The sequence below is a fragment of the uncultured Formosa sp. genome (genome assembly GCF_947500765.1).
Classification (GTDB): Bacteria; Bacteroidota; Bacteroidia; order Flavobacteriales; family Flavobacteriaceae; genus Formosa.
Map to the genome: position 1 here is coordinate 1 of NZ_CANMTH010000002.1, position 230,686 is coordinate 230,686.

General features: G+C 32.8%; 192 protein-coding genes, 2 tRNA genes and 1 riboswitch (1 of these 195 cut by a window edge). Of the genes, 110 read left to right on the top strand and 84 right to left on the bottom strand.

The annotated features are described in order from the left end of the window. Nucleotides 1–147 precede the first annotated feature (147 nt). From nadD to Q1B05_RS03140, 3 genes are read right to left on the bottom strand one after another with little or no spacing between them, the layout of a single operon-like run. Nucleotides 148–726 carry a nicotinate (nicotinamide) nucleotide adenylyltransferase gene (gene nadD, locus Q1B05_RS03130; protein ID WP_299777487.1) on the bottom strand — a complete coding sequence of 193 codons (579 nt, stop codon included), beginning with the start codon at nucleotides 724–726 and terminating at the stop codon, nucleotides 148–150. A gap of 6 nt (nucleotides 727–732) precedes the next feature. Continuing rightward, a complete protein-coding gene (gmk, locus tag Q1B05_RS03135; RefSeq protein WP_299777489.1) occupies nucleotides 733–1,308 on the bottom strand; it encodes a guanylate kinase in 576 nt (191 codons plus the stop codon). A gap of 1 nt (nucleotide 1,309) precedes the next feature. Beyond that, complete coding sequence (locus tag Q1B05_RS03140; RefSeq protein WP_299777492.1) at nucleotides 1,310–2,167, bottom strand: YicC/YloC family endoribonuclease; 858 nt, start codon at nucleotides 2,165–2,167, stop codon at nucleotides 1,310–1,312. Between the two features lie 112 nt (nucleotides 2,168–2,279). Between Q1B05_RS03140 and Q1B05_RS03145 the strand changes: the two genes are divergently transcribed. Further along, nucleotides 2,280–2,768, top strand: coding sequence for a thioesterase family protein (locus tag Q1B05_RS03145; protein WP_299777495.1), 489 nt, complete (start codon nucleotides 2,280–2,282; stop codon nucleotides 2,766–2,768). Here the strand turns inward: Q1B05_RS03145 and Q1B05_RS03150 are convergent. The 4 genes from Q1B05_RS03150 to Q1B05_RS03165 all read right to left on the bottom strand — a co-directional run bounded on the left by Q1B05_RS03150 (nucleotide 2,761) and on the right by Q1B05_RS03165 (nucleotide 5,557). Further along, entirely contained in the window at nucleotides 2,761–3,648 is an 888-nt protein-coding gene (locus Q1B05_RS03150; protein ID WP_299777497.1) for a DMT family transporter, read from the bottom strand. The genes Q1B05_RS03145 and Q1B05_RS03150 overlap by 8 nt on opposite strands. Next, nucleotides 3,641–3,994, bottom strand: a complete 354-nt coding sequence (locus Q1B05_RS03155) for an ArsC/Spx/MgsR family protein (protein ID WP_299777499.1) — start codon at nucleotides 3,992–3,994, stop codon at nucleotides 3,641–3,643. The genes Q1B05_RS03150 and Q1B05_RS03155 overlap by 8 nt, the downstream gene beginning before the upstream one ends. Nucleotides 3,995–4,024: 30 nt before the next feature. Beyond that, entirely contained in the window at nucleotides 4,025–4,747 is a 723-nt protein-coding gene (locus Q1B05_RS03160; protein ID WP_299777501.1) for a DUF3298 and DUF4163 domain-containing protein, read from the bottom strand. Between the two features lie 132 nt (nucleotides 4,748–4,879). Further along, a complete protein-coding gene (locus tag Q1B05_RS03165; RefSeq protein ID WP_299777503.1) occupies nucleotides 4,880–5,557 on the bottom strand; it encodes a glutamate dehydrogenase in 678 nt (225 codons plus the stop codon). Nucleotides 5,558–5,845: 288 nt separating this feature from the next. On the opposite strand from Q1B05_RS03165, the gene gdhA reads away from it, so the two are divergent. Further along, nucleotides 5,846–7,189: an NADP-specific glutamate dehydrogenase gene (gene gdhA, locus Q1B05_RS03170; protein WP_299777505.1), complete on the top strand. Its 1,344-nt coding sequence runs from the start codon at nucleotides 5,846–5,848 to the stop codon at nucleotides 7,187–7,189. A gap of 61 nt (nucleotides 7,190–7,250) precedes the next feature. Here the strand turns inward: gdhA and Q1B05_RS03175 are convergent, their stop codons facing one another. Continuing rightward, on the bottom strand, nucleotides 7,251–8,276 hold the full coding sequence (locus Q1B05_RS03175) for a GntG family PLP-dependent aldolase (protein ID WP_299777507.1): 1,026 nt from the start codon (nucleotides 8,274–8,276) through the stop codon (nucleotides 7,251–7,253). Between the two features lie 217 nt (nucleotides 8,277–8,493). Between Q1B05_RS03175 and Q1B05_RS03180 the strand changes: the two genes are divergently transcribed. From Q1B05_RS03180 to Q1B05_RS03220, 9 genes are all read left to right on the top strand, one after another. Continuing rightward, complete coding sequence (locus tag Q1B05_RS03180) at nucleotides 8,494–9,960, top strand: circularly permuted type 2 ATP-grasp protein (RefSeq protein ID WP_299777509.1); 1,467 nt, start codon at nucleotides 8,494–8,496, stop codon at nucleotides 9,958–9,960. A 6-nt stretch (nucleotides 9,961–9,966) separates the two neighbouring features. Beyond that, nucleotides 9,967–10,911 carry an alpha-E domain-containing protein gene (locus Q1B05_RS03185; protein WP_299777511.1) on the top strand — a complete coding sequence of 315 codons (945 nt, stop codon included), beginning with the start codon at nucleotides 9,967–9,969 and terminating at the stop codon, nucleotides 10,909–10,911. Nucleotides 10,912–10,968: 57 nt separating this feature from the next. Then, nucleotides 10,969–11,817 (top strand): transglutaminase family protein, encoded by an 849-nt coding sequence (locus Q1B05_RS03190; protein ID WP_299777513.1) that lies wholly within the window; start codon nucleotides 10,969–10,971, stop codon nucleotides 11,815–11,817. Nucleotides 11,818–11,878: 61 nt separating this feature from the next. Beyond that, a protein-coding gene (gene prfB / locus Q1B05_RS03195) for a peptide chain release factor 2 (protein WP_299777515.1) occupies nucleotides 11,879–12,989 on the top strand; the annotation gives its coding sequence in 2 pieces (ribosomal slippage) (nucleotides 11,879–11,941 and nucleotides 11,943–12,989; 1,110 coding nt in all). A gap of 12 nt (nucleotides 12,990–13,001) precedes the next feature. Then, entirely contained in the window at nucleotides 13,002–13,343 is a 342-nt protein-coding gene (arsC, locus tag Q1B05_RS03200) for an arsenate reductase (glutaredoxin) (RefSeq protein ID WP_299777516.1), read from the top strand. A 121-nt stretch (nucleotides 13,344–13,464) separates the two neighbouring features. Continuing rightward, complete coding sequence (locus tag Q1B05_RS03205) at nucleotides 13,465–15,933, top strand: TonB-dependent receptor (protein ID WP_299777517.1); 2,469 nt, start codon at nucleotides 13,465–13,467, stop codon at nucleotides 15,931–15,933. Between the two features lie 104 nt (nucleotides 15,934–16,037). Continuing rightward, nucleotides 16,038–18,377 (top strand): ABC transporter substrate-binding protein, encoded by a 2,340-nt coding sequence (locus Q1B05_RS03210; protein ID WP_299777518.1) that lies wholly within the window; start codon nucleotides 16,038–16,040, stop codon nucleotides 18,375–18,377. Then, complete coding sequence (gene recO, locus Q1B05_RS03215; protein ID WP_299777520.1) at nucleotides 18,377–19,096, top strand: DNA repair protein RecO; 720 nt, start codon at nucleotides 18,377–18,379, stop codon at nucleotides 19,094–19,096. The genes Q1B05_RS03210 and recO overlap by 1 nt, the downstream gene beginning before the upstream one ends. 20 nt (nucleotides 19,097–19,116) lie before the next feature. Next, nucleotides 19,117–21,528, top strand: coding sequence for a TonB-dependent siderophore receptor (locus tag Q1B05_RS03220; protein ID WP_299777522.1), 2,412 nt, complete (start codon nucleotides 19,117–19,119; stop codon nucleotides 21,526–21,528). Nucleotides 21,529–21,578: 50 nt separating this feature from the next. On the opposite strand, the gene Q1B05_RS03225 is transcribed toward Q1B05_RS03220, so the two are convergent. Beyond that, a complete protein-coding gene (locus Q1B05_RS03225) occupies nucleotides 21,579–26,072 on the bottom strand; it encodes a choice-of-anchor D domain-containing protein (protein WP_299777523.1) in 4,494 nt (1,497 codons plus the stop codon). A 199-nt stretch (nucleotides 26,073–26,271) separates the two neighbouring features. Between Q1B05_RS03225 and Q1B05_RS03230 the strand changes: the two genes are divergently transcribed. After that, nucleotides 26,272–26,745 (top strand): regulatory protein RecX, encoded by a 474-nt coding sequence (locus tag Q1B05_RS03230; protein WP_299778717.1) that lies wholly within the window; start codon nucleotides 26,272–26,274, stop codon nucleotides 26,743–26,745. A gap of 53 nt (nucleotides 26,746–26,798) precedes the next feature. On the opposite strand, the gene Q1B05_RS03235 is transcribed toward Q1B05_RS03230, so the two are convergent. From Q1B05_RS03235 to Q1B05_RS03245, 3 genes are read right to left on the bottom strand one after another with little or no spacing between them, the layout of a single operon-like run. Further along, nucleotides 26,799–27,287 (bottom strand): DUF6646 family protein, encoded by a 489-nt coding sequence (locus Q1B05_RS03235; RefSeq protein WP_299777524.1) that lies wholly within the window; start codon nucleotides 27,285–27,287, stop codon nucleotides 26,799–26,801. A gap of 41 nt (nucleotides 27,288–27,328) precedes the next feature. Further along, on the bottom strand, nucleotides 27,329–28,192 hold the full coding sequence (locus Q1B05_RS03240) for a cupin-like domain-containing protein (RefSeq protein WP_299777525.1): 864 nt from the start codon (nucleotides 28,190–28,192) through the stop codon (nucleotides 27,329–27,331). A gap of 49 nt (nucleotides 28,193–28,241) precedes the next feature. Beyond that, on the bottom strand, nucleotides 28,242–30,062 hold the full coding sequence (locus Q1B05_RS03245; RefSeq protein ID WP_299777526.1) for a TonB-dependent siderophore receptor: 1,821 nt from the start codon (nucleotides 30,060–30,062) through the stop codon (nucleotides 28,242–28,244). A 71-nt stretch (nucleotides 30,063–30,133) separates the two neighbouring features. Here Q1B05_RS03245 and Q1B05_RS03250 point away from each other — a divergent pair, with 71 nt between their 5' ends. From Q1B05_RS03250 to umuD, 4 genes are all read left to right on the top strand, one after another. Then, entirely contained in the window at nucleotides 30,134–31,633 is a 1,500-nt protein-coding gene (locus Q1B05_RS03250) for a PLP-dependent aminotransferase family protein (protein WP_299777528.1), read from the top strand. A gap of 215 nt (nucleotides 31,634–31,848) precedes the next feature. Further along, nucleotides 31,849–33,198: a sugar MFS transporter gene (locus tag Q1B05_RS03255; protein ID WP_299777530.1), complete on the top strand. Its 1,350-nt coding sequence runs from the start codon at nucleotides 31,849–31,851 to the stop codon at nucleotides 33,196–33,198. A 107-nt stretch (nucleotides 33,199–33,305) separates the two neighbouring features. After that, complete coding sequence (locus Q1B05_RS03260) at nucleotides 33,306–34,562, top strand: Y-family DNA polymerase (protein ID WP_299777532.1); 1,257 nt, start codon at nucleotides 33,306–33,308, stop codon at nucleotides 34,560–34,562. Then, on the top strand, nucleotides 34,559–34,999 hold the full coding sequence (gene umuD / locus Q1B05_RS03265) for a translesion error-prone DNA polymerase V autoproteolytic subunit (RefSeq protein ID WP_299777534.1): 441 nt from the start codon (nucleotides 34,559–34,561) through the stop codon (nucleotides 34,997–34,999). The genes Q1B05_RS03260 and umuD overlap by 4 nt, the downstream gene beginning before the upstream one ends. Before the next feature lie 139 nt (nucleotides 35,000–35,138). Here the strand turns inward: umuD and Q1B05_RS03270 are convergent, their stop codons facing one another. The 5 genes from Q1B05_RS03270 to Q1B05_RS03290 all read right to left on the bottom strand — a co-directional run bounded on the left by Q1B05_RS03270 (nucleotide 35,139) and on the right by Q1B05_RS03290 (nucleotide 40,707). Next, nucleotides 35,139–35,432 carry a hypothetical protein gene (locus Q1B05_RS03270; RefSeq protein WP_299777536.1) on the bottom strand — a complete coding sequence of 98 codons (294 nt, stop codon included), beginning with the start codon at nucleotides 35,430–35,432 and terminating at the stop codon, nucleotides 35,139–35,141. 76 nt (nucleotides 35,433–35,508) lie between these two features. Beyond that, entirely contained in the window at nucleotides 35,509–37,017 is a 1,509-nt protein-coding gene (gene atpD / locus Q1B05_RS03275) for a F0F1 ATP synthase subunit beta (protein WP_299777538.1), read from the bottom strand. A gap of 431 nt (nucleotides 37,018–37,448) precedes the next feature. Then, nucleotides 37,449–39,299, bottom strand: coding sequence for a glutamine--fructose-6-phosphate transaminase (isomerizing) (gene glmS, locus Q1B05_RS03280; RefSeq protein WP_299777540.1), 1,851 nt, complete (start codon nucleotides 39,297–39,299; stop codon nucleotides 37,449–37,451). 18 nt (nucleotides 39,300–39,317) lie between these two features. Further along, nucleotides 39,318–39,875 (bottom strand): hypothetical protein, encoded by a 558-nt coding sequence (locus Q1B05_RS03285; RefSeq protein WP_299777542.1) that lies wholly within the window; start codon nucleotides 39,873–39,875, stop codon nucleotides 39,318–39,320. A gap of 22 nt (nucleotides 39,876–39,897) precedes the next feature. Next, the gene (locus Q1B05_RS03290; RefSeq protein ID WP_299777544.1) at nucleotides 39,898–40,707 is read right to left on the bottom strand and encodes a glycogen/starch synthase; all 810 of its coding nucleotides are present in this window, start codon (nucleotides 40,705–40,707) and stop codon (nucleotides 39,898–39,900) included. A gap of 109 nt (nucleotides 40,708–40,816) precedes the next feature. Here Q1B05_RS03290 and panC point away from each other — a divergent pair, with 109 nt between their 5' ends. From panC to dcp, 12 genes are all read left to right on the top strand, one after another. Further along, nucleotides 40,817–41,665, top strand: coding sequence for a pantoate--beta-alanine ligase (panC, locus tag Q1B05_RS03295; RefSeq protein WP_299777546.1), 849 nt, complete (start codon nucleotides 40,817–40,819; stop codon nucleotides 41,663–41,665). 13 nt (nucleotides 41,666–41,678) lie between these two features. Continuing rightward, on the top strand, nucleotides 41,679–42,029 hold the full coding sequence (gene panD / locus Q1B05_RS03300) for an aspartate 1-decarboxylase (protein WP_299777548.1): 351 nt from the start codon (nucleotides 41,679–41,681) through the stop codon (nucleotides 42,027–42,029). 3 nt (nucleotides 42,030–42,032) lie between these two features. Then, the gene (locus Q1B05_RS03305; protein WP_299777551.1) at nucleotides 42,033–42,995 is read left to right on the top strand and encodes a lysylphosphatidylglycerol synthase transmembrane domain-containing protein; all 963 of its coding nucleotides are present in this window, start codon (nucleotides 42,033–42,035) and stop codon (nucleotides 42,993–42,995) included. A gap of 89 nt (nucleotides 42,996–43,084) precedes the next feature. Continuing rightward, nucleotides 43,085–44,233: an alpha/beta hydrolase-fold protein gene (locus tag Q1B05_RS03310; protein WP_299777553.1), complete on the top strand. Its 1,149-nt coding sequence runs from the start codon at nucleotides 43,085–43,087 to the stop codon at nucleotides 44,231–44,233. After that, on the top strand, nucleotides 44,233–45,594 hold the full coding sequence (gene radA, locus Q1B05_RS03315; RefSeq protein ID WP_299777555.1) for a DNA repair protein RadA: 1,362 nt from the start codon (nucleotides 44,233–44,235) through the stop codon (nucleotides 45,592–45,594). Before Q1B05_RS03310 ends, radA begins: the two co-directional genes overlap by 1 nt. Before the next feature lie 110 nt (nucleotides 45,595–45,704). Beyond that, a complete protein-coding gene (locus Q1B05_RS03320) occupies nucleotides 45,705–47,810 on the top strand; it encodes a M13 family metallopeptidase (RefSeq protein WP_299777558.1) in 2,106 nt (701 codons plus the stop codon). A 114-nt stretch (nucleotides 47,811–47,924) separates the two neighbouring features. Then, nucleotides 47,925–48,389: a hypothetical protein gene (locus Q1B05_RS03325; protein ID WP_299777560.1), complete on the top strand. Its 465-nt coding sequence runs from the start codon at nucleotides 47,925–47,927 to the stop codon at nucleotides 48,387–48,389. A 107-nt stretch (nucleotides 48,390–48,496) separates the two neighbouring features. After that, complete coding sequence (gene ileS / locus Q1B05_RS03330) at nucleotides 48,497–51,901, top strand: isoleucine--tRNA ligase (RefSeq protein ID WP_299777562.1); 3,405 nt, start codon at nucleotides 48,497–48,499, stop codon at nucleotides 51,899–51,901. 4 nt (nucleotides 51,902–51,905) lie between these two features. Further along, nucleotides 51,906–52,286, top strand: coding sequence for a TraR/DksA C4-type zinc finger protein (locus Q1B05_RS03335; protein WP_299777564.1), 381 nt, complete (start codon nucleotides 51,906–51,908; stop codon nucleotides 52,284–52,286). 111 nt (nucleotides 52,287–52,397) lie between these two features. Next, the gene (locus Q1B05_RS03340) at nucleotides 52,398–52,973 is read left to right on the top strand and encodes a hypothetical protein (RefSeq protein ID WP_299777566.1); all 576 of its coding nucleotides are present in this window, start codon (nucleotides 52,398–52,400) and stop codon (nucleotides 52,971–52,973) included. A gap of 29 nt (nucleotides 52,974–53,002) precedes the next feature. Continuing rightward, entirely contained in the window at nucleotides 53,003–53,623 is a 621-nt protein-coding gene (locus Q1B05_RS03345; RefSeq protein WP_299777568.1) for a lipoprotein signal peptidase, read from the top strand. Nucleotides 53,624–53,750: 127 nt separating this feature from the next. Then, on the top strand, nucleotides 53,751–55,877 hold the full coding sequence (dcp, locus tag Q1B05_RS03350) for a peptidyl-dipeptidase Dcp (RefSeq protein WP_299777571.1): 2,127 nt from the start codon (nucleotides 53,751–53,753) through the stop codon (nucleotides 55,875–55,877). Between the two features lie 58 nt (nucleotides 55,878–55,935). On the opposite strand, the gene Q1B05_RS03355 is transcribed toward dcp, so the two are convergent. The 4 genes from Q1B05_RS03355 to Q1B05_RS03370 are packed head-to-tail and all read right to left on the bottom strand — an operon-like array spanning nucleotide 55,936 to nucleotide 58,778. Next, complete coding sequence (locus Q1B05_RS03355) at nucleotides 55,936–56,499, bottom strand: 5-formyltetrahydrofolate cyclo-ligase (RefSeq protein ID WP_299777573.1); 564 nt, start codon at nucleotides 56,497–56,499, stop codon at nucleotides 55,936–55,938. Between the two features lie 3 nt (nucleotides 56,500–56,502). Continuing rightward, nucleotides 56,503–57,474 (bottom strand): succinylglutamate desuccinylase/aspartoacylase family protein, encoded by a 972-nt coding sequence (locus tag Q1B05_RS03360; RefSeq protein WP_299777575.1) that lies wholly within the window; start codon nucleotides 57,472–57,474, stop codon nucleotides 56,503–56,505. 3 nt (nucleotides 57,475–57,477) lie between these two features. Beyond that, nucleotides 57,478–58,356 (bottom strand): 30S ribosomal protein S6--L-glutamate ligase, encoded by an 879-nt coding sequence (gene rimK / locus Q1B05_RS03365; protein WP_299777577.1) that lies wholly within the window; start codon nucleotides 58,354–58,356, stop codon nucleotides 57,478–57,480. Continuing rightward, nucleotides 58,356–58,778 carry a RimK/LysX family protein gene (locus tag Q1B05_RS03370; RefSeq protein ID WP_299777579.1) on the bottom strand — a complete coding sequence of 141 codons (423 nt, stop codon included), beginning with the start codon at nucleotides 58,776–58,778 and terminating at the stop codon, nucleotides 58,356–58,358. The genes rimK and Q1B05_RS03370 overlap by 1 nt, the downstream gene beginning before the upstream one ends. Before the next feature lie 112 nt (nucleotides 58,779–58,890). Between Q1B05_RS03370 and uvrC the strand changes: the two genes are divergently transcribed. The 8 genes from uvrC (at nucleotide 58,891) to Q1B05_RS03410 (ending at nucleotide 71,631) form a co-directional block, all read left to right on the top strand. After that, nucleotides 58,891–60,684: an excinuclease ABC subunit UvrC gene (gene uvrC / locus Q1B05_RS03375; protein WP_299777581.1), complete on the top strand. Its 1,794-nt coding sequence runs from the start codon at nucleotides 58,891–58,893 to the stop codon at nucleotides 60,682–60,684. 37 nt (nucleotides 60,685–60,721) lie between these two features. Beyond that, nucleotides 60,722–62,920, top strand: coding sequence for a patatin-like phospholipase family protein (locus Q1B05_RS03380; protein ID WP_299777583.1), 2,199 nt, complete (start codon nucleotides 60,722–60,724; stop codon nucleotides 62,918–62,920). 223 nt (nucleotides 62,921–63,143) lie between these two features. Continuing rightward, a complete protein-coding gene (locus Q1B05_RS03385) occupies nucleotides 63,144–63,929 on the top strand; it encodes a DUF3108 domain-containing protein (RefSeq protein ID WP_299777585.1) in 786 nt (261 codons plus the stop codon). A 364-nt stretch (nucleotides 63,930–64,293) separates the two neighbouring features. Beyond that, nucleotides 64,294–65,604 carry a peptidoglycan DD-metalloendopeptidase family protein gene (locus Q1B05_RS03390; RefSeq protein WP_299777587.1) on the top strand — a complete coding sequence of 437 codons (1,311 nt, stop codon included), beginning with the start codon at nucleotides 64,294–64,296 and terminating at the stop codon, nucleotides 65,602–65,604. A gap of 2 nt (nucleotides 65,605–65,606) precedes the next feature. Further along, entirely contained in the window at nucleotides 65,607–67,253 is a 1,647-nt protein-coding gene (gene pgi / locus Q1B05_RS03395; protein ID WP_299777589.1) for a glucose-6-phosphate isomerase, read from the top strand. Nucleotides 67,254–67,412: 159 nt separating this feature from the next. Then, on the top strand, nucleotides 67,413–69,962 hold the full coding sequence (locus Q1B05_RS03400; RefSeq protein ID WP_299777591.1) for a TonB-dependent receptor: 2,550 nt from the start codon (nucleotides 67,413–67,415) through the stop codon (nucleotides 69,960–69,962). An 11-nt stretch (nucleotides 69,963–69,973) separates the two neighbouring features. Next, nucleotides 69,974–71,083, top strand: a complete 1,110-nt coding sequence (locus Q1B05_RS03405; RefSeq protein ID WP_299777593.1) for a hypothetical protein — start codon at nucleotides 69,974–69,976, stop codon at nucleotides 71,081–71,083. Nucleotides 71,084–71,187: 104 nt separating this feature from the next. Beyond that, nucleotides 71,188–71,631, top strand: coding sequence for a hypothetical protein (locus tag Q1B05_RS03410; protein WP_299777595.1), 444 nt, complete (start codon nucleotides 71,188–71,190; stop codon nucleotides 71,629–71,631). A 34-nt stretch (nucleotides 71,632–71,665) separates the two neighbouring features. Here the strand turns inward: Q1B05_RS03410 and Q1B05_RS03415 are convergent, their stop codons facing one another. Next, nucleotides 71,666–72,718 carry an endonuclease/exonuclease/phosphatase family protein gene (locus Q1B05_RS03415; RefSeq protein ID WP_299777597.1) on the bottom strand — a complete coding sequence of 351 codons (1,053 nt, stop codon included), beginning with the start codon at nucleotides 72,716–72,718 and terminating at the stop codon, nucleotides 71,666–71,668. Nucleotides 72,719–72,823: 105 nt separating this feature from the next. Between Q1B05_RS03415 and Q1B05_RS03420 the strand changes: the two genes are divergently transcribed. Both Q1B05_RS03420 and Q1B05_RS03425 read left to right on the top strand, forming a co-directional pair. Then, a complete protein-coding gene (locus Q1B05_RS03420) occupies nucleotides 72,824–75,586 on the top strand; it encodes a carboxypeptidase-like regulatory domain-containing protein (protein ID WP_299777599.1) in 2,763 nt (920 codons plus the stop codon). Nucleotides 75,587–75,607: 21 nt separating this feature from the next. Beyond that, complete coding sequence (locus Q1B05_RS03425; RefSeq protein WP_299777601.1) at nucleotides 75,608–77,014, top strand: DUF5689 domain-containing protein; 1,407 nt, start codon at nucleotides 75,608–75,610, stop codon at nucleotides 77,012–77,014. On the opposite strand, the gene Q1B05_RS03430 is transcribed toward Q1B05_RS03425, so the two are convergent. Then, the gene (locus Q1B05_RS03430; protein WP_299777603.1) at nucleotides 77,015–77,953 is read right to left on the bottom strand and encodes an endonuclease; all 939 of its coding nucleotides are present in this window, start codon (nucleotides 77,951–77,953) and stop codon (nucleotides 77,015–77,017) included. 113 nt (nucleotides 77,954–78,066) lie between these two features. Here Q1B05_RS03430 and hflX point away from each other — a divergent pair, with 113 nt between their 5' ends. Further along, a complete protein-coding gene (gene hflX, locus Q1B05_RS03435; RefSeq protein ID WP_299777605.1) occupies nucleotides 78,067–79,293 on the top strand; it encodes a GTPase HflX in 1,227 nt (408 codons plus the stop codon). A 116-nt stretch (nucleotides 79,294–79,409) separates the two neighbouring features. Further along, on the top strand, nucleotides 79,410–81,716 hold the full coding sequence (locus Q1B05_RS03440; protein ID WP_299777607.1) for an FdhF/YdeP family oxidoreductase: 2,307 nt from the start codon (nucleotides 79,410–79,412) through the stop codon (nucleotides 81,714–81,716). Nucleotides 81,717–81,771: 55 nt separating this feature from the next. Here the strand turns inward: Q1B05_RS03440 and Q1B05_RS03445 are convergent, their stop codons facing one another. The 12 genes from Q1B05_RS03445 to Q1B05_RS03500 form a co-directional block, all read right to left on the bottom strand. Continuing rightward, nucleotides 81,772–82,065: an EF-hand domain-containing protein gene (locus tag Q1B05_RS03445; protein ID WP_299777609.1), complete on the bottom strand. Its 294-nt coding sequence runs from the start codon at nucleotides 82,063–82,065 to the stop codon at nucleotides 81,772–81,774. Between the two features lie 138 nt (nucleotides 82,066–82,203). After that, entirely contained in the window at nucleotides 82,204–83,121 is a 918-nt protein-coding gene (locus Q1B05_RS03450) for a DUF3078 domain-containing protein (protein WP_299777611.1), read from the bottom strand. Between the two features lie 67 nt (nucleotides 83,122–83,188). Continuing rightward, the gene (locus tag Q1B05_RS03455) at nucleotides 83,189–83,695 is read right to left on the bottom strand and encodes a DUF2480 family protein (protein WP_299777613.1); all 507 of its coding nucleotides are present in this window, start codon (nucleotides 83,693–83,695) and stop codon (nucleotides 83,189–83,191) included. A 4-nt stretch (nucleotides 83,696–83,699) separates the two neighbouring features. Then, nucleotides 83,700–84,023, bottom strand: coding sequence for a DUF59 domain-containing protein (locus tag Q1B05_RS03460; RefSeq protein ID WP_299777615.1), 324 nt, complete (start codon nucleotides 84,021–84,023; stop codon nucleotides 83,700–83,702). Then, complete coding sequence (locus Q1B05_RS03465; protein ID WP_299777617.1) at nucleotides 84,024–84,446, bottom strand: SufE family protein; 423 nt, start codon at nucleotides 84,444–84,446, stop codon at nucleotides 84,024–84,026. A 38-nt stretch (nucleotides 84,447–84,484) separates the two neighbouring features. After that, nucleotides 84,485–84,922, bottom strand: a complete 438-nt coding sequence (locus Q1B05_RS03470) for a hypothetical protein (RefSeq protein ID WP_299777619.1) — start codon at nucleotides 84,920–84,922, stop codon at nucleotides 84,485–84,487. Nucleotides 84,923–84,971: 49 nt separating this feature from the next. Then, nucleotides 84,972–86,186 (bottom strand): cysteine desulfurase, encoded by a 1,215-nt coding sequence (locus Q1B05_RS03475; protein WP_299777621.1) that lies wholly within the window; start codon nucleotides 86,184–86,186, stop codon nucleotides 84,972–84,974. Between the two features lie 97 nt (nucleotides 86,187–86,283). Then, complete coding sequence (sufD, locus tag Q1B05_RS03480; RefSeq protein WP_299777623.1) at nucleotides 86,284–87,597, bottom strand: Fe-S cluster assembly protein SufD; 1,314 nt, start codon at nucleotides 87,595–87,597, stop codon at nucleotides 86,284–86,286. A gap of 77 nt (nucleotides 87,598–87,674) precedes the next feature. Then, entirely contained in the window at nucleotides 87,675–88,427 is a 753-nt protein-coding gene (gene sufC, locus Q1B05_RS03485) for a Fe-S cluster assembly ATPase SufC (RefSeq protein ID WP_299777624.1), read from the bottom strand. A 26-nt stretch (nucleotides 88,428–88,453) separates the two neighbouring features. Then, the gene (locus Q1B05_RS03490) at nucleotides 88,454–88,840 is read right to left on the bottom strand and encodes a hypothetical protein (protein ID WP_299777626.1); all 387 of its coding nucleotides are present in this window, start codon (nucleotides 88,838–88,840) and stop codon (nucleotides 88,454–88,456) included. 21 nt (nucleotides 88,841–88,861) lie between these two features. After that, nucleotides 88,862–90,310 carry a Fe-S cluster assembly protein SufB gene (gene sufB / locus Q1B05_RS03495; RefSeq protein WP_299777628.1) on the bottom strand — a complete coding sequence of 483 codons (1,449 nt, stop codon included), beginning with the start codon at nucleotides 90,308–90,310 and terminating at the stop codon, nucleotides 88,862–88,864. A gap of 77 nt (nucleotides 90,311–90,387) precedes the next feature. Beyond that, the gene (locus tag Q1B05_RS03500; RefSeq protein ID WP_299777630.1) at nucleotides 90,388–90,717 is read right to left on the bottom strand and encodes an iron-sulfur cluster assembly accessory protein; all 330 of its coding nucleotides are present in this window, start codon (nucleotides 90,715–90,717) and stop codon (nucleotides 90,388–90,390) included. A 569-nt stretch (nucleotides 90,718–91,286) separates the two neighbouring features. Between Q1B05_RS03500 and thiL the strand changes: the two genes are divergently transcribed. Then, a complete protein-coding gene (gene thiL / locus Q1B05_RS03505; RefSeq protein WP_299777632.1) occupies nucleotides 91,287–92,351 on the top strand; it encodes a thiamine-phosphate kinase in 1,065 nt (354 codons plus the stop codon). 3 nt (nucleotides 92,352–92,354) lie between these two features. On the opposite strand, the gene Q1B05_RS03510 is transcribed toward thiL, so the two are convergent. Both Q1B05_RS03510 and Q1B05_RS03515 read right to left on the bottom strand, forming a co-directional pair. Beyond that, nucleotides 92,355–92,624, bottom strand: coding sequence for a hypothetical protein (locus Q1B05_RS03510; RefSeq protein WP_299777634.1), 270 nt, complete (start codon nucleotides 92,622–92,624; stop codon nucleotides 92,355–92,357). A 63-nt stretch (nucleotides 92,625–92,687) separates the two neighbouring features. After that, on the bottom strand, nucleotides 92,688–93,461 hold the full coding sequence (locus Q1B05_RS03515) for an alpha/beta hydrolase (RefSeq protein ID WP_299777636.1): 774 nt from the start codon (nucleotides 93,459–93,461) through the stop codon (nucleotides 92,688–92,690). Between the two features lie 179 nt (nucleotides 93,462–93,640). Between Q1B05_RS03515 and Q1B05_RS03520 the strand changes: the two genes are divergently transcribed. Then, nucleotides 93,641–95,338, top strand: a complete 1,698-nt coding sequence (locus Q1B05_RS03520) for an FAD-dependent oxidoreductase (RefSeq protein WP_299777638.1) — start codon at nucleotides 93,641–93,643, stop codon at nucleotides 95,336–95,338. 105 nt (nucleotides 95,339–95,443) lie between these two features. On the opposite strand, the gene Q1B05_RS03525 is transcribed toward Q1B05_RS03520, so the two are convergent. Beyond that, nucleotides 95,444–96,100 (bottom strand): hypothetical protein, encoded by a 657-nt coding sequence (locus tag Q1B05_RS03525; protein WP_299777640.1) that lies wholly within the window; start codon nucleotides 96,098–96,100, stop codon nucleotides 95,444–95,446. A 102-nt stretch (nucleotides 96,101–96,202) separates the two neighbouring features. On the opposite strand from Q1B05_RS03525, the gene Q1B05_RS03530 reads away from it, so the two are divergent. Together Q1B05_RS03530 and Q1B05_RS03535 are read left to right on the top strand one after the other, a co-directional pair. Further along, a complete protein-coding gene (locus tag Q1B05_RS03530; RefSeq protein ID WP_299777642.1) occupies nucleotides 96,203–97,525 on the top strand; it encodes an aspartate kinase in 1,323 nt (440 codons plus the stop codon). Nucleotides 97,526–97,581: 56 nt separating this feature from the next. After that, on the top strand, nucleotides 97,582–98,028 hold the full coding sequence (locus Q1B05_RS03535) for a GNAT family N-acetyltransferase (RefSeq protein ID WP_299777644.1): 447 nt from the start codon (nucleotides 97,582–97,584) through the stop codon (nucleotides 98,026–98,028). Between the two features lie 132 nt (nucleotides 98,029–98,160). On the opposite strand, the gene Q1B05_RS03540 is transcribed toward Q1B05_RS03535, so the two are convergent. Continuing rightward, the gene (locus Q1B05_RS03540; RefSeq protein ID WP_299777646.1) at nucleotides 98,161–98,730 is read right to left on the bottom strand and encodes a hypothetical protein; all 570 of its coding nucleotides are present in this window, start codon (nucleotides 98,728–98,730) and stop codon (nucleotides 98,161–98,163) included. Nucleotides 98,731–98,842: 112 nt separating this feature from the next. Beyond that, entirely contained in the window at nucleotides 98,843–100,135 is a 1,293-nt protein-coding gene (locus Q1B05_RS03545) for an aminopeptidase P family protein (RefSeq protein ID WP_299777648.1), read from the bottom strand. A 376-nt stretch (nucleotides 100,136–100,511) separates the two neighbouring features. On the opposite strand from Q1B05_RS03545, the gene Q1B05_RS03550 reads away from it, so the two are divergent. The 7 genes from Q1B05_RS03550 (at nucleotide 100,512) to Q1B05_RS03580 (ending at nucleotide 111,673) form a co-directional block, all read left to right on the top strand. Further along, nucleotides 100,512–101,183: a succinate dehydrogenase cytochrome b subunit gene (locus Q1B05_RS03550; protein WP_299777650.1), complete on the top strand. Its 672-nt coding sequence runs from the start codon at nucleotides 100,512–100,514 to the stop codon at nucleotides 101,181–101,183. A 12-nt stretch (nucleotides 101,184–101,195) separates the two neighbouring features. Further along, on the top strand, nucleotides 101,196–103,208 hold the full coding sequence (locus Q1B05_RS03555; RefSeq protein ID WP_299777652.1) for a fumarate reductase/succinate dehydrogenase flavoprotein subunit: 2,013 nt from the start codon (nucleotides 101,196–101,198) through the stop codon (nucleotides 103,206–103,208). 10 nt (nucleotides 103,209–103,218) lie between these two features. Continuing rightward, on the top strand, nucleotides 103,219–103,968 hold the full coding sequence (locus tag Q1B05_RS03560; RefSeq protein ID WP_299777654.1) for a succinate dehydrogenase/fumarate reductase iron-sulfur subunit: 750 nt from the start codon (nucleotides 103,219–103,221) through the stop codon (nucleotides 103,966–103,968). Nucleotides 103,969–104,066: 98 nt separating this feature from the next. Continuing rightward, complete coding sequence (locus Q1B05_RS03565) at nucleotides 104,067–105,836, top strand: DNA mismatch repair protein MutS (protein WP_299777656.1); 1,770 nt, start codon at nucleotides 104,067–104,069, stop codon at nucleotides 105,834–105,836. Nucleotides 105,837–106,029: 193 nt separating this feature from the next. Beyond that, nucleotides 106,030–107,157, top strand: coding sequence for an HlyD family efflux transporter periplasmic adaptor subunit (locus tag Q1B05_RS03570; protein ID WP_299777658.1), 1,128 nt, complete (start codon nucleotides 106,030–106,032; stop codon nucleotides 107,155–107,157). Nucleotides 107,158–107,163: 6 nt separating this feature from the next. Beyond that, nucleotides 107,164–110,367 (top strand): efflux RND transporter permease subunit, encoded by a 3,204-nt coding sequence (locus tag Q1B05_RS03575; RefSeq protein WP_299777660.1) that lies wholly within the window; start codon nucleotides 107,164–107,166, stop codon nucleotides 110,365–110,367. Further along, complete coding sequence (locus Q1B05_RS03580) at nucleotides 110,357–111,673, top strand: TolC family protein (RefSeq protein WP_299777662.1); 1,317 nt, start codon at nucleotides 110,357–110,359, stop codon at nucleotides 111,671–111,673. The genes Q1B05_RS03575 and Q1B05_RS03580 overlap by 11 nt, the downstream gene beginning before the upstream one ends. A gap of 72 nt (nucleotides 111,674–111,745) precedes the next feature. On the opposite strand, the gene Q1B05_RS03585 is transcribed toward Q1B05_RS03580, so the two are convergent. The 4 genes from Q1B05_RS03585 to Q1B05_RS03600 form a co-directional block, all read right to left on the bottom strand. After that, a complete protein-coding gene (locus Q1B05_RS03585; RefSeq protein WP_299777664.1) occupies nucleotides 111,746–112,759 on the bottom strand; it encodes a phytase in 1,014 nt (337 codons plus the stop codon). Nucleotides 112,760–112,762: 3 nt separating this feature from the next. Further along, the gene (locus tag Q1B05_RS03590) at nucleotides 112,763–115,615 is read right to left on the bottom strand and encodes a TonB-dependent receptor (protein ID WP_299777666.1); all 2,853 of its coding nucleotides are present in this window, start codon (nucleotides 115,613–115,615) and stop codon (nucleotides 112,763–112,765) included. Nucleotides 115,616–115,777: 162 nt separating this feature from the next. Continuing rightward, nucleotides 115,778–117,403, bottom strand: coding sequence for a tetratricopeptide repeat protein (locus Q1B05_RS03595; protein ID WP_299777668.1), 1,626 nt, complete (start codon nucleotides 117,401–117,403; stop codon nucleotides 115,778–115,780). A gap of 135 nt (nucleotides 117,404–117,538) precedes the next feature. Further along, nucleotides 117,539–119,626, bottom strand: coding sequence for a S46 family peptidase (locus tag Q1B05_RS03600; protein ID WP_299777670.1), 2,088 nt, complete (start codon nucleotides 119,624–119,626; stop codon nucleotides 117,539–117,541). Between the two features lie 184 nt (nucleotides 119,627–119,810). Between Q1B05_RS03600 and Q1B05_RS03605 the strand changes: the two genes are divergently transcribed. Continuing rightward, nucleotides 119,811–120,140: a hypothetical protein gene (locus Q1B05_RS03605; RefSeq protein WP_299777672.1), complete on the top strand. Its 330-nt coding sequence runs from the start codon at nucleotides 119,811–119,813 to the stop codon at nucleotides 120,138–120,140. After that, complete coding sequence (locus Q1B05_RS03610) at nucleotides 120,140–120,919, top strand: amidohydrolase (RefSeq protein WP_299777674.1); 780 nt, start codon at nucleotides 120,140–120,142, stop codon at nucleotides 120,917–120,919. Before Q1B05_RS03605 ends, Q1B05_RS03610 begins: the two co-directional genes overlap by 1 nt. Here the strand turns inward: Q1B05_RS03610 and Q1B05_RS03615 are convergent. Next, nucleotides 120,906–122,513: an Ig-like domain-containing protein gene (locus tag Q1B05_RS03615; RefSeq protein WP_299777676.1), complete on the bottom strand. Its 1,608-nt coding sequence runs from the start codon at nucleotides 122,511–122,513 to the stop codon at nucleotides 120,906–120,908. The two genes, Q1B05_RS03610 and Q1B05_RS03615, sit on opposite strands and share 14 nt — an antisense overlap. 56 nt (nucleotides 122,514–122,569) lie before the next feature. Continuing rightward, a complete protein-coding gene (locus Q1B05_RS03620; RefSeq protein ID WP_299777678.1) occupies nucleotides 122,570–123,247 on the bottom strand; it encodes a ComF family protein in 678 nt (225 codons plus the stop codon). Nucleotides 123,248–123,335: 88 nt separating this feature from the next. Here Q1B05_RS03620 and Q1B05_RS03625 point away from each other — a divergent pair, with 88 nt between their 5' ends. Further along, nucleotides 123,336–124,877, top strand: coding sequence for a glycine--tRNA ligase (locus Q1B05_RS03625; protein WP_299777680.1), 1,542 nt, complete (start codon nucleotides 123,336–123,338; stop codon nucleotides 124,875–124,877). A gap of 257 nt (nucleotides 124,878–125,134) precedes the next feature. Here the strand turns inward: Q1B05_RS03625 and Q1B05_RS03630 are convergent, their stop codons facing one another. After that, nucleotides 125,135–128,539: a hypothetical protein gene (locus Q1B05_RS03630; RefSeq protein ID WP_299777682.1), complete on the bottom strand. Its 3,405-nt coding sequence runs from the start codon at nucleotides 128,537–128,539 to the stop codon at nucleotides 125,135–125,137. A gap of 283 nt (nucleotides 128,540–128,822) precedes the next feature. Here Q1B05_RS03630 and Q1B05_RS03635 point away from each other — a divergent pair, with 283 nt between their 5' ends. From Q1B05_RS03635 to Q1B05_RS03655, 5 genes are all read left to right on the top strand, one after another. After that, nucleotides 128,823–129,584 (top strand): exodeoxyribonuclease III, encoded by a 762-nt coding sequence (locus Q1B05_RS03635; RefSeq protein ID WP_299777684.1) that lies wholly within the window; start codon nucleotides 128,823–128,825, stop codon nucleotides 129,582–129,584. 30 nt (nucleotides 129,585–129,614) lie between these two features. Next, nucleotides 129,615–130,574, top strand: coding sequence for an OmpA family protein (locus tag Q1B05_RS03640; RefSeq protein ID WP_299777685.1), 960 nt, complete (start codon nucleotides 129,615–129,617; stop codon nucleotides 130,572–130,574). A 153-nt stretch (nucleotides 130,575–130,727) separates the two neighbouring features. Next, nucleotides 130,728–132,908, top strand: coding sequence for a multiheme c-type cytochrome (locus Q1B05_RS03645; RefSeq protein ID WP_299777687.1), 2,181 nt, complete (start codon nucleotides 130,728–130,730; stop codon nucleotides 132,906–132,908). A gap of 16 nt (nucleotides 132,909–132,924) precedes the next feature. Beyond that, nucleotides 132,925–133,962, top strand: coding sequence for an aldo/keto reductase (locus Q1B05_RS03650; protein WP_299777689.1), 1,038 nt, complete (start codon nucleotides 132,925–132,927; stop codon nucleotides 133,960–133,962). A 40-nt stretch (nucleotides 133,963–134,002) separates the two neighbouring features. Further along, entirely contained in the window at nucleotides 134,003–134,587 is a 585-nt protein-coding gene (locus Q1B05_RS03655) for a hypothetical protein (RefSeq protein WP_299777691.1), read from the top strand. 82 nt (nucleotides 134,588–134,669) lie between these two features. Here Q1B05_RS03655 and Q1B05_RS03660 read toward each other — a convergent pair whose 3' ends face one another. Together Q1B05_RS03660 and Q1B05_RS03665 are read right to left on the bottom strand one after the other, a co-directional pair. Then, a complete protein-coding gene (locus Q1B05_RS03660; protein WP_299777693.1) occupies nucleotides 134,670–136,214 on the bottom strand; it encodes a ribonuclease E/G in 1,545 nt (514 codons plus the stop codon). 372 nt (nucleotides 136,215–136,586) lie between these two features. Continuing rightward, nucleotides 136,587–136,880 (bottom strand): HU family DNA-binding protein, encoded by a 294-nt coding sequence (locus Q1B05_RS03665; protein ID WP_038532346.1) that lies wholly within the window; start codon nucleotides 136,878–136,880, stop codon nucleotides 136,587–136,589. 135 nt (nucleotides 136,881–137,015) lie between these two features. On the opposite strand from Q1B05_RS03665, the gene mutY reads away from it, so the two are divergent. From mutY to Q1B05_RS03695, 6 genes are all read left to right on the top strand, one after another. Next, a complete protein-coding gene (gene mutY / locus Q1B05_RS03670; protein ID WP_299777698.1) occupies nucleotides 137,016–138,056 on the top strand; it encodes an A/G-specific adenine glycosylase in 1,041 nt (346 codons plus the stop codon). 90 nt (nucleotides 138,057–138,146) lie between these two features. After that, the gene (gene ssb, locus Q1B05_RS03675; RefSeq protein ID WP_299777700.1) at nucleotides 138,147–138,593 is read left to right on the top strand and encodes a single-stranded DNA-binding protein; all 447 of its coding nucleotides are present in this window, start codon (nucleotides 138,147–138,149) and stop codon (nucleotides 138,591–138,593) included. A gap of 23 nt (nucleotides 138,594–138,616) precedes the next feature. After that, complete coding sequence (locus Q1B05_RS03680; RefSeq protein WP_299777702.1) at nucleotides 138,617–139,921, top strand: gliding motility-associated protein GldE; 1,305 nt, start codon at nucleotides 138,617–138,619, stop codon at nucleotides 139,919–139,921. 1 nt (nucleotide 139,922) lies between these two features. Then, a complete protein-coding gene (gldD, locus tag Q1B05_RS03685) occupies nucleotides 139,923–140,510 on the top strand; it encodes a gliding motility lipoprotein GldD (RefSeq protein ID WP_299777704.1) in 588 nt (195 codons plus the stop codon). A 95-nt stretch (nucleotides 140,511–140,605) separates the two neighbouring features. Then, nucleotides 140,606–141,493 carry a dienelactone hydrolase family protein gene (locus tag Q1B05_RS03690; RefSeq protein ID WP_299777706.1) on the top strand — a complete coding sequence of 296 codons (888 nt, stop codon included), beginning with the start codon at nucleotides 140,606–140,608 and terminating at the stop codon, nucleotides 141,491–141,493. Between the two features lie 249 nt (nucleotides 141,494–141,742). Continuing rightward, a complete protein-coding gene (locus tag Q1B05_RS03695) occupies nucleotides 141,743–142,531 on the top strand; it encodes a transglutaminase family protein (protein WP_299777708.1) in 789 nt (262 codons plus the stop codon). A 246-nt stretch (nucleotides 142,532–142,777) separates the two neighbouring features. Here the strand turns inward: Q1B05_RS03695 and Q1B05_RS03700 are convergent, their stop codons facing one another. Continuing rightward, nucleotides 142,778–143,197: a heavy metal-associated domain-containing protein gene (locus Q1B05_RS03700; protein ID WP_299777711.1), complete on the bottom strand. Its 420-nt coding sequence runs from the start codon at nucleotides 143,195–143,197 to the stop codon at nucleotides 142,778–142,780. 90 nt (nucleotides 143,198–143,287) lie between these two features. On the opposite strand from Q1B05_RS03700, the gene Q1B05_RS03705 reads away from it, so the two are divergent. Then, nucleotides 143,288–144,163 (top strand): EamA family transporter, encoded by an 876-nt coding sequence (locus tag Q1B05_RS03705; RefSeq protein WP_299777713.1) that lies wholly within the window; start codon nucleotides 143,288–143,290, stop codon nucleotides 144,161–144,163. A 49-nt stretch (nucleotides 144,164–144,212) separates the two neighbouring features. Here the strand turns inward: Q1B05_RS03705 and Q1B05_RS03710 are convergent, their stop codons facing one another. Together Q1B05_RS03710 and Q1B05_RS03715 are read right to left on the bottom strand one after the other, a co-directional pair. Next, on the bottom strand, nucleotides 144,213–146,264 hold the full coding sequence (locus tag Q1B05_RS03710) for a pitrilysin family protein (RefSeq protein ID WP_299777714.1): 2,052 nt from the start codon (nucleotides 146,262–146,264) through the stop codon (nucleotides 144,213–144,215). 17 nt (nucleotides 146,265–146,281) lie between these two features. Beyond that, nucleotides 146,282–147,601 carry a pitrilysin family protein gene (locus Q1B05_RS03715; RefSeq protein WP_299777716.1) on the bottom strand — a complete coding sequence of 440 codons (1,320 nt, stop codon included), beginning with the start codon at nucleotides 147,599–147,601 and terminating at the stop codon, nucleotides 146,282–146,284. A 377-nt stretch (nucleotides 147,602–147,978) separates the two neighbouring features. Here Q1B05_RS03715 and rplU point away from each other — a divergent pair, with 377 nt between their 5' ends. Continuing rightward, on the top strand, nucleotides 147,979–148,599 hold the full coding sequence (gene rplU / locus Q1B05_RS03720; protein WP_299777717.1) for a 50S ribosomal protein L21: 621 nt from the start codon (nucleotides 147,979–147,981) through the stop codon (nucleotides 148,597–148,599). A gap of 42 nt (nucleotides 148,600–148,641) precedes the next feature. Continuing rightward, nucleotides 148,642–148,902 (top strand): 50S ribosomal protein L27, encoded by a 261-nt coding sequence (gene rpmA / locus Q1B05_RS03725; RefSeq protein WP_299777719.1) that lies wholly within the window; start codon nucleotides 148,642–148,644, stop codon nucleotides 148,900–148,902. A gap of 192 nt (nucleotides 148,903–149,094) precedes the next feature. On the opposite strand, the gene ahcY is transcribed toward rpmA, so the two are convergent. Further along, nucleotides 149,095–150,411, bottom strand: a complete 1,317-nt coding sequence (ahcY, locus tag Q1B05_RS03730; protein WP_299777721.1) for an adenosylhomocysteinase — start codon at nucleotides 150,409–150,411, stop codon at nucleotides 149,095–149,097. A 62-nt stretch (nucleotides 150,412–150,473) separates the two neighbouring features. Between ahcY and Q1B05_RS03735 the strand changes: the two genes are divergently transcribed. The 8 genes from Q1B05_RS03735 (at nucleotide 150,474) to Q1B05_RS03770 (ending at nucleotide 157,838) form a co-directional block, all read left to right on the top strand. Then, complete coding sequence (locus Q1B05_RS03735; RefSeq protein ID WP_299777723.1) at nucleotides 150,474–151,100, top strand: 4'-phosphopantetheinyl transferase superfamily protein; 627 nt, start codon at nucleotides 150,474–150,476, stop codon at nucleotides 151,098–151,100. A gap of 3 nt (nucleotides 151,101–151,103) precedes the next feature. Next, entirely contained in the window at nucleotides 151,104–151,829 is a 726-nt protein-coding gene (locus tag Q1B05_RS03740; RefSeq protein WP_299777725.1) for a geranylgeranylglyceryl/heptaprenylglyceryl phosphate synthase, read from the top strand. A 110-nt stretch (nucleotides 151,830–151,939) separates the two neighbouring features. After that, the gene (locus tag Q1B05_RS03745; protein ID WP_299777727.1) at nucleotides 151,940–152,200 is read left to right on the top strand and encodes a thiamine-binding protein; all 261 of its coding nucleotides are present in this window, start codon (nucleotides 151,940–151,942) and stop codon (nucleotides 152,198–152,200) included. Then, nucleotides 152,184–152,816, top strand: a complete 633-nt coding sequence (gene pnuC, locus Q1B05_RS03750; RefSeq protein ID WP_299777729.1) for a nicotinamide riboside transporter PnuC — start codon at nucleotides 152,184–152,186, stop codon at nucleotides 152,814–152,816. Before Q1B05_RS03745 ends, pnuC begins: the two co-directional genes overlap by 17 nt. Next, nucleotides 152,777–153,343 (top strand): ATP-binding protein, encoded by a 567-nt coding sequence (locus Q1B05_RS03755; protein WP_299777731.1) that lies wholly within the window; start codon nucleotides 152,777–152,779, stop codon nucleotides 153,341–153,343. Before pnuC ends, Q1B05_RS03755 begins: the two co-directional genes overlap by 40 nt. Beyond that, nucleotides 153,340–154,893 (top strand): DUF4301 family protein, encoded by a 1,554-nt coding sequence (locus Q1B05_RS03760; RefSeq protein ID WP_299777733.1) that lies wholly within the window; start codon nucleotides 153,340–153,342, stop codon nucleotides 154,891–154,893. The genes Q1B05_RS03755 and Q1B05_RS03760 overlap by 4 nt, the downstream gene beginning before the upstream one ends. A gap of 2 nt (nucleotides 154,894–154,895) precedes the next feature. Beyond that, nucleotides 154,896–155,303, top strand: coding sequence for an alternative ribosome rescue aminoacyl-tRNA hydrolase ArfB (arfB, locus tag Q1B05_RS03765; RefSeq protein ID WP_366944333.1), 408 nt, complete (start codon nucleotides 154,896–154,898; stop codon nucleotides 155,301–155,303). Between the two features lie 50 nt (nucleotides 155,304–155,353). Next, a riboswitch (TPP riboswitch) is annotated at nucleotides 155,354–155,445 on the top strand. Nucleotides 155,446–155,648: 203 nt separating this feature from the next. Beyond that, nucleotides 155,649–157,838: a TonB-dependent receptor gene (locus Q1B05_RS03770; protein ID WP_299777741.1), complete on the top strand. Its 2,190-nt coding sequence runs from the start codon at nucleotides 155,649–155,651 to the stop codon at nucleotides 157,836–157,838. Between the two features lie 40 nt (nucleotides 157,839–157,878). Here Q1B05_RS03770 and Q1B05_RS03775 read toward each other — a convergent pair whose 3' ends face one another. Continuing rightward, complete coding sequence (locus tag Q1B05_RS03775) at nucleotides 157,879–158,322, bottom strand: hypothetical protein (RefSeq protein ID WP_299777743.1); 444 nt, start codon at nucleotides 158,320–158,322, stop codon at nucleotides 157,879–157,881. A gap of 149 nt (nucleotides 158,323–158,471) precedes the next feature. Between Q1B05_RS03775 and greA the strand changes: the two genes are divergently transcribed. Then, nucleotides 158,472–158,945, top strand: coding sequence for a transcription elongation factor GreA (greA, locus tag Q1B05_RS03780; RefSeq protein WP_299777744.1), 474 nt, complete (start codon nucleotides 158,472–158,474; stop codon nucleotides 158,943–158,945). A 113-nt stretch (nucleotides 158,946–159,058) separates the two neighbouring features. Continuing rightward, complete coding sequence (locus tag Q1B05_RS03785; protein WP_299777745.1) at nucleotides 159,059–159,448, top strand: HIT family protein; 390 nt, start codon at nucleotides 159,059–159,061, stop codon at nucleotides 159,446–159,448. Here Q1B05_RS03785 and Q1B05_RS03790 read toward each other — a convergent pair whose 3' ends face one another. After that, nucleotides 159,449–160,621 (bottom strand): HAMP domain-containing sensor histidine kinase, encoded by a 1,173-nt coding sequence (locus tag Q1B05_RS03790; RefSeq protein ID WP_299777746.1) that lies wholly within the window; start codon nucleotides 160,619–160,621, stop codon nucleotides 159,449–159,451. A gap of 535 nt (nucleotides 160,622–161,156) precedes the next feature. Between Q1B05_RS03790 and Q1B05_RS03795 the strand changes: the two genes are divergently transcribed. After that, nucleotides 161,157–161,534: a DUF3127 domain-containing protein gene (locus tag Q1B05_RS03795; RefSeq protein WP_159022461.1), complete on the top strand. Its 378-nt coding sequence runs from the start codon at nucleotides 161,157–161,159 to the stop codon at nucleotides 161,532–161,534. Between the two features lie 99 nt (nucleotides 161,535–161,633). Beyond that, the gene (gene aat / locus Q1B05_RS03800; RefSeq protein WP_299777751.1) at nucleotides 161,634–162,257 is read left to right on the top strand and encodes a leucyl/phenylalanyl-tRNA--protein transferase; all 624 of its coding nucleotides are present in this window, start codon (nucleotides 161,634–161,636) and stop codon (nucleotides 162,255–162,257) included. 6 nt (nucleotides 162,258–162,263) lie between these two features. Here aat and Q1B05_RS03805 read toward each other — a convergent pair whose 3' ends face one another. Further along, nucleotides 162,264–162,827: a DNA-3-methyladenine glycosylase I gene (locus Q1B05_RS03805; RefSeq protein WP_299777753.1), complete on the bottom strand. Its 564-nt coding sequence runs from the start codon at nucleotides 162,825–162,827 to the stop codon at nucleotides 162,264–162,266. A 96-nt stretch (nucleotides 162,828–162,923) separates the two neighbouring features. Between Q1B05_RS03805 and Q1B05_RS03810 the strand changes: the two genes are divergently transcribed. Beyond that, nucleotides 162,924–163,544, top strand: coding sequence for a thioredoxin family protein (locus Q1B05_RS03810; RefSeq protein ID WP_299777755.1), 621 nt, complete (start codon nucleotides 162,924–162,926; stop codon nucleotides 163,542–163,544). On the opposite strand, the gene Q1B05_RS03815 is transcribed toward Q1B05_RS03810, so the two are convergent. From Q1B05_RS03815 to Q1B05_RS03840, 6 genes are all read right to left on the bottom strand, one after another. Next, complete coding sequence (locus Q1B05_RS03815) at nucleotides 163,541–164,326, bottom strand: hypothetical protein (protein WP_299777757.1); 786 nt, start codon at nucleotides 164,324–164,326, stop codon at nucleotides 163,541–163,543. The genes Q1B05_RS03810 and Q1B05_RS03815 overlap by 4 nt on opposite strands. Nucleotides 164,327–164,380: 54 nt before the next feature. Then, nucleotides 164,381–165,076 (bottom strand): tRNA pseudouridine(55) synthase TruB, encoded by a 696-nt coding sequence (gene truB / locus Q1B05_RS03820; protein ID WP_299777759.1) that lies wholly within the window; start codon nucleotides 165,074–165,076, stop codon nucleotides 164,381–164,383. A 1-nt stretch (nucleotide 165,077) separates the two neighbouring features. After that, nucleotides 165,078–165,872, bottom strand: coding sequence for an undecaprenyl-diphosphate phosphatase (locus tag Q1B05_RS03825; protein WP_299777761.1), 795 nt, complete (start codon nucleotides 165,870–165,872; stop codon nucleotides 165,078–165,080). Beyond that, nucleotides 165,872–166,126, bottom strand: a complete 255-nt coding sequence (locus Q1B05_RS03830) for a DUF3098 domain-containing protein (RefSeq protein ID WP_299777763.1) — start codon at nucleotides 166,124–166,126, stop codon at nucleotides 165,872–165,874. The genes Q1B05_RS03825 and Q1B05_RS03830 overlap by 1 nt, the downstream gene beginning before the upstream one ends. An 85-nt stretch (nucleotides 166,127–166,211) precedes the next feature. Next, complete coding sequence (locus Q1B05_RS03835) at nucleotides 166,212–166,823, bottom strand: hypothetical protein (RefSeq protein ID WP_299777765.1); 612 nt, start codon at nucleotides 166,821–166,823, stop codon at nucleotides 166,212–166,214. A gap of 35 nt (nucleotides 166,824–166,858) precedes the next feature. After that, complete coding sequence (locus tag Q1B05_RS03840; RefSeq protein WP_299777766.1) at nucleotides 166,859–167,737, bottom strand: permease-like cell division protein FtsX; 879 nt, start codon at nucleotides 167,735–167,737, stop codon at nucleotides 166,859–166,861. 126 nt (nucleotides 167,738–167,863) lie between these two features. Between Q1B05_RS03840 and Q1B05_RS03845 the strand changes: the two genes are divergently transcribed. The 3 genes from Q1B05_RS03845 (at nucleotide 167,864) to Q1B05_RS03855 (ending at nucleotide 173,044) form a co-directional block, all read left to right on the top strand. After that, the gene (locus Q1B05_RS03845; protein WP_299777768.1) at nucleotides 167,864–170,995 is read left to right on the top strand and encodes a class I tRNA ligase family protein; all 3,132 of its coding nucleotides are present in this window, start codon (nucleotides 167,864–167,866) and stop codon (nucleotides 170,993–170,995) included. A gap of 170 nt (nucleotides 170,996–171,165) precedes the next feature. Further along, complete coding sequence (gene ald, locus Q1B05_RS03850) at nucleotides 171,166–172,266, top strand: alanine dehydrogenase (protein ID WP_299777770.1); 1,101 nt, start codon at nucleotides 171,166–171,168, stop codon at nucleotides 172,264–172,266. A gap of 82 nt (nucleotides 172,267–172,348) precedes the next feature. After that, nucleotides 172,349–173,044, top strand: coding sequence for a zinc metallopeptidase (locus tag Q1B05_RS03855; protein WP_299777772.1), 696 nt, complete (start codon nucleotides 172,349–172,351; stop codon nucleotides 173,042–173,044). An 84-nt stretch (nucleotides 173,045–173,128) separates the two neighbouring features. Here the strand turns inward: Q1B05_RS03855 and Q1B05_RS03860 are convergent, their stop codons facing one another. The 3 genes from Q1B05_RS03860 to Q1B05_RS03870 all read right to left on the bottom strand — a co-directional run bounded on the left by Q1B05_RS03860 (nucleotide 173,129) and on the right by Q1B05_RS03870 (nucleotide 174,989). Beyond that, nucleotides 173,129–173,737 (bottom strand): superoxide dismutase family protein, encoded by a 609-nt coding sequence (locus Q1B05_RS03860; RefSeq protein ID WP_299777774.1) that lies wholly within the window; start codon nucleotides 173,735–173,737, stop codon nucleotides 173,129–173,131. A gap of 98 nt (nucleotides 173,738–173,835) precedes the next feature. Continuing rightward, nucleotides 173,836–174,306 (bottom strand): Lrp/AsnC ligand binding domain-containing protein, encoded by a 471-nt coding sequence (locus tag Q1B05_RS03865; protein WP_299777776.1) that lies wholly within the window; start codon nucleotides 174,304–174,306, stop codon nucleotides 173,836–173,838. A 497-nt stretch (nucleotides 174,307–174,803) separates the two neighbouring features. Beyond that, nucleotides 174,804–174,989 (bottom strand): hypothetical protein, encoded by a 186-nt coding sequence (locus Q1B05_RS03870; RefSeq protein WP_299777778.1) that lies wholly within the window; start codon nucleotides 174,987–174,989, stop codon nucleotides 174,804–174,806. Nucleotides 174,990–175,178: 189 nt separating this feature from the next. On the opposite strand from Q1B05_RS03870, the gene Q1B05_RS03875 reads away from it, so the two are divergent. The 3 genes from Q1B05_RS03875 to pckA (Q1B05_RS03885) all read left to right on the top strand — a co-directional run bounded on the left by Q1B05_RS03875 (nucleotide 175,179) and on the right by pckA (Q1B05_RS03885) (nucleotide 179,291). Then, nucleotides 175,179–175,574: a DUF423 domain-containing protein gene (locus Q1B05_RS03875; protein ID WP_299777780.1), complete on the top strand. Its 396-nt coding sequence runs from the start codon at nucleotides 175,179–175,181 to the stop codon at nucleotides 175,572–175,574. A gap of 105 nt (nucleotides 175,575–175,679) precedes the next feature. Then, nucleotides 175,680–177,311 (top strand): phosphoenolpyruvate carboxykinase (ATP), encoded by a 1,632-nt coding sequence (gene pckA / locus Q1B05_RS03880; RefSeq protein WP_299777782.1) that lies wholly within the window; start codon nucleotides 175,680–175,682, stop codon nucleotides 177,309–177,311. Nucleotides 177,312–177,677: 366 nt separating this feature from the next. Beyond that, nucleotides 177,678–179,291 (top strand): phosphoenolpyruvate carboxykinase (ATP), encoded by a 1,614-nt coding sequence (gene pckA, locus Q1B05_RS03885; RefSeq protein WP_299777784.1) that lies wholly within the window; start codon nucleotides 177,678–177,680, stop codon nucleotides 179,289–179,291. A gap of 93 nt (nucleotides 179,292–179,384) precedes the next feature. On the opposite strand, the gene Q1B05_RS03890 is transcribed toward pckA (Q1B05_RS03885), so the two are convergent. Both Q1B05_RS03890 and Q1B05_RS03895 read right to left on the bottom strand, forming a co-directional pair. Next, nucleotides 179,385–180,134, bottom strand: coding sequence for a uroporphyrinogen-III synthase (locus tag Q1B05_RS03890; RefSeq protein ID WP_299777786.1), 750 nt, complete (start codon nucleotides 180,132–180,134; stop codon nucleotides 179,385–179,387). A gap of 23 nt (nucleotides 180,135–180,157) precedes the next feature. Beyond that, nucleotides 180,158–180,805 carry a DUF4271 domain-containing protein gene (locus tag Q1B05_RS03895; RefSeq protein WP_299777788.1) on the bottom strand — a complete coding sequence of 216 codons (648 nt, stop codon included), beginning with the start codon at nucleotides 180,803–180,805 and terminating at the stop codon, nucleotides 180,158–180,160. Nucleotides 180,806–180,913: 108 nt separating this feature from the next. Here Q1B05_RS03895 and Q1B05_RS03900 point away from each other — a divergent pair, with 108 nt between their 5' ends. Genes Q1B05_RS03900 through Q1B05_RS03910 form a run of 3 tightly spaced genes read left to right on the top strand, consistent with a single transcriptional unit; the run spans nucleotide 180,914 to nucleotide 183,467 of the window. After that, nucleotides 180,914–181,639, top strand: coding sequence for a polyprenol monophosphomannose synthase (locus Q1B05_RS03900; protein WP_299777790.1), 726 nt, complete (start codon nucleotides 180,914–180,916; stop codon nucleotides 181,637–181,639). A 4-nt stretch (nucleotides 181,640–181,643) separates the two neighbouring features. After that, nucleotides 181,644–182,990 carry a dihydroorotase gene (locus Q1B05_RS03905; RefSeq protein WP_299777792.1) on the top strand — a complete coding sequence of 449 codons (1,347 nt, stop codon included), beginning with the start codon at nucleotides 181,644–181,646 and terminating at the stop codon, nucleotides 182,988–182,990. Beyond that, entirely contained in the window at nucleotides 182,991–183,467 is a 477-nt protein-coding gene (locus Q1B05_RS03910) for a DUF4296 domain-containing protein (protein ID WP_299777794.1), read from the top strand. Here Q1B05_RS03910 and Q1B05_RS03915 read toward each other — a convergent pair. Next, complete coding sequence (locus tag Q1B05_RS03915) at nucleotides 183,464–184,471, bottom strand: NAD-dependent epimerase/dehydratase family protein (protein WP_299777796.1); 1,008 nt, start codon at nucleotides 184,469–184,471, stop codon at nucleotides 183,464–183,466. The two genes, Q1B05_RS03910 and Q1B05_RS03915, sit on opposite strands and share 4 nt — an antisense overlap. An 87-nt stretch (nucleotides 184,472–184,558) precedes the next feature. Here Q1B05_RS03915 and tyrS point away from each other — a divergent pair, with 87 nt between their 5' ends. Next, nucleotides 184,559–185,863 (top strand): tyrosine--tRNA ligase, encoded by a 1,305-nt coding sequence (gene tyrS / locus Q1B05_RS03920; protein WP_299777798.1) that lies wholly within the window; start codon nucleotides 184,559–184,561, stop codon nucleotides 185,861–185,863. 181 nt (nucleotides 185,864–186,044) lie between these two features. Here the strand turns inward: tyrS and Q1B05_RS03925 are convergent, their stop codons facing one another. Both Q1B05_RS03925 and Q1B05_RS03930 read right to left on the bottom strand, forming a co-directional pair. Beyond that, nucleotides 186,045–187,025, bottom strand: a complete 981-nt coding sequence (locus Q1B05_RS03925; RefSeq protein ID WP_299777800.1) for an acyl transferase — start codon at nucleotides 187,023–187,025, stop codon at nucleotides 186,045–186,047. Nucleotides 187,026–187,133: 108 nt separating this feature from the next. Beyond that, entirely contained in the window at nucleotides 187,134–187,466 is a 333-nt protein-coding gene (locus Q1B05_RS03930; protein WP_299777803.1) for a T9SS type A sorting domain-containing protein, read from the bottom strand. Between the two features lie 198 nt (nucleotides 187,467–187,664). On the opposite strand from Q1B05_RS03930, the gene Q1B05_RS03935 reads away from it, so the two are divergent. Continuing rightward, nucleotides 187,665–188,339: a response regulator transcription factor gene (locus Q1B05_RS03935; protein WP_299777805.1), complete on the top strand. Its 675-nt coding sequence runs from the start codon at nucleotides 187,665–187,667 to the stop codon at nucleotides 188,337–188,339. Further along, nucleotides 188,339–189,382, top strand: a complete 1,044-nt coding sequence (locus tag Q1B05_RS03940) for an ATP-binding protein (protein ID WP_299777807.1) — start codon at nucleotides 188,339–188,341, stop codon at nucleotides 189,380–189,382. Before Q1B05_RS03935 ends, Q1B05_RS03940 begins: the two co-directional genes overlap by 1 nt. Here Q1B05_RS03940 and Q1B05_RS03945 read toward each other — a convergent pair. Further along, on the bottom strand, nucleotides 189,365–190,411 hold the full coding sequence (locus tag Q1B05_RS03945; RefSeq protein WP_299777809.1) for a glycosyltransferase: 1,047 nt from the start codon (nucleotides 190,409–190,411) through the stop codon (nucleotides 189,365–189,367). The genes Q1B05_RS03940 and Q1B05_RS03945 overlap by 18 nt on opposite strands. Before the next feature lie 219 nt (nucleotides 190,412–190,630). On the opposite strand from Q1B05_RS03945, the gene trmB reads away from it, so the two are divergent. From trmB to Q1B05_RS03985, 8 genes are all read left to right on the top strand, one after another. Then, nucleotides 190,631–191,305 (top strand): tRNA (guanosine(46)-N7)-methyltransferase TrmB, encoded by a 675-nt coding sequence (trmB, locus tag Q1B05_RS03950; RefSeq protein ID WP_299777811.1) that lies wholly within the window; start codon nucleotides 190,631–190,633, stop codon nucleotides 191,303–191,305. Between the two features lie 3 nt (nucleotides 191,306–191,308). Next, on the top strand, nucleotides 191,309–191,944 hold the full coding sequence (locus Q1B05_RS03955; RefSeq protein ID WP_299777813.1) for a LysE family transporter: 636 nt from the start codon (nucleotides 191,309–191,311) through the stop codon (nucleotides 191,942–191,944). Beyond that, the gene (locus tag Q1B05_RS03960) at nucleotides 191,944–192,291 is read left to right on the top strand and encodes an MGMT family protein (RefSeq protein ID WP_299777815.1); all 348 of its coding nucleotides are present in this window, start codon (nucleotides 191,944–191,946) and stop codon (nucleotides 192,289–192,291) included. The genes Q1B05_RS03955 and Q1B05_RS03960 overlap by 1 nt, the downstream gene beginning before the upstream one ends. Nucleotides 192,292–192,348: 57 nt before the next feature. Continuing rightward, nucleotides 192,349–194,898 (top strand): M1 family aminopeptidase, encoded by a 2,550-nt coding sequence (locus tag Q1B05_RS03965; RefSeq protein WP_299777817.1) that lies wholly within the window; start codon nucleotides 192,349–192,351, stop codon nucleotides 194,896–194,898. 210 nt (nucleotides 194,899–195,108) lie between these two features. Next, nucleotides 195,109–196,245, top strand: coding sequence for an Mrp/NBP35 family ATP-binding protein (locus Q1B05_RS03970; protein ID WP_299777819.1), 1,137 nt, complete (start codon nucleotides 195,109–195,111; stop codon nucleotides 196,243–196,245). A 3-nt stretch (nucleotides 196,246–196,248) separates the two neighbouring features. Next, on the top strand, nucleotides 196,249–196,488 hold the full coding sequence (locus Q1B05_RS03975) for a NifU family protein (RefSeq protein ID WP_299777821.1): 240 nt from the start codon (nucleotides 196,249–196,251) through the stop codon (nucleotides 196,486–196,488). A gap of 34 nt (nucleotides 196,489–196,522) precedes the next feature. Continuing rightward, nucleotides 196,523–197,584: an NAD(P)/FAD-dependent oxidoreductase gene (locus tag Q1B05_RS03980; protein WP_299777823.1), complete on the top strand. Its 1,062-nt coding sequence runs from the start codon at nucleotides 196,523–196,525 to the stop codon at nucleotides 197,582–197,584. 57 nt (nucleotides 197,585–197,641) lie between these two features. Then, a complete protein-coding gene (locus tag Q1B05_RS03985) occupies nucleotides 197,642–197,977 on the top strand; it encodes a 2Fe-2S iron-sulfur cluster-binding protein (RefSeq protein ID WP_299777825.1) in 336 nt (111 codons plus the stop codon). Between the two features lie 121 nt (nucleotides 197,978–198,098). Here the strand turns inward: Q1B05_RS03985 and Q1B05_RS03990 are convergent, their stop codons facing one another. The 4 genes from Q1B05_RS03990 to Q1B05_RS04005 all read right to left on the bottom strand — a co-directional run bounded on the left by Q1B05_RS03990 (nucleotide 198,099) and on the right by Q1B05_RS04005 (nucleotide 201,300). Continuing rightward, nucleotides 198,099–199,277, bottom strand: coding sequence for an acyl-CoA dehydrogenase family protein (locus Q1B05_RS03990; RefSeq protein ID WP_299777827.1), 1,179 nt, complete (start codon nucleotides 199,275–199,277; stop codon nucleotides 198,099–198,101). Between the two features lie 94 nt (nucleotides 199,278–199,371). Further along, nucleotides 199,372–200,085, bottom strand: coding sequence for a methyltransferase (locus Q1B05_RS03995; RefSeq protein ID WP_299777829.1), 714 nt, complete (start codon nucleotides 200,083–200,085; stop codon nucleotides 199,372–199,374). A 94-nt stretch (nucleotides 200,086–200,179) separates the two neighbouring features. Beyond that, nucleotides 200,180–200,710 (bottom strand): ribosome maturation factor RimM, encoded by a 531-nt coding sequence (gene rimM, locus Q1B05_RS04000; protein WP_299777831.1) that lies wholly within the window; start codon nucleotides 200,708–200,710, stop codon nucleotides 200,180–200,182. Nucleotides 200,711–200,775: 65 nt separating this feature from the next. Next, nucleotides 200,776–201,300, bottom strand: a complete 525-nt coding sequence (locus tag Q1B05_RS04005) for a 30S ribosomal protein S16 (protein WP_299777833.1) — start codon at nucleotides 201,298–201,300, stop codon at nucleotides 200,776–200,778. 149 nt (nucleotides 201,301–201,449) lie between these two features. Between Q1B05_RS04005 and Q1B05_RS04010 the strand changes: the two genes are divergently transcribed. The 7 genes from Q1B05_RS04010 (at nucleotide 201,450) to Q1B05_RS04040 (ending at nucleotide 209,571) form a co-directional block, all read left to right on the top strand. Then, complete coding sequence (locus Q1B05_RS04010; RefSeq protein ID WP_299777835.1) at nucleotides 201,450–201,959, top strand: DUF6252 family protein; 510 nt, start codon at nucleotides 201,450–201,452, stop codon at nucleotides 201,957–201,959. Between the two features lie 138 nt (nucleotides 201,960–202,097). Further along, the gene (gene dnaE, locus Q1B05_RS04015) at nucleotides 202,098–206,486 is read left to right on the top strand and encodes a DNA polymerase III subunit alpha (protein WP_299777836.1); all 4,389 of its coding nucleotides are present in this window, start codon (nucleotides 202,098–202,100) and stop codon (nucleotides 206,484–206,486) included. Between the two features lie 136 nt (nucleotides 206,487–206,622). Beyond that, nucleotides 206,623–206,940: a thioredoxin gene (trxA, locus tag Q1B05_RS04020; RefSeq protein WP_299777837.1), complete on the top strand. Its 318-nt coding sequence runs from the start codon at nucleotides 206,623–206,625 to the stop codon at nucleotides 206,938–206,940. A gap of 83 nt (nucleotides 206,941–207,023) precedes the next feature. Next, a complete protein-coding gene (locus Q1B05_RS04025) occupies nucleotides 207,024–207,953 on the top strand; it encodes a DUF58 domain-containing protein (protein ID WP_299777839.1) in 930 nt (309 codons plus the stop codon). 81 nt (nucleotides 207,954–208,034) lie between these two features. After that, nucleotides 208,035–208,108, top strand: a tRNA-Asp gene (locus Q1B05_RS04030). 302 nt (nucleotides 208,109–208,410) lie between these two features. After that, a tRNA-Asp gene (locus tag Q1B05_RS04035) sits at nucleotides 208,411–208,484 on the top strand. A 328-nt stretch (nucleotides 208,485–208,812) separates the two neighbouring features. Next, nucleotides 208,813–209,571, top strand: coding sequence for a hypothetical protein (locus tag Q1B05_RS04040; RefSeq protein WP_299777841.1), 759 nt, complete (start codon nucleotides 208,813–208,815; stop codon nucleotides 209,569–209,571). Nucleotides 209,572–209,655: 84 nt separating this feature from the next. Here Q1B05_RS04040 and Q1B05_RS04045 read toward each other — a convergent pair whose 3' ends face one another. The 5 genes from Q1B05_RS04045 to Q1B05_RS04065 form a co-directional block, all read right to left on the bottom strand. Further along, nucleotides 209,656–210,543: a transglutaminase family protein gene (locus tag Q1B05_RS04045; RefSeq protein ID WP_299777843.1), complete on the bottom strand. Its 888-nt coding sequence runs from the start codon at nucleotides 210,541–210,543 to the stop codon at nucleotides 209,656–209,658. Nucleotides 210,544–210,545: 2 nt separating this feature from the next. After that, the gene (locus Q1B05_RS04050) at nucleotides 210,546–213,107 is read right to left on the bottom strand and encodes a circularly permuted type 2 ATP-grasp protein (protein ID WP_299777844.1); all 2,562 of its coding nucleotides are present in this window, start codon (nucleotides 213,105–213,107) and stop codon (nucleotides 210,546–210,548) included. Between the two features lie 7 nt (nucleotides 213,108–213,114). After that, entirely contained in the window at nucleotides 213,115–216,447 is a 3,333-nt protein-coding gene (locus Q1B05_RS04055; protein ID WP_299777846.1) for a DUF2126 domain-containing protein, read from the bottom strand. Between the two features lie 793 nt (nucleotides 216,448–217,240). Next, nucleotides 217,241–218,356: a DUF2914 domain-containing protein gene (locus Q1B05_RS04060; protein WP_299777848.1), complete on the bottom strand. Its 1,116-nt coding sequence runs from the start codon at nucleotides 218,354–218,356 to the stop codon at nucleotides 217,241–217,243. A 245-nt stretch (nucleotides 218,357–218,601) separates the two neighbouring features. Beyond that, nucleotides 218,602–219,900, bottom strand: a complete 1,299-nt coding sequence (locus Q1B05_RS04065; protein WP_299777850.1) for a D-alanyl-D-alanine carboxypeptidase — start codon at nucleotides 219,898–219,900, stop codon at nucleotides 218,602–218,604. Between the two features lie 404 nt (nucleotides 219,901–220,304). On the opposite strand from Q1B05_RS04065, the gene Q1B05_RS04070 reads away from it, so the two are divergent. Together Q1B05_RS04070 and Q1B05_RS04075 are read left to right on the top strand one after the other, a co-directional pair. Continuing rightward, complete coding sequence (locus Q1B05_RS04070; protein ID WP_299777852.1) at nucleotides 220,305–223,442, top strand: SusC/RagA family TonB-linked outer membrane protein; 3,138 nt, start codon at nucleotides 220,305–220,307, stop codon at nucleotides 223,440–223,442. Between the two features lie 9 nt (nucleotides 223,443–223,451). After that, entirely contained in the window at nucleotides 223,452–224,933 is a 1,482-nt protein-coding gene (locus tag Q1B05_RS04075; protein WP_299777854.1) for a SusD/RagB family nutrient-binding outer membrane lipoprotein, read from the top strand. Nucleotides 224,934–224,997: 64 nt separating this feature from the next. On the opposite strand, the gene Q1B05_RS04080 is transcribed toward Q1B05_RS04075, so the two are convergent. The 4 genes from Q1B05_RS04080 to Q1B05_RS04095 all read right to left on the bottom strand — a co-directional run. Next, nucleotides 224,998–226,017, bottom strand: a complete 1,020-nt coding sequence (locus Q1B05_RS04080; protein WP_299777856.1) for an aminotransferase class I/II-fold pyridoxal phosphate-dependent enzyme — start codon at nucleotides 226,015–226,017, stop codon at nucleotides 224,998–225,000. 5 nt (nucleotides 226,018–226,022) lie between these two features. Continuing rightward, complete coding sequence (locus Q1B05_RS04085) at nucleotides 226,023–227,033, bottom strand: dipeptide epimerase (RefSeq protein WP_299777858.1); 1,011 nt, start codon at nucleotides 227,031–227,033, stop codon at nucleotides 226,023–226,025. Between the two features lie 151 nt (nucleotides 227,034–227,184). Beyond that, a complete protein-coding gene (locus tag Q1B05_RS04090; RefSeq protein ID WP_299777860.1) occupies nucleotides 227,185–230,043 on the bottom strand; it encodes an alpha-amylase family glycosyl hydrolase in 2,859 nt (952 codons plus the stop codon). Nucleotides 230,044–230,103: 60 nt separating this feature from the next. Further along, nucleotides 230,104–230,686, bottom strand: partial view of a SusE domain-containing protein gene (locus Q1B05_RS04095; protein WP_299777862.1) — the end only. It continues 731 nt past the right edge of the window; only the last 583 of its 1,314 coding nucleotides appear in the window; its start codon lies off the right edge, out of view; it ends in the stop codon at nucleotides 230,104–230,106.

The following is a 230,686-nucleotide window of genomic DNA, read 5'->3' on the forward strand; positions in this document are numbered from 1 at the left end:
GAAGATAGAAATAAAGAAACCGCAGAGGTGTATCATCAATTAGGACTGTCTCATTACGCTGCTATGGAAGCCTTTGTGAGATGGCTTTTTTAATAGGATTCTAAATTTAAAATAAAAAAAAAATCGAGGGTATTAGCCTCGATTTTTTTATTTATAAAAATTCATAATGTCTATATAGTCCCAAACTGACTTTGCTAGTAAAGGCTTGCAATTTTTGCCATCTCGTACAGCTTTTCTTATAAAAGTTGAAGATATTTCAACAATTGGAGCATCGATACGGTGTATTTTAGGATGCTTTATAAGCTCATGTTCCGTTTTACCTTCCGAAATTCTAGGATAAACATAAATGTCATGATTTTCTAAAATAATATCGTTATTCTTCCACTTATGAAATCCTTTTAAATTATCCTCACCCATAATTAATGAAAAGTTATGATTTGGATGTTTTTCTATAAGATACGTTAGTGTATCAATAGTATAATTGGGTTGTGGTAAGTTAAATTCAATATCGCAAGCACTTAACTTGTCGTAATCTTCTATAGCCTGAAATACCATATCTAACCGATGATGATTGTCTAAAAGACTACTTTTTTTCTTAAATGGATTATGAGGGGTAACGACAATCCAAATTTGGTCTAAGTCGCTATATTCTGCCATGTGGTTGGCAATAATTAAATGCCCCGCATGAATAGGGTTAAAAGTGCCAAAATAAAGACCGATTTTCATAAAATATTAATCTTTATTTATAAAATCTGAGACCACTTGTTCTGCTTCAGCAAGTGCATGTTCTAGTGTGTCGTTTTCAATAATACAATCAAAAAGAGGTGCTGTAGCTAATTCTGCAGATGCTTTTGCTACACGCATGTTTATTTTGTCCTCAGATTCTGTTTTACGCTTTTTTAAACGAATTTTTAACTCGTCTATACTTGGTGGTTTTACAAAAATAGAAAGGGTTTCTTCTGGGAATTTACGTTTTATACGTAGTCCTCCAGATACATCAATATCAAAAATAACATGTTTCCCTTGAGCCCAAATACGTTCTACTTCACTTTTTAAAGTGCCGTAAAAATTATCGCGATAGACTTCTTCCCATTCTAAAAAAGCATCTGTTTTAATATTGTTTTTAAACTCTTCTAATGATAAAAAATAATAATCTTTAGCGTGTTCTTCTGTACCGCGTTTTTCGCGAGAGGTTGCCGAAATTGAGAATTCTAAATTCAATTTTTCTATTCCTAGAAGGTGCCTCACTATGGTTGTTTTTCCCGAACCAGATGGTGCTGAAAACACGATAAGTTTCCCTTTAGACATACTATAAAACGTTTAAAAGTTGTTCTTTAATTTTTTCTAATTCGTCTTTCATTTGCACGACTAATTTTTGCATAGGTGCATAATTACTTTTAGAACCAATGGTGTTAATTTCGCGCCCAAGTTCCTGTCCAATGAAACCTAATTTCTTTCCATTAGAGTCTTCAGAATTTAAAGAAGACATGAAATATTCTAAATGATTTTTTAATCGTACTTTTTCTTCTGTGATATCGTATTTCTCAATATAATAGACCAATTCTTGTTCAAATCTATTTTCATCAACCTTTTCTTTTAACTCTTCTACACCTTTACGTAGTCGCTCTTTAACGGCTTCAATACGTTCTGGGTCTATTGTAATTACTTGTTCTAAAAGGTCTTCTATAATTGCTATTCTTTTCTTAAAATCGGCTTCTAAAACTTTACCTTCGTCTAAACGATATTCACTAATATGATTTAATGCCGCGTGGATTTCGTTTAAAATGGTTGCCCATTCATTTTCATCCATATCTTGACGTTCTGTACTTAGAGCATCAGGAAAACGAACAGCCATTTTAAGTAATTCGGTTTCATCACCATCAACAATATCTCGAAGTTGCTTTAAGTATTGTTTTACAACAGGTTTGTTTATTTGTGTAGAAGTTTCTTCACCAGTAATTTCAACAAAAATTGAAAAATCTATTTTTCCACGTTCTAGTTTATCAGCAATAAGTTTGCGTAAATTCAATTCTTTTTCTCTATAAAAAGAAGGCATTCGCGTATTCAAATCTAAGTTTTTACTGTTCAGTGATTTTATTTCTATAGAAATTTTTTTGGTAGGCAATTGTATTACAGATTTACCGTAACCCGTCATTGAATATATCATAAACTATAATTAAAAGTTATGCAAAGGTAGTTAAACTTAAGCGTATAGAAAATTCTAAAATTGATAAGAGTACACCGTTTTATTTTTTTACTTTTGAAATAAATTAATAAATATGTATACAAAGCAATTTGAAATTCGTTGGAGTGATATTGATGCAAATCGTCATTTAGCAAACTCTGCTTACACCAATTTTATGAGTCATACACGTATGGCATTCTTATTAGAAAGTGGGTTTTCTGCTAAAGATATGGCGCAACATAATATTGGTCCTGTTGTTTTTTACGAACATATGTATTATTTTAAAGAAGCATTTTTGGGTCAGCCAATTACTGTTGGACTTGAGGTTTCTGGAATAAGTGAGGATGGGAGGTTCTTTAAATTCGAACATAATTTTTATAACGAAACTGGCGAAAATATTGCGCATTGCGAAATGTTGGGTGGTTGGATTAATTTAAAGGAAAGAAAATTAACCTCACTTCCTGATGTATTGATGCAATTAGCGAATTCATTCCCGAAAACAGAAGATTTTAAAGTGCTAACAAAAGCAGATACTCGAGCGTTTAATAAAGTGCCAAAACCTTTAAAAACAAAAGCTATTTAGCCGGTGTTTTTGTTACCAAATAAACTCCTGTAAAAATTAGAACAGCGGTTATTATTTTTACCATATTAAGATTATCATTTCCTATAATTAAAGCAAAGATCGCAGCTATTACTGGTTGTATATATACAAATGTACTTGCTGTAGAGGCTTTTAATTGTGTGAGTCCTAGTATGTTAAAAAGGTAGGCTCCAAAGGTTGCGAAAAACACTACAAAAAATGCAGAAAAAGCAATATAAGGCGTAAAGGTGTGCCATTGTACTGCTCTAAATTCTTGGAAGCCGAAAGGGATAGTCATTATTAATCCTAGAAGAAAAAGCCATTTAATAATAGTAAAAGGATGGTATTTTACTGTTAATCTTTTAGCAATAATAAGGTAAATACTAAAAGCTGTGGCGTTTAGAATAATTAAACAATTTCCTAGTAAAATATTGTCGGCTGGATGAACAGATTTTCCGTATACACTCAAAATAATGGCTCCAGAAAAGCCTAAAAATATTCCAATAATTTTTAGAGATGTTATTTTTTCTTTTAGATATATTGAAGAAAGTACGAGTACAACAATAGGTGTAATTGTAGATATTACAGAAGCATGTATTGGTGTGGTGTATTCTAAACCTTTAAAGAACGAGAGCATATTAAGGCACATTCCAAAGAATGCCGCTGCTAGAAAAGTTAAATAATCTTTCTTGTCAATTTTCTCTTTAGGCATGAATAACCCAAAAAACCAAAAAAGTGTAGTCGCTCCTATTAATCGAAGTAAAATAAATCCAAATGGTTTTATGTAACCAGCGTCTATAACATCATTAGCGAATGAATAATTTAGCCCGTAAAAAACTTGAACTAAAAAAAGTGCAATTAAGGCTAGTATCCGTTTATTCATGTAAAGCTGCTTTGGCTGCTGCAACGGTTTTTTTGCTGTTTCCTATAAAAATTTCTTCATTGTAAATTAATACAGGACGACTTAAAAATGTATAATGTTCTAAAATATAGTTTTTGTAATCTGCTTCAACCAAAGTCTGATTTTTTAAATCCATTTCCTTGTATAGTTTAGCGCGTTTACTAAATAAAGCTTCGTAACTATTAGATAATTTATGCATTTCTTCTAGTTGAATAACAGTAATAGGTGTCTCTTTAATATCTTGAAATATTACGTCTTGAGGTAAGTTTAATTCTTTAATAATACGCATACAGGTATTACAAGTCTTTAAATAATATATTTTTTTCATAATGTATGCTTTAGAGTTTGTAAACTGTTATTAAAGTCCATTTATATTTAAATAAGAATTTGCTTCATCAAAAGGAATAACAAATTCTGTTATGCCTGTAGTGTATGGTGCAATTTCATAAGTGTTGTATAATAATATTAAACCATCTTCGCTATAGCCTATGTTTTGTGGTAGAACAAAGTTTTCAGTATCTAAATACATATCTTTTTTCTCTGCAATTTCATCGTTAAAATACGGGTTAGCAAATTCTGTGAAACGCTCTTCGTTTTTAAATAGTTGTTCGTTTTTTATTAGTTCACCTGTTTGTGCATTGAAATTTAAAAAAGTAATAACTAAAATGCCATGTGCTCCTCCTGTATTTGTGTAGGATGTTAATGATATACTGATTACTTCTGGAGATTTAAACATTACTTCCCCATCAATTTGGACTTCCCATTCTTGAGCACTTTCTGGAAATTGATTTTTAAAATTAGTGTATTCTGTATTGAAGTTATTAATGTTTTTTTCAATAGAATTTATCGTCTTAGCGTCTTGATTAAATTGTAAAGCAGTAGCAACGTATTGTTTTAAGCTTTCATTTATGTGTATGGCAACTTGACTGTTTCCTTCTGCTTTTGGGATGTTTATATCTACAATAGCATTGTTTGGTGTGGTAATAGCTTGTTCTGAAAAGGTTATTTCCTTATTTTCTGTACATGAAGCTAAAATAAAAAGGCTGAAAATGATTAAAAATGAGTGTGATTTAGGGCACATAATGTAACTTTATTATTCGAAAATAAAGGTACATATTGAAGTTTGATAATTGAAGATAATTTTAAACTTTATCTGAATAAAAAGTACTTTAATAAAAGGCGAAAAAGAAGTAAAAACGTGTAATACTGTTTTTTAGTTTATATAGTATACATAACCAAAATTGATCCAAATTAAAGAATCGTTATTTTTGTTATATTCTAATTGATGGTTTAATCCGTCTACCCAATCGCTATTAAAAAATTGCCATTTTGCTTCAATTAAAAAATCTGAATATTCACTTACTTTATATCTTAAACCAACACCTGTATTTAGTGCAGCTGTGTAAAAAGAATCTACATTTACAGAACCAGATTCCCAAGGTGAAAAAAGTTGATCAGAATCTGTTATGTTCGATCCTGGATTAGCATAAGTATATTGAGCTCCTAGTATTAAATAAGGTGTAAAGTCGAAAAAGCCATAATAGAAATTCCTTAAACTTAATGGGTAATATTCAAGTCCAGCACCAATATTAAAATTTTTAGACTCACCACGTTGATTTCTTAATCTGTTAGCATCTTCGCTAGTTTGATCTGCTGCTACATATTTACCGTAGTGTTGTAAATTGGTTTGATTGTAAGAGAAGTCGAAACGCAGTTTAAAGTGATCGTAAGCATAATCACGCCTCGATCCCCAATCCATAGGGTTGATGTCTAACATTAATCCTGCTCCAAAACCAATGTTTCCAGAGTTAGTTTCTGAATCGCCTTTTAAACCGAAATCAGAACGCATCTGAACAGGCCCAGCCAATAATCCTATCTCATATCCCGTCATTTGGGAATAAAACAAATTAATTGAACTAAAAAATATTAAGAAAAAGAGTAAGTTTTTTTTATAGAGCATTGCATTTTTATTAAACAGATGCTGTTTAGTAGCATTAATAGCAGTTACAAATATATAAAATGATTTTTATCAAAAAAATAAATTTTAAATTAAGTGTTAATATTTATTTAGCAAGAAAATAATTACGAAATAGCTTTGAAAACAGCGTAATATTTATAGATAACGTATATTTGTACTTCAAAACTAATGATTGCTTAGTGTTATCGTAATTTTTTTAAAATGAAAAAACAAATAGATACTTTTTTAGAGCTTGTAAAGCAAACCAATGGATACGAACCAGAGTTTCTTCAGGCTGTTCACGAAGTTGCAGAAACTGTAATTCCGTTTATTGAAAACAATCCAAAATATAAGGGTAAAAAATTATTGGAGCGTATGGTAGAGCCAGAACGTACTATAATTTTTAGGGTGCCTTGGATTGATGATCAAGGTGAAATACAGGTTAATAGAGGTTTTAGAATAGAATTTAATTCGGCTATTGGCCCTTATAAAGGTGGGTTGCGATTTCATCCTTCTGTGAATTTAAGTATTTTAAAGTTTTTAGGATTCGAACAAACTTTTAAAAATTCTTTAACTACGCTACCTATGGGCGGAGGAAAGGGCGGAAGTGATTTTAATCCTAAAGGAAAGAGTGATAATGAAGTAATGCGTTTTTGTCAATCATTCATGTCTGAATTATGTCGTCATATCGGTCCTAATACAGATATTCCTGCTGGAGATATTGGTGTTGGAGGTCGCGAGATAGGTTATTTATTTGGTCAGTATAAAAGACTTCGCAACGAATTTACCGGTGTGTTAACTGGTAAAGGTATGGAGTATGGCGGGTCTTTAATTAGACCAGAAGCAACAGGTTATGGTGCTGTCTATTTTGCAAAAAATATGTTAGAAACACGTAGCGAATCATTTAAAGGAAAAACAGTTGTTATTTCTGGTTCAGGGAATGTTGCTCAATATGCATGTGAAAAAGCTACGGAATTTGGAGCTAAAGTCGTAACGTTATCAGATTCTTCAGGGTATATATATGATGAAGAAGGTATAGATACTGAAAAATTAGCGTTTATTAAGGATCTTAAAAATGTTAAGCGCGGACGTATAAATGAATATATTAAAGTGTACACATCAGCAAAATTCTTTGAAGGGGAAAGACCTTGGTCTGTAAATTGTGATGTGGCAATGCCATGTGCAACACAAAACGAATTAGATGCTGCCGATGCTGAAAAATTAGTAGCAAATAACGTAATCGCTGTTGCAGAAGGAGCTAATATGCCAACAACACCAGAAGCAATTGCAATTATTCAAGGTGCTAAATTATTGTTTTCTCCAGGGAAAGCATCTAACGCAGGTGGGGTTGCAACGTCAGGGTTAGAAATGAGTCAGAATTCATTACGTTTAAATTGGACAAGAGATGAGGTTGATGCTAAACTACATCAAATTATGAATGATATTCATGCTTCTTGTGTTAATTACGGAACAAGAGAAGATGGGTATATAGATTATGTGAAAGGAGCAAACATTGCTGGATTTGTTAAAGTCGCAGATGCTATGTTAGCACAAGGCGTAGTTTAAGTTTTAGTCCTTATTATATATAGAAGCCTTCAAAAGTTAATTTTTGAAGGCTTCTTTTATTTTAAAATGTAATGGTGTTGAGTAAATCTAAAACGGTATCGTGCATGTTGTTTGTATAATCAAGGTGTGTTACTAATCGTAATTTACCTTGCCCCATATCGCTAATCAATATATTGTGTGCTTTTAGTTTTAAGATAAATGTATTACTATCTATGTTGTCCTGCACTTCAAAAATTACAATATTAGTTTCTGAAGGTTCTACATGTTTTATGCTCGGTAATGTTTTTAATTGTTCACCTAATTCTTTTGCTTTTTTATGATCATTGGCTAAGCGCTCAATATTGTGGTCTAAAGCATAAATTCCCGCAGCTGCTAAAAATCCGCCTTGGCGCATGCCTCCTCCTAACATTTTTCTTATACGTAAAGCTCTAGTCATAAACTGTTCGTCTCCTGTGAGTACAGATCCAATTGGGCACCCCAAACCTTTGCTTAGGCATACAGAAATGGTGTCGAATAAATCTCCGTATTGTTTAGGTGTTTCTTCTTTTGCTACTAAAGCATTCCATAAACGAGCACCATCTAAATGGTAGCCTAGATTATGTTCGTTACAAACGGTTCTTATGTTTTTAAGTTCATTAATATCCCAGCAAGCTCCTCCTCCTTTGTTGGTCGTATTTTCTATTTCAACTAAAGACGAGAGCGGACTGTGATAAAAATCTGGAGGATTTATAGAGTTAATAACATCTTTAGACGTAAACATGCCTTGATGTCCGTCTATTAATTTACAAGATACACCACTGTTAAAAGATGCGCCACCTCCTTCGTAATTATATATGTGTGCGTATTTATCGCAAATAACTTGTTCGCCAGGATTTGTGTGTAGTTTTATAGCTGTTTGGTTAGCCATAGTGCCGCTAGGGAAGAACATGGCGTGTGATTTTCCGAAGAGTTTAGCAATTTTTTCTTCTAGAAGATTTATGGTTTCGTCTTCTTTATAAACATCGTCTCCAACTTTTGCAGACATCATCGCGTCTAACATTTCTGAAGTTGGTTTTGTTACGGTGTCGCTTCTTAAATCAATAATCATGAGTTTGTGTTTACAAAATAATTAAGGAAGAAAGTTAAGAGATTCTATCCAAATTACTTTTTAAAAACTCAGATTTAATTTTGGAGTATTGTTATTGTGAAATTTCTATTAGGATGTCTGTTTTTTTGTTAAAAATAAGTTAATAGTGTGAAATTAATATTTTTATTTCATCAAATAGATAGGAAATATTGACTAATTTAGAAAAAACGTAAAATGCATGAAGCCAACCAATTTTAAGCATCTTTTTTCTTCATATGATGGGAATGAAAATTTGTTCGATGAAATTTTCGATAAAAAGCAAAATGTTAGAAAAGTGTATCAGAAATTATTTGATATATATAATGATCAATCTATTGAAGAATTCATCAATTTAAATAACAAAGCAAAAACATCCTTTTTCAATCAAGGTATTACATTTCAGGTTTACAGTGATGATAAAGCACAAGAAAAAATATTCCCTTTCGATTTGTTTCCTCGAATTATAGATGCAAACGAATGGAAAATAATAGAGCAAGGAGTGCTTCAGCGATGTAAAGCCTTAAATGCATTTATTTGGGATATTTATCATGATAAAAATATTATAAAAGCCGGATTAGTGCCTATGGAGCTAATTAGTTCTTCAGCTAATTATTTAAGGCAAATGGGAGGTTTAGATCCTGTTGGTGGGATTTATAATCATATTTCAGGAACAGATCTTATTAAGCATTCCGATGGTAAATATTATGTGCTAGAAGATAATATTAGATGTCCTTCTGGAGTGAGTTACGTTATTTATAACCGTAATGCTTTAAAGCGTTCTTTGTTTGGTGTTTTTAATCATTATGATATTCATACAGTTACTGATTATTCTGAGAATTTATTAGAAATTTTAGAATCTGTTAAACCAAAGGGTGTTGATGTGCCAACCTGTGTTGTTATTACGCCTGGAGTGTATAATTCGGCCTACTTTGAACATTCTTATCTGGCTAAAACCATGGGGATTGAATTAGTGGAAGGTCGTGATTTAGTTGTAGAGAACGATTTTGTGTATATGAAAACCATTAGCGGCTTAACAAGAGTTGATGTTATTTATAGACGTATAGATGATGGTTTCCTAGATCCTTTAGAGTTTAAAAAGGATTCGGCTATTGGTGTCCCAGGATTATTTGCGGCATACAAAAAAGGAAATGTAACACTTGTAAATGCTCCAGGAACAGGAGTTGCCGACGATAAGGCAATTTATACTTACATGCCAGAAATTATTAAATTTTATTTAGGAGAAAAACCTATTTTAAATAATGTACATACATACCATTGTAGCAGACCAACAGATTTAAAGTTTGTTTTAGAAAACATTCATAATTTGGTTATAAAGCCTGTAGATGAAGCAGGAGGTTATGGTATTTCAATTGGTAATAGATTAACAAAACCAGAAATAGAAGCCGTTAAGAAAGTTATCCTTCAAAATCCAAGAAAATATATAGCACAACCTATCATGTCCCTTTCTGTACATGCAACTTATATTGAAGATTGTCAGTCTTTCGAGCAACGTCATGTCGATTTAAGAACCTTTACATTACTTGGTCAGGATAAAGAATTTGTATTAAAAGGAGGATTAACACGAGTCGCCTTGAAGAAAGGAAATTTAATAGTGAATTCGTCTCAAGGAGGAGGATCAAAAGATACTTGGGTTTTAAAAAAATAATAATATATGTTAGCAAGAATAGCCAATAACTTATTTTGGATGGGTCGTTATATTGAACGCGCAGAGCATACTGCACGTTTTACAAATGTAAATTACTTTTCGTCGTTAGATGCACCCAATAAATTATCTAGAGACCGTCAATTTGTGCTTCAGTCTATCTATGAAATGGTGGGTGAAGAAGATGAGCAAGATGAGGTTTTAGTAGAACAAGATGTACTTTATAATATCGCTTTAAACCCCGATAAACATTATTCAATTTTAAAGTGTATAACATATGCGCGCGAGAATGCGAATAGTTCTAGAGATTTAATATCTAACGATTGTTACGAAACAATCAATAAGTTTTATCATTCGGTAATAAATTACCCTAAAGAATATTTTGTAACACGCGGACTTCATGATTTTACGAGTCTTATCATGCATCAATCTACTATCTTAAAAGGTAAAATTCGTGGTACCATGTTGCACGACGAAGTGTATGCGCTTATTAAATTAGGTATAAACATAGAGCGTGCTACACAGGTTACACATATCTTACAAATTAAATATAACGCAGCAGAACAAGTTACATTAAGTAAACCCAAACATTTAAAAAAGAGTTACGAATGGACTACGTTGTTAAAATGTGTAGATTCTTTCGATATTAATCGTAGGGTGTATAGAAAACCACCAACTCAAAGTACTGTTATAGAGTTTTTAATGCTTAATCCCAAAAGCCCAAGAACGGTGTTGTATTGTTTAAATCAGATGCAGCTTCATATTGCAATGTTAGATCCTTTAAAGGTTCATGAAAAGGGTACGGCATTGTTTTTAATTGGAAAAATGAGGTGTGAATATGAGTATAAAACGGTAGAAGATATACAAGATGATGTTAAAGAATTTATAGCGCATACGTTTTCAAGTTTAGTTGAATTAAGTGATAAAATAGAAGACGAATATTTTTATCATTAAAAGAAATTTGTATTGATAAATTATTCTAATTTTGAAACCCCTAATTTATTCTAAAAGATGTACAATTATACCATAAAATATACTGCCGAAAACACTTACGAAAACCCTGTTTTTGAATCCTTTTGGCAGTATATCGTTACGCCTCAAAATAATTCAACTCAAGAGTTAAATTCAGGTTTGTTTACAGTGTCTGAGGATGCTTTAGTAGAAAAATCTATAAATGGTTATAATTTTGAAACCACAAGGATTCACACCAAGAAACCTTTTGAGTCTATTGCATTTGAAGCAGTTTTTAAATTAACAAAAACAAAGGCTGATCCGTTTAAGATAGATCCTAAATTTACAATCGAAGACGATTATAAAGCGATTAGTGTTCTTGATTTTCAAGTAGATTATGAGGCTTTTTTAAGTACAACGGAGCTTACTACTTTGCCAAAAGCGCATGCAGACCTTTTTGATTTTGATATGTCAAAAAGTATTTTAGATAATTTGAAAAAATTAAATACTTGGGTGCATGAGTATATTGCTTTTAAAGAAGGCGAGACAACATCAGAAACACTTTTAGAAGAAATTTTAGAAAAAAAACAGGGGCTAAGTCCGAGTTTCACACATTTGTTATGTGCTATAGCACGTGTTAATAAAATTCCCGCACGTTATGTTTCAGGATATTTGCACCAAGGAGATGGTTTTTTTGGAGATTCACAAATGTATGCTTGGGCAGAAATTTTTGTACCTAATTTAGGATGGATTGGTTTCGATCCTGCAAATAATATTCTTACAGATCATAATCATATTAAAGTCACACATGGTAGGGATTATAAAGACTGTGAGCCTTTAAAACAACTATTGTTTTCTTATGGAGAGAAAAAATCTAAATGCGTTGTTGAAGTCACGTATGAGCAATAATTTGCTTGCATATTTATTTCTTGAAAAAAAGTGTAGTACTTTTGAGTAAAATAAAATGAATATGATAACAGCAGATCAAATTAAAGATCTTTTACACCGCCTTACCTCGTTAAGGCAATATCTTTGACATAGATGTCAAACTTATAGAAATACAAAACGAAGAAGAACAAACCTTCGACCCTAATTTTTGGAACGATTCTAAAGCCGCAGAAATAATCATGAAATCGCTTCGTGTTAAAAAGAAGTGGGTAGAAGATTTTAATACTGCAACCACACTTGTGGGAGATCTAGAGATTTTATACGAGTTCTACAAAGAAGGCGATTCTTCTATAGAAGAAGTTACCGAGCAATTCGAAAAAGCACAAACACTTTTAGAAGATATCGAGTTTAAAAACATGTTGTCTGAAGAAGGTGATAGTTTAAGTGCAGTGCTTCAAATTACAGCTGGTGCAGGTGGTACAGAAAGTTGCGATTGGGCAAGTATGCTTATGCGTATGTATTTAATGTATGCCGAAAAAAGCGGATTTAAAGTCAAAGAATTAAACTATCAAGAAGGCGACGTTGCGGGAATAAAAACCGTCACTTTAGAGCTTGAAGGCGACTTTGCTTTTGGTTGGTTAAAGGGTGAAAATGGCGTACATAGATTAGTGAGAATTTCTCCGTTTGATAGTAATGCGAAACGCCATACTAGTTTTGCTTCCGTTTACGTATACCCACTTGTAGACGATACTATTGAAATAGATATAAATCCAGCAGATATAGAAATTACTACAGCGCGTTCTAGTGGTGCAGGTGGGCAGAATGTTAACAAGGTAGAGACTAAGGTTCAGTTAACACATAAGCCAACAGGTATTCAGATTTCGTGTTCAGAAACCAGATCGCAACATGATAACAGATCTCGAGCAATGCAAATGTTAAAGTCGCAGTTGTACGAAATTGAATTGCAAAAACAATTAGCACAACGTGAAGATATTGAAGCTGGAAAGATGAAAATAGAGTGGGGTAGTCAGATTCGAAACTATGTTATGCATCCTTATAAATTAGTAAAAGATGTTAGAACAGCCCATGAAACAGGAAATGTAGATGCTGTTATGGATGGACAAATCGAACCCTTTTTGAAAGCTTATCTAATGATGATGGGGCAAAAAACAGAAGATACTAATAACTTATAATCACAATTAAACATGATTACAATTTATCACAATAACAGATGTAGTAAATCGCGTGAAGCACTTCATATTCTTGAAGCTTCGGGAAAAGAATTTACTGTTGTAAAATATTTAGAAAATGTTCCAACAAAAAAAGAACTAACTCATATTATTGAGTTGTTAGATATTATGCCAATTGATTTGGTGCGTAAAAATGAATCGATTTGGAAAGAAAACTTTAGAGATGTTAATCTAACAGATGATGCTATTATTGATGCTATGATTCAATACCCTAAACTAATAGAGCGTCCAATTGTTGTAAACGGAGAGCGTGCTGTAATTGGCAGGCCACCGCAAGATATTACAAACATATTATAAATATTAAAGCCTCTAATTCATTCAAAATTTTAGAGGCTTTTTTTCTTTTAACAATCTTTTAACTACTAAAGATTAAACCAATTTCGTTTCTTGCGGTCTTATTTAATTAAAACAACAATTCATGAATTTAATCAAACAAGTAGTATTTAGCCTACTGCTTTTTTTGTTTTGCTTTAATATACAAGCGCAATCAGTTAAGGATGTTACTATAACAGGACATGTTATTGAAAAGGAAACAAATCTTCCTCTTGAATACGCCACAGTTGCCTTTAGGGACAGTAAAGATAATAGTGTTATAACAGGAGGGATTACAGATGCTAAAGGTAAATTTAGTATTACAGTACCGGCAGGGAAGTACAATGTGTCTTTCGAGTATATTTCGTTTAAAAAGCAATCACTTTTAAATAGAGAGTTATTAAAAAATACCGATTTAGGTAATATTGGTTTAGCATTAGATACAGAATCTTTGGATGAAGTAGAAATTATTGCAGAAAGAACCACTGTAGATATCAGACTAGATAAAAAGATTTACAACGTTGGTCAAGATTTAACAGTAAGTGGTGGTACAGTAAGCGATGTCTTAGATAATGTGCCTTCAGTTTCTGTAGATGTTGAAGGAAATATAGCTTTAAGAGGAAATGATAATGTTACTATTCTTATTAACGGAAAACCTTCAGGTTTAGTTGGTTTGAGTTCTAATGAGGCGCTAAACCAGTTGCCTGCAGATGCTATCGAGCGGGTAGAAGTTATTACCTCTCCATCGGCAAGATACGATGCAGAAGGGACAGGTGGAATTTTAAATATTATTTTAAGACGAAGCAAGTTACAAGGACTTAACGGTTCTGTAACAGCAAATACAGGATATCCAAATGCAGCAGGTATTTCAGGAAATATTAATTATCGTACAGGCGATTTTAATTTTTTTAATACTACGGGATATTCATACAGAGAATCTCCAGGAGAATCGACTACAAAAACAGAATATTTTAATTATGAATATGATGATGATGGGAATGTTACAGACGATCTTGAAAACACATATTTAAATGAATATAGAGATTACGATAGAGTTAGAAAAGGAATCAATACTAACTTAGGAGTAGAATGGTATATTAACGATAATACATCGCTTACAGGATCTGTATTTTATAAAGATAGCGACAATAGTACGAAAACAACAAACGATATTTTTGAAATCGATAACGTAGGTAATATTTTAAATGAAACTTTTCGTTTTGATCCAGAATTTGAAGATGATAAAACGGTTCAATATGCCTTAAACTTTGATAAGCAGTTTCCAGACAAACCAGGTCATAAGTTAACGTTTGATTTTCAGTATGAAAATACATCAGAAGATGAAAACTCACTTATTACTGAAAACGGATTAGATTCAGAACAAGTTAGAACTCTAGAAGATCAAGACCGTTTGTTATTACAAGCAGATTATGTGCTTCCTTTAAGTGATGATAGTCAGTTTGAATTTGGTTACCGTGGAAATTTCAATACTTTAGATACAGATTATACGTTGGCTTATTATGAAGGTGATGAGTTTGTTACAGATACAGATGTAAGTAACAATTTAATTTATAAAGAACGTATTAATGCCGTGTATACACAATATGGAAATAAAATTAAAGATAAGTTTTCGTATTTGTTAGGGTTAAGAATGGAGGATACGGGAATAGTTATAGACCAAAAAACAAGTGATGATTATGATGATAAAAATTATTTAGGATTGTTTCCTACAGTAAACTTAGGATACGAAATTTCTGAAGATCAAAGCATCATGTTGGGTTATAATAGACGTATTAGAAGACCAAGATCTCGTTTTATAAATCCATTTCCTTCACGAAGTAGTACAACAAATTTATTTCAAGGAAATCCAGATTTAGATCCAAGTTATTCGTCTGCAGTAGATTTAGGGTATTTAAATAAATTAGGAGATGTAACTTTAAACTCGTCTGTTTATTATCAACATGCTACAGATGTATTTACGTTTATTACAGAAGCTACAGGAGAAACTGTTGTTGTTGGAGGTACAGATATACCGGTAATTAAAAGTACTCCGATTAACTTAGCAACAAACGATCGTTATGGTTTTGAACTTACGGCTACATATAGAGCAAGTAAAAAATGGAATATGAATGCGAATTTTAATTTCTATAATTCTATTACAAGAGGAGATTATAAAGGCGTTAATTTTGATGCAGATAATTTAAGTTGGTTTATAAGATTTAATAATAAAGTGACCTTGCCAGGAGAAATAGATTGGCAAACACGAATTATGTATCGCGGACCTTCAGAAGATGCTCAAAATAAAACAGACGGTATGTTTTATAGTAGTTTAGCGTTTAGTAAAGAGGTGTTTAACAAAAATGCGTCTATAACTTTTAATGTAAGTGATGTTTTTAATTCAATGAAAAGATCCATGCTTTCAACCACAGAAACGTATATTAGTGACAGTGAATTTCAATATAGACAACGCTCATTTAATTTAGCATTTACTTACAGATTCAATCAACAAAAAAGTCGTCAAGACCGTCGAGAAAATGTAGATGGAGGTGATGATGAAATGGGATTTGAAGGGTAAAACTTTAAAAAGCTTCTTGTTACAAGAAGCTTTTTTTCTTTAATATATTATTTTGCTGTAAAACTCGTTACTTATAAATATATTTGAAACATTAAAAATCATCTATGTTTAAACGTTTACTTATCCTTTTCTTGGCAGTATGCCCTTTAATTGTAATCGGACAGGATTATTCCGATTCTTGGGAAGGGTATTTTTCGTATAATAATATTAAAGATGTAACGGCAAGTACAGATAAAATATATGTAGCTGCAGAGAATGCTGTTTATGTATACGATATGTTAACTCAAGAAATGAGTACGTTTTCTACCATACAAGGTCTTGCTGGAGAAACAATTTCAACTCTTCATTATAGTGCCGAGTATAACGCTTTAGTTGTGGGATATGAAAACGGTTTAATAGAAATTGTTCTAGACGAAAATTCTGAAGTATTAAGCGTTGTAGATATTGTAGACAAGTCTACTATCCCTTCAATAAGTAAACAGATTAATCATTTTAATGAGTATGATGGACTACTTTATATTTCTACAAATTATGGTATTTCTGTATATGATTTAAGTCGGCTAGAGTTTGGCGACACCTATTTTATAGGAGATGAAGGCGTGCAAACTATAGTTACGCAAACAACAATTTCCGATGGGTATATTTATGCTTCTTGCATGAATTCAATGGGATTAAAACGAGCCGAGATAAATAATAGTAATTTAATAGATTATAAGCAATGGACTACCTTGGCAAATGGTAATTTTACTGCTGTAGAAGCGGTGTCTAATAATGTATATGTTATAAATAATTATAGAACAATTTTTAGAGTTCAAGGAGCAAATCTTACAAGTTTAAATGTTTTTCCTAACACTCCTTTAGATGTTAAATCTGCTAATAATGAGCTTATAATTACGACTAAAAACCATATCTATTTATATTCTAGTACTTTTAATTTACTAGAAGAAGTAGGTATTAATGCTAATTTTAATACCAATTATACTTCGGCTATTACTACGGTAGATGATTTCTATATAGGTTCAGATAGTTATGGTGTTTTAAAAACACCAATAGGTAATACTGCGATGTTTGAAGACGTTCTTCCAGATGGTCCTTTATTAAATATACCTTTTTCTGTAGAAGCCGAATATAATAACGTTTGGGTTACTTTTGGAGATTTTACCGTGAGTTACAATCCTTATCCGTTAAGAACACGTGGTATTAGTCATTTAAAAAATGGAGCTTGGAAAAATATTCCTATAGATAGTATTTTTGGAGCCAGAAATCTAACAAACATAAGTATAAACCCAAATAAGATTAACCAAGTGTTTATTAGTTCTTTTTTTGATGGGATTTTAGAAGTAGAAGCGGATGTTGCTACAGTATTACATGATGAAACTAATAGTGGCATAGAACCTATTGAGATTGCAGGATCTACAGATATTCGTTTAAATCCATCAACGTTTGATAGCGATGGGGTATTATGGAGCTTGAGTGGTCGTGTGTCGAGTCCGTTAAAATCTTACGACCTAGATACAAAACAATGGAAATCTTATAGCTTTGAAGGATTATATTCAGATGGTTTAAATGGTGAGTGGGGCTTTTCAGATATAGCTATAGATAATTCTGGGGTGGTTTGGACAGGTGGTTATGTAAATGGATTAGTTGGTTACGATTATAAATCAGGAACTTCACAGATAAGGAGTTTAAGTGAAGAGTCTGAGAATATGCCCACTACTGTTGTAACTGCTGTAACTGTAGATAATCAAAATCAGATATGGATTGGTACAATTAGAGGTTTGCGAGTGCTTTATAATACTTCTACTTTTTTTACAGCGAGTACAGTAGAGGCGAGTGAAATAGTTGTTTTAGACGACGGTGTTGCGAGTGAGTTGTTGGCTTTAGAATATATTACGAGTATAGAAGTAGATGGCTCTAATAATAAATGGATTGGAACTTTTGGTTCTGGTGTGTTTTATTTTTCTTCAGACGGACAAGAAACTATTTTTCATTTTACAAAAGATAATTCACCACTGCCTTCAGACAATATTACAAGTATTAGTATAGACGATTCTACAGGAAAAGTATTTATTGCAACAGAAAGTGGTCTTGTAGCTTATAATTCAGGAAGCTCGTCTACCGAAGATTCTTATGAAGATGCTTATGTTTATCCAAATCCTGTACGACCAACATTTAATATTACAGAAGACTTAGTAAAGATTAAAGGGCTTACAGATAATGTAAATATAAAAATTACAGATGTTGAAGGTAATTTAGTTGCAGAAGCACAATCTAATGTAAACTCAAGGTATAGTGGCTATAATTTAGAAATTGATGGAGGAACAGCATTCTGGAATGGCAGAAATTTGGCTAATAATGTGGTGCACTCCGGTGTATATTTAATTATGTTGTCCGATACAGAAACGTTTGAAACAAAAGTGCTTAAATTAATGATAATCCGGTAATGTTTTATTCTTCAAGTGCTATTGTACTATCTAAACTTAAATATCGCGACAACGATCTTATTGTAAGTTGTTACACCAAAGATTTTGGAGTTGTAAGTTTCTTGTTACGTGGTGTTCTTAAAAGTAGAAAAGGTAAAGCTAGAGTGGCTTATTTTCAATTATTATCTCAAATTCAAATAGATGCCGATTTTAAACAAAACAGATCTTTACAGACGCTAAAAGATGTTAAAATAAATGTACTGTATTCAACCTTGCACACACAAGTTGTAAAAAGTACTATTGTTATGTTTTTAGCCGATGTTTTGGCCATCGTGTTAAAAGAAGAGGAAGCAGATACAGAATTGTTCGAGTTTTTAGAAACTGCACTACTGTTTTTAGATGAAACTTCAGATCCTGCAAATTTTCATTTGGTGTTTTTAGTGCAGTTAACACGGTTTCTAGGAATCTCTCCAGATACATCTTCTAGCGATTATAATTACTTCAATTTATCTACAGGACAATTCGAAAAACAATCTACCAGTATATATTCTATAACTGGAGATAATTTAAAGTATTTTAAGATTTCGTTAGGCATACTTTTTGATGACTTACAGGCGATGAAAATGAATTCAAAACAGCGACAATCCTTCTTAGATACGCTGTTGTTATATTACGAATTACACCTTGGACATTTTAGAAAACCAAAATCGCTAGCCATTTTTACTCAAGTATTTAATTAATAACCGACCTAAAATTCTATATGAATATAAAATTACTATTTGGATTACTTTTTCTTGTATCCTTTTCTATACAAGCTCAAAATATTACCATTTTAAATAGTCAAACAGAAGAACCTATATCTGGAGTTGTGGTATTTAATGTAGATAAAACAAAAAGTGAAATCTCTAATATAGATGGGGTTGTGTCTATAAAAGCTTTTGTAAGTACAGATACAATTTTTTTTAAACACTTAGCTTTTGAAGCGTTTTCTATAGAAAAATCTCAATTAAATACAGACTCAAAATTATTTTTAGAACCTACAACAGAAGGGCTTGATGAGGTTTTGATTTCAGTGTCTAAATTTGGACAAATGAAACGCGATATACCTCAAAAAGTACTATCAATGTCTGCTTCTGAAATTACTATTAATAACCCTCAAACAAGTGCAGATCTTTTAGAAAACACAGGAAATGTATATGTGCAAAAGAGCCAGTTAGGAGGAGGAAGCCCTATGATTCGTGGCCTATCTACTAACAGATTATTAATAACAGTTGATGGTGTGCGTATGAATAATGCCATCTTTAGATCTGGAAATATTCAGAATGTAATTTCAATAGATCCTTTTAGTATTCACCATACCGAAGTTATTTTAGGGGCAGGGTCTGTGGTTTACGGAAGTGATGCTATTGGTGGAGTTATGAGTTTCTATACTAAAAAGCCAGAACTCGCTTTTGTAGATAATCAGGAGTTTTCTGCAAATTCTGTAGTCCGTTATGCTACGGCTAATAATGAAAAAACAGGGCATTTAGATTTTAATATTGGATTGAAAAAATGGGCGTTTTTAAGTAGTGTTAGTTATACAGATTTCGACGATTTAAGAATGGGAAGTCATGGTCCTGATGAGTATTTGCGTACAGAATATGTAGTTACAGAAAATGGTGTAGATCGTATTGTTGAGAATCCAAACCCTAAAGTCCAAAATCCTACAGGTTATAACCAAATTAACCTGATGCAAAAAGTAAGATTTGAACCTAAACAAAACTTAAGTTACGATTTAGGATTGTATTACTCTACCACGTCAGATTATTCAAGATACGATAGATTGATTAGATATAAAGATGATCATTTACGTTCTGCCGAATGGAATTACGGTCCACAACGTTGGTTTATGTCTAATTTTCAAGTTACAAAATTAAGTAGTCAATCTTCATTTTATGACAAGTTTCAAGCCAATGTGGCTTATCAAAATTTTCAAGAAAGTAGAACGGATAGAGATTACCAATCTACCACTAGAAACTCAACAAAAGAACACGTCGATGCTATTTCAGCAAATATAGATTTTGAAAAACAGCTTAGTCAAAAAACAGAATTCTTTTATGGTTTAGAGTATGTGTATAATAAAGTACATTCTTATGGCGAAGAAGAAAATATTGAAGACAATACAATTGTAGATGCCATTTCAAGATATCCAAATGGTTCCGATTGGTCGTCAATATCTACCTACGCTAATTTCAAATACAAACCAAGTGATCAGTTTATTCTGCAAACAGGTTTACGCTACAATCACGTGTTGGCTCATGCAGATTTTACAGAAAATAATGTGTTTTTAAATTTACCTTTCGATACAGCCAATATTAATACAGGAGCATTAACAGGTGCCGCAGGAGTGAGCTGGATTCCAGCTGAAGTTATACAATGGAAATTGAATTTTTCTACAGCTTTTAGAGCACCTAATATAGATGATGTTGGTAAGGTTTTCGATTCTGAACCTGGAGCTGTTGTGGTTCCGAACGATGATATAAGTCCCGAATATGCGTATACTGGAGACTTAAGTGTGCGCCTTAATTTAAATGATAAAGTAATTATTGATGCGGCAACGTATTATACGTTTTTAGATGATGCTTTGGTGAGAAGTGATTTCGAATTAAATGGTGATTCTTATATCGAATATAATGGTGAAGAAAGTCGCGTGCAAGCCATGCAAAATGCAGCCGAAGCTCGTATTTATGGTTTTGAAGCGGGTATACAGATTTATTTTTCTGAAGCTTTAAAATTGACATCGCAATACAATGTTATAGGTGGTTACGAAGTAGAGGAAGGCGAACATTATCCATTAAGACATGCAGCTCCAAATTTTGGAAATACACATCTTACTTGGCAATATAACAAGATTACTATTGATGCGTTTGCTACGTATAATGATGAAATGTCGTATACAGATTTAGCGCCTTCAGAACAAAGTAAAGATTATATCTATGCAAGTGATTCTGATGGCAACCCATACTCGCCATCTTGGTATACTTTAAATGTGCGCACTCAATATAAATTTAATTCTGAATTTTTATTTACTGTAAGTTTAGAGAATATAACAGATCAACGTTATCGTCCGTACTCTTCAGGTATTTCCGCACCTGGTAGAAATTTAATATTAGCCTTAAAATATACCTTATAAAAAAAGCCTCATTTTTAAATGAGGCTTTTTTTATTTATAATATTAAACAGTTACCGTTGTTTAACCGCTTTTTTATTAATTGTTTGTCCGTTAGATAGTCTCACTTTTGCTATATAAGCAGCCTGACTAAGTTTAGATAAGTTGTACACTTCGCTAGAGCTATTTCCTTTTAAACTATATATACGTCGACCTAACATATCTAAAATTTCAACATTTGTAATAGTTGTATTTTTACTTGTTGAAATTTTGACTTCACCATTTGCTAATTCTATAATACTAATGTCGTTAGATGAAATACTAACATCGTCTATAGAAAGTGTTGCTTGTGTAAATGAAATTTCGAAACGATCATTAAATACACCATTATCAGAGGTGAATGAATAATTGTTTTCAGAAAGGTCTTGTACGGCATTAAGGAACTTATCGTTTAAATATATTGAGTTTCCAGTCATGAAATCGCCTTCTGACTGGGGAATGGAAATGGTGTAAATTGTCGGTTCTAAAATAGTTGATTTGAAACCTAACGGAATTACTTCCTCTAAAGATAAACTGCTTGAATGTTTCGCTTGTATTACATATTTGTATTCTGGAGCCGTTGGTATAAAAGAATATATTACAGCATTTATATTTTCGTAAGTGCCTCGTTTTGCATCATAATATGTGCCATCATCATGATCTGTTGCACCATTTAAATAAGCAACAAGAATTTGGTTCGAGACACCATTATCTGTTGTTAAGTTTACCCATAATTTATTAGCATCATTTGCGGTAGTTGTTCTAAAAAATTGGGTGTTATTTCCTGTAACTCTCATACTATTATTAAAAAGAACATCTGTAGTTTTAACATCTCCAGAAACGATAGTAGAAGGTGCTCCGTTATCCATAGATACAAAGAAACCTTGACCAGAAGGAATATGTCTTGTTGGCATTACACCATCGCCTCCCATAGTTTGTCCTGTACCATTTATAATAGCATAGTCACTCTGTGCATAGTTATTATTCTGATTACCATTTGTAGATGCTTCTGCAGGTGTTGCTTGCGACCATAAGTAAATGGCACCATTAGTAGCGCCAATGGTTTGATTTATATTGGTATTTGCATTTAAAAATATATCGGCATCTAAGGCAGAAGGGTAGGGGTTTCCTATAAGATTCCAGTTGTTGTCGTTAGTTTCTGAGTCATTTCTGTATATTGGTATATTATAAACGCCGTTATTAAATGGACCTTCGAAAGTGTAAATAAATTGATTAGGAAACGTGCTAGATTTGTTGTGGGTAGCAGCAAAACCTATACCTGGAGTCATTACAGTCGCAGCCATTGCAATTTGCCAGTCATCACCATTATCATCAACATCATCTTGCCCTACTAGTGTGCTGTTATCATTGTTTACTTCTCTTGTTGCATCTAAAAAGTTTTGTCCGTTAAACCAATAGATTCTAGAAGCATGAGCTTCAGCTAAGCCATCAGCGATAACTTCTCCTAAAACGGGTGAACTCCAATAGGTGTATTCAAAAAATGAACCTAAATTAGAAGTTTCTTTTTCAACTTCAATTTTACTTTTATCAGTTAATACATCACCATCAACAATGGCATCATCATTAACTTGTACAAAAGAACCATCTGTTTTAACAATAATGTTACCATTTACTGTAAGATCGTTTCCGATAACTACATAAGTGTTGTCTTCTATAATTAAAGTACTTGCTGCATTTACAGTACATTCACAGGCTTCAAAACTTGTTTCTGCGCCACCTGTAGAGGTGTCGTAATTTCCGTCTATAATAACATTTGTACCTATAGTTGGTACTGTATTTGTTGCTGTACCATCATCCCAAACCCAATTAGAACCATTCCATATGGCTCCGCTTATAAGTACTTGTATCGCATTAGAAGCTTCGTAGCACAAAGCATCATCTTCTCTAACTTCGCAATAGTACTGATAGTCTAAAACACTACTCGCATCAGAAATAATTAAATCGGGAGAAGCGCTAGAGGTGGTGTAAATACCACCATTAGAAATAGTCTGCCACCCTAAACCCGATTCTTCTGGTTTGTATACATACCATACATATTGTAGTGCATTTCCTCCAGCAAATCCTTCGGTTGCAGATACGGTAATTGTAGCTTCGTTACAGGCTGTTGCTGTACTTGTAATATCATTAATAACCGGAGGTGCTCCTGTAGAATAATCATAAACCCCAATATCTGTATAGTCTACAGGTGTAAAACTATCCCAGTCACTAGCATTCCAAGTGGTGCTAGGTACTGTGATACCTGTGTTTTTTCTTCTGTAGGTGTAATTTTTACTAGCTACAGTAAAGGTGGTGCCAGAAGTATCTCCCCAAAGGTCTATCCAGTCACCCGTTAGCGTATTGTATAGTCTAATATTATCATTTTCATTAACACCACTTACATTACTTGATTGATCATAACCATGACTTGCATATGCTGTTGTGGCATCCGTGCTTCCGAAGGCAAAGACAAATACATCGTTATTAGCTACAGTTCCTGATAAAGCAATAGAGCTTGTTGGAGAAGAATTACCGTTATTATGTATTCTAATTTCGTAGTTTGCTAAACTCACACTTGAACCTGTACCATTATAAATTTCGACATAAGAGTGTGATCCAGATCCATGGTCTGTAACTTCACTAATAAATAAGTCTCTTGTTGTTCCTGAACCACCTTCACAACTAGAAATTAATTGATCTATAACTGTAAATAAATCAGAGCTTAAACAGCCTAAATCGTCTGTGATTTCTATACTTCCGGTAGTTGCACCAGCAGGGATTGTAACCTCTAATTCTGATGTAGAGATTACATTTAAGGTAGCTGAAATTCCATTAACTTTTGCTGTAGTAGCTCCTCCAAAATTACCAATTGTAGATGTTATGTTGACTACAGTACCTATTGGTCCGGTGTCTGGTGATAGTGTTAGTGTGCCAGCAGCGCAATCTCCAGTTCCTTGAACTTCGAAGGTATACGGGTTTTCATCTGCATCGTTACTAATAACTGTAATTGTTGCTGTTCTGGTGCCTACACCGCTAGGTGAAAATGTAATTTCAAAATCTTCTTCAGTACCCGATGTGATTGATGTTGTTCCTGGATTTAAAGAAATTGAAAATTCTGAAGCATTAGATGAGGTGATACTTGTTAAATCTAAATCGGCTGTACCTTCACTACTCACATGGTATGTTTTTGGTGCGGTTGAGTTGCCCATTACAGTTGTTGCAAACAGCGTGTTATGTCCTACACTTGCAGTTGATCCATTTGGTATGGAAGCACCTGTATTGCCTTCAATATCTATCTCTGGAGTTGGTGTGTACCCTTCTCCTGTTAAGTTTACGGTACAAGATCCTTCGTCTAAATCGTTATTGTTTATGGTAACTGTACCTGTTCTAGTACCTGTTGTAGAAGGTGTAAACCTTATTGTCATAGTTTGTGTGCTGCTAGAGGTAATACTGAATGGAGTTGCCGGCGAAACAATAGTATAATCTCCTGTAATATTTAATGAACTTACATCTAAATCTGCACTACCATTATTTTCTATATCGAAAGTAAGATCTGTATTTGTAGATATGGCTTGACTACCATAATCTATAGTGTAACCACAGTTTTGATTTGTAGATGTATTATCTACTAATTGTAGTTCTGGATTAGGGGTTCCTGAATAACAGGTCCAGCTTAAATTTGAGATTAAAGTTCTGTTTCCGTTATTGCGTAACTCTATATCTATAGGCCCATTTACATTAACTGTAGTAGAAATGGTTGTGCTTGATAAAAGAGTCACGGAAATATCACTTCCATATTGAGTGCCGTTAATAAAAACTTTTAGGGTTGAATTTCCTGTATATATTCTTGCATAATCAAAAGTCACAACTCCACAGCCACCAGGGAAAGAACTATCATTAGTTAAAGAGCCATTTCTTAACATTATAGCTTCATCACCATTTAAGTCTTGATCAGATCTTGCATCTGTAGCTGTCCAATCGATACCGTTGTCTCCTGTCCAATTTCTTGTTATATAAGAACTTGAATCTCCGATGTTAGAAAATGATTCACTAGCACAATCTCCACCAGTAGTGATTGCATCTCCCGTTAGGGTTACTTGGTTAATCTGTAGTCGTCTGGTTCTAGAAGTTCCCTTCCATCTTATTTTATTATTGGTTCCAGATAGCGTACCAATGTTGTAGGTGTAATCGGTGTTGTTTATAGCTACAGGAGTTACTATATATGATCCAGCGGTCCAAGTCGATCCACCGTCATCTGAAATTTCGATTGTACAAGTTGGAGCGATTGAGTTATTTCCATTACCTCTTAAGCTCGAGACTAATTCTAAATTTTCATAAGCTCCAAAAGTTTCACTTATAACATAGGCACTGTCGTCATTTAAGCGCCAAGTGTTCGTATTCGTGTTTTGTGTTACATTATTAAAAGTCCAATCATTAGTTAGAGAGGAACAGTCGTTATCAAATATTTGCCCGTAACCAAAAGTTAAGATAGAGCAAATTAGTACTAAGGTTAAGTAGTAGTTTTTTTTCATATGGGAGGAAATAAGTTACTTTTATGGTGTCTTTTGTAAGATACACGTGAAATTGGTATTTACAAATTACGTAAAATATTTGTAATAAAATTGCGTTTTGTTGTAAAAACAATATGTATTGAGTTAATTTATTGCGCATATTGAGTTTATTTTATTAAAATAATACTATTTAATTAGTGATAATTTTTTTGAATTGAATATCGAAACACATAAAACATATACCGTAGATGAAGCCAAGCGAGCTTTAGAACATTATTGTGCTTACCAAGAGCGTTGCCATAAAGAAGTACAAGATAAACTAAGAGGCATGCGCATGATTCCGGATGCTATTGATGCTGTAATTGTACATTTATTAGACCATAATTTTTTAAATGAAGAGCGTTTTGCAAAAGCCTATGTGCGTGGAAAATTTAAATTTAAACATTGGGGCAGAAACCGGTTAACTATGGAGTTAAAGCGCAGACAAATAAGTCGATTTAATATACAAACTGGGCTTAAAGAATTAGATGCTTTAGATTATTATGGCACTTTTGATGCTTTAGCTGCACGCAGATGCGAAGCGATTAAAGAGTCTAATGCCTACAAAAAACGAAAAAAATTAGCCGATTATTTACTATATCGCGGCTGGGAATCGCCTATGGTTTTCGAAAAAGTAAAAGAGTTAATACCATAAAAAAAGAGCTTCAATACTATTGAAGCTCTTTTTTGTAAATTATAATGTGCGGCTTATAAATTAAAAGACGCTCCAATATTAAAAACAAATTGATTGTTTAATTTTTCGGCAGAGGTTAAATTTCCACTATCATATTTAGCGATTGGGAAACTCATTTCAGAATACACTCCGAAACCATCAGTAAAGAAATATCTAGCACCAACATGACCTCCAAAATTTTTAGTGCTAAAACTTAATCCTGGGTACACATCTAATTCATCCATACCGATTACAGAAGATAAGTTTGCGTTAAAACGGGCTTTAATATCAAAACGGTCACCAAAGTCAGCGTCTAAATCGTCGTTTACACCAAGAACATAAGTTGAAGAAACTCCAAACGAAATATTTTCGCCTACACCAACATCGTAAGTACCATTAATTCCTGTACCATTGTCTTGAAAGCTAGCGCCAATTTGAAATTTCTGATCACCGTTGCCTCTGAAAGCTTGTGCATTAGCGAATGAAACTACGCATAAACATGCGATTAATAGTAGATTTTTCATGGGTTTTAAATTTTGGTCAAATATAGGTTTTATACTGAAATTTAGGAATTATTTTTAGAAGTTATCGTTATTGCTTTCTTATTTTTCCAATCAATCCATTTTTGACCTTTAATTTTTCGCATTAAATTATCGAAATTTCGCATTATAAATACATTGTAAATGGCTCGACTTAAATTTTTAGGATGTCTTGCTACAGCTCGTAAACTCATAGAAAATCCAGGAGTAATATAACGCATATAATGCCAATAACCTTCAGGCATATAAAGTACCTCTCCGTGGTTTAATTCTGTTTTATATCCTTGCGCATGTTTTAATGCAGGCCATTTTTTTAAATCGGGATTATGAAAATCAATATCTTCTCTAGTAATTAATGCATAAGGTACTTTATACAAGTATTTACTTTGCTTTTGGTCGAATAATATAATTTCTTTTTGACCTTCAAAATGAAAGTGGAAAATATTAGCCAAATCAATGTCGTAATGCATAAAGGTATACGAATCTGTTCCGCCAAAAAACAGCATGGGTAACTTTTGCATGAGGCGTATACCAAAATCAGGAAACGTAAAGTCGTTTTGAAGTTGAGGTACTTCCTTTAAAATATTCCACAGAAAAATTCTAAACTTTGTAGGTTCGCGTTTTAGCAAATCAATATAATTTGCCATTTTCATTTTAGAATGTGGTTCGTTAAAACCATCCTTATAATTTACAGGTCTATCGTCGTAAAGAGGTACGGTTTTATCGCCTGCAATATTTTTAATATATTCTAAATTCCATTTAGAATATGCTGGCCAATCGTCTATAAAATGCTCTATAACCACAGGTTTTTGTTGCTTAAAATACGTAGCTATAAAGTCCTCCTTTGTAATTGTTTTTACACGAGGTATGTCTTGTAGATTTAAAGTCAAAAGTAAAAATAATTAAACGTGCAAGTTAATAAAATGTTAGTTCATTATATTATTTAAAGGTGTATTTTAGTCCAAATACAAGGTTACCTTTAGGCATTGGTACAAGGTTTGCTTCTGTATATTCTTCATTCAAAATATTATTTGCAATAACAGATAGTTCTAAAGATTTTATGGTGTAGTTTATACTAGCATCTACTACAGAGTAGCTGTCTCCAGATGTACGTTCTGCGTATTTATAAATGATAGATTGGGACATGTTTTTTATAAATTGAGATTTGTATCTTGCTACAAAATGATGCTTTAAAGAGTTTATAGAATATTTAGAGAAATCGGAATTTATATCCTGAACTTCATCATTAATATAAGTGTAGGATGTGTTTACACTTTGACTGAAAACACCCATTTCAAAGTTGTAATTTAAGTAAGCATCTATCCCTTTTGTGTTTAATTCTCTAATATTTGAGGCTTCCCATAAATCATCTTCATTTGCTTTAGTATAGTCTATTAAGTTTCTAGAATCTCTGTTAAAAAGGGCAAGAGATGCAGAGAAATTTTGATGGTTATATTTAATTCCAAGTTCTTCTGCTATGGCTTCTTCCGGATCTAGATTTTCATTTCCAAGGGTTGTTGGGTCGCTATAGTATAAATCTGTATATGTGGGTATTCTATAGGTGTATCCTACATTTCCGTAGATTTTAAAATTAGAATTAATCTCGTAACCTAAGTCAATACCAGGGAATGCATGCCATTTAAAATCTGAAAAATAAGTAACCGCAATTCCAGGTGTAATATCAAACTTGTCGTTTATAGCTTTAAATTGATGTTCTAAGAACATAGACGACATAAAACGGTTGTGATCTCCTAAATTATTACTTACAATATAAACCTTAGATAAGTCAATACCAAAACCTGTAATTCCTAAATCAGAAGTGTACGAACCGTTAAGCTCTGTGCCCATTTTATTAGTTATGTGTAAGTTCCTGTATCCTGTTGGCTGATCTCTGGTGTATAAATACATATCTTGGTTGCGTCTCCAATATACTTGTGGTTTAAATACCCAATTGTTATGTTTTATTTTTGTTGATACACCTATTAAACTTGTTTGTGTTTCTTCATATTGTTCTGTTGCACTTGGTGTAGCGTAAAAGCCGTTGGCTCCAAATTTACGTTCAGACATGGTTGCCAGTACATTTATTGGGAGTTTGCTTTTATTGAATGTGCTTTTAAGGAAATAATTCTGATTGTCGTAATCTGTATTATGTCTATAACCTTCAGACGTATTTCTAGAGACATGTACGATATGGTTAGAATTTTTTAAATTTACGCCACCAGTAACGGCCGCATTTAAGGTATTGAAAGAACCAGCTTGCGTGTCTACAGTTAAAAGATCTTCTGTTTGTTTTTTAGTTACAATATTTACAGCTCCTGTAAATGCATTCTGACCAAAAACTCTAGCGGCAGGTCCTGAAATAATTTCAATACGTTCTATAACATCAATAGGTAAAGCCATGTTTAGCGTATGGTGTCCCGTTTGTGCATCGTCTACTTTTATACCATCAATAAGTAATAATGTTTGGTCAAAACTTCCACCGCGAATATATAAATCTGCTTGCATGCCGGCAGTACCTCTACGGCGAATATCTACACCTGCAACTTGCTGTAATAAATCGGCAACATTTGTTACAGCAGACGCTTTTATGTCTTCAGATGTAATAATGTTTATAGATCTAGAGTTTTTAGAAAAAGGAAGTTCTATTCTGCTAGAGGTTATAATAACTTCGTCTAACTTTTCTTGAGGCATATCTTCTTGAGATATTGCTAATGTTGTAGTTAGAATTGCAATTACAGATAAAAATTTAGTTGGTGTCATGTTCAAAAATTATAAAAACGTTACAAATGTCGTAACTTTACGGACTATTAAACTAGTCCAGTTTTAAAACAATGAATAGTCCGGTTGAAGCGCTTTTTATAAAATTAATAGATTTTGATAAAACGAAATCTAAACCAGTATATATACAAGTCTCTGAGCAAATAGTAAATTTAATTCAACGTGGGTATTTGTTAAAAGGAACACTTTTACCTGGAACTCGAGTTTTAAGTCAGTTGTTACAAATTCATAGAAATACGGCAGTTGCTATTTACGATGAATTGGCAGCACAAGGTTGGGTAGAAATTATTCCAAACAAAGGTACATTTGTGTTGTTTCCAGAGCAAACAACAGCTAAAATTAAAGCGACCGTACAACAGTTTAATCAGGCATATGTCTATTCTAAAACTACAGGCTTTCCATTTCAAAACTCAATGCATTTGGCTTCTACGCAAAAAGTCACTAAAGCAGAATATGTAATTAATGATGGAAAACCCGATTTACGTTTACATCCAACCATTCAGTTTTCTAGATGGTACAGTAGTGCCATGAAACGGAAACCTCTAATTAAAAAATGGAATCGTGTAGGAGATGGTTCTTATTCAGAATTTGAAAATCAGTTGTGTAATTATTTAAACACAACACGTGGTTTTCATATTAAGCCTAAGAACTTAATAAGTACAAGAAGTACAGAGATGAGTTTATACATAGTCTCTCAGTTGCTTATTAAAAAGAACGATGTTGTTCTCGTGGGAAACTTAAGTAATTATGCGGCAAATATGATTTTTCAGCAAGTTGGTGCTTCTATAAAAACCATTCCTGTAGATCAAGACGGATTAGATATTGATTACATTGAAACGCATTTCCAAAAAGGATCTATTCGGTGCATTTATATTTGCGCGCATAGAGATTATCCTACTACAATTACATTAAGTGCAGAGCGACGATTGAAACTTTTGCAGTTGGCAAAACAGTATAAGTTTGCAATTATTGAAGACGATTTTGATTACGATTTTCAGTTTGAAGGATCTGCCATGTTACCATTAGCAAGTTCAGATGCAAATGGGCTTGTTATATATTTAGGAAAATTAGGGCAATCATTATTTCCAAGTTTTCAAACAGGATTTGTCGTTGCTCCAGAAAATTTAATTTCTGAAGCCAAAAATTATTTGCAATTGTTAGATCAACAAGGCGATTTAATTCAAGAACAAATGTTGTCCGAATTAATTTACGAAGGTGAAATTAATAGACTAATTAAGAAGAATATAATCATTTATAAACAACGTCGCGATTGTTTATGCAAAAGTCTAAATATGCATTTTGGTAATAATATTTATTGGGAATTGCCCTCTGGCGGATTAGCCATTTGGTTACAATTTAAGCCGGAAATTTCATTATTAAAACTTGCTGAAGAAGCCGAAAAACAGAATGTTTTTATACCTACAACCATTCTGTATCAAGATAGAAATACATGTGCTATTCGTTTCGGTTTTGGGCATCTAAATGAAGTAGAAATAGAAGAAGTGGTAAGTACTTTAAAACGGATATATGATACTGTTATTTTGCAGTCATAAAATTCTAGTTTATAGTTTTTGATGTGTTTGAAACTGTACTTTTTAAATTTATGATACAACTTTCAATGATTTCTCGTAATTTGTATTCAAGTTGTTTTATGGTTTATACTTTAAGCATGTTTTAATTGATTGATAGTCAAAAAATTAAATGTTTTTATGTGAATTATAAGATTCAAAGCGTTCCTTTTTAACTAAAATTACTTACTAAAAACATTATGTCTAATACCTCAGAACTTCATGCGACACCGAAGAATTCTTCTTTAGTGCCAATATTAATTATTGCTGGATTATTTTTTATTTTCGGATTCGTCACTTGGATTAATGGTGCATTAATTCCCTTTATGAAAACGATAAACGAGCTTACAGATGCACAATCATATTTAGTGGCTTCAGCATCTTATATTTCATTTGTTGTTATGGCTTTACCAGCCTCATATATTATAGGAAAAGTAGGATATAAAAAAGGAATGTCTTTTGGGTTAGTTCTTATGGGAATTGGTGCTTTAGTGTTTATTCCGGCAGCAGAAGCGCGAACATATACATTGTTTTTAACAGGGATTTTTATTCAAGGTTTAGGGATGACATTGTTACAAACCGCTTCTAATCCATATATTACTATTTTAGGACCAATGGAAAGTGCTGCTAAACGTATCGCTATTATGGGTATAGCAAATAAAGTAGCAGGTGCGTTAGGTTCTCTTATTTTTGGAGCAATTTTACTTTCTGGTATAGATGAAATTAAAGATAAATTAACTACCGTCTCTTTAGATGAAAAAACAATACTTCTAAATGAAATGGCCGATAGTGTGGTAATGCCTTATGTTATTATGGCTGTTGTGTTATTTATTCTAGCCGTACTAATAACAAAAGCTCCTTTACCACATGTAGAGGCAGATGAGGCAGAAGAAGAAGCAATAAAAGGTGATGCTATTGTTAAAAAAACTAGTGTTTTCCAGTTTCCACATTTATGGTTAGGTGTGTTGGCTTTATTTCTATATGTTGGTGTCGAGGTTATTGCTGGTGATACTATTATTTCTTACGGATTAGCATTGGGAATGCCAGGAGAACAAGCCAAATCGTTTACTTTAATGACGCTTTTTGCTATGGTCGGAACCTATGCTTTAGGTGTGCTTTTAATACCTAAATACGTAAGTCAAGTGTTGGCTTTAAAAGTAAGTGCTATTCTAGGTGTCTTTTTCGCTATTTGTGTCTTATCAACTACCGGATTTACATCTGTACTTTTTGTAGCAGCACTTGGAATTTCTAATGCTTTAGTATGGCCAGCAATTTGGCCGTTGGCTTTAAATGGTATGGGAAAATTTACTAAAACAGCTTCAGCTTTACTAATTATGGCTATTTCTGGAGGTGCGATTATACCACCGTTATATGGCGCTTTAGTCGATTCTAAAAAAGAAGAGTTAATTATTCACGGTCTAGATCAAGCTACAGCAACAGCTCAAGCTGCAACTTCTGGATATTGGATTTTAATTCCGTGTTATATATTTATTCTGTTTTTTGCAATTCATGGACATAAAATAGGATTGAAAAAACATAAATTTATATAATTTATAATTAGGATGTTAATTTTAAGCAAGATGCTTTATTAAAGTTTAACATCCTAACGCTTGTGCATTTTGATTCGTGTATATGAAAAAAATGTACCTTTATCCCCATGTATGCCTTAGTCGATTGTAATAATTTTTACGCCTCTTGCGAACGGGTTTTTAATCCTAGTTTAAGGGGGAAACCTATAGCCATTTTATCTAATAATGATGGCTGTGTAATTGCACGTAGCGACGAAGCTAAAGCATTAAGACTTCCTATGGGAGCACCAGCTTTTAAATTTGAAGACTTTTTTAAGCAGCATAATATTCATGTTTTTTCTTCAAATTATCCTTTATATGGGGATATGAGTACGCGTGTTATGCGTATTTTAGAACAGTTTACTCCAGATGTTGAAGTATATAGTATTGATGAAGCTTTTTTAGAGTTTAAAGGTTATGAAAATTTTAATTTAGCTAATTGCGGTCTTGAGATGCGAACACGTATTTTAAAATGGACAGGAATCCCAACTTGTGTGGGAATTGCTCCTACAAAAGCATTATCTAAAGTTGCCAATAAAATTGCACGTAAATTTCCAGAACACACTAAAGGGGTTTTTTTAATAGATTCTGAAGCATCCCGTATTAAAGCTTTAAAATGGTTTAAAATTGAAGATGTTTGGGGCGTTGGTAAACGGTTAGCAAAGCGATTAAAATCTAAAAACTGTCATACAGCATACGATTTTACACAACTTCCCGACGATTATATTAGAAAAGAATTTTCTATTGTAGAATGGCGATTAAAGCAAGATTTATTAGGGAAACCAACATTAAGACTTGAAGAACCGTCTCCTAAAAAATCTATAGCAACCACGCGTAGTTTTGAAAGTACATATGCTGATATAGATAATATTACTGAACGTATTTCTACGTTTGCAACAAGTTGTGCAGAGAAATTACGGAAACAGAAATGTAGTTGCCATATGATTATCGTACATTTAAGTAGCGATAGGCATAATAAAGATCAAGTACATGAATATGGTAGTAAAATGATTACCTTGCCGTATCCAACCGATTCTTCTTTAATAATAAGTACGCAAGCTGTAGCTGCTGCAAAGCAATTATTTCGAGGTGGAGTAAAATATAAACGAGCTGGTGTTGTTGTTACAGGGTTAGTGCCTAATAATGCATTTCAATTAGATTTATTTGCATCAGAAAACCCGAAACATAAACCTTTAATGCATGTTATAGATGCTTTAAATAAAAAGTATAGAACGCATACCATAAAATTAGGAAATCAGGATTTACAACGTACATGGAAAATGAAACAAGAACGTTTGTCTCCTAAATACACCACCAATATTAACGATATTATTATTGTAAAATGATGCTACATAAAACTCAAAATTTAACCTTTTTTACTCCTGAAATTGTTCCAGATTCTGGGGCTGTTTTTGTAGATTCTGGAATTTCAGCAGGATTTCCTTCACCTGCAGACGATTTTAAAGAAGAACGACTCTCGTTAGATGTTGAATTGGTCCGAAATAAAGAGGCGACTTTCTTTGCTCGTGTTAGTGGGCAGTCTATGATTGGAGCTGGACTTGATGATAATGATTTGTTAGTTATAGATAGAAGTTTATCTGCTACCCATAATAAAATTGCTGTATGTTTCTTAGACGGTGAGTTTACAGTAAAACGTTTAAAAGTTGAAGGAGGAGAAGTGTGGTTGCAACCAGAAAATCCTAACTACGAGCCTATTCATGTTACAGATGCTAACGATTTTGTGATTTGGGGAATAGTAACTAATGTGATAAAAAGAGTGTGATTTAATATCCGTATAAGGGATTATTTTCTAATACTATTTAAAAGCGTTAGCATTGTAATTTTAACTAACCTTGATATAAAACTAAAAATGCCTCAAAAAAATAATTTTTGAGGCGTTTTTTATATGAGTAATAAAATTGTTAATCGGCTAAGATTATAATTTTATTGTCTTTAGATTCTAAAGTACCAGACTTAATTTTAAGCATTAATACTTTATTGTCTGACATATGAGGCGTAACCTCAGGATGTAATTTTTCGTAATCTAAATGAGTTTGAGTATGTACCTTAATTTTTACAGTTCCAGCTGTTAAAAGAGATACTATAGCAGCGTGATGATTAAGCATTTCAAACTCTCCATCTGCCCCTGGTACACTAACGGCATCTATTTCCGAACTAAATAAAGTCGCTTCTGGCGATACAATTTCTAAATACATAGTTTATAGTTGTTTGTTAGTAGTAAATAATTGTTGGTAAAATGTGCAATCAATAATAATTTACTATAACCAATTATTATGCTTCGGCTAACATTCTCTCTCCTGTTTCGATAGCTTCTTCAATAGAACCTTTAAGGTTAAATGCTGCTTCTGGTAAGTGATCTAATTCACCAGCCATAATCATATTAAATCCTTTAATAGTTTCTTTAATATCTACTAAAACTCCTGGGATACCTGTAAATTGTTCTGCAACGTGGAATGGTTGAGATAAGAAACGTTGTACACGTCTTGCTCTACCTACGGCTAATTTATCTTCTTCAGATAATTCTTCCATACCTAAAATTGCAATAATATCTTGTAATTCTTTATAGCGTTGTAATAACTCTTTTACGTTTTGTGCACACTCGTAATGATCTTTACCTAAGATATCTGCTGTTAAAATTCTAGAAGTAGAATCTAACGGGTCTACCGCAGGGTAAATACCAAGTTCTGCAATTTTACGAGATAATACAGTTGTTGCATCTAAGTGAGCGAAGGTTGTAGCAGGAGCAGGGTCAGTTAAATCATCCGCAGGTACGTAAACCGCTTGTACAGATGTAATAGATCCTGTTTTAGTTGATGTAATACGTTCTTGCATTGCACCCATTTCTGTTGCTAATGTTGGTTGGTAACCTACAGCAGAAGGCATACGGCCTAATAATGCAGATACCTCTGAACCAGCTTGTGTAAAACGGAAAATGTTGTCTACGAAGAAAAGAACGTCTTTACCTTGACCATCTCCAGCACCATCACGGAAATATTCTGCGATAGATAATCCAGATAATGCAACACGTGCACGTGCTCCTGGTGGTTCGTTCATTTGTCCGAATACGAAAGTTGCTTTAGATTCTTTCATGATGTTTTTATCTACTTTAGATAAATCCCATCCGCCTTCTTCCATAGAGTGCATAAAGTCGTCTCCGTATTTAATAATACCTGACTCTAACATCTCTCTTAAAAGGTCATTTCCTTCACGTGTACGTTCTCCAACTCCAGCAAAAACTGAAAGTCCACCGTGACCTTTTGCAATATTGTTAATTAATTCTTGAATCAATACTGTTTTACCAACACCAGCACCTCCGAATAAACCAATTTTACCTCCTTTTGCGTAAGGTTCAATTAAATCAATTACTTTAATACCTGTGAATAAAACCTCTGTAGATGTTGATAAATCTTCAAATTTAGGGGCTTGTCTGTGGATTGGTAATCCAGACTCACCAGCTTTTGGTAAGTTTCCTAAACCATCAATAGCATCTCCAATTACATTGAAAAGTCTACCATATACATCACCTCCAATAGGCATTTGTATTGGAGATCCAGTAGCTACTACTTCTGTACCTCTACTTAATCCATCTGAAGAGTCCATCGCGATAGTACGAACAGTATCCTCACCAATGTGAGATTGTACTTCTAATATTAGAAGTGTACCATCAGGTCTTGTAATTTCTAATGAATCGTAAATTTTTGGAAGAGCTCCTTCTGAGTCGAATACAACATCGATAACTGGACCAACGATTTGTGCAACTTTACCTGTAACTTTTGACATTACTTAAATGTTTATAGATTTTTGCTTAATTTTCTTGAAAAATAACTATTTTTTCGCGCTGCAAATATAATAGTTTATATTTAAAAAGAAATATGTTTTTCTCTTTTTTACGTAAAACAAATGCCTTTAAATTGATGATATTTAGTTTTTTTTAGTGTATTTATCATATTGAGGTAAAGATGACTAGTTTCTTGGGAAATTCTCATGTTTTGGAATGTTTCTCTAAGTTTCTCAATTTGATTAAATAAATTAGAAATGTTCCTTATCTATTTACTTGTGTTTTATTTATCAGTTTTAAGATTGTGTTTTTTATTGAATATCATAATTAGAAATAACGTGAATTTGAAAGTGGAGTGAAAATGTATGAACCCAAAAAAAGGCACTTAAAACCGAAGTTTCAAATGCCTTTATATATAATCTTAAAAATGTTGTTATTCTACGGTTACAGATTTTGCTAAGTTACGTGGCTGATCTACATTTTTACCTAATTTAACAGCTATGTGATACGATAATAATTGTAACGGAATAGTTGTTAATAAAGGTGATAAAAACTCTGAAGATTCAGGGATTTCAATAACGTGATCTGCAAGATTTTTTACACTTTCGTCTCCTTCTGTTACGATTCCTATAATTTTACCTTTTCTAGATTTAATTTCTTGGATGTTACTCACTACTTTTTCGTAATGTCCTTTTTTAGTCGCAATAACTATAACGGGCATTTGCTCGTCTATTAAAGCAATAGGTCCGTGTTTCATTTCTGCAGCAGGATATCCTTCAGCGTGGATATAAGAAATTTCTTTTAATTTTAAAGCGCCTTCTAATGCAACTGGGAAATTAAATCCTCTACCTAAATAAAGACAGTTTTTAGCATCCTTATAAATTTCTGCAATAGTGTTTACATAAGCATCAGATTCTAATGCCTTTTTTACTTTATCAGGAATAAGTTCTAATTCAATTAAATGATGACGGAAATCTGAACTCGAAATGGTTCCTTTAGCTCTTGCTAATCTTAGCGCCATTAATGTTAATACGGTAATTTGTGTTGTAAATGCTTTTGTAGATGCTACACCAATTTCGGGGCCAGCATGTGTATATGCACCAGCATCAGATTCTCTAGCGATAGACGATCCAACAACATTACAGACTCCAAAAACAAAAGCACCTTTAGATTTTGCTAATTTAATTGCTGCTAAAGTATCTGCTGTTTCACCAGATTGAGAAATAGCAATTACAATATCTTTTTCTGTAATAATTGGGTTTCTGTATCTAAATTCTGAGGCATATTCTACTTCAACAGGAATTCGTGCTAAATCTTCAAAAATATATTCGGCAACTAAACCAGCGTGCCAAGAAGTTCCACATGCAACAATAATAATACGGTCTGCATTTAGAAATTTCTTCATATTATCCTCGATTCCAGACATTTTAATTATAGCTTCATTAGCTAGAAGTCTACCTCTAAATGTGTCTAAAATTGCACTAGGTTGTTCGTAAATTTCTTTTAACATAAAATGATCGTAACCACCTTTTTCAATTTGTTCAAGATTTAATTGAAGTTTTTGAACATAAGGATCGACCATCGAGTCGTCTTTAATTTTTCTAACTTTAATTTGTTTTCCTAAACGAATAATGGCTAATTCTTCATCTTCAAGATAGATTGCATTTTTTGTAAATTCTAAGAATGGAGAAGCATCACTGGCTATAAAAAACTCGTTTTCACCAACACCAATAGCTAAAGGACTTCCTAGTCTAGCAGCAATAATTTCGTCGGGTTTGTTTTTGTCAAATACAGCAATAGCGTATGCGCCAACAACTTGGTTTAGAGCTATTTGTACTGCTTTTCCTAGTTTAAGATTTTCTTCTTTTTTCATGACATCTTCAATCAGATTAATTAACACCTCAGTGTCAGTATCCGATTTAAAAGTGTATCCTCTAGTAATAAGCTCTTTTTTTAAAGACTCGTAATTTTCAATAATTCCATTGTGAATGATTACTAAATCACCAGAATTAGAATAATGAGGATGCGAGTTTACATCGTTAGGAACTCCGTGTGTTGCCCAACGTGTATGGCCAATAGCGACGTGACCTTTGGTTAAAATTTCTTTTTCAACACGCGCTTCAAGGTCTGAAACCTTACCTTTAGTCTTGCAGACTTTTAATTCTTCGCCGTCATAGATTGCAATACCTGCGCTATCGTAACCACGATATTCTAAGCGTTTAAGTCCGTTAATAACAATTGGGTAAGCTTCTCTGTAACCTATATATCCTACAATGCCACACATAAATTTTTAGTTTTTCGATTATGAATAATAAATATCTAATGTTATACGCGAATTAATAGTGTTACTATATACTATAGTATTCAATGCATTATTTGCGTTTGTTGATAAAACTAAATCATTTTCTGTATTAGTAAAATCTTTTATTAGAATATTTTTAAAATGTTCTGTTGCTTTTATTTTGTACGTATGCGTAATTTGACTCTCTGTTTGTTGCTTGAAGCGTGATATGCTTGCATTTACATGCTTTGTATTACAACTATTAAAAAAATAGTTGATTTTATAATCAGGGAGTTTTATAGGGAAATATTTAATTGAAGAATCTATTTTACATAAAATAGTATCATCCTTATCTATTTTGGTAGACAAGGAGATATTATAAATAGTTATTGTGTTAGATTCACTTTTATTATTCTTCTCCCAAGGAGTATTATTGGTGTTAGAAACCATTTTTAAAACTATGCCTGCATTTGTTTTTAGCCCGTAATCAGAAAAATAATCCCTGTAATAGGCTGTAAAAACGATTAGTGATAACAGTAAATAGTAAGATAATGTAATGGTTCTTAAACCTTTTTTCATGTATTTTATGAAATAAAGCGAATTATTTTAAAACTTCTGTCATGTAGAAGTTAGAATACGCTTCGCCAAATTCTTCTTTGTTTTTATATCCTAACACAGGTTTCTTAGAGGTTTCTAAATACGATTTTAATTCTTCAGGAATGTCTTCAGAACCAATAATAATTGCATCAGAATAATCTATGGCAACCTTCATTAGGTTATTATAAGTTGGTTCGCTTAACGTTTTAACAACATCATCGTTAATGTTGTCAAATTTAACCTTAGTCCCCATATCTTTATTTAAAGTACCTTCGTAACCTTGATTATAGATAGAAGTTACAACTTTACTGTCGTTAAATAATGGTTCTTCAGCAAAATATTCTTTTAAATATAAAGGAAGTAAAGAGGCTAGCCATCCATGAACATGTATAATGTCTGGCGCCCAGTTTAGTTTTTTAACTGTTTCTATAACACCTTTTGCAAAGAAAATAGCACGCTCGTCATTGTCTGAAAATAAGGCGCCATTTTCATCTGTTAGTGTTGCTTTTCGCTTAAAGTATTCGTCGTTGTCTATAAAGTATACTTGAATACGTTCTTTAGGAATTGATGCTACTTTAATAATAAGTGGCATATCTAAGTCGTTAATTACTAGGTTTATACCAGATAATCTAATAACTTCGTGTAGTTGATGTCTTCTCTCGTTAATGTTTCCATATCTAGGCATAAATATCCTGATTTGACCACCTTGTTGATTTACCATTCTAGGCGTCTCAAACGACATAGATGAGATTTCAGTTTCAGGTAAATAAGGAACTACTTCAGATGATACATATAATATCCTCTTATCTTTCATAAATTACTGGGCTTTTGAGAATTCAAAATAAAAAACAAGCAAAATTACAAAAATTTATGCAGATTGCGAGTAAAATAATAACTTTGCCTCCGTTAATTTTTTATTTAGGGTGAAGATAATAACAGTACAATCGGAATTAAAAAAAGAAATAGAACTATTAAAATCTCAAGGTAAGACCTTGGGGTTAGTTCCAACTATGGGAGCTTTACATGAAGGACATTTGTCTCTTGTAAAACGAGCTTTAAAAGAAAATGATGCACTTGTTGTAAGCATTTTTGTAAACCCTACCCAGTTTAATAACGCAGACGACTTGGTGCAATATCCAAGAACTTTAGATCGTGATGTCGCATTATTACAAACGGCGTCTGATGCTATTTTAGTATACGCACCAGAAGTGGCAGATGTTTACGGAGAAGATGTAGCGTCTGTACACTATGATTTTGATGGGCTTGAACATAAAATGGAAGGGGAGTTTAGACCAGGCCATTTTGATGGTGTCGGGACTATTGTTAAACGATTGTTTGAAATTGTAACTCCTGATCATGCTTATTTTGGAGAAAAAGATTTTCAGCAATTAACCATAATTAAAAAGATGGTTGATAACTTCAATATTCCTGTAAATATTGTCCCTTGTGAGATTTTACGAGAGTCTAATGGTTTGGCTATGAGTTCTCGAAATGTAAGATTAAAGCCAGAATATGCTGAGGCAGCACCGTTTATCTATAAAACATTACAAGAAGCTAAAGTGAAGTTTGGCACAGAACGTGCTAGTAAAGTAACAGAATGGGTTGAGAATCAGTTTAAAAACCATCCCTTATTAAAGTTGGAATATTTTGTAATTGCAGATATTAAAACTTTAGAAACCATAGAAAATAAAATAGAAAACACCTTATATCGTGCGTTTGTTGCAGTATATGCCGACGATATAAGATTAATAGACAATTTAGCACTAAATTAATTATCTTTGCCACATGCAAATTCAAGTAGTAAAATCGAAAATTCACAGGGTAAAATGTACCGGTGCCGACTTAAATTACATTGGTAGTATTACTATTGATGAGGATTTAATGGATGCCGCGAACATTATTCAAGGTGAAAAAGTTCAGATTGTAAATAATAACAATGGTGAACGTTTAGAGACATACGCTATTCCAGGGCCACGTAATAGTGGTGAAATTACATTAAATGGTGCGGCCGCAAGACGTGTAGCAACAGGAGATGTGTTAATCTTGATTACTTATGGTATAATGGATTTGGAAGAAGCCAAAACATTTAAGCCGTCGTTAGTTTTTCCAGACGAGGCAACTAATAAGCTCATTTAATTATTGAATCCAAAAATATCTAAAATATTAAAAATTTCACTCCCAATTTTATTGGGAGTTTTTTTAATAGCATATTCGCTATCCAAGGTTTCGATAAGTGAACTTCTAGTGTACTTTAAAAATGCCAATTATTGGTGGATTTTACTAGGCGCCATATTAGGTTTGCTTAGTCATTTGTCACGCGCATATCGTTGGTTATTTATGTTAGAACCAATGGGGTATCATGTAAAACTGCCTAATAGTGTGATGGCAGTTTTTGCAGCTTATTTAATAAATTATACCCTTCCAAGGGCAGGTGAAGTTGCTCGTGTTTCTGTAATTACTACTTACGAAGGCGTGCCTTTCGATAAAGGTTTTGGTACTGTGGTTGCAGAGCGCATTGCAGATCTTATTGTTATGTTTAGTATTATATTGGTGACACTCTTTTTACAATTCGATTTTATTTTTAATTTTTTTCTTTCAAAATTTAATTTGCCAAAAGTTATCATGGCAATGGTAGTACTTAGTGTCTTGGGGCTAGCTTTTCTTATTTATATTAGAAAAAGTAATTCGGTGTTGGCTATAAAAATTAGAACCTTTGTTTTAGGTTTAATAGAAGGGGTTTTAAGTATTTTTAAAATGAAGAAAAAGTGGATGTTTATAGTTCATACTTTATTCATTTGGACCATGTATGTTTTAATGTTTTACATCACCACTTTTGCGATTGAAGGATTGCAACCTATCGCTTTAGGTGCAATTTTGGTCGGATTTATTTCTGCAAGTTTTAGTATTGCAGCTACAAATGGCGGAATTGGTTCTTATCCTGTTGCTGTGTATGCCGCATTTTCTTTATTCGGAATTGCACAAGGTCCAAGTATCGCCTTTGGCTGGATTATGTGGTCTTCACAGACGTTATTAATCATTATTTGCGGAGGCCTTTCCCTTTTATTTCTTCCTGTTTTTAACAGAAAATTCAATATAAAATAGGCCTTTAAAAGATTATCTAATTAACGTAGAAGTTTTTTTTCAACAAAAAAAGTATTTTCATACCTTGCGTAGGACTAACCTTGCTAAAAATGAAAAGATTACTTTACCTATTTATACTACTATTTTCATGTCAATTTGTTTCAGCCCAAGCTATTTATGAAACAATAAGATCAGAGAAACTTGATGCGACAAGAAAATTAAAAATTCAGCTGCCAAGAAATTATAGCGAGAATACCGAGAAAAAATATCCAATAGTAGTTGTTTTAGATGGCGATTATTTATTTGAAGTTGTTGCTGGAAATATAGATTATTATTCATATTGGGAGGATGTTCCTGAAGTTATCGTTGTTGGAATTAATCAAGTTGAAAGCAGATATAACGATACAATGTTCTCTGAACAAAACTCATTGCCTTTAGATAGTAGTGCGAAATTTTATGAGTTTATTGGTATGGAATTGTTACCATATATTAAACAGAACTATAGAACAGAAGATTTTAGTTTGGCTATAGGGCATGGGGAAACGGCTAATTTTATAAACTACTTTTTGTTAAAATCTAATCCTCTATTTCAGGCATATATAGTAATTAGTCCAGAGTTGGCTCCAAATATGACTAAATACATTCCAGATCGTTTAGGTAAAATAGATAAAAAAACGTTTTATTATTTAGCAACAACTACAGACGATCTTAAGTCTGTGAAAAAAGGAACATACTTGTTAAATACAGCGATTAAAAACATTGAAAATGATTACTTACAATATGACTATAAAGAGTTTGATGGATTAACTCATTATTCTGTAGTCGCACAAGCGGTTCCAAAAGCATTGGAAAGTATTTTTTATGTATATCAGCCAATTACTTCTGGAGAATTCGAAAAAGATATTATGGCTTCGGATGAGCCTGCTATCGATTATCTTAAAAATAAATACAAATCTATTCAAGAATTATACGGGGTAGAAAAAACAATTTTAATAAACGATTTTAAAGCGGTTGCTGCGGCAATAGAAAAGAAATCTGAATTTGAAGATTTTGAAGAGTTAGGTAAAATGGCTCGAAAATCATACCCAGAAACGTTGCTAGGTCAATATTATTTAGCACGTTATTATGAGGAAACAAATCAGCCTAAAAAAGCAATGAAAACATACCAATCGTCTTATATTTTCGATGAAATCGCAGGTTTAACAAAAGACGATATGATTGAACGTGCAAACCGACTTAAAGCAGATTTTGGATATTAATGGCGAAAGTAAAAACTACATTTTTTTGTCAGAGTTGTGGTGCCCAATATGCGAAATGGCAAGGCCAATGCAATTCATGTAAAGCATGGAACACTATAGTTGAAGAAGTGATTCAAACGCCTGAAAAAAGCGATTGGAAAATACCTGCTTCAAGCCATACAAAACGGTCTTCTGTACCACTTTTAATAAATGAAATTGATGCTTCAAAAGAAGCACGATTAGATACATTTGATGAAGAATTTAATCGTGTATTGGGTGGCGGAATTGTTCCAGGTTCCTTAACACTTTTAGGAGGAGAACCCGGAATAGGAAAAAGTACATTATTACTACAAGTAGCTTTAAAACTACCTTACAAAACACTTTATGTGTCTGGTGAAGAAAGTCAGAAGCAAATAAAAATGCGTGCAGAACGCATTAATCCAAATAATAGCAACTGCTACATTTTAACAGAAACAAAAACACAAAATATCTTCAAGCAAATTGAAGCTTTAGTGCCCGATATTGTTATTGTAGATTCTATTCAAACCCTACATAGTGATTATATAGAATCGTCTTCGGGGAGTATTTCTCAAATAAAAGAATGTACTACAGAACTTATAAAGTTCGCTAAAGAAACATCAACACCTGTAGTTCTTATAGGGCATATTACTAAAGATGGTAATATTGCTGGACCTAAAATTTTAGAGCATATGGTAGATACGGTGCTTCAATTTGAAGGCGACCGTAATCATGTATTTAGAATACTAAGAGCTAATAAAAATCGATTTGGATCGACCAACGAGCTTGGTATATATGAAATGCAAGGTTCTGGTTTGAGAGAAGTTTCTAACCCTTCAGAAATTTTAATTTCTAAAAAAGATGAAGAATTAAGTGGTAATGCAATTGCTGCAACTTTAGAAGGTATGAGACCGTTAATGATTGAAGTCCAGGCATTGGTAAGTACTGCTGTTTATGGTACGCCACAACGATCTGCAACCGGTTTCAATGCAAAACGATTAAATATGTTGTTGGCTGTTTTAGAAAAGCGAGCTGGATTTAGACTAGGAGCAAAAGATGTGTTTTTAAACATTACAGGAGGAATAACAGTAGACGATCCTGCGATTGATTTAGCTGTTGTTGCTGCCATTTTATCTTCTAATGAAGATGAAGCCTTGGCAAAAGATTATTGCTTCGCTGCAGAAGTAGGTTTGTCTGGAGAAATTCGTCCAGTACAACGTGTAGAGCAGCGTATTCAGGAAGCCGAAAAATTAGGGTTTTCAACCATATTTGTATCTAAGTATAATAAAATTTCTCTTAAACCAAAGGCGATTAAAATTCAATTGATTTCTAAAATTGAAGATTTAGTAGATCTAATTGTGTGATTTTAGTAAATATTTCAAATATATAGTAACTTTTTAAGGAAAAAGAAGACTACACTTTGTATGTATTCACTTTTTTAAATAATTAAAAAATTCAATTCAAACTTAAATATATGAAAACTAATATTTTAAAGTTATCTGTGCTTAGTGCCATAGCTTTTGGAAGCTTAACAGCTTGTAAAGATGAGCCTAAAAAGGAAGCCGCAGAGGTAGCCGTTAAAGAAGAAGTTGTTCCCGGAATCAATTTAAATTATATTGATGATTCGGTGAAGCCTAATGACGATTTTTTTAAATATGTAAATGGTAATTGGTTAAAAAATAACACAATTCCTGATGATAGATCAAGATGGGGGAGTTTCGATGAATTAAGACAAAAAACAGATGAAGATGTTTTAGATATTTTAAAATCAGCAATGTCTGACGATAAAGATGTTAATAAAATAGAATTGCTTCCTGGGTCAGATCAAGAAAAAGCAGTTTTTCTTTACGAAACTATAATGGATACCGTTGCTAGAAATAAAGCAGGTATAGAGCCTTTAAAACCTATTCTAGCTAAAATTGATGCTATAAATAATGTTAAAGATTTAGAAAGCTATTTAATAGAAATGGAACCTAAAGGCGGAGCTGGATTCTTTGGTTTTGGTGTAGGTGCAGATGCAAAAGACAGTAATAAAAACGCAGCATATTTAGGAACAGGGCGTTTAGGTCTTCCAGATCGTGATTATTATGTTAAAGACGATACCGATTCTAAAGAAAAAAGAGATTTGTATGTAGCACATATTACTAAAATGCTTCAGTTTTTGGGAGATACAGAAGATGTTGCTAATGCACAAGCAAAACAAATTTTGGCATTCGAAACCAGTTTAGCGGAGCCTAAAATGGATAAAGTAGAATTAAGAGATCGTAGAAAAACATATAATCCTACAGCAGTTTCAGATTTGCAAAAAATGGCTCCAGCTATAGATTGGACAGCGTATTTTGATGGAATTGGTGCTAAAAAATTAGATACGGTAATTGTTAGTCAGCCAAAATATATAGAAGCATTACAATCTATTCTAGCAAAAAATAATGTGAACGATTGGAAAGCATATTTACGTTGGTCTGCCTTTAATCGTGCCGCTGGTTTATTGAGTAGCGATATAGAATTAGCAGATTGGGAGTTTTATAATAAAACATTACGTGGAGCGAAAAAACAACGCCCAAGTAATGAGAGAGCTTTGCAAACTGTTAATGGTACTATAGGTGAAGCATTAGGGAAATTATATGTAGATAAAAAATTCCCGCCAGAAGCTAAAGTGAAAGCAGAAGAAATGATTAAAAATGTAATTAAAGCATTTGAAAATAGAATCTCTGTATTGCCTTGGATGAGTGAAGACACTAGAGCAAAAGCTATTGAAAAACTTAAAGCAACTACAATAAAAATAGCTTATCCAGATAAATGGAAAGACTATTCTGCTTTAGAAATTACAAGTCCACAAGACGGAGGTACATATCTTCAAAATATACAAAATGCTAGAGTTTGGAATTTTCAAGAAGATATCGATAAATTAGGACAACCTGTAGATAAGACAGAATGGGGAATGTCTCCACAAACGGTAAATGCATATTTTAATCCATCTTATAATGAGATTGTATTTCCTGCAGCTATTTTACAACCTCCTTTTTACAACTACCAAGCAGACGATGCTGTAAATTATGGTGGAATTGGAGCCGTAATTGGTCATGAAATTTCTCACAGTTTTGATGACTCTGGAGCACGTTACGATAAAAATGGAAACTTAAATAACTGGTGGACAGATAAAGATTTAGAAGAGTTTACTAAGTTGGGAAAAGCATTAGCAGATCAATACAGCGCAATAGAAGTGTTACCTGATACTTATATTAATGGTGAATTTACTTTAGGTGAAAACATTGGAGATTTAGGTGGTGTAAATGCTGCTTATGATGCTTTACAAATGAGTTTTAAAAAGAATGGAAGACCAGAAAATATTGATGGATTTACTCCAGAACAACGTTTCTTTATGTCTTGGTCTACGGTTTGGAGAAGTTTATCTAGAGAAGATGCTTTAAAAAATCAAATAAAAACAGATCCACATTCTCCAGGAATGAATCGTGCAGTACAACCACTTTTAAATGTCGATGCTTTTTACGATGCATTTGGTATTAAAGAAGGAGATAAAATGTATATCGCACCAGAAAACAGAGTTAAAATCTGGTAATTTGATTCATTTGAGTTAATAATTTTTAAACCCCCGACAATGTGTTCGGGGGTTTCCTTTTACCTTTGGCTTTAGTATAGAATTGTATTTGCAATTTTAAAAAACAAAACCAACATGAAAACAAAAGGAATTTTATTAATTTTATTATGTATCACATTGTGGTCTTGCGGAACGTCTAAACATGTTAATGACGACAAATTGGTGAGTAATTTAGATAGTTATATGTCTAAAGTTGATGAGGATAAATCCTTAGAAGAATCATTCGTAGAAGGTGCTTTAACAGATGTAAATGGAGAAGAAGATTTAGGGACATTTAAATATTACATTAATTTCAATGCGAATACTAATAATTTGTATCGCATAAAAAATATTGAAGAAACTGGAAATTCGAGAATAGAAAGTTATTATTTTAAGGATAATAAATTGGTTGCTGTAACAGTTCGATCTTCTGTTGCGAAGGATAAAAAAATCTATCTTAATCATGGTAAAATCATATCTACTTCTAATATAGATTACAAAGAACAAGACTTACTTTTAATAAAGGCCAAACGCTTTCAAAACGAATATAAAAATAAGTAAAAAAGTAATTTTTAACCCCGATTAAATTCAATCGGTTTTTTTGTGGTTTAACACCGCTGTTTTCTTAAAATTCATTAATTTCGCGTTCTTATAAGAAAATAGAACCGATGAGCATGAGATTTCCTGAATATAAAGGTCTTAACTTACCAAATGTCGCAGAAGAAATTCTTGATTTTTGGGAGTCGAAAAATATATTTGAAAAAAGTATCACAACTAGAGAAGGAAAGGCACCTTATGTCTTTTTTGAAGGACCACCATCTGCAAATGGTTTACCTGGTGTACACCATGTTTTAGCGCGTTCTATTAAAGATATTTTTCCACGTTACAAAACCATGAAAGGGTTTCAAGTTAAGCGTAAAGCAGGTTGGGATACGCATGGTTTGCCTATAGAACTTGGTGTTGAAAAAGAATTAGGGATTACCAAAGAAGATATTGGTAAAACCATTTCTGTAGAAGATTATAACGCTGCTTGCCGTACTGCCGTAATGCGTTACACTGGTATTTGGAACGATTTAACCCGTAAAATGGGGTATTGGGTAAATATGGACGATCCATATATTACTTACGAACCAAAATACATGGAAAGTGTATGGTGGTTGTTAAAACAGATTTACGATAAAAAATTAATATATAAAGGCTATACCATTCAGCCGTATTCTCCTAAAGCAGGAACAGGTTTAAGTTCTCACGAATTAAATCAGCCAGGAACCTATCAAGATGTTACCGACACAACCATCGTGGCGCAGTTTAAAGCGAATGCAGATTCGTTACCAGACTTTTTACAAGACGAAGGCGATATCTTTTTCTTAGCTTGGACAACCACGCCATGGACATTGCCAAGTAACACGGCCTTGACTGTTGGAAATAAAATTGACTACGTTTTAGTAGAAACTTATAACCAATATACATTCGAACCGATGAATGTGGTGCTTGCAAAACCATTATTAGCAAAACAATTTGCAGGTAAGTTTTTCCAAGTCGATGCTAAACCAGCATTGTTAGATTATAAGCATGGTGATAAGAAAATTCCGTTTTACGTTGTAAAAGAATTTAAAGGAAAAGATTTAGTTGGAATTACGTACGAGCAATTAATGCCTTATGCACTGCCTAACGATAATCCTGAAAATGCCTTTAGAATTATTGCAGGTGATTTCGTAACAACAGAAGATGGAACAGGAATTGTACATACTGCACCTACTTTTGGGGCAGACGATGCTTTAGTTGCAAAACAAGCCGTGCCAGAAATTCCACCACTATTGGTAAAAGACGAAAACGGAAACTTAGTACCGTTAGTAAACTTACAAGGTAAATTCAGACCAGAAATGGGAGAATATGCTGGTAAGTATGTGAAAAATGAATATTATAACGATGGTGAAGCTCCAGAACGTTCTGTAGATGTTGAAATCGCTATTCGTTTAAAAGAAGAAAATAAAGCCTTTAAGGTTGAAAAATATAAGCACAGTTATCCAAATTGTTGGAGAACAGACAAACCTATTTTATATTACCCACTAGATTCTTGGTTTATTAAAGTAACCGACGTTAAAGGACGTATGGTAGAGCTTAACGACACCATTAACTGGAAACCAAAATCTACAGGAACAGGTCGTTTCGGAAATTGGTTAGCAAACGCTAACGACTGGAATTTATCGCGTTCACGTTATTGGGGAATTCCGTTACCAATTTGGAGAACCGAAGATGGCAAAGAAGAAATATGTTTAGGATCTGTTGCCGAATTAAAAGCAGAAATGGCTAAGGCTGTTGAAGCTGGCGTATTAGAAAAAGATATTTTCGAAACTTTTGAAGTTGGAAATAATTCTGAAGAAAACTATGCACAAATCGATTTACATAAAAACATTGTAGACCAAATTACTTTAGTTTCTGCTTCAGGCCAACCAATGAAACGTGAAAGTGACTTGATAGATGTGTGGTTCGATTCTGGTTCTATGCCATATGCACAATGGCATTACCCGTTTGAAAACAAAGAAAAAATTGACGGAAACGAATCGTATCCAGCAGATTTCATAGCAGAAGGCGTAGATCAAACACGTGGATGGTTTTATACACTTCACGCGATTGCGACTATGGTATTCGATTCTGTAGCTTATAAGAATGTGGTGTCTAATGGATTGGTGTTAGATAAAAACGGACAAAAAATGTCGAAGCGTTTAGGTAATGCTGTCGATCCTTTTGATACACTTACAGCTTACGGTCCAGATGCTACGCGTTGGTATATGATTGCAAATGCAAATCCGTGGGATAATTTAAAATTTGATAGTGAAGGTATAGAAGAGGTAAAACGTAAGTTCTTCGGAACACTTTATAATACGTATTCATTCTTCAGTTTATATACTAATTTAGATAAATTTAGCTATAGTGAAGCAGATATTCCATTAGCCGAACGTCCAGAATTAGACCGTTGGATTTTATCAGAATTACATTCACTTATTCAACGTGTAGATGAGTATTATGCTGAATACGAGCCAACAAAAGCGGCACGTGCTATTTCAGAGTTTACACAAGATTATTTAAGTAACTGGTATGTGCGTTTAAGTAGAAGACGTTTCTGGAAAGGCGATTACGAACAAGATAAGATTTCGGCGTACCAAACATTATATACGTGTATGTTAACCATTGCAAAACTTGGTGCTCCAATAGCTCCATTTTTCATGGATAAACTTTACCGAGACTTAACACAAGTGACACAAAAAGAAACATTTGAAAGTGTACATTTGGCTGAGTTTCCTGTGTTTGATGAATCTATTATAGACAAGTCTTTAGAGCGTAAAATGGGACGTGCTCAGGTTATTTCATCATTGGTATTATCGTTACGTGCCAAGGAAAAAATTAAAGTACGCCAGCCATTGCAAAAAATCATGATTCCTATAGATACTAAGGAACAGAAAGAAGAGATTTTAGCAGTTGCCGATTTAATAAAGCATGAAGTTAATATTAAGGAGATTGAGCTTCTTGAAGATGCATCAGATATATTAGTAAAACAAATAAAACCAGATTTTAAAGTTTTAGGCCCTCGTTTTGGAAAAGATATGAAGTTGATAGCTAGTGAAATAGCCAAAATGACTTCAGAAGATATTAAAAAAATAGAGCAAAGCGGTAGTATAGACGTTGAGGTTAATGGAAAAAGTATTACTTTAGGACGTGAAGATGTAGATATTATATCACAAGATATTGAAGGTTGGTTAGTTGCTAACGAAGGTAATTTAACTGTTGCATTAGATATTACAATTTCTGAAGAATTAAGAAAAGAAGGAATTGCAAGAGAATTAATAAATAGAATACAAAATTTACGAAAAGATTCAGGATTTGAAGTTACTGACCGTATAACTGTTAAGCTTCAAAAACATGATGATATTGTAAAGGCTGTAGCAACAAATTTAGAATATATAAAGGCAGAGACCCTAACAGCCGAACTTGAAATTATGGACCTGATAGATAACGGAATTGATATTACTTTTGATGATATTGAAACCAAGTTGTTTATTGAAAAACACTAACATTATGAGCGTAGACGTAAACGTAAGATACCCCGATAAGGATCTAGCCGAATTTAAAGAGTTAATTCAGGATAAAATTGTAAAAGCTAAACGTGATTTAGATTTAATAAAGAGTGCATACCAAAACGATTTAAATAACGGGACAGACGATACATCTCCGACCTTTAAAGCGTTCGAAGAAGGTAGTGAGACAATGAGTAAAGAAGCGAATTCGCAATTAGCGATTCGTCAAGAAAAATTTATTCGTGATCTTAAAAACGCGCTTATTAGAATAGAAAATAAAACGTACGGAGTTTGCCGTGTAACAGGTAAATTAATTAGTAAAGAACGTTTAAAATTAGTACCACACGCGACACTTAGTATCGAAGCTAAGAATATGCAATAAAAGTACTTTTAAATTTAAAAAATTAAACGCCTTACATGAATATGTTAAGGCGTTTTCTGCTTTTTTATGAAATCTATATTGTTAATTATTATCTGCTTATATTGTTCTGTATTGAGCGCTCAAAAACGGGTCGATAAAATAATTGATGCTCAAAATATTTCTACACTTCAAATTAATGGAGCCAATTGTTTTAAAATACATGTTCGAGCATTAAAAACTAGTGAAATCTCAATTCAGACCAAAATAGATGGAGAACATAGCGAGGATATGATTGTGATTGCAAGAAAAAGTAATGATACCCTTTTCATTTCTACAAGATTTCAACCATTATTTGAAGCTGATAACGATAAATTAAGTGCACATAAACTTATGTCTATAGAATTAGATATTCAGGTTCCAAAACATATAAATTTTAATATAAAAAGTGATATCGCTAGTGTCGTGGCAGAAGGCGTTTTTAAGTCTGCTTTTATCGAGTTAAATCAAGGACAATGTAATTTATTGTCGTTTTTAGGTTCAGCCCGCGTTAATACAATAAATGGTTCTATTTATGTAGAAACTAATTATGCGACTGTTAATGCTTTTTCAAGACATGGGGTAGTAAACCTTCAGCCATTGGCTTTAGGAAAAAATCAGTTAAATTTAAAGTCTATTCAAGGTGATATAAGTGTAATTAAAACAGAATAATATTCTTATTTTTGTTCAAAAGTCAAAGCATGTCCTTAAAAAAAGCCAGTTTACTTATTTTTGTTGTTCTACTAATCGATCAAATAAGTAAAATATATATTAAAACACATTTTATTTTAGGAGAGGATGTTACTGTTTTTAATTGGTTTCGAATTTATTTTATTGAAAATGAGGGTATGGCTTGGGGAACTAAAATTAGTGATTTTACCTCGTCAATTACAGACAGAACTGCTAAAACATCACTTACTGTTTTTAGGATTTTTGCCATATTTGGTATCGGATATTGGTTATATGCCACCATAAAAAATAAAGGGCATTATTTACTCACCATAGCAATTGCTTTAATTTTTGCAGGTGCTTTAGGTAATATTCTTGATTCTGTATTTTATGGTCTTATTTTTAATGACAGTCACGGGCAAATAGCTTCGTTTATGCCAATAGAAGGTGGTTACGATTCTTTACTTCATGGTAAAGTGGTAGATATGTTATATTTCCCTATATGGAAAGGTTATTTACCAGAATGGTTGCCGATTTGGGGCGGAAAATTTTTCACCTTTTTTGAGCCTGTTTTTAATGTTGCAGATGTAGCTATTAGTACAGGATTTGTTATGTTATTGTTGTTTAATAAAAAAGGATTTCCAAAAGATTAATTTTAAAAAAAAAATATAATAACTTAACTCATTATTGTTTTAAAGAAGGTGGTTTACATTCATGAAAACAGATATGATTTAACGTTTTTAAAATCAAATTTTAAGTATATAAATAAAGTTTAAAACTATGAGACAATTATCAGTGTTTGCTTTATTCGCCGTTGTTATTTTAACAACTTCTTGCCAAAATGAAGGTAAAAAAGTTGAAGAAATAAAAGACGAATTACCAGCAACAAATCCATTTTTTGCGGCAAGCGATTTACCCTTTCAAGCACCTGCTTTCGATAAAATTAAAAACACAGACTTTTTGCCCGCTATGGATGCAGGTATGAAAGCACAATTAAAAGAAATTAAAACAATTGTAGAAACACCTGGAGCTGCAACTTTTGAAAATACTTTTGTGCCCTTAGAAAAAAGTGGTCAGTTATTAATGCGAGTTAGAAATGTGTTTAACTTATTATCTGGTGCAAATACTAATCCAGAGTTACAAGCTATTGAAGAAGCGTTAGCGCCAAAATTTGCAGAACATAACGATGCTATTTATTTAAATTCTCAATTGTTTGAACGAGTAAAAACAGTGTACAGCTCTAGAGAATCTCTTAAATTAGATTCTGAATCTAAACATCTGGTAGAGTATTATTATCAGCGTTTTGTGTTAGCAGGGGCTAATTTAAAAGAAACAGATAAGTTAAGACTAAGAGAATTAAATGGGGAAGTAGCCTCGTTAAGTGCTAAGTTTACTAATCTATTATTGGCAGCAGCAAAGTCAGGTGCTTTGGTTGTAGATAATAAAGAGGCTTTAGCAGGTTTGTCTGAAGCAGAAATTAGTGCAGCTGCTAATGAGGAAAAGACTCAGTGGACTCTACCTTTACAAAACACAACCCAACAGCCAAGCTTACAAAACTTGACTAATCGCGAAACACGTGAAAAATTATTTACTAATTCTTGGACACGTGCCTCGAAAGGAGATGAAAACGATACTAGAAAAATAATTGAACGTATTGCTGTAATTCGTGCAGAACAAGCTTCTATCTTGGGATATGAAAATTATGCAGCGTGGAAACTTCAAAACCAAATGGCAAAAACGCCAAAGGCTGTTCAAGACTTTTTAGATCAATTGGTTCCTGCTACAGTAGCTAAAGCTAAAGTAGAGGCTGCCGATATTCAAGCATTAATTGATAAGCAAAAAGGTGGATTTGAACTGGAAGCTTGGGATTGGAATATGTATGCAGAGCAAGTTAGAAAAGAAAGATATGATTTAGATGATACTCAGATTAAGCCCTATTTCGAATTATGGAATGTATTAGAAAATGGTGTGTTTTATGCTGCGAATCAATTATATGGTTTAACATTTAAAGAACGTAAAGATTTACCTGTATATCAGGAAGATGTGCGTGTTTACGATGTAATAGATAAAGATGGTAGTCAAATTGGATTATTTTATGGTGATTATTATAAACGTGATAATAAATCTGGTGGTGCTTGGATGAGTAATATTGTAGACCAATCTAAACTTTTAGAAACACAGCCTGTAATATATAATGTGTGTAACTTTACTAAGCCTGCAGAAGGGGAAGCTGCTTTAGTGAGTTTTGACGATGTTATTACAATGTTTCATGAATTTGGACATGCTTTACATGGTTTCTTCGGAGATCAACAATATGTAAGTTTATCAGGAACAAACACACCACGTGATTTTGTTGAGTTTCCATCTCAATTTAACGAGAACTGGGCACTTTATCCTACCATACTAAACAATTATGCTAAGCACTATGAAACTGGAGAGCCTATGCCACAAACGTTAATCGATAAGATTAAAAAAGCATCTACGTTTAATCAAGGGTATGCGTTAACGGAGGTTGTGTCTGCAGCAAGTTTAGATATGCAATGGCATACTATTTCTAAAGATGTTAAAATTGATGATGCAGATGTTTTTGAAAAAGAAGCGTTAAAACGTACACATTTAGATTTAAAGACTGTGCCACCACGTTATCGTTCTACATATTTCTTACATATTTGGGGTAATGGTTACGCTGCTGGATATTATGCGTATTTATGGACAGAAATGTTAGATCATGATGCGTATGCTTGGTTTGAAGATAATGGTGGTTTAACACCTGAAAACGGACAGCGTTTTCGTGATATGATTTTATCTCGTGGAAACACTGAAGACTTTGAAAAACTGTATCATGATTTTAGAGGTCAGGGCCCAAAAATTGAACCGATGTTAAAAAATAGAGGCTTAATAGATTAAGAAGATAACTCACTAATAATAACAAAAGCTCGCAGTATAATATTGCGGGCTTTTTGTTTTAAAAGGTGTAAACATGTTTTGGTGTGATGCAGTAATTTAAAGGGATATCGCTTTCGTAAATATCAGATATTTCTGTTTCAGCTTCAAAAAAAGAAAGTCCAATTTTAATTGTTTCAGGGTTGCAGGATTCTAAAAAACGGTCGTAAAAACCTTTGCCATATCCAATTCTATTCCCTGTTTTGTCGAATGCTAAAAGCGGAATAAAAACAACTTCAATACTTGAGTTTGGTATAGGAATACCATCTATAGGCTCAGGAATATTATACGCATTTTTTTTAATGGTTGTTGCGTCTGTAAGTAAAACCTGGTGCATCAATCCAGTTTTGAAATCACTTCTAGAAATTACAATATTTTTATCTTTCCCTGAAAGAATATTCAGGATGAACTCTGTGTTTATTTCCTTTTGTTCTTCAATAGTTAAAAAAATATGATAGAACGATTTGTTCCAAATGGGAAGCTTTAAAAGCTGATTGGAAATTTCTAAACTTAGATCATCACAAGCGTCTAGCGATAGGGCTTTGCGTTTTGTTTTATATAATGTGCGTAATTCAGATTTAGTCATGAATTATTGTTTCAGTTTTCTTGTGATATGAAAAAGAGCATCTCCCTGATAAACAATTGGAGATTCGTTTACATTAATAATATAACCACTTATTTCTGCTTTCACATAATCGTTAAACTTACCATATGGGTCTGTTATATTTCCTAAGATATCTCCTTTTTTTACTTTTGAAGACATTAAATCTAGTGTAGGTCTAAACAATCCAGAGTAATTTGCACGTTGCCATCTGCTTTCTAAAATAAATACACATGGTTTCTTTGGGGGAGTGATTTTAAATTTTGCATTAAGCATGTTTAAATGCGCTAAAACACGCTTTGCTCCATTTACACCTGTGTTCGTTACATTTGCATCTAAATGAATAGATTTTCCTCCTTCAAACAAAAGCATGGGAATACCTAATTTAGAGCAGGTGTAACGGAAGGATTTACTTAAGTTTTTAGAATACATTACAAAAGGAGCGCCAAAGGATTTCGCTAATTCGTCTAATTCTAAATTTTGTTTTTCAATTCTAATTTGCGGGGCATTAAAACGGCCTGCACCTCCTGTATGGAAATCGACAACATAATCTACCGATGGAATAACTTCGTGAATTAATTTATAGGCAACTTGGCTTGCAAGCGATCCGTTGTCGTTTCCTGGGAATACACGGTTTAAATCACGGCCGTCAGGGAATTCTCGTTTTAAGTTTATGAACCCAAAAATATTAATTACTGGAATACAAATAATACTTCCGCGTTTAGGTTTATTAATGCCTTTTGCTATAAGTTGGCGCACGATTTCTACACCATTTACTTCGTCTCCATGAATTCCAGCTGTAAATAAAACGGTTGGTCCAGGGCGTTTAGAACGTTCTATAAAAACAGGAACATCTACACTAGAAGAGGTGTGCAAATTGGCGACATCAAAACTGATCTCGGCACTTTCTCCAGGGAGAATTTTTTTACCTAAAACGTGTAAAACATCCTTGTTATTCATTCGTTATCGTTTTGCATTACGCTCAATAAAGGTAATGATGTTTTTGGCAATATTTTTACCTGTAGCAGCTTCTATGCCTTCTAGTCCAGGAGTAGAGTTTACTTCTAAAAGTAATGGACCTCGAGACGATTGTAGCATATCGACACCACAAACAGGGAGTTTTAAAGCAGAGGCTGCATTTATTGCTAATTTTAATTCGGCTTCATCTAATTTTATAATATTTGCAGATCCACCACGGTGTAAATTAGATCTAAATTCGCCTTCTTTTCCTTGGCGTTTCATGGCTCCAACAACTTGCCCGTCTACAATTAAGGCTCTTAAGTCGGCACCATTTGCTTCTTTAATAAATTCTTGAACAATAACACGAGCTTGTAAACCATTAAAAGCTTCAAGTACAGATTCTGCTGCATTTTTAGTTTCGGCTAAAACCACACCTAAACCTTGAGTACCTTCTAATAATTTAATAATTACAGGTGTGCCTCCTACATGAGCAATCACTTCTTCAACATCTCTAGAGTAATTGGTAAACACCGTTTTTGGCATGCCTATTCCTGCTTTACTAAGACGTTGTAACGATCTCAGTTTATCTCTAGAACGCTGTATGGCGTCTGAGGTTACAATGGTAAACACATTCATCATTTCGAACTGGCGTACTACTGCACAACCATAAAAGGTAACCGAAGCACCAATACGCGGTATAATCGCATCTACATAGTCTAAATAACGATTTTTATAGAAAATAGTAGGTTTCTCTTTTTCTATAATAATGTCGCATTTTAGTGGATCTATAACTTCTATTTTATGGCCACGTTTTTCTCCTTCAACAACCAATCTGTCTGTAGAGTAAAGTTCTGCGTTTCTTGATAAAATTACAATATTCATTAGCTTTTTAAATTAAATGATAAGTTTTGAAGATCGACATCGACTAGAAATTTTCGTTTTAAAAATTGTCTTCCAATAAGTACAGGAAACCTCATATCGTCTCTAGTGCTTAAAGTTAAGTTTATCTTGTATGTTTTACCAAAAATTATGACTTCAGATTTTATTTTATATCTATTTTCTTTAATGCCATTACTACTTTTAACGTTTGTAAATGTGTATTCTGTAAATACAACTTCTTCACTGCTAAAATTAGGGTGGCCTTTACTGTAAAAAGTACAACGTAAAGTGTTGTTTTCTTCTTTGATTTCGGAACAATGTATAGCAGAAGTATATGCTCCTGTATCTATTTTTACATCTATGTTAAATAAATTTAATTTCGGAAAATCAAATTTATCTACCCGACCTATATATCGTTTATCCATGTTGGTGTTAAAAGGGCGAAAGATATTTAATGTTGAATAAAAAGTACTATATAATATGATAAAATTTATATAATGAAAATTGGTTTTAATATTGTTATAGTATATTTGATTTATGGATGAAACCGCATTACAAATTAAGTTAAAAACGTTGCCTAGTTCGCCAGGCGTATATCAGTATTTTGATGCAAATGGTACTATTATTTATGTAGGAAAAGCCAAAAACTTAAAGAAGCGTGTGTCGTCGTATTTTACCAAAAATCACGATAGCGGAAAGACCAGAGTTCTTGTAAAAAAGATTGTAGAGATTAAACATATTGTGGTCGAGACAGAAACCGATGCTTTGTTGTTAGAAAATAATTTAATAAAAAAACATCAGCCACGTTATAATGTTCTGCTTAAAGATGATAAGACATACCCTTGGATTTGTATAAAAAAAGAACGTTTTCCGCGTGTATTTTCTACACGAAGAGTGATAAAAGATGGTTCTGAATATTTTGGTCCGTACACAAATTTTAAAACCATTCATACCCTTTTAGATTTAATAAAAGGGGTGTATCCGTTAAGAACATGTAATTACGATTTATCTGAATCTAAAATTGATTCCGGTAAATATAAAGTCTGTTTAGAATATCATTTAGGGAATTGTAAAGGGCCTTGTGAAGATTATGAATCGATAGCGGAATACGATAAAAATATTATCGCCATTCGAGAGATTTTAAAAGGTAATTTTAAGGATTCTTTGCACCAATTTAAAAATCAGATGCAACAATTGGCAGCCGATTTACACTTTGAAGCCGCTCAAAAAGTTAAAGAAAAAATTGAGGTTTTAGAAAATTATCAAGCAAAATCTACAATTGTGAATCCTAAGATTAGTAATGTAGATGTGTTTTCTATTATGAGCGACGAGGGTTTTGGGTATGTTAATTTTCTTCAGTTATCGTATGGTTCTATTATTCGTTCTCATACTTTAGAAATTAAGAAAAAATTAGACGAAACAGATAAGCAGCTATTAGAATTAGCAATTACAGAAATTCGTCAGCGTTTTCATTCTAATTCAAAAGAAATATACGTACCTTTTAAAGTGAGTATAGGCGAAAATGTTAGAGTAACTGTTCCGCAGTTAGGAGATAAAAAACGAATTTTAGATTTGTCTTTACGCAATGCAAAATACTATCGTATGGAGCGTTTTAAACAAATAAAAATTACCGATCCAGATAGGCATGTAAATCGTATAATGGCACAAATGAAAACAGATTTACGTTTACATGAAGAACCTCGCCATATTGAATGTTTCGATAATTCAAATATTCAAGGAACGCATCCAGTTGCAGCTTGTGTAGTTTTTAAAGACGGAAAACCAAGTAAAAAAGATTATAGACATTTTAATATAAAAACAGTTGTAGGTCCTGACGATTTTGCATCTATGGAAGAAGTTGTATTTAGACGTTACAAGCGCTTAGTCGAAGAAGAGCAGCCTTTGCCGCAACTAATAATTATAGATGGAGGGAAAGGGCAATTATCTTCGGCGTTAAATGCATTAAATGATTTAGGATTACGCGGAAAAATTGCAATAATTGGGATTGCAAAGCGTTTAGAAGAATTATTTTATCCAGAAGATCCAATTCCGTTATATTTAGATAAGAAAAGTGAAACTTTAAAAATTATTCAGCAATTACGAAACGAAGCACATAGATTTGGTATAGAACACCATAGAAATAGACGTAGCAAAAGTGCTCTAAATACAGAATTAGAAACCATTCCTGGAATTGGTGAAAAAACAATTGTAGAATTATTAAGTCATTTTAAATCTGTAAAACGGGTTTCTAATGCGTCTTTAAAAGATTTAGAAGCTGTAGTAGGTTTCTCGAGAGCAAATAAAATTTTTAATTATTATCATACTCCATAATTACATGCGCGTAATTCTATTTTTTAGTATCATTTTTATGAGTGTTTTTGTTCATGCTCAAGAACAAAAAACACCATCTGTTACCGATTTAAAAGTCGGACTTGTTTTAAGTGGAGGAGGAGCTAAAGGATTAGCACATATTGGTGTGATTAAAGTTTTAGATAGTTTAGGTGTTCGTGTAGATTATGTTGCGGGAACAAGTATGGGGGCTATTGTAGGCTCGTTATATGCTTCTGGGTATACTGGAATAGAAATTGATTCTATTTTTAAGACTATAAATTTCGATAATATTATTATTGATAATATTCCGCGTGAAGCGAAAACATTTTATGAACGTGAAAACTCAGAACGTTATGCCTTAACATTACCGTTTGATGGTTTTAAGCTGCGTTTACCCACTGCTTTGTCTCGAGGTCAGAATACCTTTAATTTGTTATCGGAACTTACGTTGCACGTAAAAAACACTACAGATTTTAGTAAGTTGCCTATTCCGTTTTTCTGTATGACCACAGATATGGAAACAGGTAAGGCCGTGCAGCTAGAGCGTGGTAATCTGGCGCAATCAGTTATGGCTAGTGGTGCATTGCCAACCTTGTTTCAGCCCGTTTATATGGATGATAATGTGTATATAGATGGAGGTGTTGTTAATAATTATCCGTTAGGTGAAATGAAAGCCAAAGGGATGGATATAATTATAGGTGTAGACGTGCAGGATGGTTTGTCTAAAAGTAAAGACTTAAAGTCTGCTACAGAGATTTTATATCAAATACAGAATTATAAAACACTGAGTGATATGGTTAAAAAAATCGAAGCAACCGATATCTATATCACGCCAGATATTAAAAATTTCAATGTAATTTCTTTCGATCAAGGTGCCGAAATTATAGAAAATGGGGCTTTAGCAGCAAAAAAACACCTTAGTGAGTTAGAGGATTTAGCAAGAAAACAACATGCTAAACGAAAAGAAATGCCTCCAATAAAACATTTAGATTCTATTTCTATTAATGGTATTCAAATTCACGGAAACGATACCTATTCACGGGCTTACATTTTAGGTAAGTTAAAATTAAAAAGTAATACACGTGTAAGTTATATTGATTTTTCTGATGGTGTAAATAACCTAATAGCAACAAATAACTTTGATAGTTTTACTTACGATTTAAGACCTTCTAAAAATAAACATGGTTTCGATTTAATTACAAATATTAAAGAAAGTACTAAGAAAACAGCACTTAAACTGGCATTGCATTACGACGATTTGTATAAAAGTGCAGCCTTGGTAAATATTACAACTAAACGCCTTTTAACCAATAACGACGTAATGTCTTTTGATCTTATTTTAGGAGATAATTTGCGTTATAATTTTGAATATTATATAGATAAAGGATTTTATTGGAGTATAGGTTTGCGATCGCGTTATAACCAGTTTAATAAAAATGTTGCAGCAGATATTCTGTTAAGAGAAGCAGATCCCGGTATAAATAAAATAGATACAGAATTAAAAGATTTTACAAATCAATTTTACATACAAACTCAGTTCTTGAGTGACATGGCATTAAGTTTAGGAGCAGAACATAAATATTTAAAAATCTCTTCTGAAACAATTATAGAAACACCGGAATCATCAGAAAGTACTTTTGAAAACCGTAATTATTTTAGTGGGTTTGCAAAAATGAATTACGATTCCTATGATAATAAATACTTCCCTAAGAATGGATTTTATTTTAATGGCGATTTTCATCTGTATTTTTATGCGTCTGAAAGTGATACAGATTTTGATCAATTTTCTATAGCTAAAGCAGATCTTGGTTATGCTTTTAAAATTAGTAATAAATTCTCTGCAAGTATTTTGTCTGAAGGCGGGTTTAGTATAGGAAGTAACGAAAGTCCGTTTTTAAATTTTGCTATAGGAGGGTATGGAGGAAACTTAATTAATAATATTAAAAGCTTTTATGGTTACGATTGGTTGTCTGTTTCAGGAGATGGTTTTGTGAAAACTACATTTAAAATAGATTATGAGTTTTCTAAAAAACATCATTTAATTGCTGCTGCTAATTTTGCAAATATAGAAGACAATCTCTTTACATCAGGCGAATGGCTTACATCTCCAGATTATACAGGTTACGCTCTTGGTTATGGTTGGGATTCTTTTTTAGGCCCGATAGAGGCGACCTATTCGTATTCTCCAGAAACAAAACAAAGTGTGTGGTTTTTTAATATCGGATTTTGGTTTTAGTATTGATAATTAGTTTTAAAAGAAATACTTTAATACACTTTTTGGAATCTTAGTAAATTAAGAAGACTGAGTTAACAAAAATATAATAATTTAAAAACGAAAAGACTATAGTTAATTTTGACGGAGTTTTTATCTTTTAATACATTTGGAATAGAAATTGTTATTAGGTGGTTCAACAACAACTAAAATAGCAGAACCTTTAGTTGCAATTTAGAAAACAAGTATGAGAAATTTTTATATCATTTTATTTTTAGTTAGCAGTGCGACTCTTAATCTTAGGGCGCAGAATGAAAGTGCTTTCGATGCAGGCGAATGGTTTAAATTTGAAATGAGTTATAGTGGTTTTTTCAAAGCAGGATATGCAACTATAGAAGTAAAAGATAATTATTATAAAGGCAAACCCGTATATCATATTGTTGGTAAAGGATGGACTACAGGCCCTATAAAATGGTTTTTTATGGTCGATGATCGCTATGAAACTTACATTGATAAAAAAGACTATTCTCCCTATAAATTTGTTAGAAAAATTGATGAAGGTGGGCATACTAAAAATATAGAAATTGAGTTTGATAAATCTCAGAACAAAGCTTTCGTTCACAATAAAAAAAAGAACACACATAAAACTATAGATACCAAGGCAGATGTTCAAGATATGGTCTCGACATTTTATTATTTACGTAATGAACTCGATATAAAAAATCTTAAAAAAAATGATGAGGTTGAGGTAAATATGTTTTTTGATGAAGAAAATTATGCTTTCAAATTAAAATATCTAGGAGAAGAAGTTATAGAAACCGAGTTTGGTAATATCGCATCTTTAAAATTCAGACCGTATGTTATGGCAGGTCGTGTGTTTAAAGAAGAAGAAAGTTTAACGCTTTGGGTTTCTAACGATAAAAATAAATTACCATTACGCGTAAAAGCAGATTTAGCGGTTGGTTCTTTACGTGCAGATTTAACAGCGTTTAAAGGACTTATACATCCGTTTAATATTATTGTAAAACCATAGTTAATATCCTTTTTTTATTTTTTTAAGTTCTGAAGTCTTCCTAGGTGAAAAGGTATTAAGTTGGCTTAAGGTGTAAGGGCTAGAGATAATCTTTTTAAGTATAAGTTTAAATACATGGTAATAAAAAGGATTATTACCTGTGCTTACTTATTTATTAACAGTTTTAGAACACTGTAACCACAATGAATTTATTAATTTAGCAGAATTGTAAAACAGGCATAATCTTTGTGCAATTTTATGCTGTTGTTTATGCTGGTAAATAACAATATATGTTATTAAAAGAGGCTTTAGGTTTAGCCTGAATTTTGAAGAGTAATAATACTCAAGCAAACAAAAAAAATAAAAAAAATATTTTTCCAGATTTATGGACCAAACAAGAATGATAAGATTGGTGAAAGGGTGTGTAATTATTTTCGCAGCTACACTAGGGGTAACAAGTTGTAAAGACGAGCCTAAACAAGATTTAAAAACAGATTTAGCCGTAGCCGAAAATATAGCAGTCCCCGATGTTTACGAATTTGGTTTTAATTTAAACGACTTTATTGTAAAACGAGATACCATTAAGTCGGGAGATAGTTTTGGTCAGATTTTGGAACGCAATAATATTGGGTTTTCTAAAATTTATCAAATTGCAGAAAAAGCAAGAGATAGTTTCGATATTAGAAAAATTCAAATCGGAAAACCTTATACATTACTTTGTGCTAAAGATTCTTTAGAAACTCCAAAGTGTTTCATATATCAACCTAGTAAAGAAGAATATGTTGTAGTAAACTTTCAGGATACTATTCATGCCTATACAAGTAGAAAACCCATTAAATATGTAGAGAAGGAATATTCAGGAATTATTAATAGTAATATTTCTCAAACACTAGCCGACGATGGTTTAAGTTTAATTCTAGCATATAAAATGTCTGATATTTATGCGTGGACTATCGACTTTACAAGACTTCAAAAAGGCGATCGTTTTAAAGTTATTTATACAGATAAATATATAGACGATACCATTTATGCAGGAATAGATAAAATAAAAGCGGCTTATTTTGAACATAATACAGAGCCTTTTTACGCCTTCGAATTTGAAACAGATTCCGTTCTTGGTACTACAGATTTTTATAATGATCAAGCCAAAACATTACGCCGTGCATTTTTAAAAGCACCTGTAGAATATAAGCGTATTTCATCACGTTATAATTTAAACAGACGTATTGCTTTATATGGTAATAGAGTTCGTCCACATAAAGGAACAGACTTTGCTGCTAATATTGGTACACCTATTGTTGCAACTGCAAATGGTAAAGTAACTAAATCTAGTTATACCGGAGGAAACGGAAACTATGTCAAAATTCGTCATAATAAAGTGTATGAAACACAATATCTTCATATGCAAAAACGTAAAGTTAAAGTTGGCGATTTTGTAAAACAAGGCGATGTTATTGGTTGGGTTGGTATGACTGGAAATACCTCTGGACCTCACGTATGTTATCGTTTTTGGAAAAATGGAGAGCAAGTAGATCCATTTAAACAGAAATTGCCGGCTGCAGAACCTATTTCAGAAGACTTAAAAGAAGAATATTTAGAATATATTAAACCTATTAAAGTTCAGATGGATGCGATACCTTTTTCGGAAGGAAACAAATTACAAGAAGAGCAAAATTTAATAACACAAGCATATTAATTATGGCCTTACCAACAATTAACCCAACAACAACCCAAGCATGGAAAAATCTTCAAAAGCATTTTGAAGACATCCAAGACACACACATGAAAGATTTATTTGCTAACGATCCAAATCGAGCAAGTGATAATACCATTATATGGGATGACTTTTTTGTAGATTTTTCAAAAAATAGAATTACAGAAAAAACGAAGACGCTTTTGCTAGAATTAGCAGATGAGGTGAAGCTGAAAGATGCGATGAAAAGTTATTTTTCTGGAGATGTTATAAACGAAACCGAAGGCAGAGCTGTATTGCATACCGCATTAAGAGCTCCAGAATCGGCTAAAGTTATGGTTGATGGCGAAAATGTAATGCCAGAAATTTACCGTGTAAAAGCAGAAATTGAAACGTTTACTAATAAAGTAGTAAATGGTGAATTAAAAGGGTTTACAGGAAAACCGTTTACAGATGTTGTTAATATTGGTATTGGAGGATCGGATCTTGGTCCTGCGATGGTTGTAGAATCATTACAATATTATAAAAATCAATTAACAACGCATTTTGTAAGTAATGTAGATGGTGATCATGTAAACGAAGTTATTAAAGTTTTAGATCCAGAAACTACCTTATTTGTAATCGTGTCTAAAACATTTACAACTCAAGAAACATTATCTAATGCAAATACCTTACGTACTTGGTTTTTAGAACATGCTAATCAAGACGCCGTTGCTAGTCATTTTGTAGCAGTATCTACTAATATTGAAAAGGTAAAAGCATTCGGAATTAACGAAGCAAACATTTTTCCAATGTGGAACTGGGTTGGTGGTCGTTTCTCTTTATGGAGTGCGGTTGGTTTAACTATTAGTTTAGCAGTTGGTTATAAGAATTTTGAAAGTTTATTAGAAGGTGCTCACGATATGGACGAGCATTTTAGAACTACAGAATTCGATAAAAATATACCTGTTGTTCTCGCATTATTAAGCGTTTGGTATAACAATTTCTTTAAAGCAGAAAGTGAAGCGGTTATTGGTTATAGCCAATACTTAACACAGTTTGCTACATATCTTCAACAAGGTATTATGGAAAGTAATGGTAAGAGTATCGACAGAAACGGAGATCGTGTAAATTACCAAACAGGTACTTTGATTTGGGGAGAACCAGGAACAAATTCTCAACATGCATTTTTTCAATTAATTCATCAGGGAACTAAATTAATTCCTGCAGATTTTATTGGATATGTAGAATCTTTACATGGCAATACAGATCATCAAGATAAATTAATGTCTAATTTCTTAGCACAACCCGAAGCGCTTCTTCATGGTAAAACTAAAGATGAAGTTTTAGCAGAAATGGAAACTCAAAATTTATCTGAAAAAGAAAAATTAAGCTTACTTCCATTTAAAATTTTTGAAGGGAATAAACCTACAAATACCATTTTTATTAAGAAACTTACGCCTAAAAGTTTAGGGAAATTAATAGCTATGTATGAGCATAAAATCTTTGTTCAAGGGGTGATTTGGAACATTTTTAGCTACGATCAATGGGGCGTAGAGCTAGGAAAACAGCTTGCAAATAAAATTTTGAAAGAGTTTGATGATGCCGAAAATTACGAACATGACAGCTCTACTCTTAATCTTTTAAATTATTATAAAAAACAGCGTCAATAAATTATAAAGACGCAAATTTTATCCTAAAAGTTCTTCGTTTTTTTTATTTGTTAGATTATCAGTACATTGCGTTCTGTTAAAAATCTTAACATTTAGGTAATAATAGATTATTAAATAGGTCTATTTTTGCAGATGTAAAATTAATCTCAAATAACAAAAATGAAGAACATTAAACAAAACTTATTTTTTGCAATTTTCATGGTGATTAGTACTGTGTCTTTTGCTCAAAGTATTGTTACAGGAACTACAGTAGATCCTGATTCCAACTTGCCTTTACCTGGTGTTAACATCGTGGAAAAAGGAACAAAAAATGGTGTTTCAAGTGATTTCGATGGAAAGTTTACTTTACAGACAACTAAAACAGATGCTGTAATCGTTATTTCTTACATCGGTTATTTATCTAAAGAAGTTCCTGTTTCAGGGAATGTAGATTTAGGTAAAATTAAATTAGAATCTAGCGAATTTGGTTTAGATGAAGTTCAAATTATTGCTTCTGTAGCAGTAGACAGAAAAACTCCTGTTGCAGTATCTACTATTAGATCTGAAGAGATTGAATTAAAATTAGGAACTCAAGAATTTCCTGAAATTTTAAAATCTACTCCTGGAGTTTACGCAACTAAATCCGGTGGTGGTTTTGGTGATGGTCGTATTAACTTAAGAGGTTTTGAATCAGACAACGTAGCTGTTATGATTAATGGTGTACCTGTAAACGACATGGAAAATGGTGCTGTTTACTGGAGTAACTGGGCAGGTCTTTCAGACGTAACTAGTTCTATGCAAGTACAACGTGGTTTAGGTGCTTCTAAAGTAGCGGTTCCTTCTATTGGAGGTACAATTAACATTATTTCTAAAACTACTGATATTGAAGAAGGTGGTTCTATAGGGACATCTGTTGCTAACGATGGATACTTAAAATTCGGAGCAACATATTCAACAGGTTTAATGGATAATGGTTTTGCTGCTACGGTTTCTGCTTATAAAACAGACGGTAATGGTTATGTAGATGGTACAGAGTTTAATGCTGTGTCTTACTTCTTAAACATTTCAAAACAAATTGGTGAAGATCATAAATTATCTTTTACTGCTTTTGGAGCGACTCAACGTCACGGACAAAGACAAAATAGACAATTAATCTCTACTTATAGAGCAACAGATAGTGGTAAGCGTTTTAACGCAGACTGGGGTTATAAAAATGGTCAGGTAACGCATCAAGAAGATAACTTTTACCACAAACCACAAATATCTTTAAATCACTATTGGAATATCTCTGATAAAACAACTTTATCTACGGTGTTATACGCATCATTCGGATCTGGTGGTGGAGGTGGTTACTCTGGAACTAACAAATTCGGACTTGGAACTGATGGTGTTAGTGATTACAGAACTGGATTATATGGCCCTGTAGATTTCGATAAAATTGTAGACGAAAATGAGGCTCAAGGGGCTTATGGTTCTGAAACTATTTTAAGAGCATCTCGTAACGACCATAACTGGTACGGTTTATTATCTACTTTAGATACTCAAATCACTGACGATATTGTGTTAATTGGAGGTGTAGATTTAAGAACGTACAAAGGAATTCACTTCTCAGAAGTAACAGATTTATTAGGAGGTCAGTTTTATGCAGATGATGCAGATGTAAATAACCCAAATGCAACATACAAAGTAGGAGACAAATGGTCTTACAATAACGATGGTTTAGTAAACTGGTTAGGAGTTTTTGGTCAAGTAGAATATTCTAAAGATGATCTTTCTGCTTTCGTTTCGCTTTCAGGATCTAATACATCTTACAAACGTATCGATTACTTTAACTATTTAGATAGCGATCCAGATCAAGAAACAGACTGGTACGACTTTTTTGGCTATATGGCTAAAGGGGGTGCAAACTACAACTTAACAGACAACCACAATGTGTTTGCTAACATTGGTTACTTCGAAAAAGCTGCTGGTTTTGACGGTGTATTTATTGGTTTTGATAATGAAAACATTAATCCAGATGCTGAAAATCAGAAAATCTTTAGTATGGAATTAGGTTATGGTTACAGATCTCAAAAATTAACTGCTAACATAAACTTATACAGAACAACTTGGGATGATAGAACAGAAACGTATACGTTCAATCAACCAGACGGAACAAGCTCTACTGCTAACCTTTTAGGAGTAAATGCTATTCACCAAGGTATTGAAGTTGATTTCACATACAGACCAACTGATAGATTAAGAGTTACAGGTATGATGTCTTTAGGAGACTGGAGATGGGATAACAACTTAGAAGGTGTTGAAATCTATGATGAAGAACAAAACTTAATTGAAACAGTAGATTTATACATTGAAGACTTACATGTAGGTGATGCTGCTCAAACAACTTTTGCTTTAGGTGCTAATTACGAAATCATGGAGAGAACTAACTTAATGTTAGATTATAACTACTACGATAATTTATATGCTGCTTATGATCCTAGTGATAGAGGTACTGCAGGTGCTCCAGATGCATGGAAAGCTCCCGCTTACTCATTATTCGATTTAGGTTTATCTCATAATTTTGATATGGGACCATTTGATGTGCGTTTATTAGCTAGAATGAACAACATTTTTAATGTAGAGTACATATCTGATGCTAACGATGGTACAGGTTCTACAGCAAACACTGCTCTTGTATATTATGGTGCAGGAAGAACGTTTAGTATTGGAGCTAAGCTTAACTTTTAAAAAAAAATAAAATGAAAAAATTAATATTTTTATTATTAGCTGTAGGTGCAATGTTCACGAGTTGTGATCCTATGGAAGATATTTACAACGACCTTGATAGTGTTGAGACTCCTATAGTTGGAAGTGAAGACTATACATTAGTTGCTGACGATTATACAGCAATGGGTTTAAGTTTTAGCAGTTTCGATACAGAAGATCAAGCTAAAGAATTAATACCAGGATTTTTATCTGATACATATTCTATCTGGGGAAAAGGATCTTCAGTATTAGTAACTTACGATTTGTACAAGTCTAACAGCATTAAATCTACTACAGCTTACACAGTAACTGAAGATGATTACGATACATTAGGATTTACTTATGGTAACTTTGATAGTGCTGGAGATATGACAACATTACTTATGTACAAGTATCCAGATGCAGTAAGAGGTGATTTAGTTGAGTTAACTTACTTATACTATGCATCAGGATCTACAACAGAGGTAACAAATAGTTTTATTCTTTTAGATGCATGGGAGATGATTACTCAGTTTTCTATTGAAGATTATAATGCAATGGAACAAACCTATGCTAACTTCTCAAATGAGGATGTTGCAGAATTTAACATTTCTGTGTACTTAAAAACATTATTTCCTTACGCTATGGAAGATGATAGTGTTGTAACTATGTATGAATTATATGTAAGTGGAGCTGATAACGAAATGAACTTAGTTCCTTATGTATTTGACGGTTCATCTTGGAATGCAGTTTCATCTGTAGTTTCATCATCTTTACAATTTGGTCACGATGGTGATACTTGGGTGCCAGACAATACAATTAAGTATACTGTAGCTTCTGCAGACTACACTTATATGTCTTCTCAATTAATATCTGTATCAGGTTTTGAAGGTCCAGCAGAAAGTATGGGTAACTACGGAAACTTTGATAGAAGAGAAGGTAACTCAAATTACTGGAGCTTAGATATGATTGAAACAGCAATGGCTATCTTATTAGACAATAATGATCCTAGTGCCGCAGATGATCAAAAATACTTAATGACTTACGATATTTACAACGGTACAAATACTACCGAAAGTATGTCTTTAATAAAAACAGATGGAGTTTGGGTAATTAATGAATAATCCAATTTTCAACTTATATAAATTAAAACCATGTAGAAATACATGGTTTTTTTATGCCGTTAAATTGCTTACATTTGCTTTTAATAAAATAAAAAATCATCATCATGTATAATGTAATTCTAAATTTACATTCCTATTGGGCATTTTTAGTCTTAGCCGTTTTAATTATTGCTACAGTTAATAGTATTGTTAAATATGTTGGTAAAAAGGAATATGGTCCTAAAGATTTTAGACTGGCTTTGTTTACCATAATTGTATCTCACATTCAATTATTAATCGGAATCATTTTATATGTAGTGTCTCCAAGATTATCATTGTTTAGTGAATTAGGTATTGGTGGAGTTATGAAAGATTCTATTAGTAGATTGTATTTAATAGAACATCCGGTTATTAATATTATAGCACTTGTATTTATTACAATGGGCTATTCTAAACATAAAGCGAAATTATCGTCTCACGCAAAATTTAAAACTATTTCTATATTTTATGCTATTGGTTTAATTCTCTTGTTATCAAGAATTCCATGGAGTATATGGTTAGGATTATAAATTATAAGCGGCTTTTTAGTCGCTTTTTTTGTGTTTAATCTTTTGCTTTTATAACGTAGATATATACTGGAAAATGATCACTATAACCATTAGTGAAACCTTCGTACCCAAAACTTCTAAATGGATATCCTTTATAAGTTCCCGTTTTAGTAATTAGAAACCGAGCATTAAAAATACCAGCTTTATAAAATCGATACGAACTAAAATCGGATTCTAATAACGGTTTAGTTACTAAAATTTGATCGAAAAGACTCCATTTGTCACGATATGCAGTTGTGCCAAACCCATCACTATAAAGTTGTTCCATAGGATTGTAAATGCCCTTTAAACCCACTTTTCGTTTCTTTTTCTTTGTGTTTAATACTTTTTTAAAACTATCGTTTGTTGGGTCATCATTAAAATCACCCATACTAATTATTTTCGCGTATGGATTTATGGTTTGTAGCGAGTCTATAATGTGTTTATTAAGTTTAGCCGCAGCAATACGTTTAGTGTTGCTTTTTGTTTCTCCACCGCGTCTAGAAGGCCAGTGATTCACAATAATATGAATTAAATCAGTCTCTAAAAGTCCGCTAACAACTAATTGATCTCTAGTATAAATTGGCTTTCCTGTAATTTCATCTTTTAAATGTAAAGCATAATTAGATGTTGCCGTTGGGGTAAATATTTTTTTCTGATATAATAATCCAACATCAATACCACGACGATCAGGTGAGTCAAAGTGTATAATACCATAATTATATTTAACCAGTAAGGAATCGTTTGTAATATCTTCTAGAACGTTCTTGTTTTCAACCTCTGAAACTCCTAAAATCACTGGTACATTATGAGTGGTTTCAAAACCAATCTTTGAAATAACTTTAGACATGTTTTTTATTTTCATAGCATATACTTCTGCCCGGTTGTCTGCTAACTCCATAATTGGACTACTTTCATCAAAAGTTATAGGGTTGTTTTCAATATCGAATAAATTTTCAAGATTGTAAAACGCTACGGTATGTATTGTAAATGCTTTGTCTTGTGCAGATAATAAAGAAGAACAAACAATACATGTTAGAAGATAAATAGATTTAAAATTTGATTTCATAAATAAAAATATAAACATAAAGATAGGTTTTTATTAATAAAATTTATAAATTATAACTCCTTAAGTAATTGATAGCTAGAAAGTAATAGATTTTAAATTGATTCTATGAAGGTTTTTGTTCTAGCAAGTTTGTGTTTTGTTTTGTCTTTTCAATCTGTTTTGGCCCAAAATCAAAACGTTTCTGGAAGCGTAAAAGATGCTGTGTCTTTACATCCTCTTAATCATGTTTCAATTGAAATTGAAAGCACTATTTATAATACAGAAACAGATAGTTTAGGTCAATTTCAATTAAAGCAGATAAATCTTATTGGGGACTATATTCTTAAACTCTCTAAAGTAGGGTATGTTGATAAACGCTATCCAATCATAATAAATGAAGGTGTTCCATTACGTATAGACGATATGTTTCTGCAAGTTGATGCAACTTCTAATTTAGATGTATATACTATTATTTTAACAGACGATGAATTGAATGATGATACAAGTGCATCCGATAATATTTCAGGCTTATTACAAGCGTCTAAAGATGTTTTTCAGCGTACAGCAGCGTTCGAGTTTAGTAGTTCTTTCTTTAAAATACGAGGCCTAGACTCTAGTGAAGGTAACCTTTTAATAAACGGCATAGAAATGAATTCTATGTTTAATGGGAGAATGCAATGGAGTAATTGGGGCGGAATAAACGATGTCTTAAGAAATCAGGAATTTAATTATGGTTTAGAAGCTTCTACGCTTAATTTTGGAGGTGTTTTAGGAACTACAAATATTAGTACTCGCGCTTCGAAATATCGTCAAGGTGGCCGACTGACTTATACCTCTTCCAACCGAAGTTATTCTAATCGATTAATGGCTAGCTATGCTTCTGGTTTGGTTAAAAATGGTTGGGCGTATGCGCTTTCTATTGGTAGGCGTTGGGGAAAAGAAGGATACCAAGATGCTACGTTTTATGATGCCAATTCTTTTTTTGTTTCGGTTGAAAAGAAATTAAGCAAAAAACAAAGTCTAAATTTTACTGGGTTTTATACACCAAATCGTCGCGGTAAATCGTCGCCAAATACACAAGAGGTTTTCGATTTACGAGATATTAAATATAACGAATATTGGGGCTATCAGGATGGTGAAAAACGAAATTCTAGAGTTAAAGATATCTCCCAACCCATTTTAATGCTGAGTCATTATTGGGATATAAACTCAGATACAGAACTTCAAACAAATATGAGTTATACATTTGGAAAACAAGGGCATAGTCGTTTAGATTATCCTGGTGGCGGAAACCCGAGTGCTGCATACTATCAGAAATTACCAAGTTATTATTTAGCAGAAGCTTCCGGACCTGATTATACCAATGCTTATCTCGCAGAACAGGAGTTTATTAATAATGGTCAAATAGATTGGAATCGGATGTACGATGCTAATTCAACCAATGCCAATCAAGGTATAGAAGCTGCTTTTGTGTTGTACGAAGATCGTACAGATGATAATCAGTTCACTATAAATTCTATTTTAAACACAGAAATTAATGACCATATTTTACTAAGTGGCGCTTTGAATTATTCTCAATTGCAATCTGCTAATTTTGCTGAGATACTAGATCTTTTAGGGGCTTTAAATTATTTAAATGTAGATGCTTTTGATGGTTGGCAATACAATTTACAAAATCCAAATGCGTTAGTTGGTAAAGGCGGTAAGATTAAGTATAATTATAACATGCATGCTAACGTCTTTTCTGGTTTTGCTCAAGCACAATTTAAATATAAAACGCTCGATTATTTTCTAGCGATTAATGCAAGTCATACTAATTATCAACGCGAAGGATTATTTCAAAATGAAGCTTTTCAGGATAATTCCTTGGGTAAAAGTGAAGCCTTAAGTTTTTTAGGTTATGGAATTAAGGGAGGTGTAACATATAAGTTTTCGGCAAAACATGTTCTAGATTTTCATGCAGCTTATCTTACTGAAGCTCCAAATATTCAAAATTCATTTTCTAATCCTAGAGAGAATAATAATGTAGTAAAAGGAATTTCAGAACAGCATATAATGGCTGCCGATATAAATTATATTTACAGATCTCGTATTATAACGTCTAAGCTAACTGGATTTTATATTGATAAAAGAGGAAGCAATGAAATTGGTTTTTATTATGCAGACGGACTAACATCTGCAGGAATCGAGTTTAATGAAACATCTGCCTTTGTACAAGAAGTGCTCCACAATGTAAATACACTTCATTTTGGTTTAGAATTTGGAATAGAAGCGAAATTAACTTCATCTTTTAAGTTAAAAGCAGCTGCATCTTCTGGGCAATACACTTATAATAACAATCCAAATTTATATTTAACCTCGTCTAGTTTTGTAACTGAAGATGGTGCTATAAATTTTGGAGCTGCTAACCTTAAAAATTATAAAGTTGCAGGCGGACCGCAATCGGCAATTTCTTTTGGATTTGAATATAGTGATCCCGATTATTGGTGGTTTGGTGCAACTATTAATTATATGAATAATACTTACGTAGATGTGAGTCCGCTAACAAGAACGTCAAATTTTTATTTAGATGACGACGGCTTGCCCTTTAATGATTACGATGAAAATGTGGCCAAACAACTTTTAAAACAAGAACGATTTGATGATTATTTGGTGGTGAATTTAATTGGTGGAAAATCGTGGAAGATTGATAAATATTACCTCGGCCTATTTGTAAGCGTTAACAATTTATTAGATAATCTCTATAAAACTGGCGGGTTTGAACAAGGTAGAAATGCAAATTATAGAGAGTTGAAAGCCGATAATGAAAACCCTATTCGTGTGTTTGGCCCTAAATATTGGTATGGTCGTGGCGCCACGTATTTTGCTAATGTAAATATTAGATTTTAATAAATATTAAATTTTTTGAAGATGAAAAGGATAAGAAATATAAATCGGATTTTAACTGTTCTTCTTTTAGTAGGATTAATGTCGTGTGTTCAAGACGATGATTTTTCTGTGCCAAAACATTTAAATGAAGATGAAAACGAAGCTTTAAATACAATACTTGAGGGTATAGAAGAAGGAACAATTACCGAAATTTCTATTGCCTCTTTAAAACAACAATTTGTCGCTGGTGAGGTTATTCCGTTTGTATCAAATAGTGTGGTGAAAGGTTATGTAACATCGTCTGATAAAACAGGAAATTTCTATAAGGAAGTATATATTCAAGATCAGCCTAGTAATCCAACGGCAGCAATAAATATTGTTTTAAATCAGGTCGATTCTTATAATCAGTTTAATCTAGGTAGAGAAATATATGTGTCTTTACAAGATTTATATTTAGGAGAAACAGCCTCAGAGGTTCTAGCTATTGGAGGTGCAGAAGATGGTAGTCGAGTCGGTTTATTAACCGAAAATCAAATTAAAACGCATGTGTTTAGGTCTTCAGAAACTATTGAAATAACACCTCTGAATTTGAATTTTTCAGATATTAATGAGAATTATATTGGTATGTTTATAGCCATTGATAATGTGGAATTTCCAGAAAATCTAGAAGGGCAATCGTATTTTAATGCTATAGATGATTTTGATACCCAACTAAAAATGCAACGTTGTGAAGGTTTTGGTTACGAGGAATTTATTTTAGAAACAAGTTCGTTTTCTTCGTTTAAAAATGAAATTTTACCAACTCTAAACGGCACAATAAAAGGTATAATTTCTAAAAGTTATGGAGGTGATGATTTTGTTCTTCTATTAAATGATACCAAAGACGTTATTCTAAATAATCCGCGTTGTACACCTTTAAATGCAGACGGTTTTACTATAATCTTCGAAGAAACTTTTAATGATGCCGTAGATGAAGATATTCTAGATACCGAAGGATGGATTAACTTTTCTGAACGTGGACAAGTGCTTTGGACAGAGCAAATCTATAGTAAAAATGGTTATGCCGAATTTGGAACTTTTGGCGCAACCGATACTCAGAATGTTGCTTGGCTAATTTCTCCTAGTATAAATATGGATTTGTATTTAAATGAATTTCTTAACTTTAAAATGGGACAACACCATGTTACATCTGTAAGAAATAAAATTGAAGTTTTAGTGTCTACAGACTTCAACGGTGTAGATGTGCTTAATGCTACTTGGACTGAAATAGACGCAAAAGTACCAACTAAATACGATGAATGGTATGCGTTTAAAGATTCTGGATTGATCGATATTTCTCAATATAAAGGAACATTATATGTCGCATTTAAAGTCACAGGTTCAGGAACTAATGAAGCATTAGATGGTTCCTATCAATTAGATGATCTTAGAGTGTTAACCGAAAAATAGTTAAATAACTACGGGAACATTTCTTAATAATAAATACACTGGGAAATGGTCACTATAACCACCTTTGTAGGTTTTTCCAACATATGTTCTAAATGGCTGGCCTTTATATTTTCCTTTGTATTGTTTTAAAAAATCGGCATCAAAAATATCTGCAGTATCAAAATTATGAGTGCCCGGTTTGTGATCAAGAAAATTATGAGTTAACATAAACTGATCGAATACATCCCACTTAAATCTATAATTTATACTACCACGTTCAAAAGAAGTGAGGCTTTCCATCGGATTAAAAAGTGCATTATTATTTACCAAAGCTTGCACACTTTCACTTGCAGAATTATCGTTAAAATCGCCCATCACAATAATTTTTGCATTTGGATTTTCAGCTTTAAGTCCTTCAATAATTTCAGTAGCTTTATTAGAAACTTCCATGCGTTTTGGAGCGTTCGATTCTTCGTTTTTAGAAGGCCAGTGATTTACTAAAAAATGCATGGGTTCGCCATCAAAAATACCAGAAACACGTAAAATATCTCTAGTATAGTCAGCAAGACCATTATCATCCATTAAAACAATAGAATAAGGTGCAGAATCTGTAACTTCAAATTGTGTTTTATCATAAATAAAAGCGACATCAATACCACGTTCATCGGGAGAATTATAATGAACAAAACCATAGGGAATGTCTTTTAAATGTTCAGAATCTAAAAGATCTTGAATCACTTTTGCGTTTTCAACTTCAGCAACACCAACAATTGCAGGGTGTGTTCCCGTTTCGTTTTTTCCAATATTAGATATTGCAAACCCTAATTTAAACAATTTGTTTTCGTATCGTTTTAAGTTCCAGCGCTTTTCAGATGTCGATAAAAAATCATTATCGTTTATAGTTGGATCGTTGGTGATGTCGAATAAATTTTCTAAATTAAAAAAGGCAATAGTTTTCATGTAATGGTGTAAATTTCTATGGCAAGATAAGACTTCAAAAAGTAATAAGGAATCTTAAAAATATAAAAATTAATCAGCGTACAATTATGTAACTTTGTGCTTTAAATCAATTTATGCTAGAAAAAAAGGATATAAACTTAGAACGGGCAGTATTAATAGGTGTCATCACTAAAGATCAAGACGAAGAGAAGTCTAAAGAATATTTAGATGAATTAGAGTTCTTAACCTTTACTGCTGGAGGTGAAGTAATGAAACGATTTACTCAGAAAATGGAAGTGCCAAATCCTAAAACTTTTATAGGGACAGGAAAAATGGCCGATGTTCAGCAATTTATAGAAGATAATGATATTGGGACAGCAATTTTTGATGATGAATTGTCTTCTGCTCAAGAACGAAATATAAGTAAAATATTAAATTGTAAAGTCTTAGATCGAACTAATTTAATCTTAGATATTTTTGCTCAACGTGCACAAACTAGTTACGCAAGAACGCAGGTAGAATTAGCACAATGCGAGTATTTATTACCACGTTTACGTGGAATGTGGACACACCTTGAACGCCAAAAAGGGGGAATAGGAATGCGTGGTCCTGGGGAAACCGAGATAGAAACAGATAGACGTATTGTAAGAGAACGTATAGCGCTATTAAAAGCTAAAATTAAAACCATAGATAAGCAAATGTCTGTGCAACGTGGAAATCGTGGTGCAATGGTTCGTGTGGCTTTAGTTGGGTATACCAATGTTGGGAAATCGACATTAATGAACGTTATTAGTAAAAGTGACGTATTTGCCGAAAATAAATTATTTGCAACCTTAGATACAACAGTTCGTAAAGTAGTTATTCATAATTTACCATTTTTATTAAGTGATACGGTTGGGTTTATTAGAAAGTTACCAACCCAATTGGTAGACTCTTTTAAAAGTACTTTAGATGAAGTTCGCGAAGCAGATTTGTTACTACATGTTGTAGATATTTCGCATCCTAATTTTGAAGATCATATTGCATCTGTAGAAAAGATTTTAGGAGAAATACAAGGTGCAGATAAACCTACAATAATGGTGTTTAATAAGATTGATGCCTATGAAGCAGAGCCTTTTGATGAAACCGATTTACAAGAAGTTCGAAATTCAACACACTATTCTATAGAGGAATGGAAACGTACTTGGATGAATAAACTAGGCGATAATGCATTATTCGTTTCAGCTTTAAATAAAGAAAACTTAGAAGATTTTAAAAAACGAGTGTACGATGAAGTTCGAGAAATTCACGTTACGCGTTTTCCTTATAATAAATTTTTATATCCAGATTACGACGATCTAGATTTAAGTGAAGAAGAATAAAAAAATGCGCTATTAAGCGCATTTTTTTTTATGTTAATTTTCAAGCACATTTTTTAAAATTGAAACTAACGTAGATAATTTTATTTAACTTGTGAGTAGAAAAGAATTAATAGTATATGTCTAAACTAAATCATAGGAATGTTGAGATTGAAGGTTCTAATGCTTTTACAGGAATTGAATTAAAAGAAGCTGAAGATCATGCTGCAGGACTAACTGCTGTAAAAGTAGCTTTAGGGCATGTTTTTAAGGAAATGGGAGTAGTTAGGTCTTTAAAAACCTTATCACATATGAATCAGATAGATGGCTTTGATTGTCCAGGTTGTGCTTGGCCAGATCCTGCAAAGCGTTCTAAGTTAGGAGAATATTGCGAAAATGGTGCAAAAGCATTGTCTGAGGAAGCCACAAATAAAGAAGTTGATGCTAATTTCTTTAAAAAATATTCTATTGAAGAAATTTCTACATGGACAGATTATGAAATAGGAAAGAGTGGTCGTCTTACCCAACCAATGCTTTTAAAGCCTGGAGCGATTTATTATGAACCTATAAGTTGGAAAGATGCTTTTAAAGTTATTGCAGAACATTTATACGAGTTAGATAATCCTAACGAAGCCATTTTTTACACTTCAGGAAGATCTAGTAATGAAGCTGCATTTTTATATGGTTTATTTGCGAGAGCTTTTGGTACTAATAATATGCCAGACTGTTCTAATATGTGTCATGAATCTAGTGGTGTAGGCCTTTCTGAAACACTAGGCATAGGAAAAGGATCTGTTAAATTAGAAGATTTTGATAAGGCCGAGGTTGTTATGGTTATTGGTCAGAATCCAGGCACCAATCATCCCAGAATGTTATCGGCTTTAGAAAAATGTAAAGCTAATGGCGGATACATTGTGAGTGTAAATCCATTAGCAGAAGCAGGGTTGGTGCGATTTAAAAACCCACAAGAAATCTCTGGTATTATTGGCAACGGACATAAATTAGCAGATTACCATTTGCAGGTTAAAATAAATCAAGATGTTGCTTTATTAAAATTGATACAGAAAAGATTAGCAACATTAGATGCTATAAATCATAATGTTTTCGATCATAAATTTATAGAAAAGTATACAGAAGGTTATCAGTCTATTATGTCTCAGTTAGATACACATTCCGATGATGAGTTATTAAATCTATGTGGTGTTAATAATAAAGATATCGATGAAGTTGTTAAGCTACTTGCTAAGTCTGATAAAATAATTATTTGTTGGGCCATGGGGTTAACTCAACATAAAAATGGCGTAAACAATATTAAAGAATGTGTTAACCTGTTACTTTTAAAAGGAAGTTTAGGTAAACCTGGGGCAGGAACGTGTCCTGTTAGGGGGCATAGTAATGTACAAGGAGACCGCACAGTTGGTATTATGCATTACATATCCAAATCTTTTAACGATGCGATTAAAACCACCTTTGGCTTTAATCCGCCAGAAGATATGGGGTACGATGTTGTAAGAGGGATACAAGCTATGTACAATAAGAAAGCTAAAGTTTTTTTGGCATTAGGAGGTAACTTTGTTTCTGCAGCATCAGATACGGCGTATACAGCCCAAGCGATACAAAATTGTGATCTTACTGTGCAAATTAGTACCAAGCTTAATAGAAGTCATTGTATTGTTGGTACAACGGCTTTAATATTACCAACGTTAGGACGGTCTGATCAAGATTTTACAGCAGGTAAACAACGTCATTTTACTGTAGAAAATAGTATGGGTGTTGTGCATCAATCTAAAGGATTTTTGAATCCGATTTCTGAAGATATTAAAAGTGAACCAGATATTATTGGAGGTATTGCAGATGCTTATTTTAAAGGTAATCATCCTGTAGAATGGAAGTTGTTAAGTGCAGATTACGATTTGCTTCGTGAAAAAATGGGGCAAGTTGTCCGTGGTTTTGAAGATGTGAATTCTAAATCGAAAGGTAGAGGCTATTATTTACCTAACAATGTACGTGATTTAGATTTTAGTAGGTTACCAAATAAAAAAGCACAATTTACGGTTATAGAATTACCTAGTCACAATCTAAAAGCAGACGAATTTTTATTGATGAGTATTCGTTCTCACGATCAATTTAATACAACTATTTATGGTTTAAATGATCGTTATAGAGGAGTGTTTAATGAAAGACGTGTTTTGTTTATGAATGAAACCGATATGGAGAAATATCAATATAAAAAATTCGATGTTGTTAATTTAACGAGTAATTATAAAGGGAAAGAACGTAAAGTCTTTAATTTTTTAGTAATTCCGTATAATATTCCAATAGGAAATTTAGCGGCCTATTATCCTGAAACGAACCCGTTAATCCCTATAGATGAATATGCTGTTAAAAGTAATACGCCAATAAGTAAATCTGTAAAAGTTACAGTAGAGAAAAGCGTAACATTATAAATAAAAATCTTCAATGTAATATTGAAGATTTTCTGTAATTACAAAGTGTAATTTATTATTTCTTTGGAGGTCTGGCAGAAAATTCTTCTAAATCAAGAAAACCATCAGAGTTTTTATCCTTTCTTGCGAACATTTTCTTAGTATCTACAGGTGGTTTTTTGTTTTCATCATTTTCTTTTACTCTTACTTCTCTAGCTTCTAATTCTTCTAAACTTAGTTTACCATCTTCATTTGTGTCAAGTCTTTCAAAAGCAACCTTCGGATCTCTTTTTTGTTTTTCTTCTTGTGCACTAATATTAGAAAAGCTTAATAGGACTAGCACTAAAGCACTGATTTTAATTAGTTTCATGTGTTGTTTTTTTATCATGTTAATATAAGTGTTAGACTATTTTGTTTTACAGAAGTTTAATTTGTTTTTTTAATAAAATTAAAAAGGGCTTCAATATTATATTGAAGCCCTTTTTTGAAATAAATATATTCTTTTAGATTAGAAACCGTAGCTAAGACCAAATGTCCAGTACGATTGTAAATCATTATCTACATCATCTAATGTAGTTGTTGTTCCTTCTGTAATAGCATAATTATATGCTTCTTGTCTGTTTCCTCTTAATCCAAATTCAAAACCAAGTCCAATTCCTTTCCAAACTGTGTATGAAAGTCCGTTTGTCCAAGTCCAGTTTGAATAATTAGAATCTTCGTAAGATTGGAATAAAGATAAATTAGATTTTACTTTTAACTTTCCAAAAGCTTTATTGTAGTCTGCTACAATTTTTGCACCTAAAGAAGATTCGTATTCTGAATCACCATTACTAAATACAAAGTTGTAGTTTAAAGGATGAGCAACTACTACTAATTCTGAAATTGGTGTCCAAGTAATACCAACACCTAAGTCTAAGTAACCTGGATCATTAAAGTTGTTTAAAAGAGTTGTTCTGTACTCTGCTAAACCAGAAGCAGCTAATTTATCACTTAATTTATAACCATAAAGAGAAGTTATTGTAAATACGTCTGTTGCTTGACTATAGTCATCATTGTCGGTATTGTCATCTTTGTCATCAAATTTTACCCAGCTAAGGTTAATGTTTGCATTAGTGTACCAGAAAAAAGTATCTCTGTTTAATTTAGCGTAAGGATTAACAGTTATTGTAATGTTACCTGCAGAATTGTTTGGTGTTTCTTGAGGGTACCAATTACTGAATTCTGATAAGTTAGCACCAATAGTTCCAAAAGCACCATAATGCCATCCTGGGAAAGCATCAATTTGTGATTTCAATGCATTCACTTCAGATTGAAGTGCATTTATAGAATCCTGTTTAACACTTTTCAGACTCTGTAATTCTTCTTTAGTTTGAGAAAAAGATACTGTAGCTACCAATAAAAGGCAAATTGTTAAAATTCTTTTCATAATTTTATTATTTTCATAATTTAAGTTGCAAACTTATAACCTAGTTTCTCAAAATGAAAGCAAAATCTTATTTTCTTTTATAAAGCGGAACACTTGAACACGCTTCTCCAAACATAATGGATCGTGCAATAGGTTTTAATTTGTTCGAAATCATGACATATGCACTATCAGGTACAGGTTTTTTAGAACAGCCCTTTATAATAACAGGAGCATCTTTAAAATCAGAAACATCTAGAGTATTTATAATGTCTTGATAAATAGATGTTTCTAATTGGTCTAAATTGCCTAAAACTGTTTTTTTAGCAAAAGGTTCTAATTCTAATGTAATTAACATATAAGCCCAAGATGGTATGATAGCGTCTGTACTACACGTTAATGCAACATATGTGCTTTGGTATTGCTTCCAATTATGTGCAGCAATTAGAGTCCTGAAATCGGTTTCTCGAAGGACTAAGCCTTCTAGAAGCCAATCTTTGATATCTATTAAAATTCTAGCACCAGACGGATAATAGTCTTCTAGGTCTAAAACTTTAAGCTTGCTACTCGCAACTCTATTTATAATGTCTTCTGCCATATAATTAAAGCATGCCTAATTCTAATTTTGCTTCTTCGCTCATTAAATCCTGACTCCATGGTGGATCGAAAGTAATTTCTACTTCTGCATCTTTAACCATATCTAAAGATTTTACTTTCTCTTCAACCTCTAAAGGTAAAGTTTCTGCAACTGGACAATTAGGTGTTGTTAACGTCATTAATATTTTAACCTCAGCATCTTCATTTACAAATACGTCGTAAATTAATCCTAATTCATAAATATCTACTGGAATTTCAGGATCGAAAATGGTCTTTAATACCTTAACGATTTTTTCGCCTAATACGGCTGTATCTAGTTCTGTACTCATTTAGCTCAATTGTGTTTGGTATGCAATGGCATACATTTTTAATTGTTTAATCATACTTACTAATCCATTAGCACGCGTTGGTGACAAATGTTCTTTTAGACCAATTTCATCTATAAAATCGGTATTAGCGTCTAGTATGTCTTTAGGGTGTTGATTAGAAAATGTACGGATTAAAATAGCAATAATTCCTTTAGTGATAATAGCATCACTATCGGCTGTAAAAATCACTGCATTATCCTTCATCTCAGCATGTACCCAAACTTTACTTTGGCAACCTTTAATAAGATTGTCGTCTGTTTTATATTTTGTCTCGATTAAAGGTAACGTTTTACCTAAATCAATCATATATTGGTAACGTTCTTCCCAATCTTCAAACATTGAAAATTCGTCAATAATTTCGTTTTGTATATCTTGTATAGCCACGGCTTAATTTTTTATCAAAATTACTAATTGTAAGTATGTTATTCAACCTTTTTAGAAAGAGATAAAATATATTCTACCAAAGGTTTAATTTTTTTGTTAGGATTCTCATGATCAAATTCTGTAGTACTATACACAGTATCTTCTTCAATGATTTTTAACCTTGCTGAAGCTGCTCCATCATGTGCTCGTTTCATGGAAGGTGCTTCTAGAGTAGGTAGTGTCTTTAAATCTATAGCATGTAATTTATCCATTAAAATATCCCATTCTGTTTTAGAAATAGTTATAATTTTATCTGGACCTTGTTGTTGTGTTTTAACAAGAATTTCTTGATTTTCTATTTTTATTTCTAAGAAATAACCTCTAGTAATTGCTTTGTATTCTATTAAGACATCATTTTGAGCAGTTACAGCACTATTTTTAGTAATTCCGCAAGCGGTACATAATATAATAGTTACTAAGATTGTGAAATATTTCATAGTATAAAATTGATATTAGAAAATTACAAAAAAAGGAGTCTACCTGTATTTAAGATAACATCATTTTAGCTTTTTTAACACCATTTACTAAGGTATCAATTTCTTCTTTAGTATTATAAAAAGCGAAAGATGCTCTTACAGTTCCTGGTATTTTATAAAAATCCATTACAGGTTGTGCACAATGGTGACCTGTTCTTACAGCTATCCCTAATTTATCTAAAATGGTACCGACATCGTATGGATGTATTCCGTCTAGGTTGAATGAAATAACAGATGTTTTATGCTTAGATGTTCCGTAAATTTTTAAACCTTCAATTTCCGAAAGTTTCTCGGTTGCATAATCTAGAAGTTCGTGCTCGTATTTTGCAATAGCATCAAACCCGATAGCGTTTATATAATCTATGGCTGCTCCAAAAGCTATTCCTCCACAAATGTTGGGTGTTCCAGCTTCAAATTTATGAGGTAAATCTGCATAAGTTGTTTTTTCGAAAGTGACTTCGGCAATCATTTCACCACCACCTTGATATGGTGGTAATTTTTTTAACCATTCTTCTTTTCCGTAAAGCATACCTTGGCCAGTAGGTCCACACATTTTATGAGCAGATGTTACATAAAAGTCTACATCTAATGCTTGAACATCTGGTTTAATATGTGGGCAAGATTGTGCACCGTCTACTAATACAGCAGCACCCACAGCGTGTGCTTTTTCAATAATATATTCTATAGGATTTATAGTTCCTAAAGCATTCGAGATATGATTAACAAAAACCAATTTGGTATTTTTAGAAAGGAGTTTGTCGTATTCTGACATAATTAATTCACCTTCTAAATTCATCGGAATTACTTTAAGTGTCGCTCCAGTGCGTTCACATAACATTTGCCAAGGCACAATATTGCTATGGTGTTCTAGAGCCGAAACGATAATCTCGTCTCCCTTTTTTAATAGGCTTGAAAATCCGTTTGCTACTAAATTAATACTATGTGTTGTTCCTGCAGTAAAAATAATTTCATGAGAAAACTTAGCATTAAAATGCTTCTGAATTTTTATACGTGCTTGCTCGTAAGCGTCTGTAGCTTCTTGGCTTAAACGGTGTACACCACGATGTATGTTTGCGTTATAGTTGCTATAGTAATCTACAATAACATCTATAACTTGTTTAGGGGTTTGTGATGTTGCTGCATTATCTAAATACACTAAAGGTTTGCCATTTACTTGTCTGTTAAGTATAGGGAAATCTTTTCTGATGTGTTCAACGTTAAACATAATGTTTTTTTTAGCCCAGATAGAGGCAGTTGTTGGAGCTCTTTTTCGAGTATGCGAGAAAAAAGCGACTGCCGAAAGCTGGAATTAGCTTCTAATTTTAAAGATCGAAACCTAGGTTTACACCTAATTTCTCTGCTATAATTTTAGTAATACGTGTTTTAATTTCAGGTATTTTTACAGAATCTAAGACGTTATTACTAAAGGCATACATAAGTAATGCTTTAGCTTCTTTTTCTGGAATACCACGAGAACGCAAGTAAAACATAGCGCTTTCGTCTAATTGACCAATAGTACACCCATGAGAACATTTTACATCGTCTGCAAAAATTTCTAATTGTGGTTTACTGTTTATTGTTGCTTTGTCGCTTAATAAAATATTATTGTTAGACTGGAATGCGTTTGTCTTTTGTGCTTCTTTATTTACAACAACTCTACCGTTAAAGACACCTGTACTGTTATCTGCAAAAATACCTTTATAATCTTGGTGACTTTCGCAATTTGGTTCGATATGGTGTACTAACGTATTGTGGTCTACATGTTGTTTATCTCCTATAATAGTGATTCCATTTAGTGTAGAATCAATACGTTCTCCGTTTTGGTAGAAGTGAAGGTTGTTTCTAACTAATTTTCCTCCAAAAGAAAACGTGTGTACAAAACAATGACTTTCTTGCTTTTGGTTTACAAACGTATTGTCTATAAGTGTCGCATTTTTGTTATCATTTTGTAGTTTATAATAATCTACAATAGCACGTTTATTTGCAAAAATTTCGGTTACCGAATTTGTTAAAACAGGATTATCTGTTAAACTTTGGTGGCGTTCTATAATTTGTACGTGACTATTTTCGTCTACAACAATTAAGTTTCTTGGTTGAAGCATTACGGCTTCTTCAGAACCTGTAGAGAAATGTAAAATCTGAATTGGTTTATTAACCAATTTATTTTTTTTGATGTGAATATAAGCTCCTTCTGTAGCGAATGCTGTATTTAATGAGGTTAGGCCATCTTTTTCTGCAATTTTATTGAAATAGTTTTCAATAACTAAACGATACTTAGGGTTGTTTAAAGCGCTAGACATTAAGCAAATATCGAATCCGTCGTGAGTTGTTTGAGATAAATGTGAAGAATACTTGCCATCTATAAAAATAATCTTATAGGTGTCCATTTCATGTAACATATAAGATCTTACCTCACTAAATTCTAAGGCATTTTCTTGTTTAGGAAACACGCTATAGTTTTCTTTTAAGATACTATTTAGCGAAGTATATTTCCATGCTTCATCTTTTTTTGAAGGAAATCCCTTAGTCTCAAATATTTTAATAGCCTCATTTCGTATTTCATGCACTGGCGCATCGACATCGATTTTATTTTCGAATGCCATAAACGAAGACACTAATTTTTCTTTTAAATTCATTTGTCTTTTGTTGTTAGTCTTTGTTTTTAGTAAGTTTTTAAAAGGATAAATACTTATTAAATACGGTTAACTAATGTTTAAGCGTTCACTTCTTCTTTAATCCAATCGTATCCTTTTTCTTCTAATTCGTGTGCTAATTCTTTACCACCTGATTTTACAATACGACCGTTGTACAATACGTGCACGAAATCTGGAACGATATAGTCCAATAAACGTTGGTAGTGTGTAATTAACACTACAGCATTGTCTTTGCTTTTTAATTTATTTACACCACTAGCAACAATACGTAATGCATCGATATCTAATCCAGAATCTGTTTCGTCTAATATAGCTAATTTAGGTTCTAGCATAGCCATTTGAAAAATCTCGTTACGTTTCTTCTCTCCTCCAGAAAATCCTTGGTTAAGTGAACGTGATAAAAATTTTCTATCGATTTCTAATAATTCAGATTTTTCACGAATTAACTTCAACATTTCGTTAGCTGGCATATCTGGTAAACCTTTAGCTTTACGCGTTTCGTTAATTGCTGTTTTTATAAAATTTGTTACAGAAACACCAGGGATTTCTACTGGGTATTGAAACGATAGAAAGATGCCTTTGTGTGCACGTTCTTCAGCAGATAACTCTTCAATATTTTCTTCGTCAAAGAAAATCTCACCATCGGTTACTTCATATTCTTCTTTTCCTGCGATTACTGATGATAATGTACTTTTACCAGATCCGTTAGGTCCCATAATAGCATGAACTTCTCCAGCTTTAACCTCTAGGTTAATTCCTTTTAAAATTGCTTTATCTTCTACGCTTGCGTGTAAATTATTAATCTTTAACATTACTCTATATCTTAGTTATTGATGTTCTAAATTTTTATTGTGTTTTCGTCTTGTAATTTGGGTTGACTAACAGTTATAATATCTGTTATTTCAATTTGTAATGGCCAACCTTCTTTACCTTCCGGTTTTGATTTTATGATGCCTTTAATTTGTACAGGAACCATATCTGTGTTTTCTTTTTTAAACACCTTTGCTTTTGTGTTTAACTCGTGCATTTTGGCATTAATTATAACACCATAAATATCTTTTTTAGTTTGTAAAACAGCAGCATCTGCATAATACACAAAGTCTCCTTCTATAATTTGAACAGCGTTGTTTTGTGCTGTCTGAATTGATTCTGAAGCCGATTTGTTTTCACTTTTACAACTTATAAAAAGAGTAATAAAAAGTAATAAAACAAGTGTGTTTTTCATTTTTATACTGTTCTAGTCAGATTATCCTACAGATCCCTCTAAACTAATTTCCAATAGTTTTTGAGCCTCAACAGCAAATTCCATTGGTAATTTATTTAACACGTCTTTACTAAACCCGTTTACAATTAAAGCAATAGCTTTTTCTGTATCGATACCACGTTGGTTGCAATAGAAAATTTGGTCTTCACCAATTTTACTGGTTGTTGCTTCGTGTTCTATTTGTGCTGTTTTATTTTTAGCTTCAATGTACGGGAACGTGTGTGCACCACATTCGTTACCCATTAATAAACTATCGCATTGCGAGAAGTTACGTGCATTTTCTGCTCTTGATCCAATTTGAACTAATCCTCTGTATGAGTTCTGAGATTTACCTGCAGAAATACCTTTACTAATAATGGTCGATTTAGTGTTCTTACCTAAATGAATCATTTTAGTTCCTGTATCTGCTTGCTGGAAATTGTTAGTTACTGCAATAGAATAAAATTCTCCAACAGAGTTATCTCCTTTTAAAATACAACTAGGATATTTCCATGTTACTGCGCTACCAGTTTCTACTTGTGTCCAAGAGATTTTAGCGTTTTTCTCGCATAAACCACGTTTGGTTACAAAGTTGTAAACTCCACCTTTTCCTTCAGCATTTCCAGGGTACCAATTTTGTACTGTAGAATATTTTATTTCGGCATCGTCCATTGCAATAAGTTCTACAACGGCTGCGTGTAACTGGTTTTCATCACGACTTGGTGCTGTACAACCTTCTAGGTAACTTACATAGCTCCCTGCATCTGCAACAAGAAGTGTACGCTCAAACTGTCCGGTACCACCTTGATTAATTCTAAAATATGTAGACAATTCCATCGGACAACGAACGCCCTTAGGAATATAACAGAAAGAACCATCACTAAATACTGCAGAATTTAAAGCTGCGTAATAGTTGTCTTTTTGTGGGACAATTGTACCCAAATATTTTTTAACTAATTCAGGATGTTCTTTTATTGCTTCAGAAATAGACATAAATATAATTCCTTTTTCCGAAAGCGTTTTTTTGAATGTAGTTGCAACAGAAACAGAATCTACAACAATATCCATAGCCACGTTATTCATCTTCTTCTGTTCGTCTACAGAAATCCCTAGCTTTTTATACATGGCTAATAAATCGGGGTCTACATCGTCTAATGTTTTATTAGGATCTACCGATTTTGGTGCAGAATAGTATGCTATAGCTTGAAAATCTGGTTTAGCATAATTGACATTGGCCCAATCTGGTTCTTCCATTTCTTTCCAAGCTCGAAAAGCTTCAAGTCGCCATTCGGTCATCCATACGGGTTCCTCCTTTTTAAGTGAAATAGCTTTTACTATGTCTTCATTTAGACCAATAGGAAAAGTGTCTGATTCAATATCAGTATAAAAACCATATTCGTATTCTTTGGTTTTTAATTCTTCTCTTAAGTCGTCCTCTGTATACTTATTCATGTTTGTTTTAATATTATAAAGTGTAAAAGTTTGAAGCCATAACGCGTATGCCTTTTAGTGACTTTAAACTTGTTTTGTTATAGTGAAAAACTTTCTCCGCAACCGCAAGTTCTGTTTGCGTTTGGGTTGTTAAACACAAAGCCTGTACCGTTTAACCCTCCCGAATATTCAAGAGTAGTTCCTATTAAGTACAAAAAGCTTTTCTTGTCTACAATAATTTTTACACCATTGTCTATAAAGACTTTATCTTCTTCTTGTTGTTCTTTGTCAAACTTTAAATCGTAAGACAATCCAGAACAACCACCGCTTTTTACACCTACACGTACATAGTCGGTAGCTGTGTCATAACCATCATCTGTCATTAGTTCAATGACTTTCTTTTTGGCTGTATCTGATACTTTTATCATAAATTAAATAGATTAATTCTAAAGTGACTGCAAATATACAATTTAAGTAGGGTTTTACCATACAACCTTACATTATATTAACTAATGATGTGATCGATTTTAATTATTGTTTTTTAAAGGCCGGAATGGATGCGAATAGTTCTCTTAATCGCTATTTTGTCTGGTGTTTTTTGTTTTTTATCACTTCTTGTTAATGGTTTTTTGTTAATTTTTATTTATGTTAAAGGTTTGGTGTTGAGCGTTTTGTTAATTATTTTTTTGTTGATTTTTTTTAGATGAATTAAAATTTTATAACAGTTTTGTTTTCTCTGAAGTCTTTATAATTGTTGTGTCTTTTTTTAGCTTGATTGCAATTGTTATTGCTTTGTTCTGAGGTTTATTTTGGTTGTAATAAGGAATAGATGTCTATTTGAAGTTTTAAAACATGACTTATATCATAGTTTTGTATTGATATTTGTTTGTAAGTGTTTTTGGTGATTTGTTTGTTTTGTGTCTTAATTAATCATGGTAATTTTAAAATCAAAGAGTTGTTTAGTTATAATTATAAATAAGCTTCTTATTTTTGTACCATGATAGAAGATAAAAATCAAGAACGTACAGATTTAAGTCAATTAGGTGAATTCGGACTTATCGATCACTTGACTAAACATTTTGAAATAAAACAAGAAACAACAGTAAAGGGTATTGGTGATGATGCAGCGGTTTTAGATTTTAAAGACAATCAAGTTGTTATTACAACAGATTTATTGGTTGAAGGTGTGCATTTCGATTTAAGTTATATGCCACTTAAGCATTTAGGGTATAAAGCTGTAATTGTAAATTTATCTGATGTGTTTGCAATGAATGCTAATGCAACTCAAATTACAGTGTCTATTGCAATGTCTAATCGCTTTCCTTTAGAGGCTATTGAAGAATTATATGCTGGAATAGAAACTGCAGCAAAACTTTACGGTGTAGATGTTATTGGTGGAGATACCACATCGTCTACAACAGGGTTGCTAATTTCTATTACTGCTTTAGGTACTGTTTCTAAAGCCGATGTTGTGTATAGAAATGGTGCTAAACCTAACGATTTGTTGGTTGTTACTGGAGATATAGGAAGTGCATATATGGGGCTTCAAATTCTTGAAAGAGAAAAAGAAGTGTTTAAAGTGAATCCTAATAGTCAGCCAGATTTAGAACCTTATACCTACATTATAGAGCGCCAGTTAAAACCTGAAGCGCGACAAGATATTGTGAAGTTATTGAAAGAATTAGGTGTTAAGCCAACGTCTATGATTGATATTAGTGATGGTTTATCTTCAGAAATTATACATATCTGTAAACAAAGTAAAGTAGGCTGCGATTTATATGAAAACAAAATACCTTTAGATCCACAGTTAATTAGTACTTGCGAAGAGTTTGATATCGATGCAACTACTGTCGCACTAAGTGGTGGGGAGGATTACGAATTGTTGTTCACTATTTCTCAAGAAGATTTTCCTAAAATTAAAGCCAATCCTAATTTAACAGTCATTGGTTTTATGACCGAAGAAAACTCAGGAATGAACTTAGTAACTCGTGCAGAAACTAAAATTCCTTTAAAAGCACAAGGTTGGAATGCTTTAAATAATCAAACTAATAAAGAGTCGTAATAACTAATGAAAAGATGGTTCAGAATACGCTCGGCTTTTAAGTCGGGCTTGTTTTGAGCTATGTATTCTGTTTAATATTGAATTAATTTCTTTGAATTTAGGTGTTAGTTCTATTAAATGTCCATTGCTATACGTTGTTAATTCGCGATTACAATGTTTGCATTTGTACTCTTTAACGTGGTAAGTAACTTGTTTGGTAACTTCGTAGCTATGGCCAAAAAGATTGCAGTACAGTTTAGGTAAACCTCCTTTTTTTTGAGTCGAATTTTTCATTTATTAATTTATTAAGGACTTAAACTTAAAAAAAATAAGCTAATATTCGATAAAACAACCTTTTTATTCGATGAAATGCATGATTTCATGTAGGGTTTCGCTTTCATTTTCAATAAAACTCATATGTCCTCCTGCTAATTCTACTAGTTTTACTTCAGTATTTAATGTTTGTTGTATTAACGTTTTTGGGTCTAAAACAGGATCGTTTTTACCGTAAATAATCATCTTCTTATAAGGTGAAAAGTGAAATAAAACTTCTAAATCTTGTCTTACCTTCATGCCTTCTTGTGCGGCAATGTAACCTTGAAGTGAGGTTCTAAGGGCTTCTTCTTTTAGCCAATCAATATCTTTACTAAATTTTTTAGTGTTTTCGGGTCTAAATAAATTAGCGATCGACATTTTAACCATGCCTTCGTAATTGTGCTTTACCACTTCTATAGCGCGATTTCGTAAATATATACGTTCAGGTGAGTCTGTTTTAGCTGTCGAGTTAAGTAATATTAATCCTTTAATATTGTCTGGTAAGCGCTCTGCTAAAACTAGAGAGACGTAGCCGCCCATAGAATGTCCTATAACATAATAGCGCCTAATCTTTAAATGATTTAAAACAGTTTGTACAGCGTCGGCCATCATATCCATAGTGTGAATGTATCCTATGCATGCCGTATCTCCATGACCTAATAGATCAATGCAAATTACGCGATGTTTTTTAGCAAGTTCTGGAGCAATGCGTTTCCACATGCTGCTGTTTTCTAGAAAACCGTGAAGTAAAATAATAGCAGTGCCTTTGCCTTGATCGCTATAATATATAGGAGAGCCTTTATGTTGTAAAATCATATGTAATTAATGTTAAAACAAAGGTAGTAATCATTGCCTAATTTTTATCTAATAATCTAAAGTAGGTGGTCTTTTACATATTAATTAGATTTTATTGGATTACGAAATCGGTTGAGTGACTAACGTTACATTTTATTAAAAGAGTTTGGTTCAAATTTGTGTAGAAACTAAGAGGTACAATGAAAAGAATTATAGTAATTGGTGGGTTGTCTGCAGGACCATCTGCAGCAGCGAAAGCAAGAAGAGAAAATGAACAAGCCGAAATTATTTTGTTCGAAAAAGGGGCTAATATAAGTTATGCGACTTGTGGTATGCCTTATGTTTTTTCTGGAGTTATAGAAAGCAGAGATAATTTATTAGTCGTAAAACCAGCATTGCTTAAAACACGATTTAATATTGATGTCCGTTTAAACGAAGAAATCATAAGAATAAATACCAAGGAGAAAATTGTTTACACCGAAACCGATGGTTACAGATATGATACGCTTGTTTTTGCAACAGGAGCAAGTTCTGTGGTGCCACCAATAGATAATGTGAAATTGGCACATGGTTGGTCTACGTGCCGCTCTATGGTCGATTTTGATAAGATTACAAACGAAGCACTTACTAGTGATTCAAAACATATTACAGTTGTTGGTGGTGGATTGATAGGTGTTGAAGTTGCTGAAAATTTAAAAGAAGCAGGGAAAAATGTCACTTTAATAGAAGGCGCTCCATTTATTTTAAATATGTGGGAGAAAAAGTTTGCGAAATTTGGAGAGGCGGTTCTAATTTCAAAAGGGGTAGAGGTCTTGTCTAACACTTTTGTGTCTAAATTTGATATCGATAAAGATGGTAAAATTTTAGCAGTGATTACAAGCGATGGAAAACGTATTCCAACCGATTTTGTAGTTCTAAGTGCTGGAATTAAGCCAAACACGCAATTACTTTTAGATGAAGGTGCAGAAGCTATTGGTAATTGCGCTTTAAAAGTAAATGAGTTTATGGAAACCTCTATTAAAGACGTGTTTGCTGCTGGCGATAATATTTCAATTAAAAACGTACAAACTAACGAAGATGATTATTTTCCGTTAGGAACGCATTCCAATAAAGCAGGTCGTGCAGCAGGATCGAATGCTACAAGTGGAAATATAGCGTTTAAAGGGGGGTATAAAACTGCAATAGTTAAGGTGTTCGATTATACATTGGCAAGAACAGGTATGAATGCTACAGCCTTAAATAAAAACGGTATAGATTTTAAATCCGTATTAGTGGTTGCGGGTTCTACACCTAGTTATTACCCAAATCCGAAAGATTTAATTATAGAATTGTATTACAATCCAAAAACAGATAAGATTTTAGGCGCAGAGCTTTTTGGTGAATATGGAGTAGATAAACGGGTCGATGTGTTGAGTACAGCAATCTATGCCAAGTTGAAAGTTTCTGATTTACCGTTATTAGATTTAGCATATGCACCACCTTTTTCGCCGGCTAAAGATCCTGTGGTTGTTGCGGGATATGTAGTTGAAAATATTTTAAACAATAAAACTGATCAAATTTCGGTTGAAGATTTAGAACGTTTTATGGACAACACGCCTAAAGACGAATATCTGTTATTGGATGTTAGAAATGAGAATGAATATGAAAAAGGAACTATTCCTGGAGCGATTAATTATCCGCTAGATACTTTAAGACAAAATATTGATAGCGTGCTTGTGCAAGAAAAAAAAGTAATTGTGTTTTGTCAAAAAGGCTTACGTGGATATTTAGCGGAGTCAATTCTTAGACATAATGGTGTTACGGATATCTTTAATATTGGAGGTGGCTATAAAGTTTGGGAGATGTATAGTGATAAAATTGAAGTTCCAAACAAGCACATACCGCATGCATCAGTCTAAAATGATTTAGAAGTACATAATAATCAAAAAAACCGTTGCTCTGAAATGTTTCTAAACAACGGTTTTTTAATTAATAATTATAGGTTTCGAATATTTGTTTAATCTTTAACTGTGTAGGCGTTTTATGGCTGAAAACGCTTTGTTTACAAATTGATCTTCAACTAAAACTGTAAATTCGTTCGTTGTAGAAACCACTTCGTAAAGTGTAATCCCTTCCCAAGCTAAACGTTTAAAGATCTGATAGTATAATCCTGCGATTTTAGTGTTATCTGCCGGAAGACTAATGCTAATAGCAGATAAATGGTTTTGAAGCCCGATTTGGGTTTCGTTAGTGAATAAGTCTTCAATATGTTTTTGTTCAGAACTTGATATTACAATGTTACTTTCATGTATTCCCCTGGTAAACGCATAAAATATATTCGATTTATCGCCTATTTTTTGAATGACTTTGGCATGACTCTCAAACAAAGTCGTTGAGTTTTTGTAGGTGTAATTAGATAGGTTGGAGCGTACAGTAATATCTCCCAAACTATTTAAAACGCGTTTTAATCGTACCGAATTTCCTAAATCTTTAGGAGGCGAATATCGGCGTAAGGCCATCATAATCGCACCTGATTTCACAGGTTTTCTTAGCATTTCAGAAATAGGTTCAACTAATTCACTAGCAAGTGCCGAATAGTTTACAATGTTTCTAGAAATGGCTTCTTCTAAAAAAGGTTGGGCGAGCAGAATTTCTTCAACACAAGAGGCAATGGTTCTCATTTGTTAATTATTTAACATTTTGTGTAAATTTAGAACAAATTTTTCATTTTTATTTTAATTCATTCAACTCTATTTATATTTGAACTTTAAAATTTAGAAATTATGCTAGTATTAAAATTTGGAGGAACTTCTGTAGGGTCTGTAGAAAATATGGCCAACGTAAAAAATATCGTATCAGAAGGTGGTAGAAAAATAGTGGTGTTGTCGGCGATGTCTGGAACTACAAATGCTTTAGTTGAAATATCGAATACGATTACACAAGGTAAGTCTATTGATGCTTTAAATTTAGTAGAGACTTTAAATACTAGATACATTACCGTTATAAATGAATTGTTTACTGAAAAAGATTTTATAGATGAATCTTTGGAGTACATAGATGCGGTTTTTAAAGAATTAAGAGAATTAACATCGCAACCACATTCTGCTTTTTTATATAATAAAATCGTTGCAAAAGGGGAGTTGTTATCTACGTTTATGTTTAGTCGTTTTTTACAACAAGATGGTATAAAAGCAACATTAATTTCGGCTTTCGATTTTATGCGTACCGACAGATTGCATGAGCCAGATTCATTTTATATAAAACAAAATTTAGATCGTATTTTAGAAGCGAATACGGAGACTGAAATTTTTATTACTCAGGGATTTATTTGTTTAGATGCAGATGGTAATATTTCTAATTTAGAACGTGGTGGAAGCGATTTTACTGCAAGTATAATTGGTGCTGCTGTAGGAGCTGATGAAGTGCAAATTTGGACAGATATTGATGGGTTTCATAATAACGATCCAAGATTTGTACATGACACCGATGCAATTTCACATTTGTCTTTTGATGAAGCTGCCGAATTAGCATATTTCGGAGCAAAAATTTTACATCCACAAACGGTTATGCCGGTACGGGATTTAAAAATTCCAGTACGTATTAAAAACACAATGGATCCGTCTGCTCATGGTACTTTAATAGATGATTCTGCAGAGGGTGAAGGCATAAAAGCTATTGCTGCCATTGATGGGATTACGGCAATAAAAATCAAGTCTGCACGTATGCTTCAGGCCTCTGGTTTCTTGAAAAAAGTTTTTGAAATTTTTGAAAAATATCACACGTCAATCGATATGATTACAACATCGGAAATTGCGGTATCCTTAACCATAGACGATGCTACTTTTTTACATGATATTGTAACCGAATTAGAAGAGTTTTCAAATGTAAGTGTAGATTCTCATAGAACAATTGTGTGTTTGGTAGGAAACAATATAGTGCATCATCCGGATACACATAAATTGTTTCAGATCTTACAAGATATAAACATTAGAATGATCTCTTATGGAGGAAGTAATAATAATATTTCTCTGTTAATAAATACAAGCGATAAATTAGAAACACTACAAAAATTACATCGATACGTTTTTGAAACTTCGTTAGTATAAAACGTAATAAATAATACAGTTATATTTTATCTGTAGAATTAAAATAAAATTTATGAATGATTTATAGAAAAGCTTTAAAAGAAGATGTAAAATCTGTGTCTGAATTATTTAATGATTACAGAGTGTTTTATAAAAAAGAGTCTGATTTAGAACGTGCTGAAAACTTCTTAATTAAGCGAATTGAAAATAAGGATTCTGAAATTTTTATTGCTGAAAATGAAAATAACAAACTTGTAGGTTTTGTTCAGTTATATCCTTTATTTTCTTCAACAAGAATGGAGAAACTATGGCTTTTAAATGATTTATTTGTTAGTCCAAAATATAGAAACAAAGGCGTGTCTATAAACTTAATTGAGAACGCGAAACAATTAGTGAAAGATACGGGAGCTTGTGGAATGTTTTTAGAGACAAGTAAGTCTAACTTAATTGGAAATAAATTATACCCAAAAACAGGTTTTAATTTAAATAATAATTCAAATTATTACGAATGGAATAATTGCTAAAAAATTAAACCGATATGCTTTTTTATTTTAAAGCATACGGATCTAAATATTGTCTTTATTTTTACTGTTCTTTATTTGATAACGACACCTTTTTTAGGTGTCGTTTTTCTTTTTTATATGGAGCGTCGATACTTAAAATGTATAGCCTATTCGTAAATGAAGATTTGCAGCCAATACATTTTTATCTCCATAATAGTAGTCTTCTTTAGTTGTAATATAGCGTCCGTAACCAAGACCTATTCCTGTTTCATAATTAAAATGATTGCCAATATGTCTTCGGATTCCCCAAGTAGGTATTATGGTGAAATCTCCAATAAAATTAAGATGATCTGCATTGGTTATTGTAAACCAATCTGGGTGATAACTCGTTTTAATCGATACGAAATTCCCTGTGTTATTTGCAATGCGTTTACCTTTATTGGTGCGTTTTTTTAGATTGTAATACCATCTTGGCTCTAATGTAAAAACAGGTGCTAGTAAATAGCCGTTAATGTCATTTACATCGCTTCCCCAAAATCCTGCATCTAAACCTACTTCACTGCGTAATGCAATTTTGTTTGTAAGTCGTAATTCATGATTAAAATACATTCCAAGAAAACCAGTTTGTGCACTAAAAATAGATTCTTCTACAGAAGTTGTTTGTGCGTACCCTGCTGTTATGGAAATAATAAAAAAAGCGAACGATGCTAAGTGGTTTTTCATACAGCTTGTAAATTGTTTATTAAATAACTTGTTGTGAGTCAAATATCATAAAAAAAGCAGAATTTATTTATAAATTCTGCTTTTTAAATACATTATGTATGTAAAATAAGTGTTACTTGTTCATAAGCGATTCGATTTCGTCTGCTTCTAGAGGAATGTTTCTCATTAAATTAAAAGGAGATCCAGTGTCTTGAATAACAACATCGTCTTCTAAACGAATTCCGAATTTTTCATCTGGAATATATATACCAGGTTCTACGGTAAACACCATGTTAGCTTTCATTGGTTCTGTAAGAATTCCGTAATCGTGAGTGTCTAATCCCATATGATGAGATGTGCCGTGCATAAAATATTTTTTATATGCTGGCCATTCTGGGTTTTCGTTTTGTATATCGGCTTTGTCTAGAAGTCCTAAGCCAAGTAATTCAGAGGTTACTATTTTACCAACTTCAACATGATAGTCTGCCCAGATTGTTCCAGGAACAAGCATGTTAGTAGCTGCTGTTTTTATACGGTTTACGGCATTGTAAACTGCTTTTTGTCTGTCTGTAAATCTTCCAGAAACAGGAATGGTACGTGTCATGTCAGATGAGTAGTTTGCGTATTCTGCTCCTACATCTAATAAAATTAAATCGCCAGCTTTACATTCTTTGTTGTTTTCTATATAATGTAATACGTTAGCGCTGTTTCCTGATGCAACAATAGGAGTGTAAGCAAATCCCTTAGATCGGTTATTTAAAAACTCGTGCATGAACTCTGCTTCAATATTGTATTCCATAACGCCTGGTTTTACAAACTCTAAAATACGACGGAATCCTTTTTCGGTAATGTTACATGCTTCTTGAATTATGTCTAATTCTATCTGGTTTTTTACAGCACGCAGGCGTTGTAAAATAGGATTGCTTTTTGCTACACTGTGTGCTGGGTATTTTTTTCTTAACCAAGAGTTGAATCTGTCTTCGCGAGTTTCGGTTTCTACATGTGCTCTGTAATGCTCGTTAGTGTTAATATAAACGGTATTACATTGTGTCATAATTTCTTTAAAAACACGTTCGAAATCTTGTAACCAGTACACGGTTTTAATCCCTGAAGTTTTAAATGCGGCATCTTTATCTAATTTAGCGCCTTCCCAAACGGCAATATGTTCGTTTGTTTCTGTTAAAAATAAAATTTCTCTATGTTTTGGGTTTGGACAATCAGGAAACAATACTAAAATACTACTTTCTTGGTCTACACCGCTTAAGTAAAATATGTTGCGATCTTGCTGGAAAGGTAATGCGCTATCTGCGCCAATAGGATAGATGTCGTTAGAATTAAAAACGGCTAAACTACTAGGTTTCATTTGAGCCGAAAAATGAGCTCTATTTTGTATGAATAAATCGGAATTAATAGGATGGTATTTCATTTTAATTTGAAGTTTAAATGAGAAGTTTTTTCAAAATTACATATATAATAAGTATTGTTATAAATAGAAACCTTAAAAAGATGTTAAAGGTTTTTTAACATCTTTTTTTGTTGAAACTACAACGATTGAGAGCTGTTTTGTGTGTTTATTGAGAATTTATCATTTTATGTCTAAATTCGGTTTTGTTGTAATTGTAAAAAATAAATCTTTTTGGTTCATCGTTTGTTCAAAACAGAATATGTTTTTAATATGCTTATTGTTAGTGTTTTATTAGGCTCTTTAAAATGATTCTAAATATAAATTAAAGTGACTTAGTTTTTGTCTATAAATCTATTCTAGTTTAAATTTGTTGGGAATAAAACTAACATTAAAAATAATGAGCGGATTTCTTAAATCTTCGATAGGAAGAAAAATTGCTATGGCACTTTCGGCATTCTTCCTTATGTTTTTCTTAATAATTCATTTAGCAGTAAACATCACGTCTGTTTTTAGTCCTGATATGTTTAATGAATTATCTCATTTCATGGGAACCAATCCTTTAGTACAATTTGCTTTACAACCAGTATTAGTATTTGGTGTTGTATTTCACTTTGTAATGGGATTTGTATTAGAAATAAAAAACAGAAAGGCAACAACTGTAAAGTATGTGCAAGACAATGGTGCAGCTAACTCTACATGGATGAGTAGAAATATGATATATAGCGGAATTGCGATTCTTGCTTTTATTGTACTTCACTTTATCGATTTCTGGATTCCAGAATTAAACACAAAATATGTTGTAGGAGATATGTCTGGATTACATGATGGTAGTTTCAGATATTATCATGAATTAGTAGAGAAGTTTCATAACCCATTAAGAGTTGGTGCTTATGTAGTTGCTTTCGTATTTTTAGGATTGCATTTAGCACATGGTTTTACCTCTGCTTTTCAATCTATGGGATCTACAGCAGGTCGTAAAAAAACATTACAACAAATAGGTAAAGCGTATTCAGTTATTATTCCTTTAGGGTTTATAATTGTTGCAGTTTTTCATTTCCTTAACCATTAATCTTAAATACAAATGGCTTTAGATTCAAAAGTACCAGAAGGTCCAATTAAAGATAAATGGACAGAATATAAAAATCATATAAATCTTGTTAACCCAGCGAACAAACGTAATATTGATATTATTGTTGTAGGAACAGGTTTAGCTGGAGGTTCGGCAGCAGCAACGTTAGCTGAACTAGGATATAATGTAAAAGCTTTTGCTTACCAAGATTCTCCAAGACGTGCGCACTCTATTGCTGCTCAAGGTGGAATTAATGCAGCAAAAAATTACATGGGAGATGGTGATTCTAATTATCGTCTTTTTTACGATACTGTAAAAGGTGGAGATTACCGTTCTCGTGAAGCAAACGTTCACCGTTTAGCAGAGGTGTCAGGAAATATTATAGACCAATGTGTTGCTCAAGGTGTTCCTTTTGCACGTGATTATGGTGGATTATTAGATAACCGTTCATTTGGTGGTGTATTAGTGTCTAGAACATTTTATGCTAAAGGACAAACAGGACAACAATTATTGTTAGGATGTTATTCTGCAATGAACCGTCAAATTGCTCGTGGAAAGATTGAAATGTTCAATCGTCATGAAATGTTAGACGTTGTAAAAGTAAATGGTAAAGCAAGAGGTATTATTGCTCGTAATTTAATTACTGGTGAGATTGAGCGTCATTCTGCGCATGCTGTTGTTATTGCAACAGGTGGTTATGGAAATGTATATTTCCTTTCAACTAACGCGATGGGATCTAACGCAACTGCCGCTTGGAAAATACATAAAAAAGGAGCGTATTTCGCAAATCCTTGTTTCACACAAATTCACCCAACGTGTATTCCACGTTCTGGAGATTACCAATCTAAGTTAACGTTAATGTCAGAATCATTACGTAACGATGGACGTATTTGGGTGCCTGCAAAATTAGAAGATGCTAAAGCAATTCAACAAGGTAAATTAAAGCCTACTGATATTGCAGAAGCAGATAGAGATTACTACTTAGAAAGACGCTATCCTGCGTTTGGTAACTTAGTACCACGTGATGTTGCATCTAGAGCAGCAAAAGAACGTTGCGATGCTGGTTACGGTGTGAATGCAACAGGAGAAGCTGTATATTTAGATTTTGCATCTGCTTTTGTACGTTATGGTACAGAACAAGCAAAAATTCATGGAATTAAAAACCCTTCTGACGCAGAAATTAAAAAATTAGGTCAAGGAATTATAGAAAGTAAGTATGGAAACTTATTTCAGATGTATGAAAAAATCATCGCTGAAAATCCTTACGAAACTCCAATGATGATTTATCCTGCAACACACTATACAATGGGTGGTATTTGGGTTGATTATAACTTAATGACTACAGTTGAAGGTTTATACTGTATTGGTGAAGCAAATTTCTCTGATCACGGTGCAAACAGACTTGGAGCTTCTGCTTTAATGCAAGGTTTAGCAGATGGTTATTTCGTGTTACCTTATACTATTGGAGATTATTTATCTGATGATATTAGAACAGGAAAAATACCAACAGATACTCCAGAATTTGAGGAAGCTGAAAAAGAAGTTAAAGATAAAATAGACTTCTTTATCAATAATAAAGGAACTAAAACCGTAGATCATTTCCATAAACGTCTTGGAAAAGTAATGTGGGATAAAGTAGGAATGTCGCGTAACGAAAAAGATTTAACAGCTGCTATGGCAGAAATTAAAGAGATTCGTGAAGAGTTCTGGAAAGATGTGATGGTTCCTGGATCTGCAAATGAAATGAATGTGGAATTAGAAAAAGCTGGACGTGTAGCAGATTTCTTAGAATTAGGAGAGTTGTTTGCAAAAGATGCTTTAGTAAGAAGAGAATCTTGCGGTGGACACTTTAGAGAAGAATCTGTAGAATTAGACGGAGAACAAAAAGGAGAAGCGAAACGTGATGACGTTAACTTTGCTTTTGTTTCAGCTTGGGAATATAAAGGAGAACCTGCAGATGCAGTTTTACATAAAGAAGAATTAGAATTTAAAGATATTGAACTAAAACAACGTTCATACAAATAAGATTGACATTATGAATTTAACACTTAAAATTTGGAGACAAAAAGACTCGAATGCAAAGGGTCAAATGGTCGATTACAAAGTTAATGATATTTCAGAGCATATGTCTTTCCTAGAAATGATGGATGTTTTGAACGAACAATTAGTAAACTCTGGGGAAGAACCAGTAGCTTTCGATCATGATTGTCGCGAAGGAATTTGCGGTATGTGTTCTCTATATATTAATGGTGAAGCACACGGTCCAGATCGTGGAATCACTACTTGCCAATTACACATGAGAATGTTTAAAGATGGCGATACCATTACAATCGAACCATGGAGAGCGGCAGCTTTTCCTGTAATTAAAGATTTAATTGTAGACAGAATGGCTTTCGAACGTATTCAACAAGCAGGAGGTTATATTTCTGTAAATACGTCTGGAAACACACAAGATGCAAACTCGTTACCAATTTCTAAACACGCAGCAGATGAAGCTATGGATGCTGCAGCATGTATTGGTTGTGGAGCTTGTGTTGCAAGTTGTAAAAATTCTTCAGCCATGTTATTTGTTGGTGCAAAAGTATCGCAATATGCGTTATTACCACAAGGACAAGTAGAGGCTGCAGATCGTGTTATGAATATGGTTGCACAAATGGATCTTGAAGGTTTTGGTAACTGTACAAACACTGGAGCATGCGAGGTAGAGTGTCCTAAAGGAATTACTTTAGAAAACATTGCACGTATGAACAGAGAATTTGTTAAGGCAAACGTAAAAGGGAACTAAACTCTTTTAATTATTATAATATTAAGAATCCCAAGCGCACAGCTTGGGATTTTTTGTTTAGTTTTATTCGTTTTTTAATTTTATTATAATTCACTCAGATGAAATCTCCTATAACTTTCTATAAAGAGCAATCTCAAAGCCATCAAGTAAAAGCGACAGCTTTAAATAAGCAAATGAGACTATTAAGTATATTACGTTTATTGGTGTTTTTAAGCGTAGCTTATGGTGTGTATCTAACGTTCTCTAATTGGCAAGTTGCTGTAGCTATTGCTGTTGTTGGAATTGCTTTATTTTTATTTTTATTGCTGAAGTATACAAATATAAAACAACAACGGAATCTAGAAAAAGCAATTGTAGCGATTAATGAAGATGAAATTAAAATTAACAATGACGGTTTTTTCGATCGTTTAGATGGTTTAGAATTCCAAGATCCGTTACATGAATATTGCTTAGATATCGATTTGTTTGGCCGCGGTTCTTTTTTTCAGAATATAAACAGAACATATGTTAAAGAAGGCACTGAGAAGCTCTCTGAAGCATTTAAAGCAAATGATATTAGTAATATAACCAAACGACAACAAGCGATAAAAGAATTAGCAGATAAAGCGATTTGGAGACAAAACTATAGTGCTATAGCCAGTCTAATTAAAGTAGAAACACCTGCTAAAAGTATTAACTCGTGGTTGTCTAATTACAAACCTAAATTTAAAAGCTTCTTAAAATTTTTACCTTTACTTTTTACAGTTGTCTCTATTCTTATTTTTGTGGGAGTGTATGTGAATATAGTGTCTGCAAATGTGTTAGGCATTTGGCTAGTTATTGGTGTTTTGTTAACTGGAGTATTTTTAAAATCTATTAATGTAATTGCTTCTCAGACCGAAAAATTAAAGGAGACATTTAAACAGTATGCGGCTTTACTTGATAAAATTGAACAAGAAACATTTCAATCAGAATTGTTGATTGAAAAACAAAAAAAAATTACTCAAGAAGGAGAGAAGGCTTCAGAAATATTTTCAGAATTATCACGATTATTAGATCGTTTAGATAATAGAAATAATTTAATTTCAGCCATTTTTGGGAATGGACTTTTTCTTCTAGATATTAAAAATTCCTATGCTATCGAGCAATGGATTAAAAAATACGCTCATAAAACCACAGATTGGTTCGATGTCATTTCATTTTTCGATGCTTATAACTCATTAGGAAATTATACCTTCAATAATCCTGAATTTATCTTCCCTGAAATTAAGGAAAATGAAGATGTAATTCTTGCTAAAAACTTAGGTCATCCTTTATTAAAAACAGAAAAGCGTATAGATAATGACCTAAATATTAAAAACGAAGAATTCTTTATTATTACAGGAGCAAACATGGCGGGAAAAAGTACATTTCTTAGAACGGTTTCGCTTCATATTGTAATGTCTAATGTTGGTCTGCCTGTATGTGCAGAAACAAGTACCTATAACCCGATTAAGTTAATTACGAGTATGCGTACAAGCGATTCGTTAACCGACGATAGTTCATACTTCTTTTCAGAATTAACACGTTTAAAATATATTGTAGATGCCATTCAAACCGATCGTTATTTTATTGTTTTAGATGAAATTTTAAAAGGAACAAATAGTACAGATAAAGCCATTGGTTCTCGCAAGTTTGTCGAGAAATTAGTAGCCTCAAATGCGACTGGAATTATTGCAACTCACGATTTAAGTTTATGTGAGATTTCAGATGAATTACCAGAGGTTAAAAATCATTATTTCGATGCTGAAATTATCAATGATGAATTACATTTTGACTATACATTTAAAGACGGAATTTGTCAGAATATGAATGCGAGTTTCTTGCTAAAAAAGATGGAAATCATTTAAGATTTATTAATATTTTAATAAATAATTAAAATATTAATATGATTGAAATAGGTTGTAAGTGTCTTAATTTCATTGATTAATGATGTGTCCTTAATTTTATAATAATTAAAATGTTGTATTTTGTGTTTTATTTAACAAGGTTAGACTAAACTACACGACATATATAAGGTCTAAACTATTTATATAAGACCTTATGAGAAAAATTTTACTTACAGTTCTAGGCGTACTATTTATAGTAGCCGCAATTTTTGTAGCAAAATTCTTAATTGATAATAAAAACAAAGTTAAACCTGTAGCACCAAAAGTAATTAAATTAGTTTTTGCTGATACAGTTAAAAATAGTACAATTCCAATTGTAATTCCAGCTAATGGAAATTTAACAGCAAAGAGAAGATTTGAACTCTATGCAGAAGTGGAAGGCATCTTTAAATCAGGTTCTGTTTTGTTTAAAGCAGGACAACCATATAAAAAAGGGCAAACCTTAATTCGTATTGAAGATTCAGAGTATTACGCAAGTGTACAATCTGCGAAAAGTGATTTGTATAATTCTATTGCGGCTATAATGGCCGATTTAAGATTAGATTTTCCTGAAGTTTTTCCGAAGTGGGAAGCCTATTTACGTAGTTTCGATTTAAATAAAGCAACACCAAAGCTTCCTGAAATGTCTTCAGAAAAAGAAAATTACTTTATAACAGGTAGAAGTATTGTTTCTAATTATTTCAATGTTAAAAATTTAGAACAACGTTTATCAAAATATATGATTAGAACACCTTTTGACGGTATTTTAACTGAAGCATTGGTAAATGAAGGTACACTTATTAGAAGCGGTCAGAAATTAGGTGAATTTATAGATCCATCTGTTTACGAAATGGAAGTAGCTATCAGTAAATCTTTTGCAAGTTTATTGCAAGTAGGAGAATCTGTTGCTTTAAATAATTTAGAAGGTACTGAAGCTTACACAGGAAAAGTATCTCGTGTTAACGGAAGCGTAGATGTTACAACTCAAACCATTCAAGTTTTTATTGAAGTAAAAGATGAAAAATTAAAAGAAGGCATGTATTTAGAGGCTAATGTAGAGGCTAAAGATGAGGAAAATGCTATAGAAATAGATAGGAATTTACTTTTAGATACTAAAGAGATATTTGTTGTTCGTGATTCAGTTTTAGATGTTATTCCTGTTAAACCAATACATTTTAGTGATACCAAAGTTGTTTTAAAAGATGTGCCAGATGGTAGTGTTATTGTATCTCGACCTATTCAAGGAGGTTATTCAGGCATGTTAGTGAAAATTTTTACTGAACAAGAGTCTAAAAAGAACTAACGCCACATGAGAAAAATAATAGCTTATTTTATAAAGCATCATATTGCTGTAACAATATTCATTTTGGCATTTACCATTTTTGGAATATTAGGATTGTTATCTTTAAAATCGTCTTATTTTCCAATAATAGAATCTAAAATTATTACTGTACAAATTACTTATCCAGGAGCATCTCCTCAAGAAATTGAAGAAGGTATTGTACTTCAAATAGAAGATAATTTAAAAGGATTACAGGGGGTAGATCGTGTAACATCTACATCATCAGAAGATAGTGGTACCATTACTATTGAAATTGAAAAAGGCGAGAATATAGATTTCATGCTTTTAGATATTAAAAATGCTGTAGATCGTGTGCCAAGTTTTCCTTCTGGTATGGAGCCTCTTGTTGTTGCAAAAACCGAAAATGTTCGAGAGACGATTTCGTTTGCAATTAGTGGAGAAAATATTCCTTTAGCAACATTAAAACAAATAGGAAGGCAGATTGAAAATGACCTGAGAGCAATAGAAGGAATTTCGCAAGTCGAAGTTTCAGGATATCCTGAAGAGGAAATTGAAATTGCTGTTGATGAAAATAGTCTTTTAGTTTACAATATAACATTTAGTGAAGTCGCTTCTGCTGTAAGTAATTCTAATATTTTAGTCACAGGTGGAAATATAAAAACAGACGCTGAAGAGTTTCTTATCCGTGCAAATAATCGCTCATATTATAGCGACGAACTTTCTAATGTGGTGGTCCGTGCATTTGCAGACGGAAAAACAATTCGTTTAAAAGATGTTGCTGTCTTAAGAGATAGGTTTTCAGAAACACCCAAGGCAACATATTTTAACGATCAATTATCTGTTAATGTTAGTGTTACAAGTACAGATACCGAAGATTTATTATCTTCTGCAGATCTCGTTAACGCATATATTGTACAATATAATCAGTCGCATAATAACGTAAAATTAGATGTGGTTAGGGATTTATCTATTACATTAAAACAACGTACGCAATTACTAACAGAGAATGCCGTTGCAGGAATGTTGTTAGTACTATTATTTTTATCTCTGTTCTTAAACACTAGATTAGCATTTTGGGTAGCTTTCGGATTACCGATTTCCTTTCTTGGTATGCTTATTTTTGCAGGTCAATTTGGAGTTACTATAAATCAGTTTTCATTATTTGGAATGATTATCGTAATTGGTATTTTAGTAGATGATGGTATTGTAATTGCCGAAAATATTTATCAGCATTTTGAAAACGGAAAGGATCCGATTAATGCTGCCATAGACGGGACCATGGAAGTTATTCCTCCAGTTGTTTCAGCTATTATAACCACCTTATTAGCCTTTTCAACGTTCTTGTTTTTAGAAAGTCGTATTGGTGAATTCTTTAGTGAAGTTTCAGTTATTGTTATCTTAACACTTGTAGTTTCTTTAATAGAAGCACTTATTATTTTACCAGCGCATTTAGCACATTCTAAAGCACTGCAAAGACATAAAGATAGAAAGAATAATCCTAAAACTAAGGCTGGTTTATTTTTCTCTAAAATGAGAGGTATTAATGCCTTCGGAGATCGTATCATGATTTTCTTAAGAGAAAAAATTTATGTTCCTGTGTTAGACTTTATGTTCGAGTTTAAAATATTAGCACTTGGTATATTTTTAGGTGGATTAATTTTGACCTTCGGAGCCATTGGTGGAGGTGTTATAGGTGTTACTATTTTTCCGAGTATTGCCAGTGATAGTGTGTCAATAGAATTAGAAATGCCAAATGGTACAAATGTTCGTGTTACAGATTCTATTATGGCTATCATTGAAGAAAAGGCACATGTGGTGAACGAAGAATTTACTAAAAAATATTTAGGAGGTACAGATAAAATACTTTTTGAAAACACTATTAAAAATATTAATAGTGCATCTAGTGCAACCTTAAATATAAATATGTTGCCAGGAGAAGAACGTCCAGATGTGATTAACTCTTCTTTGGTTGCTAATCGTGTTCGCGAATTAGTTGGTCCAGTAATAGGCGTAGAAAGTTTAATTTTTGGATCTGGAGGTAATTTTGGTGGTAGCCCAGTTGCAGTCTCTCTTTTAAGTAATAATATTGAAGAATTAAAAGCGGCTAAAGTAGAACTGAAATCTATATTAGAAACGAACCCGTTGTTAAAAGATGTAGCAGATAATGACCCTGCAGGTATTAAAGAAATTAGATTAGAGCTTAAAGAAAGTGCATATTTATTAGGATTAGATTTAAGTACGGTAATGACTCAAATTAGATCAGGTTTCTTTGGAGTGCAAGCACAACGTTTTCAGCGAGGACAAGATGAAATACGTGTTTGGGTACGGTACGATAAAGAAAATAGAGCGTCTATTAATAATCTAGACGATATGCGCATTGTAACACCAACAGGAGAGCGCGTTACCTTAAAAGATATTGCAACCTATTCTATAGAGCGTGGTGATGTTGCAATTAATCACTTGGAAGGGCGTAGAGAGATTGAAGTGTCGGCAGATTTAAAAGATCCAAACACAAGTGTAACAGATATTTTAGATGATATTAAAGCGACCATTATGCCTCAATTAACAGCAAAATATCCTACAATTTCAGCCTCTTATGAAGGTCAGAACCGAGAAGCTTCAAAATTAAATACATCACTTAAAAGTGCAGGTTTAATCATTATCCTTTTAATATATATCACCATTGCCTTTACCTTTAGAAGTTTAAGTCAGCCATTGCTTTTAATACTGTTAATCCCTTTTAGTTTAACCGCAGTAGCTTGGGGACATTGGCTTTTAGGTTTTCCTGTAAACGTATTGTCGTTACTAGGTATTATTGCTTTAATTGGTGTTATGGTAAACGATGGTCTGGTGCTTATTGGTAAGTTTAATACCAATTTAAAAGAAGGTTTAAAATTCGATGATGCCTTAAAAGAAGCTGGTAAATCACGTTTTAGAGCTATCTTTTTAACTACAATTACCACTATGGCTGGTTTAGCACCTTTACTTATGGAAAAAAGTAGACAAGCTCAGTTTTTAAAACCTATGGCCATTTCAATTACATTTGGTATTGCCTATGCAACCATATTAACATTACTTGTCTTGCCACTATTCTTATCGTTTAGTAATAGTATTAAACAGAAAACAAAATGGTTAATTACAGGAGAACATGTTACAAAAGAAGAAGTAGAACGTGCTATTAAAGAAGAAAATGAAGAGGATGTACATTAAATATAAAATAGTTATACTCATGTTGTTTGTGTTTACATCGGCAACAGCACAACGTGTTTTAACTTTAAACGAAGCAGCTACCATTGCTTTAGATCATAACTATGGTATTAAAATAGCTAAGAATAATACAGAAATAGCCAAAAATAATAAGAGTATTTTAAACTCGGGTTATTTACCAACCTTAACAGGAGATGCTGGTGCTGGATATGATTTAGATAATACCGAAGCCGTATTTTCAGATGGTAGTGTTACCAAATTAAACGGAGCAGAAAGTTCTAATTATAATGCTTCAATTGACTTAGATTACACGCTTTTTGATGGTTTAGGGCGCTATTACGATTATAAGCAATTAAAAGAGGAATATAAATTATCGGAACTCGAAGCTAGAGAGACTATCGAGAATACTATTGCGCAATTATTTACAGTGTACTACAATGTGGCACAGGTTTCTGAAAATGCAAATGCTTTAAAACAAACATTAGAAATTTCTAACGATCGTATTTTAAGAGCTAAATATCAGTTTGAGTATGGGCAAGGCACTATGTTAGATGTTTTAAATGCTCAGGTAGACATTAATAACGATAGTATTAATTTGATGAATTCTGAACAAAATTTGTTGAATACTAAACGTGATTTAAATGTTGTTTTAGGTACAGAATTAGAACTGAATTTTGAAGTAGATACTTTAATTACTTTTATTTTAGATATCAATAAAGAAGATTTACATGCAAAGATGAGAGCTAATAATGTGTCGCTATTACAAGTAGATAAAAACATTGTAATTAATGAGTTTACGATTAAAGCGAATACATCGGGATATTTACCAACAGTGGGGTTAACAGGTTCTTATGGTTGGAATAAAAACAACAATAATGCAGCTTCATTCTTGTCGGAGTCTACCAATACAGGATTAAGCGGTGGAGTAACTTTAAGTTGGGATTTATTTGATGGTGGAAGTACAATGACAAACGTTAGGAATGCAAGACTAAATTTAGATAATCAAAAGTTAGAAAAAGAATCGATATTTATTAGTCTAGATCGTGATTTTAATAACGCTTGGGGAGACTATCAAAACAAATTGAAGATTTATTACATTCAAGAGAATAATATCATCACATCTCAAAATAATTTTGATCGTACTCGAGAAAAATTTAAACTAGGACAAGCAACCTCAATAGAATTTAGACAAGCACAATTAAACCTGTTAACAGCAGAGTTTAGTAAAAATAATGCTAAATATGAAGCCAAATTAGCAGAGTTATATTTGCTTCAGTTAAGTGGAGAGTTGTTGAACGTTTCTTTATAACACCAATTATATATAAAAAATCCCGCTTTTATTAATTTTAAAAGCGGGATTTTTAAGTAATCTTAAACAGATTTATCTCAATTTTAAAGAGTCTAAACTGTGAAAGAAGAAATCTTTTTCGTCGTTCATAGACACAAATAAACCATTCGGATACTTTGGTCCTAAAGCTTCTGTTGTTACGTCGCAACCATCTGTTTCTAGCGTGCCTAGATTTAATGTTTTTACAAAACTATTGTCACCACGTTTAAAAATATTGAAAGTATGATCTTGTTGATCTGAGACTATTAAGAAACCATCTCCATTAGTATAGGTTGCAAGTGCAATACCTTCTATGTCGCGATTAAAAAGATCGCTTCCAAATATCGAGATTTGTTTATTTCCTTTGGCTGGATCGGCATAAAATTTACGAATACCTACACCTTCATCAGAATAATATACATGTCCCAAAGCATCATCTACAACTAGAGCTTCAATTTCTTTATTTCCGCTAAATGCACCAAACTTTCTAACCAGTTTTGCGGTTACCTTTCCTGCGTTTGGTTGTAACTTATATTGGTATAAATAATTTTCGATTGGTCCCTTTTTGCGTCCTACAATGGCGTAAACTTTGCCGTTTTCTGGATTTTTATATAGACTAATTCCCATTGGACGTCTTAATTCTAAATCGGTTTCGTCTTCAAAAACAGGGAATCCGCCATTATCTAAAGGCGTCATGTCTGGAATAGAATATAAACGTATTTGATGTTTTTCACGTTCCGTAAACATCATAATATCAATTTTAGTAGAGTCGTTTAAAGCAAAATCATATTCAATATCCACATTGTTAGGATAGCTTAAGTTGGTTATACTTTTATCTTTTATTATTTTTCCGTCTAAATCGAAAGCGTATACACCGCCATTTGTTTCATCTTTATCCGTTCCGAAAACTATACTTTGTTCCGGATTTTTTTTATTAACCCAAATGGCAGGATCGTCTGTGTCGTGAGGTGTTTTTTCTGTAACTAACGTTGGTTTAATCTCTGGTAAACTGTTTTTACAACCTGTTAAAGCTGCGGCTACTAAAATGCTAAATATATATTTTTTCATATCTTATTTTTTAAATAAATCGTATTTCAATCCAAAAGTAATTCGTGTTTTATAATATTCCATTTGCATGGTTCTAGAGCTCACGCCTTGGTAATAACGTAATGGTTGGTTTGTAATGTTATTAATATCTATATATAAACTTAGCTGTTTAGTTAGGTTTGCACGAGCATTAAGGTCTAAAAAGAACTGCTCGTCGTAATATCTGTCTTCGAATGCGCGACCTCCAATTTCATCAATATAATCATCAGAATAATTGGCAGATAAACGTAAGCTAAAGTGTTTGTTTGTATACCCCAGAGATCCGTTAAACATGTTTGGGGCAGTGTTAGGTAAATTTAAATCGTCACGCTCTTCTCCATCTTCATTTCTAATTCCAGAAGCATCAGATTTAAGATAAGTGTAGTTTAAATAGATATTTAAATTTTTTAAGAACCCAGGTAAGAAATTTAATTGACGTTGGAATGCTGCTTCAAAACCGAATAAATTAGCTTTGTCTCCGTTAAATGGTTGGTAAACTTCATAGCCGTCTGCGTTTTCATATTGAAATGTATAGATAAAATCTTCGATGTTTTTATAGAATACACCTCCAGAAAGTAATCCTACAGAAGAAAAATAGTGTTCAGCCATAATATCGAAGTTCATAGAGGTTGTAGGGTTTAAATCAACATTTCCTAATATTATTTCTTCATCTTCATTATTAATTTCTCTAAATGGTACAATGTCTACATAATTGGGTCTTGCAATAGTATTTGTCCATGCAAAACGTAAAACGGTATTATCTGTAACGTCGTATTTTACATGTAACCCAGGTAAAATATTGGTGTAATTGTTTTTGCTTGTAACAGGAGATGTTTCTAAATAATCTCCATCTGCATCAAAAATAATTTCATTCCCAGTTGCGTCTGCATTTGTGTGTTCTAAACGTATCCCAAAAAGAAAGCTTAATCTATCTGTAATGTTTTGGTCGGTCATAATATAACCTGCATATACGTTTTCTTTTACATCGTAATTTGCAGTCGCATATTCGTCGGGTTTATCTTCTGCTTCAAATAATTCACTGTTATAAAAATTTAAATTTCCTAAATATTCAGGTGTTCCAAAATATCCAATTTGGTATTGAGATCCTGCACTATAATCAGATCTTGTGTAATCTTTGGTAGCAATGTCTCCTAAAAATTCTAAGTCATTATTTTCAGGGCTGTATTCTGTAAAGTCGTTATTACGTGTTTTAGATTTTAATCTGGTTTTTGCACCAAATTTTAAAGTTCCGTTTTCTTTATCGAAAATATGAAGAGGCACTTCAAAATTTACTAATGCGTTAAAATCTTCTTCATCTGTGTATTGGTTTTCTTCAGATAATTCTCCTAATTCATAAAGGCTAAAATCAGCTTCATCTTGATTACTAGGTGTGAAATTTGGCTTTTTTGAATTGTTATTAAAGGTTATACCAAATTCATTTTCATATTCTAAATAACGTTCGTTTAAGCGTTCTTCAGAAGCTTTAGAGTAAGATGCCATCCAATCTACTTGTAAGTTGTTTATTAAATGTTCACCACCTATGCTGTAGTTTTGCATGCGTTGGTCTTCTAAACGTGTGTTTTTAGAACGATTGTTGTTAATACCTCCTTTAGTTTGGCGTTTTGCTTCAATTGGGAATGCTGTTAGATTTCCGTCTGCATCTACATTAAAATCTCCAATAGAGATGTCTTCACCATCAAGAATTTCTTGTTGTAAGCGGAATCTGTTTTCGCGATCGTCTCTCCAGTTGTATATAGATTTAAAGTAAAGCGTATTATTGCTGTTTAATTTGTAATCGAAATTTGCTGAAAAGCTACGACGAATACGTTGAATTTGGTATTCTCTAATTTCTGAAACGCTTGCATAAGGATTAACGACTACATTTTGCATAATATCATCTCCTTCACTATCTGTAAGACCCGTGTTGTATTCAAATTCGTCACTCCATTCTGCTTCAACATCATCAGATCCAAATTGAGTATCGTTATAAGATGCTGCAACTACCCATCCGAATTTGTTGTTTTTACTACGGTCTCCAACTAAGAACGCCCCGTTTAAAATACGTTTGTCGTTAATTAAATTAATACCAGAACCAGCTGTAGCAGAAAGTCTAAATCCTTGTGGAGATGTTCTTGTAATTAAGTTTACAGAGCCACCAATGGCATCGGCATCCATATTTGGAGTAACGGCTTTGTTAACTTCGATACTTTGAATCATATCAGACGGAATTAAATCCATTTGTACATTTCTATTATCGCCTTCTGCAGATGGAATTCGACTTCCGTTTAATGTTACCGAATTTAATTGTGGTGCTAAACCACGAACAATAATATTACGAGCTTCTCCTTGATCTACTTGCATAGTAATACCAGGAATACGTTTTACGGCATCGCCTATATTTGCATCTGGAAATTTACCAATTTGGTCTGTAGATACTATATTGGTAATGTTTTTTTTGTTTTTTTGAGTGTTAAGCGCTCTTGCCTGACTTCCAAAACCAAAAGATACAATCTGTACTTCGTCTAATTCTGTAGTTTGTTCTGCAAGTGTAATTCTTAAGTTTGTTGTTTGTTTAGGGGTAACAACGATTTGTTGACGATATTCTGTATACCCTAAATATTTTATAATTAGTGTATAGGTACCGGCTTCAACATTTACAAGTGTGAAGTTTCCGTTAAAATCTGATACAGCTCCTTTATTAAGTTCATTTATTAATACTGAAGCTCCAGGAATTGTGATCTTGTTTTCATCTGTGATGAGACCTTGAACTTGTCCAGTTTGGGCAAATGCACTAAAAGTTGTTGCGATTAGCATCATTAATGTAATCCAATTTTTCATGATTTTTTGTCAATTTTTGTTTGAGACAAATTTAGATGCAGAATAGATTTTCTATCTAAAGTAAGCGTTAACAAAATGTAATAAACAACCCGAATTTGCCTATATTCAAAAGCAACATTAACATTGGTATTACATGTAGGTAATAGTTTAGAAACATTGAATTTATAAATTGAGAATAAAGATTTGAAGGTCGTCTTTTGCGCTTATAGGAAGTTTTTTTCGAAGACGATAACGTGCAATACGTACACTATCAGGGGTTATTCGGAGTATTGCAGCGATTTCTTTAGATGATAAATTAAGTCTTAATAACATGCATAATCGTAGCTCAGAAGGCGATAATTCTTTTGTAACACTGTTTTTTAGGGTTTGAAAAAAATTTGGATGAATTTGCTCGAAAAAACCAATAAATTCTGTCCATTCTTGTTCCTGTGCTAAGTCAAAATCTATGTCTTTAATAAGGGTTTTAAGTTTCGATTTTATTAAAACGGTATTTCTATCTTTTAAATTTGTTAGTGTTCTAGAAATATCTGACAGCATTTTATTTTTATGAGATAAATGCAAACTGTAATTTGTAAGTGCCGATATTTTAAAATCAATTTCTCTTTGTAAGGCAGCTTCTTCGTTTGTCTTTTTTTCGAGATCGGATTGCAAAAGTCTATTTTTATAATCTTGAATTTTAGATTGTTGTTTTTTGCGTTTTCTAAAGTAAAGAAGCCAACCAATTAACATAAGAATAAGGAATGTACTAGATAGTAAAATAATGCGTTGCCTGACTTGATTTAATTCGTGTTGTTTATTAAGTAATTTTACTTCGGCTTCGCGTTCTTCTACTTCATAAAGGATTTGTAGGATACTAACTAATTCTGCGTTTTTATATTCACTTTCTTTAGCATTTAAATCTTTGTATTTAATCATGTAATTAAAAGCGGTTTTATGATCGCCTAAATCTGCATAATTTAAAGCTAAATCTTTAAAAGCAGCTTCTGTTTGATGTGTGTTTTCTTCAGTTTTAGCCATTTGGAGAGCTAATTGCGTGTATGGAAGCGCTTCATTTGCTTTTCCCATTTTTCGATTTGCATCTCCAAGATTATTAATAATATTTATTCTATTATTCGAGGGGATGTGAATAGCGTATTTATTGGCTTTTAGAAAATAATTTAAAGCACTATCAAACTGTCCTAAATCTTCGTAAATACTACCTATGTTTTCGTATGTAAAGGCTAAGCCTGTGCTGTCGGAAAGTTTTTCGAAAATGGCTAAACTTTTTTCTTGATTCTGTAGTGCTAACGTATAATTAGATTCTTTTTCGGCTACACTACCTAATAAGGCATAACTGGTTGCTTTTCCTTTTTCAAAATTAATTTGTTCTGTAATATTTAAACTTTTATTTAAATATTGTAATGCATTTTTATATTGCTTTAAAGACAGGTGTATGGCTCCAATTTTATTACTAATATAAACCGAAGTTGTGTCTGTTTGTGTATGACGTTCTAAAGCACTATGGTAATTTTTTATGGCTTCGTTTTCTATCCCTAAATGTTCGTAGAAATTTGCTAATTGAATATGATAATGAACAATTTCTGTATTGTTATTCGTGCTTTCAGCATGGTTTAATTGGTTTTTTAATTCTGTAAACACAGAATCTATTTTTTTTAGGTAGCTATATTTTTTTTCTTGAGCCTTAAGAAGAACTGTATTGAAAAGAAGACATAGAACTAGGGCTAAAGTTTTACTTGAGAAATAATTTTTAAGCTCATGAAAAAAGAAGGTAATTTTGTGTGTAATCATGGCCAAAATTAAAAAACGCAATGTTATTTAAATATTACTTTATCATCACCTTTTTGCTGTGTTTGTTGAAAATAAAAGCCCCTTTCCTGAGATAGAAAAGGGGCTTTTGTTTAAATATATATTCGAATTGAAATCTTACTTTTTAGGATGAACTAATTTCATTTCCTTAATTAAGCGTTCTGCACCAGCGTATTTGTCGATTATGAATAATACATAACGTACATCGACCATAATGTTTCTACAAATTTCTGGATCGTAATTCATGTCACTCATAGTGCCTTCCCAAACACGATCAAAATTTAAGCCTACTAGATTTCCTTCAGCATCAATAGCAGGACTTCCAGAGTTTCCTCCAGTAGTATGGTTTGTTCCTAAGAAACACACAGGAAGTTTTCCGTTTGCATCTGCGTAGCGTCCGTAGTCTTTAGAAGTATATAAGTCTTGAAGTTTTTGAGGAACATCAAACTCGTAATCGCCAGGTACATATTTTTCCATAACACCATCTAAATAAGACACCGGATTATAATATACCGCATCTCTAGGTTCGTAGCCGCGAACTTGTCCGTAAGTCACACGAAGCGTACTGTTAGCATCTGGATAATAACGTTCATTAGGAACAACCTCCATAAGAGCTTTCATATATTGAGTTTCTAGAGCATTAATTGCTGAGTTTTTTTCTTGGAAATCAGGCTCAATAGTTGTGTAGAAATCTTCAATAAATGGTTTTGCAAAGGCGTAAGCCGCATCTTTATTTAGTTTTTCAACCACTTCAATAGGAGTGCCCTCAAGTACAGCTAAAGCGCTATCTAAATTTGTAAATGCTGTATTATCGTAAATTGAAGCATTGACATTTTTAGTGTAGAACGGCATAATTGCTTTGAAAACACCTTTATCTACTTGTGTGTTAAAGTCTTTTAAAGTGCTCTTAATCCTGCCTTGCATGGCTTCTTTCGCTTTATTAAAAGTCGCTTCGTCTTTAGATGCGGCAGCTTCAAGCTGTGTTAATCTAAACATCATAGACATCAACTCGTTTGTTCTTATAAAAATTTCAACAAAATTATTACGCTTAATATCTACAGGAGCAAAAGCATTGTATTGTGTTTCAAGGTCTGGAAGAATGTGGCCGTATTCTTCTTCAAGTTTTTTTGCTTTTAAAGCTTCAGTAAACGTTACTTCTTCGGCTTTCTTTTTAGCGATGGCATTACTCTTTTTTATTCCAGTATTTTCGCCAATCCATTTTTTCCAATAGTTTGCAATTCGTGCTTGTTTAGAGGCATATTGAATACGAATTTCATCGCTTTCTTTCATTTTTGCATCTATCACTTTTAAAGCCGCTTCACGAATAGCAATGTTGCTTGGGTTTAATTGCTCTGTAATTTCTTTAATAGCAACTGCAGGTAAATATTCTTCTGTAGTTCCAGGGAAACCAAAAACTAAAGTGAAATCTCCTTCGCTAATTCCGTCTAAAGAGACTGGTAAAAAGTGTTTTGGTTTGTAAGGTTTGTTGTCTTTAGAATATTCTGCCGGACGATTGTTTTTATCGGCATAAATTCTGAAAATTGAAAAGTCTCCAGTGTGTCTAGGCCACACCCAGTTGTCTGTGTCAGATCCAAATTTTCCAATACTTGTAGGAGGTGCTCCAACTAAACGAATATCGTTAAAACGTTCGGTAACAAATAAGAAATATTGATTGCCTTTAAAGAATGATTTTATCTTCGTGTTTTGCCAATCTTCTTTTTTTGTAGCGGCCTGAATTCGGTTACTATTTCCATCTGTTTTAGCTTGTTTTTCTTTAGCTGTCATATCTTTAGTAACCCCTTCAAGAACTTGTGCAGTTACATCTTCAATACGTACAATGAATTCAACATAGAGTCCGTTGTTAGGTAGTTCTTCATCAAAAGATTTAGCCCAAAATCCGTCTTTTAAATAGTCGTTTTCTAAAGATGAATGTGACTGAATCTGACTGTATCCGCAGTGATGATTGGTTAATAATAAACCTTGTTTAGAGATGACTTCACTCGTACAGCCTCCATTAAAATGCCCAATAGCATCTTTTAAACTAGAATGATTAACATCGTAAATATCATCTGCAGAAAGTTTACTTCCTAAAGATTGCATGTCGTCTTCGTTCATGCCTTGTAAAAGCGAAGGAATCCACATACCTCCTTGTTGTGCACTGACTTGAAGTGTTAAAAAAAGGAGTAGAATTTTGAATAATTTCATGAGTTTGTTTTTAGTTCCTGCAAAGATAAAAAAGCAAATATATATGTACACTTTTAGTTGTGTATTTACGTCTTATTATAGTTCGATTTTTAAAGGATATAAATAATTAAAATTAGTATAAGAATCAAATTTATAGACAAATACATTGAATTTTAGTAAATTAGTAATCCCAATTCTTATTTATATGAAACAAAAACTACTATTTACAGTTGCTTTTTCATTGTTTTTTATAATTGCAATAAATGCTCAAAAAATTGAGTATAAAGGCAATGTTTATGAAGTAAAAGGAAACTCCATTTTATTAAGAGGTTACAATGTAACTGAAAGCTTAACGTTAGACGATCAGCGAAATATTCGTAATAAATATGAAGCTAATGAAAAAGCCTTTCGCGAAGCTAAAAAAAAGAATAAAACCAAAGACAAGGCAGAAGCTAAAGCAGCACGTAAGCAGTCTAAGAAAGAAAAGAAGGCTAAAAACGAAGCTAAAGAAAAGAAGAAATTTTTAATATTTTAATGACAAATCAATTACAAATAGCGTTAATTCAGACTGAGTTAATATGGGAATCGCCAAAAGCAAATCGTGATAATATAAAAGATATTGTGGAGTCTATTTCAGACAAGATAGATATTATAGTACTTCCTGAAATGTTTACTACAGGATTTACTATGAATGCACCTAAATGTGCTGAAACCATTACAGGGAATTCTGTCGCTTGGATGCAACAATTAGCAGCCTATAAAAATGCTGCTGTTATGGGAAGTCTTATTATAACTGAAGCTAACAAATATTACAACCAATTAGTGTTTGTATATCCTAATGGAGATATAAAGTCTTATAAAAAAAGACATACGTTTACATTGGCAGGAGAAGATGCCGTTTATACAGCCGGAATAGAACGTGTAATAATTGATTATAAAGGGTGGTCGCTTTGCCCTTTAGTGTGCTACGATTTACGCTTTCCTGTTTGGGCGAGGTATAATAACGATTACGATGTGTTGCTTTATGTTGCTAATTGGCCTAAAACACGAATTACTGCTTGGGATAGCTTGTTGCAAGCACGTGCTATAGAAAACATGAGTTATTGTGTTGGTGTTAACCGTGTGGGTACAGATGCAAAAGGCCATGAATATTCAGGCCATTCTGCAGTCTATAATCCTTTGGGAGAAACCATATCGGCTTTCGTAGAAAACGAAATAGGCTATCGTATTGTTGCTTTAAATAGAGATGAGGTATTAAATACCCGAAATAAATTTAAGTTTCTAAATGATAGAGATGTTTTTATTTTAGAATAAATTCATATTCAGAATCCCATCCTACACGTACTTCTATAAGTTCTGGATAATAGCTAATGCGTTCTGGTTGTATTTTTTTTAAGTAATTACCTGTATCGTATTTTTTGTTACCGTTTTCATCGTAAATCACACGAAGATAATATTTACCAGTTTTTAAGTAATTGAAATCTATTGGCTCTGGCTCTGTACTATATATTTCGTTTATGACGTCCCCTTTTTCGGTTGTTAATTGTACAATGACTGGATATTGTGCATTTTTAAGAATAATACGCGCATTAGGATAATCGTCGTAAGCCTTTGTTTGCATTACATATTGTAATGTGTCGTTTTTATTGTCGAAGAAATCTGTAATTGCTTCTGGTAAAAATTGTAAACGATATTTAGAGTTTTCTTTCTTATCAAAGAAAAAGGTAACATTGTTGTTAAGCGTATCCATTTTTGTGGTGTACGGAACTACAGTAGAATCTTTATCAATAAGTGAAATTTGAGAAGGGTTTAAAGATTTAAAAGGAGTAGAAGCCGATAATATAAAATTGTCTTTAAAATTAATTTGTCCTGAAGGCTCGCCTTTTATAATTAAGGAGTCTTGAAGTTTATCTGTAATCTTTACATCAAACGTATCTATTACCGTGTTTTTGTAGCTTACTTTAAAACGAAGCGAATCGGTTTCTAATTTTGGTCTATACCAATACATTAAAGAATCTGCTTCTTTATCTTTTATTATAGCATGTTCAAAGTCTGAAGGTGTTTGAGTTAACACATCAATTTTCATGTTTTTATAATCTCCTTCAAATCCAAACGCTATTTTTCCTTTAGAAAGTAAGCGTGGTTTATACGACTTAAAGTCTAAATCTTCTTTAAATAAAGTTAAGTGATAAATAGAATCTGTAGGAAGTTCTATAAATGTTTTATTAAATGCTATTTTATCAGTTTTTTGCTGAAAAATATAATCTTGACTTTCATCTTTCATCGCAGTTAAAAGATACTTTCCAGCTTTTAGATTTTGCAAAACAAATGTGGTAATACTGTCTAAAGTATTGGTTACATATTTTGGTTTTTCTTTATATATAATAGAATCTGTAAAAGTAGAATCTACTTCGTATAAGGCTACGGTAACAAAATTATCAGGTTTCTTAGAAGTGGCATCTAGAATAACACCTGCAACAGTTAGGGAGTCTATATAAGATCCTGTAGAGAATACATATTTATAATACGGAAACGGATTTCCTTCATTATTATCTACTATGCTACTTCCAAAATTAAAAGCATAAGTCGTGTTAGGGGCAAGGGTGTCGTATATTTTTATAGTAATAGTTTTACTCGCTGTTCCTAAAGGTGTAATTTCAGGAGTCGTATTCATTGGTGGCGAAATAATAAGCTGCTTACTTAAATCGTTAATTTTAATGTACTCATCAAAATAGATTTTAATTTCTTTTTTATTAAAATTTATCGAGAAATTTTCGGGTACAGATTTTAGAATTTTTGGAGGGGTTACATCTTTTTCTCCACCAGTAGGAGTTCCTCTATTGGCACAGTTTGCGATACATAAACACAAGACACTTATGAACAAAAAATTTGAAAGCGTTTTACTCATTTCTACTTTAAAGTTTACACAAAGAAACAACTTATTTAGCAGTAACAAAAAACAGTTTAAGCAATTGCCATTGCTGCTATGCTTATTTTAACATTTTTACCTCGCAAAAGTAAGGTTGCACACGCTTCCATTGTGGCTCCCGTGGTAATAATATCATCTACAAGTAAAATGTGTTTGTTGCTTATTTTATTTAAAGATTGTACACTGAAAATGGTGTCAGAGTTTGTCCATCTGCTTAGTCTGTTTTTAGTTACTTGCGAGTTTGCATTGGTAACTTTTATTAACACATTATCCATATATTCGGCATCTAGCGCCTTTGCTAATTGTTGTCCAAATTTTGCGACTTGATTATATCCTCGTTTTTTGAGTTTCTTTTTATGAAGCGGAACAGGAATTACAATATCAATAGTTTTATAAACATCTAAAGTTTGTAAATCTCCGCCAAGCCAATCGCCTAAAAAGGTACCAATGGGTTCTTTTCCTTTATACTTTAACTGATGAATGAGTTTTTGTGTCATCCCTTTTTTTTCGAAACGAAAAAGAGCTGTAGCTTGTTCAGTTTTTACTCTTCCGTAGAAAATTTTAGAAACACTAGCGTCGTTATTAAAATGAAATTGAGTTACAGGCAAGCGGTGTCTGCAGTCTGTGCACAGCGTTTGTTCTCCATCTGCTAAAATATTCTGACAGATGTAACACACTTTGGGGAAGAAAATATTAAATAACGCTTCAAGCATAAGACCTAAAACTTATAAATTACAAAAAAAACGTAATACTTTGAAAAAAAGATACGTGTAGTTTTCTAGCGTTTTATATTTTTGTAGCATGGCAAATCAAGATGATCAATTTAAGAAGGTAATTTCACATGCAAAGGAATACGGTTATGTGTTCCAGAGTAGTGAGATTTACGACGGTTTAAGTGCAGTATACGATTACGCACAAAACGGTGTGGAATTAAAGAAAAATATACGCGACTATTGGTGGAAAGCCATGGTGCAAATGCATGAAAATATTGTAGGTATAGATGCCGCAATTTTTATGCATCCAACCACTTGGAAAGCTTCCGGGCATATCGATGCCTTTAACGATCCGTTAATCGATAATAAAGATTCAAAAAAGCGCTATAGAGCAGATGTTTTAATTGAAGACTATTGTGCTAAAATAGAGAATAAAATAGATAAAGAAGTTGCTAAAGCAGCAAAACGTTTTGGTGATGACTTTAATAAAGAAGAATTTTTAAGTACTAATGGACGTGTAGTTGGGTACAAAGAAAAAATAGACAATATTTTAGCACGTATGGGGAAATCTTTAGAAAATGAAGATTTAGCCGATGTTAAAGCACTTATAGATGAATTAGAAATTGCAGATCCGCTTACAGGGTCTAAAAATTGGACAGAAGTTAAGCAGTTTAATTTGATGTTTGGTACAAAAATAGGAGCTTCTGCAGATACTGCAATGGACTTATATTTAAGACCAGAGACAGCTCAAGGTATTTTTGTGAATTTTTTAAACGTTCAGAAAAGTGGACGAATGAAGATTCCTTTTGGAATTGCACAGACAGGAAAAGCATTTAGAAACGAGATTGTTGCAAGACAGTTTATTTTTCGTATGCGTGAATTTGAACAAATGGAAATGCAATTTTTTGTAAAACCAGGAACTCAAAAAGAATGGTACGAGCAATGGAAAGAAACACGTTTAAAATGGCATTTATCATTAGGAATGGGGGAAGAAAATTACCGTTTTCACGATCATGATAAATTAGCACATTATGCAGATGCAGCAGCAGATATAGAGTTTAAATTTCCTTTCGGATTTAAAGAATTAGAAGGAATACATTCTCGTACAGATTTCGATTTAAGTCAGCACGAAAAATTTTCTGGTAAGAAACTACAATATTTCGATCACGAAGAAAACAAAAGCTATGTGCCTTACGTTGTAGAAACCTCTATTGGTTTAGATCGTATGTTTTTAGCTGTATTCTCGAATTCTTTAGTTGAGGAAGAATTAGAAAACAATACAACGCGTACAGTTTTAAAATTACCAGCAGTTTTAGCGCCAGTTAAAGCGGCCATTTTACCATTGGTTAAAAAGGACGGTTTACCAGAAGTTGCAAGAAAAATTGTTGAAGATTTAAAATGGGATTTCAATGTGGTTTACGATGAAAAAGATGCTGTTGGAAGACGTTACCGAAGACAAGATGCAAACGGAACACCGTTTTGTATTACTGTAGATCACGATACTTTAGAAGATAATATGGTAACTATTCGCCATAGAGATACTATGGAACAAACTCGTGTTAAAATTGAAGACCTTCGTAATATTATTAAACAAGAAGTAGATGTACGTACTTGGTTAATGAAAATGTAACAGGTAGTTTACACATAATTAAAAATCCTTAAGTTTTTTACTTAAGGATTTTTTGTTTTTAGAAGATTAATTTTTCTTCAAAAAGTACGGTTTTCCCGCAACTTGAAATAATAAATTTTACTTAAATTTACGGTATAAAATGTAGATAACCAGTCTTATTAATAAATGAATTAAATTTGTTGTGGTTAATTTTACAATTTTCAAATCTACTGAACCTATAAGCCTAAGCATTAAAATGTTTAGGCTTTATTTTTATTTTAAAAATAGGCTTTTAATTGTACTGTCCCTGTGTGAATGGTATTACTTGTCTCTGTTTTACGACCATAATACGAGAGGTTTAAATCTAAAAATTTAGTTATTTTTTTCTGTATTAAAAGCGTCCAAGTAAAGTTTTTACCAGGTTGTAAACCTTCTAACATTTCGTATGCTACAGGCGTGGTTGAATCTCCAGAATAGGTGTTCGAGAAATAATTAAATTCACCACTTATGGCAGATTGCTGAAGATTAGAAATAGAAAAAGATGTGCCATATTTTTGTTGTTCTAGAGTTTCAAAACTATCAATAGTATTCTCTTTATTGGTAAATTGATAAAAGATATCAAACCGTGTGTTTTCGTTAAATAAATAGGTTAATTTCGGGTTAAACTGCGTTTCATCTATATTATAATTTTTACTCACATAATTCTCGCTAATACTTTCTGTTGTACTTAAACTACTTAAAAGTGTAACGAGCCAACTTTGTGCAATTTTGTGATTAAAATTTAATTGATGGCTGTCTATGTTATTTTGAGTGTAACCAATAGAAGAAACACTACGTACCTTGTTTGTTAAGAATGTATAAGAGGTTGTGTAATGTTGTTTTCCGCGATTAAAATAAAGTACATTTCTAACATTTAATTGTAAACCTACCTGGTTTTTTTGATTGGTTTTAAATGGATTGATTTGAAAATTATTACCATCACGTTCTGTTTTACTATCTATTAAATATGATGTTTGATTGTAGAATTTTGAGAGTAAAGATTTAAAACCTAGCTCAGAATTTACCCATTGTTGAGGGTTTAAAGTTAATGTTTGGCTAAATCTATTTTGGTGTGTTTTTAGATACACTTGGTTAGGTAAAGATACACGTAAATAGATACCTTCATCTTCAAATTGTGCCAATTCAAACTCTTCTAATTCTTGTATGCCATCTGCGTTATAATCAATCCAAGTATAAGAACCTTGTCCAGCTTCAACTTCAACATAAGTGTATTCTTGTTCTGCTAGAGTACCAGAATTGGTTTCAAAAATAGTATTCCATTGTACCATTTGTTTAAAGAAGCCTTGGTTGTAAATAAGGCGAGAGTTTAAAGAGTTTTCATTCTCTTGATCTACATTGTCTAACGTTCTGTAATTTACATAAAGCGATAGATTTGTACTTGTGTTTTGAATTAATCTAGAATCTAAATAATAGGTTTTAGATGTGTTTACATGTTGTAAGTTATTATCTCTTATGCTGTCGTTTACACGGTATTTAAAACCTACTTCTGCAAACAAATTTAAACTATCTCCAATTCCTGTAAATACTTCGTAGCTTTTAAATTTCTGACTGTCTTCCAGATAAGAATCTGTGGTTTTGTCTTTTTGCTGATTATCTTCTAAAGCTATTTTTGTTCCAATCCAACCTTTTGTAAAGCTGTAAGTTATTGTGTTAGAAGAGCGTAAGAATGTTGAGGTATCTGTGTCCGATTTAGAATCTAAATAACTAGAATTAGAGGAGAAGTAAAACTTGTTTAATTGAAGAAATCCTGTTGCAATGTGCCTATTTCCATTAAAATTATTTTGAAAACTTAAATGCTCAAATTGATATTTAAATAAGGCTTTTCCTGCTAATCGTAATTCAAGCCCACTAGTTAATAATGTTTGGTCACCTATCGTGTTATCAATATTCCAGTCTCGATCAAATTCTGTATTGTAAATATACTCTATAGATTCAAAATTCTGTTGAATGTAATCTAAGTCGGTTGTAACATCTAGAGTCCAAAGATCTTTCTGTTTAATTATATTTTGACTGATTTTTAATTTTCCTGCAAAGCCGTTATTATCGTCATCATCTAAATCAGAAAATAAGTTTAAATCGTTTATACTTCCTGCTCCTTCAAAATAAATATTCGTTTTAGAAGATGGTTTGTACGTTCCGTTTATTATTGCCATTTGTAATTTAGAAGGAGAAACAAGTTGTGTAATTGGGGCATAACTACCTTGAGAAATCCCGTTTATTGGAGCGACATATTCATAAATATCATTAATTGCGTTTATGCTACTTAATACATAATCGCCATAATTATCGTCTACAGCGCTAAAGGTAACACTATAAAGATCGTCATCCGGATCGTTAGAAAACACATAAACATCAACACCGTTAATATTTTCTTTTTTGTACAAAATTTGATTATCGCTAAAGGTTTCTGGTGTTTCTGAAGCTACAATCATTTTGGTAGTATCGTCTCCCGCTTCAGATAAAATGGCTACTTGATCTGTAGATAAGTTTTGTTGAATGGGGCTGTTTTTAGAATCGCTTTCAGAATACACAGAAATGCCAATATCAAACTTATCACTTTGGTAGCGACTACCACCATAGCCAATAATTCTAGAATAATCAAGTTCGCTATATTGAAAATCTACGGTAACTCGCATTTCTGAAGTTACAGGGTAAGTCGAATTAAATATTACTTCACCAGCATTATAATCAATAATATAATCATTGTTTTCACCACGCTCTAAGGCAATGCCATTTACATAAACTGTTTCGCTACCAGATACTATAAGTACATAAAGTTCGTCATTCGGACCATCTAGTTTATAAGGCCCCTGATTACCTTCTTCTGCTGTAAATGTACTCTGTGTAAACTGTCCACTAACCACTGCACCTGCAGCATAAACATTAGTTTTAGAATGGTCATGATTAATTGTTGCATTTAAAGATAAACCTTGAACACGCTTACTAAAATTAGCAAAATAAGTACTTGTGTTTTCTAAATCTACATCTCCTGCTCTAATATTCCAATTGTCACTAAAAATTTCAATAAATACTTGATCAAATTCATCTAAACGTTGGGAGTAACCGCTTTCTTGTAAAGGTATATTTGCGTCTTGAATAGAGGCGCGCAAAGATATTTTATCATTCAGTTTACCTGTAATTTGTAAGTCTAGCTCACTGTTTAATACCGAGTTTTGGTTACTTCCAACTGTAACACCTCTAGAAATGCTTCCTGAAGTTGTTAGCCCGTCAAAAGGGATGTAGTTTGTCGTGCGTTTAGATTGTGATAGTTTGTATAATTTTTGTTGATTATTGGTGTTAGATAGAATAATGTTTTCATCTAACAATTTATACGTTTTTGTTAAAAAATTGGGGTATTTTAAATAAGAAACTAGAATGGAATCAGTATCAATTGGTTGTTTAAATGTTAATAATGCTTTAGGGAAATTAATCGAGTATAAGCTCGTGTCAATACTTGTGTTTGCGGTTGTTTTTATAGTAAACCAACTCGGGTTAATACTTACACTGTCTATAATAATAGAGTCTTTAATAGCCAGTTTTTTTGTTTTGTAATTAGAGTTTGGCTCTTGCGAAAAGACACAAAGGCTAAAACAAAAACAAATAAAGGCGATTATAAATTTCATGTAGTATTTAAACAGTGTAGCGTTTAAAATATTTTACTCATTAAGAGTGTTTTAAAGGCTTCGATTTTTACATCGAAATAAGATTATTGTCTAATAAAAAGGTATTAAGAGTTTCCTTTAAGGTTATTCATGTTGCTTTCTGTTAAAAGGTCATTAAATTAATAGTGTAAAAGTAACGTATTATTTATTTTAGCTGAAATTCTATAAAAAAATAAGCACATCAAGTTTACTAAACGCATATTGTTTGTAAATATTGAATAGATTGTGCAATAAAATAGCAAAAATGAAGATAATTTCTTACAACGTAAATGGTATTCGTGCCGCCTTAAAAAAAGGATTCATAGATTGGTTAAAAAGTGCAAATCCAGATGTTATTTGTTTGCAGGAAATTAAGGCTAATGAAGATCAATTAGATCTCGATATTTTTGCTGAAGCAGGATATCCTTACAATTATTGGTATAGTGCTCAGAAAAAAGGATATAGTGGTGTTGCAATTTTAAGTAAAACAAAACCGAATCATATCGAATTTGGCACGGGAATTGAAACAATGGATTTTGAAGGGCGTAATATTAGAGCAGACTTTGATGGTGTTTCTGTTATGAGTTTGTATTTGCCTTCGGGAACAAATATTGCACGATTAGAACATAAGTTTGAATACATGGCCATGTTTCAGGATTATATCACAGAACTAAAGAAAGACATTCCTAATTTAGTTATTTGTGGCGACTATAATATTTGTCATGAGGCTATAGATATTCACGATCCTGTAAGAAATAAAAATGTATCTGGGTTTTTACCTGTAGAGCGCGAGTGGATTGGTGCATTTATGGATAGCGGATTTATAGATTCGTTTCGGTTTTTTAATAAAGAACCAGATCATTACAGTTGGTGGAGCTATCGTGCTAATGCTAGAAATAATAATAAAGGTTGGCGTATAGATTATTGTTTGGTCGCGAATCCCTTAGAAGATCGTTTAAAACGTGCTGTGATTTTACCCGAAGCAAAACATAGCGATCACTGTCCTGTTTTAGTAGAGATTGCTTAACATATTTAAATAACTTTTAATTTGATTAATATGAATTGTAAATTAGTAATATCGGCATTATCTATTGTTGTTGCAACATCTTGTGTAGCTCCTGGAGTTTACAAAGATTTAGAAGCTAGACATGAGGTTTTAAAGCAGGAAAATAAATCTTTAATGGATGAAAATTCAGAGTTGTCTGATCAGAAAATGCAATTAGAATCCGAATTAGATGTACTTAATAAGAATTATAAAGAAACAGTTGCTCAGCGAGATAAGCTTCAGAACGAATACAATGCATTAAAATCTAATTACGATAATTTACAATCATCTTACGATGCTTTAGAGAAAAATAGTTCAGCGTCTATTGCGAAAAATGTGCAACAAAACAGAGAGTTGTTGGCGCAATTAGAAGCTAAAGAACAAGCATTAGCAGCAGAGAATACCAGATTAGAAGAGTTGAAGAAAGAATTACAATCGCGCTCACAACGTGTAGCAGAATTAGAACGTGTAATAGCTCAGAAAGATGCCAGTATGCATGCTTTAAAAGATGCAATATCTAGAGCCTTAACAGATTTTGAAGGTAAAGGGTTAACTGTAGAGCAACGTAATGGTAAAGTCTATATTTCTATGGAAAATAAATTACTATTTGGTTCAGGAAGTTGGGCAGTAGGTACAGAAGGTCGTCGTGCAGTGAATCAATTAGGAACTGTGTTGTCTAAAAATCCAGATATTGCTGTTTTAATAGAAGGACATACAGACGATGTGCCTTATAAAGGTACAGGGCAATTGTCAGGAAACTGGGATTTATCTACAAAACGGGCTACTGCAATCGTAAATATTTTAAGAGAGAATAGTAATATAAATCCAGAAAATTTAACAGCAGCTGGACGCGGAGAATTTGCTCCAATCGCCTCAAATACAACTGCCGAAGGTCGTGCTAAAAACCGTAGAATAGAAGTGATATTAACTCCTAAGTTAGATGAGATTTCTAAACTTTTAAACGAAATTTAATACGGCTTTTTATCATATAATTTAAGATACAAACCGCTAAATGTATTTAGTAATTTATACTAATTCAAAATACATTTAGCGGTTCTTTTTTTTATTAACGTAGAAATTAACTTTAACTTAGTAGCTTAAGTTAATTCTACATTTTTAAAAGGTATGAAGCATTTGTTTTGGGTGGTTTGTTTAGTTGTACTTACAGGTTGTAATTCTAAAACTAAACAATCAGATTATGTTGCGATAGAAGATTTTAAATCAGAACATAAAGATGGTTTTGTTGGAGATTCACAATGTATGGCATGCCATAAAGGTGTATATGATAACTGGACAGGATCTGATCATGATTTAGCAATGCAAGTTGCAAATGATTCTACTATTTTAGGAGATTTTAATGATGTGAAAACGGTTATAGATGGTGTGTCTTATCATTTTACAAAGGCAGATGATAAATTTATGGTTCACGTTAAAGAAATTGACGATAGCGAAGTAGATTATGAAATAAGTTATGCATTTGGAGTAAGACCACTTCAGCAATATTTAATAGATTTTGATAAAGGGAAAAAACAAGTACTGCGTGTCACTTGGGATTCCGAAAAAAATGTTTGGTTTCATCAATATCACGGAGATGAAATCGATCCGCACGATTGGCTGCATTGGACAGAAACAGCTCAGAACTGGAACACCATGTGTGCAGAGTGTCACTCTACTAACTTAGAAAAAGATTACGATGTAGAAACCGATTCTTACAATACAACGTATTCCATTATTAACGTAAGTTGCGAAAGCTGTCATGGTCCCGCAGAGCGTCATGTATTTTGGGCAGAACACATTCAAGATAGTACACATACCGAAAATACTTATATTATCCCGGGTAATTCTCAATTAAGCCAAATGAATATGTGTGCACCTTGTCATGCAAGACGGTCTCGATTAACCGAAAAAATGATTCCAGGAACGGCTTTTGAAGATCAATATATGCTTCAAAATATTTCTTCAGAATTCTATCATGGAGATGGTCAAATAGAAGATGAAGATTATGTATATGGTTCTTTTCTTCAAAGCAAAATGTATCACGATGGTGTTAAGTGTTCAGATTGTCACGATCCTCATACTTTAAAAGTAAAGTTTCAGGACAATAGGTTGTGTCTGCAATGTCATGCACCAAGTTACGACCAGCCTTCACATCATTTTCATACTCAAGACACTAATGAAGCTAAATGTATAAATTGTCACATGACAGGAGCAGTATATATGGGTAACGATTTTAGACGTGATCATAGTTTTAGAGTGCCACGTCCAGACCAAAGTGTAGAATATGGTACACCAAATGCATGTACACAATGTCACCAAGATAAATCTGATGAATGGGCCGCAGATCAAGTGGTAGACTGGTATGGTCCAGATAGATTAGATCATTTTTCAGACGATTTATTAATTAGTAATAAGTCGAATATAAACGATCAAGAACGTGCCAGATTAGATCAATTTATAAACAACTTAAACTATCCTGCAATTGCACGATCTACAGTTATTGGAAATTTAGAGATTACAAATAATGCACAATTTGAAGCGGTTTTAAAAAGTTTAGAAGATCCTTCTGCAATGGTACGTTATAATGCGCTTCAAAAATTTAGAGGCTTAAGTCCACAAGATCGAGTCGCTTTAGCGTCTAAACTTTTAAGTGATAGTACGCGTTTAGTTAGAATAGGAGCTGTACAATTGTTAACAGGTATCGATACAGAAACATTAGCCTCTGTAAATCAATCGGCTTTAAGTAAGGCAAGACATGAATTAGAAACGATGATGTTTACTAATGCCGATTTTTCGACTGGAAGATTACAATTAGGAGATTATTACCTTCAGAATAATGATTTAGATAATGCTATAAAAAATTACGAATTAGCGTTAAAGAAAGATAGTTTATTATTACCTGTGTATTCAAATTTAGCAACGTCTTACAGTTTAAAAGGAGATTCTAATTCCGCTTTAAGTACTTTAAATTTATGGATGAAAAAAGCGCCTAACCAAGGTCGAGCATATTATTTAAGAGCGCTTTTATATTTTGAATTAAAACAGAACAATTTGGCTGTGTCTGATTTGAAAACAGCTATTAAGATTGATCCAACAGATACAAGATCAATGTATAATTTGTCAACATTCTATTATCAAAATAAACAATGGTCTAATGCCGAAACTATAATTTTGAAGGCATTAAAACTTCAAGCTAGTAACCCAGATTATCAATATCTATTGGCTTTAATTTATCGCGATCAAGGAAAAATAGAAGCGAGTAGTAAAATTATGCAAGCCTTACAAGCTGCTAGCCAAAACAATCAATAAAAGCACATTTTACAAAATGAAATATACTACATTACCACATACAGATATTAAAGTAAGTAAAATCTGTTTGGGAACTATGACTTTTGGAAATCAAAATACCCAAGAAGAAGGTTTTAAACAAATGGATTATGCCGTAGAACAAGGTGTTAATTTTTTTGATACAGCTGAAATGTATCCGGTGCCAGCACAAAAAGAAACCTATGCAGAAACGGAACGAATTATTGGAAAATGGCTAAAAAAATCGGGTAAGCGTGGTACAATTGTTTTAGCATCTAAAATAGCAGGTCCAGGCGATTATACAGCACATATTAGAACTAATGGGTTTTCTCCTGAAGCAATTGAAAATGCTATAGAGCAAAGCTTAAAACGCTTGCAAACCGATTATCTAGATGTATTTCAGTTGCACTGGCCAGAACGACAATCTAATTTTTTTGGGACACGCGATTATAAGCATAATCCAGATGATGCTTGGATAGATAATTTTAATGAAGTTTTAAGTAGTTTAGATAAAGCTATTAAAGCAGGAAAGATTCGTAATATTGGTATTTCTAACGAAAAAGCTTGGGGTGCGATGCGTTATATAGAAGAATCTAAATACAACAATAAACCACGAATGATAACCATTCAAAATGCGTATTCTTTAATAAATAGGGGATTTGAAAGTGACTTAGCAGAAATTGCTATGCGAGAAGGTTTAGGCTTATTAGCGTACTCGCCAATGGCTTTTGGGGTGTTGTCTGGTAAATATATAGAAGGACTTGCGGGAGACAATTCTAGGTTAAATTTATACCCGCGTTTTTCACGTTACAGTAGTGTAAATTGTACAAAAGCAACCACACAATATTTAAAAATAGCATCAGATTATGGTTTAAGTTTAGCACAAATGTCTTTAGCGTTTGTAACTCAACAACCTTTTGTGACTAGTAATATTATTGGAGCTTCTAAAATGGAGCAATTAAAAGAGAATATTGATAGTATTCATGTAAATTTAAGTGACGATATTATAGCCGAAATTAATAAAGTACATGAAGAAATTCCTAACCCCGCTACATAAGAAGGAGTTCGTTTTAATATGTTTTAAAATTTAATTTGTAATGAAAATTACACAGAAAAGAGGTTCTAAAAAAAAAGAATTCGAGCTTGTGAATGAGACCGAATTAATTATTAAAGAAACAGGGTTTTTAAGTTCTAAACAATGGACTATTGATATTGAATCTATTGGGCATCAAAAATTTATACAAACATATTCCAGAAATGGATTGAAAATTGTAGGAAGCTGCTTTGTTTTAATTGCAATTATATGTTTGGTAACGTTTTTTGTTGAAATGAATTCTAACCCAGAATTAGATGTGTTAATTTGGGGCAGTTTATTCTTTTTTTTATTAGGGTTTACGTGTTTTAAAGCACCTCTCAATAATGTGTTAATTTTAAATGGAGGCTATGCTTCTCTAACGTTTTATTTAGACTCTCCTTCTCGTGAAAAGGTGGGGAAATTTGTAGATAAATTAATAAAATTGTCTAAAGAACGGATAAGAGAAAAATATTCAAGAATTGATTTAGACTTACCAGAAGATACATTCATGAATCAATTAAACTGGTTATTGAACACCAAAATTATTACTCAAGTAGAATACGACCAGAAGAAGACTGATTATAAGATCTCTAAATTAATTAAATAATTTAAGATTAAAAAAGTGTATCTTTTTATTTTAATAATAGAATATAAAAAAAGCCTTACTTTATTCAAGTAAGGCTTTTTTATTAGTTGATTTGATTACCATCTTTATCAAAAAAGTGGTATTCTAGATATGTGTAAGCATCTCTGGGTAATATTTTTACCCATTTTTTGTGTTCAACAAACCATTTTGAACGAATTGATGGAATGCCTTTTGTTAAGAAGGCCGCTATAAAAGGATGTGTGTTTAAAACCACCTTTTTATAGTCTTTTTTTAATAGTCGCTCAAGCTCTTGCGTTATTTTTTGTACCAATATTATTGGTGCTTCAACTTCTTCGCCTTTTACTCCGTTAGGATTATCTTCACGGGTTTTTATGTTCATTTCTGGGCGAACACGCTGTCTTGTAATTTGTATCAATCCAAATTTACTTGGAGGTAATATTTTGTGTTTCGCTCTATCATCCTTCATTTCATCACGAAGGTAATTGAATAGCGTTTTTCTGTTTTCAGCATTAGTCATGTCAATAAAATCGACAACTATAATTCCTCCCATATCGCGTAGACGAAGCTGTCTAGCTATCTCTTGGGCAGCAATCATATTAACTTCCAGTGCTGTGTCTTCTTGAGAATTGGCTTTGTTAGAGCGGTTACCGCTGTTAACATCTACAACGTGAAGGGCTTCGGTATGTTCTACTACCAAGTAGGCGCCTTTTGCCATAGAAACCGTTTTTCCAAACGACGTTTTAATTTGTCTTTCTACTCCAAATTTTTCAAAAATAGGAACATTAGACTGATACAATTTAACTATTGATTCTTTGTTAGGTGCAATAAGTTGCACGTAATCTTTAATTTGGTGATAAAGTTCTTCATCATCTACCTGTATACTTGTAAAAGTATCATTAAATATATCTCGTAAAATAGACGAGGCTTTATTTAATTCTCCTAAAACTTTACTAGGGTGATGTGCTTTGTTAAGTTTCTTACACATTGCAGTCCAACGACCAAGCAAATTTTGTAAGTCTTTATCTAATTCGGCAACTTTTTTGCCTTCTGCTACTGTACGTACAATAATACCAAAACCTGGAGGCGTAATGCTTTTTACCAGACGTTTTAGGCGATCTTTTTCTTCTTTGTCTTCAATTTTTTGAGAAATTGAAATGCGATCAGAAAAAGGAACAAGAACAATATATCTACCTGCTATAGAAAGCTCAGAGCTTATTCTAGGGCCTTTTGTAGAAATAGGTTCTTTTACAATTTGTACGAGTAGGGATTGATTTGATTTAAGGACGTCTATGACGCTTCCATTCTTATCAATCTCTTTTTCAAACGGAAAATCTTTTAAAAAGAAATCGTTTAGTTTACCTGTGCTTACACGTTTTGTGAATTTTAAAAGTGAAGGGAGCTTCGGACCTAAATCGTGATAATGTAAAAAGGCATCTTTTTCGTAGCCAACATTTACAAAAGCAGCATTTAGTCCAGGAACAGTTTTTCTTATTTTGGCGATAAACACGTCGCCAACGGAAAAGTTGTTACCTCCTTCGTCTTTATGTAATTCAATAAGTTTTCCATCTTTTAATAAGGCAAAATCAACATGTTGGGGACCAGATCTTACGATCAATTCTTTATCCATTTCGTTAATTTATATCCATACTATTAAGTTTATAGCCTTAAGTTAATAGTTAGAAAGTAAAACTTAAAAACTATTAACCTTTAACTAATAACCAAACTGTACAGATGGATTATACATTATTTTTTCACAGGATTTAATCTGTGGAGTTTCCTTTTTTTGCGAAAGGTATATCGCGGGGGAACTCATGTCAAAGAACAATTTGATAAAAACCAAAAAAGTAGTTATAAAACTACTTTTTGGGATTATTTTTTCTTTTTGTGACGGTTAGCACGAGCACGTTTCTTACGCTTGTGCGTCGCTACCTTATGTCTTTTACGTTTCTTACCACTTGGCATAGATCTGTTTTTTTTTAGGTTAATATTTAGTTTTTTGTTATTCTTTAACGTCTACATTGGTTTTTACACCTTCTACAAATACTTTTGCAGGTTTAAATGCAGGAATGTTGTGTGCAGGAATTTTAATAGTAGTGTTTTTAGAAATGTTTCTACCAGTTTTTTCCGCTCGAGTTTTGATTATAAAACTACCAAAACCTCTTAAATATACGTTATCACCAGCTTCTAAAGATGTCTTAACTTCTTCCATGAATGTCTCCACAGTTGCTTGAACGTCACCTTTTTCAATTCCTAATTTCTCAGAAATTTTCGCCACTAAATCAGCCTTAGTCATTATTTATTATGTTTAAAGTTATCAATTAATTATAAAGGGATGCAAATATAGTCATTTAAAATTCAATATTTCAAACCTAATTCATTAAAATTTAAGATTATAAACGATTATTTTTGCCAGACCTAATTTTTATATATGACTTTTAGTAAAACTTTAACAGATTGGTATTCAGTCAATAAGCGTCAACTTCCTTGGAGACAGACAACTAATCCGTATTATATATGGTTGTCTGAAATAATTTTACAGCAAACTCAAATTAAGCAAGGTTTACCATATTATGAAGATTTTGTTACTACATTTCCAACAGTTTTCGACTTAGCGAGTGCAAATGAGGCTGAAGTTTTAAAACTTTGGCAAGGTTTAGGCTATTATTCTAGAGCTAGAAACTTGCATTTTGCAGCAAAATATGTTGTAAATGAGTTGGGGGGTATCTTCCCTAATACCTATAAAGATTTATTAAAATTAAAGGGTGTGGGCGATTATACGGCGAGTGCTATTGCTTCAATTTGTTATAATGAAATCTCTGCTGTTGTAGATGGTAATGTATATCGTTTATTATCGCGGTATTTTGGAATATATACTGCAATAAATTCGTCTAAAGGCGCAAAAGAATTTAAAGCTTTAGCTCAGGAATTAATCGATAAAAAAGATCCTGCCACTTTTAACCAAGCTGTAATGGAGTTTGGTGCTATACAGTGTAAGCCTAAAAGTCCAGATTGTTCTGTGTGCCCCTTTAATAAGAGTTGTTATGCTTTTGGTAAGGGAGTTATAAACGAACTACCTGTAAAAATAAAGGCAGCAAAAGTGTCTAAGAAATATTTTAATTTTTTAGTGTTTTTAACACCTAATCAAACTACTGTTTTAGAACAACGTCAGGGTAAAGGGATTTGGCAAAATCTGTATCAGTTTCCTTTAATTGAGTCAGAAAAGGCGCTAAATCATAAGCAATTACAGTTGGAGTTAGAGTCTTTCGAGGTGTTACAAGGAAAAACTTTCGAGGTGTCTTTATATAATAAAGAAGAAATTATTCATAAATTATCACATCAACATTTATATACAAGATTTTGGATTGTAGAGGTAGATGCTAACATTGACGGTGCTATTTCTGTGTTTGATGTAGAAGATTTTCCTGTACCTATCTTAATTGGAAATTTTATAGCAGATTTCAATTTTTAGTCTCGGATAGTTATATCTTATAATTTTTTTGTTAATTTTAAAAAAGTTGAACTACAAAGTGTAATTTTGCAGTTCGTTAAAAAACAATTTATGGCTGGAACGTTAAATAAAGTGATGCTTATTGGGCATTTAGGAGATGATGTTAAAATGCACTATTTTGAAGGAGGTGGTTGTGTTGGTCGTTTTCCTCTAGCAACCAATGAAACTTACATGAGTAAGCAAACTAACGAGCGTATTACAAATACCGAATGGCATAATATTGTGGTACGTAATAAAGGTGCCGAAATTTGTGAAAAGTACTTAAGTAAAGGCGACAAAATTTATGTTGAAGGGCGTCTTAAAACTAGAAAATGGCAAGACGAATCTGGTCAAGAACGTTACTCCACAGAAATACAATGTACAGATTTTACCTTTTTAACAACAAAAAAAGAAAGTTTAGCTAATGCGCAACAATTGCCGCAAGAAGTAAAACCTACAGAAAATAAATCAACAGCAAGTCAAGATACATCTAGTGTAAAAGACGATTTGCCGTTTTAATTGTTTAACTAAATTTATTCCAATTGGACCCTGACCCCTCGAGTTTTTTAGCTCTAATTCCCGCGATAAATATTCCATTAATTATTGGTGTCGTGCTTTTGTGTGTTTTACTTATTTGTTCAGCACTTATTTCTGGAGCAGAAGTTGCTCTATTTTCTCTTACAGTTACAGATATTGATGAAGGCATAGAAAACGATTCTAAGGCCATTCAAATTATCTCAAAATTATTAGAACGTCCTAAAAAATTGTTAGCAACTATTCTCGTTGCCAATAACTTTATAAACATAGGTATTGTTATTCTCTTTGCTTATTTAGGCGATATTATGTTTAATAGTATTACCTCTGAAGTAGTTCGTTTTATTCTTGAAGTTGTTTTAGTAACATTCTTAATTTTATTATTTGGAGAAATATTACCAAAGGTTTATGCCAGTAGAAATAAAATGAAATTTGCCACATTTATGGCTATACCATTACAGGTTATGGATGTGTTGTTTTCTCCTTTAAGCATACCAATGCGTAGTATAACCTTAGGAATTCACGCCAAATTAGGGAAGCAAAAATCTAATTTCAGTATCGATCAATTATCCCAAGCTTTAGAGCTAACGAGTGAGGCAGATACTTCTAAAGAAGAACATAAAATTTTACAAGGTATTGTCTCTTTTGGAAATACAGATACCAAGCAGGTTATGCGTCCAAGAATAGATATTTTTGCCTTAAATAAAGATTTAAAGTATTCCGAAATTATTTCTGAAATTGTATCAAACGGGTATTCAAGAATTCCTGTTTACGAAGATAATATCGATAATATAATAGGGATTCTTTACGTTAAAGATTTGTTGCCTTATGTAGATAGAAAACAATTTGATTGGATTTCTTTAATTAGAGAGCCGTTTTTTGTGCCAGAAAACAAAAAATTAGACGATTTAATGGGTGAGTTTCAAGAGAAAAAAGTCCATTTAGCAGTTGTTGTAGATGAATATGGAGGAACTTCTGGACTGATTTCTTTAGAAGATATTATTGAAGAAATTGTTGGAGAAATTAGTGATGAATTTGATGATGAAGATTTAGTGTATTCTAAGTTAGACGATCATAATTACGTGTTTGAAGGAAAAACTCCATTAAAAGATTTCTATAAAATTATTAAGATTGAAGACGATTCTAATTTTGAACAAAAAAAAGGAGAAGCAGAAACTGTTGCAGGTTTTGTGTTGGAGCATTCTGGGAATTTCCCGAAATTAGGAGCGAAAATTAGTTTCGAAAACTATTTGTTTACTGTAGAAGCCTTAGATAAAAAGCGTATTAAACGCGTAAAAGTTACCATTTCATAATATGTCAAAATACATTCAAAATAGTCTTATACTTATTTTATTAATTTTTGTGATCTCTTGTGATGAAGATCCTACTCCAAAACCTAATGCGTATTTAAGGTTAAGTTACCCAGAAGCGCATTATATTCAAACCGATTTAGATGTGCCTTTTACATTTAATAAAAATAAATTTTCAACTAATGTTGAGGCTAAGAAAATGGTAGGTAAAGAAAATTATGGTGTTAATATTGAATATTCTCATTTAAAAGGAACCATTTACTTAACGTATAAAAACATTAATGAAGACTCTAAAAATTTAATGGAGTTTATTAAGGATGCTCAAAATTTCACCCAAAAACACACTATTAAAGCAGACGAAATTGCAGAGCAAGTGTATATAAACGATGAGCGAAAAGTGTATGGTATGTTTTATGAAGTAGGCGGAAATGCAGCTTCACAATCTCAGTTTTACATTACAGATAGTGTAAAACATTTTTTAACAGGGTCTTTGTATTTCTACGCTAAACCTAATTACGACTCTATTTTACCAGCAGCAAAATATCTAGAAAAAGATATAAAACAGATCATGGAGTCTGTGTCTTGGAAGTAAAATTAGCTTTTAAGTATTGTATGTTTCATTATATTAATTCCTTAAAGTTTTTATAAGTTTAAAATAGTTTTCAAAAAAAAGACTAATTTAAGGCTATGAAAAAACTGAAAAAAAAAGATATAAATCAAGAGGTTTTTGATTTGTATGACGATTATGTGCATAGTAAAATTGAAAGGCGTCAATTCTTGAAAAAATTATCGTTGTATGCTGTGGGAGGGATTACCTTGTCGTCCTTGCTTAGTTTTATTTCTCCAAACTATATAGATTCGGTTTTAGTTAATACAGACGATTCTCGACTAGATTCAAGTTATATTACTTATAATTCTCCTAGAGGAGGTGGAGGTATTAAAGCACTACTTTCAAAACCAAAAAACGTTACAAAGAAACTTCCGGGGATTATTGTTGTTCATGAAAATAGAGGTTTAAATCCGTATATAGAAGATGTAGGAAGACGTGCAGCTTTAGAAGGGTTTATATCTATAGCTCCAGATGCGTTAACTCCTTTGGGTGGATATCCAGGAAGTGATGATGCTGGTAGAGAATTGCAAAAGAAACGGGATAAGAATGATATGTTAGAAGATTTTATTGCTGCTTTTAACTATCTGAAAAATAATGAGGATTGTACTGGAGAAATAGGAGTTGTTGGTTTTTGTTTTGGAGGTTGGATTTCCAATATGATGGCTGTACGAATACCTGATTTGGGGGCTGCAGTGCCGTATTATGGCAGTCAGCCTAGTGACGAAGAAGTCGCTGAAATTAGTGCGCCTCTAATGTTGCATTATGCCGAATTAGATAAACGTGTTAATGCAGGTTGGTCAGACTATGAAGTCGCTCTTAAGTCTAATAATAAGCAATATGAGGCTTTTGTATATCCAGAAGTTAATCACGGCTTTCATAATAATACAACACCAAGGTATGATGAAGCTGCAGCAAGTTTATCATGGAACAGAACGATTTCTTTCTTTAAAGAGAATTTGAAGTAGTTAAGTTATTTAAATATAAAATAATAAAAAAGCATTTCGAAAGAGGTGCTTTTTTATTGATTAATAATTTGTGATGTTTTTTGTGTTGTGTATAAATGGGTATGTGTTTTAAAGGCCGTGTTTTATTATCGTTTATTCAGGGTTATGCTATAATTAAAACAAATTAGATAATACGTCTTTATTAATAATCATCTATATTTAATAGTTGTCAATTTTGGTAACATAAATTACTTTTAATAAAATTCACTTATGTGGTTACGTGTTAGTTGTGATTTGGCTTTCGATGTAGAAACTCCAACGCCTTTTATTTTAATGTTACGGCCTCGTAGTGGTGCGGAACAATGGGTTGAGCGCGATGAATTTAAAATCTCTCCCAATGTGTCAATCATAGAATTTACAGATGGTTACGGGAATCTGTGTCAAAGATTTGTTGCTCCAAAAGGAGATTTGACTATTTATACGACTTCAGATGTGAAAACGTCTGAATTTGTTGATGTAGATTTTGAAGCCCCTTTTGTAGAAATACAGCATTTACCAAACGATGTACTTTGTTATTTACTGCCTAGCAGATACTGTGAGTCCGATCGCTTTAATGATCTGGCTAATACAATTACAGCAAATAAAATGCTTGGTTATAAACAAGTGTATGCTATAGAAGAGTGGCTACGCCAAACGATTAGTTATATTCCAGGGAGTAGTGCTTATCCAACCTCAGCTATAGAGGTAAATCAAAAAGGGTCTGGTGTTTGTCGAGATTTAGCCCATTTGGGAATTGCGTTATGCAGAAGTTTAAGTATTCCTGCGCGTATGGTGGTTGGGTATTTGCATAATTTAAAACCCATGGATATGCATGCTTGGTTTGAGGCTTATGTTGGTGGACGTTGGTATGTTTTTGATGCCACACAATCAGGAGTAAAAGGCGGATATGTGTCTGTAGGCTACGGACTAGATGCAGCCGACGTGGCTATTTTTAATCAGTTTGGACCTGTTGTTCATACAATAAAACAACATGTTACTGTGACTCAAATTAAAAATTAAGACACGAGCTGTTTTGTAGATCTATTTAAATACAACTAAGAGTATGTTCGTGTTAAAATGAATAATTATTATTAAGTCATGTGTAAAATATAAAAGCATCTCTTTTTGAGATGCTTTTATATTTATTTATGTAACAGCGTTTAAATTCATGCTTTTTAAGTCGTACAACATCTTTCTTTTCTGTCTGCAGAATATGCCATCGTAACACCTTCAAATTTACTTTTAAAGTTTCCGTTACAGAGTTATCTATTTTCTTGTTTCTTTTGTACTTGTTGTTTCAAAATTATCTACAGTTTTCATGTCATTTACACTGTACATATCTCCAGATCCAGTTACAGTCTCTTCAAGTGTTGCTGTATTTACTTTAGAGACATCATATTCTACCATAGCTAATTTTTTGTCAAAACTTACTGTTGCAGATTTTACTCCATCAAGTTTAGATAATTTTTTCTCTATGGTATTAGCGCAACCAATTTGGCAAGTCATTCCTTTAATAGTGAATTCTGCTTTGGCATAAGTTGCATTTGGATCTATAGTTTTAGCTACAGTTTCTATAGGAGTAGCCGCTTCTACTGTTTTTATTTCAGGTTCAGCTGATTTGTTTTTACATGAAAAAGATACTACTGAAAGTAATACTACAGCAAAAATAATTTTAAAATGTTTCATTTAGTCAAAAATTTATAGGTGAACAAATTTAGTGATTTAAGTGATTTTTCATGTTAAAAGTTTCATTTTTGTAGCGTTAGAATAAGTTATATGAGCGAAAACACTTCAAAATGGGCCTATCTTTTTGTATTGTCGTTAATCTGGGGGAGTTCCTTTATTTTAATGAAAAAAGCACTTATTGGAGTGACTCCTTTTCAATTGGGAGCTTTAAGAAATATTTTTACAGCTTTAATCTTATTTACGGTAGGTTTAAAATATATTAAAACTATAGATAAAACTGCTTGGAAATGGATTGCGTTATCTGGAGTTTTTGGATCGTTTATACCTGCTTTTCTATTTGCTATTGCTGAAACGGAAATAGATAGTGCTATTGCTTCTATTTTAAATTCTTTAGTGCCGCTTCAAACCATATTAGTTGGTTTTGCGGTGTTTCAAATAGCATCAACGAAACGTCAGATTTTTGGTGTTGTTTTAGGGTTTATAGGAACTGCTTTGTTAGTTATGGAAGGAGCCGATTTAAATCCACATCAGAATTACTTATACGCGGGCTACATTGTATTAGCGACTGTAATGTATGCCTTTAATGTAAATATTATTAAAAGCCATTTACAGCATTTAAAACCACTAACCATTGCGACTGGTAATTATGTGGTGGTGGTAATTCCTGCGTTTATAATATTGTTGTTTACTGGTTTTTTTGAAAGTTCTAATTTGCATCAACCAGCACTTAAAATGGCTTTAGTTTATATTTTTATTTTATCCTTTTTTGGAACAGCATTGGCTAAAGTGTTATTTAATAAATTAATTAGAATATCTACGCCTGTATTTGCCTCTTCTGTAACCTATGTAATGCCTATTGTTGCGTTAACTTGGGGGTTTTTAGATGGAGAAGGTTTTAGTTTATTACAAGGTTTTGCTTCTTTAATTATTTTGTTAGGCGTGTATTTGGCTAATAAAAAGGCATAAAAAAACCGAAGCGTGAACTTCGGTTTTAATCTGAAATATTTTAGTCTGATTATTTGAAATCTTCGTCTGAAATACCTTCGTTAACTTTTATTTCTGTAACTGTAAAATCGAATTTTTGAGGTCCCATAGTTTGAGATAATTTATAAGGAAATTTAATACCGTTTAAATCTTTATAATCTGAATAAAATAATGAAGAGCTTCCCATAGGAGTTGTTCTTTCTTCTTTTATTTTTAGTCCAGAATCTACGCTAAAGAATAAAGATAATTCCTCGTCTACTTTAATTTTATAGGCGTTTTCTCCATCTACGGCTTCAATTTTTTCTAAAGTAACACCGCTGTCTAAATAGCCAACTTCAGGAAAAGGAGCAGATTCTGCTATAGTTTTCTTAACCTCATCTTCTGTCATGTCTTTTTTCTGACCTTGCATAACGGCGTATCCAGTTTTACCATTCATTGCTGTTTTCATTATAGATTGTCCCATGGCAGTAATTTCTTGGGCAAATTGATTTTTAGATGTTTTCTTCATTTCTAAAACCATCATAACCCCTGGTTGTACTTCTGCTTCAGCTTGCATTAAAAGCGTGTTTACAGTACCTACTTTTTCTTTTCCACCAATAGCAGTGATATAGTTTTGAATTACAGTTTCTGCAGTTACGCCTTCAGGAATAGCAATCTCGTAAACCGGTTTCTCTATAGGTGTTGCATATTTATCGTAATATTTAATTGGAAGTCCTGTTTTTTCAAGATTAGTTAAAATATCACTTCCTTTACCTACAACAATAACACGTGAATTTCCAGATTCAAAATATTTGTTCGCTGCTTTTTGAATGTCTTCTGCCGTTACAGCATTTATTTTTTGTAAATACGTTTCGTAGAAATCTTCTGGTAAGTTGTTTAATTTAATGTCTAAAGCATACCCTGCAACAGTTTCAGGTTTTTCTAAAGCCATAACAAAACTACCAATGTATTTTGCTTTAGCACTTTCTAAATCTTTAGGGTTTACAGGTTCTGTTTTAATTCTATTAATTTCATTTAAAATTTGAACAACGGCACTATCTGTAACTGTGTTTCTTACTTGAGAGCTTGCTTCAAAACGGCCAGCGTTATAACGGCTATCGTTAAGTGAGGAATAAGCACCATACGTGTAAGCATGTTCTTCACGAAGGTTTTTAAATAAATAACCTTCTCCACCACCACCTAAAATGTAGTTTGCAAGTTTAGCAGCAAAATAATCGGCATTATTCATTTTAAAATCAACATTATTTGTTACAACAATGTTAGATTGTACTGCGTTTGGAGCGTCTATAAAGTCTATTTGTGTGCTGTTAACATTTGCTGTTAGAGCAGGAGTTGCTGTGGTTATTTTAGCAGCTTTTTTCCATTTACCAAAATCTTTAGTAATGGCTTTTTTTACTTTTTTATAGTCTACATCTCCAACAACAACGAGGTATGCGTTGTTAGGAATAAAATAAGTGGTGTAAAAATCTTTAACGTCTTGAAGTGTTACATTGTTAACTGTTTCTTCAGTAGTGAATTCTCCGTAAGGATTGTCTTTTCCGTAAGATAATGCATCACCAACTCTAGAAGCAATAGCATCAACACTTTTTTCTTGAGATTTTAAACCTTCAATAAGTTGTTTTTTACTTTTTTGAAATTCCTCTTCAGTAAATAATGGATTGATTGCTGCATCTGCCATTAATTCTAAAATACGTTCAGTATATTTTGTTAAAGATGATGCGTAACCACTTTGAGATCCAAATCCTAAACGAGCTCCTAAGAAGTCTATTTCGTCATTAAATTCGTCTTTAGGAATAGATGTTGTTCCGTTACCTAACATGTCAGAAAGTAAGCTTGAAACGCCTGCTTTGTTGCCTTCGGTAATAGGTGTGTTGTTTAATCTTAAAGAGTAAGTTACTTTAGGTAATTTATGGTTTTCTACCACAAGTACTTTAATTCCGTTTTTTAGTTGGAATTCTTGTGGTGTTTTTAAAGTAATTTTTGGAGCAGGTCCTGGTTCGGGTTGTTTAGATCTGTCTATTTGAGCATGAACGCCAACAGACATTAAAAACAATACTAATAATATTGATATTTTTGTTTTCATTTTGTATACGTTTTTGGTTATTGCTTTTTCTCTTCCGGTAAGTATTCTAATAATAACCTTTGGTTAGTGTTTAAATACTTTTTAGCAACAGCTTGAATATCTTCTCTGGTAATAGATCTGTAAATATTAATTTCGTTATTAATTAAATTAACATCGTCGTAAAGTAGATAATAAGTTGCTAAAGAGCTTGCAATACCTTCGACACTAGAATTTGAGTTTACAAATTGGTTTTCAAATTGATTAAGTAGTTTTTGGTAATCTCTTTCTGAAATTAAATCGGTTTGAATTTTTACAATTTCTTCATCGATTTCTTTCGTTAAATCTGTAAGTTTTATATCTCCTAACGGAAGTCCGTAAATAATGTAAGCACTATAATCTTCCTGACTAATATTCATCGCTCCAACTTGTAAAGCCATCTTTTTTTCGTCTACAAGTTTTTTGTATAGTTTAGACGATTTTCCGCCACTTAAATATTGAGAAATCATATTTAAAACATAAGAGTCTTTGGCTTTGTAAGATGGTGTTCTGTAAGCTTCAATAATAGCAGGCACTTGAATGTTGCTGTCGTAAGCTTTAGCATCAATTTCTGTGGTAATAGGATTTTCTTTTGGTAAGTTTCTTACAATAGGAGTTCCTTTTGGAATTGGACCAAAGTAATCTTTAATCATTTTCTTAACTTCAGACTTATTTATATCACCAGCAACAACTAAGACAGCATTGTTTGGAATGTAATATTTTTTATTGAAGTCTTGAAACTCCTGAAGCGTTGCAGCATCTAAGTGTTCCATTTTACCAATAGTTGTCCATCGGTATGGGTGTTTTTTAAAAAGATTAACTTTTACTTGTTCTAAAAACTTTCCGTAAGGTTGGTTATCTACACGCATACGTTTTTCTTCTTTTACCACCTCGTTTTGTGTGTCTACACCTATTTGGTTAATAATAGGATGCATTAAACGTTCAGACTCTAACCATAAGCCTAGTTCTACTTTATTAGAAGGGAAAACTTCGTAATAATAGGTTCTGTCGTCTGTAGTGTTAGCATTGAATTTACCACCGTTTGCAGGGATAATTTTCATAAATTCTCCACGTTCAATATTTTCTGTACCTTCAAATAATAGGTGTTCAAAAAAGTGGGCAAATCCTGTTCTTTCTGGATTTTCATCTTTAGCTCCTACGTGGTACATTACCGAAGTCGTTACAACTGGAGCAGAATTGTCTTGGTGTAGGATAACATGCAGTCCGTTGTCCAAATCGTACTCTTCAAATTCAACTTTTTGAGCTGTAGCCAAATGACCTACAAGCAACAAAGAAGCTAAAGAAAATAAGCATTTTTTCATTGTGAGTTTGTGTTAAGTTGATTTTTGATTTATTGATATGTCTAATAGCATATGTAATAGTTACATACTTAAGCGAAAATAAGGAATGATTACTTTTTAGAAGTGTAATCTGTTAAAAAAATATATATTTTTATGAATTGGTAAATATGAAGGATACATTTATTAATTCTGTAAAGAATAACTATTTTAAGTAGCTAATTGTTTGTAATAAAAGATAACAAAATATTGATATTAAGAAACTTGTCTTGTTTTTAATGCAAAATTTTTAAAAAGAGCATATTTTTTGTTTCTATTTATAGAAAACATTTGTTGTTTAATTAATTAGGAGTATATTTGCACTCATTTTTGAATAAAATTAATAAATAAAACGTTACGCTATGTACGCAATTGTAGAGATAGCAGGGCAACAATTTAAAGTTGTAAAAGACCAAAAAGTGTTTGTTCACCGTTTAGCTTCTGAAGAAGGAGATGCAGTATCATTTGATAATGTACTTCTTATAGGAGACGGTGACAATATTACTTTAGGCGCCCCGGCTATAGATGGAGCACAAGTAAGTGCAAAAATCTTAAAACACCTTCAAGGTGATAAAGTTATTGTTTTCAAGAAAAAGAGACGTAAAGGTTACCGTGTTAAAAATGGTCACCGTCAAGCTCTTACTGAAATCGTAATTGAAAGCATTGCTGCTTCTGGAGCTAAAAAAGCTGCACCAGCAACAAAAGCTAAAAAAGCAACTGCTACTAAAGCAGATGATTTAAAGAAAATCGAAGGTGCTGGACCTAAGGCTGCTGAAGCTTTAGTAAATGCAGGAATCGATACTTTCGCTAAAGTAGCAAATACACCAGCTGAGAAATTAAGCGAAGTATTAACTGCTGCTAGTTCAAGATTATCTCACATCGTTACAGAAACTTGGCCTAAACAAGCTCAGTTAGCTGCAGATGGTAAATGGGATGAGTTAAAAGTATTACAAGACAAATTAGACGGTGGAATTGAAAAGTAATTTTCAAATTCATTATTATTAACAATATAAAACCTTAAGACAATGGCTCACAAAAAAGGGGTAGGTAGTTCTAAGAACGGTAGAGAATCAGAATCAAAACGCTTAGGTGTTAAGATTTTTGGAGGTCAAGCCGCAATCGCAGGAAATATCATCATAAGACAAAGAGGAAATACACATCACCCAGGTGAAAATGTGTATGGAGGTAAAGATCATACATTACATGCTAAAGTAGATGGTGTTGTGAAATTTACAAAGAAGAAAGACAACAAGTCTTACGTTTCTATAGTTCCTTTCGAGGTTTAAGAAATAATTTTCTTTACAATATTAAAGTCCTTGCAATTATTTGCAAGGACTTTTTGTGTTTCGGTTTATTTATATTTTTTTAAATTAAATCAACTTCAGTATAACCCATAAAAAAAATCCCAAACGAAATACGCTTGGGATTTTTAATATTTATAAAATAGTTGCTAATTTAATAGTGCAACTTGCTTCTATTTAGTATCTGTAATACTCAGGTTTAAACGGTCCTTCAACAGTTACTCCAATGTATTCTGCTTGGTCTGCTTTTAACTCTGTAAGTTCAACACCAATTTTAGCTAAGTGTAATTTTGCTACTTTTTCATCTAAATGTTTTGGTAACATATATACTTCGTTTTTGTAAGCGTCTCTGTTAGTCCACAATTCGATTTGTGCTAAGGTCTGGTTTGTAAATGAGTTACTCATTACAAAACTAGGGTGACCAGTTGCACAACCTAAGTTTACTAAACGACCTTCGGCTAATAAAATAATATCTTTTCCGTCTATTGTATATTTATCAACTTGAGGTTTGATTGTGTTTTTAGTATCTCCGTAATTATCGTTTAACCAACCTACTTGTATTTCATTATCGAAATGGCCAATATTACAAACTATTGTTTTGTCTTTCATAGCTTTAAAATGTTCGCCACGAACAATATCTTTGTTTCCAGTAGTGGTAATTACAATGTCTGCATTAGAGACTACAGTTTCTAATTTTTTTACTTCAAAACCATCCATTGAGGCTTGTAAAGCACAAATAGGATCTATTTCTGTAACAGTAACTATACTTCCTGCACCTTTAAAAGATGCCGCTGTACCTTTACCAACATCTCCATAACCACAAACTACAACGCGTTTTCCTGCTAGCATAACATCTGTAGCACGACGAATAGCATCTACAGCACTTTCTCTACATCCGTATTTGTTGTCGAATTTAGATTTTGTAACAGAATCGTTTACGTTAATTGCTGGCATTGGTAATGTCCCATTTTTCATACGTTCGTATAAACGGTGAACTCCAGTTGTTGTTTCTTCAGATAAACCATTAATACCATCAACTAATTCTGGGTATTTGTCTAAAACCATGTTGGTTAAATCTCCACCATCATCTAGAATCATGTTTAAAGGCTTTCTGTCTTCACCAAAAAATAAGGTTTGTTCTATACACCAGTCAAATTCTTCTTCATTTAATCCTTTCCAAGCATAAACAGCTGTGCCGCCTTCAGCAATTGCAGCAGCAGCTTGATCTTGAGTAGAGAAAATATTACAAGAACTCCAAGTTACTTCTGCTCCTAAAGCTTTTAAAGTTTCTATTAAAACGGCAGTTTGAATGGTCATATGTAAACATCCTGCAATTCTTGCACCTTTTAAAGGTTGGCTTTCTTTGTACTCTTCACGAAGGCTCATTAAACCTGGCATTTCAGCTTCGGCTAACTCTATTTCTTTTCTTCCCCAAGCCGCAAGCGACATGTCTTTTACTTTATATGGTACGTAAGGAATCGTTTTTGTATTCATAATTGTATATTTGTCTCTAAATTTAAGAGCGCAAAGTTACATAATAAGTACGAGAAATATAAATGCCAGTATATAAAACACTACATCCTAATTCACAAACTACTGTTAAGATATGGAAGATCACGGAATCTTATGATGAATTGTTTCAAGGAGTTAAGATGAAACCCGATAGTTTATTGCGTGTATTTGGTATGAAAAGTGAACTTCATAGGCGTGGGTTTTTAAGTGTAAGACATCTTTTAGCTGCTTTTGGATATACAGATTTCGATTTGTATTACGACGAAAATGGTAAACCACACTTAAAAGATGGTAAATATATTTCGATAACGCATTCGTTTAATTTTTCTGGAGTTATTATTAGTGATAGTAAAACAGGAATAGATATTGAGAAAAATCGAGAAAAAGTAAAATTAATAGCCCATAAATTTTCAAATTATGAATTTTGCTACTTAAATGAAGATGAAATTGATTATGTTAAAAAACTTACCGTTATTTGGGGAGCAAAGGAAGCATTATATAAATTGTATGCGACACCAGGATTAAGTTTTCATAATCATATTTTGGTGATACCTTTTGATTTAAATGAAGGCAAAACAATTGCTTGGATAGATTATAAAGAAAACAAGAGGCGCTTCGACATCTATTTTTTAGAGATAGAAGATTTTACTTGTGTATACACCGTGACATAAATAATGAACGTATTAAATCATATTTTAAATAACATTTTTAATAACAGGAAACAGTTAGCAGTACTAGTTGATCCCGAAAAAATTAGATTGAGTGATGTTGAGAAATTTGTTAAAAAAATTAATCAATCTGTTGCCAATTATATTTTTGTTGGTGGGAGTACGGTTCCCATAGACCTTACAGAGCCTTTAGTTTTAGAAATTAAAAGACATACAAAACTTCCTGTTGTATTATTTCCTGGAGATGTAGCACAAATTACAGATAAAGCCGATTCTTTATTATTCTTATCATTATTGTCTGGTAGAAATCCAGCGTATTTAATAGGTAAACACGTAGAAGCTATTCCTAGATTAAAAGAAACTAGTTTAGAGATTATTCCAACCGGATATCTTTTAATCGAAAATGGAGTCACTACAATGGTTCAAAAAGTGACTGAAACAGAACCTATGTCGTGTAAGCATGTCGAAAATATTGTTAATACTGCTTTAGCTGGAGAATTGTTGGGCATGCGACTTATGTATTTAGAAGCGGGTAGTGGAGCTAAAAGCCCAGTCTCTCCTGAAATAATAAAAGCCGTAAGTAACGATTTAAGTATTCCTTTAATTGTTGGAGGTGGTATTAAAACTAAAGCACAAATGGAGCTCGCTTTTGATGCTGGCGCTAATCTTGTTGTTATTGGTACTGCTTTAGAAAAAAATGAAGACCTATTCAACGATCTAAAACGTTGGTAAGCATTTAAATAATTATAGGAATTAATTCATATAAACTAAAATCCTTAGTATTTTTGGTTATTGTTAAATGACATCTTTGTTCATTATAAATTAATCAAAATTAAAATATCATGAAAATATCAGTAGAATTAACTTTAATGCCTTTAAATGCAGATTATGAGCCACCAATACAAGAGTTTATAAAGGATTTAAGAGCATCAGAATTTACGGTTTTAGAAAACCCTTTAAGTACTCAAGTGTATGGAGATTTTGATAAAGTTATGCCTTTTCTAACAGACGCTTTAAGAACATCTTTTGAAAAACAAGAGGGTGTTATTGCAAATATGAAAATTGTGAAGAGCGATAGAAGCGACTATGTCCCAAATTTTTAATTTCCTCTTTGGCCAATATGAAGGCTATCAAACCATAAATATAGTATTAGAAATTGTTGCCGTTATTTTTGGTTTTTTATCGGTGTGGTATTCTAAAAAGAATAACATATTGGTGTTTCCAACAGGTATGGTTAGTACGCTTATTTTTGTGTACCTGTTATTGCATTGGGGACTCTTAGGAGACATGATGATAAATGCTTACTATTTTATAATGAGTGTTTATGGTTGGTACGTTTGGACACGGCAAACAGGAGAAAACCAATTAACTCCTATTTCTACAATGACAGCTAAAGAACAAAAAATAGGAGTAGCAATATTTTTTGCTACAATAGTATTTGTGTATGTGGTTTATACTGTTTTTGATAAGTTAAATAGTTGGACGGCTTGGGTAGATATGCTCACTACAGCTTTATTTTTTGTAGGAATGTGGCTTATGGCAAAACGAAAATTAGAGAATTGGATTTTTTGGATTATAGCCGATGTTATTTCTATTCCGCTCTATTTTTATAAAGGATTTACATTTACAAGCCTACAATATTTAGGATTTACATTTATAGCAATTTCAGGATATTACGCATGGAAGAATACCTTAGGCAAAGACCTTCAAACAGTTTAAAAATAGTTTTGTTTGGACCAGAATCGACAGGGAAAACCGTGTTGGCAAAACAATTAGCAACGCATTATAATACTGTTTTTGTACCAGAATATTCAAGAACATATGCTCTCGAAAAATTAAAAAATAACGAAATGCTAACCGCCGCAGATGTTATGCCTATTGCAAAAGGGCAAATTTTTTTAGAGAATGAGTTAACCCAAGTTGTTGAAAAGCTATTAATTTGCGATACCAATTTATTAGAGACAAAGGTTTATGCAGAACTCTATTACAAAGGGTTTTATAATGAAGTTTTAACAGCTTCGGCAATTAAAAATCATTATAATTTATACTTTTTAACGTATATTGACATGCCTTGGGTAGCAGATGATGTGAGAGATAAACCTAACGAAAGAGAAACTATGTTTAATGCTTTTGAAAAAGCGTTAATCGATTACAATAAACCCTATGTTTTATTGAAAGGAACGTATAAAGAGCGTTTCGATTTAGCCGTAAAACATATAGACAATTTAATATTAAAGCAAACATGAACTTTTCAGAACAAGATTTAAAACAAATAGATAATAAGGGCTTAACCTTGCAGAAAATAGATTCGCAAATAGAGCAATTTCAAAATGGTATTCCTTTTATAGATTTAGAATCACCAGCGATATTAAATCATGGTATTTTAAAATTTGATGAAGTAGCACGTAAAAACTATGTCGATGCTTACGATGGAAAACGCGATAACATATCTGTTTTAAAATTTGTTCCTGCTTCTGGAGCTGCAACTAGAATGTTTAAAAATTTATTCAATTTTGTTGCTAATTTCAATCCAGAAAGTGAGGAGTCTTTCAGTGCTTATGCTGAAAAAAACAACGATAAAAATCTAATTTCATTTTTCGATGGATTAGAAAAATTACCTTTTTACGATTTAGTAATCGAGGTTATACTTAAAAGTTATCCTGAATATAAATCTTTCAATGCTGATAAACAAAAATGGATTTTTGTAAACGTGATGCTAGGTGAAAAATATTTAGATTACGGGGCTTTTCCAAAAGGATTGTTGCCGTTTCATAAATACGATGATCATATTTCTACGGCTTTTGAAGAGCATTTGTTCGAAGCGGCTTCTTATGCATCAACAAATAATAATGCACATTTACATTTTACAATCTCAGAAACTCATAATGATAAGTTTGAAGCAGAGTTTAAGAAGATTAAGTCTCGAGTAGAAAAGGCAACTGGATTAGATTATAATATCTCATTTTCATTTCAAAAACAATCAACAGATACAATTGCATTAACTCCAGAAAAAGAGCCATTTCGTGAAGATGATGGGAGTTTACTATTTAGACCTTCTGGACATGGCGCTTTAATCGAGAATTTAAACGATTTAGATGCCGATGTTATTTTTATAAAAAATATTGACAACGTAGTGGTTTCTAAATTCAAGGAAAATATTGTTGAATATAAAAAGGTTCTTGCAGGGGTGCTTTTAGAGCTTCAAGAACAAGTATTTACTTATTTACAACAGTTAGATAATAACGTGTTAAATGAGAATGAATTGGTTGAAATTGCCGAATTTTTACGACGTAAATTAAATGTTGATATTTCTATTGAATTTGAGAAATATGCTTTACAATATCAGGTTGAATATTTAAAAGAAAAATTAAACAGACCGATTAGAATTTGCGGGATGGTTAAAAATGAGGGAGAGCCAGGAGGTGGTCCATTTTGGGTAGAAGATCACAGAGGTAATCTATCGCTTCAAATTGTAGAATCTGCACAAATTGATTTAAATAACAGCATTCAAAAAGATATCTTAAATGGGGCTACCCATTTTAATCCAGTAGATTTGGTTTGCGGTACTAAAGATTATAAAGGTAATACTTTTAATTTGTTGAAATTTGTAGATCCTAAAACAGGTTTTATTACTCAGAAAACAAAAGGCGGACAAGATCTTTTAGCTCTTGAATTACCTGGATTATGGAATGGAGCTATGGCAAATTGGAATACGGTTTTTGTAGAAGTCCCTTTAGAGACTTTTAATCCTGTAAAAACAGTTGCAGATTTATTAAAACCTGCTCATCAAATGTAATTATGATTGATAATGCTCAGCTTATTTCAGAATTATCTTTTAAAGCCGTACGTAGCTCTGGTGCCGGTGGGCAACATTTAAATAAGGTCGCTTCAAAAGTAGAATTAAGTTTTAGTATCTTAGAATCATCAGTATTAAATGACAATCAAAAAGAACGACTCATAACTAAACTTCAGTCTCGATTAACTAAAAATCAGGTGTTATTATTACAGTGTGGCGAAAGCCGTAGTCAGCATAAAAACAAGGAATTGGTTATCAGTCGTTTTTTATATATTTTAAAGGAAGGGTTGAAAGTTTCTAAACAGAGACGAACTACAAAAATTCCAAAATCTGCAATTAAAAAGCGTCTTAAAAGTAAGCGCCTGGTCTCGGAGCGAAAAACATCTAGACGTAAGCCAAACTTAGATTAGAATTCATAAAAAAAATTTAATTTATCCAGAATTGTTACTACATTTGTAGCGTTCTCATAAAGGGGTGCCTATTATCGGCTGAGATCATACCCATTGAACCTAGAACAGGTAATGCTGTTTAGGAATCGAGCATTAAAAAATGTCTAACAAACATTTTAGCTAGTGCGATAAAGTTATCAATGTTATTTTGTACTTCTAAATCTAAACGTGTTATGCATTACTCATGTCATGATTTAAAATCAAAAATAACAGTTTCAATATCGTATAAGTTTAAGTGCTCAAAATTAAAATCAATCTAAAAATATAGAATAAGGACCTCTTTTTATTCGATTAACACATTATCGAATGAAACATTTTTTTGTTTTAGCATGCTGTTTAATATCAGGTATTTCAGCATTTTCTCAAGAAGAGAAAACACAAGATTCAACAACTGTTAATACCGAAACTTTAGACGAAGTTTTGGTTACTGCAGTTCGAGTGCAGGCAACTTCTCCAATTACACACTCTAACGTAGATAAAGCAACTTTGGCCAAGCGTAATCTTGGTCAAGATCTTCCAATGTTATTAAACTATTTGCCTTCGGTAGTTACTACCAGTGATGCTGGTGCAGGAATTGGATACACAGGAATTCGTGTTCGTGGTGTAAGTGCACAATCTACAAATGTTACCATTAACGGAATTCCGTATAACGATGCAGAATCTTTAGGTACATTTTGGGTTAATTTAGGAGATATTGCTTCGTCTGTAGAGAGTCTTCAATTACAGCGTGGTGTAGGTACTTCTACTAACGGGTCAGGAGCCTTTGGAGCAAGTATAAACGTATTAACAGATGCCGTATCTAAAGTCGCAAGTGCAGAAATTTCTAACAGTTTTGGTAGTTTTAATACGAGAAAACACAATACAAAATTCAGCACGGGTTTATTAAACAATCATATTGAAATTGCAGGACGCTTATCTGTTATTAAATCTGATGGTTATGTAGATCGTGCCTCGACAGATTTAAAATCTTATTTCTTACAAGCGTCTTATATAGACGATAATACCTTAATCAAAGCCGTAGTTTTTGGGGGGCATGAAAACACATATCAATCTTGGAATGGTATTGAGAAAGAGACGCTTAAAGACGATAGAACGTATAATTCTGCAGGAATTTACACTGATGATGAGGGGAACGTAAAATTTTACGATAATGAAGTAGACGATTACCAACAAGATCACTATCAATTACATTGGAACGAGCGTTACAATAACAATTGGTCTACTAATTTAGGTTTAAATTATACCAAAGGGAGTGGGTATTTTGAGCAATATAAAGAAGATGCAGAGTTTGCAGATTATGGATTAAATAATGTAACCATTGGAGGAGAAACCATTGAAGCTACAGATATTATTCGTCGTCGTTGGTTAGATAATGACTTTTATGTAATTAATGCTAATGCGAATTTTAAAAATGAATATATAAATGCTTTTTTTGGAGGATCGTTTAGTACCTATGATGGCGACCATTTTGGAGAAATAATTTGGTCTAAATATGCTAGTAATAGTGAAATAAGAGATCATTATTACGATGGTAATGGGAAGAAAAAAGATTTAAGTGTATTTGCAAAAGCAACATTTAGATTAAATACGCAATGGAGTTTATTTGGAGATTTACAAATGCGTTTTGTAGATTATAAAACGAGCGGAATAGATTCTGATCTCTTACCTTTAAATATAGACGAACAATATAATTTCTTTAATCCTAAAGCAGGTGTAACTTATGAGTTAGATGGAAATAATAATATGTATTTTTCTTATGCACGTGCAAATAGAGAGCCAAATAGAGACGATTTTCAGAATAATTCAGATATTAAACCAGAACAATTAAACGATTTTGAATTAGGGTGGAGACATGAAAAACAACGTTTTAAATTCAATGCAAATGTGTATTATATGCAGTATAATGAGCAATTGGTGTTGTCTGGCAGAATAGACGATGTTGGGAATCCAATTAGAACAAACAGTGGTGAAAGTTACCGTTTAGGATTAGAAATAGAATCTGCCATAGGGATTACTAAAGCATTTTCTATTCAGCCAAATATTACTTTTAGTACCAATAAAAATAAATCAGTTTATGTTCCGTTTGATGGTGTGCTGAAAGATTTTGGATCTACAAATATCTCGTTTTCTCCAGATATTGTATTAGGAAATGCTATTGTTTTTCAACCTAATACCTTATTTCAAGTTTCATTGCTAAGTAAGTTTGTGGGCGAACAATATATGGGAAACACAGATTCTGAAACTTCTAAATTAGATAGTTACTTTGTAAATGATTTAAATATTACTTACGAATTTAAAATGAAATCTATTTTTAAGTCAATTATTTTAAGTGGTGTTGTCAATAATATTTTTAACGAAAAATATGTGTCTAATGGCTATTATTACACTTATGATGATGATTGGAGTAGTTCAACTTCAATAACAACAATAGAAGGTGCAGGATATTATCCGCAAGCAACTACTAACTTTTTAGTAGGAGCAACTTTAAAATTTTAAATAAAAAAGGGCAATTCTATTATTGAATTGCCCTTTTTTATTAATTATTATAAACTCTAATTGTAGTACCGCTTACTGTAACAAAATACGGTTTTAACGTGTATTCTCCTGTAGTGTCAGATTCAGGATATCCGTTAACAATATTATAAGAATTGTCGTCGTCGCAATCACATGTGGCAATAATTCCATTCACTTCTAGAGTCGAGCAGGAGGTAATAGCGTGGTTTGGATCTGTAAGTTCGAAGGCAGTGTACATACCTGCTCCAATATAATATAAAACAACACCATTTACACCATAAGGACTATCTAAAAGAATGTAATTTCCTGGGAAATTTAAAGCATTATATTTGGGCAAATTGGTATTAATTAAAGTACCCGTATCAAAACTGTAATCTGGAATATACGGGTTGTCTTCATAACTGTCATTTGTGCTGCAATTCACCATCAATAAGGTGGTTATTGTCGCTAAAAAAAGTTTTTTCATAGTAAAAAATTCGATTTGCAATTTACAACAAAAAGTAGTTTGCTGTAAAAATTTTGTATATTTGTGATTAATCTCGTGCTGCGAGATTTTTTATGTTTTATGAACTGTGGTTTATGAAACATATTTTTTTTAATTAAAACGATGAAGTTATGAGTAAAGTATCTTATTATACTGAAGAAGGGCTAAAAAAGTTAAGAAACGAATTAAAACAATTAAAAGATATAGAAAGACCACGCGCATCTCAAGCAATTGCTGAAGCACGAGACAAGGGTGATTTAAGTGAAAATGCAGAATATGATGCTGCTAAAGAAGCCCAAGGCATGTTAGAAATGAAAATTTCTAAACTAGAAGAAGTTTTATCTGGAGCACGTTTAATTGATGAATCTAAATTAGACGCGTCTAAAGTTTTAGTTTTGTCTAAAGTGAAAATTAAAAACCAAACCAATGGTATGGAAATGAATTACATTTTGGTAGCCGATGGTGAAGCCGATTTAAAATCGGGTAGAATATCTGTTAATTCTCCTATTGGTAAAGGGTTATTAGGTAAATCTGTTGGTGATGTAGCTGAAATTCAAGTGCCAAGTGGTGTTATGAAATTTGATATTGTAGAAATTTCAAGATAAGTATTCTTCAATCATTAAAAACTAAAGATTCCTAAAGTTTTAAACTGAAATGATATCGGTTTACATAAAAACTCTAGGAATCTTTATATATTTACGTAATTAAATTAAATATTATGGCTTCTATTTTTAGTAAAATCATTTCAGGAGAAATTCCTTCTTATAAAGTTGCAGAAACAGATGATTTCTTAGCTTTTCTAGATATTAATCCAAATGCTAAAGGGCATACTTTGTGTATTCCAAAGCAAGAAGTAGATAAAATTTTTGATTTAGATGATGAGCTTTACATGGGGTTAATGCGTTTTTCTAAGCAAGTCGCTAAAGCTCTAGAACAAGCAGTGCCTTGTAAACGAGTTGGAATGACTGTAATTGGGTTAGAAGTACCACATGCACATGTTCATTTAATACCATTAAATGCTATGGAAGATGCACTGTTTTCTAAAAAAACAACGCTTACCCAAGACGAATTTAAAAATGTAGCAGAAGCTATTAGTGCAGCAATGTAACTAAGTACTTTGTGTTAATTGTTTGTCTATTTTTAAAGTAATTTGCATGGTTGTACCTTTTCCTATTTCGGAATGAGATACTTTTATTTTTCCATCATGAAAATCTTCAATAATACGTCGTGCTAAAGAGAGACCTAAGCCCCAACCTCGTTTTTTAGTTGTAAAACCAGGTTCGAAAATAGTATTAAATTGATTTTTGGAAAGTCCTTTTCCTGTATCGGAAATAGAAATCTTAACATAGTGTTCGCTAGGTTCTATGTTTACAGACAATTTACCTCTGCCTTTCATAGCATCAATAGCATTCTTAACTAAATTTTCTATAGTCCAGCTGTATAATTGGGTGTTTAATAATACAGGAACTTCGGTGTTTGGAATGTTAATACTAAAGTCGATTAATTTAGACGAACGCGATTTTAAATAATCGTAAGCATCAATAGTTTCCTTAACCACATTTGCTTGTTCTAGTGTTGGTACAGAACCTATTTTACTAAAACGCTCGGTAATGGTTTCAAGTCTACTAATATCCTTTTCAATTTCTTTAATGTAATCGGGGTTAACATCTTCAATTTTTAAAATTTCTGTCCAACCAATTAAAGACGATAACGGTGTTCCTATTTGGTGCGCAGTTTCTTTAGCCATTCCAGACCATAATTTATTTTGTGTAGCAATTTTTGTGCTCCTATAAAATACATACACTAAGCTTGCAAAAAGCACAAGTATAAGTACAAATGCTATAGGGTAATATTTTAGTTTATTTAAAAGAGGGGAGTTTCCATAGTATAAAGTATTTAAAACGCGACCGTCGTAAATAATTTCTATTGGGCTGTTTTCTTTTTCGAAATCTAAAATAAGATCTTTTATATAAGCAGAGTCTTTAGTTTTTGTTTCATCTAAATTATTATGTTCAATATTGCCTCCTAAATCAACCATAATCATAGGAGTTGTGGTGTTACTTTGTAGAATTTGAAGTGGTAATTCCCCGATGTCTCCATCTAAGTTTGTACTTTTAATTAAGTCGCGTTGGGCTGCAGACCAGTTTTCCATCTTTATGCGTTCTTCAGCTTTAAAACTCTGAAAGAACATATAAGTATTCCATAAAATAAGAGAGATAATAACAAACGAAAATCCGATAAATATCCAACGGATGAGGTTTTTATGTTTGGTAAAAAGCATGAAAACTATTTTTAGTGGTAATATAATGTAAATCTGTTAATAATATTGTGCTATCAAGTGACCAAATCATTTTTTGTTCATTGATAGAATACTTACCTTTGCCTTATCTTAAAGAAGTAAAATAATTTTATTCAGACCTAAGTCATTAACATCAAACTTATTATAAAGTAATGTGTTAAGGGGATTCGTTCTAAGGTATATAGCTTTTACGAATACAGTAGAGGCAGATGTTAAATGAATTTATTACTATTTATTTTTTTAATGTATGAAGCGAAATCCACTATTTTTGGTATTTTCGCGAGCAAGACACATTCAAAATAATTCAGTCAAACATACGCTAATATTAGAAAATATTTAAAAGGGGTGTAATTAACATTGAAAATTACGACTTAGTACATTAGATGCCTTTAAATTTGTACTGAATGTGAGAAAGGTGTTAATATTTGATAATTAATACAGACATTTTTAAATTATAGAAATGTAGTTGTCTTAAAAGATAAAATATAAAGAGAGTTTTTAATAGAAATTAAATGTAATGGAAGTACAAGGAAAAGTAAAAATGATAGGAGAAACCCAAACCTTCGGGAGTAATGGGTTCAGAAAAAGAGAGTTGGTAGTTACAACAGAAGAACAATATCCTCAGCATATATTAGTAGAATTTGTTCAAGATAAAACAGATTTACTAAACAGTTACACAGTAGGACAAAACGTAAAAGTGAGTATTAATTTAAGAGGTAGAGATTGGGTTAATCCTCAAGGAGAAACTAAATATTTTAACTCTATACAAGGTTGGAGAATTGAAGCCGTACAAGATGCAGCCTCAGGAGGAGCAGTTCCTCCAGTGCCACCAGCAGATGCTTTTGAACCAGCATCTAGTTTAAATGAAGACGATCACGACGACTTACCTTTCTAGTAAAGGTATACTATGACTAATTCAAAGTGTGATTAACCTCAATATCTAACGATATTGGGGTTTTTACTTTTTGTAAGATTCTTTTTTTAAATTAGGGGTATGAGATTTTTAAACAATAAAATAGAGTTTCCAAGTGTTGAAGAGGCAACAGACGAAGGTATTATAGCTGTTGGTGGAGATTTATCTACAGATCGGTTGTTGTTAGCATACAAGCGTGGTATTTTTCCTTGGTTTGAAGATGATAAAGCTATTTTATGGTGGTCTCCAGATCCTCGTTTTGTATTATATCCGGAAGAACTAAGGGTTTCTAAAAGTATGCGACAGGTGCTTCGAAATTGTAGTTTTACCGTAACAGTAAATAGGGCGTTTCCTCAAGTTATAGAGGCTTGTGCCGAAATTAAACGCAATGGACAAAGCGGTACTTGGATTACTAATAATATGACTGAAGCCTATATCGAGCTTTATAAAATGGGTTTTGCTAAATCTGTTGAGGTTTGGGAAAACAATGAACTTGTAGGTGGTTTTTACGGACTAGATTTAGGTAACAATGTCTTTTGTGGTGAGAGCATGTTCTCTAAGGTAAGCAATGCTAGTAAGGCTGCATTTATCACTTTTGTACAAAATACAAATTATAAAATTATAGATTGCCAGGTTTATACGCAACATTTAGAGAGTCTTGGCGGACGCTCAATTTCTAGAGAAACTTATCTTAGTTATCTTTAATTTTAATTAAACTTCATTATATCTAAAGCAATTTACTTCATGATCGTTTACCATGCCAGTTGCTTGCATGTGTGCATAGATAACTGTAGATCCTACAAATTTAAATCCACGTGTTTTTAAATCTTTACTTATGGCATCACTTAAAGGCGTATTTGCAGGTGTATCTTTATAGTTTTTAATATTGTTTTTTATGGGGTTCCCATCAACAAAATTCCAGATGTAAGTACTAAAACTTCCAAATTCTTCTTGAATTTTTATAAAAGCCTGAGCATTACTAATCGTTGCTTTTATTTTTAGTTTGTTTCTAATAATTCCTGCATCTTCAGCTAAACTATCTTGTTTCGCTTGTGTGTAATTTGCTATTTTTTTATAATCGAAATTGTCGAACGCTTTTCTGAAATTTTCTCGTTTTCTTAATATTGTAATCCAACTTAAACCCGCCTGAAAGGTTTCAAGAATTAAAAACTCGAATAGTGTAGCATCATCTTTTACAGGAACACCCCATTCAAGATCGTGATATGCTTCGTATAAATCGTCATTTTTGCACCAACCACATCTGTGTTTCTTCATCTTGTAAGGAATTTATATTAATGCTACTAATGTAACAACTGTTACCTTAAAAATTACATTTATGGATTAAATTTGTAAGGTAAAATAAAGAAACATATGCAAGCAACACATACTATTGTTAAGAATGAAGTGATTCAAAAGAGTTTAGATAATGCCATGTCTTATCAGGAATTTAGAGATTTGGTTAAAGAATTATCAAAAACTGGTGGCGCAACAGGTCATGAACAAACTGCAGCTCTCGTTGGATACACTAAGGTGAACGAGAGTAGAATGAAACGTTGGGATAAAACCTTAAAAGTTTCTGAGGCTGATACGGAAGCTATTAAAAGTTTTAATGGTGATATTACTTGGTTAGTGATTGCTGAAAGTTGGTGCGGAGATGCTGCGCATGTAATGCCTGTAATTAATAAAGTGGCAGAACTTAATGAAAATATAAATTTTAAAGTTGTCCTTCGTGATGATAATGACGAGTTAATGAATATGTATTTAACAAACGGAGGAAAATCAATTCCGAAGTTAATCATGATAGACAATGCTTCAGGGGAAGTTGTAAATACATTTGGACCAAGACCGCTTACAGCAACAAAGTTAGTTGCAGATTACAAAGCTGAACATGGTGTTTTAACTGCTGAGTTTAAGGAATCGTTACAAACATGGTATAATTTAAATAAAGGGCAGAGTACAATTTCAGATTTAATAGGTTTGTTAAAGGCTTAATTTTTGCCTTCAAAATAAAATGTAATCGAACCTATTTGAGAAGGTTTAGATACATCAGAATTAAAACGTGCTTTTTTAGCGTACTCCATTGCACTGCTAATTAAGCACTCGTTTTTAGATGTAGATGCATTATTTACATAAGAATCTGTAACATCGCCAGCAGAATTAACGGTGATATTAATAATTATTTTTCCGCTAGCTTCACATAAATATATTGGTGTTGGCATAAACATGTGTGTTCTATTTACTAACGAATAATGCATGCTACTATTCTTATTGCTAGAAGCATTCATTGCTATTTTGTCTCCCGAATTATTTCCGTTAGAAGCATTAGAGTTACTCTTTTTTTGAGTTCTCGCTTTTAAAATACTATTTACACTATTAAAAGACGATAACTCTTCACTATCTAAATTACGGTCTTCTGCATCCGAATTGGTGTCTTCAAGCTCATCCACGGCTTCAGTAATATCTTCTGTTTGTGTTAATCTTGAGTTTTCGTAATCTTTTGGAGGCTCAATAGGATTATATGCTTTTGCAAAACGCTTGGTATTCTGTGTTTCGTTAAAGGCTTTATTGGTCTCTGCTTTGGCTTGATCAGATTGTTCGCTAAGTTCTTTTTCTTCTAATTCCTTTTCTGTTTTTTGCTCAGGTTGCATATCGTAAAATGTTTCAGAAAGGAAAGATTCACGTTTTGTAAGATGCATATTAAACACAATAAGTACAACTGTTCCTGCTATAAGTGCAGTTATTAAAGCGGCTTTATGTGTGTCTGTTAATTTCAAAAAGAAGGAGGTGTTGAGATGAAATAAAAACTAATATACGTTTTTTCTGAAGTTTTAGTCTTTTAATTGGGCTATAAATTGTTCCGGGCTTAAGGCATCAACAACATTAAAATCTCCTATTTTAGTTCGTCTTAAAACCGATAAATGTGCTCCTGTTTGTAATGCTTTTCCAAAGTCGTTTGCTAAAGATCGAATGTAAGTCCCTTTGCTACAAACTACTCTAAATTCTAGATTATTTCCAGAAATAGTAGTTATTTCAAATTCAGCAATATGAATAGTTCTTGGTTTAATATCTACAGCTACACCAGCGCGAGCAAATTCGTACAACCGTTTTCCGTCTTTTTTAATAGCCGAAAATACTGGTGGATATTGCTCGATATCTCCTATAAATTGTTTGGTAGCATTGTGTATTAATTCAGGGGTAATATGATCTGTAGGAAATGTTTCATTTATTTCGGTTTCTAAGTCAAAAGATGGCGTTGTGCCTCCTAAAACAATGGTTCCTGTGTATTCTTTAATTTGACCCTGAAAAGTATCTATTTGCTTAGTCATTTTGCCAGTGCAAATCACTAATAATCCTGTTGCTAAAGGATCAAGAGTTCCTGCATGACCAACTTTTATTTTTTTAATATTAAAAGCTTGACGTATTTCCCAACGGAGTTTGTTTACAGCCTGAAAAGAGGTCCAATTTAAAGGTTTGTCTATCAGTAAGACTTCTCCGCTTAAGTAATCGTCTAGTGTTTTCTTCATATTATTTTAAAAAAGTATAACCAATGGCTATAAAGCCAACAATTGCACAATAAATCGCGAAATACGATAGTTTACTTTTCTTGACCAAAGAAATCATCCATGTACAAGCAAAAAGGCCGCACACAAAAGCAGCTATAAATCCAGCAGAAAGCGCAGTAATATCTGTGTTTTCTAAATTTAATTCACCTCCTAAAATATCTTTAGCAATTTTTCCAAAAATTAATGGTACAACCATTAAAAATGAAAAACGCGCCGCTTTTGTTTTATCGTTTCCAAGTAAAACTGATGTAGATATTGTTGCTCCTGATCTTGAAATTCCTGGAAGCATGGCAATGGCTTGCGAAATTCCAATAATAAAAGCATTTTTAAATGTTACAGGTTTTTCTGTGTCTTTAGCTTTGTCTGCAAGAAAAAGTAATACAGCGGTTACAATTAACATGGCGCCTACTAATAGTAAATTTCCGCCGAAAAGAGATTCTAATTGTTTTTCAAAAAATAAGCCTATTAACACAGCAGGAATCATAGAAAGTGCAATTTTAGAAATAAATTGTAAATCCTCGTTCCATTCAAATTTTAATGCTCCTTTAATGAGCTCAAAAATGTCTTTTCTAAAAATAACCATAGTACTTAATGCTGTTGCAAAGTGAAGTACTACTGTAAATAATAAGCTTTCTTCTGGTACAGAATGGTCGCCTAAAAGCGCTTTACCTATTTCTAAATGGCCACTAGAAGAAACTGGTAAAAATTCGGTAAGTCCTTGAATAATTCCAAGGATAATAGCATCTATAGTTTCCATTATTTTTTATTCGGATTTAAAAGAATGGCATAAATCTGAACTCCGAATCCGATTAAAATTAATGTTGGAGCTAATCGTATTCTTCTGAAACTAAAAATATCTGGACTAAAAACATTAGGGTCGTCGCTACCACCTCCAGACATTAAGATAAAACCTAATGCAATAATACCAAGCCCGATAAGCATAAATTTATAGTTTTTCTTCCCAAAGATGAATTCATCTTTAGATAGTTTTTTTTGTTTTTGTTCTCCCATGTATATTGTAATAATGCATTCTCTTTGAAAGCTATGCAAATTAAAGGTTTTTATTTAAAACGCATTCTTAAAGCAGACTTAAAAATTAGTCTAATTTAATAGAATTTAAAATTTCGTGTAATGCTGCTTTTTCAGTTTCGTTGGTGTACGATAATATAAATGATAAGCTAAAACCATAACGGACTACGCAATAAAATTCTTGCTGTACGTTATATGCACCGTAAGTTGCTTTAGCTCTCATAATATCGAATGTTTCTCCATCGATAGCTTTAGTGTCTATATTATCTTCAAATTGATACTGTGCTGGGGTTTGTTTTAATAATTCTTTAGAGTTGAATAGGTAGTCACGACCACGTTTAATATTTGGAGTTCCAGATACATTTTCGGCAATCACACTTAATGATGCGTTATATGTTTTAGTCTCTTTTATAGGATATCTAAACAAAGAAAATAAATAGGCTGTATTTATTTGTGAAGCCTTTAAAATGGATCCCATTTTAGTATTTTCTCGTGCTAAATACTTTTCGCCTTTATCTGTAACTGCTTTAATATTGTGTTTAGATTGTTGTGTCCAATCTGCAGGATATTCAAATGTTAATCCAAAATACGGGTTGCTATACGTGTTGTCTTTTACTTCTCCGAAATCGAAATCTTCAGGTAGGTTTTTAACTTCTTTTTTACAGCTAATTACGCACAAAAAAAGCAACGAAAAGCATAAGGATTTTATCATTTTTAATAGTATAATTGATCGGTTTTTAAATTTAAGAATCGCTGTGTGGCAATAAATGTACTAATCCATGTAATAATAATTCCTAACATAAATATGGTTATAAATAAGCCACCAATTAGAATTGGGTTGTTCATTAACTCTAGATCGGGGAAGGTTTTATTTAAGTAAAAGAAAACAATGGCCATTCCTATTAAAGCTAAAACAGCTCCAATTATACCTAGTTTAACGCTTTTCCAAACAAAAGGTTTTCTAATAAAATGTTTAGTTGCGCCTACCATTTGCATGGTTTTTATGGTGAAACGTTTAGAGTATACAGATAATCGTATCGAACTGTTTATAAGTAATACCGCAATTAGTGTAAAAATACCACTAACTACTAAAATCCAGAAGCTAATACGTTTTACGTTTTCGTTCATTAAGGTTACTAAATCATTGTCGTAACGCACTTCGTCTACAAAAGTTTTTGTTAAAGCTTCGTCAGATATAATTTTTAACTGTTCAGACGTTACAAAGTCAGCTTTTAAATGCACGTCTATAGAATTTTGTAATGGATTAAATCCTAAGAAATTCATGAAATCTTCACCATTTTCAGCCTTCATAAACTCTGCAGCTTGTTCTTTCGATACGTATTCTGTTGTTTTTACGTAATCGGCCATTGTTAAGCTTTTTTCAAGTTGTTTAATTTCAACTTCTTTAGCCGTTTCTTTTAAGTAAATAGTAACCACAACTTGCTCCTTAAAATGGTCTGCAAGTTTTTTGGTGTTTAGTACAAGCATGCCTAGTAAACCAAGTAAAAATAGAACTAAAGCAATACTCAATACTACAGAAAAATAAGACGATATTAATCGGCGTTTTTGATAATTTTCAAAAGATGAGCTCATATAAGGCGTGAATTTGTTTGTAAAAATATAAAAGAAATCTATTTCCTTAAGGATAACAACGTTTAAACTTTCAACATTGTTATAATAACCTTAAATTTGCGCCTTTATTAAGCGGAATACACAAATATGAAATATAATTTCAACGACATAGAAGCCAAGTGGCAACAATATTGGGCAGAACACCAAACATTTCAAGCCAAAAATCAATCTGAAAAACCTAAATATTATATCCTCGATATGTTTCCTTATCCGTCTGGTGCAGGATTGCATGTTGGGCATCCGTTAGGGTATATTGCTTCAGATATTTATGCACGTTACAAGCGCCATAAAGGATTTAATGTGTTGCACCCACAAGGTTACGATAGTTTTGGTTTACCTGCAGAACAGTATGCGATTCAAACGGGGCAACACCCAGCAGTAACTACCGAAACTAATATTGCAACCTATCGTCGTCAATTAGATCAAATCGGATTTTCTTTCGACTGGTCTCGTGAAGTGCGTACGTCGAATCCGGAATATTACAAATGGACACAATGGATTTTTGTGCAATTGTTCAATTCTTGGTTTAATAACGATACCGCTAAAGCTGAAGATATTTCAACTTTAGAAGCGGTGTTTTCTGCAGAAGGAAATGCTACTGTAAATGCGGTTTGCGACGATAATATTGAACCGTTTACTGCTGAGCAATGGAACGGATTTTCTTCAGAACAAAAACAAGATATTTTATTACAATACCGTTTAACCTATTTGGCAGAAACAGAAGTAAACTGGTGTCCAGAATTAGGAACTGTTTTAGCAAACGACGAGATTGTTAACGGCGTATCCGAACGTGGTGGATATCCTGTAATTAGAAAAAAAATGACACAATGGAGTATGCGAATTTCTGCCTATGCAGAACGTTTACTTCAAGGTTTAAATACTATAGATTGGACAGATTCTTTAAAGGAGAGTCAGCGTAACTGGATTGGAAAATCTGTTGGAGCTAGTGTGACGTTTAACGTCAAAGATCATGATGCTAAAATAGATGTGTTTACAACACGTCCTGATACTATTTTTGGAGTGAGTTTCATGACGTTAGCACCAGAACACGAATTAGTATCGAAAATTACTACTGATGCTCAAAAAGCAGACGTTGAAGCGTATATTGAGAAAACGGCAAAACGTAGTGAACGCGAACGTATGGCTGACGTAAAAACCATTTCTGGTGTCTTTACAGGAGCTTATGCGGAGCATCCTTTTACTAAGGAACCTGTTGCGATTTGGATTGGAGATTACGTTTTGGCAAGCTACGGAACAGGAGCTGTTATGGCGGTGCCTTGTGGTGATCAACGTGATTACGATTTCGCAAAACACTTCGATATCGAGATTCCAAATATTTTTGAAGGCGTAGATATTTCTGAAGCAGCATTCGCTGAAAAAGGAAATACTAAGCTTACAAATAGCGATTTCTTAAACGGCTTGTCTTATAAAGAAGCGACTCCAAAAGCTATTGAAGCCTTGGAAGCTCTTGGACAAGGTGAAGGAAAAACAAATTACCGTTTACGCGATGCTGTATTTAGCCGTCAGCGGTATTGGGGAGAGCCATTTCCGGTGTATTACGTAAATGGAAAACCACAAATGATTGCAACCGAACATTTACCAATTCGTTTGCCAGAAGTAGAAAAATATTTACCAACCGAAACCGGAGAGCCACCTTTAGGTCGTGCCGATGTTTGGGCTTGGGATACTAATAAAAATGAAGTCGTTTCAAACAGTCTTTGTCATTCAGAGCAAAGCGACGAATCTCATAACGGTATTTACCCTCTAGAATTAAACACCATGCCAGGTTGGGCGGGAAGCTCTTGGTATTTCTTCCGTTATATGGAAGAAGCTTCAAAACGAGGCGATGTATTTGCTAGCGAAGAGGCACTTAACTATTGGGAAAGTGTCGATTTATATATTGGTGGTAGCGAACATGCAACAGGCCATTTATTATACTCCCGTTTTTGGGTGAAATTCCTAAAAGACCGCGGATTTGTAAACATTGAAGAGCCTTTTAAAAAGCTGATTAACCAAGGAATGATTTTGGGGACTAGTGCTTTTGTGTATAGAGTTGATTTTTCACATCACACATCTACAACTTCAAAAGAGTCTAAAGAACCTAGCTTAAGTAAATCTCTTTATGTTTCTTATGATAGCGTCAAGAAATTTGAAGATTTGTATAATTTTATTCTAAGCTCTAAAATTTCCGCAGAGGATAAGAATACTTTCGTAAATGGTAATAGCTTCACCAAAGGTTTAGCTAGTGTTGTTGAAGACACTGTGTTTTTTGATATATTAAACGACGAGCAAAAAGAAACTGTAATTGCTTTTCAAGAATTATATAAAACTGTTGAAAAAGATATATATAATCAGAATTTTGGGGTAGTTGTAGAAGGACTTAAATTTTCACCAATCCACGTAAAAGTTCAGTATGTAAATGCTTCAGATGAATTAGATATTGAAGGATTAAAAACTGATGGCGAGTTTGGAGAAGATTTTAAAGATGCCGAATTTATTTTAGAAGATGGCGTGTATAAAGTAGGTAGAGAAGTCGAAAAAATGTCGAAATCTAAATACAACGTCGTTAATCCAGATCAGATTTGTGCAGAATACGGTGCAGACAGTTTACGTTTATACGAAATGTTCTTAGGGCCATTAGAGCAAGCGAAACCTTGGAATACTGCAGGAATTACAGGAGTACATGGTTTCCTTAAAAAATTATGGAAATTATATGTTGGTGAAGACACTGTAAATGTTACAGATGCAGAACCAACAAAAGACAATCTTAAAACGCTTCATAAAACCATTAAAAAGGTACAAGAAGATATCGAGAACTTCTCGTTCAATACATCGGTGTCCACGTTTATGATTGCTGTAAACGAATTCAACGCACAAAAATGTGTGAGTAAAGCGGTGTTAGAACCGTTCTTAATTTTATTATCGCCTTATGCACCACATATTGCAGAAGAATTATGGAGCCAGTTAGGGAATTCAGAATCAATTTCTGAAGTACCGTTCCCAGAGTTTGACGGGAGTCATTTGGTAGAGAGCAGTAAAGTGTATCCCATTTCTTTCAACGGAAAAACACGTTTTACTTTAGAGTTATCTCTAGACTTAAAAAAGGATGAAATTGAGGAGATTGTAATGGCTCACGAAAGAACGCAAGAGCAATTACAAGGACGTACACCTAAAAAAGTTATTGTGGTACCAGGAAAGATTATCAATATTGTAGGTTAGGTGTCATTTATATAATAATAAAAGTGTTGCGTAAAACATGATTTTGTTTTCGTGACCTATGTTTATAAAGGGGTTTATGTAATAAATATGAAAATATTTTTACTAGACCCCTATTTTTTTAGGGGGTGTCGATAAAAAATACGAATTTTGGGTGATAAAATTAATTTATCATGAAAATTGGTGTTCCAAAGGAAATCAAAAACAACGAAAACCGTGTGGGGATGACGCCTGCAGGTGTTTTCGAATTAGTTAATCAAGGTCATACCGTTTATGTGCAATCTACTGCAGGAGAAGGGAGTGGGTTTCTCGATGCAGTGTATCAGGAAGTTGGTGCTGTTATTTTAGAGACCATTCAAGATGTGTACCAGTCTAGCGAAATGATTGTAAAAGTGAAAGAGCCTATTCAGGAAGAATATGCTTTAATTCAGCCTAATCAGATTGTGTTTACGTATTTTCATTTTGCGTCTAGCGAAGCGCTAACCTTAGCGATGTTAAAAAGTAATGCTATTTGTATTGCTTATGAAACGGTTGAAGATGAAGAGGGAACTTTGCCGTTGTTAACACCAATGTCGGAAGTTGCGGGTAGAATGGCTATTCAGCAGGGGGCTAAATATCTAGAAAAACCTATAAAAGGACGTGGTATTTTATTAGGAGGTGTTCCTGGGGTGACTCCTGGAAAAGTGCTTATTTTAGGTGCAGGCGTTGTTGGGGTTCAGGCAGCAAAAATGGCAGCAGGTTTGGGAGCTCATGTTACTATTATGGATGTTAATATGAAACGTTTAAGGTATGTAAACGATATTATGCCAAGTCATGTGGTTACAGAATATTCTAGTGTTTACAATATTAAAAAACACATTCAGACTCATGATTTAATTATTGGAGGTGTATTGCTGAAAGGTGGAAAAGCACCAAAATTAATTACCAGAGACATGTTAAAAGACATGAGACCAGGAACTGTATTAGTAGATGTTGCTGTAGATCAAGGCGGATGTATGGAAACCACAAAAGCAACTACGCACGAAGATCCAACTTTTATTATTGATGATATTGTGCATTATTGTGTAGCAAATATGCCGGGAGCAGTGCCTTATACATCTACTTTGGCATTAACAAATGTGACTTTGCCTTATGTACTAAAACTTGCTAACAAAGGTTGGGAGCAAGCGTGTGCCGAAGATAAATCCTTAGCTCTTGGTTTAAATATAGTATCTGGTAAAATTGTGTACGGCGAAATTACAGAAGCTTTTGATTGGGGTATGCAATATGCATAAACACTGACAAAATTTCTTAATCTTAATTTGGCGCATTATTTGATATAATATAGTAAATTTAACCTGATTAAAACTTAGAAAAATGTTTACATATTATATACTTATTGGTGCTATTGCTTTAGTAAGCTGGTTAGTTAGCAACAAATTAAAATCTAAATTTAAGACCTATTCTAAAGTTCATTTAAGAAATGGAATGAGTGGGAAGGAGATTGCTGAAAAAATGTTAGCAGACAATGGAATTCGCGATGTAAAAGTTGTATCGACCCCAGGAAAATTAACAGATCACTACGATCCTAGAAATAAAACAGTTAATTTAAGTGAGCCTGTATATTCTCAAGCCAATGCAGCAGCGGCAGCGGTAGCGGCTCACGAATGTGGCCATGCAGTGCAACATGCTCAGGCGTACAGTTGGTTAACTATGCGTTCGCAATTAGTCCCTATTGTGAGTGTGTCGTCTAAAATGTCGCAATGGTTGGTAATTGGTGGTTTAATTTTAGGAGCTGCTTCTGGAGCTGGATTAGGTTTCTATGTGTCTGTAGTAGGGTTGTTAATGATGGGGATGGCTACAATTTTTAGTTTTGTAACATTACCGGTAGAATACGATGCTAGTAATCGTGCTTTAGCATGGTTAAAAAATAAAAATATGTTAGCGCCTAATGAATACGATGGTGCCGAAGATGCTTTAAAATGGGCAGCACGTACATATTTAGTTGCTGCAATTGGAGCATTGGCCTCTTTATTATACTGGGCTATGCAAATTTTAGGAAATAGAAGTTAAAACTAATTTATAATATTAAAAAAAAGGTCGGATTTTTAAAAATCCGACCTTTTTTTTTGTCCTATATAATAGGTGTGTTTTAAATTATTTTATAGCACCACAAGCAATACGTATTCCGGCATCACCAGTTGGCTGTGTTGTGAAATCGTCTGTTCCTTGGTGAATAATAATACCACGACCTCCAATGGTTCTTGTGGTGTCCTGACAAGTTATACACCATTCATCGGTTTCAAAAGTAACTGTTGCTTTTCCGTTTTCATCGGTTGTAAAATTACCGATATCACCACGGTGGTATCCTTGGGTGTCTCCCCATTTTCCATGTTTCGAATTTGTAGGATTCCAATGACCTCCAGAAGATTTGGCGTCATGAGACGAGCAATCTGCTTTTTCGTGTAAATGTATGGCGTGTACTGTTCTTGGTTTTAAGCCTTCAAGTTCTGCTAACATTTTTACAGTATCGTTAATTTCTGTAAAAACAACAGTTCCTGAAGTTTTACTATCGCTTTTGGCTTCCAGAGAGACTTTAATCATATTAGTCTGGTCTATTTGCTCTTTCATGGCATTATTAGTAATGCTTTCTGTATTTGGAGTGTGTGTTGGATCTGACATCGGATCGCTTTTCTTTTTCTTATTATCGCAAGATATAAGACCGATTATAGAAAAGGCTATTAATGCTGTTTTATAAAATTTCATGATGTTGATTTTTAATTATTTATGGTGAAATTAAAAAACAAATATCATAGAGATTGATGGAAATACGTTAAAAACTAACTCAAATCGTATGGTTAAGATTATATCGGAATTTGTCGGTCTATTTGTTGTTGTAGAGAAATAAAGGTTTCTGTTCTAGATACGCCATCAATAGATTGAATATCCTTGTTTAGTAAATGCATTAAATGCTCGTTATCTCGACATAAAATTTTAATAAAAATACTCCAATTTCCTGTAGTATAATGGCATTCTATAACTTCTGGAATTTTGTTTAATTGTTTTACGGCTTCAGGGTTGCTCATTGCTTTGTCTAAGTAAATACCAATAAAAGCCATGGTGTTATAGCCAAGTACTTTAGGGTTTATAGTGAATTTTGAGCCTGAAATTAATCCTGATTTTTCTAATTTTCGTAATCGTTGATGAATTGCAGCGCCAGAAATTCCGACACCTCTAGCGATTTCTAAAATAGGTGTTCTGGCATCTCCCATTAATGCACGAAGAATTTCTTTGTCGATACCGTCAATTTCAATATTTTGATTTGAAACTTTCATGAAAACATTTATTAAAAATTAAAACATAAAAGTAGTTAAAGTCTTTAAATATGAAAGATTTTTTTGTTCATAATTGATTGAATTGTAATCGGTGATAGTATTTCTTTAATTTTCTTATTCATCTTTTTAAAGTTGCTTTTTGTTCATGTTGAAAGATGCGGTGCTAAGCCTTATTAATTTGAGGTGTTTTTTATTTTATATCTGAACAAACGTTTGTTCAAATAAGTGTTTTTTTTAATAGTTTTAAAAACCGCCATATCACCTCTTTTAAGACGTTTAAAGCTTTTTCTACATATGTATGGTTCTATGTATTGCTTTTGCTTTTAAACTCAGTAAATCGACTAAAAATAGCTTAATTATTTTATGCTTTCTCTTTTAGATTATGTACGAGTTTTAGTTGTTAAGAATGTTGTAATAGAGATTTGTATTTTTATTCTATAAATACATGAATTCCCTTAGTTAACAGTGTTTTATACACTGATTTTTTGTTATTAATACTAAGTCGATTTTGCTAAATGTTTATTAAATATCAAAGAATCTTTGTCAACTTGTAAAAGAAATCTTTCAGGAGGTATAGAAATGATAATATCTTCATTTTTAATGCTTTTTTTGATTGAAAAGTCGTTAAAAATGCCGAACTTTATAGTAGTTACATAAGCAAGGCTTTTGGTTGTTTTTTTCATGATTTAATCAAAGTTTAGTAATGGTAATGTATAGGTGTTTGGCTTTAAATTTGTTTAAGAAACACCAGCTTTAAAATAGGATGTCGATTTTTATAAACCTATAATTAGAATGTTTTGCACAAGGGTAATTTTAACTGGTTTAAAAGCCATTTAGATTGTAAGTGTAAAATCTTCGAAAATTAAATTTATATGGAAAGAAAAATAATGATTACAGGAGGGATTTTAGGTCTTTTAAGTGTAATTATTGGTGCTTTTGCAGCACATGGATTGAAGCCTTTAATTTCGGTTGAATCCATTCAGACATTCGAAACAGGAGTACGTTATCAAATGTATCATGCTTTACTATTGTTATTTGTAGGTGGAGCATCTTTTTTGCCGAAAGCAAAAAAAACACTGATTTTTTATCTGGTATTAGTTGGAGTTATTTTGTTTTCTGGTTCTATTTATGGTTTAGCAACGAATGCGCTTACAACATTCGATTTTAAAACCATAGGGTTTGTAACCCCAATAGGTGGGTTGCTAATGATAATAGGTTGGTTAATTATGATATTATCACTTTTTAAATTAAAAAGCGATAATGGTTAAAAATATAATACATAACTCAATTTAATTAAATGCGATCATGGAAATTTTATCGATTCTTGTTAAGAAATAAAATTTTGATGTTTGCAAAGTAAAACATGTAATATTATGGTAGATAACAGTCAAATTATGAAAACGGTCTCGTTGGAAAAATACGGGATTAAAAATGCCAAAGTCAAGTATCAATTATCTTCAGACGAACTACAAAAAATAACAGTTGATGCTGGTCTGGGTAAAGAAACGGCAAACGGAACTCTAGTCGTTAATACAGGTAAGTTTACAGGGCGTTCTCCTCAGGATCGTTTTATTGTAAAGGATGATTATACTTCTGAAAGAGTTTGGTGGGGAAAAACAAATAAAGCTATCTCTCCAGAGAATTTTGATAAACTTGAAAAAGAAGTAACAAAATATCTTTCTGGAAAAGAAATATACGCAAGAGATGGTTATGTGTGTGCAGAACCTGAATATAGAACAAATATTAGAACAGTAACTGAATACGCATGGTCTAACATGTTTGTTTTTAATATGTTTTTACGTCCTACAGCTAGCGAATTAGAAAACTTTAACGAAGATTGGTTAGTGCTTTGTGCGCCTAGTTATGAGTGTCCAGAACCCAAAGAATATGGTATCCGTCAAGGAAACTTTTCAATTATAAACTTTACTAAAAAAGTAGTTTTAATTGGTGGATCTGCTTATACAGGAGAAATTAAAAAAGGTGTCTTCTCTGCTTTAAACATGATTTTGCCAGTAGAAAAAAATGTATTACCAATGCACTGCTCTTCTAATGTAGGTAAAAAAGGTGATACTGCTATTTTCTTCGGATTATCAGGAACTGGTAAAACAACACTTTCAGCAGATCCAGAAAGAAAATTAATTGGAGATGATGAACATGGTTGGACTGCAGATAACACTATTTTTAACTTTGAAGGTGGATGTTATGCAAAAGTTATTGATTTATCTGAAGAAAAAGAACCAGATATCTTTAGAGCTGTTAAACCAGGTGCTTTACTTGAAAATATCTTAATTAAAGAAGATGGGCAACCAGATTATTTAGATAGTAGTATCACTCAAAATACACGTGTTAGTTACCCTATTTATCATATTGATAATATTCAAGAAACACTTTACGCAAAGAACCCAAAAAATATTTTCTTTTTAACTTGTGATGCTTTTGGTGTATTGCCTCCAGTATCTAAATTAACTCCTGGCCAAGCTGCTTACCACTTTATTTCTGGTTATACTGCTAAGGTTGCAGGAACCGAAGCTGGAATTACAGAACCGGTACCGTCTTTCTCTGCTTGTTTTGGAGAGCCATTTATGCCATTACACCCAACAGTTTATGGTGAAATGTTAAGTAAAAAAATGACTGAAGCAGGTGTAAATGTTTGGTTAATTAATACTGGATGGAGTGCAGGACCTTACGGTGTTGGATCTCGTATAAAATTAAAATATACAAGAGCAATGATTACAGCAATTTTAAACGGTGAATTAGAAAATGTTGATTACGATCAAAACTTTATTTTCGGTTTACATATGCCTAAATATTGTCCAGGTGTACCAACAGAAATCCTAGATCCAATGAATACTTGGTTGAAAAAAGGAGATTATATTGGAAAAGCCATTCAATTAGCTCACTCATTTCACTTAAATTTTGAAAAATTCTCTGGACAAGCTTCAGAACAAATAATGGAAGGTGGACCACTAATTGATGAACATCACCACTTACACGAAAACCTATAGTAATTAAGTGTATATTTAATATCAAGAAAAAGGCTGTCTAAAAAGGTAGCCTTTTTTTATATTTTATTTTTTTTAAGTATTGATTTTTGTATCATTAAAGTATGAAAAGAAACATCGTTTGGAAGACCAATAAATAGTCAGATTCAATAGAGAGTCTTCTTCTATCTAGTTATAATGGTTTGATTTTTATGTATTTAACAATATAACTTAAACGGTGCATTTTTAAGTGTAGTTATTGGTACTTATAGTAACGGGTTGGAGGATTATGATAGTATCCTTTTTTAATATAAACAAATAATTAATTGAAGTCTATAACCGCAAATGTTAAATTTTTGATGTTTGTACAGTAAAAACCACATTAAAATTATGAGTAATAATCAAATCAAGAAAACGGTCTCGTTGGAAAAGTATGGGATTAAAAAAGCCAAAGTTAAGTATCAATTATCTTCAGACGAACTACAAGATCTAACTATTGAAAAGGGGCAAGGTGTAGAGGTGTCTTCAGGTGCGCTAGCAGTGAATACAGGAGAATTTACAGGAAGATCTCCTAAAGATCGATTTATTGTTGAAGATGATATCACAAAAGACAAAGTATGGTGGGGAGATATAAATATTCCTATTGCACCTAATACATTTGATGCCTTATATGATAAGGTTGTAGATTATTTATCTGAAAAAGAAGTTTTTGTTAGAGACAGTTATGCGTGTGCAGATGTAAATTACAAAATGAACATTCGTGTTATTAACGAGCATCCTTGGACAAATATGTTTGCTTACAATATGTTTTTAAGACCTACAGAAGAGGAATTGAAGACTTTTGATCCTGAATGGACTATTGTAAATGCTCCAGGTTTCATGGCAGATCCAAAAGTAGATGGAACACGTCAACATAACTTTGCAATATTAAATTTTACAAAAAAAATCGTATTAATTGGAGGTACTGGTTACACAGGCGAAATTAAAAAGGGAATTTTCTCTGCTTTAAATTTTATTCTTCCAGTATTTAAAAATACACTTCCAATGCACTGTAGTGCTAACGTAGGAGAGGATGGAGATACAGCAATTTTCTTTGGATTATCAGGAACAGGAAAAACAACACTTTCTGCAGATCCTAAACGTCGTTTAATTGGAGACGATGAACATGGTTGGACAAAAGAAAACACTGTTTTTAATTTTGAAGGTGGTTGTTATGCAAAAGTGATTAACTTATGTAAAGAAAATGAACCAGATATTTATAATGCTATTAAGCGTGGTTCTATCTTAGAAAACGTAATTGTAGATAAAGATGGTCATGTTGATTTTGCAGATACAAGCATTACACAAAATACACGTGTTAGTTATCCTATAAATTTTATTGATAACATACAGGAGCCATCTATTGGAAAAAATCCTAAAAATATATTTTTCTTAACAGCAGATGCTTTTGGAGTAATTCCACCAATATCTAAATTAACGCCAGCACAAGCTGCATACCATTTTATATCTGGATACACAGCAAAAGTGGCAGGGACAGAAGCAGGAATTAAAGAGCCGCAACCATCATTCTCTGCTTGTTTCGGAGCACCATTCATGCCATTACACCCTGCAAAATATGCAGAAATGCTAAGTAAAAAGATGAAAGATGCTGGTGTAAACGTTTGGCTTATAAACACAGGTTGGACCGGTGGTGCATACGGTGTTGGTACAAGAATGAAATTAAAATATACACGTGCTATGATTAATGCCGTTTTAAATGGAGATTTAGGACTGTATAATCACCACGATTATCATATCCATTCTGTGTTTGGAGTAGCACAACCTAGAACATGTCCAGGTGTACCTGATTCCGTTTTAAGCCCTAGAGCAACATGGAATGATGATGAGGCGTATTATACTACAGCATTTAAATTGTCTAATGCATTTAGAATGAATTTTAAACAATTTGAAAGCATAGCAAGCGAGGAAATTAGACGTGGAGGACCACAACGTTACAATCCATAAAAATCTAAAGTACCAATTAATTTAAACCAAAAAAAAGGCGATTCAGAAATGAATCGCCTTTTTATATGCAGTAAAGTGAAATAAACAAGTGCGTTATCTTCCTTTATTCGCTTTTTCAATATATTTTTCTAATGCCATAGTCATAGAAGGTGTTTCTGGTGTTGGAGCAGAAATATCTACTCGTAATCCTTTTTCTTCTACAGCCTTAATTGTCGTATTTCCAAATACAGCTATACGTGTATTGTTTTGTTTAAAATCTGGAAAATTGTGGAATAAAGATTCAATACCGGAAGGGCTAAAGAATACTAAAACATCGTAAAGTACATCTGCTAAATCAGATAAATCACTAATTACAGTTTTGTAAAATACAGCTTCTTTCCAATCTATTCCTAAACCATCTAAAATTTGTGGTACTTCAGGTTTTAATTTGTCTGTCGTAGGTAATAAAAATTTTTCGTCCTTATATTTTTTAATTAAAGGAGTTAGTTCACTAAATGTGCGTTTTCCTACGTAAATTTTTCTTTTTCTGTAAACCACATATTTTTGAAGGTAATACGCTACGGCTTCAGATTGGCAGAAATATTTCATTGAATCTGGTACTTTAAAACGCATTTCTTCAGCAACTCTAAAAAAGTGATCTACCGCATTTCTGCTAGTTAGAATAATAGCAGTGTAGTTATGGAGGTCTACTTTTTGCTGTCTAATTTCTTTTGCAGGAACTCCTTCTACGTGAATAAAAGGGCGGAAATCAATTTTTACTTTTTGCTTTTCTTGAAGATCAAAATATGGAGAATTTTCTATTTTAGGTTCTGGCTGAGAGACTAAAATTGTTTTCACTTTCATGAGCGTTTTTTATTAAGATGACCTTAGTAAAATGTAATAAATTTATACAAAATTATATAAGGTGCGATTTCGAGAGTGCAAAGATACAAAATAAAATAAAATAGGTTCGATTTAATTAATTTTTGATAACGTTTTAAGGAAGTGCTTAAACGTATAATTAATATAGTGACCAAGATTGACGCTATAATATACAAAATTGTTTTTGATGGAGTTACACTATAAATTAAAACAGCATTTACAGGAACAAGCAACATACCGAAGTAATTTTTATAACTCTTTTTTTGAAAAATGTAGTTGTCAATAATATCATCTATGTTAAATAGATTGGCTATAAGTTTTTCAAAAAGTATTTTTACAATTAAAAAGGCAGCTATACCAAATGTAATTGTAAGCATAAGTCTAGTGTCTATATGTGCATCACCAAATAATACTTTGTAGCATATACTTAAAAAAATAGCAGTAGAAATAATAAAATTCGTTAACAGTAGTGTGTCAAATTGGTCTATAACCTTAAGGTCTCGAGAATAAATATTAAAATATTTAGAATTGGTTAAAAGAGCCGCTAAATCGTTAAATCTATTTGTGAATCTTGTCTTGGCAATAGCCAGGCAAATAAGCCCAACCATTATTAAAATGGTAAATATTTCATTATATGTGACCTCTCGAAGCATGGGTCAAAATTATTTAAAATAATAATAGCGACATTGAATTATTAAGAAATATTTTAAAAAAAGAAGTAGTTAAAAGATGTACATTTGTAATATTAATAGCAATTTTAAGTGAGAGACTCTATAGTCATAATCCCTACATATAACGAGATTGAAAATATAGAAGCCATAATTAGGGCCGTATTTTCGCAAGAAAAGGACTTTAATATTCTGGTTGTCGACGATAATTCGCCGGATTTAACCGCGTTAAAAGTAAAAGCATTACAGAAAGAATTTCCTGAACGTTTATTTTTAGAAGTCAGGCAAGGTAAATCAGGTTTAGGGACCGCATATATTCATGGGTTTAAATGGTGTTTAAATCACGACTATCAATATATTTTTGAAATGGATGCAGATTTTTCTCATAACCCTGCCGATTTAGTATGTTTGTACAATGCTTGTGCTAATAATGGTGCCGATTTATCTATTGGCTCGCGGTATGTTAAGGGGGTAAATGTAGTAAACTGGCCAATGAACCGTGTGTTAATGTCTTATATGGCATCTAAATACGTGCGCGTAATTACAGGAATGAAAATTCATGATACTACAGCTGGTTTTGTGTGTTATAAACGTGAAGTTTTAGAGACTATTAATTTAGATAAAATAAAGTTTGTTGGTTATGCGTTTCAAATAGAAATGAAATTTAAAGCTTACATTAAAAAGTTTAAAATAGAAGAAGTACCGGTTATTTTTACCGATAGAACTAAAGGAGAATCAAAATTAAGTTCAGGAATTATTTCTGAAGCAATTTTTGGTGTGATTTCAATGAAATTGAAAAGTATATTTAAAAGACAGTAATATTATGCAGCTAAAACAAGTACTAATAAAAAACGCTAAGATTGTAAATGAAGGCGAAATTTTTGAAGGCGACATTTTAATTGAAGGTGAATTTATCAAAGAAGTAGGAGAGTCTATTAGTGCCAAGTCTTCAGAAGTTCAAGTTTTTGATGCAGAAGGTAAATATGTGTTACCCGGAGTTATCGATGATCAGGTGCATTTTAGAGAACCAGGATTAACTCAGAAAGCAAATATAGCTACAGAATCTAAAGCAGCAATTGCAGGTGGTATTACGTCGTTTATAGAAATGCCAAACACGATTCCGCAAACAACTACAATCGAAAAATTAGACGAAAAATTTGCTATTGCAGCAGAAACATCTCATGCTAATTATTCGTTTATGTTTGGAGGAACTAACGATAATTTAGAAGAAATTTTAAAAGTAGACACTAAAAATGTAGCTGCTTTAAAACTATTTTTAGGCTCGTCTACAGGGAATATGCTTGTGGATAATCCAAAAGTTTTAGAAGAGATTTTTTCAAAAGTAAAAATGTTAATCGCTGTACATTGTGAAGACGAAGACACGATAAAAACTAATTTTGAAGCATTTAAAGAAAAGTACGGCGAGGATATTCCAATTAAATATCATCCAGAGATTCGTAGTGAGGAAGCTTGTTACTTATCATCTTCTAAAGCCGTAGAGCTTGCCAAGAAAACAGGAGCAAGACTACATGTTTTTCATTTATCTACAGGTAAGGAAACGAAGCTGTTTTCAAATAAAATTCCGTTAAAAGATAAAAAGATAACAGCCGAAGTGTGTATTCATCATTTATGGTTTACCGATGCCGATTACGAGAAAAAAGGAACATTTATTAAATGGAATCCGGCAGTGAAAACTGAAAAAGATCAAGATCAACTTTGGGAAGCACTTTTAGACGGACGTATAGATGTTGTGGCAACAGACCATGCACCACATACACTTGAAGAAAAACAAAATGTTTATACCAAAGCGCCTTCTGGAGGGCCGTTAGTACAACACGCTTTACCTGCAATGTTAGAAATGCACCATCGTGGTAAAATTTCTCTTGAAAAAGTGGTTGAAAAAATGTGTCATAATCCTGCTACATTATTTCAGGTCGAAAAAAGAGGTTTTATTAAAGTAGGATATTTTGCAGATTTAGTTGTAGTTGATTTAAATAATCCTTGGACAGTTACAAAAGAAAATATTTTATATAAATGCCAATGGTCTCCTTTTGAAGGAACAACATTTAAATCGCGTATTACAGATACGTTTTTAAATGGCGAATTGGTATATCATAATTTTAAATTTAACAACGTTAAAGCAGCAAAACGTTTAACTTTTAACAGATAGATGAAACGTTTAATCTTAGTTATTTTAACCGTATTCAGTATAATATCTTGTCAGGATATTAGGAAGCCCGAAAAACCAAAAAATCTGATTCCTAAAAATAAGATGGTAGATATCATTATTGATATGAGTATGTTATCTGCAACTAGAGGTTTCGATAAAAAAAAGTTGGATAGCAATAGCATTTCTGTGAAGTCTTATATATATGGTAAGTATAATATAGATAGTTTGCAGTTTGCAAAAAGTAATGAGTTTTACTCTTATAATATTGAAGAATACGAAGCTTTATACGAAAAAGTAGATGATAGTTTAAAGGCGCTTAAACAAAAATTTCAAGATATTCAAGATGCCGAATTAGAAACGAGACGTAAAAAAGATTCGTTAGATAAATTGAGTGTTCCTGAATTGAAACCGGTAAAGAATAAAGCTGAAAAAAACTTAAAACTAGACAGTTTAAAATTGTTTAAAAAGCGAGATTAAAGGTCGTCCTTAAATTGTTTTGAAATAACTTGAATGCTATCTTCTATTGGTGTCCACTTATAATGTAAAAGCGATGTTATTTTGTCTGAGCTATATGTTGATTTCGAATTAATAGTCTGTGCTATTTGTCTGCTTAAGACTCTTTTTTTGCCAGTAAGTTTATGGCGTAACCAGTCTAAGCGCCAACCCATTTCTGCTTGCCAAGGTTGTACGCTTTTTTTAGGAATATTAACGCCTAAATGAGTCGCAATAGTTTGTAATAATTGTTTAAAACTCCAGTGTTCTGAAACTAAAATGTAACTTTCATTTTTAACGTCTGTTTTCATTAAAGCTATCATAATAGTAACCACATCATTTACAGCAACAATACCTGTAATTCCATTCGTGTAATACTTTAAGTTGTTGTAAACACGTTTAAATAAATTCCCGCTACCTTGGTTCCAGTTGCCTCCTCCTAATATAACTCCAGGATTTATAATTACAGCATGTAAACCTTCTTGTGTGCCACGCCAAACTTCCATTTCGGCACCATATTTAGTAATGGCATACACGTTATTATCTTCTTCTGGGTTCCAATAGGTTTCTTCTGTAATAGGGTCTTTGGTTAACGACTTTCCTAAAGTGGCAACAGAACTCACATAGCAGAGTTTTTTAATGTTATGTGCTAAACATAAATTAACAATATTTGTTGTGCCTTGGGTGTTTGTGCGTTTTAAAATTAGATAATCGTTGGGGTCAAAAGAAACTAGAGCAGCACAATGATAAACGTGACTTACATCCTTAAAAGTTTTGTTTAAATCTGGGATGTTTAAAAGATCGGCTTTTATCCATTCAATACTATTAAAAAGCGGGTCTACCGTAGCTGTATAATACGAAAAGACCTTTTTTACAACCTCAAGTTTTTGTTCAGATCTGTAAATTGCTCTTATTTTTTCCTTGTTGCTTGCTAGTTTATAAAGTAAATGCGCACCAACAAGACCTGTGCCTCCTGTAACTAAAATCATAAATCGAAGGTAAAGAATTATTTAATATAGGGGTAATTATACTATGATTTTTATCTTTGCAGGAGATTATTAAAAATTTTAGAAATAATGACTGAAAATTTTGTTGAAGAATTAACATGGAGAGGTTTGGTGCATGATATTATGCCTGGAACTGAAGATCAATTGAATAAAGAGATGACAACAGCCTATATAGGCTTTGATCCAACTTCAGATTCTTTGCATATTGGAAGTTTAGTGCCTATTATTATATTGGTTCATTTAGAAAGAGCAGGACATAAGCCTGTAGCTTTGGTAGGAGGTGCAACAGGTATGATTGGAGATCCTTCTGGGAAGAGTGACGAACGTAATTTGTTGGATGAAGTTACATTAGCAAAAAATGTTGCAGGAATTAAAAGTGTATTGTCACGTTTTTTAAATTTCGACTCTACAGCAGAAAATGCACCAATATTAGTGAATAATTACGATTGGATGAAAGATTTCTCATTCATAGATTTTGCTAGAGATGTTGGTAAACGTATTACTGTAAACTACATGATGGCTAAAGATTCTGTGAAAAAACGTTTTTCTGGAGATGAAGGAAATGTAGGGATGTCTTTTACGGAATTTACATACCAATTAATACAAGGGTATGATTTTTACCACTTACATAAAAACTACAACTGTTTATTACAAATGGGAGGTAGCGACCAGTGGGGAAATATTACTACAGGAACAGAACTTGTAAGACGTATGAATCCGGGTGTAGAAGCTAAAGCATACGCCATGACGTGCCCGTTAATTACTAAAGCCGATGGTTCTAAATTTGGTAAAAGTGAAGGCGGAAATGTCTGGTTAGATGCCGATAAAACATCTGTATATAAATTCTACCAATTCTGGTTAAATACCACCGATGAGGATGCAGAAAAGTATATTAAAATCTTTACGTTTTTAGATAAATCTACTATTGATGCTTTAATTGCTGAACATAAAGAAACACCACATTTAAGATTGTTACAAAAGAAATTAGCTGAAGAGTTAACAACATTTGTACATTCTAAAGAAGAATTTGAAAATGCTGAAAAAGCATCCAATATCTTGTTTTCTAAATCGTTTAAATCGGATATTAAAACTTTAGACGAGAAAACATTTTTAGATGTATTTGAAGGTGTGCCAATGGCAGAAATTTCTAAATCAGAATTAGAAGATATTGATATGATTGCAATACTTTCTGCTAGAACAAACTTCTTAGCATCTAATAGTGAAGCCAGACGTGCATTAAAAGAAAATGCAGTTTCTGTAAATAAAGAAAAAGTAAAAGAAGATTATAAATTAAGTGCAAGCGATTTAATAAACGATAGTTATATCATTATTAATAAAGGAAAGCGTAACACATATATTGTAAAAGCAATTTAAAAACAATGAAGCCGGATTATATATAATCCGGCTTCAATAAAAACCAACTAACCATTAAAAACCAACCTTTCTCTACTGAACCTAAAGCAAGGAGGTTTTATTATAGTCGGTATTTAATCTGTTTACTTTCAGTATATTTTGCAAATTATATGTTAAATTTATGTAGCTCTAAATTATAGCTTTATAGTGCCATTAAATTGCAACCACGAATATCCGAATTATCAAAGCGACCAATGACTTCAAAGGCGTTTTCTCCTGTAATTTTTCCTAAATCTTGTGTTGCTATAAAAGCACAAGAATTTACATTGGCTAAATCAATAACATTTATGCCTCCAGTTTTTCCTTCAGTCTGAATTGTTAGTGCATCTTCAGGGTCTCGCGTTAAAATTTTCATCCAGGGTGGACAGTTAAAAATACCATGACCTTTAGAATAGCCCTGACTTAAAAGTTCGGTCATGCCATATTCGCTGTGTATTTCGTTTACACCAAATCCTGCTTTTAAAATATTGTGTAGCTCGGTTCTAATAAGTTCTTTTCGGCGCCCTTTCATGCCTCCGGTTTCCATAATAATGGTGTGTTTTAATTTAAATTGATGCGCTTCAACTAAATCTAATAAAGCAAAAGAAACACCTATTAGAAGCACCTTTTGTCCTCTAGAATCTAAATCGATTAATTTTGATTTTAATTCTGATAAGTTATCTAAATAAAATCCGCTTTCAGGATGATTCGATTGGTTAATCATATCGTTAACCATATATATTAAAGACGATCCGTTACGCTCTAAATAAGAAGGTAACAATGCTAAAACTACGTAATCTTCAATGTTCCCATATGCATTAGTAAATCCTTTTCTAAAACTATCTTCGTAAATAGATGTGTCGGTTACCAAGTGTTTACTTGTTATACTCCCTGTGGTTCCACTACTAGAAAATGTGCATTGTACGGGTTTGGAACTGCTTAAAATGTCGCGAGTTTTAAAAAATTCTATCGGTAAAAAAGGAATGTCTTTATAATGCTTTATATCGCTTGGATGAATGTATAGTAAGTCGCAAAACGATCTGTAAGTACGATTGTTTTTAAACTGAAATTGAAATACGTTCAATGCATGTTCATTAAATTGGTCTTCCGTTTTAATATTAAAAATAGCTTGAGTATCAATCATAGTTTTGAGATAAAAAACATAGGCAAAAATAGTTAAAATAAAAAAGCATTGCCAAGAGCAATGCTTTAAAAAAAATGTTTTCAATATAATATTTAAAGACAACTAACGTTATCGAACTACAAGTTTTCTGGTTGTAGAGATATTGTTTTCTTTAATTTTAATAATGTAAATTCCAGAATGTAATTTAGAGATGTTCATTTCTTTGCCAAAAAGAGTGGTTTGTAAGATAGATTTTCCTAAAACATTAAAAATTTCAATATCCTTAGTCAAGTTGTTTTTAGTAACAATATATAATTTACCATTACTAACAGGGTTAGGGTAAATTGTAAGTTCTTCAATGCTTTGTGTAATATCAGTATCTACGGCTTGTGCTTGCGCGGTAACCGATATTACAAGAAATAAAAAGAAAGATAAAATAGTAAGTAAGTATTTTTTTTTCATGTAATCATGATTAATATATAAAGGTAATAAAATCACAACAAATTTCAAGCCATAAGTGTATAAACTGCATTTTTATTGTTCTTAAATTATTATAGTGTAAGTTCGAAGTTACGTTATTGTTATTAAAAAATTGTTTTCTATAAATGATTGTTATATATTTTATCTTTGAAGATTAAATAACATTTTAATAAACTAAAAATGGACATAAAAATTTTGTTGGTTGATGATGAGCCGGATATTTTAGAAATAGTTGGTTATAATTTATCTTCTGAAGGCTACGAAGTCATTACAGCAGAAAATGGAATTGAAGCCGTAAAAAAAGCTAAAAAAGAAAAGCCACAACTTATCATTATGGATGTAATGATGCCAGAAATGGATGGTATTGAAGCTTGCGAACAAATTAGAAACATTCCAGAATTAAAAGATACTATCATTACATTTTTAACAGCTAGAGGAGAAGATTATTCTCAAGTTGCTGGATTTGATGCAGGTGCAGACGATTATATAACAAAACCAGTAAAACCAAAGGTTTTAGTAAGTAAAGTGAAAGCTTTATTAAGACGTTTAAAGGAAGAGTCTATAAACGAATCTATAGTTAAAATAGGTGATTTAACGATTAATAGAGACGAATATAAAATTGTTTTAAAAGATGAAGAAATTGTACTGCCAAGAAAAGAATTTGAACTATTATCTTTATTAGCTTCTAAACCAGGAAAAGTGTTTAAGCGTGAAGAAATTTTAGATAAAGTTTGGGGCAATGAAGTCGTAGTTGGCGGACGAACAATAGATGTTCATATTCGTAAACTTCGTGAAAAAATTGGTGATCATTGTTTCAAAACAGTCAAGGGAGTTGGTTATAAGTTTGTAGATTAATGCCGAAAAAAACGAGAAAAACATACAAGTTCGCAATTAAAACTGCGGGATATTCATCCGTATTATTAGGTTTCCTTTTTGGACTATATTTATACATTTTTTCTGTTTTAAATGTTTTTCATTTATTAGTTTTTATTGCACTCTTCTTTTTGGGATGCTTTAGTATTATTCAATATCGTGTAGAGATTTTTATCTATAAAAGAGTGAAAAAAATATACGACGATTTAACATTGTTAGAATCAACTAGTCTTCGTAAAAAAAGAATAACTACAGATATGGCAACACTTACTCAAGAAATTGATAAGTATGCAAAAGATAAAAAAATAGAAATAGAAATGTTACAAGTTCGTGAGGAGTATAGAAAGGAATTTCTAGGAAATGTTTCTCACGAATTAAAAACCCCTCTTTTTACGGTTCAAGGTTATATTTTAACCTTACTTGAAGGTGCGGGAAATGATAAAAATATTAGAGAAAAATATTTAGATCGTGCCAGTAAAGGTGTAGAACGTTTAATATATATAGTAAATGATTTAGATATGATTACCAAATTAGAAGTTGGTGATTTAAGTTTAAAGATTGAAAAATTTGATATCGTAGAGTTAGTTTCAAATGTGTTTGAAATGTTTGAAATGAAAGCTGCAAAAAAGCGAATTACACTTACTTTTGATCGTGATTATAATACCCCGATTTTTGTAAATGCCGATAAAGAGCGCATCCAGCAAGTATTAACTAATTTAGTGGTTAACTCGATAAAATATGGGCATGATAAAGGTACTACAGAGGTAAGTATAGAAGATTTAATTAAAAACAAAGTTATTGTTCGTGTTACAGATAACGGAGAAGGAATTCTTCCTAATCATATTCCACGTTTGTTTGAACGTTTCTATAGAGTAGATAAAAGTGGTTCTAGAAAAGAAGGTGGTTCTGGTTTAGGTTTAGCTATTGTTAAACATATTATTGAAGCTCACGACGAAAAAATTTACATTGAAAGTGATTTTGGTGTTGGTAGTGAATTTTCCTTTACGTTAGAAAAGACTAAATAAATCTTTAAAATTAGCAGTTGTATTTTGTCCGTTTAATCCTTTGTATGCTGTGATGTTTTTTAATTTATCTATTGTGAATTCAGATTGTTTACAGTATGGAACAAGTTTTAATTTATCTAAACGTTCAGCTAAATATTCTTGTTCAAACTGACCAGGTGTAGGAATAAAAAATGATTTTTTCCCTAACACAGATAAATCCATAACGGTAGTATAACCAGACCTAGAAAGCACAAATTCACTAGCGTTTAGTGCATTTTCTAAGGCTTTTCCTGTCATAAAATTGGTTATGGTTAAGTTGCCTTCAGTTGTTGTGTTTTGTTCTTTTTCAATAACACCACGAACACATAAAATGCGTCTAGAATCTGTTTTAAATATTTCTAATAATTTTTCTTCTAAGAATGTACGTTGAGGTTCCGGGCCAGAAAGTAAAATCATGATATCGTAAGTTCTTTCAACATTTTGTCTTTCAAATCGACTTAAAGGCCCTAAATATTTTAAAGGAATTTCTATCCCTTTCATATGGCTTAATTTACCACTTAAACTCGGTTCGTTTTCATGGTCTGGCACCCAGCATTGATTAAATTTTTCAATAATGTGCTGATGCATTTTAGTGCTTAACCAAGTTGTGTTTCCGCTTAAAACTTGTAATTGATGTGTTATAAAAACTGAAGGAATTTTTTTACTGTGTACACCAAGTCTATTGTCGGAGATAATACCATCTATGTTATGCGTTTCAATAATTGCTTTAGTTGCCTTTTTTTCAGCTTTAATAGCTTTTATCAATTTCGGAGAATCTTTTAAAAGTTTAAGTTTAAAAAAATGACCTTTTTTTGCGTAGGTAATATCATAAGCAGGTAGCTCAACCGTTTCAATAGTTGGGAATTCCTTTTTTAAAAGCGCTAAAGCAATACCGTCACTAGCAATTACAGGAGTAAAATGATTTGTAATTAATTGATTTATAATAGGTATGCAGCGTGTGGCATGGCCTAGTCCCCAATTTAAAGGTGCAATAAGTATTCGTTTTTTCATAAAAAGGAGAGCTAAACGTTTTTAGTATATTTATAAATATAGTCCTATAATCACTGAAAAGGATGTTTAAATATCATAAAAAAGATTCAATCCAATATGTCCTAATTCTTATAAAAATCTTTAATTATTATTAAATTTTAAAACTAAAGGCGAAAAAATTGTAAATTAATAACAGTCTACCGTATTTTCGCAATTATTTTACAAGTAAATTTTTATATAGTGGGGAGCAAAAATAAATTGAAACGATTTAGAGAAAATGAAACTTTTAGCAATGTGTTTCAGCCAACTCGTGAAGCATTGGTAGATGCAGAATTTGATTTAAAAGGACATTGGAACGAAAAAGTCTTTAAAAACGATAACCCTCTAGTTTTAGAATTAGGTTGTGGTAAAGGTGAATACTCTGTTGGGTTAGCTCAGAAATTTCCCAATAAAAATTTTATAGGTATAGATATTAAGGGAGCTAGATTTTGGAGAGGTGCTAAAACAGCTATTGAAGAAGGTATTCCTAATGTTGCTTTTCTAAGAACTCAAATTGAATTAATTCAATATGCTTTTGCAGAAGGAGAAGTAGACGAAATTTGGATTACATTTCCAGATCCACAAATAAAATATAAGCGTACTAAGCATAGAATGACGAACACTGAGTTTTTAGAGAAATATAAAAGTATCTTAAAACCAGACGGTGTTATGAATTTAAAGACCGATAGTGAGTTTATGCATGGTTATACATTAGGGATTTTACATGGGGCCGGACATGAGGTTTTATATGCAAACCACGATGTATATAAGCAAGAAGGAAGTCCAGAAGAGGTCACTGAAATACAAACGTTTTACGAATCTCAGTATTTAGTAAAAGGAAAAGCTATAACGTACATTAGATTTAAAATTAAATAAGGTTTGAATATTACGCTCATCTTCTTTTTAGGTTTTATTGTGTCTTTGGTTGGAGTAGTGCCACCAGGTCTTCTAAATATGACCGCCGCAAAAATTAGTTTAAAAGAAGGATATACACGTGGTATTGTTTTTTCAATAGGGGCTTGTGTTATTGTTTTAATACAAACATTTATAGCTGTTATTTTTGCCAGATATTTAACAAGACATCCAGATGTTGTTAATGTTTTACAACGTGTAGCATTAGTTATTTTTATTTTAATATCTATGTATTTCTTCTTTATAGCAAAAGGAGATGGCGATGTTTCTAGTGAAAAAATTCCAGAAATTAGAAGTAAGAAAAGCCGGTTTTTTCAAGGTTTACTAATGTCTGCGTTAAATATGTTTCCTATTCCGTTTCAAGCATATATGAGTGTGACACTCGCTTCTTTTGGATGGTTAACTTTCGAACAAACAGATATTCTGGCATACGTTTTTGGATCGGCTATGGGGTCTTTTGTGATGCTTTATCTGTATATGATATTTTTTGATAAAATTAAAAGCACACAATTTAAGTCTCAGAAAAATATGAACCGCTTAATTGGTGGTATTACGGCAGTTGTTGCTTTGGTAACTTTAATTCATGTAATAAAAGAGGTGTAATGAAGCCAGAAACACTTCGGTTTTTTGATCGTGTTTACGAAGTAGTTAAGCAAATTCCGTACGGTAAAGTGACTAATTATGGTGCAATTGCAAGATATTTAGGAGCTGCAAAAAGTGCAAGAATTGTTGGGTATGCCATGAATGCTTCTCATAATATGGACGATGTTCCTGCCCATCGTGTTGTGAATAGAAACGGACTTCTTACCGGTAAATTTCATTTTGATGGAACAAATCTTATGCAACAACTCTTAGAAAGCGAGGGTGTTAAGGTGAAAAATAATCAAGTAGAAAATCTTGAAACATATTACTGGGATCCTAACGAGGCTTTAAGCCAACTTGACGTGTAAAAAGGAAATTGATTTGTAGCGGTTTTTGTTATCTTGTAAGGCTAATAATCTCTACTTATGAAATTTAATATTGTTGCTGTCTTAATACTGTGCAGTCTGTGGTCTTGTAAAAAAGAAACTAAAGATTATTCTGAAATACAACCTGGAGTATCTTGGGAATTAGCACAGCACAGAAAAGCTAATCTATCTGATATTAATTATAAGCTAAGCTTTAATTTGCCAGAAGAAAAATTAAAACCTATTCTAGCAAATCTAGAATTACGTGTTACTCTTAAAGATGTAAATGCGCCTTTAGTTTTAGATTTTAATCCAAATAATACATACAATCCAAAAGTTTTTATTGCTTCAGATTCTATTGAAAGTATTCAGGAACACGAACATCTTATTATTCCACAAAATTATTTAAAAACAGGTGAGAATGTTTTTCAAATAGAATTCCAAGCTGGCGATCAATATTTATATAGAAACGATGAGTATTTATATACATTATCTGTTCCAGATCACGCTAGAGCCTTGTTTCCTTGTTTTGATCAGCCAAATCTAAAAGCAAGCTTTAATTTAGAACTTACAGCACCTAAAGATTGGAATGTATTAAGTGCTACTTATCCACAAATCACCTCAGAAACAGCTAATAATTCAACCTATGTTTTCGAAACATCGAATGTCATGAGTACGTATTTATTTTCGTTTGTAGCAGGGAAGTTTAACGAAGTTACTCGCCACAATCATAGGTTTTTATACCGTGAAGAAGATTCTCTTAAAATTAAGGAAAGTTTAGATCCTATTTTTAAGTTACATAAAAAATCATTAACCTTTTTAGAAGATTATACCGCTTATCAATTTCCATTTAAAAAGTTAGATTTTGCTTCCATTCCATTCTTTCAGTTTGGAGGCATGGAGCATGTTGGAGCAATTCAGTATAAAGAATCTTCACTGTTTTTTGAAGATTATATGCCGAAACTGTCGCATTGGAATCGTGCTAATTTAATTTCTCATGAAGTGTCCCATATGTGGTTCGGAAATTTGGTAACCATGAATTGGTTTGACGATGTTTGGTTAAAAGAAGTATTCGCAAATTTTATGGCAGCCAAAGTGGTAAATCCAAACTTTCCAGAGCTAAATTTCGATCTTCTTACTTTAGTTACAAAAGCACCAAGAGCATATAATGTAGATCGTACGAAAGGTACAAATGCAATTCGCCAAAACTTAGATAATTTAAATAATGCTGGGAGTTTATATGGAGCCATAATTTATAATAAGGCACCTATAATGATGAATCAATTGGAAATGTTATTAGGAAAAGAGCAATTTCGAATAGGTATTCAGGAATACATAAAAACCTATGCAAATAATAATGCTACTTGGGAAGATTTAATAGCTATTTTTGATGCAAAGTCTGATACAGATCTCAAGACATGGAGTAATGTTTGGGTGAATCAATCTGGAAGACCCGTGTTTACAAACGATATTGTTTATGAAAATAATACTATAAAGTCTCTAACACTACATCAGAAAGCAGAAAATGGAAGCGCTAATTTGTGGCCGCAGAAATTAGAAATGGAGTTAATTTATTTAGATTCTATTGCAAAAAGAACAGTTTTTGTTGAAGGGAAATCTCAAGAAATAAAAAGCTTGCAAGGGATGCCTAAACCAAAAGCAATAGTTTACAATAGCGACGGTTATGGGTATGGTGTTTTTCCTATAGATTCCGTAACAGCTTTAAATAGTTATCGGTTAAAAGATGAAGTTGCAAGAGCTTCAAATTATATTAATACTTATGAAAATGCACTGTTAGGAAATATTCCTATAAAAACGGCTTTAAATACTTTTTTAAATGGTTTGCAATATGAAAGTAACGAGTTAATTATGGGGACGCTGTCTTCAGATTTTACAAGTTTATATTGGGATTTTTTAAGTGATGCCGAACGGGAACAACTTCAGCCAACTCTATCTAAAAAATTATGGAAACGTTTAAATATGAAGTTATCTACGTCTGTTAAAAAGAATGTGTATAAGGCATTCTCTAATATAGCATATGGAGGTGAAAGTTTAAATCAGTTGTATAAGATTTGGAATAAAGATGTAGTGATAGATAGTTTAAAGTTAAACGAAAAGGATATTACGCGTTTGGCTATGACATTGGTTTTGTACAATCATCCAAAGCATGAAGATATTTTAGAAAAAGCAGAAACACAGATTTCAAGTGCAGATGCTATGGATAGATTTAAATTCTTATTACCAGCGTTGTCTTCAAATAATGCAGATCGTGAAACACTGTTTTTGTCTTTTAAAGATGTTAAAAATAGAAAAAAATCTAATTGGGTCGAGACAGCAAATCATTATATTCATCATCCGTTACATCAAAAAGAAGCGATTAAATATGTGTCTTTAAGTTTAGATGTGTTGGAAGAGGTAAAGAATACTAGCGATTTGTTTTTTCCATTAAAATGGTTAGAATCAACCATTGGTAAATATCAATCTAAAGAAGCCCAAACTATTTTAAATATGTATTTAAGTACTCATCCAGAACTAAATCCACAATTAAAATTTAAAATTTTACAAGCCACAGATAATCTAAGTCGCTACCAAGATATGATTTCAAACTAAAGTCTTTTTAGTTTTTAGTTAAAGCAGTAAACTAGCTTTGTAATTAACAAATCTTTGCCAAATAAGTGTTTCAATAATTAAACAATTCACAGTATATTTGTGTCTTAGATTTAATCTAAATAAATAATTTTTGAAATTAATGTAAGACCTTCTGTATTAGCTCTACTAAAAGCGTCTCTAGCTTTATAATTTCACAAAGAATAAATTAAAATGAAGATACAAAAAGAAGATGTTTTAAAAGCATTACAAACCATTACGGTTCCCGGAGAAGGACAAAATATGGTAGAAAGTGGTGCCGTTAAGAATGTAATAGTTTTTGGAGATGAGGTTGTTGTAGATATTACAATTGCAAACCCTAGCTTACAAGCTAAGAAGAGGACTGAAGTCGATATTTTAAAAACGATTCACGATTTAGTTTATGAGAAAGCTAAAATTAAAGTGAATTTAAAAGTTGAAGCACCAGCTGCTCAACCTAAAAATGAAATTAAAGGAAAACAAATTCCTGGTATTAAAAATATAGTTGCTGTCGCATCTGGTAAAGGTGGTGTAGGGAAATCTACAGTAACGGCAAACCTAGCAGTAACCTTAGCTAAAATGGGCTTTAAAGTAGGTGTTTTAGATGCCGATATTTACGGACCATCTATGCCTATAATGTTTGATGTTGAAAAAGAACGTCCTTTGTCGGTTACTATCGATGGAAAACCTAAAATGAAACCTGTAGAAAATTACGGTGTAAAAGTATTATCAATCGGGTTTTTTACCAAGCCAGATCAAGCAGTTGTTTGGAGAGGGCCTATGGCTGCTAAAGCATTAAATCAGATGATTTTTGATGCACATTGGGGCGAATTAGACTTTTTGTTATTAGACTTGCCTCCTGGGACTGGAGATATTCATTTAAGCATCATGCAGTCATTACCAATTACAGGAGCTGTAGTTGTAAGTACACCGCAAACGGTAGCTTTAGCAGATGCTAAAAAAGGAGTAGCAATGTTTCAACAAGAGAGCATAAATGTGCCTGTATTAGGAATAATTGAAAACATGGCGTATTTTACACCAGAAGAATTACCAGAAAATAAATATTATATTTTTGGTGAAGCAGGAGCTAAACACTTAGCCGAAGATTTAGATGTACCATTTTTAGGAGAATTACCATTGGTACAAAGCATACGAGAAGCAGGAGATGTTGGTCGTCCAGCAGCATTACAAACAGGTACTATTTTAGAGAAATCTTTTGAAAAATTAACTCAAAATGTAGTGGAGGAAGTGGTAAGAAGAAACGACGATTTACCACCAACAGAGGCAATTAAAATAACGACGATGGCTGGTTGCTCATCAGTTAAAAAATAAGTTATGACTTCAGAAGAAATAAGATTAAATGTAGAGAAGGCGTTAGATGAAATCCGTCCGTTTTTAGAAAGTGATGGAGGAAATATTTCTCTGATTTCTATAGAAGATGACAAATTAGTTCGCGTACAATTACAAGGTGCATGCGTGGGGTGTAGCGTAAACCAAATGACATTAAAGTCGGGGGTTGAAATGACTATTAAAAAATATGTACCACAAATTGAGCAAGTGATAAATGTAGAATAAAAAAGTAGTAATACTTTTTAGAAGATTATTATAGATGATTAAAACAGATATTCTAATTATTGGGGCTGGCCCAACAGGATTGTTTACCGTTTTTGAAGCTGGATTATTAAAATTAAAATGTCATTTAATTGATGCTTTACCACAAGCAGGAGGGCAGTGTTCGGAATTATATCCAAAAAAACCGATTTACGATATACCTGGTTTTCCAGAAGTTTTGGCAGGAGATTTAACAAAAAATCTTTTAGAACAGTCTAAGCAATTCGAACCAGGGTTTACATTGGGGGAACGTGCAGAAACAGTTGAAAAACAAGAAGACGGTTCGTTTATAGTTACCACTAATAAAGGAACAAAACACCAAGCGCCAGTAGTTGCAATAGCTGGTGGTTTAGGTAGTTTTGAGCCTAGAAAACCTTTAATTGCTAATATTGGTTCTTTTGAAGATCACGGTGTAGAATACTTTATTAAAGATCCTGAAGTGTATCGTGATAAACGTGTTGTAATTTCTGGAGGAGGAGATTCTGCTTTAGATTGGAGTATTTTTTTGGCCGATATAGCTTCAGAAGTAACTTTAATTCACAGACGAAATGAATTCCGTGGTGCTTTAGATTCTGTAGAAAAAGTTCAGGAATTAAAATCTAAAGGAAAAATAAATTTAATCACACCTGCCGAAGTCATTAATGTTATTGGAGACGGTAAAGTTGAAGGTGTTGTGGTTGCACAATCTCAGCATATCGAGAAAGAATTTATAGTAGAAACAGATCATTTTATTCCGTTATTCGGACTTTCTCCTAAATTAGGTCCTATTGCAAATTGGGGACTTGAAATCGAGAAAAATGCCATTAAAGTTGATAATGCTTTAGATTACCAAACTAATATACCTGGAATCTATGCTATTGGAGATGTGAATACATATCCAGGGAAATTAAAATTGATTTTATGTGGGTTTCATGAAGCAACACTAATGTGTCAATCTGCCTATAAGATTATTAATCCAGGAAAAAAATACGTTCTTAAATATACTACAGTTAGTGGTATTGATGGTTTTGATGGTTCTAGAAAAGAATCTCCAAAAGCTGTTGTTAAAGCGATAAATTAATAAAGAAATTGTAGTTTTGGTAGTTTTTTTTAGAAACCAACCAACTTGTAGTATACTATGGATGAACAAGATATAAATATTAAGATCACAGATCGAGATGGGGTTGTACACGAAGTTGTAGCGCCTACAGATATGGCAATGAATTTGATGGAGGTTGTACGTTCTTACGAACTCGCTCCAGAAGGAACTATTGGTATTTGTGGGGGAATGGCCATGTGTGCTTCTTGCCAATGTTATGTATTATCTGATACCGAATTGCCAGAAATGCAAGACGATGAAGATGCGATGTTAGCAGAAGCATTTAATGTAAAAGATAATAGCCGTTTAGGATGTCAAATACAAATGACACCTGCAATGGAGGGATTAGAAGTAGAATTAGCTCCAGAAAGTTAGGCGTTTTATACCATAATCGTAAAACCTATCATACCCAAAATAGCTTGAATTTAAGCTATCTTGGGTATAATTGTTTATAATGATTTTGTAATTTAATAGAATAATTGTTCAGCTGTGTAGCTTACTTAAAAGCATTTAACCCTGTAATATCTAATCCGGTAATTAAGAGATGAATATCGTGTGTTCCTTCGTAAGTAATTACACTTTCTAGATTCATAGAGTGTCGCATAATACTATATTCGCCACTAATCCCCATGCCGCCTAGCATTTGTCTCGCTTCACGAGCAATGGTAATAGCCATGTCTACATTATTACGTTTTGCCATAGAAATTTGAGCTGATGTTGCTTTGTGTTCGTTTTTTAAAACACCTAAGCGCCAAGTTAATAATTGAGCTTTAGTTATCTCGGTAATCATTTCGGCTAATTTTTTTTGCTGAAGTTGAAACTGTCCAATGGGTTTTCCAAACTGCATACGTTCTTTGCTGTATCGTAAAGCTGTATCATAACAGTCCATGGCGGCACCAATTGCGCCCCATGCAATGCCGTATCTGGCTGAGTCTAGGCACTCCAAAGGTGCGCCTAATCCAGATTTGTTTGGTAATAGATTTTCTTTGGGAATTTTTACATTATCAAAAAATAATTCTCCTGTTGCAGAGGTACGAAGCGACCATTTGTTGTGTATCTCAGGAGTAGAGAAGCCTTCCATACCACGTTCTACAATTAATCCGTGTATACGTCCAGTGTTGTCTTTTGCCCAAACCACAGCAATTTGTGCAAATGGAGCGTTAGAGATCCACATTTTTGCACCATTCAAAAGATAGTGATCGCCCATATCTTTAAAGTTGGTTGTCATGCCACTCGGATTAGAACCATAATCTGGTTCTGTTAAGCCAAAACATCCTATCCATTCGCCGCTAGCTAATTTTGGTAAATATTTTTTACGTTGATCTTCATTGCCGTATTTCCAAATGGGATACATAACTAGAGACGATTGTACAGACGCTGTACTACGTATGCCAGAATCTCCACGTTCTATTTCTTGCATGATTAAACCGTACGATATTTGATCTAATCCAGCGCCACCATATTTCTCGGGAATGTAAGGTCCGAAAGCACCAATCTCTGCGAGTCCGTTTATAATTTGTTTTGGAAATTCTGCTTTTTGTGCATATTCTTCAATTATAGGTGAAAGATCTCGTTTTACCCAAGCGCGTGCGGTATCTCGAACTAATTTGTGCTCGTCGGATAATAATTCGTCTAGATTGTAGTAATCTGGTGCTTCAAATAGATCTGGTTTCATAAAGTGTTGTTTTAGATAAAAGCAGATTGCCTTCGTCTTTTGTTGAATAATCTTCAATCGAATCTCTCAAATTTAGCGATTACTCAGCAAAACATTACATCTTTAAATAGAAATCTTTGGTCAGGTTAATGTAGTCTTCAGTGTAGTTATGGCGCTCCGTTTCAATAATAAGTGTGTTAGTCTCTATCTCAGTTTTAGTGAATGAAAACTGCATTAAACTGCGCTTAATCTCTGAATTGGGGTTGCCTTTTACATGTAGTATTTTATTCAGAAATAAGTTGACTTTTGAAGCTAAATTAATAATATTTTCTTCCTCTTTAAAGGGGGTAATTACACAGAATTTACCATGTTCAGATAATAATTTAGAAGCACTATCTATTAAATGATCAAAAGGAAGGGCGTCTGCAAAACGTGCTAAGTCGCGTTGTTCGTTATCTGTTTTATAATTTTCAGAATAGAATGGTGGATTTGATATAATAAGATCGTATTTATCTTCAATTTCATCAACAAACTCATCTAAAGCAGCATGGTAACAAAATAAACGATCTGCCCAAGGTGCGTTTTCAAAATTATCCACACATTGTTCGTAAGCTTCGTCGTCAATTTCTATAGCATCAATAAGTTCTGCAAAACTGCGCTGTGCTAACATTAAAGCAATAACACCTGTTCCTGCCCCAATATCAAGAATAGAAAACGGATTATGATCTATACTTGCCCAAGCACCAAGTAATACGCCATCTGTACCAATTTTCATGGCACAACGATCTTGGTGAATTTCAAATTCTTTGAACTTAAAAGGTTTACTCATAATAAAGTTTGTATGGTGTCATTCAAAAGGAGATGCGACTGAAGAATCTTTTTTTATAAATGATGAGATTTTTCACTTAGGCACGAGATAACATTTATTCTTCGAGATATAAATCAATTAGACCTTCTGGTGTTTCAACAAAAATGGTTTTGTTAGGCTTGTCTACTTTAGAAATAAACTCGTCGTTCATTGGTATTAAAATTTCAATCCCATCGCGATCAATTTCAAAAAGCGCTTGAGCAGTAGAATCGTTAATGGATTGAATAGTGCCAACTTTTCCAAAATTAATGTCTTCGACAGTAAATCCTATAATTTCGTGAAAATAGAATTTATTACCTTCTAGCTCTGGTAAGAAATCTAACGGTAAATATAAATCTGATTTCATTAAGGCATCAGCATCAGCTTCTGTGTCGACATCTTCAAATTTAATACGTAACAACTCCGATTTGTGAAGCTGAGAAGATTCAATAAAAAATGGGACCAAATTATTTCGTAAATCAATAAATACAGAATCCATGTCTTCAAACAATTCAGGCTCATCTGTATCTAGTTTTATTAGTAATTCACCTTTAAAACTGTACTTCTTTACAATCTTTCCTAGAAAGAAACATTCTTCTTTTTTCATAATATTTTAAATAAAAAAAACCTGACAACGAGTTGTCAGGTTTAAAAGTATAAAAAATTAATTTTTTATTCCTCTTCGTTAGAAGTTTCTTCTACAGTTTCAGCATTAGCAGCTTCTTCAGCAGCCTTCGCTTCTGCTTCAGCCTCAGCGGCAGCAGCAGTTCTAGCGTCGTTTACAGCTTTTTCAGCTTCTAAAGCTTTAGCTTTAGCATCAGCATCAGCTTGTGCTAAACCATCTTTTTTAGAATCAACTTTACCAGTTTTTTCATCTAACCAAGCAGTAAATTTAGCTTCTGCTTGCTCTTCAGTTAAAGCACCTTTTTTAACACCACCAGCAAGGTGATTTTTAAGCATTGCACCTTTGTAAGATAAAATTGCTTTTGCAGTATCTGTAGGTTGTGCACCGTTTTGTAACCAAGTTACAGCACCGTTTACATCTAATTCGATAGTTGCAGGGTTTGTGTTTGGATTGTAGCTACCTAATTTTTCTAAGTATTTACCATCTCTTTTTGATCTTGCATCAGCTGCAACGATCCAGTAAAAAGGTTTCCCTTTTTTACCATGTCTTTGTAATCTAATTTTTACAGGCATAATAATTAATTAGTTGAGGTTCTCGACCTCGGTTATTAATAAGGGCGCAAAGATACTATAAAAAATTAATATTCAATAGCTTAATTTAAATGAAATGATATTCGTTTTTTATTCTATTTTTGAATTACTAATGTAATGTATTTGAATTTATGAAAACTTGGTATGCTGTATTTTTAGTCTGTTTAATGTTTACAGGTTGTGGAGATGATTTAGAGTTTAACGATCCTAGTTTGCAGGCTAATAAAGATGGCGAGTTATGGAAAACAACAACACACCAAGTGTTTTATACATCGGGAGCAGTAATATTATCGGGTAATCTAAACGGTGCTGTAATTAGTTTAGAAATACCTGCTTTAGAAATAGGGACATATTATGTAGGAAAGGCAAGAGACGAAATGGTGAATGCGAAAGCTGTATTTACAAATGCAACAGGTGTGGAATTTTCTACCTTATATAGTGCCGATGATAGTTTAACAACTCCAAATATAGATGAGAGTACCGTGTACTATTCAGAAGGTGAAATTCAAATAGAAGAAATTAATACAACAGAAGGTTACATAAGTGGTGTGTTTTGGTTTACGGCTTACAATGAATTAGGTACGGAGAAAGTCGATTTTAATCAGGGCGTATTTTATCGGGTTCCTATTATTGCGGAATAGATTCACTTTAAAGCGGTTATAGGAAGCAACATTAAGTGTTGCTTTTTTTTGTTTATAAAAGGTTATTAAACGTGGTCGAACAACTCATTATTATTCTTAATTTTAACCTCCTCATTTTTTTTAGCACAATAGATTTTTATGTACTTAATATTCGATACAGAAACTACAGGTTTACCAAAGCGTTGGAATGCACCAATTAGCGATACAGATAATTGGCCAAGATGTATACAAATTGCTTGGCAATTGCACGACGAGCTTGGAAATTGTATAGAACATCAAGATTATTTGGTGAAGCCAGAAGGGTTTAATATTCCTTATGATGCCGAGAAAATTCACGGTATTTCTACAGAACTAGCAGAAGAACAAGGGATACCTTTGTCTGAAGTTTTAGAGAAATTTAATGTTGCTCTTGGTAAAACTAAGTTTGTGGTTGGACAAAATGTTGGGTTCGATGTTAATATAATGGGGGCAGAATTCTATAGAGAAGATGTTGCAAATGCACTGCAAGAGCTTCCCGTTTTAGATACTTGTACAGAGATAACAGCAAAACTATGTCAGATTCCTGGAGGGCGTGGTGGTAAATTTAAATTGCCAACGTTAACAGAATTGCATCAGTTTTTGTTTAATAAGCCTTTTGGAGAAGCGCATAATGCGACTGCCGATGTGGAGGCAACGACGCGTTGTTTCTTTGAGTTAATTCGAAGAAAAGAATATACAATTGAAGCTTTAGATGTTCAGCCAGATTATTTCGAACGCTTCAATAAAGCAAATCCGCAAGAAATCCAGCTTATTGGTTTAAAACACATCAACCTACAAAAGGCGAGTGCGAAAATTAACGAGCGTATACAAAAATCACAAGCGACAGATCTCTCGGCTGCTGAAATTAAACAAAACATTTCAGAATTATCAGATGTTAATTTCGCACATTTACATAATCACTCTCAATTATCCATATTACAATCTACCATAAGTATACCTAATTTGGTAGCAGCTGCGGCCAAACAAAATATGATTGGTGTGGCTCTTACCGATCATGCCAATATGATGGGGGCCTTTCACTTTGTGCGTGCTGTTATCAATCATAATAAAGGTGTTAAAGCAAAAAACGAAGAAGCTATAGCTGCAGGAAAGAAGCCTGAGTTAAATGAAATGAAACCTATCTTAGGGAGTGAGTTTTTTGTTTGTGAAGATCATTTAGATAAGTCTAGAAAAGATAATGGATATCAGATAGTTATTATTGCAAAGAATAAAAAAGGGTATCATAATTTAGCAAAACTATCGTCTGCTGCATTTACAGATGGGTTTTATTATGTGCCTAGAATTGATAAAAAACTGATTGAAAAATATAAAGAAGACCTAATTGTTTTAACTGGGAATTTATATGGAGAAGTACCTAGTAAGGTGCTTAATGTTGGAGAAAACCAAGCTGAAGAAGCTTTACTTTGGTGGAAAGAACAATTTGGCGATGATTTGTATATTGAATTAATGCGCCACAATCAGGAAGATGAAGATCGTGTAAATCCTGTTTTAGTTGAATTTTCAAGAAAGCATGATATCAAAATAATAGCGACTAACAATACCTATTATGTAGATAAAAAAGATGCCAATGCACATGATGTTTTGTTATGTGTGCGCGATGGAGAAAAACAAGCCACACCAATAGGTCGTGGTCGTGGTTACCGTTATGGTATGCCCAATCAGGAATATTATTTCAAGACTTCAGAAGAGATGAAGACCCTTTTTAAGGATCTACCTGAAGCGATTATTAATATTCAAGAAGTTGTAGATAAAATTGAAATTTTTGAATTAGCACGAAGCGTACTATTACCTAAATTCGATATTCCGGAAGAGTTTCAGTATGCAGAAGATAATGTAGACGGAGGAAAACGTGGTGAAAATGCCTTCTTAAGAGACATGGCATTTAAAGGCGCGAAAATTCGTTATGGTGAAGAATTGTCTGAAGAAGTTATTGAACGTTTAGATTTTGAGCTGGAAGTTATTGAAAAAACAGGATACCCTGGGTATTTCTTAATTGTAGAAGATTTTATTCGTGCAGCCAGAAAAATGGGGGTGTCCGTTGGACCTGGCCGTGGATCTGCAGCAGGATCGGTGGTTGCTTACTGTCTTTGGATTACCAATATCGACCCGATGTTGTATAATCTGCTTTTTGAGCGTTTCTTGAACCCGGATCGTGTAAGTATGCCCGATATTGATATTGATTTCGATGATGAAGGTCGAAGTCGTGTTATGGATTATGTCATCGAAAAATACGGAAGTAATCAAGTTGCTCAGATTATTACGTACGGTACTATGGCGGCTAAGTCGTCTATTCGAGATACTGCTCGTGTTTTAGATTTACCACTTTTTGAAGCTGATAGGATTGCGAAGTTAATTCCCAATATGTCTAAGCTGAATAAAATATTTGGTCTGGATGAAAAAGGATTAAAAGAAAAATTTAGAGCAGAAGATTTAGAGAAAGTTAACGAGCTTATTGGTTTAGCAGATGGTAATAATCTGGAGTCAGAAACCTTAAACTTAGCGAGACGTTTAGAAGGTTCTGTTAGAAATACCGGAATTCATGCCTGTGGTGTAATTATTACACCAGACGATATTACCAATTTCGTTCCAGTGTCCTTGGCTAAAGATTCCGATTTGTATGTAACTCAGTTTGATAACTCGGTTGTAGAAGATGCAGGACTACTAAAAATGGACTTCTTAGGGTTAAAAACATTAACCCTAATTAAGGATACCGTAAAAATTATAAAGGCTAAACATGATATAGATCTCGATCCAGAAAGTATTCCTTTAGACGATGTTAAAACATACGAGTTATTCCAACGTGGTGAAACGGTTGGTGTGTTCCAGTATGAATCTCCCGGAATGCAAAAACACATGCAGTCTTTAAAACCAACGGTTTTTGATGACCTTATTGCCATGAACGCCTTGTATAGACCAGGGCCAATGGAATATATTCCAAGTTTTATTAGAAGAAAGCACGGCGAAGAAGAAATTGAGTATGATTTACCAGCAATGGAAGAATACTTAAAAGAAACCTATGGAATTACAGTTTATCAGGAGCAAGTAATGCTCTTGTCGCAAAAGTTAGCAAATTTTACTAAGGGTGAAGCCGATGTTTTGCGTAAGGCAATGGGTAAGAAACAGATTGCTGTACTGGATAAAATGAAACCTAAATTCATTAATCAAGCGAGTGAAAAAGGACATGATCCTAAAAAATTAGAAAAAATATGGAAAGACTGGGAAGCCTTTGCAAGTTACGCCTTTAACAAATCTCACTCTACATGTTATGCTTGGATTGCATACCAAACAGCTTATCTAAAAGCGCATTATCCTGCAGAATATATGGCTGCTGTATTATCGAACAACATGAACGATATTAAGCAGGTTACGTTTTTTATGGAAGAATGTAAGCGAATGAAATTAAGTGTACTCGGACCAGATGTAAATGAATCATTTTATAAGTTTTCTGTGAATGATGACTATGCTGTGCGTTTCGGAATGGGAGCAATAAAAGGAGTTGGTCATGGCGCGGTAATGACTATTGTAGATAATAGAAAAGAGGGTGGACATTATAAATCTATTTTCGATTTTGCAAAACGAATAGATTTACGTGCTGCCAATAAAAAGGCCTTCGAAAGTCTTGCTTTAGCAGGAGGATTCGATTGTTTTACAGAAACGCATCGTGCCCAATATTTTCAAGATGAAGGCGATGGTATTACCTTTTTAGAAAAAGCCGTTAAATATGGAAATAAGCATCAAGAAAATGAAAACTCTGCACAAGTAAGTTTGTTTGGAGAGGCGAGTGATGTGCAAATAGAAGAACCTTTAGTGCCACCAGCAGAAGAGTGGGGGACTATGGAGAAACTGGCTAGAGAGAAGGAAGTTGTCGGGATTTATATTTCCGGGCATCCGCTAGACGATTTTAAAATTGAAATGAAGAATTTTTGTAACGCAAACTTAAGTATGTTTAGAAACTTGGAAGCTTGTGTAAATGCCGAACTTACTTTTGGAGGTGTTATTACAGACGTTCAGCATCGTGTAAGTAAACAAGGTAAAGGTTGGGCGTTGTTTACAATAGATGATTATAATGATAGTTTTGAATTCAGAATATTTGGAGAAGATTATTTAAAATTCAGACATTTCTTTGTTGTAAATAGTTTTGTGCATGTTAAGGCTTATGTGCGTGAAGGATGGGTAAATAAAGATACAGGAAAGAAAAGTGATCCTAGAATCCAGTTTAATAGTTTTCAGTTGTTACACGATGTCATGGATCAATATGCCAAAAAATTATCCATTCAGCTTAATATAAATAATTTAACCGAAAATAAAGTCAAAGATCTTAAGCAGTTATTAGACGATCATTTCGGAACTAAACTATTAAATTTTCTTGTATACGATCAAGAAGATAAGGTAAAGTTACCTATGGTTAGTAGGAAACAGAAAATAAATATTTCTCAAGAATTATTACATGCTTTAGATGAAAAAGAGGTGTTTTATAAACTGAATTAAGTTAACTTTATTAAATATCATCAATTAAGACAATTTGACAATAAATAAAACAAATAGTCACCATGTAAGGTTTGGCAGAATTTTTGACTAATTTTGTATAATTAAGATAAGAAGTAGAACTTTTAAAATAAAAATAATGGCATTAGAAATAACAGACGCAAACTTTGAGGAAACTGTATTAAAAAGTGACAAACCTGTAGTAGTAGACTTTTGGGCTGCTTGGTGTGGTCCTTGTCGTATGGTAGGTCCTATTATTGATGAAATTAGTACAGAATACGATGGTAAAGCTGTAGTTGGAAAAGTAGATGTTGATGCAAATCAGGATTTTGCTTCAAAATATGGTGTACGTAACATTCCTACTGTTTTAGTTTTTCAAAACGGAGAAGTTGTTGAACGTCAAGTAGGTGTAGCACCTAAAAAAACATATACAGACGCTATCGATAAGCTTTTGTAATAGCATTTAATATATAACATGTAATTAAAGGTTTGGCTTAGTGCTAAACCTTTTTTATTTTTAGATGGTAATAAAAACAATTCATGGATTTAAAAGAAGAGTTACAACATGTAGGCGGATTTGTTAATCTGGAATTGTTGGCAAAACAAGTTGTTGAAGGCTTTATAGCTGGTATGCACAAGAGTCCGTTTCATGGCTTTTCTGCAGAATTTGCTGAACATAAAATTTATAATCAAGGAGAAAGTACAAAACACATCGATTGGAAACTATTTGCTAAAACAGATAAGTTATATACTAAACGTTACGACGAAGAAACCAATTTAAGATGTCATCTTATTATAGATAATAGTAGTTCTATGCATTATCCAGAGCTTCAGCATTTTTCTATTCATAAATTAAATAAAATTGCCTTTTCAGCTTTAGCTTCAGCATCTATTATGCATATGCTTAAACGCCAGCGAGATGCTGTTGGTTTAAGTGTGTATAGTGATACTTACGATTATTACGCACCAGAAAAGGGCAGTGAAAGGCATCATCATATGCTGTTAAATGAGTTAGAACACGTGGTTTTATCGAAGCCTAAGGCTAAAACTACAGATACTTATACCTATTTACATCATATTGCAGAAAAGCTTCATAAACGCTCTTTAATTGTTTTGTTTACTGATATGTTTCAGGAGTCTGCAAATGAAGACCAGTTATTTGAAGCTTTACGGCATTTAAAATATAATAAACATGAAGTGGTCTTGTTTCATGTGTTTGATAAGGATAAAGAAATGCATTTTAATTTCGACAATACACCAAAACGATTTGTTGATGTAGAAACAGGTACCTATATAAATGTATACGCAGAAAACATAAAAGAGACTTACGAAAAAGAAATCTCAATCTATTTTGAGGCTTTAAAATTAAAATGTGCACAATATAAAATAAAATATGTAGAAGCCGATATTAATGAAAATTTCGATAACATATTGACAGCCTTTATGGTAGCACGATCTAGTTTTCTGTAATATATATTAACTTAAAAAAGTTTAAATATTTATTTGTGTATTAAAAAAAGGAGTGTATATTTGCACTCGCAATAACGCAACGGTCTGGTAGTTCAGCTGGTTAGAATACCTGCCTGTCACGCAGGGGGTCGCGGGTTCGAGTCCCGTCCAGACCGCTATATTGCTTAAAGCTCCTAGTTGGAGCTTTTTTTTGCAATAAAAAATAGTTGTGTTGTTTAGATAGGCCAAGGTTTATCTAAGGTTTACGTTGTTAAACCAATGAAAGGCTTTCCTTTTTTCATCCATTGAAAATCGGGATGCTTTTTTATTTTAAGGACAATTATATGTCTTTAATAGTTCTGATTTATTATAACGATTGAGGTAGATTTACATGTAAATCTATAAAAATTAAAAAATATCACTTTTTATAGTTGAGTTATTAAAAAAGAGTGTATCTTTGCACTCGCAATAATGCAACGGTCTGGTAGTTCAGCTGGTTAGAATACCTGCCTGTCACGCAGGGGGTCGCGGGTTCGAGTCCCGTCCAGACCGCTATATTGCTTAAAGCTCCTAATTGGAGCTTTTTTTTTGCAATAAAAAGTAGTTGTGTTGTTTAGATAAGCCAAGGTTTATCTAAGGTTTACGTTGTTAAACCAATGAAAGGCTTTCCTTTTTTCATCCATTGAAAATCGGGATGCTTTTTTATTTTAGAGTGTTCCTGTTTTTTTTTCATAACGCTTCATATTTGGTCTCGAATTTAGTGCGTTAAAAAGCATTTTCTTCATTTTAAAAAATTAAAAAATAACTAATGTGATTACGGTTAACCGGAAGGAATGATCGATTAAAAGTTTGATATTTGACTCTTAATAAAATAACAAATATGAAAAAGTATATTATTATAATGTCTCTATGTCTAGGGGGATTATTAGCAATGAGTTGTAGTGATTCTACATCTGATGAGTTTGAAGAAGTTAATGGTAAAGTTGAGGAAAAGTTAATTGAAACTTTGGTGAAAACCTCTGTTCAGAATCCGAGTGAGAATAAAGTTTTTAGTTTTACTTATAATTCAGATGGAAGTTTAAATACTGCTAATAATGGTGAAGATACCGGAGCTGTAGTTTATGAAAACGACCAACTTTCTGCATTTACTGGAGGTGGAAATATTTTTAATGTAGAAGAACTTTTTGAATCGCCTTATAATGCTTTTGAAATTGGACAAGTTTTAGAGTATGATAATAACGGTAATCCCAAAACTTTAATGTTTCTAAAAAACGAATACGATTATGATACTGATGAATATTGGACCAAAGAGTACACAGCAGAGATTAAGTACGACGATGCTCCAAATCCGTTTTATTCTACTCTAGCGGCAGCAGGTGTAATTGATGCGCTAGATAAGGTTAAATTAAATTTTAGTATAACACAGCCTTTAGATCTTGTAAAAGCAAAACTTTTATTTCCTTTAAATAATCCGTCTCAAATCATTTATAAAAATGAGGAAGGTGAGACTTTGGTTACTTTAAGTGCGAACTATGATTACGATGAAGATAATTACCCAAAATCTGCAGTTATGACTTCTATCGATTTAAGATTTAATGAAAGTACTACGCTAACGTTACTGTATTCTTATGTGAATTAATTTTACGTGTGTATTCATAAAAAAACGGAATTACAATTTAAGTTGTAATTCCGTTTTTTTATTTAATGTATTGAGAAATTGAAGTTATGCCGGTCTAATATCTACAGCAACATTCATTTTATTTTTTCCTGTGCTATATACAACGCCTTTTAACGGCGGAACATCGTAATAATCTCGTCCCCAAGAAACTGTTATGTGTTGGTTTTTAGGGATCTGATTGTTTGTAGGGTCAAAATCTACCCAACCAAATTCGGGTATAAACACCGAAAACCAAGCGTGAGACGCATCTGTACCGACCAGTTTTTCTTTTCCTGGAGGCGGTAAAGTCTCGATGTAGCCACTAACATAACGTGCAGGTAAACCCATAGAGCGTACACAAGCGATAGCTATTTGCGCAAAATCTTGGCAAACGCCCTTTTTTGCTTTTATTACTTCTTGTATTGGTGTTGCAATGGTGCTAAACTCTGAGTCGAATTTAAATTCTTTGAAAATTCGCTGCATTAACTCAAAAGAAGCTTCAAAAATAGATCTGTTTGGTTTGAATGATTTTTCAGCGTAAGCCTTAACTTCAGGAGAAATTTGGGCAATAAAAATAGAATCTAAAATAAACTGTTTAATGTCTATAAAGTCTTTGTTATTCGTCTTTAAAATAGCTAATCCTTCTTTTAAAGTTATAGTTTTTCCTGTTTTTGAATCTTCTATGTTTGGTTCTAGCTCGTAATCTCTTTCAATTATACTTTTTGCAGTAACCTTTAATTTTTTATGATGTTGTTGAATTGAAAATCGTGTAATGGTATTACCGAAAAAATCTAAACGTTCGGTAATTTCAGACGGTTTCGGACTTATTTCAAGTTCGTAGTCTAAAAGGGTTTGGCCTACCATGGTTTTTGGCTTCAAGGTTGCAATATTATGGCAAAAGGTTACACCACTATCATAATCATAGCTAGTTGTATGTGAGACTTTAAATTTCATAATTATAATTCGAAATTTTGATTAACCAATTGCTTTTGTTGGTAAGAGTGATTAAAGTAAGTGTCTGAAACGGCTAAAGACATTTCATGAAGCAAATCGCTTAATTCTGTTAAAGCGTCGTCTAGATTTTGTCTTATAACGGTATCTGAACTTAACTCAGATAAGGACTCTATTTTTAAGCTCTGAATTTTAGTGTTTGCTGCCGAAATAAATTTCTGACAGTCGGTTGTTTCTCCTAGACCTTCAGGATGTGGTAATCTATCTATGTCTTTTTGAATTCGTCTTAACTGATATGTTAACGATTTTGGATATCCTTTATCTAATAAAAGAAGACTAATTACATTTTTAGTGCTTAAATAAGATCGGTAACTGTATCTGTATATATTTAAACTCTCATGGCTAGAGAGTAATGCTTCTAGAATTTCGTATTGTTGTTGTTCATTATAATTTACCACTAATAGTGAACGGCATTTAGCAATACTCATCATAGATTGTTCGGTTTGTAAGCCTATAAAATATAATAGTAAACCTTGTTCTACCATGATGCTTTCTTCAATAAGTCCCATAAAAGCGATAAGTCTAGTTATAATCTTATCTAATATTTTTATTAGCGATTGAATGGAACTTTTTTCATCAGCTTGATCTACAAATATTTTCCAGTTTTTCTGAATACCATCAAAAACACGCCACATGTCTTTAGACCATAAATTACGTAATGTATAATATGAGTTATTGAAACTTGAAAGTGTTTGTGCAAAACTTCCCATTCTGTTGGAATCTATCAAAATAGATAGAATTTCTTTTAGCGGATTGTTTAGAGCAACTTTTCCTTTTTCTCCTATAAATCCTGGAAATGTTGATGTAAGATGTGTAACCGATTTTAATAAACAAATTAAGCTTTCAGAATGCTCTTCTTGTTTGTTATATTGCTCGTTACTCATTTTATTTAACACGGTGCGTAAATAGCGAGCTGTTACTAAAGCTCTGCCTAAATAACGTCCAGACCAATATAGGTTTTCGGCCGTATTACTAGGTAAATCGTTGATGCCAGAAACAGAAGTTTTGGTAGTATTATTCCATGAATAATTTTGAATATTTGTTTGAGGTTCGTCTGTAACGACCCAAAAATCTTTACTTACACCGCCACGATGATTGGATACAAATAAGTCTTCGCGTTCTGAAGCAACTCTAACTAGTCCGCCAGGCATTACAGAATATCCGTCGTCTTTAGCAATAGAAAAGGCTCTGCACATAACTTTGCGAGGTTCTAGTTTACCTTTTACAAAATCTGGTGCAGTTGAAAATAATATTTTCTCCTGAGCAACAAAAACGTAAGGGTTTGTCAGAATTTCCTTTTTTAGATTTTCTAATTGTGCTGGTTTTAAAAATTCGCAGAACAAAATACTTTCTCTATTCGATTTGTCAATGCGTTTGACAACTAAATTAGTTAGATTCTCTAAAACATAATCGCGTTCTTTTTTTTGACCACACCACCAAGAACCTATTTGCGGAAGAATTAAATCTTCTTTAAAAAAGTACTTACACACAGCGTTCATAAAAGGGATAAGTCCTGAGTTTTCTAAAATTCCACTTCCTATAGGATTTATTATAGTGACTTGTTGTTCTCTTACCACATCAAGTAATCCTGCTACGCCCAAATAAGAATCTTCACGAAGTTCTAAAGGATCCATAAACACATCGTCTACACGTCTTAAAATAACATCGACTTGTTTGAGTTCTTTTAAGGATTTTACCCAAACTTTCCCGTCTCTTACTACTAAATCGTTCCCTGTTACTAAGGAATAACCTAAAAATGACGACATATATGCATGTTCGAAATAGGTTTCGTTTAACGGTCCAGGTGTTAGAATAACAATGTTTGGATTGTCTTTATTTTGAGGTGCAGCATCCAAAAGCATTTTATTAAAATCTGAAAAGAAAGATGTTGGAGGTTTTACATGAATATCATTAAAAACGTCTGGTAAAATCCGACTTGTGGCATATCTGTTTTCTAACGCATAACCCATGCCTGAAGGTGCTTGCGTTCTGTCGTTAACAACCCACATGCGACCGTCTGGACCACGTGCCAAGTCAGCTGAATGAATTAATAAATTTTTAGCTGTTTTGTATTGAATTTGATCGCATTGTCTTAAAAAACCACGATGTGCATAAATAACTTCTAGCGGAATAATTCCATTTTTAATAAGCTCGCGCTTACCGTATATATCTTTTAACGTTAGGTTTAGTAATTCCGAACGTTGTTGCATTCCTTTTTCAATCGTTTCCCATTCTTTTTCGTGAATAAGAAAGGGAACAATATTTAATTGCCATGAGCGGTGCATCCCTTTTGGATCGTTGTAAACATTATAGGTTACACCGTTTTCGTCCATTAACCAATCCATTTCTTCTTGTTTAGAGATTAAAGTTTTGGTATCCATTTTGGTAAGATTACTTAGTAATTTTTTCCAATTAGGATTAACGGACATGTTTGATTTAAGAACTTCGTCGTAATTTTTAAAATCTGAAAAATAATTTTCAAATAATGTGTTTTTATCAATCGGCATTAATCATTTATTTTTTTCTTAAATCTAGAGTATAAGGGAACTCAGAATTAACCGGTTGCTCCTGATATTTATACTTTCTAGAACTGCCGTGAATTTCGACATTTCTACTTGAATTATTATCATCTTGTTCAATTTTTTCTATCTCAAAAATTTCGCCTTGAGTGTGTCCTATGTCCCAGAAACGGTTAATTCTCCTAGATTCAGCTTCATAGCTATTAATAGGATAAGTTTCGTAAGATCGTCCTCCTGGATGTGCTACAAAATAGGTGCAACCTCCAATGGCACGTTTGTTCCAAGTATCAATAATATCGAATACTAGAGGAGTGTCTACATCTATAGTTGGATGTAATGAAGAATGCGGATTCCATGCTTTATATCGAATACTCGCAACAAATTCGCCTTTTACGCCTGTATTGTTTAAATTTATTTTTACACCATTACACGTTAATACGTAACGTTCTTCTGTGAAATGGGCGACTTTAACTTGAATACGTTCTACCGAAGAATCTACATATCTAGCAGTCCCTCCACCAGTCATTTCTTCACCTAAAACATTCCAAGGTTCGATTGCTGCACGTAATTCTAAATTTATATTGTTTATTTCAACCATACCATGAAGTGGAAATCTAAATTCGAAGAACGGATTAAACCAGTCTTCTTTAAATTTATATCCAGCTTTGTTAAGTTGTGTAACGATGTCTTTAATGTCTTCTCTAACATAATGTTCTGTTAAGAATTTATCGTGTAATTCTGTTCCCCAACGTACTAAATCGTGTTCGTAAGGTTTTTTCCAGAACCATGCAACCAGTGTTCTCACTAGTAAGTTTTGCATTAAACTCATCTGTGGGTGTGGCGGCATATCGAAAGCACGAAGCTCTAATATTCCTAGACGTCCAGACGATGAATCTGGGGAGTATAATTTATCGATACAGAATTCTGCACGGTGTGTGTTTCCTGTTAAATCGGTTAATAAGTGACGGAATAATCTGTCTGTTAACCAAAATGGAACTTTACCACTTTTTGGAATCTGGCTAAATGCAATTTCAAGTTCATATAGGTTTTCCATACGGGCTTCATCAATACGAGGTGCTTGACTAGTCGCTCCAATAAACGCTCCTGAAAACAAGTATGAAAGTCCTGGGTGATGTTGCCAGAAGGTTAGTAAACTTCGTAATAAACTAGGTTTACGTAACAACGGGCTGTCTTTAGGAGTTACACCTCCTAACGTTACATGGTTTCCTCCTCCAGTTCCGGTGTGTTTCCCATCTAACATAAATTTTTCGGTACCTAAACGCGACTCTTTGGCTAGCCTGTAAAGGGTTAATGTGTTATGTGTAAGTTCTTCCCAGTTTTTAGCAGGCTGTACATTTACTTCAATTACACCAGGATCTGGAGTAATTTTCATAGATTCTAAACGGTTGTCTTTTGGCGGATCGTAACCTTCTAAAACAACAGGTATATTAAGTTCTTTTGCTGTGGCTTCAATAGAAGCTACTAAATCTAAAAATATTTCAGCAGTATCTAGAGGCGGGAAAAATAAATGCATTTTACCCTCTCTAACTTCTGCACATAAACCTGTACGGATAAAAAAGTTTGTATCATCTTCAGAAATGCCTTCTTCTTTAATTTTTTTAGAACGTCTTAAAACAATGTTCTTATAACTTGGAAGTTTTTTCTTTTTTGAAAAATTATCGGGTTCTTGTTGTGGGAATTCTCCAAACTCGGGATCTCTAAGTAGTGAATCTAAAGGTAATCTTAATCCGATAGGCGAGTTTCCTGGAATTAAGAATAAATGTTTACGTCTAAAACTCCAAGCGTTAGTGTACCATGTCTCGGAGGTATTATTTAAAGGCAAAACATGGCCTATAGCTTTCGATTTTCCATCTTTAAGAATTTGCTTTAGTTTGTCTTTTACTAATAAAGCACCATCATCTACAGTAGGGTCTACATCAATAGGTAATTTACTTTCTTCCCACATAAAGTAAAACGCATCTTCGTAAGCAGGAATGATGTGTTTATCTGTAATGTCTAATTTTTGTGTTAGGGTCTTTAAAAATAATTCAGAAGCATTTTCTGGAAGTTCTGGGTTGTTAGAAAATAGAGATAATAATTTCTTATTATGCCAAATCTTCTTGCCATCTTTTCTCCAGCACAGTTCTATTTGCCAACGTGGAAGTGGTTCTCCTGGATACCATTTACCTTGAGCTTGGTGCAAAACACTACCGTTATCGTATTCGTCGTATAATTTGGCCGCTAATTTTTTTGCTAATTCACGTTTATGAGGTCCATCTGCAGCAGTGTTCCATTCTTCAGATTCCATATCGTCTATAGAAACAAAAGTAGGTTCGCCACCCATAGTTAATCTTACATCGCCTTTTTCTAATTCTTTTTCAACCTTAAAACCAAGTTTGTAAATGGCTTTCCACTGTTCTTCTGTGTATGGTTTAGTTACTCGTGGCGATTCGAAAATACGTTTTACAGAATTTTCAAATTCAAATTCAGTTTCACAAACATCAGTCATTCCAGAAACTGGGGCCGCACTTTCAAAAGAAGGTGTACATGCTAAAGGAATATGGCCTTCTCCTGCTAATAATCCTGAAGTAGCATCGAAACCAATCCAACCTGCTCCAGGAAGATATACCTCTGCCCAAGCGTGTAAATCTGTAAAATCTTCTTCAGGACCAGAAGGGCCGTCTAACGATTTTTCATCAGATTTTAATTGTACTATATATCCTGAAACAAATCGTGCTCCAAATCCTAAATGACGTAAGGTTTGTACAAATAACCAAGCGTAATCACGACAAGAACCAGTTCTGTGGTCTAGTGTTTCTTCACAAGATTGTACACCAGGATCCATCCGTATGTTATATTTTAAATATTGATATACTTTCTGGTTGATGTCGATTAGGAAGTATATGGTTTTTCTAGGTGTAGTATCTATGGTTTTAATAAAATCTTGTAAAAGTTTACCTCTTTCAGTGATTTCTAAATATGGAAGAAGTTCCTTTTTTATGGTCTCTGTATATTCAAACGGATATTCTTCTGCACTTTCTTCTACAAAGAAATCAAACGGATTTATGGTTTTTAAATCAGCAATAATTTCTACTTCCACAGTTAATTCTCTCGTCTTTTCAGGGAAAATTAATCTAGCCATGTAGTTCCCAAATGGGTCTTGTTGCCAATTAAAGAATTGCTCTTCTGGAGTAATTTTAATAGAATATGCTTCTATTGGTGTGCGACTATGAGGAGCAGGGCGTAATCTAAAAATGTGTGGAGATAACGATACTAATCTGTCGTACTTATATTTTGTTTTGTGTGTAATTACTATTTTTAAAGCCATAAATAATCCAGTTAAAGACATTACAATTTAAGTGATTTTTAAGCGATAATTTCAAGATCTTATAAAAAATAATAAAAGATTGTAAATTGTATATTAATTATAATGGTTGAATGCTGTATTTGTAATTTTTTTATCTGTTTTTTATTAAATAGCTTTTATGTTGACTTTTTTGTTTTAAATAATGTGTTTAAAGTTGTTAAAAAGATAAGTTTTGTTTATATCTGGATGAGTGTTTTTTTTTGTCTAAATTCTTATTGGTTAAGTAGACTTTGAGTAAGAATAATATATATGGATATGCCTATAAAAATTTTATATAAGCCAGAAATATACCAGTTTTATAGTGTTGATTCTTTCTGTTTCGATTGTAGATTTATTGATTTTCTATGTCTTAATTTTAGGATAAAAAACACCTATTGGTTTAATACTAATTGTATTTGTTATTAGTGCATTTATTGTGCTATTAATTTTCCTAATTAGGTTGTTATCTTGTGATATGTGTCTTATAATGCCTAAATTACAACTGAAACGAAATAATGTGTTTTTTATAAAATAATCTCAAAATATTTAAATTTTTAGACGTTGAAAAAGAGTGATTTTATCTCAAGGATATAGGTCTGGTTTAATATTGTGTATTAAAACAAATACGGGACAAATTTACAATGTAACGTTGCATGTGAAAATTAAAGACGTTGGAGCTGTTTTAAAGCTATTTAAGAATTTAGGTAATTACGTAGAGCTAGAGTTGTGGTAATGCGAATAAGCGGATTATAGAATCAATTATAACGGTTTATTTTTAAAATGTTTTTTCGACTAAATTTTGTGGTTCTTGTGTGTTATCCATAATAATTTCAAAATTGATAACTCCTAAAAGTAACTCTTCTTCTGTTAATACTTCTACACTCCAGAGGCCTGCTTTTATATTTTTTTTGTAAGTGTATCCTCGATAACCATTATTTCTTCCGCCTGTAATATTGTAGCTAATATTGTCGTACGTAATCCATTCATCTGTAGTTTCGTTATACCATTTCCACCTGTGAATAATAGATTTTTTTAATTCTGTTGGTGCAAAAATAGAAGAGAATACATACACGGGGTTGTTTTGATGATAAATGAATTTTGAGTTATAATCTCGCCAGAACATAAAATCTTTACGTGATTCATAGGTGACTACATAGTTGTTTTTTATAGCGGTTACATTGTGTGCAACAATACCTGTTTGTAAGGCTAAGGGTACTGGAGGAATAAGTTTAAAATTGTAGAATATATTAATGGTTATGTAAATAGATAAAATTATTGTAATCAATTTTCCAATACGAATTTCAGAACGTGTTGTTGGGCTTTTTATATAAATAATAGTTATTAATGTTACTGTAATAGCTAGACTAATAAGCCCAGAAATTAGAAATATTGTGGGACTCATGTCTTTTATGAATACCGGAATCATAAATGTAAAGAAGGTAAAACTAATAAAGAAGTAAATACTAAACTGAAGATATTTATTTGAAATTCGTTTTTTTAGAAATTCATTAGCTAAAAATAATACAACTAGAATAGTAAAAAAAGAAGCTGTTTTAGATAAAGAGACACTTCTTGAAAAGTATACCACATATGCACTAGAAAGTCCGCCAAAAAAGAACTGAATAGCTAAGGGAAAATAATCTTCAACACGTTCTAAAATCGTGTTTTTCCATGTGCCATCATCAGATAAATTATATAAATACAGGGTAATACTTAAAGCAGACATATGCATACATAATACAACAAGATCGTATAACCTGTCTATACGACCAAGGGTAAGCGTGTCGAAAATAAAACCACCAATAAAGAATAAAATCGGAGTGTATTTTTTATGCCTTATAATAAATTTGTGCAGACCACTTTCTTTTAAATTAACCAATCTTCTATTCATTTTTCGTTTTAATCTCAATAAAAACAGGCATAGAGGTGTTGTAAATAAAGCCTTGGTTTTTTTAGCAATTTACAATATTATTAGTTTTAATTATATACCAGATGTATTTATGGTCGAGATAAGAATTTAGTTAGAGAAGTTGTAGAGGTGTTTTTGTAATTGTACATATATGGAGTTGAAACTGCAGTGAATAGATAGATATTCTATATTTTAATTATTTTAAAAAATGCTTTAATAATTAAAGATTAATACGTGTCTCTTAAGCGTTCAAAAATATTTTGCATGTGTGTTTTTACTTCTGTTGTAGGATTTTTATAGTGGTTATTCATAAAACTAAAAATTAATGTTTTTCCAGACTTAGTTATTAAAAATCCGCTTAAGCAATAGTTGTTTCCAACAGTTCCGGATTTAGCATAAATATAAGGTTGGGGATCTCCTGCGTACCAATTTTTTAAAGTTCCCGATTCTCCGCCGATAGGGAAGAAGCTCAATAAGCGCGCTCGCGGAATAGTAGCATATAATTTCGATAATATTTGTACAAAAGATAGGGGTGAAAACAAATTATATCTGCTTAATCCGGATCCGTCAACCCAACGCGGTTTTTGTTTTAAATCACTTAAATAATTATCTAAAATATAATTTCTAACCAGTGCAGTATTTAAGGTGTCTGTTATTGTGCTCGATGCCATAACTAACATTTGTTCGGCTAGAAAATTATCGCTTTGGTGCATCATGCGTGTGTAAAGCGAATCGGATGGAATACTATAGGCAACTTTAGGAGTAGTTGTAAATGCTGTATTGGTAAAACTGACTTTATCCTGAAGTACGTTTTTCCAAAGATTTTTAGTTGTTAAACTATCAAATACAATAGGGATTTCTACAGTACGTGTTTTTGTGGTGTCGTAATAAAAGATATTCTTATTGTATAGGCGACTTATTTTTTTAGTTTTTTGGAATATACTGTCTTTAAAATATTTTGGACTAACCTCTAATGTGTCAGTGTTAGAAATACTCACCACATTTCCATAGATAGGAAAAACAGTGCGTTCTGGGCTGTAATAGGTATCATAGTCTTCCCAAGCCCAACCTGGGCCAAATTTATCATCAGCAAAGGTGGTGTTAATAATTTTTACATGCTTGTAGTTTGAAGCCCATTTTAGTGCTGTACTATCTTTAAAATATGGATGTAAAAATGTAGGATTTCCAATCCCTTTTATAATTAAAGTATCCGTTGTTTTTTCATAATAAAATGCAGGAACACTATCTTTTAATAATGTTAAAGCACTAAACAGTGTTGCGATTTTTGTATTACTCGCAGGAATAAAATATTTTTCTGCTTGGTATTTATAAATGGTGTCTTTTGTTTCCGGATTAAAAATCATTATACCAGTAAATTGATTGTTGTAAAAACTGCTAGAAATGGTTTTTGTAATGGCTTTAGTCGTTTTTGCAGATTTACAGCTTAGTATGACTACAGATATGATAAGTAGGGAAAAGATTTTAAGAGTAATCGGTTTTAAGTCTAAACTAGAAATGCGGGACATGAATAAGGTATTTTAATGATCAAGAACGTAAATCTTTTAATATAAATGTACTAAATTTTTACAGGTTACAAGATTTGCAAGAAATAGCATGTTGTTTTTGCAGTTTTTTTGCGGTTGTTTTCTTTAAATTGACGTTTTTTATCTTAATCTTCATAAGAAATTCACGTTTTAGCTGAGAAATAGATGTGCTTTACTGCAAAATGGAATATTTTTTATAGTCTCATTTTATTAAAATAGCAATTATATAATTCTGATAAGTTAGCGATATAGAGTATCTATATTTTAATTCAATTCTTTTTGATAAATACTCAGAAATGGGTGGTTTTTTAAGAATTCGGCACCTCGTTTAGGTGTGTTTAAAGGATTTTATGTTAATTTAACATAATATTAAAACCAACTAAAATATGAGAAAAATACATGTACTTTCTTTTATTGTATTTTTTACCTCTATGTTTTCAGTGCTATTTGCTCAGAATATAGATGTAAAAGGAACAGTGATAGATGATAATGGTTTGCCTTTACCAGGAGTAAATATTCTATTAAAAGGAACAACTTCCGGAACTTCTACAGATTTTGATGGAAATTATGTAATTAAGGCAAGTTCAGGAGATATTCTAATTTTTTCCTTTTTAGGATATGAAAAGTTAGAGAAATCGGTTGAAGGAGCCACTTTAAATGTAACGTTAGTTATGAGTGAAGGTGAAGCGCTAAATGAAGTTTTAGTGACCGCTTTTGGTATCGAAAAATCTGCAAGAGAAGTTGGGTATTCAGTATCTAAAGTAGAAACAGCAGATTTAGATTTGTCAGGACAATCTAATGCTGTAGCTGCACTTCAGGGGCGTGTTGCTGGTTTACAAATTAGCCAAACATCAGGGTCTTCAGGAGGTGGTGTAGATATTTTAATTCGTGGTGTTACTTCAGTAAATCCCGATAGAGATAATCAACCTTTAATTATTGTAGATGGTCTAGCCTTAAATAACGATACCTTTTCAGGAAGTGTGTTGCCAAGTGCAGGATCTAATTCGCCAAGTAGTTCAGAGCAGTTTTCATTTTCAAATAGAGCTACGGACATTAACCCAGAAGATATTGAAAGTTATAACGTATTAAAAGGTGCCGCAGCATCTGCCTTATATGGGGTAAGAGCAGCAAACGGTGCAATTGTAATTACAACTAAAAGAGGGAAGTTAGGAAAAGCTAAAGTAAGCATGTCTGCTTCGACTTCTTTTAGACAAATTCGTACAACTCCAGAATTACAAAAAACATATAGAGAAGGGTATAGTGGTGCACCAAGAACTTTATATACACCAGAAACAGATAGCGGATTTACAAGATTGGGCGGAACATCTTTCTATTCTTGGGGGCCGAAGTATAGTGACGATTCTTATACTTTAGATGATGGTACGGTTGTAGATTTAACAGGAGATAAATTTTACGATCCTTACGATTTATTTAGAACGGGAGTGAATACACAATTAAACTTTAGTATTAGTGGTGCTACAGAGAAAATAGATTATTTTTTCTCAGCAGGTAACGATAGTGAAGAAGGTGTTTTACCTAATACAAATTACGATAAAACAACATTCAGATTTAAAAGTGGTTATAATGTAACCGATAATTTTAAAATTAATACATCTATTGCGTATACTAAAGCAGGTGGTGCTAGAGGTAATGGTGGTGATAAATCTGTGTTTAGTTCATTATCATATTATTCTGCAACGTTTCCTATAAACGATTATATTAATGCAGATGGAACACAAAGAAATTACTCTTTCGGAGTTATCGATAATCCAAGATATTTATTAGAAATGAGTCCGTTATTAGACGATGTTAATAGATGGGTAGGAAATGCAACATTTAGTTGGACACCTTTAGATTGGATGACTGTTACTTATGCGGCACAAGTAGATAATTATTCAGATCAAAGAAACCGTTTTGTTGCCGCAGATTTAGATGCTGGTGCTGCTGTTGGTGGTTTTATTGTTAATCAAAATATAAATTTTGTAGGCTTAGAGTCTAACTTTTTAGTGGCTATGGAAAAGGAGTGGAGCCAAGATTTTAAAACAACGCTTACCGTAGGGAACCAAATTTCTGATACCAAAAGAGATTATACATGGCAACGTGGGGAAACTCTTAATGTACCCGGAATTAACGATATCTCTAATACCATTAATATGTTCGCCGGAAAATCTATCACACAATTACGTAATGTAGGTGTGTTTGGTGAATTGAAAATGGATTATAAAAACAAGTTATTCTTAACTGTTACAGGAAGAAACGACTGGGTATCAACTTTGCCAGAAGAGAATAGATCATTCTTTTATCCTTCAGTAAGTTTAGCTTACGATATTCATGATTTAATAGTTGACGATACAGATATCTTTAGTTTTGGTAAATTAAGAGCATCATGGGCAGAAGTAGGTAAAGGACCTTTATTTGGACAAGTGGGGCACTATTTTGTGTCTGATGGAAATTTTCCTTTTGGAGGTGCTGGTGGATATAGATCTAGTACACAGTTGGGAGATACAGATATGATTCCAGAACGTAATCAATCTTACGAAATTGGTGCAGATTTACGCTTCTTTAATAACCGTTTACGTTTCGATTATGCATACTATAAAACACGCGTAAAAGATCAAATATTTACTGTTGATGCTGCTTATTCGTCAGGGTTGTCTGGTATTGTTAGAAATGCTGGAGATTTTGAATCATTCGGTCACGAATTATTAATCGGATATGATGTTATTAGAAGTAAAGACCTTAAATGGGAACTTGTTTTTAACTGGTCTACTAACGAAGGTAGAGTTTTAGATTTACCAGACGATGTAGAATCATTAATTTTTGCTGATTCTGGTTTTGCAGGTGTCACTTCAGAAATTAGAGAAGGTGATAAAATGGGAGATATGTATGGTTATAAATGGACTTATGTTGATGGGAAACGTTATATAAACGAAGATGGATTACCAGAAATTAATTTAGATGAACGTGTAAAAGTAGGGAATGCGTTCCCAGATTTTACCACATCTTTAGGAAGTAATTTTACGTATAAAAATTTCGGTTTTAATTTCTTAGTAGAATGGAAAGAAGGCGGAGATTTATATGATGCAGGTAGACGTAACAGTTTAAGAAATGGTATTCTGGTTGAAACAGAGTTTAGAGATCAAACTATGGTTATGGATGGAGTTATGGATAATGGAACTGGTGGTTATATTACAAACACAACAGCAGCTTATATCGATCAAGATTATTATAGAAGTAGTACAAATTACAACAGAGCTTCAGAGGTCTTAGTACAAGATGCTTCTTGGGTAAAACTTCGTAACATTGGTCTAACGTATAACGTTAAAGGCGATCTATTAAAGAAATTAAAAATGGAACGTATCGGATTTTCTGTAAGTGCTCATAACATTTTATTATGGACGCCATACGAGAGTTACGATCCTGAAGGAAATCAATACAGTGCAGGTAGTAATGTATATGGGTTTACAGGTTTAGGAACTCCGCTTAGTGAGAGTTTTTCAATGGGAATTAATTTAGGATTTTAAAAGATGAAAATGATGAAAAAGTTTATAATAAAAACAGGAATGTTAGGACTGCTTTTAGTTGGACTTTCTGCCTGTAGTGATAATTATTTTGATGTGAACACACCATCAGGTACAGCAGAAGAGGAAGAACTTCGAGTTAGTGATTTAATGGCTCCTGTAATGTACAGAGCTTTAGCAGGACAATATTCTGCCGAACAATCTTTTGGTAACTATACGCAATATTTTGTTGGAGAAGGCGGTGTGGCCTCTGGAGAAACAACAGCTTCTGGTTTATGGTCTAGTGTGTATTTGTACACCTTACCAAATGTAGAAACCATTAAAGAAAAAGCAGCTGAAATAGGTGCTATACATTATAGTGCCGTAGCCGATATTTTAACTGCTATTAATCTGGGTATTGCCACAGATACATGGAATAATATTCCGTATACAGAAGCAACAGACGGAGAAGATAATTTGTTCCCTACTTTTGATACTCAAGAAAGTATTTATACAGAGATTTTTGCGCTTTTAGATACTGCAATAGCACAACTGCAACAAACAGATGATTCCGGAACGTATTTAGGAACAGACGATTTAATTTATGCTGGAGATACAGATAAATGGTTAAGAGCAGCATATACATTAAAAGCACGTTACCAATTACATTTAGTAGGAAAAGGAACGGTTTCTGCTAGCGATGTTTTAACAACTATAGAAAACGGATTTGAGTCTAATGACGATGATTTTCAAATGTTTTACGATGATGAAGATCAAAACCCTTGGTATTCTGTAGAGGTTGTAGCAAAAAGCACAGGAAACTATCATAACGATCTTGCTAGTCAGTTAGTAAGTTCTATGAATGGCGATTATTTTCCTTTTCAAAGCAATGCTTTAACTATCGATCCGCGTTTACCTGTATTTGGTGATAATGATGGTGAAGACGAGTGGAAAGGTTATGTAAGTGGTGGTGGAGGTTTATCTCCAGATGGTACCTCAGGAAATACTGGTTTTGCTGAAGACGGTTATTATACAAGTATAGATTCTCCGTTATTACTTATTAGTTATGCAGAAGCTCAGTTTATAAAAGCAGAAGCTGCATTTTTAGCAAATGGAGGTACTACAACAAGTGTTGGTTCAAGTACGGTGGCTTACGAAGCATATTTAGCAGGAGTAGAAGCAAGTTTAGCTAAATATGATGTAGATGGTTCTGATTATTTAGCAGATGGAGCAATTGCTGTTGGAGAATCAGGATTGATGTTACAACATATCATGAAAGAGAAATATATTCATAACTTCTTAAATCCAGAAACGTTTGTAGATTACAGACGTTACGATTTTTCTGATGATGTATTTAAAGGTTTATCAATTAGACAAGAAATAGATTCTGATGGCGATTATGCAGGAGAGTGGTTTAGACGAGCAACTTACCCTACGACTGAAGAATATACTAATCCAGACAATGTAGCTGCTAATAAAGTTACTCCTGTAACACCAGTTTGGTGGGATGAATAATTGATTTTTAAGTGTGTAATTAAAAAAGCGTTTTCATTAAATTGAAAACGCTTTTTTCATGTATTTATATGATGGCTTTTTTAAGTAGATCTATATCTGCTGTTGTATGATTTGCTGAAAGCACAATCCGGCTTAAAACATCTTTAGGCGTTGGATAATTAAAATGAGTTATGGCAATGTCTTTTTTTAATAATGATTCGTAAAACTCTGGATTGAAATTATAAATATTTGGATATTTTGTGTTGAATAGAAAAGTATTATCTAGCTGTAAGCCTTCAAAGAAATAGTCTAAATTAGTTCTAAGTTTGTTTTGTTGTGCTTTGTAAATGTCTGCAGACTGCAGATAAGCTTCTAAATATGCCGGACTCATTCCTGAAGCGGTAGAAAACATGATTGTTGCTTTTATATCTTCTATAAAAGAAGAATTTCCTGCGATAATTCCCCCAGGTAATCCCATGGCTTTTCCTAAAGAGCTTACTAGAATTTTTTTCTTAATATGTTTTGTCGGTATACTACTAAAAATTCCCATTCCAGCTTCTCCTGTAATTCCAATACTATGGGATTCATCTACAAGTAAGGTTACTTTTTTTTCTTTCGGTATGGTTTCAAGGAAGCTGAAATCTATAGTATTAACAGTTGCTGTAGGGACTGCATCTGCACAAATAACAATGTCTTCATTACTATTGGTTAGTAATGAAGGGGGTAAAGAGTTTTCAATATATAAAGGTAAACTATTAGGTGCTAAAATTGCAGGATGTGTATTCGGGTAATGGTAAAAACGTGTGGACGATTGTGCTAAATATTCTAAAACTAATTTACCTGCTAACATTCCGGAAGATACAGTAACACAGACTTCTGTGTTTAGTTGGGATGCTAATAATTTTTCAGCCTCTTTAAAAACACTCAGTTTTACATTTGCATGTCTAGAACTACCATAAGCCGTTCCCCATTTTCTAATGCCTTTAATTACCTCATCCTGAAACTCAGGAAGTGTAGCTAGCCCTAAATAAGAAGTGCCTCCAAAATAGGAAACACTTTTATCTATTAAGGATATTTTATCGTTGGGTGCTTTAATTACGTCCATACTAATTATAGTAAAGAGACACCAGTTCCGTTTAAATCACTATAAGTTGTTACGCCATTTTCAATGGTTATTCCTGTAGCAATATCTTTAGCGAGTAACATTGCACCATCCATATCTACATAATCCAATAATGGCAAAAGCTGTGCTACGGCAGAAATTCCAACAGAAGATTCCGTCATGCAACCTACCATGGTTTTCATACCTAGTTGTCTCGCTTCTATAAGCATTTTTCGTGCGGATGTTAATCCGCCACATTTTACCAGCTTAACATTTACACCATGAAAATGATTATGGCATTTCGCAATATCTTCACTCACTTGGCAGCTTTCATCGGCAACTATTGGTAATACAGAGTCTTGGAATAATTTTTTATGTCCATTCCAGTTGTCTGCTTTTAAAGGTTGTTCTAAAAACTCGACACCTAATTCCTTAAGTGCAATTGCATTTTTTAGAGCTTCGTCTACGCCCCAACCACAATTGGCATCTATTCTAAATATGGCATCTGTGTGTTTTCTAAGTTCGGTAACAATTTTAATATCTTCATTTGTACCTAATTTAATTTTGTAAATAGGCCAAGGCAATTCTTTCATTTTCTCTACCATCTTTTCAACAGTATCTATACCTATGGTGTAATCTGTTATTGGATTGTGAGATATATCGTAACCCCAAAGTTCGTAAAGTTTTTTGTGTTGTTTTCGTGCATATAAATCGTTGTAAGCAAGATCTAAAGCGCAAAGTGCAAACATATTGTGTTTTAAAAGTGGGTACATTTTAGCCCAGAATACTTCAGGAGTTTCGTTTACAGTAGCCTCAATAATACTTTTTACTTTAGATAATTCGGCCATCATGATAGGTACTGTAATATTATAATACGGGTTTGAGGTGGCCTCTCCATAACCTGAAAAACCATCGTCTTCTAAAACGACAATTAAACTGGGTTGTACATCTATAGATTCTCTTGAAATTGTAAAGGTGTGTTTCAATTCAAGAATGTAGTCTTTTAAAATAAGTTTCATATACTAATTGTGTTGTTACTCAAAAATACGGAATTATCCGTTTTAAGCTTTCTAATCTTCATTTATTTTAAGCTAATACAGGCTTTTAATAATAAAAAAAACGCCTAACCATATATTGGTTAGGCGTTCATACTTATAAAGAAAATGAATATTAAATTTTTACAAGTTTTGATGTGTTTTGTTGTCCTTCTGAATTGATTATTTTAACTAGGTATAATCCAGGTTTTAGTTGAGACATATTAAATGTATCTGAAGTACTATAGTTGCCTTTAAACTGTTTAACGCGTTTTCCTGTAATATCGAAAATATTTAATTCTGTAGCGGAAATATTAATTTTAAAACTATCTCTTGTCGGATTTGGATAGATTGTAAAAGTATCTGAAAGAACTATATCGTCTACACTTAAATTTTGTGGTACATTATTTCCGTAAATCTTAAAGGTTCCAGGATCTAAAGTGATTGCATTGGTTGCCGAAATTGAAGTGTTTCCTGTTTCGTCCATTAAATCGTACCATGTACCATTGCTAGGAAAGTCAGGGTTTACGGTTTGTATTGTGGTATCAAAATTAGAAATAATTATAACTTCATTTAAATCTGAAGCTGCTAAATCTGAATTCCAAATACGAATTCTAGGTGTTAAATCTCCAGAAGTAATGGTGTAATCGCCTTCAAAAACCGCTTCATTAATTTTAAGTTCATTTAATCTAGACCACGTATTGTAAACTGCTGTTCTATTTTCGTTTCCTAACCAATTTTCAGACCATTGTGGTTGAGGTTTTGTGCTTAGTTTACAAGAATCGTCTGAAGATACCGAACCATCTGTACACGTGTAAATAGAATTATCCATACCTAAGTCGCTAAAATGCCAAATCATTTTTGGGCCAGGAATGGTTAAGGTAATTGCACCCAAGGCTTCCATACGTTGTAAAGAAGTATTTAAATCTTTTACATTGTAGGTTCCTGAAGATGCACCGTATTGAAGATTTTTATACATTAAACGTTCTTCATCATGACTTTCTGCATAACCAACTAAACGTTTTCCTGTGAAGCCATGTGCATCACTTCCCATTCTTTCAATATTAGAATCTGAAGCATATCCCATAGTTAATTGATTGTATGGATCTGTCATTTTTCCCCACATCATTACACCTTTACCTTCATCAATTTTATAGTTTGCCCATTCCTGTTCCTCATTATCTTGACCTAGATGTTCAAAAATAACGTATTGTGTTTCATCTAAATCCCAAGAATAGTCGGCATATTGTTTTAAAATATCTACACGATCTTGTTGGTAACTGTTAGTGCAACTTTCGTCTCCCGAAGTACAGTTTTGAGTAAACCCTTTGGTTAAATCCCATCGGAATCCATCAATATTAAAATCAGTAATCCAATGCTCAACCACACGTTCTACATAATATTGTGTGCGTGCTTGTTGATGGTTAAAATCTGATCCCACACTGTAGCTATGCGTGGCTTCTTCATTAAAATAGGGGTTTTCACTACTTGGGTCTCCCCAACCATCGCCATCGGGATCTTCCATCCACATGCGAACCATTGGGTTTCTGCCATAAGCATGATTTAAAGCAACATCTAAAATGACTGCAATTCCGTTTTCATGACATAAATCGATAAATTCTTTGACTTTGTTTTCTGTTCCATAAAATTTATCTAAAGCCATATGAAAGGACGTATTGTAACCCCAGCTTTCATTACCTTCAAATTCCATAATTGGCATTAATTGAATGGCATTAATGTTTAGATTTTTGAAGTAATCTATTCTATCAATTAAATCTTGAATATTTCTGTCTTCATCGAAATCACGAATTAAGACTTCGTAAATCACTAAGTCTTCTTTTTTAGGTTTTTCAAAATTAGTGACTTGCCAATTGTATGCAGACATACCAGTTTGTAATACCGTAACTTCACGCTCCTGACCTGTAGGATAATCTGGTAAATTTGGATAGGTGTCTGAAGAAATTTCAGGATCATCGAAAGGTGATAATACTAACGTAGAAAACGGATCGGCCGTTTTTACCATAGCAGGTGAGTTTGCTATAGGTGATTCGTCTACAACCCAATATTGATACGTTTCTATATTTTGAGATGTCAAACCATTTAGTTCTAACCAAAACTTTCCTGAAGTAGGATCTTGTTTCATGGCATAATCCGAAGTAGGTGACCAGTTATTGAAGCTTCCTGCGACATATACAAAGTCTTTTAAAGGTGCGTCTAAAACCAAAGTAGCTTTTGTAGCATCGCTAGAATCGTAGTTAATTCCGTTTTCTAGTCCGTCAGGCATGGTTTGAGATAACGTTCCGGGATTTACTAATACTGAAAATGTTTTGGTTGTTGTATTAGAACCTTGAGTAACGGTTAGCTCATAATCTTGATTAGATGTAATATTTGTTTGGGTGTAAGTATAGGTACTGGTACCTATTTTAGTGTCTAATACACTTCCGTTTACTGTAAGTGTGTAATTTGCATCTCCAGCAGTATTTGATGCAGATACCGTTAAGTTTTCTCCAGTAGTTAGAATAGTTGTACTGTTTTCTTCAGGAGAATTTAGGGTAACTTGAAATGTTCCGACATTAATAAAAATATCCGAACAGCCAGTTGCTTTTAATTCTTGATTTCCGGATGCATTTCTAAAAACCATACCTATTTTTGTTGCAGAACTTGCTTGTGCATCGGTTAAGCCGTAATATGTTTTAGGTGTTATGGTAATGCTCCAAGTACCGTCGTTATTATTGGTCATTTCTCCAACACCATCATCTGTGCCCCAATTCCCGATAACTTTGTATCCCCAAGGATCAGAACTATCCCCGATTCCGGAATGCATATAAACTTTAGAAGGACTACTTAGGGTGTTACAATTTGTATCTGAACTTAAAATATCTACGGTAATGGTTACCGTTTCTGACGCGTTAAACGCAGTAGGGCTTGTAGTTACTTGTGCGTAATTAAAGCTAGTAACAATTAAAAGTAAAAAAGCGAGTAAAGTTTTTTTCATAATAAATGGATTAAAAACAATACGGGCTGTGATGTTAATGTCACAGCCCGTATTTAATTGCTATTTAGTTAACGTATACGTTGGATTAGATGTATCTGATAAATCTAAAACAACATCGTAAGTGCCTGCTGTAATAGCGATGTTATCTCCGCCATCATCTAAAATACCATCTGCGCCAGTGTCTCCGTAATTAATTCCCCAATCGTTATTGGCTCTAAATTTCATTTCACCATCTGTAAGTGTAACGTTATTTAAATACCATACACCATCAGTAGTGTAGTCCATATTCATAACGGTATCTGGTCCGTCCCATCCATTAGGAGTAGCATCACCTACAAGTCCCCAAAGGTTCCCAATAGATTCAAGGGAATACGTTAAGTCGTTTAGGTTTAAAGTCACCAGATAGTTTCCTGCTGTTACAGCAATATTATCTCCTCCATCATCTAAACTTCCATCTGCACCAGTGTCTCCATAATTAAAACTCCAGTCGTTATTTTTTCTGAATTTCATTTCACCACTGGTTAACGTTACAACGGCACGCCATTGGTCTGATGTAGAATCGTATGTTAACGGTGTATCTGGACCATCCCAACCATTAGGTGTAGCGTCTCCGACAAGTCCCCAAGTATAGGCTTCAATTTTA

Bases quoted from the DNA above. Each gene is read 5' to 3' on its own strand.
- nadD (WP_299777487.1), bottom strand. From the start codon at position 726: ATGAAAATCGGTCTTTATTTTGGCACTTTTAACCCTATTCATGCGGGG.
- gmk (WP_299777489.1), bottom strand. From the start codon at position 1,308: ATGTCTAAAGGGAAACTTATCGTGTTTTCAGCACCATCTGGTTCGGGA.
- Q1B05_RS03140 (WP_299777492.1), bottom strand. From the start codon at position 2,167: ATGATATATTCAATGACGGGTTACGGTAAATCTGTAATACAATTGCCT.
- Q1B05_RS03145 (WP_299777495.1), top strand. From the start codon at position 2,280: ATGTATACAAAGCAATTTGAAATTCGTTGGAGTGATATTGATGCAAAT.
- Q1B05_RS03150 (WP_299777497.1), bottom strand. From the start codon at position 3,648: ATGAATAAACGGATACTAGCCTTAATTGCACTTTTTTTAGTTCAAGTT.
- Q1B05_RS03155 (WP_299777499.1), bottom strand. From the start codon at position 3,994: ATGAAAAAAATATATTATTTAAAGACTTGTAATACCTGTATGCGTATT.
- Q1B05_RS03160 (WP_299777501.1), bottom strand. From the start codon at position 4,747: ATGTGCCCTAAATCACACTCATTTTTAATCATTTTCAGCCTTTTTATT.
- Q1B05_RS03165 (WP_299777503.1), bottom strand. From the start codon at position 5,557: ATGACGGGATATGAGATAGGATTATTGGCTGGGCCTGTTCAGATGCGT.
- gdhA (WP_299777505.1), top strand. From the start codon at position 5,846: ATGAAAAAACAAATAGATACTTTTTTAGAGCTTGTAAAGCAAACCAAT.
- Q1B05_RS03175 (WP_299777507.1), bottom strand. From the start codon at position 8,276: ATGATTATTGATTTAAGAAGCGACACCGTAACAAAACCAACTTCAGAA.
- Q1B05_RS03180 (WP_299777509.1), top strand. From the start codon at position 8,494: ATGAAGCCAACCAATTTTAAGCATCTTTTTTCTTCATATGATGGGAAT.
- Q1B05_RS03185 (WP_299777511.1), top strand. From the start codon at position 9,967: ATGTTAGCAAGAATAGCCAATAACTTATTTTGGATGGGTCGTTATATT.
- Q1B05_RS03190 (WP_299777513.1), top strand. From the start codon at position 10,969: ATGTACAATTATACCATAAAATATACTGCCGAAAACACTTACGAAAAC.
- arsC (WP_299777516.1), top strand. From the start codon at position 13,002: ATGATTACAATTTATCACAATAACAGATGTAGTAAATCGCGTGAAGCA.
- Q1B05_RS03205 (WP_299777517.1), top strand. From the start codon at position 13,465: ATGAATTTAATCAAACAAGTAGTATTTAGCCTACTGCTTTTTTTGTTT.
- Q1B05_RS03210 (WP_299777518.1), top strand. From the start codon at position 16,038: ATGTTTAAACGTTTACTTATCCTTTTCTTGGCAGTATGCCCTTTAATT.
- recO (WP_299777520.1), top strand. From the start codon at position 18,377: ATGTTTTATTCTTCAAGTGCTATTGTACTATCTAAACTTAAATATCGC.
- Q1B05_RS03220 (WP_299777522.1), top strand. From the start codon at position 19,117: ATGAATATAAAATTACTATTTGGATTACTTTTTCTTGTATCCTTTTCT.
- Q1B05_RS03225 (WP_299777523.1), bottom strand. From the start codon at position 26,072: ATGAAAAAAAACTACTACTTAACCTTAGTACTAATTTGCTCTATCTTA.
- Q1B05_RS03235 (WP_299777524.1), bottom strand. From the start codon at position 27,287: ATGAAAAATCTACTATTAATCGCATGTTTATGCGTAGTTTCATTCGCT.
- Q1B05_RS03245 (WP_299777526.1), bottom strand. From the start codon at position 30,062: ATGACACCAACTAAATTTTTATCTGTAATTGCAATTCTAACTACAACA.
- Q1B05_RS03250 (WP_299777528.1), top strand. From the start codon at position 30,134: ATGAATAGTCCGGTTGAAGCGCTTTTTATAAAATTAATAGATTTTGAT.
- Q1B05_RS03255 (WP_299777530.1), top strand. From the start codon at position 31,849: ATGTCTAATACCTCAGAACTTCATGCGACACCGAAGAATTCTTCTTTA.
- Q1B05_RS03260 (WP_299777532.1), top strand. From the start codon at position 33,306: ATGTATGCCTTAGTCGATTGTAATAATTTTTACGCCTCTTGCGAACGG.
- umuD (WP_299777534.1), top strand. From the start codon at position 34,559: ATGATGCTACATAAAACTCAAAATTTAACCTTTTTTACTCCTGAAATT.
- Q1B05_RS03270 (WP_299777536.1), bottom strand. From the start codon at position 35,432: ATGTATTTAGAAATTGTATCGCCAGAAGCGACTTTATTTAGTTCGGAA.
- atpD (WP_299777538.1), bottom strand. From the start codon at position 37,017: ATGTCAAAAGTTACAGGTAAAGTTGCACAAATCGTTGGTCCAGTTATC.
- glmS (WP_299777540.1), bottom strand. From the start codon at position 39,299: ATGTGTGGCATTGTAGGATATATAGGTTACAGAGAAGCTTACCCAATT.
- Q1B05_RS03285 (WP_299777542.1), bottom strand. From the start codon at position 39,875: ATGAAAAAAGGTTTAAGAACCATTACATTATCTTACTATTTACTGTTA.
- Q1B05_RS03290 (WP_299777544.1), bottom strand. From the start codon at position 40,707: ATGAAAGATAAGAGGATATTATATGTATCATCTGAAGTAGTTCCTTAT.
- panD (WP_299777548.1), top strand. From the start codon at position 41,679: ATGCAAATTCAAGTAGTAAAATCGAAAATTCACAGGGTAAAATGTACC.
- Q1B05_RS03310 (WP_299777553.1), top strand. From the start codon at position 43,085: ATGAAAAGATTACTTTACCTATTTATACTACTATTTTCATGTCAATTT.
- radA (WP_299777555.1), top strand. From the start codon at position 44,233: ATGGCGAAAGTAAAAACTACATTTTTTTGTCAGAGTTGTGGTGCCCAA.
- Q1B05_RS03320 (WP_299777558.1), top strand. From the start codon at position 45,705: ATGAAAACTAATATTTTAAAGTTATCTGTGCTTAGTGCCATAGCTTTT.
- Q1B05_RS03325 (WP_299777560.1), top strand. From the start codon at position 47,925: ATGAAAACAAAAGGAATTTTATTAATTTTATTATGTATCACATTGTGG.
- ileS (WP_299777562.1), top strand. From the start codon at position 48,497: ATGAGCATGAGATTTCCTGAATATAAAGGTCTTAACTTACCAAATGTC.
- Q1B05_RS03335 (WP_299777564.1), top strand. From the start codon at position 51,906: ATGAGCGTAGACGTAAACGTAAGATACCCCGATAAGGATCTAGCCGAA.
- Q1B05_RS03345 (WP_299777568.1), top strand. From the start codon at position 53,003: ATGTCCTTAAAAAAAGCCAGTTTACTTATTTTTGTTGTTCTACTAATC.
- dcp (WP_299777571.1), top strand. From the start codon at position 53,751: ATGAGACAATTATCAGTGTTTGCTTTATTCGCCGTTGTTATTTTAACA.
- Q1B05_RS03355 (WP_299777573.1), bottom strand. From the start codon at position 56,499: ATGACTAAATCTGAATTACGCACATTATATAAAACAAAACGCAAAGCC.
- Q1B05_RS03360 (WP_299777575.1), bottom strand. From the start codon at position 57,474: ATGAATAACAAGGATGTTTTACACGTTTTAGGTAAAAAAATTCTCCCT.
- rimK (WP_299777577.1), bottom strand. From the start codon at position 58,356: ATGAATATTGTAATTTTATCAAGAAACGCAGAACTTTACTCTACAGAC.
- Q1B05_RS03370 (WP_299777579.1), bottom strand. From the start codon at position 58,778: ATGGATAAACGATATATAGGTCGGGTAGATAAATTTGATTTTCCGAAA.
- uvrC (WP_299777581.1), top strand. From the start codon at position 58,891: ATGGATGAAACCGCATTACAAATTAAGTTAAAAACGTTGCCTAGTTCG.
- Q1B05_RS03380 (WP_299777583.1), top strand. From the start codon at position 60,722: ATGAGTGTTTTTGTTCATGCTCAAGAACAAAAAACACCATCTGTTACC.
- Q1B05_RS03385 (WP_299777585.1), top strand. From the start codon at position 63,144: ATGAGAAATTTTTATATCATTTTATTTTTAGTTAGCAGTGCGACTCTT.
- Q1B05_RS03390 (WP_299777587.1), top strand. From the start codon at position 64,294: ATGGACCAAACAAGAATGATAAGATTGGTGAAAGGGTGTGTAATTATT.
- pgi (WP_299777589.1), top strand. From the start codon at position 65,607: ATGGCCTTACCAACAATTAACCCAACAACAACCCAAGCATGGAAAAAT.
- Q1B05_RS03400 (WP_299777591.1), top strand. From the start codon at position 67,413: ATGAAGAACATTAAACAAAACTTATTTTTTGCAATTTTCATGGTGATT.
- Q1B05_RS03405 (WP_299777593.1), top strand. From the start codon at position 69,974: ATGAAAAAATTAATATTTTTATTATTAGCTGTAGGTGCAATGTTCACG.
- Q1B05_RS03410 (WP_299777595.1), top strand. From the start codon at position 71,188: ATGTATAATGTAATTCTAAATTTACATTCCTATTGGGCATTTTTAGTC.
- Q1B05_RS03415 (WP_299777597.1), bottom strand. From the start codon at position 72,718: ATGAAATCAAATTTTAAATCTATTTATCTTCTAACATGTATTGTTTGT.
- Q1B05_RS03420 (WP_299777599.1), top strand. From the start codon at position 72,824: ATGAAGGTTTTTGTTCTAGCAAGTTTGTGTTTTGTTTTGTCTTTTCAA.
- Q1B05_RS03425 (WP_299777601.1), top strand. From the start codon at position 75,608: ATGAAAAGGATAAGAAATATAAATCGGATTTTAACTGTTCTTCTTTTA.
- Q1B05_RS03430 (WP_299777603.1), bottom strand. From the start codon at position 77,953: ATGAAAACTATTGCCTTTTTTAATTTAGAAAATTTATTCGACATCACC.
- hflX (WP_299777605.1), top strand. From the start codon at position 78,067: ATGCTAGAAAAAAAGGATATAAACTTAGAACGGGCAGTATTAATAGGT.
- Q1B05_RS03440 (WP_299777607.1), top strand. From the start codon at position 79,410: ATGTCTAAACTAAATCATAGGAATGTTGAGATTGAAGGTTCTAATGCT.
- Q1B05_RS03445 (WP_299777609.1), bottom strand. From the start codon at position 82,065: ATGAAACTAATTAAAATCAGTGCTTTAGTGCTAGTCCTATTAAGCTTT.
- Q1B05_RS03450 (WP_299777611.1), bottom strand. From the start codon at position 83,121: ATGAAAAGAATTTTAACAATTTGCCTTTTATTGGTAGCTACAGTATCT.
- Q1B05_RS03455 (WP_299777613.1), bottom strand. From the start codon at position 83,695: ATGGCAGAAGACATTATAAATAGAGTTGCGAGTAGCAAGCTTAAAGTT.
- Q1B05_RS03460 (WP_299777615.1), bottom strand. From the start codon at position 84,023: ATGAGTACAGAACTAGATACAGCCGTATTAGGCGAAAAAATCGTTAAG.
- Q1B05_RS03470 (WP_299777619.1), bottom strand. From the start codon at position 84,922: ATGAAATATTTCACAATCTTAGTAACTATTATATTATGTACCGCTTGC.
- Q1B05_RS03475 (WP_299777621.1), bottom strand. From the start codon at position 86,186: ATGTTTAACGTTGAACACATCAGAAAAGATTTCCCTATACTTAACAGA.
- sufD (WP_299777623.1), bottom strand. From the start codon at position 87,597: ATGAATTTAAAAGAAAAATTAGTGTCTTCGTTTATGGCATTCGAAAAT.
- sufC (WP_299777624.1), bottom strand. From the start codon at position 88,427: ATGTTAAAGATTAATAATTTACACGCAAGCGTAGAAGATAAAGCAATT.
- Q1B05_RS03490 (WP_299777626.1), bottom strand. From the start codon at position 88,840: ATGAAAAACACACTTGTTTTATTACTTTTTATTACTCTTTTTATAAGT.
- sufB (WP_299777628.1), bottom strand. From the start codon at position 90,310: ATGAATAAGTATACAGAGGACGACTTAAGAGAAGAATTAAAAACCAAA.
- Q1B05_RS03500 (WP_299777630.1), bottom strand. From the start codon at position 90,717: ATGATAAAAGTATCAGATACAGCCAAAAAGAAAGTCATTGAACTAATG.
- thiL (WP_299777632.1), top strand. From the start codon at position 91,287: ATGATAGAAGATAAAAATCAAGAACGTACAGATTTAAGTCAATTAGGT.
- Q1B05_RS03510 (WP_299777634.1), bottom strand. From the start codon at position 92,624: ATGAAAAATTCGACTCAAAAAAAAGGAGGTTTACCTAAACTGTACTGC.
- Q1B05_RS03515 (WP_299777636.1), bottom strand. From the start codon at position 93,461: ATGATTTTACAACATAAAGGCTCTCCTATATATTATAGCGATCAAGGC.
- Q1B05_RS03520 (WP_299777638.1), top strand. From the start codon at position 93,641: ATGAAAAGAATTATAGTAATTGGTGGGTTGTCTGCAGGACCATCTGCA.
- Q1B05_RS03525 (WP_299777640.1), bottom strand. From the start codon at position 96,100: ATGAGAACCATTGCCTCTTGTGTTGAAGAAATTCTGCTCGCCCAACCT.
- Q1B05_RS03530 (WP_299777642.1), top strand. From the start codon at position 96,203: ATGCTAGTATTAAAATTTGGAGGAACTTCTGTAGGGTCTGTAGAAAAT.
- Q1B05_RS03535 (WP_299777644.1), top strand. From the start codon at position 97,582: ATGATTTATAGAAAAGCTTTAAAAGAAGATGTAAAATCTGTGTCTGAA.
- Q1B05_RS03540 (WP_299777646.1), bottom strand. From the start codon at position 98,730: ATGAAAAACCACTTAGCATCGTTCGCTTTTTTTATTATTTCCATAACA.
- Q1B05_RS03545 (WP_299777648.1), bottom strand. From the start codon at position 100,135: ATGAAATACCATCCTATTAATTCCGATTTATTCATACAAAATAGAGCT.
- Q1B05_RS03550 (WP_299777650.1), top strand. From the start codon at position 100,512: ATGAGCGGATTTCTTAAATCTTCGATAGGAAGAAAAATTGCTATGGCA.
- Q1B05_RS03555 (WP_299777652.1), top strand. From the start codon at position 101,196: ATGGCTTTAGATTCAAAAGTACCAGAAGGTCCAATTAAAGATAAATGG.
- Q1B05_RS03560 (WP_299777654.1), top strand. From the start codon at position 103,219: ATGAATTTAACACTTAAAATTTGGAGACAAAAAGACTCGAATGCAAAG.
- Q1B05_RS03565 (WP_299777656.1), top strand. From the start codon at position 104,067: ATGAAATCTCCTATAACTTTCTATAAAGAGCAATCTCAAAGCCATCAA.
- Q1B05_RS03570 (WP_299777658.1), top strand. From the start codon at position 106,030: ATGAGAAAAATTTTACTTACAGTTCTAGGCGTACTATTTATAGTAGCC.
- Q1B05_RS03575 (WP_299777660.1), top strand. From the start codon at position 107,164: ATGAGAAAAATAATAGCTTATTTTATAAAGCATCATATTGCTGTAACA.
- Q1B05_RS03580 (WP_299777662.1), top strand. From the start codon at position 110,357: ATGTACATTAAATATAAAATAGTTATACTCATGTTGTTTGTGTTTACA.
- Q1B05_RS03585 (WP_299777664.1), bottom strand. From the start codon at position 112,759: ATGAAAAAATATATATTTAGCATTTTAGTAGCCGCAGCTTTAACAGGT.
- Q1B05_RS03590 (WP_299777666.1), bottom strand. From the start codon at position 115,615: ATGAAAAATTGGATTACATTAATGATGCTAATCGCAACAACTTTTAGT.
- Q1B05_RS03595 (WP_299777668.1), bottom strand. From the start codon at position 117,403: ATGATTACACACAAAATTACCTTCTTTTTTCATGAGCTTAAAAATTAT.
- Q1B05_RS03600 (WP_299777670.1), bottom strand. From the start codon at position 119,626: ATGAAATTATTCAAAATTCTACTCCTTTTTTTAACACTTCAAGTCAGT.
- Q1B05_RS03605 (WP_299777672.1), top strand. From the start codon at position 119,811: ATGAAACAAAAACTACTATTTACAGTTGCTTTTTCATTGTTTTTTATA.
- Q1B05_RS03610 (WP_299777674.1), top strand. From the start codon at position 120,140: ATGACAAATCAATTACAAATAGCGTTAATTCAGACTGAGTTAATATGG.
- Q1B05_RS03615 (WP_299777676.1), bottom strand. From the start codon at position 122,513: ATGAGTAAAACGCTTTCAAATTTTTTGTTCATAAGTGTCTTGTGTTTA.
- Q1B05_RS03620 (WP_299777678.1), bottom strand. From the start codon at position 123,247: ATGCTTGAAGCGTTATTTAATATTTTCTTCCCCAAAGTGTGTTACATC.
- Q1B05_RS03625 (WP_299777680.1), top strand. From the start codon at position 123,336: ATGGCAAATCAAGATGATCAATTTAAGAAGGTAATTTCACATGCAAAG.
- Q1B05_RS03630 (WP_299777682.1), bottom strand. From the start codon at position 128,539: ATGAAATTTATAATCGCCTTTATTTGTTTTTGTTTTAGCCTTTGTGTC.
- Q1B05_RS03635 (WP_299777684.1), top strand. From the start codon at position 128,823: ATGAAGATAATTTCTTACAACGTAAATGGTATTCGTGCCGCCTTAAAA.
- Q1B05_RS03640 (WP_299777685.1), top strand. From the start codon at position 129,615: ATGAATTGTAAATTAGTAATATCGGCATTATCTATTGTTGTTGCAACA.
- Q1B05_RS03645 (WP_299777687.1), top strand. From the start codon at position 130,728: ATGAAGCATTTGTTTTGGGTGGTTTGTTTAGTTGTACTTACAGGTTGT.
- Q1B05_RS03650 (WP_299777689.1), top strand. From the start codon at position 132,925: ATGAAATATACTACATTACCACATACAGATATTAAAGTAAGTAAAATC.
- Q1B05_RS03655 (WP_299777691.1), top strand. From the start codon at position 134,003: ATGAAAATTACACAGAAAAGAGGTTCTAAAAAAAAAGAATTCGAGCTT.
- Q1B05_RS03660 (WP_299777693.1), bottom strand. From the start codon at position 136,214: ATGGATAAAGAATTGATCGTAAGATCTGGTCCCCAACATGTTGATTTT.
- Q1B05_RS03665 (WP_038532346.1), bottom strand. From the start codon at position 136,880: ATGACTAAGGCTGATTTAGTGGCGAAAATTTCTGAGAAATTAGGAATT.
- mutY (WP_299777698.1), top strand. From the start codon at position 137,016: ATGACTTTTAGTAAAACTTTAACAGATTGGTATTCAGTCAATAAGCGT.
- ssb (WP_299777700.1), top strand. From the start codon at position 138,147: ATGGCTGGAACGTTAAATAAAGTGATGCTTATTGGGCATTTAGGAGAT.
- gldD (WP_299777704.1), top strand. From the start codon at position 139,923: ATGTCAAAATACATTCAAAATAGTCTTATACTTATTTTATTAATTTTT.
- Q1B05_RS03690 (WP_299777706.1), top strand. From the start codon at position 140,606: ATGAAAAAACTGAAAAAAAAAGATATAAATCAAGAGGTTTTTGATTTG.
- Q1B05_RS03695 (WP_299777708.1), top strand. From the start codon at position 141,743: ATGTGGTTACGTGTTAGTTGTGATTTGGCTTTCGATGTAGAAACTCCA.
- Q1B05_RS03700 (WP_299777711.1), bottom strand. From the start codon at position 143,197: ATGAAACATTTTAAAATTATTTTTGCTGTAGTATTACTTTCAGTAGTA.
- Q1B05_RS03705 (WP_299777713.1), top strand. From the start codon at position 143,288: ATGAGCGAAAACACTTCAAAATGGGCCTATCTTTTTGTATTGTCGTTA.
- Q1B05_RS03710 (WP_299777714.1), bottom strand. From the start codon at position 146,264: ATGAAAACAAAAATATCAATATTATTAGTATTGTTTTTAATGTCTGTT.
- Q1B05_RS03715 (WP_299777716.1), bottom strand. From the start codon at position 147,601: ATGAAAAAATGCTTATTTTCTTTAGCTTCTTTGTTGCTTGTAGGTCAT.
- rplU (WP_299777717.1), top strand. From the start codon at position 147,979: ATGTACGCAATTGTAGAGATAGCAGGGCAACAATTTAAAGTTGTAAAA.
- rpmA (WP_299777719.1), top strand. From the start codon at position 148,642: ATGGCTCACAAAAAAGGGGTAGGTAGTTCTAAGAACGGTAGAGAATCA.
- ahcY (WP_299777721.1), bottom strand. From the start codon at position 150,411: ATGAATACAAAAACGATTCCTTACGTACCATATAAAGTAAAAGACATG.
- Q1B05_RS03735 (WP_299777723.1), top strand. From the start codon at position 150,474: ATGCCAGTATATAAAACACTACATCCTAATTCACAAACTACTGTTAAG.
- Q1B05_RS03740 (WP_299777725.1), top strand. From the start codon at position 151,104: ATGAACGTATTAAATCATATTTTAAATAACATTTTTAATAACAGGAAA.
- Q1B05_RS03745 (WP_299777727.1), top strand. From the start codon at position 151,940: ATGAAAATATCAGTAGAATTAACTTTAATGCCTTTAAATGCAGATTAT.
- pnuC (WP_299777729.1), top strand. From the start codon at position 152,184: ATGTCCCAAATTTTTAATTTCCTCTTTGGCCAATATGAAGGCTATCAA.
- Q1B05_RS03755 (WP_299777731.1), top strand. From the start codon at position 152,777: ATGGAAGAATACCTTAGGCAAAGACCTTCAAACAGTTTAAAAATAGTT.
- Q1B05_RS03760 (WP_299777733.1), top strand. From the start codon at position 153,340: ATGAACTTTTCAGAACAAGATTTAAAACAAATAGATAATAAGGGCTTA.
- arfB (WP_366944333.1), top strand. From the start codon at position 154,896: ATGATTGATAATGCTCAGCTTATTTCAGAATTATCTTTTAAAGCCGTA.
- Q1B05_RS03770 (WP_299777741.1), top strand. From the start codon at position 155,649: ATGAAACATTTTTTTGTTTTAGCATGCTGTTTAATATCAGGTATTTCA.
- Q1B05_RS03775 (WP_299777743.1), bottom strand. From the start codon at position 158,322: ATGAAAAAACTTTTTTTAGCGACAATAACCACCTTATTGATGGTGAAT.
- greA (WP_299777744.1), top strand. From the start codon at position 158,472: ATGAGTAAAGTATCTTATTATACTGAAGAAGGGCTAAAAAAGTTAAGA.
- Q1B05_RS03785 (WP_299777745.1), top strand. From the start codon at position 159,059: ATGGCTTCTATTTTTAGTAAAATCATTTCAGGAGAAATTCCTTCTTAT.
- Q1B05_RS03790 (WP_299777746.1), bottom strand. From the start codon at position 160,621: ATGCTTTTTACCAAACATAAAAACCTCATCCGTTGGATATTTATCGGA.
- Q1B05_RS03795 (WP_159022461.1), top strand. From the start codon at position 161,157: ATGGAAGTACAAGGAAAAGTAAAAATGATAGGAGAAACCCAAACCTTC.
- aat (WP_299777751.1), top strand. From the start codon at position 161,634: ATGAGATTTTTAAACAATAAAATAGAGTTTCCAAGTGTTGAAGAGGCA.
- Q1B05_RS03805 (WP_299777753.1), bottom strand. From the start codon at position 162,827: ATGAAGAAACACAGATGTGGTTGGTGCAAAAATGACGATTTATACGAA.
- Q1B05_RS03810 (WP_299777755.1), top strand. From the start codon at position 162,924: ATGCAAGCAACACATACTATTGTTAAGAATGAAGTGATTCAAAAGAGT.
- truB (WP_299777759.1), bottom strand. From the start codon at position 165,076: ATGAAGAAAACACTAGACGATTACTTAAGCGGAGAAGTCTTACTGATA.
- Q1B05_RS03825 (WP_299777761.1), bottom strand. From the start codon at position 165,872: ATGGAAACTATAGATGCTATTATCCTTGGAATTATTCAAGGACTTACC.
- Q1B05_RS03830 (WP_299777763.1), bottom strand. From the start codon at position 166,126: ATGGGAGAACAAAAACAAAAAAAACTATCTAAAGATGAATTCATCTTT.
- Q1B05_RS03840 (WP_299777766.1), bottom strand. From the start codon at position 167,737: ATGAGCTCATCTTTTGAAAATTATCAAAAACGCCGATTAATATCGTCT.
- Q1B05_RS03845 (WP_299777768.1), top strand. From the start codon at position 167,864: ATGAAATATAATTTCAACGACATAGAAGCCAAGTGGCAACAATATTGG.
- ald (WP_299777770.1), top strand. From the start codon at position 171,166: ATGAAAATTGGTGTTCCAAAGGAAATCAAAAACAACGAAAACCGTGTG.
- Q1B05_RS03855 (WP_299777772.1), top strand. From the start codon at position 172,349: ATGTTTACATATTATATACTTATTGGTGCTATTGCTTTAGTAAGCTGG.
- Q1B05_RS03860 (WP_299777774.1), bottom strand. From the start codon at position 173,737: ATGAAATTTTATAAAACAGCATTAATAGCCTTTTCTATAATCGGTCTT.
- Q1B05_RS03865 (WP_299777776.1), bottom strand. From the start codon at position 174,306: ATGAAAGTTTCAAATCAAAATATTGAAATTGACGGTATCGACAAAGAA.
- Q1B05_RS03870 (WP_299777778.1), bottom strand. From the start codon at position 174,989: ATGAAAAAAACAACCAAAAGCCTTGCTTATGTAACTACTATAAAGTTC.
- Q1B05_RS03875 (WP_299777780.1), top strand. From the start codon at position 175,179: ATGGAAAGAAAAATAATGATTACAGGAGGGATTTTAGGTCTTTTAAGT.
- pckA (WP_299777782.1), top strand. From the start codon at position 175,680: ATGGTAGATAACAGTCAAATTATGAAAACGGTCTCGTTGGAAAAATAC.
- pckA (WP_299777784.1), top strand. From the start codon at position 177,678: ATGAGTAATAATCAAATCAAGAAAACGGTCTCGTTGGAAAAGTATGGG.
- Q1B05_RS03890 (WP_299777786.1), bottom strand. From the start codon at position 180,134: ATGAAAGTGAAAACAATTTTAGTCTCTCAGCCAGAACCTAAAATAGAA.
- Q1B05_RS03895 (WP_299777788.1), bottom strand. From the start codon at position 180,805: ATGCTTCGAGAGGTCACATATAATGAAATATTTACCATTTTAATAATG.
- Q1B05_RS03905 (WP_299777792.1), top strand. From the start codon at position 181,644: ATGCAGCTAAAACAAGTACTAATAAAAAACGCTAAGATTGTAAATGAA.
- Q1B05_RS03910 (WP_299777794.1), top strand. From the start codon at position 182,991: ATGAAACGTTTAATCTTAGTTATTTTAACCGTATTCAGTATAATATCT.
- Q1B05_RS03915 (WP_299777796.1), bottom strand. From the start codon at position 184,471: ATGATTTTAGTTACAGGAGGCACAGGTCTTGTTGGTGCGCATTTACTT.
- tyrS (WP_299777798.1), top strand. From the start codon at position 184,559: ATGACTGAAAATTTTGTTGAAGAATTAACATGGAGAGGTTTGGTGCAT.
- Q1B05_RS03925 (WP_299777800.1), bottom strand. From the start codon at position 187,025: ATGATTGATACTCAAGCTATTTTTAATATTAAAACGGAAGACCAATTT.
- Q1B05_RS03930 (WP_299777803.1), bottom strand. From the start codon at position 187,466: ATGAAAAAAAAATACTTACTTACTATTTTATCTTTCTTTTTATTTCTT.
- Q1B05_RS03935 (WP_299777805.1), top strand. From the start codon at position 187,665: ATGGACATAAAAATTTTGTTGGTTGATGATGAGCCGGATATTTTAGAA.
- Q1B05_RS03940 (WP_299777807.1), top strand. From the start codon at position 188,339: ATGCCGAAAAAAACGAGAAAAACATACAAGTTCGCAATTAAAACTGCG.
- Q1B05_RS03945 (WP_299777809.1), bottom strand. From the start codon at position 190,411: ATGAAAAAACGAATACTTATTGCACCTTTAAATTGGGGACTAGGCCAT.
- Q1B05_RS03960 (WP_299777815.1), top strand. From the start codon at position 191,944: ATGAAGCCAGAAACACTTCGGTTTTTTGATCGTGTTTACGAAGTAGTT.
- Q1B05_RS03965 (WP_299777817.1), top strand. From the start codon at position 192,349: ATGAAATTTAATATTGTTGCTGTCTTAATACTGTGCAGTCTGTGGTCT.
- Q1B05_RS03970 (WP_299777819.1), top strand. From the start codon at position 195,109: ATGAAGATACAAAAAGAAGATGTTTTAAAAGCATTACAAACCATTACG.
- Q1B05_RS03975 (WP_299777821.1), top strand. From the start codon at position 196,249: ATGACTTCAGAAGAAATAAGATTAAATGTAGAGAAGGCGTTAGATGAA.
- Q1B05_RS03980 (WP_299777823.1), top strand. From the start codon at position 196,523: ATGATTAAAACAGATATTCTAATTATTGGGGCTGGCCCAACAGGATTG.
- Q1B05_RS03985 (WP_299777825.1), top strand. From the start codon at position 197,642: ATGGATGAACAAGATATAAATATTAAGATCACAGATCGAGATGGGGTT.
- Q1B05_RS03990 (WP_299777827.1), bottom strand. From the start codon at position 199,277: ATGAAACCAGATCTATTTGAAGCACCAGATTACTACAATCTAGACGAA.
- Q1B05_RS03995 (WP_299777829.1), bottom strand. From the start codon at position 200,085: ATGAGTAAACCTTTTAAGTTCAAAGAATTTGAAATTCACCAAGATCGT.
- rimM (WP_299777831.1), bottom strand. From the start codon at position 200,710: ATGAAAAAAGAAGAATGTTTCTTTCTAGGAAAGATTGTAAAGAAGTAC.
- Q1B05_RS04005 (WP_299777833.1), bottom strand. From the start codon at position 201,300: ATGCCTGTAAAAATTAGATTACAAAGACATGGTAAAAAAGGGAAACCT.
- Q1B05_RS04010 (WP_299777835.1), top strand. From the start codon at position 201,450: ATGAAAACTTGGTATGCTGTATTTTTAGTCTGTTTAATGTTTACAGGT.
- dnaE (WP_299777836.1), top strand. From the start codon at position 202,098: ATGTACTTAATATTCGATACAGAAACTACAGGTTTACCAAAGCGTTGG.
- trxA (WP_299777837.1), top strand. From the start codon at position 206,623: ATGGCATTAGAAATAACAGACGCAAACTTTGAGGAAACTGTATTAAAA.
- Q1B05_RS04025 (WP_299777839.1), top strand. From the start codon at position 207,024: ATGGATTTAAAAGAAGAGTTACAACATGTAGGCGGATTTGTTAATCTG.
- Q1B05_RS04040 (WP_299777841.1), top strand. From the start codon at position 208,813: ATGAAAAAGTATATTATTATAATGTCTCTATGTCTAGGGGGATTATTA.
- Q1B05_RS04045 (WP_299777843.1), bottom strand. From the start codon at position 210,543: ATGAAATTTAAAGTCTCACATACAACTAGCTATGATTATGATAGTGGT.
- Q1B05_RS04050 (WP_299777844.1), bottom strand. From the start codon at position 213,107: ATGCCGATTGATAAAAACACATTATTTGAAAATTATTTTTCAGATTTT.
- Q1B05_RS04055 (WP_299777846.1), bottom strand. From the start codon at position 216,447: ATGGCTTTAAAAATAGTAATTACACACAAAACAAAATATAAGTACGAC.
- Q1B05_RS04060 (WP_299777848.1), bottom strand. From the start codon at position 218,356: ATGAATAGAAGATTGGTTAATTTAAAAGAAAGTGGTCTGCACAAATTT.
- Q1B05_RS04065 (WP_299777850.1), bottom strand. From the start codon at position 219,900: ATGTCCCGCATTTCTAGTTTAGACTTAAAACCGATTACTCTTAAAATC.
- Q1B05_RS04070 (WP_299777852.1), top strand. From the start codon at position 220,305: ATGAGAAAAATACATGTACTTTCTTTTATTGTATTTTTTACCTCTATG.
- Q1B05_RS04075 (WP_299777854.1), top strand. From the start codon at position 223,452: ATGATGAAAAAGTTTATAATAAAAACAGGAATGTTAGGACTGCTTTTA.
- Q1B05_RS04080 (WP_299777856.1), bottom strand. From the start codon at position 226,017: ATGGACGTAATTAAAGCACCCAACGATAAAATATCCTTAATAGATAAA.
- Q1B05_RS04085 (WP_299777858.1), bottom strand. From the start codon at position 227,033: ATGAAACTTATTTTAAAAGACTACATTCTTGAATTGAAACACACCTTT.
- Q1B05_RS04090 (WP_299777860.1), bottom strand. From the start codon at position 230,043: ATGAAAAAAACTTTACTCGCTTTTTTACTTTTAATTGTTACTAGCTTT.